The sequence below is a fragment of the Mesorhizobium sp. M0408 genome (assembly GCF_040321495.1).
GTDB lineage: Bacteria > Pseudomonadota > Alphaproteobacteria > Rhizobiales > Rhizobiaceae > Mesorhizobium.
Genome location: NZ_JAMYRO010000017.1, coordinates 1 through 167,232 on the forward strand (window position 1 = coordinate 1; position 167,232 = coordinate 167,232).

General features: G+C 62.6%; 156 protein-coding genes, 4 tRNA genes and 2 pseudogenes. 74 read left to right on the plus strand and 88 right to left on the minus strand.

The features are described from left to right. Positions 1–65 precede the first annotated feature (65 nt). Positions 66–3,443: a hypothetical protein gene (locus tag NKI67_RS20175; RefSeq protein WP_352646505.1), complete on the minus strand. Its 3,378-nt coding sequence runs from the start codon at positions 3,441–3,443 to the stop codon at positions 66–68. Between the two features lie 96 nt (positions 3,444–3,539). Here NKI67_RS20175 and NKI67_RS20180 point away from each other — a divergent pair, with 96 nt between their 5' ends. Next, on the plus strand, positions 3,540–4,007 hold the full coding sequence (locus NKI67_RS20180; protein ID WP_352646507.1) for a peroxiredoxin: 468 nt from the start codon (positions 3,540–3,542) through the stop codon (positions 4,005–4,007). Between the two features lie 138 nt (positions 4,008–4,145). Next, the gene (locus NKI67_RS20185; protein WP_352646509.1) at positions 4,146–5,435 is read left to right on the plus strand and encodes a M23 family metallopeptidase; all 1,290 of its coding nucleotides are present in this window, start codon (positions 4,146–4,148) and stop codon (positions 5,433–5,435) included. Between the two features lie 75 nt (positions 5,436–5,510). Here NKI67_RS20185 and NKI67_RS20190 read toward each other — a convergent pair whose 3' ends face one another. Beyond that, positions 5,511–6,302, minus strand: coding sequence for an alpha/beta fold hydrolase (locus NKI67_RS20190; RefSeq protein ID WP_352575968.1), 792 nt, complete (start codon positions 6,300–6,302; stop codon positions 5,511–5,513). Between the two features lie 321 nt (positions 6,303–6,623). Here NKI67_RS20190 and NKI67_RS20195 point away from each other — a divergent pair, with 321 nt between their 5' ends. The 6 genes from NKI67_RS20195 to NKI67_RS20220 all read left to right on the plus strand — a co-directional run bounded on the left by NKI67_RS20195 (position 6,624) and on the right by NKI67_RS20220 (position 12,210). Further along, complete coding sequence (locus NKI67_RS20195) at positions 6,624–7,790, plus strand: ROK family transcriptional regulator (protein WP_352646511.1); 1,167 nt, start codon at positions 6,624–6,626, stop codon at positions 7,788–7,790. After that, positions 7,787–8,551, plus strand: coding sequence for an ATP-binding cassette domain-containing protein (locus tag NKI67_RS20200; RefSeq protein WP_292663106.1), 765 nt, complete (start codon positions 7,787–7,789; stop codon positions 8,549–8,551). Before NKI67_RS20195 ends, NKI67_RS20200 begins: the two co-directional genes overlap by 4 nt. Before the next feature lie 39 nt (positions 8,552–8,590). Next, positions 8,591–9,631, plus strand: coding sequence for a sugar ABC transporter substrate-binding protein (locus tag NKI67_RS20205; RefSeq protein WP_352571438.1), 1,041 nt, complete (start codon positions 8,591–8,593; stop codon positions 9,629–9,631). Between the two features lie 163 nt (positions 9,632–9,794). Continuing rightward, complete coding sequence (locus NKI67_RS20210; protein WP_352646513.1) at positions 9,795–10,790, plus strand: ABC transporter permease; 996 nt, start codon at positions 9,795–9,797, stop codon at positions 10,788–10,790. Further along, complete coding sequence (locus tag NKI67_RS20215; protein WP_352646515.1) at positions 10,787–11,557, plus strand: SDR family oxidoreductase; 771 nt, start codon at positions 10,787–10,789, stop codon at positions 11,555–11,557. Before NKI67_RS20210 ends, NKI67_RS20215 begins: the two co-directional genes overlap by 4 nt. Further along, complete coding sequence (locus NKI67_RS20220; protein WP_352590621.1) at positions 11,554–12,210, plus strand: GNAT family N-acetyltransferase; 657 nt, start codon at positions 11,554–11,556, stop codon at positions 12,208–12,210. The genes NKI67_RS20215 and NKI67_RS20220 overlap by 4 nt, the downstream gene beginning before the upstream one ends. A gap of 201 nt (positions 12,211–12,411) precedes the next feature. On the opposite strand, the gene NKI67_RS20225 is transcribed toward NKI67_RS20220, so the two are convergent. After that, positions 12,412–12,750, minus strand: a complete 339-nt coding sequence (locus tag NKI67_RS20225; protein ID WP_352590618.1) for a hypothetical protein — start codon at positions 12,748–12,750, stop codon at positions 12,412–12,414. A 187-nt stretch (positions 12,751–12,937) separates the two neighbouring features. Next, a tRNA-Val gene (locus tag NKI67_RS20230) sits at positions 12,938–13,013 on the minus strand. Between the two features lie 216 nt (positions 13,014–13,229). Between NKI67_RS20230 and NKI67_RS20235 the strand changes: the two genes are divergently transcribed. Next, positions 13,230–13,306, plus strand: a tRNA-Asp gene (locus NKI67_RS20235). Between the two features lie 236 nt (positions 13,307–13,542). Here the strand turns inward: NKI67_RS20235 and rbsK are convergent. Genes rbsK through NKI67_RS20250 form a run of 3 tightly spaced genes read right to left on the minus strand, consistent with a single transcriptional unit; the run spans position 13,543 to position 16,031 of the window. Beyond that, entirely contained in the window at positions 13,543–14,484 is a 942-nt protein-coding gene (gene rbsK / locus NKI67_RS20240; protein ID WP_352646517.1) for a ribokinase, read from the minus strand. Positions 14,485–14,488: 4 nt separating this feature from the next. Then, positions 14,489–14,941 (minus strand): RbsD/FucU family protein, encoded by a 453-nt coding sequence (locus tag NKI67_RS20245; RefSeq protein WP_352571442.1) that lies wholly within the window; start codon positions 14,939–14,941, stop codon positions 14,489–14,491. Between the two features lie 31 nt (positions 14,942–14,972). Continuing rightward, a complete protein-coding gene (locus NKI67_RS20250; protein ID WP_352456634.1) occupies positions 14,973–16,031 on the minus strand; it encodes an ABC transporter ATP-binding protein in 1,059 nt (352 codons plus the stop codon). 293 nt (positions 16,032–16,324) lie between these two features. On the opposite strand from NKI67_RS20250, the gene NKI67_RS20255 reads away from it, so the two are divergent. The 3 genes from NKI67_RS20255 (at position 16,325) to NKI67_RS20265 (ending at position 20,170) form a co-directional block, all read left to right on the plus strand. Further along, positions 16,325–17,989, plus strand: coding sequence for an ABC transporter substrate-binding protein (locus NKI67_RS20255; RefSeq protein WP_023674663.1), 1,665 nt, complete (start codon positions 16,325–16,327; stop codon positions 17,987–17,989). A gap of 128 nt (positions 17,990–18,117) precedes the next feature. Beyond that, complete coding sequence (locus tag NKI67_RS20260) at positions 18,118–19,239, plus strand: carbohydrate ABC transporter permease (RefSeq protein ID WP_031211226.1); 1,122 nt, start codon at positions 18,118–18,120, stop codon at positions 19,237–19,239. 13 nt (positions 19,240–19,252) lie between these two features. Beyond that, positions 19,253–20,170, plus strand: a complete 918-nt coding sequence (locus NKI67_RS20265) for a carbohydrate ABC transporter permease (RefSeq protein ID WP_352646518.1) — start codon at positions 19,253–19,255, stop codon at positions 20,168–20,170. Between the two features lie 50 nt (positions 20,171–20,220). Here the strand turns inward: NKI67_RS20265 and NKI67_RS20270 are convergent, their stop codons facing one another. Genes NKI67_RS20270 through NKI67_RS20280 form a run of 3 tightly spaced genes read right to left on the minus strand, consistent with a single transcriptional unit; the run spans position 20,221 to position 21,730 of the window. Further along, on the minus strand, positions 20,221–20,964 hold the full coding sequence (locus NKI67_RS20270; RefSeq protein ID WP_352646520.1) for a creatininase family protein: 744 nt from the start codon (positions 20,962–20,964) through the stop codon (positions 20,221–20,223). 5 nt (positions 20,965–20,969) lie between these two features. Further along, positions 20,970–21,536: a 6-phospho-3-hexuloisomerase gene (gene hxlB, locus NKI67_RS20275; RefSeq protein ID WP_352646521.1), complete on the minus strand. Its 567-nt coding sequence runs from the start codon at positions 21,534–21,536 to the stop codon at positions 20,970–20,972. After that, positions 21,533–21,730: a hypothetical protein gene (locus NKI67_RS20280; protein WP_352590603.1), complete on the minus strand. Its 198-nt coding sequence runs from the start codon at positions 21,728–21,730 to the stop codon at positions 21,533–21,535. Before NKI67_RS20280 ends, hxlB begins: the two co-directional genes overlap by 4 nt. Here NKI67_RS20280 and NKI67_RS20285 point away from each other — a divergent pair. Continuing rightward, positions 21,721–22,743 carry an aldo/keto reductase gene (locus tag NKI67_RS20285; RefSeq protein WP_023674658.1) on the plus strand — a complete coding sequence of 341 codons (1,023 nt, stop codon included), beginning with the start codon at positions 21,721–21,723 and terminating at the stop codon, positions 22,741–22,743. The genes NKI67_RS20280 and NKI67_RS20285 overlap by 10 nt on opposite strands. Before the next feature lie 88 nt (positions 22,744–22,831). On the opposite strand, the gene NKI67_RS20290 is transcribed toward NKI67_RS20285, so the two are convergent. The 4 genes from NKI67_RS20290 to NKI67_RS20305 all read right to left on the minus strand — a co-directional run bounded on the left by NKI67_RS20290 (position 22,832) and on the right by NKI67_RS20305 (position 28,204). Further along, the gene (locus NKI67_RS20290) at positions 22,832–23,104 is read right to left on the minus strand and encodes an HU family DNA-binding protein (RefSeq protein WP_023674657.1); all 273 of its coding nucleotides are present in this window, start codon (positions 23,102–23,104) and stop codon (positions 22,832–22,834) included. 196 nt (positions 23,105–23,300) lie between these two features. Further along, positions 23,301–25,712, minus strand: a complete 2,412-nt coding sequence (gene lon / locus NKI67_RS20295) for an endopeptidase La (RefSeq protein ID WP_023674656.1) — start codon at positions 25,710–25,712, stop codon at positions 23,301–23,303. 283 nt (positions 25,713–25,995) lie between these two features. Continuing rightward, the gene (gene clpX, locus NKI67_RS20300; protein WP_006332719.1) at positions 25,996–27,270 is read right to left on the minus strand and encodes an ATP-dependent Clp protease ATP-binding subunit ClpX; all 1,275 of its coding nucleotides are present in this window, start codon (positions 27,268–27,270) and stop codon (positions 25,996–25,998) included. A 304-nt stretch (positions 27,271–27,574) separates the two neighbouring features. After that, complete coding sequence (locus tag NKI67_RS20305; RefSeq protein WP_023674655.1) at positions 27,575–28,204, minus strand: ATP-dependent Clp protease proteolytic subunit; 630 nt, start codon at positions 28,202–28,204, stop codon at positions 27,575–27,577. 347 nt (positions 28,205–28,551) lie between these two features. Here NKI67_RS20305 and NKI67_RS20310 point away from each other — a divergent pair, with 347 nt between their 5' ends. Continuing rightward, the gene (locus NKI67_RS20310) at positions 28,552–29,142 is read left to right on the plus strand and encodes a hypothetical protein (protein ID WP_352646523.1); all 591 of its coding nucleotides are present in this window, start codon (positions 28,552–28,554) and stop codon (positions 29,140–29,142) included. A gap of 3 nt (positions 29,143–29,145) precedes the next feature. Here NKI67_RS20310 and NKI67_RS20315 read toward each other — a convergent pair whose 3' ends face one another. Then, positions 29,146–30,249, minus strand: coding sequence for an NAD(P)/FAD-dependent oxidoreductase (locus NKI67_RS20315; protein ID WP_352646525.1), 1,104 nt, complete (start codon positions 30,247–30,249; stop codon positions 29,146–29,148). A gap of 97 nt (positions 30,250–30,346) precedes the next feature. Here NKI67_RS20315 and NKI67_RS20320 point away from each other — a divergent pair, with 97 nt between their 5' ends. Next, positions 30,347–31,594 carry a cytochrome P450 gene (locus NKI67_RS20320; protein WP_352646527.1) on the plus strand — a complete coding sequence of 416 codons (1,248 nt, stop codon included), beginning with the start codon at positions 30,347–30,349 and terminating at the stop codon, positions 31,592–31,594. A 161-nt stretch (positions 31,595–31,755) separates the two neighbouring features. On the opposite strand, the gene NKI67_RS20325 is transcribed toward NKI67_RS20320, so the two are convergent. After that, a complete protein-coding gene (locus NKI67_RS20325; RefSeq protein ID WP_352646529.1) occupies positions 31,756–32,670 on the minus strand; it encodes a LysR family transcriptional regulator in 915 nt (304 codons plus the stop codon). A 109-nt stretch (positions 32,671–32,779) separates the two neighbouring features. Between NKI67_RS20325 and NKI67_RS20330 the strand changes: the two genes are divergently transcribed. Beyond that, positions 32,780–34,237 carry an LVIVD repeat-containing protein gene (locus NKI67_RS20330; RefSeq protein WP_352646531.1) on the plus strand — a complete coding sequence of 486 codons (1,458 nt, stop codon included), beginning with the start codon at positions 32,780–32,782 and terminating at the stop codon, positions 34,235–34,237. Between the two features lie 159 nt (positions 34,238–34,396). Here the strand turns inward: NKI67_RS20330 and NKI67_RS20335 are convergent, their stop codons facing one another. The 5 genes from NKI67_RS20335 to NKI67_RS20355 form a co-directional block, all read right to left on the minus strand. Beyond that, the gene (locus NKI67_RS20335) at positions 34,397–34,747 is read right to left on the minus strand and encodes a cupin domain-containing protein (RefSeq protein WP_352646533.1); all 351 of its coding nucleotides are present in this window, start codon (positions 34,745–34,747) and stop codon (positions 34,397–34,399) included. A gap of 5 nt (positions 34,748–34,752) precedes the next feature. Then, entirely contained in the window at positions 34,753–36,033 is a 1,281-nt protein-coding gene (locus NKI67_RS20340; protein ID WP_023674650.1) for an O-acetylhomoserine aminocarboxypropyltransferase, read from the minus strand. Positions 36,034–36,191: 158 nt separating this feature from the next. Continuing rightward, a complete protein-coding gene (locus NKI67_RS20345; protein WP_352622800.1) occupies positions 36,192–36,713 on the minus strand; it encodes a CoA-binding protein in 522 nt (173 codons plus the stop codon). A gap of 74 nt (positions 36,714–36,787) precedes the next feature. Further along, positions 36,788–37,210, minus strand: coding sequence for a VOC family protein (locus NKI67_RS20350; protein ID WP_023674648.1), 423 nt, complete (start codon positions 37,208–37,210; stop codon positions 36,788–36,790). Between the two features lie 9 nt (positions 37,211–37,219). Then, positions 37,220–38,041 carry an enoyl-CoA hydratase gene (locus NKI67_RS20355; protein ID WP_023674647.1) on the minus strand — a complete coding sequence of 274 codons (822 nt, stop codon included), beginning with the start codon at positions 38,039–38,041 and terminating at the stop codon, positions 37,220–37,222. Positions 38,042–38,192: 151 nt separating this feature from the next. Here NKI67_RS20355 and NKI67_RS20360 point away from each other — a divergent pair, with 151 nt between their 5' ends. From NKI67_RS20360 to rpsI, 3 genes are all read left to right on the plus strand, one after another. Next, entirely contained in the window at positions 38,193–38,657 is a 465-nt protein-coding gene (locus NKI67_RS20360) for a PaaI family thioesterase (RefSeq protein WP_023674646.1), read from the plus strand. A 214-nt stretch (positions 38,658–38,871) separates the two neighbouring features. Then, a complete protein-coding gene (rplM, locus tag NKI67_RS20365) occupies positions 38,872–39,336 on the plus strand; it encodes a 50S ribosomal protein L13 (RefSeq protein WP_023674645.1) in 465 nt (154 codons plus the stop codon). Between the two features lies 1 nt (position 39,337). Then, a complete protein-coding gene (gene rpsI, locus NKI67_RS20370) occupies positions 39,338–39,820 on the plus strand; it encodes a 30S ribosomal protein S9 (RefSeq protein ID WP_023674644.1) in 483 nt (160 codons plus the stop codon). A gap of 108 nt (positions 39,821–39,928) precedes the next feature. Here the strand turns inward: rpsI and NKI67_RS20375 are convergent, their stop codons facing one another. Further along, complete coding sequence (locus NKI67_RS20375; protein WP_352456606.1) at positions 39,929–40,822, minus strand: LysR family transcriptional regulator; 894 nt, start codon at positions 40,820–40,822, stop codon at positions 39,929–39,931. 94 nt (positions 40,823–40,916) lie between these two features. Between NKI67_RS20375 and NKI67_RS20380 the strand changes: the two genes are divergently transcribed. Further along, entirely contained in the window at positions 40,917–41,795 is an 879-nt protein-coding gene (locus NKI67_RS20380) for an aldo/keto reductase family oxidoreductase (protein WP_352456605.1), read from the plus strand. Between the two features lie 356 nt (positions 41,796–42,151). Here NKI67_RS20380 and NKI67_RS20385 read toward each other — a convergent pair whose 3' ends face one another. Next, on the minus strand, positions 42,152–43,210 hold the full coding sequence (locus tag NKI67_RS20385) for a glycerophosphodiester phosphodiesterase family protein (protein ID WP_023674642.1): 1,059 nt from the start codon (positions 43,208–43,210) through the stop codon (positions 42,152–42,154). Between the two features lie 288 nt (positions 43,211–43,498). On the opposite strand from NKI67_RS20385, the gene speB reads away from it, so the two are divergent. The 3 genes and pseudogenes from speB to NKI67_RS20400 all read left to right on the plus strand — a co-directional run. Beyond that, entirely contained in the window at positions 43,499–44,506 is a 1,008-nt protein-coding gene (speB, locus tag NKI67_RS20390; protein WP_352449331.1) for an agmatinase, read from the plus strand. 29 nt (positions 44,507–44,535) lie between these two features. Further along, complete coding sequence (gene argC, locus NKI67_RS20395) at positions 44,536–45,462, plus strand: N-acetyl-gamma-glutamyl-phosphate reductase (protein WP_352646536.1); 927 nt, start codon at positions 44,536–44,538, stop codon at positions 45,460–45,462. Between the two features lie 223 nt (positions 45,463–45,685). Further along, positions 45,686–45,850, plus strand: a pseudogene (locus tag NKI67_RS20400) (transposase); the annotation flags it as partial. Positions 45,851–45,954: 104 nt separating this feature from the next. Here the strand turns inward: NKI67_RS20400 and NKI67_RS20405 are convergent. Beyond that, positions 45,955–46,980, minus strand: coding sequence for a LacI family DNA-binding transcriptional regulator (locus NKI67_RS20405; protein WP_023674638.1), 1,026 nt, complete (start codon positions 46,978–46,980; stop codon positions 45,955–45,957). A 202-nt stretch (positions 46,981–47,182) separates the two neighbouring features. Between NKI67_RS20405 and NKI67_RS20410 the strand changes: the two genes are divergently transcribed. The 8 genes and pseudogenes from NKI67_RS20410 to NKI67_RS20445 form a co-directional block, all read left to right on the plus strand. Next, entirely contained in the window at positions 47,183–48,214 is a 1,032-nt protein-coding gene (locus NKI67_RS20410; protein WP_023674637.1) for a sugar ABC transporter substrate-binding protein, read from the plus strand. 96 nt (positions 48,215–48,310) lie between these two features. Beyond that, on the plus strand, positions 48,311–49,267 hold the full coding sequence (locus tag NKI67_RS20415) for an ABC transporter permease (protein WP_352646539.1): 957 nt from the start codon (positions 48,311–48,313) through the stop codon (positions 49,265–49,267). 17 nt (positions 49,268–49,284) lie between these two features. After that, positions 49,285–50,061 (plus strand): ATP-binding cassette domain-containing protein, encoded by a 777-nt coding sequence (locus NKI67_RS20420; RefSeq protein WP_352646542.1) that lies wholly within the window; start codon positions 49,285–49,287, stop codon positions 50,059–50,061. After that, entirely contained in the window at positions 50,061–51,035 is a 975-nt protein-coding gene (locus NKI67_RS20425) for an ABC transporter permease (protein ID WP_352646544.1), read from the plus strand. The genes NKI67_RS20420 and NKI67_RS20425 overlap by 1 nt, the downstream gene beginning before the upstream one ends. A 10-nt stretch (positions 51,036–51,045) precedes the next feature. Then, on the plus strand, positions 51,046–52,068 hold the full coding sequence (locus NKI67_RS20430; protein ID WP_023674634.1) for a Gfo/Idh/MocA family oxidoreductase: 1,023 nt from the start codon (positions 51,046–51,048) through the stop codon (positions 52,066–52,068). An 83-nt stretch (positions 52,069–52,151) separates the two neighbouring features. After that, positions 52,152–52,406, plus strand: coding sequence for a MurR/RpiR family transcriptional regulator (locus NKI67_RS20435; protein WP_023674633.1), 255 nt, complete (start codon positions 52,152–52,154; stop codon positions 52,404–52,406). Continuing rightward, positions 52,403–53,362, plus strand: coding sequence for a sugar phosphate isomerase/epimerase family protein (locus NKI67_RS20440; RefSeq protein ID WP_023674632.1), 960 nt, complete (start codon positions 52,403–52,405; stop codon positions 53,360–53,362). The genes NKI67_RS20435 and NKI67_RS20440 overlap by 4 nt, the downstream gene beginning before the upstream one ends. Positions 53,363–53,366: 4 nt before the next feature. Beyond that, positions 53,367–54,087 (plus strand): annotated as a pseudogene (locus NKI67_RS20445) (aminoglycoside phosphotransferase family protein); the annotation flags it as partial. Here NKI67_RS20445 and NKI67_RS20450 read toward each other — a convergent pair. Then, complete coding sequence (locus NKI67_RS20450) at positions 54,077–55,171, minus strand: COX15/CtaA family protein (protein WP_023674630.1); 1,095 nt, start codon at positions 55,169–55,171, stop codon at positions 54,077–54,079. The pseudogene NKI67_RS20445 and the gene NKI67_RS20450 sit on opposite strands and share 11 nt — an antisense overlap. A gap of 151 nt (positions 55,172–55,322) precedes the next feature. Between NKI67_RS20450 and NKI67_RS20455 the strand changes: the two genes are divergently transcribed. Then, entirely contained in the window at positions 55,323–55,550 is a 228-nt protein-coding gene (locus tag NKI67_RS20455; protein ID WP_023674629.1) for a DUF2842 domain-containing protein, read from the plus strand. Here the strand turns inward: NKI67_RS20455 and NKI67_RS20460 are convergent. Further along, positions 55,547–56,605: a polysaccharide deacetylase family protein gene (locus tag NKI67_RS20460; protein ID WP_023674628.1), complete on the minus strand. Its 1,059-nt coding sequence runs from the start codon at positions 56,603–56,605 to the stop codon at positions 55,547–55,549. The two genes, NKI67_RS20455 and NKI67_RS20460, sit on opposite strands and share 4 nt — an antisense overlap. Before the next feature lie 89 nt (positions 56,606–56,694). Between NKI67_RS20460 and NKI67_RS20465 the strand changes: the two genes are divergently transcribed. Then, entirely contained in the window at positions 56,695–57,924 is a 1,230-nt protein-coding gene (locus NKI67_RS20465) for a GNAT family N-acetyltransferase (protein WP_352646548.1), read from the plus strand. A 23-nt stretch (positions 57,925–57,947) separates the two neighbouring features. On the opposite strand, the gene NKI67_RS20470 is transcribed toward NKI67_RS20465, so the two are convergent. Beyond that, complete coding sequence (locus tag NKI67_RS20470) at positions 57,948–60,197, minus strand: GumC family protein (protein ID WP_352646550.1); 2,250 nt, start codon at positions 60,195–60,197, stop codon at positions 57,948–57,950. A 255-nt stretch (positions 60,198–60,452) separates the two neighbouring features. On the opposite strand from NKI67_RS20470, the gene NKI67_RS20475 reads away from it, so the two are divergent. The 7 genes from NKI67_RS20475 (at position 60,453) to NKI67_RS20505 (ending at position 66,567) form a co-directional block, all read left to right on the plus strand. After that, positions 60,453–61,016 carry a polysaccharide biosynthesis/export family protein gene (locus tag NKI67_RS20475; RefSeq protein WP_352491882.1) on the plus strand — a complete coding sequence of 188 codons (564 nt, stop codon included), beginning with the start codon at positions 60,453–60,455 and terminating at the stop codon, positions 61,014–61,016. 12 nt (positions 61,017–61,028) lie between these two features. Then, on the plus strand, positions 61,029–62,153 hold the full coding sequence (locus NKI67_RS20480; protein WP_352622811.1) for a glycosyltransferase family 4 protein: 1,125 nt from the start codon (positions 61,029–61,031) through the stop codon (positions 62,151–62,153). Positions 62,154–62,269: 116 nt separating this feature from the next. Next, positions 62,270–63,805, plus strand: a complete 1,536-nt coding sequence (locus NKI67_RS20485; RefSeq protein ID WP_352646552.1) for an undecaprenyl-phosphate glucose phosphotransferase — start codon at positions 62,270–62,272, stop codon at positions 63,803–63,805. Continuing rightward, a complete protein-coding gene (locus NKI67_RS20490; protein WP_352622813.1) occupies positions 63,802–65,091 on the plus strand; it encodes an O-antigen ligase family protein in 1,290 nt (429 codons plus the stop codon). The genes NKI67_RS20485 and NKI67_RS20490 overlap by 4 nt, the downstream gene beginning before the upstream one ends. A 36-nt stretch (positions 65,092–65,127) precedes the next feature. Then, a tRNA-Pro gene (locus NKI67_RS20495) sits at positions 65,128–65,204 on the plus strand. A 787-nt stretch (positions 65,205–65,991) separates the two neighbouring features. Next, entirely contained in the window at positions 65,992–66,225 is a 234-nt protein-coding gene (locus NKI67_RS20500) for a hypothetical protein (RefSeq protein ID WP_352449320.1), read from the plus strand. Positions 66,226–66,372: 147 nt separating this feature from the next. Beyond that, a complete protein-coding gene (locus NKI67_RS20505; RefSeq protein WP_352646554.1) occupies positions 66,373–66,567 on the plus strand; it encodes a hypothetical protein in 195 nt (64 codons plus the stop codon). A 38-nt stretch (positions 66,568–66,605) separates the two neighbouring features. Here the strand turns inward: NKI67_RS20505 and NKI67_RS20510 are convergent, their stop codons facing one another. Beyond that, positions 66,606–67,064, minus strand: a complete 459-nt coding sequence (locus NKI67_RS20510; protein ID WP_352456594.1) for a YbaK/EbsC family protein — start codon at positions 67,062–67,064, stop codon at positions 66,606–66,608. Positions 67,065–67,183: 119 nt separating this feature from the next. Continuing rightward, positions 67,184–67,462, minus strand: a complete 279-nt coding sequence (locus NKI67_RS20515; protein ID WP_352646556.1) for a helix-turn-helix domain-containing protein — start codon at positions 67,460–67,462, stop codon at positions 67,184–67,186. A 317-nt stretch (positions 67,463–67,779) separates the two neighbouring features. On the opposite strand from NKI67_RS20515, the gene NKI67_RS20520 reads away from it, so the two are divergent. Further along, positions 67,780–67,971, plus strand: coding sequence for a hypothetical protein (locus NKI67_RS20520; RefSeq protein WP_352646558.1), 192 nt, complete (start codon positions 67,780–67,782; stop codon positions 67,969–67,971). Between the two features lie 124 nt (positions 67,972–68,095). Here NKI67_RS20520 and NKI67_RS20525 read toward each other — a convergent pair whose 3' ends face one another. The 7 genes from NKI67_RS20525 to NKI67_RS20555 all read right to left on the minus strand — a co-directional run bounded on the left by NKI67_RS20525 (position 68,096) and on the right by NKI67_RS20555 (position 73,029). Further along, entirely contained in the window at positions 68,096–68,437 is a 342-nt protein-coding gene (locus NKI67_RS20525; protein WP_352646560.1) for a hypothetical protein, read from the minus strand. 74 nt (positions 68,438–68,511) lie between these two features. Next, positions 68,512–69,054, minus strand: a complete 543-nt coding sequence (locus NKI67_RS20530) for a MerR family transcriptional regulator (RefSeq protein ID WP_023674511.1) — start codon at positions 69,052–69,054, stop codon at positions 68,512–68,514. Between the two features lie 244 nt (positions 69,055–69,298). Further along, a complete protein-coding gene (locus NKI67_RS20535; protein WP_023717292.1) occupies positions 69,299–69,622 on the minus strand; it encodes an integration host factor subunit alpha in 324 nt (107 codons plus the stop codon). A 103-nt stretch (positions 69,623–69,725) separates the two neighbouring features. Then, a complete protein-coding gene (locus tag NKI67_RS20540) occupies positions 69,726–70,697 on the minus strand; it encodes a beta-ketoacyl-ACP synthase III (RefSeq protein ID WP_352619226.1) in 972 nt (323 codons plus the stop codon). Positions 70,698–70,706: 9 nt separating this feature from the next. Next, complete coding sequence (plsX, locus tag NKI67_RS20545; RefSeq protein WP_352449317.1) at positions 70,707–71,777, minus strand: phosphate acyltransferase PlsX; 1,071 nt, start codon at positions 71,775–71,777, stop codon at positions 70,707–70,709. A 123-nt stretch (positions 71,778–71,900) separates the two neighbouring features. Continuing rightward, positions 71,901–72,449: a YceD family protein gene (locus NKI67_RS20550; RefSeq protein ID WP_352575910.1), complete on the minus strand. Its 549-nt coding sequence runs from the start codon at positions 72,447–72,449 to the stop codon at positions 71,901–71,903. Positions 72,450–72,489: 40 nt separating this feature from the next. Further along, positions 72,490–73,029, minus strand: coding sequence for a ubiquinol-cytochrome C chaperone family protein (locus NKI67_RS20555; RefSeq protein ID WP_023674506.1), 540 nt, complete (start codon positions 73,027–73,029; stop codon positions 72,490–72,492). Positions 73,030–73,143: 114 nt separating this feature from the next. Between NKI67_RS20555 and NKI67_RS20560 the strand changes: the two genes are divergently transcribed. After that, positions 73,144–73,677 (plus strand): outer membrane protein assembly factor BamE, encoded by a 534-nt coding sequence (locus NKI67_RS20560; protein ID WP_352636861.1) that lies wholly within the window; start codon positions 73,144–73,146, stop codon positions 73,675–73,677. A 124-nt stretch (positions 73,678–73,801) separates the two neighbouring features. Here the strand turns inward: NKI67_RS20560 and NKI67_RS20565 are convergent, their stop codons facing one another. Continuing rightward, positions 73,802–75,943 (minus strand): sodium-translocating pyrophosphatase, encoded by a 2,142-nt coding sequence (locus NKI67_RS20565; RefSeq protein WP_352575908.1) that lies wholly within the window; start codon positions 75,941–75,943, stop codon positions 73,802–73,804. A 251-nt stretch (positions 75,944–76,194) separates the two neighbouring features. Next, positions 76,195–76,695 carry a DUF2165 family protein gene (locus NKI67_RS20570; protein WP_352646565.1) on the minus strand — a complete coding sequence of 167 codons (501 nt, stop codon included), beginning with the start codon at positions 76,693–76,695 and terminating at the stop codon, positions 76,195–76,197. A 79-nt stretch (positions 76,696–76,774) separates the two neighbouring features. Between NKI67_RS20570 and NKI67_RS20575 the strand changes: the two genes are divergently transcribed. Further along, complete coding sequence (locus NKI67_RS20575; protein WP_352646567.1) at positions 76,775–77,008, plus strand: hypothetical protein; 234 nt, start codon at positions 76,775–76,777, stop codon at positions 77,006–77,008. A 27-nt stretch (positions 77,009–77,035) separates the two neighbouring features. On the opposite strand, the gene NKI67_RS20580 is transcribed toward NKI67_RS20575, so the two are convergent. The 13 genes from NKI67_RS20580 to NKI67_RS20640 all read right to left on the minus strand — a co-directional run bounded on the left by NKI67_RS20580 (position 77,036) and on the right by NKI67_RS20640 (position 89,504). Next, positions 77,036–77,785 (minus strand): ABC transporter permease, encoded by a 750-nt coding sequence (locus tag NKI67_RS20580; RefSeq protein ID WP_352542409.1) that lies wholly within the window; start codon positions 77,783–77,785, stop codon positions 77,036–77,038. Continuing rightward, the gene (locus NKI67_RS20585) at positions 77,782–78,720 is read right to left on the minus strand and encodes an ABC transporter ATP-binding protein (RefSeq protein WP_352542408.1); all 939 of its coding nucleotides are present in this window, start codon (positions 78,718–78,720) and stop codon (positions 77,782–77,784) included. The genes NKI67_RS20580 and NKI67_RS20585 overlap by 4 nt, the downstream gene beginning before the upstream one ends. Beyond that, entirely contained in the window at positions 78,717–79,892 is a 1,176-nt protein-coding gene (locus NKI67_RS20590; RefSeq protein ID WP_352501519.1) for an ABC transporter permease, read from the minus strand. The genes NKI67_RS20585 and NKI67_RS20590 overlap by 4 nt, the downstream gene beginning before the upstream one ends. Before the next feature lie 43 nt (positions 79,893–79,935). Continuing rightward, positions 79,936–80,847 carry a glycine betaine ABC transporter substrate-binding protein OsmF gene (gene osmF, locus NKI67_RS20595; RefSeq protein WP_352542407.1) on the minus strand — a complete coding sequence of 304 codons (912 nt, stop codon included), beginning with the start codon at positions 80,845–80,847 and terminating at the stop codon, positions 79,936–79,938. A 159-nt stretch (positions 80,848–81,006) separates the two neighbouring features. Beyond that, positions 81,007–82,224, minus strand: coding sequence for an MFS transporter (locus tag NKI67_RS20600; protein WP_352646568.1), 1,218 nt, complete (start codon positions 82,222–82,224; stop codon positions 81,007–81,009). Continuing rightward, complete coding sequence (gene nusB, locus NKI67_RS20605; protein ID WP_352449306.1) at positions 82,221–82,721, minus strand: transcription antitermination factor NusB; 501 nt, start codon at positions 82,719–82,721, stop codon at positions 82,221–82,223. The genes NKI67_RS20600 and nusB overlap by 4 nt, the downstream gene beginning before the upstream one ends. Next, complete coding sequence (ribH, locus tag NKI67_RS20610; RefSeq protein WP_352622821.1) at positions 82,718–83,212, minus strand: 6,7-dimethyl-8-ribityllumazine synthase; 495 nt, start codon at positions 83,210–83,212, stop codon at positions 82,718–82,720. The genes nusB and ribH overlap by 4 nt, the downstream gene beginning before the upstream one ends. Positions 83,213–83,342: 130 nt before the next feature. Then, a complete protein-coding gene (locus tag NKI67_RS20615) occupies positions 83,343–83,960 on the minus strand; it encodes a riboflavin synthase (RefSeq protein ID WP_352646570.1) in 618 nt (205 codons plus the stop codon). A gap of 30 nt (positions 83,961–83,990) precedes the next feature. Then, the gene (ribD, locus tag NKI67_RS20620) at positions 83,991–85,121 is read right to left on the minus strand and encodes a bifunctional diaminohydroxyphosphoribosylaminopyrimidine deaminase/5-amino-6-(5-phosphoribosylamino)uracil reductase RibD (protein WP_352646573.1); all 1,131 of its coding nucleotides are present in this window, start codon (positions 85,119–85,121) and stop codon (positions 83,991–83,993) included. A gap of 2 nt (positions 85,122–85,123) precedes the next feature. Further along, positions 85,124–85,633 carry a transcriptional regulator NrdR gene (gene nrdR, locus NKI67_RS20625; protein WP_023674492.1) on the minus strand — a complete coding sequence of 170 codons (510 nt, stop codon included), beginning with the start codon at positions 85,631–85,633 and terminating at the stop codon, positions 85,124–85,126. A gap of 152 nt (positions 85,634–85,785) precedes the next feature. After that, a complete protein-coding gene (locus tag NKI67_RS20630; protein WP_502897627.1) occupies positions 85,786–86,361 on the minus strand; it encodes an invasion associated locus B family protein in 576 nt (191 codons plus the stop codon). A 66-nt stretch (positions 86,362–86,427) separates the two neighbouring features. Next, complete coding sequence (glyA, locus tag NKI67_RS20635) at positions 86,428–87,741, minus strand: serine hydroxymethyltransferase (RefSeq protein WP_352449301.1); 1,314 nt, start codon at positions 87,739–87,741, stop codon at positions 86,428–86,430. 116 nt (positions 87,742–87,857) lie between these two features. Then, positions 87,858–89,504: a Na+/H+ antiporter gene (locus NKI67_RS20640; protein WP_023674489.1), complete on the minus strand. Its 1,647-nt coding sequence runs from the start codon at positions 89,502–89,504 to the stop codon at positions 87,858–87,860. On the opposite strand from NKI67_RS20640, the gene NKI67_RS20645 reads away from it, so the two are divergent. Further along, entirely contained in the window at positions 89,499–89,636 is a 138-nt protein-coding gene (locus NKI67_RS20645) for a hypothetical protein (protein ID WP_156937265.1), read from the plus strand. The two genes, NKI67_RS20640 and NKI67_RS20645, sit on opposite strands and share 6 nt — an antisense overlap. Here the strand turns inward: NKI67_RS20645 and NKI67_RS20650 are convergent. The 4 genes from NKI67_RS20650 to NKI67_RS20665 form a co-directional block, all read right to left on the minus strand. Beyond that, positions 89,633–90,886 carry a L,D-transpeptidase family protein gene (locus NKI67_RS20650; RefSeq protein ID WP_023674488.1) on the minus strand — a complete coding sequence of 418 codons (1,254 nt, stop codon included), beginning with the start codon at positions 90,884–90,886 and terminating at the stop codon, positions 89,633–89,635. The two genes, NKI67_RS20645 and NKI67_RS20650, sit on opposite strands and share 4 nt — an antisense overlap. 337 nt (positions 90,887–91,223) lie before the next feature. Then, on the minus strand, positions 91,224–91,739 hold the full coding sequence (ldtR, locus tag NKI67_RS20655) for a transcriptional regulator LdtR (RefSeq protein WP_023674486.1): 516 nt from the start codon (positions 91,737–91,739) through the stop codon (positions 91,224–91,226). 202 nt (positions 91,740–91,941) lie between these two features. Then, complete coding sequence (locus NKI67_RS20660; protein WP_352456576.1) at positions 91,942–92,364, minus strand: DUF6163 family protein; 423 nt, start codon at positions 92,362–92,364, stop codon at positions 91,942–91,944. Then, positions 92,361–93,404, minus strand: a complete 1,044-nt coding sequence (locus tag NKI67_RS20665; RefSeq protein ID WP_352456575.1) for an enoyl-CoA hydratase/isomerase family protein — start codon at positions 93,402–93,404, stop codon at positions 92,361–92,363. The genes NKI67_RS20660 and NKI67_RS20665 overlap by 4 nt, the downstream gene beginning before the upstream one ends. A gap of 145 nt (positions 93,405–93,549) precedes the next feature. Here NKI67_RS20665 and NKI67_RS20670 point away from each other — a divergent pair, with 145 nt between their 5' ends. The 3 genes from NKI67_RS20670 (at position 93,550) to NKI67_RS20680 (ending at position 96,541) form a co-directional block, all read left to right on the plus strand. Further along, complete coding sequence (locus tag NKI67_RS20670; RefSeq protein ID WP_352456574.1) at positions 93,550–94,374, plus strand: DUF8605 domain-containing protein; 825 nt, start codon at positions 93,550–93,552, stop codon at positions 94,372–94,374. Positions 94,375–94,461: 87 nt separating this feature from the next. Next, positions 94,462–95,493, plus strand: coding sequence for a porphobilinogen synthase (gene hemB / locus NKI67_RS20675; protein WP_023674482.1), 1,032 nt, complete (start codon positions 94,462–94,464; stop codon positions 95,491–95,493). A 400-nt stretch (positions 95,494–95,893) separates the two neighbouring features. Continuing rightward, the gene (locus tag NKI67_RS20680; protein ID WP_352571472.1) at positions 95,894–96,541 is read left to right on the plus strand and encodes a dihydrofolate reductase family protein; all 648 of its coding nucleotides are present in this window, start codon (positions 95,894–95,896) and stop codon (positions 96,539–96,541) included. Positions 96,542–96,590: 49 nt separating this feature from the next. Here NKI67_RS20680 and ppk2 read toward each other — a convergent pair whose 3' ends face one another. Continuing rightward, positions 96,591–97,511, minus strand: a complete 921-nt coding sequence (ppk2, locus tag NKI67_RS20685; protein ID WP_352646576.1) for a polyphosphate kinase 2 — start codon at positions 97,509–97,511, stop codon at positions 96,591–96,593. Positions 97,512–97,791: 280 nt separating this feature from the next. Between ppk2 and NKI67_RS20690 the strand changes: the two genes are divergently transcribed. Further along, positions 97,792–98,835, plus strand: a complete 1,044-nt coding sequence (locus NKI67_RS20690) for an aldo/keto reductase (RefSeq protein ID WP_352449292.1) — start codon at positions 97,792–97,794, stop codon at positions 98,833–98,835. A gap of 113 nt (positions 98,836–98,948) precedes the next feature. Continuing rightward, positions 98,949–99,107 (plus strand): hypothetical protein, encoded by a 159-nt coding sequence (locus tag NKI67_RS20695; protein ID WP_254817539.1) that lies wholly within the window; start codon positions 98,949–98,951, stop codon positions 99,105–99,107. A gap of 51 nt (positions 99,108–99,158) precedes the next feature. Here the strand turns inward: NKI67_RS20695 and NKI67_RS20700 are convergent, their stop codons facing one another. After that, the gene (locus NKI67_RS20700; RefSeq protein WP_023674477.1) at positions 99,159–99,416 is read right to left on the minus strand and encodes a DUF982 domain-containing protein; all 258 of its coding nucleotides are present in this window, start codon (positions 99,414–99,416) and stop codon (positions 99,159–99,161) included. Between the two features lie 96 nt (positions 99,417–99,512). Then, on the minus strand, positions 99,513–100,175 hold the full coding sequence (locus NKI67_RS20705; RefSeq protein WP_352622828.1) for a GntR family transcriptional regulator: 663 nt from the start codon (positions 100,173–100,175) through the stop codon (positions 99,513–99,515). 196 nt (positions 100,176–100,371) lie between these two features. Here NKI67_RS20705 and NKI67_RS20710 point away from each other — a divergent pair, with 196 nt between their 5' ends. Both NKI67_RS20710 and NKI67_RS20715 read left to right on the plus strand, forming a co-directional pair. Beyond that, positions 100,372–101,622 carry a multidrug efflux MFS transporter gene (locus NKI67_RS20710; RefSeq protein ID WP_352646578.1) on the plus strand — a complete coding sequence of 417 codons (1,251 nt, stop codon included), beginning with the start codon at positions 100,372–100,374 and terminating at the stop codon, positions 101,620–101,622. A gap of 53 nt (positions 101,623–101,675) precedes the next feature. Continuing rightward, positions 101,676–102,047, plus strand: coding sequence for a DUF423 domain-containing protein (locus NKI67_RS20715; protein ID WP_023674474.1), 372 nt, complete (start codon positions 101,676–101,678; stop codon positions 102,045–102,047). 69 nt (positions 102,048–102,116) lie between these two features. Here NKI67_RS20715 and NKI67_RS20720 read toward each other — a convergent pair whose 3' ends face one another. After that, the gene (locus NKI67_RS20720) at positions 102,117–102,260 is read right to left on the minus strand and encodes a hypothetical protein (protein WP_023674473.1); all 144 of its coding nucleotides are present in this window, start codon (positions 102,258–102,260) and stop codon (positions 102,117–102,119) included. Between the two features lie 371 nt (positions 102,261–102,631). Between NKI67_RS20720 and NKI67_RS20725 the strand changes: the two genes are divergently transcribed. Further along, positions 102,632–103,711, plus strand: a complete 1,080-nt coding sequence (locus tag NKI67_RS20725) for a LacI family DNA-binding transcriptional regulator (RefSeq protein WP_352571476.1) — start codon at positions 102,632–102,634, stop codon at positions 103,709–103,711. A gap of 22 nt (positions 103,712–103,733) precedes the next feature. Here the strand turns inward: NKI67_RS20725 and NKI67_RS20730 are convergent, their stop codons facing one another. Next, positions 103,734–104,909, minus strand: coding sequence for an OpgC family protein (locus tag NKI67_RS20730; protein ID WP_352646580.1), 1,176 nt, complete (start codon positions 104,907–104,909; stop codon positions 103,734–103,736). A gap of 215 nt (positions 104,910–105,124) precedes the next feature. On the opposite strand from NKI67_RS20730, the gene NKI67_RS20735 reads away from it, so the two are divergent. Then, complete coding sequence (locus tag NKI67_RS20735) at positions 105,125–105,781, plus strand: alpha/beta hydrolase (RefSeq protein ID WP_023674469.1); 657 nt, start codon at positions 105,125–105,127, stop codon at positions 105,779–105,781. A 46-nt stretch (positions 105,782–105,827) separates the two neighbouring features. On the opposite strand, the gene NKI67_RS20740 is transcribed toward NKI67_RS20735, so the two are convergent. The 3 genes from NKI67_RS20740 to sthA form a co-directional block, all read right to left on the minus strand. Next, positions 105,828–106,205: a VOC family protein gene (locus NKI67_RS20740; RefSeq protein WP_352571477.1), complete on the minus strand. Its 378-nt coding sequence runs from the start codon at positions 106,203–106,205 to the stop codon at positions 105,828–105,830. 72 nt (positions 106,206–106,277) lie between these two features. Continuing rightward, on the minus strand, positions 106,278–107,486 hold the full coding sequence (locus NKI67_RS20745) for an MFS transporter (protein WP_352571478.1): 1,209 nt from the start codon (positions 107,484–107,486) through the stop codon (positions 106,278–106,280). A 149-nt stretch (positions 107,487–107,635) separates the two neighbouring features. Beyond that, positions 107,636–109,024: a Si-specific NAD(P)(+) transhydrogenase gene (gene sthA / locus NKI67_RS20750; RefSeq protein WP_352571479.1), complete on the minus strand. Its 1,389-nt coding sequence runs from the start codon at positions 109,022–109,024 to the stop codon at positions 107,636–107,638. A 212-nt stretch (positions 109,025–109,236) separates the two neighbouring features. Here sthA and NKI67_RS20755 point away from each other — a divergent pair, with 212 nt between their 5' ends. The 3 genes from NKI67_RS20755 to NKI67_RS20765 all read left to right on the plus strand — a co-directional run bounded on the left by NKI67_RS20755 (position 109,237) and on the right by NKI67_RS20765 (position 111,628). After that, positions 109,237–109,707, plus strand: coding sequence for an RDD family protein (locus NKI67_RS20755; protein WP_023674465.1), 471 nt, complete (start codon positions 109,237–109,239; stop codon positions 109,705–109,707). Positions 109,708–109,845: 138 nt separating this feature from the next. Then, complete coding sequence (locus NKI67_RS20760; RefSeq protein WP_352456566.1) at positions 109,846–110,610, plus strand: arginyltransferase; 765 nt, start codon at positions 109,846–109,848, stop codon at positions 110,608–110,610. Positions 110,611–110,731: 121 nt separating this feature from the next. Beyond that, positions 110,732–111,628 (plus strand): DMT family transporter, encoded by an 897-nt coding sequence (locus tag NKI67_RS20765; RefSeq protein ID WP_352571480.1) that lies wholly within the window; start codon positions 110,732–110,734, stop codon positions 111,626–111,628. On the opposite strand, the gene NKI67_RS20770 is transcribed toward NKI67_RS20765, so the two are convergent. Together NKI67_RS20770 and parC are read right to left on the minus strand one after the other, a co-directional pair. Beyond that, a complete protein-coding gene (locus NKI67_RS20770) occupies positions 111,616–112,836 on the minus strand; it encodes an AI-2E family transporter (RefSeq protein WP_352571482.1) in 1,221 nt (406 codons plus the stop codon). The two genes, NKI67_RS20765 and NKI67_RS20770, sit on opposite strands and share 13 nt — an antisense overlap. A 248-nt stretch (positions 112,837–113,084) precedes the next feature. Then, a complete protein-coding gene (parC, locus tag NKI67_RS20775; protein ID WP_352646583.1) occupies positions 113,085–115,337 on the minus strand; it encodes a DNA topoisomerase IV subunit A in 2,253 nt (750 codons plus the stop codon). A 372-nt stretch (positions 115,338–115,709) separates the two neighbouring features. Here parC and NKI67_RS20780 point away from each other — a divergent pair, with 372 nt between their 5' ends. Beyond that, positions 115,710–116,903, plus strand: a complete 1,194-nt coding sequence (locus NKI67_RS20780; RefSeq protein WP_023674460.1) for an aq_1923 C-terminal domain — start codon at positions 115,710–115,712, stop codon at positions 116,901–116,903. 75 nt (positions 116,904–116,978) lie between these two features. Here NKI67_RS20780 and aspS read toward each other — a convergent pair whose 3' ends face one another. The 4 genes from aspS to NKI67_RS20800 all read right to left on the minus strand — a co-directional run bounded on the left by aspS (position 116,979) and on the right by NKI67_RS20800 (position 122,030). Then, entirely contained in the window at positions 116,979–118,769 is a 1,791-nt protein-coding gene (aspS, locus tag NKI67_RS20785; protein WP_352646600.1) for an aspartate--tRNA ligase, read from the minus strand. Between the two features lie 213 nt (positions 118,770–118,982). Continuing rightward, the gene (locus NKI67_RS20790) at positions 118,983–119,810 is read right to left on the minus strand and encodes a carbohydrate ABC transporter permease (RefSeq protein ID WP_352646602.1); all 828 of its coding nucleotides are present in this window, start codon (positions 119,808–119,810) and stop codon (positions 118,983–118,985) included. Between the two features lie 10 nt (positions 119,811–119,820). Continuing rightward, a complete protein-coding gene (locus NKI67_RS20795) occupies positions 119,821–120,693 on the minus strand; it encodes a carbohydrate ABC transporter permease (protein WP_156937283.1) in 873 nt (290 codons plus the stop codon). Between the two features lie 68 nt (positions 120,694–120,761). Then, the gene (locus NKI67_RS20800) at positions 120,762–122,030 is read right to left on the minus strand and encodes an ABC transporter substrate-binding protein (RefSeq protein ID WP_023674456.1); all 1,269 of its coding nucleotides are present in this window, start codon (positions 122,028–122,030) and stop codon (positions 120,762–120,764) included. A gap of 391 nt (positions 122,031–122,421) precedes the next feature. On the opposite strand from NKI67_RS20800, the gene NKI67_RS20805 reads away from it, so the two are divergent. Next, the gene (locus tag NKI67_RS20805; protein WP_023674455.1) at positions 122,422–123,669 is read left to right on the plus strand and encodes an MFS transporter; all 1,248 of its coding nucleotides are present in this window, start codon (positions 122,422–122,424) and stop codon (positions 123,667–123,669) included. 73 nt (positions 123,670–123,742) lie between these two features. Further along, positions 123,743–124,894, plus strand: a complete 1,152-nt coding sequence (gene rnd / locus NKI67_RS20810) for a ribonuclease D (protein ID WP_023674454.1) — start codon at positions 123,743–123,745, stop codon at positions 124,892–124,894. Between the two features lie 12 nt (positions 124,895–124,906). On the opposite strand, the gene NKI67_RS20815 is transcribed toward rnd, so the two are convergent. The 3 genes from NKI67_RS20815 to guaB are packed head-to-tail and all read right to left on the minus strand — an operon-like array spanning position 124,907 to position 127,428. Beyond that, positions 124,907–125,326, minus strand: coding sequence for an MAPEG family protein (locus tag NKI67_RS20815; protein ID WP_023674453.1), 420 nt, complete (start codon positions 125,324–125,326; stop codon positions 124,907–124,909). A 28-nt stretch (positions 125,327–125,354) separates the two neighbouring features. Continuing rightward, entirely contained in the window at positions 125,355–125,894 is a 540-nt protein-coding gene (locus NKI67_RS20820; protein ID WP_031211165.1) for a hypothetical protein, read from the minus strand. Between the two features lie 31 nt (positions 125,895–125,925). Then, positions 125,926–127,428 carry an IMP dehydrogenase gene (gene guaB, locus NKI67_RS20825; RefSeq protein WP_352458563.1) on the minus strand — a complete coding sequence of 501 codons (1,503 nt, stop codon included), beginning with the start codon at positions 127,426–127,428 and terminating at the stop codon, positions 125,926–125,928. 293 nt (positions 127,429–127,721) lie between these two features. Here guaB and NKI67_RS20830 point away from each other — a divergent pair, with 293 nt between their 5' ends. Next, positions 127,722–129,143, plus strand: a complete 1,422-nt coding sequence (locus tag NKI67_RS20830) for an MFS transporter (protein WP_352646585.1) — start codon at positions 127,722–127,724, stop codon at positions 129,141–129,143. 181 nt (positions 129,144–129,324) lie between these two features. Here the strand turns inward: NKI67_RS20830 and NKI67_RS20835 are convergent, their stop codons facing one another. Together NKI67_RS20835 and NKI67_RS20840 are read right to left on the minus strand one after the other, a co-directional pair. Continuing rightward, positions 129,325–130,020: an RlmE family RNA methyltransferase gene (locus tag NKI67_RS20835; RefSeq protein ID WP_023674449.1), complete on the minus strand. Its 696-nt coding sequence runs from the start codon at positions 130,018–130,020 to the stop codon at positions 129,325–129,327. Further along, a complete protein-coding gene (locus NKI67_RS20840; protein ID WP_023674448.1) occupies positions 130,017–131,438 on the minus strand; it encodes a Ppx/GppA phosphatase family protein in 1,422 nt (473 codons plus the stop codon). Before NKI67_RS20840 ends, NKI67_RS20835 begins: the two co-directional genes overlap by 4 nt. A gap of 496 nt (positions 131,439–131,934) precedes the next feature. On the opposite strand from NKI67_RS20840, the gene NKI67_RS20845 reads away from it, so the two are divergent. From NKI67_RS20845 to NKI67_RS20855, 3 genes are all read left to right on the plus strand, one after another. Then, entirely contained in the window at positions 131,935–132,867 is a 933-nt protein-coding gene (locus NKI67_RS20845; protein WP_352590477.1) for a lysylphosphatidylglycerol synthase domain-containing protein, read from the plus strand. 119 nt (positions 132,868–132,986) lie between these two features. After that, positions 132,987–133,060, plus strand: a tRNA-Gln gene (locus NKI67_RS20850). 116 nt (positions 133,061–133,176) lie between these two features. Further along, positions 133,177–133,392, plus strand: coding sequence for a hypothetical protein (locus NKI67_RS20855; protein ID WP_352571489.1), 216 nt, complete (start codon positions 133,177–133,179; stop codon positions 133,390–133,392). A 211-nt stretch (positions 133,393–133,603) separates the two neighbouring features. Here the strand turns inward: NKI67_RS20855 and NKI67_RS20860 are convergent, their stop codons facing one another. Further along, positions 133,604–133,903, minus strand: a complete 300-nt coding sequence (locus tag NKI67_RS20860; protein WP_352571491.1) for a hypothetical protein — start codon at positions 133,901–133,903, stop codon at positions 133,604–133,606. 252 nt (positions 133,904–134,155) lie between these two features. Between NKI67_RS20860 and NKI67_RS20865 the strand changes: the two genes are divergently transcribed. Continuing rightward, positions 134,156–134,578 carry a CBS domain-containing protein gene (locus NKI67_RS20865; protein ID WP_023674444.1) on the plus strand — a complete coding sequence of 141 codons (423 nt, stop codon included), beginning with the start codon at positions 134,156–134,158 and terminating at the stop codon, positions 134,576–134,578. Between the two features lie 155 nt (positions 134,579–134,733). Here NKI67_RS20865 and NKI67_RS20870 read toward each other — a convergent pair whose 3' ends face one another. From NKI67_RS20870 to NKI67_RS20885, 4 genes are all read right to left on the minus strand, one after another. Next, entirely contained in the window at positions 134,734–135,159 is a 426-nt protein-coding gene (locus NKI67_RS20870; protein ID WP_023674443.1) for a hypothetical protein, read from the minus strand. Between the two features lie 734 nt (positions 135,160–135,893). Continuing rightward, positions 135,894–136,325, minus strand: a complete 432-nt coding sequence (locus tag NKI67_RS20875; protein WP_023674442.1) for a YybH family protein — start codon at positions 136,323–136,325, stop codon at positions 135,894–135,896. A gap of 737 nt (positions 136,326–137,062) precedes the next feature. Further along, the gene (locus NKI67_RS20880) at positions 137,063–137,725 is read right to left on the minus strand and encodes an acyl-homoserine-lactone synthase (RefSeq protein WP_352571494.1); all 663 of its coding nucleotides are present in this window, start codon (positions 137,723–137,725) and stop codon (positions 137,063–137,065) included. A gap of 83 nt (positions 137,726–137,808) precedes the next feature. Next, the gene (locus NKI67_RS20885; RefSeq protein WP_352571495.1) at positions 137,809–138,531 is read right to left on the minus strand and encodes a LuxR family transcriptional regulator; all 723 of its coding nucleotides are present in this window, start codon (positions 138,529–138,531) and stop codon (positions 137,809–137,811) included. A 150-nt stretch (positions 138,532–138,681) separates the two neighbouring features. Here NKI67_RS20885 and NKI67_RS20890 point away from each other — a divergent pair, with 150 nt between their 5' ends. Genes NKI67_RS20890 through NKI67_RS20900 form a run of 3 tightly spaced genes read left to right on the plus strand, consistent with a single transcriptional unit; the run spans position 138,682 to position 141,418 of the window. Next, positions 138,682–139,329: a cysteine hydrolase family protein gene (locus NKI67_RS20890; protein ID WP_352571496.1), complete on the plus strand. Its 648-nt coding sequence runs from the start codon at positions 138,682–138,684 to the stop codon at positions 139,327–139,329. Further along, entirely contained in the window at positions 139,326–140,639 is a 1,314-nt protein-coding gene (locus tag NKI67_RS20895) for a type I glutamate--ammonia ligase (protein WP_352646588.1), read from the plus strand. Before NKI67_RS20890 ends, NKI67_RS20895 begins: the two co-directional genes overlap by 4 nt. Continuing rightward, positions 140,639–141,418, plus strand: coding sequence for an N-formylglutamate amidohydrolase (locus tag NKI67_RS20900; protein WP_352646591.1), 780 nt, complete (start codon positions 140,639–140,641; stop codon positions 141,416–141,418). The genes NKI67_RS20895 and NKI67_RS20900 overlap by 1 nt, the downstream gene beginning before the upstream one ends. Before the next feature lie 57 nt (positions 141,419–141,475). Here NKI67_RS20900 and NKI67_RS20905 read toward each other — a convergent pair whose 3' ends face one another. Beyond that, a complete protein-coding gene (locus tag NKI67_RS20905; protein ID WP_352516779.1) occupies positions 141,476–142,261 on the minus strand; it encodes a hypothetical protein in 786 nt (261 codons plus the stop codon). A gap of 154 nt (positions 142,262–142,415) precedes the next feature. Then, a complete protein-coding gene (locus NKI67_RS20910) occupies positions 142,416–143,198 on the minus strand; it encodes a hypothetical protein (RefSeq protein WP_352516778.1) in 783 nt (260 codons plus the stop codon). Between the two features lie 143 nt (positions 143,199–143,341). Between NKI67_RS20910 and NKI67_RS20915 the strand changes: the two genes are divergently transcribed. Genes NKI67_RS20915 through NKI67_RS20940 form a run of 6 tightly spaced genes read left to right on the plus strand, consistent with a single transcriptional unit; the run spans position 143,342 to position 149,298 of the window. Then, positions 143,342–143,974 carry a DUF4129 domain-containing protein gene (locus tag NKI67_RS20915; RefSeq protein ID WP_352646593.1) on the plus strand — a complete coding sequence of 211 codons (633 nt, stop codon included), beginning with the start codon at positions 143,342–143,344 and terminating at the stop codon, positions 143,972–143,974. Next, the gene (locus NKI67_RS20920; protein ID WP_352641681.1) at positions 143,971–145,170 is read left to right on the plus strand and encodes a DUF4350 domain-containing protein; all 1,200 of its coding nucleotides are present in this window, start codon (positions 143,971–143,973) and stop codon (positions 145,168–145,170) included. The genes NKI67_RS20915 and NKI67_RS20920 overlap by 4 nt, the downstream gene beginning before the upstream one ends. Further along, the gene (locus NKI67_RS20925; RefSeq protein ID WP_292661489.1) at positions 145,157–146,113 is read left to right on the plus strand and encodes an AAA family ATPase; all 957 of its coding nucleotides are present in this window, start codon (positions 145,157–145,159) and stop codon (positions 146,111–146,113) included. The genes NKI67_RS20920 and NKI67_RS20925 overlap by 14 nt, the downstream gene beginning before the upstream one ends. Then, positions 146,110–147,417, plus strand: a complete 1,308-nt coding sequence (locus tag NKI67_RS20930) for a DUF58 domain-containing protein (RefSeq protein WP_352621001.1) — start codon at positions 146,110–146,112, stop codon at positions 147,415–147,417. Before NKI67_RS20925 ends, NKI67_RS20930 begins: the two co-directional genes overlap by 4 nt. Next, positions 147,414–148,445 (plus strand): stage II sporulation protein M, encoded by a 1,032-nt coding sequence (locus NKI67_RS20935; protein ID WP_245274615.1) that lies wholly within the window; start codon positions 147,414–147,416, stop codon positions 148,443–148,445. The genes NKI67_RS20930 and NKI67_RS20935 overlap by 4 nt, the downstream gene beginning before the upstream one ends. After that, positions 148,432–149,298, plus strand: coding sequence for an RDD family protein (locus NKI67_RS20940; RefSeq protein ID WP_023674430.1), 867 nt, complete (start codon positions 148,432–148,434; stop codon positions 149,296–149,298). The genes NKI67_RS20935 and NKI67_RS20940 overlap by 14 nt, the downstream gene beginning before the upstream one ends. A 409-nt stretch (positions 149,299–149,707) precedes the next feature. Here NKI67_RS20940 and NKI67_RS20945 read toward each other — a convergent pair whose 3' ends face one another. Continuing rightward, on the minus strand, positions 149,708–150,394 hold the full coding sequence (locus NKI67_RS20945; protein ID WP_023674428.1) for a D-lyxose/D-mannose family sugar isomerase: 687 nt from the start codon (positions 150,392–150,394) through the stop codon (positions 149,708–149,710). A 246-nt stretch (positions 150,395–150,640) separates the two neighbouring features. Here NKI67_RS20945 and NKI67_RS20950 point away from each other — a divergent pair, with 246 nt between their 5' ends. Continuing rightward, positions 150,641–151,699 carry a D-TA family PLP-dependent enzyme gene (locus tag NKI67_RS20950; RefSeq protein WP_023674427.1) on the plus strand — a complete coding sequence of 353 codons (1,059 nt, stop codon included), beginning with the start codon at positions 150,641–150,643 and terminating at the stop codon, positions 151,697–151,699. A 245-nt stretch (positions 151,700–151,944) separates the two neighbouring features. Here the strand turns inward: NKI67_RS20950 and NKI67_RS20955 are convergent, their stop codons facing one another. From NKI67_RS20955 to hutG, 6 genes are all read right to left on the minus strand, one after another. Continuing rightward, positions 151,945–152,697, minus strand: a complete 753-nt coding sequence (locus NKI67_RS20955) for a heme ABC transporter permease (RefSeq protein WP_023674426.1) — start codon at positions 152,695–152,697, stop codon at positions 151,945–151,947. 259 nt (positions 152,698–152,956) lie between these two features. Further along, entirely contained in the window at positions 152,957–154,726 is a 1,770-nt protein-coding gene (locus tag NKI67_RS20960) for a glucan ABC transporter ATP-binding protein/ permease (protein WP_023674425.1), read from the minus strand. Positions 154,727–155,089: 363 nt separating this feature from the next. Continuing rightward, a complete protein-coding gene (locus tag NKI67_RS20965) occupies positions 155,090–163,660 on the minus strand; it encodes a glycoside hydrolase family 94 protein (RefSeq protein ID WP_352646596.1) in 8,571 nt (2,856 codons plus the stop codon). Positions 163,661–163,926: 266 nt separating this feature from the next. Continuing rightward, on the minus strand, positions 163,927–164,514 hold the full coding sequence (locus NKI67_RS20970; protein ID WP_352625038.1) for a HutD/Ves family protein: 588 nt from the start codon (positions 164,512–164,514) through the stop codon (positions 163,927–163,929). Positions 164,515–164,522: 8 nt separating this feature from the next. Next, positions 164,523–166,193 (minus strand): urocanate hydratase, encoded by a 1,671-nt coding sequence (hutU, locus tag NKI67_RS20975; RefSeq protein ID WP_352457143.1) that lies wholly within the window; start codon positions 166,191–166,193, stop codon positions 164,523–164,525. A 32-nt stretch (positions 166,194–166,225) separates the two neighbouring features. Next, on the minus strand, positions 166,226–167,044 hold the full coding sequence (gene hutG / locus NKI67_RS20980) for an N-formylglutamate deformylase (RefSeq protein WP_352646598.1): 819 nt from the start codon (positions 167,042–167,044) through the stop codon (positions 166,226–166,228). Between the last annotated feature and the right edge of the window lie 188 nt (positions 167,045–167,232).

Below are 167,232 nucleotides of genomic sequence, written 5' to 3' on the forward strand. Positions count from 1 at the left end.
CCGGCAGGACAGAGGGGGGCGCGAAGGATCGCTACGGAGCCGCTTTATACCTAGTCCTGCCCGCCTCAGCGATACTCGAAGATCGACCGGAAAATCCCGGGCGCTATCACCGATAGCGGATTGACCTCCAGGTTCGGCTTGTTGGCGTTGCCCTTGAGCCTGTAGGTGACGCCGATCAGGCCGCGGTCGCGGCCGTTGCCGAGCAGTGCGCCGATCAGCGGCAGTTCGCCGAAGATGCGGTTTACGCCGTAGGCCGGCATGAACGTGCCGGTCATGTCCATATTGTTGTTCTGGTCGTAGAGCGTGCCCTGGAAGGTGGTGCCGATGCGCGAGCCGCGCAGCACGCCGTTGCGCAGCTTCAGATAGCCGCTGCCCTTGTCGATTTCGCTGAAACCGCGCTCGAAATTCACCCTCGACGTGTCGAGATTGCCTTTGACCGCCTCGTTGAGGCTGCGGCTGTCGCCGGCCGGCGTCGTCGACACGATCGAGGCGAGCTTCGGCTCATTAACGATAAAGAAGTTCTTGGCGTCGACCTGGCCTTTCATCGGCCCGTCGCCGGCCCCGGTGAGCGCCAGCGTGATCGAGCCGCCTTCCATATGCTCGTAGATGTTGAGGAAGCGCAGTATGGCGCCGGCGTCGGCCGACTTCATGTTGAGCGTGCGCAGGCCGCCGCCGGTCGTGTTGCTGATGGTGATGGCGGCTCCCGAACTTGCTGTGGCGCTCACCTTGAGCCCGTTCACCCGGGAGCCGGCGGCGCTGTAGTCGAGCTTCAGATTCGACAGCACCTCGTCATGGAAGCCGGTCAGGGAACTGACGTCGGCGCTGACCGAGATCGCATCGACGCCAGTGGTCTTGGTGGCGGTGTCGACGTCGGACGTGAATTGCTTGATCAGCGAGCGTGCGTCTAGCGCGCTGCCGCTGACCTCGACAGCATAGGCCTTGCCCGACCGCTTCACCGAGACGGCGACGTCGTCGCCCCTGTTCAACGTGACCTTGCTGAACCGGGCCGAGGACAAGGCGCCGTTGACCAGCACCGCGCTGCCGTCGATGGAAAAGGTCTTGCCATCGAGTTCGAAATTGGAGAGCGTCGTGGTGTCGCCGGTCTTCGCCATGGCGAAGACGACCTTGGCGGGAATGCCAGGCCCCTTGCTCCAGCCGGCCCAGGGAATGTCCAGCCTGGCATTGGTCAGGTCGGCCGACACGTTCTGGTTGCCGGTGCCACTCTTGTCGATCGCCACCTTGATGGTTCCGGAAAGCAGCGTCGACAGGCCAGGCATGGCGGTGGCGCGCGTCTTGTCGTCGAGCACCAGCGCCACTTTACGACTGCGCGGCGGGCCGCCATCCCTGAGCGGCTCGATCAGGTCGAGCTCGGCCGGAATGCCGTTGAGCAGCGCCTTCGCCGAGATCACCGCCCGGTCGGGCGCGACCGTGATCGAGCCGTCGGCATGGCTGACTGTCTGGCCCTCGAACGGCTTGCCCAGCGACAGGTCCTTGTAGTCGAGCGCCACCAGCCAATCGAGTTTGGAAGAGTCGACACCGGACTGCAGCGGAATATCGGCCTTGACGTGGCCGGTCACCGTGCCGGATAGGTCGTCCGGCAGCAGGCCGACATGGCGCATGGCGTTGATCGGGTCAAAGGATGCCAACTCGGCGATTGCCGGCGCCTCGCCGGCGACATCGATGTCGAGCGCGCCGATCACCGGCGGATGGTTCGCGGCCTTGACGGTGAGCGTGCCGTTGCTCGCCGCCACCGTGCGGCCGCTCGGCATATAGACGCTGCCCGACGACAGCGCGACGTCGACGTCATTGCCGTGGAAGCCGACGACGCCAACGGCATCGCGGATCGGCGGAATGCGGCCGGCCGTGTCGAAGCGCGATCCTTCGACCTGGAATCGGCCGAACACTTCATCGGCGGAAAGCGGCACGCCGTTGCCGAGCCGTCCGGGCACGACCTGGAACTGCAGGCTGCCATCGACGACGCGGCCGCCGAACAGGTTCTTAAGCACCCACAGCCTGGCATTGCGCGCCGAAAACCATGGCCATAATTGCTTGACGTGCGAGACCGGCATGTCGTGGACATTGAGCGCCACCGATATGCCCGGCGCCTGGTTGGCGACGAATGAAACCGAAGCCGTGCCCAGCACTTCGCTGCCCGGTCCGGACCGGACGCCGATCTGCTCGGCGACCAGCTTTTGGCTCGTCGGCTGGTAGACGCCGGCGATACGGGCAATGAAGCTGAGTGCCGGCTCCGGCGAATCGGAAGGCGCCAGGGTCGAACCGTCGCTGGTCAGGTCGTAACGATAGGATGGCTCCTCGCCCGCTGCGCCGGTAGCCGGCTTCGGCCCGATCGAACCGGCGAAATCGAAGGTCGAGCGGCCGGTTTTCACCAGCAAACTGTCGACCTGGATTTTGTTCGACCCGGCGACGAGTGTTGCATCGAGATCGATGTCGGCCGGAAGCAGGCCGCGCGAACCGAGATCGAGCACCGATCCGGTCAGTGACAGGGCGGCGGTCAGCCGCGAACCGTTGTCGCCGGTCCCTTCCGACCCCGCCAGCTTCAAGGCGATCGCGCCCAATTTGCCACCTGCCGCGGCAGCGTCGGCATCCGCCGCCTGGATGCTGGCGTCCAGCGTGGTGATGCGTCGCGTCGCCGGATCGCGGGTGGCGGAAGCGGCGATGGTAAGCGCCCTGCCGTCGACATCCGCATCGGATGAAAACTCCATGCTTCCCGGTCCCGTCTGCGAGACGGAGGCGTCGGCGATAGTGACCGACTTGACCGATCCGGTCTCGGGCAGTGCCAGCTCGACGTTGCGCAGATCGATCTGGCGCACCGAATCCTCGCGCACCGCATCGAGCGCGCGGTTGAGGTTGGCGAAGACGGCGGCGGAAAGTTTTTCCGGATCGATAAGGCCGTCCTGGTTGCGCAGCCCGGCCGTCCAGTCGCCGCCGGACGGCATTGCCGCCATGACGATGTGCGCGTCGGAAATCCGGGCGCTGGTCAGCCGTACCTCGCCCGAAAGCAACGGGATCAGCCGGATGCCGAAGCGGACCCGGCCTGCATCGGCCATTGGTTTTCCGTCGGCGGTCTTGAGGCTGACGTCGCTGACCTGCAGCGCAATGAAGCTCGACCCGTCAAGCGTCAGCCGTGCCGGCCCGACGGCAACGTCGACATCGAAGCCGGCCAATTTCTCGATTGCCGTTTCGGCTTCCGCGCGAAGCCGCTCCGAGCCGAAGCCGGACGCGCCGATCGCGTAGACGCCGGCGGCAGCCAGCAGCACAAGGGCGACAAGGCCGGCAAACACCCGCGCCATCATACGGACGCCGCGACCGATCGACGCCTGGCCGAGCGGCGGGACGCGGCACGCGGACGGAAAGGTTCCTAGGTCGGTGATCTCGTCACGCCTGAACCTGATCTTCTCGTGCTGCGGTAGCTCCTGGTCCACGCAATCTTCCGTTGAAACGAATTCGATCGTGGACGAATCCCCGCTCGACATTATATCGATGCAGCCTGGCGCGTAACCTCAAACAAGGGCATCGATATGGCTGACCTCGACGTGGGCGATGTTCCGCCGCAATTCGATCTTCCGCGCGACGGCGGCGGTTCACTCAGCCTCGCCGCATTGCTGGGAAAACCCATCGTACTCTATTTCTACCCACAGGACGACACCACAAGCTGCACCAACGAGGCGATCGGCTTTTCGCAGTTGAAGCCGGAGTTCGAAAAGGCCGGCGCTGTCGTCATCGGGCTCTCGCCGGACAGCGTCAAGAAACACGACAAATTCAAGGCGAAATACGATCTGAGCGTCGACCTTGTCGCCGACGAAGAGCGCAAAGTGATCGAGGCTTACCATTTGTGGGTGGAAAAGAAGCTCTACGGCCGCACCTATATGGGCGTCGAACGGGCGACGTTCCTGATTGGCCGGGACGGACGCATCGCCAGGATCTGGCGCAACGTCCGCGTCAAGGGGCACGCCGAAGAAGTGCTGGAGGCGGTTCGCGCCCTTTGAGAGCTGCGCCAGGCCGCTGCAATTCGATGCCCGTTTTGCGCGAAGACCTTTGCCTGTCGTTCGATCCGGCAAAACTTTGTTAACCCTAATAATGTGTAATCAGGCTTGTCGTTGGTGTCGTAACGAAAGCTTGGTCCCGTGAACGTAGCCGGTCAGTCAGCGGTCTTCGGCAGACGCAAAGAGCCCCACACGGTCATCATCGCTCGGGGCGACCAGATAAGGCATTTCACCATACGCCCGTGGCTTGCGGCATTTTGCGGCTCGGCGCTGGCGGCGATCGTCATTGGCTACCTGCTGGCGACCTCCTATCTGGTGCTGCGCGACGATCTGATCGGCGCCACGACGGCGCGGCAGGCGCGCATGCAGCAGGCCTACGAAGACCGCATCTCGGCACTGCGCAGCCAGGTCGACCGCATCACCAGCCGCCAGCTACTCGATCAGCAACTGATGGAAACCAAGGTCAGCGAGCTGCTGGAACGGCAGAGCCAGCTCAGCCTGCGTCACGGCCGCCTCGGCCCGATCCTCGAACGAGCCGAAAACGAGGTCGCAACGCCCGCGCCGGCGGCAAAGCCGGACGAACATGCCGACGCGACCGGCAGCATCCAGCCGACGGCGTATACTGTCGCCAGCCTTGCCGCCCCCCTTGCCGCTCCTGTGGGCGTTGACGACACCAGGCCGTTCTCGCTGTGGTCGACCCGCGCCGATCCGCTGCCGAGCGAAAGCGCGGCCGACCGGGCAGACAAGCTCTTCGTTTCGATCAACAACTCGCTGAAGGCCATCGAGAGCCAGCAGCTCACTCGCATCGCCACACTGGCCGACAATGCCTACAAGAGCGCCGACACGATCTCACAGGCGCTCGAGGCCGCCGGCCTGCCGGTCGACAGCGAATTCGAAAAGAGCGACGTCGGTGGCCCGCTGATACCACTCGACAGCTCGTTGGTCTTCGACAGCAAGGTCAAGGAGTTGGACGAGGCTCTTGACGCGCTGGATCATCTTAAAAAGGAAGCGCGCCGGCTGCCGCTCGCCAACCCCGCCCCCGGCCGCAGCGTTACCAGCCCGTTCGGCGTGCGCACCGACCCCATCCTCGGCACGGCCGCCTTGCATTCCGGCATGGATTTCAGGGCGCCGATCGGTATGCCAGCCAAGGTCACGGCAGCCGGCTTGGTCGTCAAGGCCGGCTGGAACGGCGGCTACGGCCGCATGATCGAGGTCGACCACGGCAACGGTTTTGTGACGCGTTACGGGCATCTCAGCGAAATCGACGTCGCCGTCGGCCAGAAGCTCGATGCCGGAGACATCATCGGCAAGACCGGCAACAGCGGCCGCTCAACCGGCCCGCATCTGCATTACGAGGTCCGCCACAACGGCGAGGCGATCGATCCGCTGCGGTTTTTGACCGTCGGCAAGAAGGTCGAGCGGTATCTGTAGAGCCGGCGATTCATTCGGCGTGAAGCCTGGCGCGCGGCCAACCGCCCGCCAGGCGATATCAAAGATAGATCGCTTTCAGCCCTCAGCAGCAGCCATGAACGCGCCGAGCCGCCGGTTGAACGGCTCACCGGTCTGCTGAACGCTGTGCCCCGCGCCGGCGATCACGGCACGATCGGCACCAAGCACGTTTTCGAGCACGTCGCAGACGGCGTCGAATGCTGCGCTGTGCCCGCCGGATACCACCAGTTTCGGGAACGGCGCATCGGCAAGTTGCCGAAGCGGAATTTCGGCCTCCCATGGCCCGCGTTCGACGACGAGCATGGCCGCGCCTTGCGCGAGCGGGGGCGGCAGCGGGTCTGGCAATTGTATCGCCGAGCCGACCAGATGGAGGAACTGGCGCAAGAAAAGCGCGGGATCGTCGCGGGGTCCGCTTTGCCAGTGGGTCTTCAGGCGCGTCACGAGTTCATTCACGGCAACATCCCCGCGCGCAAGGTCAAAGGCCGGCGGCTCGATCACCGTGAGCGAACGGATTGCTCGCGGGCGCATCGCTGCTGCAAGAAGAGAGATGACGCCGCCATAGGAATGCCCGACCAAATGGACGCGGCTTTCGTCCCAGAGGTCATGCGTCCGATCGAGGAATCCGGCAACCAGTCTGGCGTCGACGACGAAATCCTCGCGTTCGGCAGGGGAACTTGATCCGTATCCTGGCCGGTCGACCACAACCAGCTTCCAGCGCTCCGCAAGCGGTTGCTGGGCGGACCATGTCATCATGCCGTTCGTGACGCTGCCGTGGACGAACAGAACCGGCGGCCCGTCGCCCCGCACCTCATAGCCGAGATCAATCCCGTCGAGGGTCAGCTTCGGCATCGCATCTCCTCCCGCAGACCGGCGAGAGGAAGTATGCTCCCTGCAACGGAAAGGCGCAACGAACTCCGATCCCTGGCCGGCTCACAACCGGTTCCGAAATGGGCTTCAGGGCGCTGATCGGAATGCCGGCCAAGGTCATGCCTGGCTCCCGTCCAGCCGCTGGCGCTTCATACTGGAAAATTGCCAGAGTTGGCCCATCCGCCGGCGGGCGCGAATTCGCCGGCGTTAGAAGGCCTTGGCCACAGGCGAATTATTTTTGAATTCCATTTGACTGAATAAATATTCGGTGCGAACCTCTGCTCTCTCGAGAGGGCGCCAGACATGGCATTGCGCGGGACCAATCAGGAGTTCGGGCGGCCGTATAACCGGCGTATCGTGCTCGAATCCATCCGCCTTCACGGACCGATCGCCCGCGGCGACATTGCCAGGCGGGTCGGGCTCACCGTGCAGACGGTGTCTACCATCGTTCGCGAGCTGGAAGAGCACGGTTACGTGTTGTCGCTGCGCGAAGAGCCCAAGGGACGCGGCCTGCCACCGGCAACGCTGCGCATCAATCCGGAAGGCGGCTATGCCGTCGGCATCCACGTCACCCCGCTGGGCATCAATGCCGCCCTGATCAACCTAAGCGGCGATGTTATCGAGAGCACCTACCGCGAAGCCCCAAATGCAACGCCCGACCACGCTTTCGAGCTGATCGGCGCCATGGTGCTCGAATTGACGGCATTGCGGCCCGGTGGCCGCGTTCTCGGCATTGGCATGGCGCTGCCCGGACCGTTCGGCGTGGAGTCCATGAGCTTTGTCGGGCCGACCACCATGACCGGCTGGAAGGATGTGGCGCTGCGCGAGCGGCTGGCCGCCTCGACCGGACTGCCGGCCTTTTTCGAAACCGATATGGCGGCGGCTGCTATCGGCGAGCGCCTCTACGGCCTCGGAACGGCATATTCCGAGTATTACTATCTTTATTTCGGCGTCGGTCTCGGCGGCGTCATGGTGCATGACGGGGCGGCATTGCGCGGCGCCTGGGGAAACGCCGGTGAAATCGGCCACATTCCCGCAGTGCCGGGCGGCGAGCCCTGCCCGTGCGGCAATCGTGGCTGCCTCGAACGGTATCTCTCGCTCGAAGCGCTGCGGCGCCGCAACATCGCCGACGCCGAGTGGGTGAGCGAGATTGCGCCGATCTTCCGCAACGCCGTCACCATCATCGAAAACCTGTTCGATCCCGAAACCATCATCCTCGGCGGGCTGGCGTCCACCGAGCTGCTCGAAAGGCTTGCCGGCGCGGCCGCGCACCTGCCCAATTCGGTCTCGGCGCGAAGCGACCGCGCGACGCCCCGCGTCAGCGTCGCACGCGGCGGCCAGCATGCGGTGTTGCGCGGCGCCGCCGCACTTGCCGTTTCGGGGGTGCTTTCGCCGCGCTTCGGCCAGATCTTCACCGCCGAACGCGAACGCGGTCGGGATCTCTTGCATAACAAGGGGATCGCAGCATGAGCGAACCGCTGCTGGTGCTCGACAACGTCGCCAAGAATTACGGCGCCATCGAAGCGCTGAAAGGCATCAGCTTTTCGATCGACAAGGGCGAAGTGGTGGCGCTTCTGGGCGACAACGGCGCCGGCAAATCGACGCTGGTCAAGATCATTGCCGGCGGCCTCGAGCCGACCTCCGGCCGCATGCTGTTCGAAGGCAAGGAATTCCTCGCCAAATCCCCCGCCGAGGCCAAGGCCGCGGGGATCGAGACGGTCTACCAGGACCTGTCGCTTTGCACCAATGTCGACGTGGTCGCCAATTTCTTCATGGGCCGCGAGATCACCAGGAAGGTTCTCGGCATTCCAGTGCTCGACGAGCGCGCCATGGAGCAGGTGGTACAAAAGGCACTGGCCAGCGCCGGCACCCGCATTCCCTCGCTTCGCACCAATGTCGAGCACCTCTCGGGCGGTCAGCGACAGGCCATCGAGCTCAACCGGTTCGTGCATTTCGGCGGCAAGCTGGTGCTTCTCGACGAGCCGTTCGCAGCGCTTGGCGTCGAGCAGACGCGGCGCGGCCTCGACATGATCCGCCAGGTGGCGAGCCAGGGCATCGGCGTCGTCATAATCACTCATATCATGCAACAGGCCTTCCAGGTCGCCGACCGGATCGTGGTGATCCGGCAAGGCGTCGTGGCGGGCGACGTCGCACGCAACAAAACAAGTCCCGACGCGGTGATCAACATGATCACCGGAGAGACGCTCGCCGGTGCCGGACCGGCGAGCTGAGGGACAAATGAGGGGTCCGGCGCAAGAGGAGCGAACGACATGAAGAAAATACTTCTTTCCGTCTTCGGTATCCTGGCACTGGCCTTTGCCACGCTCACGCCGGCATTCGCCCAGTCCAAGGGCACCGTCTACTACATGGTGCCGACATTGCTCGATGAGTTCCAGACCGGCTCGGTGAGCGCGCTGGAATTGTTCCTGAAGCAGGTCGGCTACGAGATGAAGACGCTGAACGCCGACAACAAGACCGACGCTCAGCAATCGCAGATGAACGACGTCATCGCGCTGAAGCCGTCGGCGATCATTCTTGCCGCCGTCGATTTCAATGCGCTGAAACCGTCGATCGAGGCCGCCCGCGCCGCCGGCATCCCGGTCGTCGAGTTCGACCGCCAGATCACCTCGACCCCGTCCGACTTCACCTCGGTGGCCGGAACCGTCGAGATCGGCTACGTCGCCGCCGACCAGGCGCAAAAGCTCCTGACCGCGAAAAACGGCTCGGTGAAGGGCAAGATCCTGCAGGTGCTCGGCGATCCGGGCGATCCCTACACGCTCGATATCCAGAAGGGTTTCGAGGAGAAGATGAAGGCGTTCCCGGACGTCAAGATCATCTCGCTGCCGGCCATGCAATGGGCGGCGGATGCAGCCGGGACCATCGTGAACGACCAGCTGCTCGCCAACCCCGACATCGACCTGATCTTCAGCCATGCCGCGCATCTTTCGGTCGCTGCCGTTGCCTCGCTCGAGGCCGCCGGCAAGAAACCGGGCGACGTAATGCTGATGAGCTCGAACGGCGCTCCGGTCGGCCTCGACCTGATCCGCAAGGGCTGGCTCAATGTCGAAGTCGAGCAGCCGCTCTACGCCCAGGCCGCGGCGGTCGCGATGTTCATGGACAAGGTGGTCAACAAGCAGGAGATCAAGCCCGGCGAATATGATGTGCTTGGCCTGAAATCAACCCTGACCAAGGAAGCGTGGGGACCGAACATCAAGATCCCCGGCGCTGCGATCACCAAGGAAAATGTCGATAACCCGGCGTTCTGGGGCAACATGAAGCCGCCGACCGAAACCATAAAGCCGGTCGAATAGCAAACTCGCCAGAAGCTCCGGGCCATGCCGGCCCGGAGCCCAGCCCTGCAGCCTCAGTGCGTTCAAACGGACGCGCACGGGTATGCTGCAGCAATTTTCAACCGCGCCTGATCTTTCCGAAGGACGAATGGTTTTCGGGGTCATGCGCCAACCGGATCCGCAGATGAACCCCCGCACGCGCCAAACCCTCGAGTTCATCCTCGACAATCTTGTCTGGTTCATGCTGGTCTTCGTGCTGGTGGTCTTTTCCATCCTCATCCCGAACTATTTTCAGCTCGGCATTTTTGCCAACATCATCGAGGCGTCGAGCGTGCTCGGCGTCATGTCGATCGGCCTGGCGCTGGTCATCATCGCCGGCCACATGGACCTGTCGGTCGAATCGGTGGCGGCGCTCAGCGCCATGGCGGTCGGCATCCTGTTCTGCTCGTCGGGCATCGGCCTTGGCATCCAGTTGCAGCCGCAATGGCTGATGGTTCCGGTTTCGCTGCTCATCGCGCTTGCCGTCGGCGGCCTCATCGGCGCCTTCAATGGCTACCTGGTGGTCAGGGTCAAGATGAGCGCCTTCATCATCACCCTGGCATCTTACATCTGGGTGCGCGGCCTGGTGCTGGTTATCTCCGGCGGCCGCTCGGCGCAGGACCTTACGCCGGCAATCCGCTGGTTCGGCATCCAGCGCCTGGGCGGCCTGCCGCTGACTGCCTGGATCGCCATTGCGTGTTTCGTGGTGTTCTCGCTGATCATGGCCAAGACGCCCTTCGGCCGGCACCTGGTCATGATCGGCGGCAACGAGACGGCGACCTTTCGCGCCGGCATCCGGGTCAACCGCAACCTGGTCATAGCCTTCGTTCTCGCCGGCGCCATCGCCGGCCTTGCCGGCTGGGTGCTGGCGATCCGCACCTCCGGCGCGACAGCTAATCTCGGCGTCGGCCTGTTGTTCAATGCCTTCGCCGCAGTCGTCATCGGCGGCGTCAGCCTGAAGGGCGGCGTCGGCACCTTGCCCGGCGTCTATGCCGGCGTGCTGCTGCTCTCGGCCATCAACACGGCGATCAATTTGATGGGCCTGCCGGCCAACTTCACCCAGGTGATCCACGGCCTGCTCGTCCTCGCCGCGGTGCTGCTCGACGCATTCAAGCAAACCATCCGCCAGAGGCTCGCATGACCGGCCGTCTGGAAGATAAGGTCGCGCTGATCGTCGGCAGCGCACGTGGCATCGGCAAGGGCATCGCACAGCGTTTTGCCGAAGAGGGCGCGAAGCTGGTCCTGGCCGACACCGAGGCCGAGGCGGGGCAAGCGACCGCGAACGAACTCGGCGCCGCCTTCATCCGCACCGACATCTCGCAGATGGCTGATGCCGAGGCTGCTGTTGCACTGGCGCTCGACCGTCACGGCCGACTCGACATCATGGTGCAGAATGCCGGAATCTATCCCTGGCAATTGCTGGAAAACACCAGTCCCGACGATTGGGACCGGGTCATGGCGGTGAACTTGCGCGGCAGCTTCATCGCTGCTCGCGCCGCACTGGTGCCAATGAAGGCACAGCATTTTGGCAGCATGCTGTTCACCTCCTCGATCACCGGCCCGCATGTCACCAGCCCCGGCCACGGCCATTATTCAGCGACCAAGGCCGGCATCAATGGGCTGATCCGTTCGGCTGCGCTCGAATTCTCGGGCTACGGCATTACAGTCAACGGCGTCGAGCCCGGCAACATCCTCACTGAAGGCATAGAGCAGCATCGCGGTGCGGCCTTCATCAAGAACATGGAAGACGCCATCCCGCTCGGCCGTCTCGGCAGCCCTCGCGATGTGGCCAATGCCTTCCTGTTCCTGGCCTCTGACGATGCCAGCTACATCACGGGCACGACCATCATCGTCGACGGCGGGCAGCTTTTGCCCGAGGGCAAGGATTTCCGGCTGCTGCCGCCATGATCCTCGATTTCGGCGGCGGTTTCTTCCTGCGCCGGGCGACCACCGCCGATCATGCAGCGCTTGCGATGATCTGTCTCAAGACCGGCGATGCCGGCAAGGACGCCAGCGGCCGCGAGGACGACCCGGAACTGCTCGGCCTCCTCTACACTATTCCCTACCAGGTGCTCGAACCCGAGCTGGCCTTCATTATCGATAGTCCCGCAGGTGCGGCCGGCTACCTGCTTGGCGCGGCCGATACGGGCGCTTTCAATGCCAGCCTGGCATCAGACTGGTATCCCGACCTTCAGCGGCCCGTGGCAGACCCGGGACCCGACAGCTCTCGCTGGCGCGGCAGCGACTGGGCGCGGCATCGGGTCCATCATCCCGATTTCGCTGTTCCGCCTGCGCTGACCGCCTATCCGTCGCATGGCCATATCGACCTGTTGCCGCAAGCGCGCGGGAAAGGCATCGGCAGGCGCGCGATGGCCTTCCTCGAGCAGGGGCTTGCCGCGAGCGGCTCTACCGGCATCCACCTCGAAGTCATGCCGGAGAACGATGGTGCGCTAAGGTTCTACAAGGCGATTGGATTTGAGGTGGTGCAGGACGCTGATTCATCGAAGCGTTGTGTTTATGCGGCGAAACGGATTGCTCACGCTCCGGCGATTGCAGGCTGATCTGCGACAAGCCAACCGCCCAAGTTGCAAAGAACCGGGAGGCCTATGGAAGTACAATGCTGCCGTTCTGCAGCAGCCAGTTGCCCCGCGTGAACACCTTTGCCGCGGGAACGAAACCTTCGTCGCGTGCTCCACCGCAGACACGAAAGTCACCAGCATCAACACGGTGCGGGGCTAATTCAAGTGTTGGCGGAGCGTCTACTAGTTCAGTATGGGCGGCAGGGGAACATCCGCGACCGTTCCCCCGGCCACAATCGAGAGCACATAAAGCAGATAAATGGCTAATACCAACAGGGCGAGGAATGAACCGCTGGCAAAGACTCCTGCAACCGCGGCGTCGGGATAAGCTTCGACTTGTTCTTTCTTGAAGGTGTCTTCTTCGTTACGGGTTGTCTTCACAACCCGTTCGCCTGGAAGCCGGTTTTTTTCAGCTTCCTTCGATATCTTATCCGCGAGATCTCCTGCGATCACGGGATCGTCCGGAAGATGACTCACAAGCCATCCAGGAATATTTTCGCTCCCGCCCATGCCCATACGCAATTGAGATACTGCAAGTTGTAGCTTTCGGCAATCGTTTCCCTCATGAGAGGCAAGCAGATCAGACTTAAGTCCCTGCGGAAAGACAGTTCGAATCAGACCAAAGTCCGAGTAGCACAGTGGTCGGATGCGTCTCACCTGGGCGATCAGCTTGAGCGGTGTAGCCCAAACTGAACACGTCGATGGAAAGTGGTGGGCGATGACGGGCTCGAACCGCCGACATCTTCGGTGTAAACGAAGCGCTCTACCAACTGAGCTAATCGCCCGCTCCGGGCCGGACCTTTAAGCAGTTAGGACCGGCTTCGCAAGGCCAAATGAGCGGCCAGTGGCTTGGCCGGGAGCCGGTTTCGGCAACAAAGTTCGGCTTGTCAAAAAACCTTCTCCTGTTTGCTGTTATGCTGTCCGGGTCCGCTTGACACCCGGTGGCTTACCCCTTATCCACCGCCCAACGACGAACACGGCTGACACGTGCTCGTCCATGCGCGGGTGTAGCTCAGTTGGTTAGAGTGCCGGCCTGTCACGCCGGAGGTCGCGGGTTCGAGCCCCGTCACTCGCGCCATTTCTCCTTTGGGGTCACGTCCCCTTGATGCCGGAGAAATGTCGACGTTGATTTGTCAAAAATCATCTTCTTTCGTGACCCAGTCTAGGTCCATTCCTTTCGAATTCTGGCATTGATCCTCATCCATCGACCTGCCCGCCTGTTTGTGGTCAAGCCAGAAAACAATAGCTTCTCGGACAAGAGTCGGGTCTAACCCATTCGCTCCCGCTTACAGTCTCATCCCGCAGTGCCGGGCTTCACCCCTCGGCGAGCAGCGCCTCGACCTCCTGCAGCGTCGGCATGGACGGCGCGGTGCCCGGGCGCGTCACCGAAATGCCTGCGACGGCGCAAGCGAAGCGCACCGCCTGCAGGGGTTCCATCCCCCTCGACAGCGCCGCAGCCAGGCCGCCATTGAAGGCGTCGCCCGCACCCGTGGTCTCGATGACCGGGCCGGCGGCGACCGCTGCGACATGCTCGGAACGGTCGGCCGTGTGCAGCAGCGCGCCCTTTTCGCCGAGCGTCACGATGACAGCGCCCACGCCCTTCTCGAGCAGGCTGTCGGCGGCACGGCGGGCATCGTCGATGGAGGATACCTTGATGCCGGTCAGTTCCTCGGCCTCAGTCTCGTTCGGCGTGACATAGTCGCAAAGCGTGTAGATACGGTCCGGAAGCCTGGCCGCCGGCGCCGGGTTGAGGATGGTGGTCACCCCTGCCCCGCGCGCGATCTCCAGCGCCCCCAGCGCCGCCTCGATCGGCTGTTCGAGCTGGGTGACGAAAACGCCGGCCGCGCGGATCAGGCCGGCATTTGCCTCGATATCGGCGGGCGAGATCAGCATCGCCGCACCAGGGCTGACGATGATCGCGTTGTTGCCGCTCGTCTCCTCGATGAAGATATAGGCGGCACCGGTGTAGCTTTCCGGCGTGTCGATGACGGCGCTCTTCACGCCGGCGTGCGACCAGGTCTGTCTCGCCATATCGGCAAAGGGATCGACGCCGAGGCGGGTAAGGAAGGTGACATCGGCGCCGAGCCGGCCGGCTGCCACCGCCTGGTTCGAGCCCTTGCCGCCGGGGCCGAGCGTGAAGGACGTGCCCAGGATCGTCTCGCCCATGCGCGGCTGGCGGGCGGCGCGGTAGGCCGTATCGGCGACGAAGACGCCCAATATGACAACCGGCTTCATGACGATCGGTTTCACCGGCATGCCGCTACTCCGCATCCGGTGGCACGACGCCCTTGCGGAACGCAAAACAGCCATAGAAGCGGCGCTCGCCGGTCTGGATGACGCAATAGGCCTTCTTGGCGCGTTCGTAGAAGGCGTAGCGCTCGACCGAGATCATCGGCCAGGCCTTGCCCTCGGCGGCATCGATCTCTTTTTGCACTTCCTGCTGCACGGCGGGAATGTCGTCCGGCTTGCCGACGATCTCCATGCGCGCGGCCGCGTCGTCGACGAAGGTGTCCAGCGGATAGAGCGACAGTACCGCCTTGACCACGTCGGCCGCCGACGCATCGATGCGCAGCAGCCGGCCAAGCACGGTCTGGCGCGCCACCGAATCGGACGGGAAATTGGTGTCGGCGATAATCAGATCGTCACCGTGGCCCATCGCCCGCAGCGCCTGCAGCACATCGGCATTGAGCAGCGGATCGATTCCTTTGAGCATGGTATTCCTCGCGAAGTTTGCTGGGGCGAAATCAGAGACGCTTGCCGGTCTCTGCGTCGAAGAGATGCACCTGGTCGAGCCGCGGTTTCAGGTGCAGTGTGTCGCCCGGCTTGAAGTCGTGGCGCTCACGGAACAGCGCCACCATCTCGCCCTCGCCGAAGCGCAGGAACACCAAAGTCTCGGAACCGGTCGGCTCGACCACCGAAATCTTCGCCGGAACACCATCGGGATGGATTTCGAGATGCTCGGGCCGCACGCCGTAGACGACATTACGGCCATCCTCGACGGCACTGGTTGCCGCAATCGGGAACGGCGTCCCGGCGATCTCGACGACGGGCTTGTCGCCCTTGCGCACGACGCCCTTGAGCAGGTTCATCGAGGGCGAGCCGATGAAGCCGGCGACGAACAGGTTGGCCGGCCGGTCGAATAATTCCAGCGGCGCGCCGACCTGTTCGATGCGACCGTCGCGCATCACCACGATCTTGTCGGCCATGGTCATGGCCTCGATCTGGTCGTGGGTGACGTAGATGGTGGTGGTCTTCAGCCGCTGGTGCAGTTCCTTGATCTCGGTGCGCATCTGGACACGCAGCTTGGCGTCGAGATTGGAGAGCGGCTCGTCGAAGAGGAACACCTGCGGGTTGCGCACGATGGCGCGGCCCATGGCGACGCGCTGGCGCTGGCCGCCAGAGAGCTGGCGCGGATAGCGCTTGAGGTAGGGATTGAGGTCGAGGATGTCGGCGGCGCGCTTGACCCGCTCAGTGACCACCGCCGGGTCGGTTTTGCGCAGCTTGAGAGCAAAGGCCATGTTCTGCTCGACCGTCTTGTGCGGATAGAGCGCGTAGTTCTGGAACACCATGGCGATGTCGCGCTTGGCCGGCGGCAGATGGTTGACGACGCGCTCGCCGATGGCGATGGTGCCGCCGGAGACCGTTTCCAGCCCGGCCACCATCCTCAGCAGCGTGGACTTGCCGCAGCCGGAAGGCCCGACCAGCACCACGAACTGCCCGTCGGCGATGTCGACGCTGACATCGTGCAGAACCTTGACGGTTCCGAACGCCTTGGCCACATTGCGGATCGCGACTTGAGCCATCATTCCCCCTTCAGTTGCCGTGAAGCTAAACAACGCAAACGGCGAGGGCAAGTCAGTCTCTTATAGATAAAAAACCCATTCACGTTGACACCGCACTTCGTTGTGCGAATAGTGACAGTGTCCGGCTTATGACCCTGTTCCGGGCGCACCGGTACGCTTGTCCGGCACTGAATGCCAAGCGTCGCGGGAGGGAGAATTCGGGCCGCTATTTACGGGAGTCGCTGTCGTTGGGGAACATAATCGGCGCTCCACCATCTGAACCAATTCACAATTGACCTTCTGGGAGGAACGAAATGAAAGTCAGCCTTTATAACCAACTTGTCCGCGCCGGGGCCACCCGCCGCGACGTGCTGAAGGGAGCGGCCAGCATGGCCGCCCTCGCGGCGGCCTCAAGCGCCGGACTTGGTGCGCTGACGCGCACGGCTGCGGCCGCCGACGACCTGCGTGCGCAGATCCTGCAGATCCCGGGTGTCGGCAAGGGTCAGCCGACCGATGCCGACTTCCAGCAGGTCGGCGAGCTTTGCCTTGGCGCCACCAAGGCCAATGTCAAGGAAGGCGAATTCGCCGGTGTCGAACTCACCTTCATGGGCCTCAACAATCAGAACCTGCACAATGTGCTGTTTCGCGGCTTCCTGAAGCCGTGGGAGACCTATACCGGCGCCAAGATCAACTGGATCGACCTGGCGCAGGCTGACTACAACGCCCGCCTGCAGCAGTCGATCGCGACCGGGACCGTCGATTTCGACATCATCGAAATGGGGGCACCGTTCGAAGGCGACGTCTGCGGCAAGGGTCTCACCTCCGAGATGCCGGACTGGGTCAAGGACCAGATCGACATGAAGGATGTCGTGGCCTATCTGCAGCCGCCGGTCGGCACATGGGACGGCAAGCAATATCGCGTGACCGTTGACGGCGACGCACATAACTTCAACTACCGCACCGACGTGTTTGCCGATGCCGACCTCGCCAAGGCCTGGAAGGACGGCGGCGGAGAAGGCGAATGGGGCGTGCCGAAGACCTGGCAGCAGGTGCAGGCGGTGACGAAATTCCTCAAGGGCAAGCAGGTGAAGGGCCAGGATGTCTTTGGCTATCTCGATGCGCCCAAGCCCTGGGGCGGTTTCGGCTTTTATTTCCTCGGCAGCCGCGCCAGCGCCTACGCCAAGCATCCCGATGACAAGGCCTGGCTGTTTGATGCCGACACGATGAAGCCGCGCGTCAACAATCCGGCATGGGTGCGGGCGATCCAGGACGTCATCGATGCCCTGCCCTCCGAACCTGCCGACCAGATCAACGCCGACCCGAACACCACCGCCTTCCAGCAATTCCTGGCAGGCACCGGTTCGATGGTTACCTGGTGGGGCGACGTCGGTTCGAACGTCAAGACCAACGATTCCTCGGTCGTCGGCGACATCACCGGCTTCTCGATCCTGCCGGGCTCGGACGATGTCTACAACTCCAAGACCGGCCAGTGGGACAAGCTCGCCAGCGGCCCGAACCATGCGCCAAACTGCGCCTATCTCGGCTGGGGCGTTTATGTCATGGCCCGCGTCGACAGCGACGAAAAGAAGAAGAAGGCGGCATGGTCTGCCGCTGCCCATCTCGGCGGCAAGGACCTGTCGCTCTGGTGCGCGGCCTATCCGTCGGGTTTCCAGCCCTATCGCAACTCGCATTTCAACATTCCGGAATGGGTGGCGGCGGGCTACGACGAGGCGTTCATCACCTCGTATCTGAAGTCGGAAGCCGACAGCTACAACCATCCGAACGCGGCGATCGAGCCGCGCATCCCCGGCATCTTCCAGTACTACAGCGCCGCCGAGGACATTTTGGCCAACACCTTTGCCGGCAAGATGAAGGCGCAGGAAGGCGCCGACGCCATCGCAGCCGCCTGGGAGAAGCTGACCGACCAGATCGGCCGCGACAAACAGGTCAAGCTCTACAAGGCCTCGCTCGGCATGTAGGCTGAGATAGTGAAACTGGTTCGGCGGCGCACAGCCGCCGGACCTCACCTTGACCGACTTGGCCTCGACCGGCTCGGCCGGTCATCGAGCCTCCTGTGAACGGGCAAGAACGCGTGGCTGACCGGACCCTGGCTGACCAGACTTTGTCGACAAGTGAATGGCCGGCAGGCGCCGTGCCATCCGACCTGATACCGCGGAGCCGCAAACGGCTTGGCTGGGCTCTGATGGCTGCTGCGACGCTCGGCCTTCTGGCGGTGATCGCACTGCAAATCCTCTACAAGAGCGAGGTCGACACTATCGGCTTCGAGACCTGGCGGCCGGTGGTCTACGCCTACGTGCTGTGGGGTGTCGCGCTCGGCATCGGCCAGGTACTGACGCGCGGCGAGGACGGCCAGCGCGCGCTGTTCCTGCTGCCGGCGCTGCTGTTTACCATTGCTATGGTGATCTTCCCGACGCTGTTCGGCTTCTACATCGCGCTGACCGACTGGAACCTCAGTTCCTTCAGCGGACGGCAGTTCAACGGGCTCGACAATTTCTGGCAGATGCTGAACGACGCCTATTATCGCAACGCGCTGTTCAACATGGTGCTCTACGTGCTGGCGGTGTTCGTCGAATATGTCATCGCCTTCGGCCTGGCGCTGCTGCTCAACGCGCAGATCCGGGCACGAAAATTCTTCCGCGTCGTGTTTCTCATGCCGCTGATGCTGTCGCCGGTGGCGGTGTCGTGGATGATCGGCAAGTCGCTGATGGAATACCGCTTCGGGCCCGCCGCGACGCTGGCGCGCCATCTCGGTTGGGAAAACCCGGCCTTCTTCTCCAACCCGATCACCGCCCGCATCTCGATCATGGTGCTCGACGCGTGGACGTTCATCCCGTTCATGATGATCATGCTGCTCGCCGGCCTGCAGGCGATGTCGCGCGAGGTGCTCGAGGCAGCGCGTGTCGATGGCGCCACTGCCTGGCAGACCTTCTGGCAGGTCACCTTCCCGCTGATGCTGCCGGTGTCGGTGACAGCGGTCATCCTGCGCATCATCTTCAAGCTGAAGCTCGCCGATATCATCATCACCGTCACCTCCGGCGGGCCTGGCGGCGCGACCGATTCGGTGTCCAGTTTCATCTACCGCGAGTATCGCGACCGCTCGAACGTCGGCTACGGCACGATGCTGGCGATGGCCTATTTGATCATCATCATCGTGTTCGTGACCTGGCTGCTGAAGTTCGCCAGCCGCTTCGTGCGCAACGTCAATTGATCGGGCCGGCAAGATGAGCGTTCAAACCACCGACTTTGCCGCCTCCGAAATCCGCTCGCCGGCGAGCTTCGTCGCCAACCGCGTCTTCATCTACGGCGCCCTCATCTTCTGGGCTTTCATCTGCCTGTTCCCGATCTATTGGACGATAACCACCTCGTTCAAGACCGCGGTCGACGTCACCCAGGGCCATCTGATCCCGTTTGTCGATTTCAAACCCGACTGGAAGGGCTGGCGTTCGCTCGGCCTGTCGCCGGACTCGATCTTTCGGACGTCGACTGTGCGCGACGAATTCATCAAGCGTTTCATGAATTCGGTCATCACCTCGGTCGGCGCGTCGACCCTCGCCATCGTCATCGGCAGCCTCGCCGCCTACGGGCTGACCCGCTATCGTTACAAGTTCGCCTGGTTCAGGAACGAGGATATTTCCTTCTTCTTCCTGTCGCAGCTGATCCTGCCGCCGGTGGTTTTGGCCCTGCCCTTCCTCGTGCTTTACCGGGAGGTGGGCCTGCTCGACACGCGCGTCGGGCTGATCCTGCTCTACACGCTGATGGTGCTGCCGATCGTCATCTGGATCATGCGCGACCAGTTCAACTCCATCCCGGTGGAGTTGGAGGAGGCAGCACTCGTCGACGGCCTGTCGATCTGGGGCGCCTTCTTGCGCATCGTCATGCCGATCGCGCTGCCGGGCATGGTCGCCGCCTTCATCCTGGCGATGGTGCTGTGCTGGAACGAGTATTTCTTCGCCGCGCTTTTGACCTCGACCGACGCAAAGACCATTCCTGTCATGGTGGCCAGCCAGACCGGCTCACAAGGCATCAACTGGTGGTCGATGGCAGCGCTTGCCACCGCCGCCATCACACCGCTCGCCGTCATCGGCATCGCGCTCGAGCGTTACCTGATCATGGGCATGACAGCGGGCGCGGTGAAATAACTGCGCCGGCTCTCCCTTCTCCCCTTGTTGTGGGAGAAGGGAAAAGCGCGCTAACCCGAAAGTGTTGCCCGCAAATGCTCGAGGATCATAGCAACCCCTTTTTGCCCCAATTCCGCCGAGGCTTCGGGCGCACTTGCCGTGTACCAGCCGGTGTTGTCGGCGAAGCGGCCGGCATCGACCGCTTCCGGGCACAGCGCCAGCATCAGTGACGTCTCGCCGGTGCCGGCATGGTCGAACGGGTACCGGCTGTGCATTGAAGCCGGCATCAGCGGATGCACCTGCACCCAGTTGAAGAAATTGCTGCCCTCGGCGTGCTCGGCATAATAGTCGGCCATCGCCGGAGCGCCCCACCAGCCTTCGCCACGTTCTTTCTCCAGGAAGCGGAAGATCGCCTGCCGGCCGGCAGCCTTGAAGGCGAGATCGGTCGGCATGCCGGCGGCAAAATTTTCGGTCTGGTGGTGAATGATGGCGTGGATGTTGCGGAAGCCGATGCGCAGCAGGCTGTAGAACAGTTCTTCCGCAAATGGCGCCAGCACATTGCCGCCGACCTGCACCGAACCACTGCCTTCCGGTGCTGCAACAGCATAGCTCGCCGCGCCGTAATGGAAGGGTGGCAGAATGACGATCTCTGCTTCTTTTTCGAACAGTTCCAGGCTCTTGACCACCGCCAGCGTGTCCATTCCGACGGCCATGTGCTCGCCGTGATATTCGAGCACACCGAGCGGCAACACGACCGGCCGGTTCTCGGCGATCGCCTTGCGGATCTGGTGCGGCAGCATCAATTCGTAGCGCATGACACCTACTCCATATTGGTGTGGCGGGCGCGCATCGCTCCCGGCGAGACGCCGGTCAGATCCCTGAGCTTCAGCACCATCACTTCGAAGAGGACGAACAGCGCGCCTTCGAAAACCGAGCCCATCGGCAGGACGGATGTCTTTTCAGGGTCCTGGTCGTCGGCCATGGTCTGAGCCGGGATAAGCAGTGTGAAGTCGGCCAGCTTCGCGGCAGTGCTGTCGGCTTGCGCGGTGAGCAGCAGGACTGTGGCACCGGCCTCGCGCGCGACCTGCATCAAGGTCAGCACCGTCGACGTCTCACCCGGGCCGGAACTTGCGAGGAAGACATCGCCCTCGCCCAGCGGCGGCGTGGTCATGTCGCCGACGACCGACACCGGCAGACCGAGATGGTAGAGCCGCATGGCAAAACCCTTGACCTGCAGCGCCTCGCGGCCGCAGCCATAGGTGACGATCTTTTTCGCTCCAGCCAGGATGGCGCAAGCGGCGTCGATGCGGCTTTCGTCGATGCGCTCCAGCACGGTGCCAAGCTCGTTCAGCGCAATCCCAAACAGGTTTTCGCCGGCAGCCGTCATGACATTTGCACCAGCTTGCCGGTGCCGGAGAACCATTTGAATATCTCAGTCACATCTGCCCCGAACAGCTTGTTTTCACTCATGCTATCACCGCGAAAATCGGTGTCCAACGACACGCAGTGCTTTTGATGCGCCACAGCCGTGATAGTGTCACGGCAAATCGCAAATGAGGAAACGGCAGCATATGAAGACACGGCATTTCGACCGCATCGGCAATGGCGGCATCACCTTCACCGAGCTCGGCTTCGGCACTGCGCCGCTCGGCAATCTTTATCGCGCCGTATCCGATGAGAATGCCAATGCTACGCTGGAGGCGGCATGGCGGGTCGGCTGCCGCTACTACGACACCGCGCCGCTCTATGGGCTGGGCCTTGCCGAAACGCGGCTCAATCCGTTCCTGCGTTCGAAGAAGCGTGACGACTACGTGCTGTCCAGCAAAGTCGGGCGCATCATGCGCGCCTGCCCGCCGGAACAGCGCACCGGCATCGGCAAATTCTTCGACACCCCATCGCGCCGCGAGGTCTACGATTACAGCTATGACGGCGTCATGCGCTCCTTCGAAGCCTCGCTGGAACGGCTCGGCGTCGACCGCATCGACATCCTCTTCGTGCACGATGTCGACATCTTCACCCATGGCAGCAAGGAAGCCTCGGACCAGCGCATCCAGGAATTCATGAGCTCCGGCTATTACGGATTGCTGGCATTGCGCGACCAGGGCGTGATCAAGGCGTTCGGCGGCGGCATCAACGAGTGGCCGGTTGCCCAGACGCTGGCCGAGCGCGGCGATTTCGATCTGTTCCTGCTTGCCGGGCGTTACACGCTGCTGGAGCAGGAAGCGCTGCAGTCTTTCCTGCCGCTATGCCAGCAACGCGGCATCGGCATCGTTCTCGGCGGGCCGTACAATTCCGGCATCCTGGCAACCGGGCCGAAGCCCGGCGCCTACTACAACTATTCGGAGGCGCCGCAGGACATCATCGACCGCGTCACCCGCATCGAGGCCGTCTGCAAGCGCCACGGCGTGCGCCTGATCGAGGCGGCGCTGCAGTTCCCGCTGCTGCATCCTTCGGTCGTCTCGGTAATCCCCGGCGGCCAGCGGCCGGGCGAAGTCGAAAGCAATCGCTCGCTGCTCGACGCGAAACCGCCATCGGCGCTGTGGGCCGATCTCAAGAAGGAAGGCTTGATGCGCACTGACGCGCCGACGGCATAGCGCCGCCTTTTCCAACGACGCTGCGGGCACAGAAAAGAAAAACCGGATATACCGGCTTTTCTTTTCTCTGAAAGACTTAAGGAGGCGCTTAGTTGACCGCGTCCTTGAGGCCCTTGCCGGCCGAGAACTTCGGCACGGTGCGCGCCGGGATCTTCACTTCCGCACCGGTCTGCGGATTGCGGCCGGTCGACGCGGCGCGTTGTGACACGGTGAAATTTCCGAAGCCGACAAGCCGGACATCGCCGCCCTTTTTCAGTTCGCCGGTGATGACGGAAAACACCGCATCAACCGCCGACTGCGCGTCACCCTTCGAAATACTCGCGGCATCGGCGACAGCGGACACCAGTTCGTTCTTGTTCATAAAAATTCCCTTCCATGAGAAAACCGGAACACTCGACTCATCCGGCAGGAAACGGACTTTAGAAAGAAGCGCTCCGGCAACCAAGTCGAAAAGCGCCGGGAAAGTCGAAAAAAGCCCGGAAATCCGGGGTTCTTCACATGAAAAAGCCGGGCTCAAGGCCCGGCTCTCTCTTTGTGCATTGCAACTTTAGCAAGAGCTAATGCGCCAGCGATTTACCAGCTTCGTCCCCGACATCGACCACGGCCGGCGCATTGACGGGTTCAACCCACTGGATCGGTTCCGGCATGCGCACCAGCGCATGGCGCAACACTTCGCCAACCCGCGAGACCGGAATGATCTCCATGCCGCTCTTCACGTTCTCCGGAATCTCCGCCAGATCCTTGGCGTTCTCTTCCGGGATCAGCACCTTCTTGATGCCGCCGCGAAGTGCGGCAAGCAGCTTCTCCTTGAGGCCGCCGATCGGCAGCACCCTGCCGCGCAGCGTGATCTCGCCGGTCATCGCCACATCGGCCTTGACCGGGATTCCGGTCAGCACCGAGACGATCGCCGTCGCCATCGCCACGCCAGCCGACGGTCCGTCCTTGGGCGTTGCGCCTTCCGGCACGTGGACGTGGATATCGCGCTTGTCGAACAGCGGCGGCTCGACGCCGAAATCGATGGCCCGCGAGCGGACGTAGGACGCCGCCGCCGAAATCGATTCCTTCATAACGTCGCGCAGATTGCCGGTCACGGTCATGCGGCCCTTGCCGGGCATCATGACACCTTCCACCGTCAACAGCTCGCCGCCGACTTCCGTCCAGGCGAGCCCGGTGACCACGCCGACCTGATCGTCGCTCTCGACCTGGCCGAAGCGGAAGCGCGGAACACCAAGATAATCGGCAAGATTGTCCGCCGTGATGTTGATCGTCTTCTTCTTCGTCTTCAGGATCTCGGTCACCGCCTTGCGCCCGAGCTTCATCAGCTCGCGCTCCAGGCTCCTGACGCCCGCTTCACGGGTGTAGGTCTGGATGATGCCGCGGATCGCGTCCTCGCCGACGGAGAATTCCTTCGGCTGCAACGCGTGGTCGCGGATCACCTTGGGCATCAGGTGACGCTTGGCGATCTCGATCTTCTCGTCCTCGGTGTAGCCGGCGATACGGATGATCTCCATGCGGTCCATCAAGGGCGCAGGGATGTTCAGCGTGTTCGCCGTCGTTACGAACATCACGCTCGACAGGTCGTATTCGACCTCGAGGTAATGGTCCATGAACGTCGAATTCTGCTCGGGATCGAGCACCTCGAGCAAAGCCGATGACGGATCACCGCGGAAATCCTGGCCCATCTTGTCGATCTCGTCGAGCAGGAAGAGCGGGTTGGATTTCTTCGCCTTCTTCATCGACTGGATGACCTTGCCGGGCATCGAGCCGATATAGGTGCGGCGGTGACCGCGGATCTCGGCCTCGTCGCGCACGCCGCCCAGCGCCATGCGGATGAACTCACGGCCGGTCGCCTTGGCGATCGACTTGCCGAGCGAGGTCTTGCCGACGCCGGGAGGTCCGACGAGGCACAGGATCGGCCCCTTCAGCTTCTTCTGACGGCTCTGCACGGCGAGGTATTCGACGATGCGGTCCTTGACCTTGTCGAGGCCGAAATGGTCGGTATCGAGCACGTTTTGGGCAAAGGCCAGATCCTGCTTGACCTTGGAGTTCCTGCCCCACGGGATCGACAGCAGCCAGTCGAGATAGTTGCGCACGACGGTCGATTCAGCCGACATCGGCGACATCGTCCGCAGCTTCTTCAGTTCGGCTTCCGCTTTTTCGCGGGCCTCCTTGGAGAGCTTGGTCTTCTTGATGCGCGCCTCGATCTCGGCGGCCTCGTCGCGGCCGTCCTCGCCCTCGCCGAGCTCCTTCTGGATCGCCTTCATCTGCTCGTTGAGGTAGTATTCGCGCTGCGTCTTCTCCATCTGGCGCTTGACGCGCGAGCGGATGCGCTTCTCGACCTGCAGCACCGAGATTTCGGCTTCCATGAAGCCCATCGCCTTCTCCAGCCGTTCCTTGACGGAAAGCGTGGCGAGCATCTCCTGCTTCTCGGGGATCTTGATGGCAAGATGCGAAGCGACCGTGTCGGCGAGCTTGGAATAGTCGTCGATCTGGCTGGCGGCACCCACCACTTCGGGCGAGATCTTCTTGTTCAGCTTGACGTAGTTCTCGAAGTCGGTGACGACGGAACGGGCCAGCGCCTCGACCTCGACCTCTTCCTCCTCCGGTTCGACCAGCGCCGCAGCACGGGCTTCATGGAAGTCGGGACGGTCGGTGAACGCGACGATTTTCGCGCGCGAGGCGCCTTCGACCAGCACCTTCACGGTGCCGTCCGGCAGTTTCAGCAATTGCAGCACATTGGCGAGCGTGCCGATGTCAAAGATGGCATCGGGCTCCGGATCGTCGTCGGCGGCATTCATCTGGGTCGCAAGCAGGATCTGCTTTTCCTGACCCATCACTTCTTCCAGCGCCTTGATCGACTTTTCACGCCCGACGAAGAGCGGAACGATCATGTGCGGGAACACCACGATGTCGCGCAGTGGGAGGACTGCGAAGACGCCGTCGCTGGGAGCCTTGGATAATTTGGCCATTGTCCAACCTTTCATGTCGCGGCTGCCAATCGGCCAACCGCGAATCTCATATTAACGACCGGGGATCGTTCCGCCTACCACCGTTTGTGACGGGAGTTTTACAGCACAGAATTCGGCACCACGGCCTTCTGCCATTAGTTGGAGGCACGGGGGGTAAAGATCAAGGGTCAACACGGTCCGTCCCTCCAATCCGCAGCCATTACGCGGCGCCGTACGCGGTCTGCGACAGCAAAACGGCGCCCTGCGGCGCCGTTTCGGAAAAAAAATCCATTGCCGGCTCACGTCAGGCGCTGACGTTGCCCTTCTTTTCCTTCTGCTCGGAATAGATGTAGAGCGGCCTGGCGTTGCCTGACACCACCTCTTCCGAAATAACGACTTCGCGCACGCCTTCCAGCGCCGGCAGTTCGAACATGGTGTCGAGCAGGATCGCTTCCATGATCGAACGCAGGCCGCGCGCGCCGGTCTTGCGCTCGATGGCGCGCTTGGCGATCGCCGAGAGCGCGTTCTCGTGGAAGGTCAGGTCGACATTCTCCATCTCGAACAGCCGCTGATACTGCTTGACCAGCGCGTTCTTCGGCTCGGTCAGGATCTGGATCAGCGCCGGCTCGTCGAGGTCCTCCAGCGTCGCCAGGACAGGCAGACGGCCGACGAACTCTGGAATGAGGCCGAACTTCAAGAGATCCTCAGGCTCGACCAGGCGGAAAACATCGCCGGTGCGGCGATCCTCGGGCGAAGCGACGATGGCGCCGAAACCGATCGAGGTCTTCCTGCCGCGATCCGAGATGATCTTGTCCAGGCCGGCGAAAGCGCCACCGCAGATGAACAGGATGTTGGCGGTGTCGACCTGCAGGAATTCCTGCTGCGGATGCTTCCTGCCGCCCTGCGGCGGCACGGAGGCGACAGTGCCTTCCATGATCTTCAAAAGTGCCTGCTGCACGCCCTCGCCCGAGACGTCGCGGGTGATCGAGGGATTGTCCGACTTGCGCGAGATCTTGTCGATCTCGTCGATATAGACGATGCCGCGCTGGGCGCGCTCGACATTGTAGTCGGCCGACTGCAACAGCTTCAGGATGATGTTCTCGACGTCCTCGCCGACATAGCCGGCCTCGGTCAGCGTCGTCGCGTCGGCCATGGTGAAGGGGACGTCGATGATACGGGCCAGCGTCTGCGCCAGCAACGTCTTGCCGCAGCCGGTCGGGCCGATCAGCAGGATGTTAGACTTCGCGAGTTCGACGTCGTTGTTCTTGCCGGCATGGGCGAGGCGCTTGTAGTGGTTGTGGACGGCCACCGACAGCACGCGCTTGGCGTAAGGCTGGCCGATGACGTAGTCGTCGAGAACCTTGAGGATTTCCTGTGGGGTCGGCACGCCCTCTCGCGACTTCACCATCGAGGTCTTGTTCTCCTCGCGGATGATGTCCATGCACAGTTCGACGCATTCGTCGCAGATGAACACCGTCGGCCCGGCGATCAGCTTGCGCACTTCGTGCTGGCTTTTGCCGCAAAACGAGCAATAAAGCGTGTTCTTGGAATCACCGCTGTTGTTGCCGACCTTGCTCATTTTCCTGTCCTTTCATGGCCGCCCGCCGATGGTCTGGTTGAAAGGGCGCATATTCAATCTATCGCGGGAATCCGCTGCCGCCAGTGCCCCGGCTCCCGCAACGCATTCCGTACGAAACACAAATCGGAAAACGGGGCAATGATTCGAACAACCCCACGCAAAGCTAAGCCGTCGAAAATCAACATAGCCTTAACGTAGGCAATTGCACCCGTCGAGGGAACAGCCAATTGTGGCCGAAATGCCGCAAGCTGCGCCAAAAGCGCGTGATCCCGCCACTCATTGCCACCGCAGGGCCACCGCGGGCCTATAAGGCAATACCTTCGACCGGCTCACGTGACGAAATGACCTTGTCGATGAGGCCGAAATCCCTGGCCTCGTCGGCAGTCATGAAATGGTCACGGTCGAGCGTTTTTTCAATCTCATCGTAGCTCTTGCCGGTGTGCTTGACGTAAACCTCGTTGAGGCGACGCTTCAGCTTGATGATGTCCTGGGCATGGCGCTCGATGTCGGAAGCCTGGCCCTGGAAGCCGCCGGAAGGCTGGTGGACCATGATGCGGGCGTTCGGCGTGGCAAAGCGCATGTCCTTGTGGCCCGCCGTCAAGAGCAGCGAGCCCATCGAGGCGGCCTGACCGATGCAGAGCGTCGACACGGCAGGCTTGATGAACTGCATGGTGTCATAGATCGCCATGCCGGAGGTGACGACGCCGCCGGGCGAGTTGATATAGAGGTTGATTTCCTTCTTCGGATTCTCCGCCTCGAGGAACAGCAGCTGCGCGCAGACCAGCGTCGCCATGCCGTCCTCGACCGGGCCGGTGATGAAAATGATGCGCTCCTTGAGGAGCCGCGAGAAAATGTCGTAGGCCCGCTCGCCGCGATTGGTCTGTTCGACCACCATCGGAACGAGGTTCATGTAGGTTTCGACGGGGTTCTTCATGGACTATCCCTTTTTGAGGATGGGATTCCGGCGCCGGAGATTTGCAATCGGGCAGAATCGGTTCTGGATCGTTATTGTGTAAATAGGATGCCGGCTCACCCTAGCGCAAGGCCGCCTCTCCTAGCCATCCGGTTAAGTCGAATCAAGGTTTCCAAACCAGTTTCGCCTGTCGCCGTGCCGGCAGCCCCTCTCCTGCCGTGGGAAGGGGCGCTCATGCTTGGCCGTTGTTTAGCAGTTTCTTAACCGCATCGCTTAACGAAAAGTGGTGAAACCGCTTTTTCCGGCCACGGCTTACCCTACAATTCAACGTTGAACTCGCTTCACGCAGTTCAAACAGGGGGAGTGCGATGATCAAGAAAGTTGCTTCCTTGGCCCTTGCCGGCATCAGCGTTCTCGGCATGGCGTCCGAAACGGCTGCCGGCGGACGCGCGGTCGAATGCTACGAGCAGGTCAATCGGCCGGCCGTCTACGACACCGTCTACGAGGAGGTGCTCGTCAGCCCAGCCGGCCAGCAGGTGCAGTATGAAGCGCCAATCTACGGGACGCGTGAGCGCGTGGTGCAGATCGCGCCGGCGCGCGTCAGCTACGAGATCGTGCCCGCCATCACCCGCACCATCTACCGGTCCGTGAGGGTCGATGACGGCGGCTATTCCTGGGAATGGCGCATCATCGATGGCCGCAAGGTGCTGTGCAAGGTCAGGCACAAGGCGCGCTATGAACGCGTGGCCGAGATCGTCGTGGTTGAGCCGGAACGCCGGCGGCGCGTTGTCCTCCCCGCCGAATACGAGAGCGTCGCCGAAGAGGTTCTCGTGCGGCCGGAGCAACGGCGCATCATCGACATTCCGGCGTCCTATCAGACAGTGGCTCGCCGCGTGGTGGTCAGGGAGGCCTCGTCGAGCTGGCGGCGCGTGCATATTCCGAGGCATTGCCAGTATTAGCGCTCAGGCCGCCTCGGCCCTGAGCCATTTCTTCAGGCCGTCGACATCGCCATTGCCGACGCAGGCCGCAACCCTTCTGCCGACCGCCGCGCCGAACTTGTAGCCGTGGCCGGAGCAGGCCGATACGACCAGGCATCTGCCTTTCCGGTGGGCCAAAAACTTCTCGTCGGCGGTGAATGTATAGGCGCAGGTGACCACGTCGGTGACCTTATACTCGTCGATGCGGGCAATCGGCGGCGAAAACAGGTTGCGGATCGCCTCGCCCTCGCCCGGCACCGGCTGGCGGTTCCAGTCGGCATCACTGGTCGGCACCCTGTGCAGGCCGGAGCCGAATTTCATGCCGGCCCCGCCCGAGGGCGGGATGGCATAGCCGTCGACAGTGCCGCCGATGTTGAGGACGACCGGTGCTGCCTGCCAGACCGCTTTCAGGTCCGCCGGCGGTTCGACATAGGCGAGCGCGGTGCGCCAGGTTTTCAGCTCGCCATCCAGCTCCGGGAACAGTTTTAGCACCCAGGCGCCGGCAGCGATGACGATCCGTTCGGCCTGCATGGTTTCGCCGCCCGCCAGCACGACATGCCCGGCCTCGGCGTCGATCTCGACCACCTTGCTGTTCTCGTAGACATTGGCGCCGTTCGCGCGCAGCCATCTGGCGAGGCCCGAGGCGATCTTGCGGCAGTGCAGGGCGCCGCCGTCCGGCGAAAAATACGCATAGCGGAATGAACCGGGCTGCAGGAACGGCCAGCGTTCGACCGCGGCGTCCGGCTCGAACAATTCGAACGGGTAGTTCCCGGCCTCCATGCCTTCTCGGTATTCCTCGGCCTCGTCTCCCGGCTGGCGCGAAATACAGATGAAGCCGCGCGGATCGAGATGGGTTTCACCGAGATCGGCCCACATCTCATCCCAAGCTTCATAGGCTTCGGTGATCAGCCGGCCGTAGCCCGTTCCGGCCCGGTAGGCGCGGCGGATGATGCGATGATGGTCGCCGGAGGCGGCGAGCGGATTGGGGATCGGTCCCTGCTCGACGATCGAGACGAGGTGCCCGGCCTTGACCAGCGACCAGGCCGTGGAAAGCCCGGCAATGCCTGCACCGACCACGATCACATTCATGAAAACCGTCCTTCCGCAACCGCTTCGGCGGCTCACCTCACGGGAGGGCCAACATACGGTCTGGCACCAGACTGGCAAGCCGCGCTAATGATCTGGCATGACCGAATTGAAGCCGCCCTATCTTGCCTTTGATCCAGCCTCCCGCCGCCTGCGGCTCGATCCGCACGAACCGGCTTTTTTCCAGAACCCTTACGAAGCCTATGCCTTCCTGCATGGCGCATCGAACGCCTTCTTCTGGGAGGAGTTTGGTTTCTGGTGCTTTGGCAGCTTCGACGACGTCAACCGGCTGCTGCGCGATCGCCGCTTCGGCCGCCAGAACCCGGCCGGCATTCCGGACAGCCGGGGCATCGGCCAGGACCGCACGCATCTCAGCGCCTTCGACGGTGTCGAGGCCAATTCGATGCTGGAGTTGGAGCCGCCCGTCCACACACGGCTCAGAACGCTGGTCAACCGCGCCTTCGTCTCGCGCCAGGTCGAGCGGCTCAGGCCGCGCGTCGAGACGTTGGCCAACGAACTGATCGACCGTTTCGAACCAGGGGAAGTCGACCTGCTGACGGCCTTCGCCGCTCCCTTGCCGATCACCATCATTGCCGAGATGCTAGGCGTGCCGGTCGAGATGGGGCCGCAGCTGCTCGACTGGTCGCATCGGATGGTCGCCATGTACATGCATGGCCGCACCCGCGAGACGGAGGACACGGCCAATCGCGCCGCGCGCGACTTTTCCGATTTTCTGCGCGGCTACGTCGCCGAGCGGCGAAAGAGGCCGGGCGAGGATCTTCTGTCGCTGCTGATTGGGGCACAGGAGGACGGTCAGAAACTGTCGGAGGACGAGCTGGTATCCTCGGCCATCCTTTTGCTCAATGCCGGCCATGAGGCAACTGTCCACCAGACCGGCAATGCGGTGCGCTCGATCCTTGCGCAAGGCGGCGACCCGCGCCGCTTCTTCGCCTCACCGGAAGCAACAGCGGCGACGGTCGAAGAGTGCCTGCGCTTCGACGCGCCGCTGCACATGTTCACGCGCTATGCCTATCAGGAGGTCGAGGCCGGGCCGGGGATCATCGTCCAGCCTGGCGAGACGATCGGGCTGTTGCTCGGCATGGCCAATCGCGACCCTACTGCGTTTGCCGAGCCCCTCGCCTTCAGGCCGGACCGTGCCGACCAGAAGAACGTATCGTTCGGCGCCGGCATCCATTTCTGCATCGGCGCGCCGCTCGCCCGGCTCGAACTGCAGGTGTCGCTGAAAACCTTGTTCGACCGGCTACCGCAGCTGCATCTTGCCGAACAGCCGCGCTTCCGCGACACCTATCATTTCCACGGCCTGGAAACGCTCGCCGTCAGAATCTGAGGACGGCTTCCGACGACAGGCTTCGAAAGCCGGCTCCGGCGAATTCCGGTCAAATAGGTAACATCTCAAGGTCGCGAATGCCAAATAATCGCTGATCGAACGATGAAGCTACCGGAAGCAGGACCTCACACTAACAATCCCGGATGCCTATAGAAATTCGGTCATGAAGCTTGAAGAGAGACCGGATTTGAATCTGTTAGCGTCGTCTCGCGGACGATATCGAGGAAGGCCTTCAGCACCGGCGAGGGTTGTTCATGCCGGTAGATGATTGAAGTGTCGATGGACAAGGTTCGTCCCTGGATGGGGCGATAAACGACGCCGTGCCGGCGCAAATTTTGCAGACAAGCGGGCAGCAACGAGACGCCCAGCCCGACGGATACAAGTCCGATGATTGTCTGCTTGGGCGTTGCTTCTCGAACGATCCTCGGGCTGAACCCGGATGAACGGCACAGCCCGACGATCTCGTCATAGAGGGATGGATTGATGCTGCGCGGGAACTGAATCAACGCTTCGGAGGCCAGGTCGGCCAGCGCGACCTCTGCTTCCGAGGCCAGCCGATGCGTTTCCGGCAAGGCCACGATCAGGGGTTCGACCAGTATGCTTTCGACCCTCAATGCCTCGTGAACGACGGGAGGATGAACAAAACCGATATCGAGCTGGCGTTCGGCCACTGCCCTGACTTGATTGGGAATGCGCAGATCGGTCAGGCTCAACTCGACCTCGGGATAGCGCTTGGTGAAGCGTTGGACGACAGAAGGCACCACGCTGTAGATAGCCGCGTCGATGAATCCGACAGCAAGATGGCCGGTTTCGCCACGATCGGCTTTGCGAGCAAGCTCCACCGCCTGCTCTGTCTGGTGAAGCACGGCCCTAACCTCATCAAGGAACACACGCCCCGCCGCAGTCAGTTCGACCTTGCGCTTGGTGCGCTCCAGCAAGCGCACACCCATCGCCTGTTCCAGTTGCTGGATCTGCTTTGTCAGGGGCGGCTGTGAGATATGCAAGCGCGCTGCCGCGCGCCCGAAATGCAGCTCTTCGGCGACGGCCATGAAGGACTGCATCAGCTTGTGGTTCATCTTCAGCTCTTAATTTCCCAAATAGAATTACCCATGGCTCAAACGATATTGGACGGAAAGTATCGGAATCTGCAAAATCCGGAAAGCTGCAAAATCCGGGAGACGCGCTTTGAAAAATTCCGAGATTTCACGCCGCCAGATGCTGAAAGTGCCACTCATCGGCGCGACAATCGCCGCGACATCTCAATCCGGTCTTGTCTGCGAGGCCCTTGCCCAACCCGTTCCAGCTTCGTCGCCAGCGCCCCATGGCGCTTTCGCCCACAATGTCGAAGCAGTGGGCTATACCGACATCGATCATCGCCCAGCCTTCAAAATGGCGATCAGGCAGGTTGGCGAACGTTGGTATCTCTACACTGGGCACTTCTGGCACTCCGGATGGAGCATCGTGGACGTGACCGACCCGGCCAAGCCCGAGACGGTAAAGTTCGTGCCCTATCTCGGCACGAATACTTGGACCCTACAAATAGATTTGTCCGGCGACACGATGGTGACCGCCCTCGAAAAGCCCTTTGCTAATTTCGGCGGTGACCCCGACGCACCGTTCGGCGAAGGCGTTCTGATCTGGGATATCGCCGACCCCATCAATCCGAAACAACTCAGTCACTACCGTACCGGCGGAAACGGCACGCATCGCAACCTCTATCCCGGTGGACGTTATGTCCACCTTGCCGCCGGCATGCCGGGTTACAGGGGCAACATCTATGTCATCCTCGATATTTCGGATCGCTCGAATCCGCGCGAAGCCGGACGCTGGTGGGTGCCGGGCCAGCACGAGGCCGGCGGCGAGAGCTTTGCGGCTGCGAAGCCCGCCGCCGACCAGGAGACCGCCGATCGCTACCGGTTGCGACTGAAGCCGCAATGCATGTGCGGCGCCTTCTGCGCCAGCACGGGCGAGGATGTCTCGCTGCACGGCCCGCCTTATGTCACAGGCGATCTTGTCTATTTGCCTTATGGTGCGGCCGGAATCGTTGTGCTCGATATTAGCGACGTCTCCCAGCCGAGGCAGGTCGGCGGCCTGAGCTTCAGCCCTCCGTTTCACTCGCGCTTCGGTGTGCATAGCGTGCTGCCGATTCCAGAGCGCGGCATTGCCTTCGCCAATTCGGAGAACGTCACCTATGGACGTGGTCCGATGCATCACGCTTCGATCGTCGATATTTCCGATTCCAGTGAACCCTTTCTGCTGTCGCTGTTGCCCGAACCAGTGCCACCCGAAGGCGCTCCCTATTCGGATTTCACAACTCGTGGCGGCTGGCGCGGACCGCACAACATCAACCACCACCAGCATCATCCCGATGTCCAGAAACAAGGCGATCTGTTCTATATCGCGCACTTCAACGCTGGGCTCAGGGTCTATGACGTCTCGAATACTCGGCTTCCGCGCGAGGTCGGCTACTTCATCCCGCCGGAGCCAGTCCGACGCTACGGCCCTATGCCGGAAGACAAGCTGGTTGTTCAGACCGAGGACGTGGTCGTGGACCGGCGCGGCTTCATTTACATAACTGACAAGAACCAGGGGCTCTGGATTCTCCGCTACACCGGCCCGCGGCCGGAAACGGATCGAACGTGACGGTCACATTCACCCTGAATGAGGCCTTTAGTCGGAGCGCGGAAGCGGAGGCAGTCATGATTTGCTGGGAAGTTTCATGGCACCGCGACATGATGAGCCGATACGGATTTTTCGACACGGACATCGATCGCCTTTTGTAAAGTCCGGCGCGATGCGAGATCAAAGCTTGATTACATACTCCTTGCGCGTCGTTTCAAGCACTTCCCAGCTTCCTCTAAAGCCCGGCCTGAGCACGAAACTGTCGCCTGCCCTGACGGTGCGCGCATCGCCGCCGTCTTCGGCGATCACCGAAACCCCTGACAGGATGTGGCAGAACTCCCACTCATCATATTCGATGCGCCATTTGCCTGGCGTCGCTTCCCAGACGCCGGCATAGAGGCCGCCGTCCTGTTCCTCTACATTCCAGGTGCGGAATTTCGGATCGCCCGAAATCAGGCGATCCGGCGCTGGTGCGCCAAGTTCCGGTTCGACGGTGTCGACGCCGACGGAAAGAAATTTCGGCGTGGTCATGGCGATCAAACCTTGGCGAGAGCCTGTTCCAGATCGGCGACGATGTCGTTGACGTCCTCGATGCCGACCGAAAGCCTGACCGTGTCCGGCCCTGCCCCGGCGTTGATCTTCTGCTCGTCGGAAAGCTGGCGATGCGTGGTCGATGCCGGGTGGATGACCAGCGACTTGGTGTCGCCGACATTGGCCAGGTGCGAAAACAATTCGAGCGCCTCGACGAACTTGATGCCCGCCGCATAGCCGCCCTTCAGCCCGAATGTGAACACCGCGCCGGCGCCAAGCGGCGAGTACTTCTTCTGCAACGCGTTGTTCTTGTCGCTGGGCAGGCCGGGATAGGACACCCAGGCGACCTTGGGATGGTTGGAAAGCCATCCGGCGACCGCCGCCGCATTGTCGCAGTGGCGCTGCATCCTGAGCGGCAAGGTTTCCAGACCGGTCAGGATAAGGAATGCGTTGAACGGCGAAATCGCCGCGCCGATGTCGCGCAGGCCGAGCACGCGAGCAGCGATGGCGAAGGCGAAATTGCCGAAGGTCTCGTGCAGGACGAGGCCGCCATATTCGGGGCGCGGCTCCGACAGCATCGGATATTTGCCCGACTTCGACCAGTCGAAGGTGCCGCCGTCGACAATGGCGCCGCCGATCGAGTTGCCGTGGCCGCCGATGAACTTGGTCAGCGAATGCACGACGATGTCGGCGCCATGCTCGATCGGCCGCAGCAGGTAGGGGGAGGCCAGCGTGTTATCGACGATCAGCGGCAGGCCGTGCTTGCGGGCAATGTCGCCGATCTTCTCGATATCGACGAAGACGCCGCCCGGATTGGCCAGGCTCTCGATGAAGATTGCCTTGGTCCTGTCGTCGATCTGGCTCTCGAAGGTCGAGATGTCATTGGTGTCGGCCCAGCGCACCTGCCAACCGAAATTCTTGAAGGCGTGGCCGAATTGGTTGATCGAGCCGCCGTAAAGCTTTGTCGCTGAAACGAAATTGTCGCCGGGCTGCATCAGATTGTGGAAGACCAGCACCTGCGCGGCATGGCCGGAGGCGACCGCAAGGCCTGCCGTGCCGCCTTCGAGTGCCGCGATGCGCTCTTCCAGCACCGCCTGGGTCGGGTTCATGATGCGGGTGTAGATGTTGCCGAACGCCTTCAGCCCGAACAGCGAGGCGGCATGGTCGGCATCGTCGAAGACGAAGGAGGTGGTCTGGTAGATCGGCGTCGCTCGCGCGCCGGTCGCCGGATCCGGCTTGGCGCCTGCATGGACGGCGAGCGTGTTGAAACCGGGCGTGCGGGCCATCGAAAACCTCCCTCAATAGTGAATGGTGAATGGTGAATGGTGAATGGTGAATGGTGAATGGCAAAGTCGGCCAGCGCCACCTTGATTGCAAGCGGCTCATATGCCGCCTTGCCCGCCTTCCAGAAAAATCCTTCTATTCACCATTCACTATTCACTACCTACTTCTGGCGAACGCCGAAACTCTGGAATCCCGGCCGCATCAGCGGCTTCTTCGACGACAGCACGCCGGAATTGACGCCGGTCCAGCCGATCTCGCCGGACAGCTTGCCATATTCGATCTTGGGGCAACGGTTCATCACCACCTTGATGCCGGCGGCTTCGGCGCGCGCGGCCGCCTCGTCATGGCGTATGCCAAGCTGCATCCAGATGACCTTCGGCAGCGGATCGAGCCGCAGCACCTCGTCGACAATGCCGGGCACGGCAGCGGAAGCGCGAAACACGTCGACCATGTCGACAGATCCTGGAACGTCGGCGAGTCTGGCATAGGTCATCTGGCCTAGAATCGCCTTGCCGGCCTGGCCGGGATTGATCGGGAACACCGAAAACCCTTTGCCGAGCAGATATTTCAGCACGAAATAGCTCGGCCGCACGTCATTGGCCGACGCGCCGACCATGGCGATGGTCTTCACCGAATTGAGGATGCCGGCGATATAGGCGTTGTCGTAGGCGTCGTGGTTCATGCCTCGTCATACAGCGCTTCGGAGTGAGGTGCCAACAGCCGCGTCAGTGGCTTGCAATGGGCCAGGGAAAGCCGTCAGCCGGGCAGCGAAATCGATCCGTCTTCCGCGATCGGAAAAGCCGGATTGTGCGCCACTTCCCAGATGTGCCCGTCGGCATCGGCGAAATAGCCGTACCAACCGCCCCAGAATGCGCGGCCAGCCGGCTTGACGATACGGCCGCCGGCCCTCTCGGCCATCGCCAGCACTGCATCGACCTCGGCGTCGGAGCGGGTGTTGTAGGCAAGGTAGACCGCCGACGGCGCTTTGCCGAAGGTCACGCCTGAATCCTCTTCGGCGCTTTGCCGCGGGAACAGGCCGAGAATGGCGCCGCCCGTCTGGAAGAAGGCAACGCCCTCGGTGATCCCGGCATGACGGGTCAGCCCCATGCCCTCGTAGAAGCGCACCGCGCGGTCGAGATCGTCGGTAGCTATGGTGATGATGGAGATGCGCGGTTCCATATCCGCCTCCTATTCCTCCGGCCATTCCGGCTTGCGCTTGCCGATGAAGGCGCCAATGCCCTCTTCCGCGTCGCGCGCCAGCATGTTCTCGACCATGACGCGCCCGGTGTAATCATAGGCCTCGGCCAGCCCCATTTCCGCCTGCTCATAGAAGGCTTCCTTGCCGATCTTGACGACCAAGGACGATTTGGACGCAATGGTCTGCGCGTATTTGGTGACAATCTGATTCAGATATTCGCGCGGCACGACGCGGTTGATGAGACCGAATTCCTTGGCGGTTGCCGCATCGATCGTCTCGCCGGTCAAAAGCATTTCCATGGCGTGCTTGCGCGAGACGTTGCGCGACAGCGCCACCATCGGCGTCGAGCAGAACAGTCCGATATTGACGCCAGGCGTGCAGAAGGTCGCCTCGTGCGAGGCGATGGCGAGATCGCAGCTGGCAACCAGCTGCAAGCCGGCCGCCGTCGCCAGGCCGTCGACTTCGGCGATCACCGGCTTAGGATGGCGAACGATCGCCTGCATCAGTGAAGCGCAGGCGGAAAACGTCTTTTCGAAGAAGCCCCTGCCGCGATCGGCATCGGCGCGGTGCGCGCTCAACTCCTTGAGGTCGTGTCCGGCGCAGAACACCTTGCCGACCGCCCCGAGCACGATGACGCGGACGGATTTGTCGGCCTTGGCGCGGTCGAGTTCCGCCATCAGCGCCGCCATCACTGCAAGCGAAAGAGCATTGGCCGGCGGATTGGCAAGCGTCAGGCGCAGCACGCCCTTGTCCAGCCTGGAGACGACCGGCCCTTCGGCAACGGCAGGTTTGATGGCAACGATTTCGGCCATGGGGTCATTCCTCCGCGATTCCGGATCGGTGATCGACTAATCTAGTATGCCGGTCTCGCTTCGTCCAACACCCCGCTTCTGCCATAATGAATGGCTGTTGCCAGAAACAGCACGCTACGCTCATACAGGCAGGCGCAAACGAGGGACCGACATGCCTGCCCAAAGCAACCTCAAGCCGGTGCTGACGGCTGCTGATGTCAACGCGCTGATGGCGACCGTTTTCCCGCAACTCAACGACCAGTTCACCTTCTATGAGGCGTTGGAGGTGTTTCCAGGCGGCTGTGTCGTGCGACTCAATGCCGACGAGCGCCATTTGCGTCCCGGCGGCACCGTGTCGGGTTCGGCGCTGTTCACGCTGGCCGACATAGGCGGCTATGTCTGCGTGCTCTCGCATGCCGGACCGGATGCGCTTTCGGTCACCACCAGTCTCAACATCAATTTCGTCCGCAAGGCCGAGGCCGGGCCGATCGACGGCCATTGCCGCATCCTCAAGCTCGGCAAGAGCCTGATGGTGTTCGATATCGACATCGTCGCCGGCCCGGAGGGACACACAGTAGCGCACGCAACGGGCACCTATTCGATCCCGCCAAAGCGGATTGATGGTGTGGTAAAATAATACCTTTCACCCAAGGCATTGTTTTTGCTGGATTTTGATAGCTTGCCGACATTTCACGCGCCTTGACGCAGTCGCCGTCCTCTCCTATAAGCCCTCACGGAACAGCGGCCCGCAAAGGCCGCCGTTTTGTTATTGGCGGCGGGCAAGCGCCTTTCGCCAATCCAAGCAACAAGAAACGCCTTCTTTTGAAGGTCCGAACCGAAAGCAACAATCCATGGCAACCTTTTCGCAGAAGCCTGCGGATGTGGTGAAGAAGTGGGTGCTGATCGACGCCGAGGGTCTCGTCGTCGGCCGTCTCGCCACTGTCATCGCCAATCATCTTCGCGGCAAACACAAGCCCACCTTCACCCCGCACGTCGACGACGGCGACAACGTCATCGTCATCAATGCCGACAAGGTGGTGTTCACCGGCAAGAAGTTCACCGACAAGGTCTATTACTGGCACACCGGCCACCCCGGCGGCGTCAAGGAGCGCACCGCGCGCCAGCTGCTCGAGGGTCGTTTCCCCGAACGTGTCGTCGAGAAGGCCGTCGAACGCATGATCCCGCGTGGCCCGCTCGGCCGTCGCCAGATGAAGAACCTCCGCGTCTATGCAGGCACGGAACATCCGCATGTCGCCCAGCAGCCTGTCGTCCTCGACGTGGCCAAGCTGAACGCCAAGAACAAGAAGGTTTCGTAAGATGGCTGAGCTTTCCTCGCTCGCAGAACTCGGAGCTGCCACCGGCAATACCAACACCCAGCCGGCCGCACCCGTCCACGTCCAGAAACTCGATAAGTCGGGCCGCGCCTACGCCACCGGCAAGCGCAAGAACGCCATCGCCCGCGTCTGGGTGAAGCCCGGCTCCGGCAAGATCGTCGTCAACGACAAGGTGTTCGCCGAATATTTCGCGCGTCCGGTGCTGCAGATGATCCTCAACCAGCCGATCATCGCCGCCAATCGCGCCGGCCAGTACGACATCGTTGCCACCGTCATCGGCGGCGGCCTTTCCGGCCAGGCGGGTGCCGTGCGCCACGGCATCTCCAAGGCGCTGACCTATTACGAGCCGGCGCTGCGCGCCGTGCTCAAGAAGGGTGGCTTCCTGACCCGCGACAGCCGCGTCGTCGAGCGCAAGAAGTACGGCAAGGCAAAGGCCCGCCGGAGCTTCCAGTTCTCCAAGCGTTAAGCGCTGCGCAATTACACGTTTTCGAAAGGCCGCCTCCGGGCGGCCTTTTCCACAAAAAGAGGCACCAATCACCCCATCGGGCGCGGCTCGCACGCATGGTGGCAGACTTCAGGCCTTGATAAAGTCAATGAACGCCCGCAACGGCGCCGGCACGAGGCGCCGGCCGGGATAGTAAAGGAACGGCCCGGAGAAGCTCTGCCACCAGGGTTCAAGCAGCGGTTCGAGCGCCCCGCTCTCGAAGTGAGGGCGTAGCCAATCCTCGAACAGGCTGATGATGCCGGTGCCGGCGATGGCTGCATCGACTTTGAGGTCAGTCGCCCCGCCCAGGGTCACGACAAGCGGCCCCGTCGGGTCGACCCGCACCACCTCGCCGTCGCGCTCGAATTCCCACGGCGGCATCGCACGGCTGGCAAAGCGGCCGCGCAGGCAGGCGTGGCCGAGCAGGTCGCGCGGGTGTTGCGGCCGGCCATGACGATCCAGGTAGGCCGGGCTGGCGGCGATGGCGAAGCGCTGCACGCGCGGTCCGATCGGCACAGCGATCATGTCCTGCTCCAGCCGCTCCTCATAGCGAATGCCGGCGTCGCACCCCGCCGCCAGCACATCGACGAAGCTCTCCTCCGAGATCACCTCCAACCGGATGCCCGGATAGGCGGCGAGAAAAGGCGGAACGATGCTGGGCAGTACCAGCCGCGCCGCGCTGACCGGCACATTGAGGCGCAACGTACCTGCCGGCCTGTCGCGAAAGCCGTTCACTACGTCGAGGGCCGATTCCACCTCGGTCAAGGCAGGACCGAGCCGCGCCAGCAGGCCTTCGCCAGCTTCCGTCAGGACGACGCTGCGGGTCGTCCGGTTGAGCAGCCTGACACCGAGCTGCGTCTCCAGGCGGCGTACCGCCTCGCTCAAGCCGGACGCACTGCCGCCGTTGGCGCGTGCCGCATCGCGAAAGCCTTTGGCGCGCGCTACGGCCACGAAGGCGTTCAGATCCCCGAGATCAATCTGCATTGTTCGTCATTCCGCACAGCCCGTGCGAATTGTACCCAATTATCATGAGATCGGACAGCGTCTATCTCTGCACCATCCCTGAAGGAGAAAGACCATGTCCAGCGTCGACCAGTCCGGCACATTCATCCTCGGCGACCGCAAGGTGAGACGGCTCGGCTACGGTGCCATGCAGCTCGCAGGGCCCGGCGTCTTCGGCCCACCAAAGGACCACGACGCGGCATTGGCCGTACTGCGCGAAGCCGTTGCACAAGGCGTCAACCACATCGACACCAGCGACTTCTATGGCCCGCACGTGACCAACCTGTTGATCCGCGAAGCGCTCGCACCCTATCCCGACGACCTCGTTATCGTCACCAAGATCGGTGCCCGACGCGGCACGGATGGCTCATGGCTGCCGGCCTTCTCGGCAGAAGAGCTGACACAGGCGGTGCACGACAATCTGCACAATCTCGGACTCGACGTGCTGGAGGTGGTCAACCTTCGGGTCATGTTCGACGCGCATGGCCCCGCCGAAGGGTCGATCGAGGCGCCGCTTGCGACGCTTGCCGAGCTCCAGCGACAGGGCCTCGTGCGCCACATCGGGCTGAGCAACGTCACCGCTGCACAGATCGCCGAAGGCCGCAGGATGTGCAGGATCGTCTGCGTGCAGAACCAGTACAATCTGGCGCATCGGGGCGATGATGCCTTGATCAACGATCTCGCCCACGACGGCACCGCCTATGTGCCGTTCTTCCCACTTGGCGGCTTCAACCCGTTGCAGTCGTCGACCTTGTCCAAGGTCGCCGCACGCCTCGGCGCCACGCCCATGCAGGTCGCGCTCGCCTGGCTGCTTCGCCGCGGACCCAACATTCTTCTGATCCCCGGCACGTCTGCCGTCGCGCATCTGCGGGAGAACCTCGCCGCTGCAGACCTCGAACTGTCGGACGATGTCATCAAGGAGCTGGATGGTGTGGCAATGGCGGCCTGCGGGTAGATTACCGAAGGCAGTGATGAGCCAATCTCCCCCAAGTGGGTTCCCTTGCGGGGAAGATTGCCGGCACGACAGCTAAGGCGCGCGACCTTACAGGCGGGACAGCCGAGACGCTGAAGGATCGTCGCATTTTTCTGCCACTACGCCACATTTTTGTTCTTGCTTTGTGCCGGCAGCTATGCTACTAATCTGGGTGTGGTGCTAATTGGCTCCAACGACCCGCCCACAGAGGCGGGTTTTCTGTTTCTGGGTTCCTTCGAAAGTTTGGCGCTGCCGGCCTGGGGTCGGCGGGACAGCGCCCTTCTGCCCTGCCGGGCATCGTCCCCACAAGAGGGAGATGCAGTTCTCGCCGCGCCGGTCTAGTTGATGCTGGCCGTGTTGGCCGGCTCGGCCGGGCGCTTCTCACCGGCATAGGGCACGCGAAAACCGTTCGCCGCCAGCCAACCGATGGCGGCCTTCGGTTCGTCGGTCTGGATGATGGTGGCGCCGCGCTCGACCCAGAAGCCATAAGTCTCGCGCGGCAGGCTGGCCGCAACCGCCAGCTCGTCGCCGCGACCGCCGGCGAGGAAGCCGCCCGGCTTGTTGACGATGGCATAGGTGTCGGCCCAGATGTGCCAGTCGCCCCTCACCGCCAGCGCGCGCATGCGCGGGCTGAACAGCGGGCCGCCGGTCTCGGTCAGTGTCTCGGCGCCGGCCCGCCAATTGATCAGTTCGATCGCGCGCACCGGGAACGCCCGGCTGACTTTTTCGGCAAACATGGCGTCGTGAACCGCGTCATCGGCGATAATCGGCATGAACTGGAAGCCGCCCTCGATCGCGTCCATGGCGGCCGCAACCGTGGCGATCCTCTCCGCATCCCACAGGTTCTCCTTGACGATCACCTGTTCGGCCATGCCGAGGTCGCGCGCGACCGCGACCATGCCGGCCAGGCTTTCGGTATCGAGCTTGTTGTCGAGATTGATGAGGATCCTGTCCCTGGTCGTCATCAACATCTCGCGCAACGTCGAGACCGTCTCGCCCGTAACGGCGCCGGTGCCTTCGATCACCAACCGGCACGTCTTGAGTTCGGCCATCGTGCGGTTGACCACCTCACCCTTGCAATTCGTCGTGCGGTCGAGCCAACTGTCATGCATGACGACGAACTGTCCGTCCTTCGAGCGCCTGATATCGACCTCGACGATTTCGGCGCCCATTGCGATCGACGCCTCGACGGCGGCGATCGAATTTTCGGGATAGAGCGTCTTGCCGGATTGCATGCCGCCGGCGCGGTGCGCGGCCACTATCACATGGTCGCGCCATTGGTTGGCGTGCTCGAAGCGGTCGAGAATCTGCCTGGCGCGCGTTTCGCCTGCCGATGCCTGGCCAAGGGAGAGCGCCAGCGCCGCGGAAAGCAGAAGGCTCAGCCAAATCGTTCGCATGAGAATCGCTCCGTATCGGGATCGCACCCCGGTTAAGCGATGCCCGTGACAGGCAGGTGAACGAAGCCGGCTTGCAAAATGCTGGAAAATTCAGGTCAGCGCCGGCCGAAGCAGCCGTTGGCGGCTACTTTCGGTTGCTTGCCAGGCAATCTCCTGGCGAGCCATGCCGGGTTCGCCTGGCGAGCAAGGATTTGTGACCGGATCGAATGGCCATGATCCTCCGCAGGGGTCGCAATTCTGAGAATTATGTCCAATAAGGTTGCGCGTCGACGCACAGGAGATCGCTTCATGCCGCCAAGGACCATCGATCACGCCTTCACCACCCGCTCCAGGACGGGTGCGTCGTTCGAGCCGACCTATGCCGGCGCCCTGTCGTTCATGCGGCGCAAATATTCGAAGGACGTGAAGGACGCCGATGCGGTGGTGTGGGGCATTCCCTTCGACGCTGCGGTCACCAATCGGCCGGGCGCCCGTTTCGGACCGCAGGCAATCCGCCGCGCCTCGGCCATCCTCGACAACGATCCGCAATATCCGTTTTCGCGCGACCTGTTCGAACAGCTTGCCGTGGTCGATTATGGCGACTGCCTGCTCGACAGCGGCAATCACCAGAAGACGCCTGCCACGATCGAACGCGAAGCGGCGAAGATCCTGAAATCCGGCGCCTTCCTGCTGTCGCTCGGCGGCGATCACTTCGTCACCTGGCCGCTGCTCAAGGCGCATGCCGCCATCCATGGCCCGCTGGCTCTGGTGCAGTTCGACGCACACCAGGACACCTGGCCCGACGACGGCAAGCGCATCGATCACGGCTCCTTCGTCGGCCGTGCAGTCAAGGAGGGCATCATCGACCCCGACCGGTCGATCCAGATCGGCATCCGCACCCATGCGCCCGACACGTTCGGCATCAAGATCCTGTATGGCCATGAAGTGGAGGAAATGCGTGCGTCGGACATCGCCTATGCCATCGTCGACCGTACGGGCGGCAAGAAGACCTACGTCACTTTCGACATCGATTGCCTGGACCCGGCTTTTGCGCCCGGCACCGGAACGCCGGTCGCGGGAGGCCCGTCTTCGGCAAAGATCCTGTCGGTGCTGCGCCAGATCAACCAGCTCGATATCGTCGGCGCCGACGTCGTCGAGGTTGCGCCAGCCTATGATCACGCCGATATAACGGCAATTGCCGGGTCGATGGTGGCCATGCACTATCTCGGGCTGTTGGCGGAACGAAAGGCCCGACTCGAAGAAATGAACCAGGGCAATCACGGCGTTGCCGGATTGAATCAGGCAAGCGGCATATAGCTTTGAGATAACAGGAATTTTGGCAAGCAATGAAACCGAAAATCTTCATCGACGGCGAGCACGGCACTACCGGTCTGCAGATAAGGGCGCTGCTTGCCGAGCGTGGCGACTTGGAAATCATCTCCATCCCGACCGAGCGCCGCAAGGAAACGGCAGCGCGCGCCGAGTTCCTCAATGCCGCCGATGTCGCGATCCTCTGCCTACCGGACGGGGCCGCCAAGGAAAGCGTTTCGCTGATCGCCAATGACACCACCAAGGTGATCGACGCCTCGACGGCACATCGCGTCGCCGATGGGTGGGAATATGGTTTCGCCGAAATGGACAAGGACCAAGCGAAGAAGATCGCTTCGGCGAAGCGCGTCGCCAATCCGGGCTGCTGGCCGCAAGGACCAATCGCGACGCTGCGGCCGCTGGTTGCGGCGGGGCTGCTGCCGGCCGATTTTCCGGTCACCGTCAACGGCATTTCCGGCTATTCCGGCGGCGGCCGGCCAATGATCGAGGATTATGTCGCCAAAGGCGAGGATGCGCCGGAATTCCTGCCCTACGGACTGACGCTGCAGCACAAGCACGTGCCGGAGCTCAGGACCTATGCCAGGCTTTCGCACGATCCGATCATGCAGCCGGCAGTCGGCAATTTCGCGCAAGGCATGATCACGGTGGTGCCGCTGCAACTTGGCGGCCTCGACCATGTGCCGACCGGCGCCGAGCTCCACGCGGCGATCGCCGATCATTTCGCTTCCCTCGATGGCGGCGTGGTCGAGGTGGCGCCGTATCTGCATCAGGAACGCATGCCCGACATCGATCCGGAGATCTACAACGGCACCAACCGGATGAAGCTCTACGTCTTCGCCAATGACGATCGAGCTCAGGCGCTGCTGCTTGCCGTCTACGACAATCTCGGCAAGGGCGCCTCGGGCGCCGCTGTGCAGAACATGGATCTGATGCTCGGCCTTTGAATGGATGCGCCGAGATTTCCAAAGCGCTGGAAGGTCGGCGCGCCGGAGCTCATTGCCGAAACGTTCGGTAGCCGCATCTGGAAAGGTGCTCGTGGAAAGGTGCTCGCGAGGACGGCTCACCGGCAATCGTCAAGGATCTAGGCTGTAGTGACAATTTAACGGCTTGGGTTTGGAAGGTGAGGTTCTACGCGACGATCAGTGGGAGCGGATCGAGCCATTTGTGTACCAACATAACTACGACAGGATCGCTTACAAAAACCGCTGGGGCATCGAGGCTTTCTTCGCCAAGCCCAAGCAGTGGCGGCGCATCGCAGCGCGCTACGACAAAATCGCCGCCAACTTCCTCGGCTTCGTCAAGCTCGCTGCCATCATGCTCCGGCTCAAATGATTAAATTTTCACTACAGCCTAGAGTTGCTCTTGGCCAGCCAGCCTTCGCAGCGACAGGCTTCGACCTTCGTGCTGTATTGACGGTGATTCAGAGGATTAGACCCTCAAAGCCCGCAATTATATCGCGTATGGACCAGTATCTGAGAGTGCGCGGGTTCGGCTGTGAGGCCGTTGAGATTGTCCTTGATCCAGCGAGCGGCTGCGCCCAGTTCGCTAACGAAATCGTGCGAAATCACATAATCCATGATGCCTGCCTCGAGCAGGTTACGGGAATGGTTCGTCAGTTCGTGGCCAACGAATACCGTCTCGTGCGCTTTGCCGGCCATCTCCAGAGCCTTTGCCACACCCCGGTTCGCTCCGGCCACATTGTAGATCGCGGCAGGGTGACCATTTGCCTCGAAATAGCGCGTCAGCTGGCCGCACGTGGTTTCGGGTCGGTCATCCGAGATCACGCGCTCTTCAATCTTCAGATAGGGAAAATCCGACCGTAGCACCCTGCGAAAGCCCATCTCACGCTCCTGCTGGCAGCGAAACGGTACGCTCATGACGATCAGGATATTGTTGCGCTCCCTCGGCAGGGCATTGCCGATCAGCAGCGCGGCGACGCTGCCAGCGGCGTACTGATCATTGCCGACATAAACCGAGCGGCGCGAACTCGGCAGATCCGTCGTCAGGCATATTACGGGAATCCCGATGGTTCGCAGCTTGCGGATCGCGCGGTTGATGGCCGGATGCTCGCGGGCGATGATCACCACGCCGTCCATTCCCTCGCCGCGCTGCTCGATCTGCCGCGCGAATGAGGCGGGCTCAACCTCACTGGTGCTCACATAAACGCCGTCGATCTCGATGCCCGCGAGCGTGCGATTGGCCTCAGCTGCGGCCGAAGCCATCGCGGCGTTGAACGTCTCACCGGAATCGCAGATCAGCAGGATGCGGAGCGGAACGTCGCGCTCCTTGCTTTCGCTGCTAAGCTTTTCCACCGCCGCCAGCACGCGCGCTCTTGTCTTGTCCCGGACGCCGCCTCGGCTGTTCAGGACCCTGTCCACAGTCGCTGGGCCCACTCCGGCAAGTGCGGCGATATTTTGGATCGTAGGACCTTTCCAAAGCCTGCCCTGGGTGCCGTCGGTCACTGGAATCTCCTATACTTGATGCAAAACGCATCATTCAGGAAAATTGAGATGCTCGCAACCACAATGTTTGAATGGCTTACGTAGACTTTGTGCCGCGCAGCAAATTTTGATGCTATTCGCATCACGAATGACCAATCACGCAGCTTGAATGATGTTGTTTCAATCGGGAATACTTGCATCGTTAAACGGAGGGAGGAGCCCCATGAATATCAAGAAATTGGCGATGCTAACGGCCGTGTTGGCCGCCAGTGTGGTTGCAGGCACAGCGGGTGCGCAAGACAATGACAAGCAGTACCGCTTCGTCATGGTCTCGCACATTGGATCGAACGATCCCAACATGAACTGGCTGACATTGTCGCTGAAGGAGTTCGAGAAGAAATATCCAAACGTGAAGACGGAATACATCTCAACCAACAACTATTCAGTCCAGGAGCATGTCCGCCTTCTCGAGCAAGCGATTGCAACGCATCCTGATGGCATCGCGGTACCAATCGTCAGCTCGGACGCGTTCGAAGGCCCCCTGCGCAAGGCGATCGACGAAGGCATTCCAGTCGTTGCCTTCAACATCCCGGATAGTCGGCCAGCTGGTGAGCGCATCCCCTACCTGACCTACGTCGGCGGTGATGAGTATTTGACGGGCAAGAAGCTCGGCGAATACGCGATCGAACAGGCCAAGGAAGGCAAAATTCCGCAACCCAAGCATGTCGTCTGCGCCAGCCACGATTCAGCCCACCAGGGTCTCAAAGCCCGCTGCAAGGGCATGAAAGATGCAATGGCGGCCGTTGGCGCCAAGTTCGACGAGTTGTTCATCGGTGCCGAGCCGGCCGGCGCACGCAACGCGCTGCAGTCGTTCCTGCAGGCCAATCCCGACACGAACTATATCTTCACTGTAGCCGGCTGGTCCGCACCCTGGGCTTGGAGCGTCGCCAACGAGATGAAGCTCGATCCCGATGTCGACGATAAGGGTATGACCATCCTGACGGTCGACGAGGGCCCAGTCTCGATTGAAGGCGTCCGAGCCGGCCACCTTCTGGCGACCAACAGCCAGGGCTTCTGGCTCCAGGGTTACGAGCCGATGGAATGGCTCTACTGGAACAAGAAATTCGGCTACGCGCCGCAGAGCGACATCCTGACCGGGCCGGTCATCATCAACAAGGACAACGCCGATCAATGGGCCAAGCAGGTCCGGGCCGTGTTCGGTGACAAGGCCTACGACGAACAGAACACCTGGTAAGGGTTCCTCCCGAGAGGGGCGGCTTATTTCCTCGGGGAGTGGCCGCCCCTTCTTTATCCGCTTACAGCAGGTCCCGGAACAGCGGAACAAAACTGAATGAAACACCTTGTTCGCAGCCAGGGTTTTGGCGCGGTCATCGGCGTCGCGGTCATGCTTGCCGTCTTTACGCTTGTCGACTTTTCCGGCTGGTGGACGGTTCCGACCGTGTCGAACGTGACCCAGTTCGCATCAATCCTCGCCTTCGTCACGATGGGCGAGGCACTGGTCATCATGACCAAGGAAATCGACCTTTCGGTGGGTTCGGTCTACGGGCTGGCGGGCGTTTCCTTCATCACCCTGGAGCCACCACTTGGCGTCCCCGGTTCGCTGCTCGTGGCGCTTCTCATTGCGGCGCTTGCCGGCTTGGGCCAGGGCATTGCCGTGGTCAAGGGGCAGTTGCCGTCAATGATCGTAACCCTGGGCGGCCTCTTCATCGCGCGCGGCATCATCTATGTCTGGACGGGCGGATCGGTGCACAATTTCTCTCCCGACGTGCGCGCCCATCCGCTGACACGAGTTCTGGGCGGTGAGTTGTTCGGCGTCGAAGCCGCGATCTTCTGGATTGTGGCGATTGCGGCGCTTCTCGGCCTAATGTTGTGGGCAACGCCGTTCGGAAACCGACTGCTTGCGACCGGGGGCGGGCGGGAAAGCGCCGAATCGCGAGGTGTTAGGACCGAAAGGGTCAAGATCGTCACTTTCGTACTCTGCTCGCTGCTGGCTGGCTTTGCCGGCATCCTGACCTTGTGCAACCAACCGCAGACCCACGTGACGCTTGGCGAGAACATGGAGCTCGAGGCAATCTCCGCTGCGGTCATCGGCGGCTGTCTGCTCACCGGTGGGCGCGGTTCGATCCTGGGCGCCATCCTGGGCGCACTCATCGTGGTGAGCTTCCGCTACGAGCTGATTGCGCTCGGAGCGCCATCGTCCTGGTACATCACCTTCGTCGGCGTCGTGCTCATCGCGGCGGTCATCTTCAATCAGAGTCTGGCCCGGCGCCTCGGGCACAGCGTTTGACACGGGAGCGCGCCCGAATGACGAACGATCATCCTCTCATCCAGGTCAAGAACCTCGACCTTTATTTCGGCGCCTTCCATGCGCTCAGGAACGTCTCCGTCGACTTCCACGCAGGTGAGCTGGTGGGCCTCGTCGGGGACAACGGCGCCGGCAAGACGACGCTGATCCGTGTCCTATGCGGCATTCATGCGCCAACTTCCGGGGAGGTCTTCTTCGATGGCAGGAGGGCTGAGAAGTTCCATCCCAAGCTCGCCATAGATCAAGGCATCGAGACCATCCAACAGTCGGTGGGACTTTGCGACAATCTGTCGATCGCCCGCAATTTCTATCTCGGGCGGGAGCCGGTGAAGTGCATCCTCGGCATTCCCTTTCTGGATTTCGCGCTGATGCGCGAGAAGTCGGCCCGCGTCATCCGGCAGTTCGGACTTCGCGACAACGTATCTACTGACGATGAGGTGGAACGCCTGTCGGGCGGTGAGCGCCAGTCGGTCAAGATCGGCCGGGCGGTCGAATTCAAGAACCGCGTCGTCATCATGGACGAACCGACCAATCACCTGTCGGTACGCGAACGCGAACACGTCAACGAGCTTGCCGTGCAGCTCAAGGAACAGGGCCTGCTAGTGATCTACATCACCCACGACATCTTCCAGGTCCACAAGCTCGCGGACCGCATCGTCATCATGGAGAACGGCTCGAAGGTCGCCGACGCGTCCACTGATGCGATGACGGCCGAGGAGCTGGAGGAAGTTATCCGTCAGGGCGGCCGTGTGGTCGAGAAGCGGGAGACGGCCTGATGGCTTTGTCGGCCGCCAAACCCCTGATACGGCGTCACGCCGAGGTCGGCATCTTTCTTATCGGCGCGGTCTTGGTCATCCTGTTCGCGTCGACATCGGATGGTCGATGGGCCAACCTCTACAACATCGGGACGATCGTCCAGGTGACGGCCACACTTGGCCTGATGAGCCTGGGGGTGGCACTGGTCATCGGAACGGGCGAGATCGACATTTCCGTCGGCTCGACGTTTGGCATGGGCGCGCTGGCCTATCTGTGGCTCGCAGCACATGTCGATCCGCTGGCCGCAGCCGCCGCCGCGATCATCGTGGGTGCGGCCATAGGCCTACTGAATGGGCTGCTCGTGACCCGGACCGGCACGCCGTCCCTCATCGTCACGCTTGGGACGCTGATGATCTTTCGAGGCATTGCAATCGCGCTGACCGAGGGGTTCTCATTCTCCATTCCCTATGCCGCGCGCAAGGGATGCAGCTATTTCCTGCTCGGCGGTGACGATTTCCTCGACTTCAACACCGCGCTCTACTGGCTGATCGCCGTAGTCGCCGTCCTACTGGTGATGTTGAAGGCGACGCCTTTCGGCAACCGGCTGCTCGCCGTCGGCGGATCGACAGAAAGCGCTCACTCCCGTGGCGTCCGCGTCGGTCGCATCAAGCTGTCCGCGTTCGTCCTGTGCGGAATGCTGGCGGCGTTCGCCGGCACGCTGGAGGCCGGCAAGCTCGGTTTCGCGGACGGGTCGATGGGTCGTCTCATGGAATTGCAGGCGATCGCCTCCTGCGTGCTTGGCGGGTGCGTGCTGGCCGGCGGCCGCATATCGCTTCTTGGAGCGCTGATGGGAGCATTCGTGCTGTCGTCCATCCAATCGTATCTCGTCGTGATGGGCGTGCAGCCGCAATGGTTCGTGCTGATCCTCGGGGTGATCGTGGTACTCGCGGCCTATGGCGACAAGTCTCTTCGCCAATGGGCCCTCAGAAGATGAAAGCAGCAGCATGACCGTTAGAATTGCGATCGTTGGGGCCGGCATCATGGGGGCCGACCATGCCCGGATCGTGGCGGAGGAGTTGCCCGGCGCAACCCTGCAGGTCGTATGCGACGCCTCACCCGAGCGGGCGAGGACAGTGGCGCAGGAACACGGCGCGGGAGACGTCACCACGGATCCGGTCGCGACCATCAGGCGCGGCGACGTCGATGCCGTGGTCATCGCCAGCCCCGACGACACCCACGCGCCCTTGTCGCTGGCCGCCATCGAGGCCGGCAAGCCTGTGCTTTGCGAAAAGCCACTGTCGCAGGACGCGAACGAATGCCTTCATGTGATCGAGGCCGAGGTCGCGCGCGGCCGACGCTTCGTCCAACTCGGCTTCATGCGCCGCTTCGATCCCTCCTACCGCGATCTGAAGGCGATACTGGACGATGGCTCACTTGGTCGCGCGATCATGATGCACAACTTCCACCGCAACGTGGAGGCGCCGGCGAACTTCACCGGTCAGATGGCCGTCACCAATTCGGCCCCGCACGAGTTCGACGTTGCCCGCTTTGTGCTCAGCACCGACTACAAGGCGATCTCCGTCTTCCAGCCTTCGGTCGTCCACACGACCAAGACCGGCGCGCCGGTCTTCATGGTGCTCGAGACGGACAAGGGCCAGCTCGTCAACATCGAGATCAACAACAATGCCGCCTATGGTTACGACGTTCGTGGCGAGCTCGTCGGCGAGAAGGGATCGGTCCTTCTGAATGCGCCCGTCTACACGCGCCGCAACGACCAATTGATGGCCTACGAGCGCTATGCTCCCGACTGGCGGCCACGCTTCGCGGAAGCCTACAGGCTTCAGGACAAGGCGTTCCTGGAATTCGTCCGTTCGGGCGTGTTTCCGACAGTCGCGGCCGACGCATGGGATGGCTACTGCGCCGCGCGGGTGGCGGAAGCGGGGGTCGAGGCGCTCGCGACCGGCGCGCGCGTGGGCATCGCGATGGACGCCAAACCGGATCTGTATCGACGATCGAAGCTGCCATGAAGGCAGCTGTTGCTCCGGCAGTGTCGCGGTCATGCTCGGCAAGGGTTGCAGACGCTTCAGCTAACCGACAGCCGCCAGAGGACATGGCGGCGATGAAGCAATGGATAGCCCGCAATTCTTCCAGCTTTTCCAGGGTGACGATCCGCATAGCCCGGTTCGCGCTGGAAAATCCGACCGAGGTGGCAATCGATAACGGCGCCGAGCTGGCCACTGTCGTCGGCGTCTCCCGCACCTCGATTAGCCGCTTTGCGTTGGCCTTGGGCTTCGAAAGCCATGCGCAGCTTCGCCGCTTCTTTCAAAGAGAAGCCATATCGCGTCAAAAAAAGGATCTATCATGAAGCTGGGTTTTGTTTCCGACAGTCTTGGAGGCATGTCGTTCGAAGCGGTTCTCGACAACGCGGCGCGCCTCGGCGTCTCGGGTGTCGAGGTGAACACCGGCGGCTGGTCGACCGCGCCGCACTTCGACCTGGCGTCGATGAAGGCGAAGCCGGAAGCGCGACGGGCTTTCCTGAAGGCGTTCGGCGACAGGGGACTTGAGATCATCGCCCTCAACGCCAATGGCAATCCCCTGCATCCCACCCAGCCGGAACAGGCCGGGTGCCTGAAGGACACGATCCGCATTGCCGGAGAAATGGGCATCAAGACCGTCTGCACCATGTCGGGCTTGCCGCCCGGACGCGAAGGCGACCTCATGCCGAACTGGGTGGTCTCCTCCTGGCCGCCCGAAACGCAGGTGATCTTGCGCTATCAGTGGGGCGAGAAGCTGCTGCCGTTCTGGGCTGAGGTCGCGGATCTGGCGAAGAAGAGCGGCGTCGAACGCATCGCACTGGAACTACATGGCAGCCAGTGTGTCTACAACGTTCCTTCGCTCCTCAAGCTTCGTGCGGCCATCGGTCCGGTGATCGGCGCCAACCTCGATCCCTCGCATCTGTTCTGGATGGGGGCGGATCCACTGATTGCAGCCGAAGCGCTGGGCGAGGCGATCTTCCACGTCCACGCCAAGGACACCATGCTTAATGCGTCGGTTCAAGCGACCACTTCGCTGCTTGAAAACGGCTCGCTGATGGACATTCCCGGCCGCAGTTGGTCGTACATCACGCTCGGCTTCGGCCATGGCGAGGAGTGGTGGCACCAGTTCTGCTACCGACTGAAGATGGCCGGCTACGACGGTTGGCTCTCTGTCGAGCACGAGGATGTGCTGCTCAACAGCCTGGAAGGGCTCGAGAAATCGATCGCTCTGCTGAGAGGCGTGATGCCTGTAGCCGCAAGCGATTTCAGCCCGCAGGCGATCTAGCTAGAGTCTAAAGCCTTTCGACGATGTGGAAAACGAGTTGCGCGGCGAGCATTTCCTCGCCTGGCGACGCGGCGAAGGTGCGGTGCGGCTGCTGGGCCGCGATGGCCACCGCATGCTGCTCGAACATGCTGGCGACAGGATGCTGTCACACCATCTTGACGAACACGGCGACAATGCCGCCACCGCAATCGCGGCGGAGGTGATGGCCAAGCTGTTCTCGCCTTCGACGCACCCTGCCCCGCCGGACCCTCAGCCGCTGCGGACACGGTTTTTCAGCCTGTTCAAAAAGGCGAAGGCCGATCGCGCCGCCGGCGAAAGGAGCCTGTATGTCGAAGCTGCCGAAATCGCGGAACGGCTGCTGTCCAATCCGCACGACGTGCGGCCGCTGCACGGCGACCTGCATCAAGACAACATTCATGCACGGTCCGCGTGGCTGGCTGGCGATCGACCCGAAGGGCGTTCTCGGCGACCCCGGCTTCGACGCCGCCAACATGTTCTACAACCCACTTGACCGGGACGATCTTTGCCTCGATCCGCGGCGGATCGCGCATATGGCGCATGTCTTTGCCGCAACGCTCGGCCAGTCGCCGCCCGCGATACTGGATCACGCCATCGCCTATGGCTGCCTGTCGGCTGCATGGCATCATGAGGATCGCAATGCGGTCGACGAAAACCGCGAGCTGGCGATTGCCGCGGCAATCCGGCGGGTGCGGCTCAGCCTCTGAGAGCAATCTCATGAGGCAGCGGATAAGCGCCCTTGGTGCCGCGCCAATGCGCGGCGGCGAAGCCGAGCAGAAACAGCGCGAATGCCTGATGCGTCAGGGCCATGTGCAGAGGCACCTGCATCAATAGCGTGCCGATGCCGATCGACGCCTGCACCACGACAATCAGGAACAGCAGCGTCGCGCGTCGGGCATGCGTCGTGCCCGGCAGGCGCCGGCGTGTCGCAATCATGTGCCAGAGCGCGACCGCGAAGATCGTGTAGGCGCCGACCCGGTGGACGAATTGCACCGTCTTCGGGTTTTCGAAGAAATTGCGCCATGCCGGCTCGAGCAGCAGCAGGTCGCCGGGGACCAGCTTGCCGTCCATCAGCGGCCAGGTGTTGTAGCTCAAGCCGGCGTCTAGCCCTGCGACCAGCCCGCCGAGATAGATCTGGACCAGCGCCAGCAGCACCAGGAAGCCGGCCAGACGTTGCGTCGAGCGGTCGGCGGCAGGTTCCGAGTGCGGCGCCAGCCCACGCGCGACCACCATGGTCGCCGTGAAGATCAGCGCCGCCAGCGTCAGATGCGTCGCCAGCCGATATTGGCTGACCGAAACCCGGTCAACCAACCCGGACGCCACCATCCACCAGCCTATCGCGCCCTGCAGAGCGCCGAGAAGGAGGATGCCCGACAACTTCGTGCCGAGGCCCCGCTCGATGCGGCGCGTCGCCCAGAAGAACAGCAGCGGCAGGGCGAAGACCACGCCGACACTACGCGCCAGGATGCGGTGCACCCATTCCCACCAGAAGATCGATTTGAACGCCTCGATGCTCATGCCGTTGTTGAGTTCGGCATATTGCGGGGTCTGCTGGTAGCGCAGGAACTCCTCCTGCCACTCGGCATCATTGAGCGGCGGGATGACGCCGTGTATCGGCTGCCATTCGGTGATCGACAGGCCGGAATTGGTGAGCCTTGTAGCGCCGCCGACCAGTACCAGCGCAAACAGCACCAGGAGCACGACATAGAGCCAACCGCGTACCAGCGCGCGGTTGCGAAGGTCGCGATCGCGGGCGGCGAAAGGCGCGGCATCGGATATGGCAGCAGCCATGGATTTGTCCCGGCAGTTGAAGTCGCGGATTGGTGAACCATCGCAACCCGGCTTGCAAGACCGGACAGCGCGGCACGCCGTCGCGCCGTTTCTGGCGGGTTGCGCGTATTGGCTGTTCGGCCTAAGCGATAGCGATCAACGAGATCGCGCCATGCCCATTCGCCTGAAAAAGCTGATCGGAAGCTTCCTGCTGGTAGTGCTGGTCATAGTCTATGCGCTGGTCGCCTCGATCGTGGCGGTCGCCCAATTGTCGCAGTCCGGGCCGCTGGCGCACTTCATCTTCTTCCTGCTCAGCGGGCTTTTGTGGGTGCTGCCGGCGATGGGCATCATCAAATGGCTGATCCTGGAGCCGCGGCCGAAGGGGCGAGGCAACAGTTAGATCGTCACCACCGTCTTGCCGGCATTGGCCAGCGGCGTCGTCACGCCCGACAACATTGTTCGGATGTGGGCGACGCTCTGATAGCGGCCATTGACCGAAATGCGCGGCAGGGCGTGCAGGAAGCCGGCATGCTCGGCGCGGAGTATGCCGTGGCGGGTCGTCACCGCCGAGGCATAGCCGGCATCGCGGACTAGGCCTACTTCGCGGCGGCCGACGGCACTGGCATAACCGTAGGGATAGGCGAAATGGCGCGGCTCCTCGCCGAGTTTGGCCTGCAATATGCGCTTGACGTCGCCGATCTCATGTCGCGCATCGCTCTCGGAAAGCCGCTTCAGATTGCAGTGATTGACGCTATGTGCGCCGATCGTCACCAGCGGGTGCTCGGCCATGGTGCGGATCTCGTCCCAGTTCATCAGCGTGCTCGGGCGCGGACCACCCAATTCGATGCCGTTCGAGCGCGCCAGATCCCGCAACACCGCACGCTGGTCCTGCTCGCGCACCTTCAGCGTCAGATGAGCGTGCAGGCGCGCATTGGCCTGGACCTTTTTTCCCGGACTCGAGCAGTCGATTGTCACCGGGCCATCCGGCGTCGTCAGCGTCAGGCGATCGCGCGCATTGACGATGTCCTCGACCACGTCCCACCACAAATCGGCGGCGCCGTCGATCAGTCCCGGCGCGACGTAGATGGTGATCGGCGCGCCGTGTTTCTCCAGCACCGGCAGCGCCTCGGTCATGTTGTCTCGATAGGCGTCGTCGGCGGTGATCGTCGCAAACTGGCCGTACTTGTCGCCAGCCTTGATGCGCTCGATCGCCTCGTCAAGCGTGACGAAACTGTAGCCGTTCGCCTTCATGTCGGCGATCACGGTGTCGAGAAACCCAGGCGCGATGTTCAAGTGGCGGTTGACGCCGTTCGGCTTTTCCGGTGTCGCGGTTACCCGATGCAGCATCAGGATAGCGCCGAGACCGCCGATAAACGGCTTGGCCAGCGGAGCGAGACCGGAATAGCGGGCGAGATTGAGCGCCAGTTTGCGGATTGCCTCGCCCCCGTCGATCATTCATTCACCTTTTGCGCCTAAGCTCATCAAGCATGGAATGCGCCTGCGCGGACCCCCAATCGCGACGAATACGCCCTAAGGATTGAGGTATGGTTGACGCCACCGCGTCATTTGACGGCAATCGGCTGGCAAGCAGCGAGGCGTCGCCGTGTGCCTTGCCGGCCGGCAAAGCCGGCCTGTCAACCTCGGTCGCCGGTAGTGCGGCGTTGGCGGCGTACGCAGAATTCTGCCATTCCGCGCTTTTTGCCCCTGCGCAAAGCGCAGGCTGGATCCTGAACTGGGCCGCACATACCGGCGCCGACGTTGTCGTTGCGACGCTGCGCGCCGAGGACAGGCCGGTTTTCTCACTGGCGCTGGAGGTCACTCGCAGTGGAGCGTTCCGCGTCGCCAGGTTCATGGGCGGCCGCCATGCAAACGGCAATTTTGCCGCCGCCGACCCGCAATGGCTGGCGAATGCCGATAGCGCGGCGATCCGCTCGATGCTGGCTGCGATTGCCAAGGCGCGGCGCGACATCGATCTTGTTGCGCTGGAGCGGCTGCTGCCCGATCTCGGCGGCGTTGCCAACCCGCTCTCCGCCTTGCCGCATTTTTCGAGCCCCAATCTGTCGCTGGCCGCCGGTCTTGTGGGAGGATTTGACGCACTGCTCACCCGCGTGAGCGGCAAGCGCAGGCGCAAGAAGCATCGCTCGCAGGCGCGCAAGTTCGAGGCCGTCGGCAGCTATCGTCGCATCGAGGCGAGGACTGCGGACGAGGTGCACATGCTGCTCGATGCCTTTTTCGAGATGAAGGAATTCCGCTTCCGCAAGATGGGCATCGCCAATGTTTTCGGTGAGGCGGAGGTGCGCGCTTTTTTCCGCTCGCTGTTTGCCGACGCGCTTCAAGAGGAAGATCCGTCCTTCGTCCTGCATGGGCTGGAAGTCGCCGGCAAACTTCGTGCAGTCACCGGATCGAGCCGCTCGGGCAAGCGGCTGATCTGCGAATTCGGGGCGATCGCCGAGGACGACCTCGCACACACCAGCCCGGGCGACTTCCTGTTCTTCGAGAACATCCAGGAAGCCTGCGAGGCGGGTTTCGAAATCTATGATTTCTCGGTCGGCGACGAACCCTACAAGCGATTGTGGTGCGATGTCGAAACGCAGCATTTCGAGGTGCTGGTTCCGCTGACGCTGAAAGGTCGTGCGCTGGCGCTTGCGCTCAGGCACGGCGCAAGCCTGAAAGCATTCATCAAGCACAGCCCATTGGTCTGGAAGCTAACCAAGCTACTGCGCCGCAAAGCCGTGGGGCGGACAGCACCGGCCGCAGGCGAAGACGACAGCTGATTTCGATTTGAGAGAAAACTGCCTCAGGCGGCCGAGCGCCGTCCCGGCATTGGGCCCGGCGCCACATGGCCGATGGGCGTGACCAGCGTCAGGTCGGGATAGCCACTCTCGATGAGCGCGACCGCAGCCTGTGTCACCTCGTCGTCCGGCTCAAGCATGGAGAGCAAGACCTCGGTCCCCTCGCCCACCAGGCGGCCGATGCCTTGCGCGTCGGCCGGTCCGCATTCGACCACGACCAAATCATAGGCGGTGGTCAGCGACTGCATGATGATCGGCAGCCGGTCGGCGGCGCGCATGGCGCGGACCGGATCGGCTGTGCCGACGGGAATAACGTGGCAGTCCGAATAGAGATCGGGGTGGATCACATCGCTGAACTGCGCTTGCGAGGCGAGCAGATCGGTGATGCCCGGAAACAGCCCGCTGTCCAGCATCGGCCGCGAGGCGGCACCCGAAGCGGTGAGATCAAGCAGCAGCACGCGTAGCCCGGCGTCGGAGACTGCGCGCGCCACCAACACCGCCGAGGCGGCCGCCTCGTCGCCTTCTGGCGACACGAATATGGCGCGGGCGGCACCGGTGGCGATCAGTTTTTCCGCGGCCTTGTCGATGTCGACCTCGCCGAGGATAGAACGTGCCGGTTCAATGTCTCCAGCGGCCATTTCAGAGTACTCCGGTTCGATTTTCTCGGCAGCCGCTTCCGCCACCGCGACGGGTTCCGGCTCCACTTTGCTTTCAATGATATTGTCGTCGTCGGCCTCATCGATCTCGACGACTGCCGGTTCGGACCGGCCAACCGACGGGTCGGGCTCGGCCATCACGCGTTCGGCCTGGACAGCCGGCATCGCAACCTGCTCGATGCGCTCGAAATGGGCACCGGCGGCCGGACGCATGGCGCGGCCGGAAAACAGTTCCTGCATCAGCGTGACGATCGCCATGATGAGCAACGAGCCGACAAAGGCCGCACTGACAATCGGACCAATCTTGGGGAAATAAGGTTCGGCCGGCACCTGGGCGTCCGAAAATACGCGAGCGTCGACGGGCAGATAGTTGCGATCCTTGCGTGCGGCCGCCTGGAGATAGCTGGATGAATAGAGATCGAGCTGCTGACGCTTTGTCGCGGCATCACGCTGCAGCGCATCGAGTTCCACCTGCTCTTCGCCGGCGCGGGCGGACGCCGCCTTCAGCGTGTTGACGTCTGCCACGAGTTGAGCCTCTCGCGCCTTCGCCGTCTCGGCCTGTGCCATCAGACCTTTCATGATCTTTTCCGCTTCGTTGCGGATCTGGCGGTCGAGATCCGCGAGCTGCGACTTCAGCGCGCGGATGCGCGGATGGTTGTCGAGCAAGGTGGTGGAAAGGTCGGCGATGTTGTTCTTGAGCTCGACTTGCCGCTCGCGCAGGCGCTGGATCAGTTCGGAAGACAACACCTCCGGAACGGCATCCAGCGAGCCGCCATTGCGCAACGCCCTGCGCACGCTGTCAGCGGTCGCTTCCGCCGAAGCGCGATTGGCGCGCACGCGTGACAGTTCGCTCGACAATTCGGACAGCTGCTGGGTGGCAAGCACCGAATTGTTGCCGCCCATCAAAAGATCGGACTGCGCACGGAATGCGGCAACCTTGGCTTCCGCCTCCTTCACCCGGTTCTGCAGATCCGCGATTTCCGGCGCCAGAAAGTCGGTGGCGGCGGAATTCGATTCGAGCTTGGCATTGCCCTTGGAGGCGATATAGGCGTTTGCAATGGCGTTCGGGATCGCGGCGGCAAGCTTTGGATCCTCTGACGAGAACTCGATTGCGATCGCGCGGGTTTTTTCAACGCCATAGACGTTGAGCTTCTCATGCATTGCGTCCAGCACGCGCTCTTCCAGCGGAATCTCGAACGGATCGCTTTTCAAGCCAACAAGGACAAGGGCGCGGCTCAGCGCCGACATCTTCAGCGCCTCGTCGAATTCGGGCAATTTCGCCAGGTTGAGCTTCGTCGCCACCTGCTTGAGGATGTCGGGGGACGAGATGATCTGGACCTCGGTGGCCACAGCCTCTTCGTCGGGAATCGACCGCTCGTTGCCGTTGGCCCCGGCCGGCCGCGTGAACTCCGATTCTCGAGGCCCGATCTCCAGCTTGGCTGCCGCCTTATATTCGGGCGTTGCAAGCCAGGCGAGCGCAAAGGCCAGGCCGGTTACAACCAGTGAGACGACAAGGATGCGCAACCAGTTTCGCGCCAGGCTGGCGAAAAGCTGCCTGAGATCGACGTCGACATCTGCGGCCGCGGATTGAACGGACATGCATCCCTGCTCCGGTACTGAGTCAGCATGCACCGTAAACAACTATGGTAACTCAGCCGTTAATATCGCGGTAAGAACGTGTCAGGCTCTATTAACAAGCCGCAAACAAGAGGCTGAAAACCATCTGCATTTGTCGATCCGGCCCGCATCGGCCGCGCGCCTTTACCGGCCATTAACCCTAACAGGATGATAACCGAGCTCGATCGTTAAGGTTTGCCGCAGAGTCGCCGGCTATTCAAAGGTACGTGTCCGCTCATGAAAAGCACTGCTCCCCTTTTCCGCGCGCTGCTTGCCGTATCGATGCTTTCGGGCTGCTCCAGCTACCGGCCGACGCCGGCCGCATTCCATGAAGTTCTCGACCAGCCCTATCGCCTCGGCGCCGGCGACCGCGTCCGCGTAACCGTGTTCGAGCAGGAAGGACTGACCAATACCTACAGCGTCGACCAGTCCGGCTATCTCTCGCTGCCGCTCGTCGGCAACGTGCCGGCGCGCGGCCACACCGCCCAACAACTTGAAAGCGAGATCGCCGAGAAACTGCGCCAGGGTTATTTGCGGGATCCCGATGTTTCGGTCGAAATCGATCGCTACCGGCCGATCTTCGTCATGGGTGAAGTGAGCGCGGCGGGCCAGTATTCCTACGTCCCGGGCCTGACCGTGCAGAAGGCCGTCGCCATCGCCGGCGGGTTCACGCCACGCGCCAACCAGGAAAGCGTCGACATTACCCGCGACATCAACGGCAAGGTGATAACCGGACGCGTGGTGACCTCCGACCCGCTACTGCCCGGCGATACAGTCTATGTTCGCGAACGCCTGTTTTGATGTGCTGACAAAGTGGCGGACACACTCAGGATCGTCCACTGCTTTCGCTCACCGGTCGGAGGCATCTTCCGGCATGTGCGCGACCTGACCGAGGCTCAGGTCGCCGCCGGCCATGCCGTCGGCATCGTCTGCGATTCGACGACGGGCGGCGATTTCGAGGAACGGCTGTTCGAACAGATGAAAGGCAGCCTGGCGCTCGGCATTCACCGCACCCCGATGCAGCGGCATGTCGGGCCAGGCGATCTCGCCTCGGCCCGGCGCACCTATAGGATCATAAAAGAATTGCGGCCGGACGTGCTGCACGGGCATGGCGCCAAAGGTGGCGCCTATGCCCGTCTGTTCGGCTCATTGTTGCGGGTATCCAGGTCTCGCGTAGCCCGCCTTTATTCGCCGCATGGCGGCTCGCTTCACTATGACGAGACCACCGCCATGGGGAAGCTGTTCTTCGCGCTCGAGCGCTTCATGGCTCGCTTCACCGATTGCCTGCTGTTTGTTTCCGATTATGAGCGACGGACTTATCGCAGGAAGGTCGGCGAGCCGCCCATTCCGAACGCTCTCGTCCACAACGGCCTGCGCGCCGCGGAGTTCGAGCCGGTGCGGACCGAGCACAATGCGGTTGACCTCCTCTATATCGGCATGATGCGAGACCTCAAAGGCCCGGACATCTTCATCGATGCGCTGGGGCTAGCCGCGACACGGCTCGGCCGCCCATTGAAGGCGCTGATGGTCGGCGACGGCGACGACCTGCCGCGCTATCGCGCCCAGGTGAATCAGCGCGGCCTGGACGTCGGCTTCCTGGCGCCGATGCCGGCCAGGCTCGCCTTCACGCTGGCCGAACTGGTCGTCGTTCCCTCGCGCGCGGAAGCCATGCCCTATATCGTTCTGGAAGCGCTCGCCGCCGGCAAGCCGATCATCGCGACGTCAGTCGGCGGCATACCGGAAATCTTCGACACCGGCTCGCCTGCCCTGATCCGGCCCGACCCGCGCGAACTTGGCGACAAGATAAGCGCCGCATTGGCCGATCTCGACACCTACAAAGGCCTGATGCCCGGCCTCGCCGACCTCAAGGCACGCTTCGGCGCCGATGTAATGGCCGCCGAAATCGAAAAGGCTTATTTCGCCGCGCTCAAAAAATAGAGCAACGGGTTTCCACCGGGCTGCTCCTGGTGAAAGCGTCTCCAAAGCCATCTGTTGTTTCAAGGGTTTCTTAGCTCTCTTTTGCTATTCACCTGAGGGAAACCTGCGGACGCCCCATGAACGAAATCGACCCAGCGCGCCGTTTTTCTCTAGACGCGGTGCGCAAATTCGACGCCCCTGCCGAGAACAATACGGCCGGCGGCATGAACGATGTTGCCCGCCAGGTCGCCTCGCAATACCGGCGCGATACGATGTCGCCGATCATGGTGAGCGGCGTCCTGCGCATGATGGAATTCGCGCTGCTGTTGGTGTCAGGTCTTGCCGTCTATTTCTATTATGTCGGCTTTTTCAACTATCTTGCCTGGCAATACTCACTGACGATCGCCGCCACCTCGTTCCTGGCGGTCGTTCTGTTCGACGTCACCGACTGCTACCAGATCGTCGCGCTGATGCGGCCGATCGCCAATTTCGGCCGTCTCCTGCTGGTCTGGGCCGGAACATTCGCCTTGATGGCGCTCACCGCCTTCACCATGAAAATGTCGGAAGACTATTCGCGCCTGCTCTTCGGCACGTGGTTCGTCGTCGGTTTCGTGTTGATCCTGGGTCTCCGCCTGGTGATGTCGAAGCTGATCCGGCGCTGGGCGCGCGACGGGCGGATGGAGCGCCGCGCCGTCATCGTCGGCGGCGGCAAGGCGGCGGAGGTATTGATCCGCTCGGTCGAAAGGCAGCCCTACAACGACATCCGCATCTGCGGCATCTTCGACGACCGCGGCGACAAGCGGTCGCCGCCGGTTGTCGCCGGTTATCCCAAGCTCGGTACAATTTCCGAACTCATCGAATTTGCCCGCATCGCGCGCATCGACATGCTGATCGTATCGCTGCCGCTGACCGCCGAATCGCGCGTGCTGCAGTTATTGAAGAAGCTGTGGGTGCTGCCGGTCGACATCCGGCTATCGGCGCATTCGAACGCGCTGCAGTTCAGGCCGCGCGCCTATTCCTACATCGGCTCGGTGCCGATGCTCGATATCTTCGACAAGCCGATCAACGACTGGGATTCGGTCGCCAAGCGCGCCTTCGACATCGTCTTTTCGATCATCGGCATCATCGTGTTCTCGCCGGTGATGCTGGCGACCGCAATCGCGATCAAACTCGACAGCAAGGGGCCGGTGCTGTTCCATCAGAAGCGGCACGGCTTCAACAACGAGGTCATCGACGTCTACAAGTTCCGTTCGATGTATACCGACAAGGCGGACCCGACGGCCAAACAGACCGTGACCAGGAACGATCCGCGCGTCACCCGCGTCGGCCGCTTCATCCGCAAGACCTCGATCGACGAACTGCCGCAGTTCTTCAATTCGCTGTTCGGTTCGCTGTCGCTGGTCGGGCCGCGCCCGCACGCCATTGCCGCGCAGTCGCACAACCTCCTCTACAATGAAGTGGTCGACGGCTATTTCGCCCGCCACAAGGTCAAACCCGGTGTGACCGGCTGGGCGCAGATCAATGGCTGGCGCGGCGAGATGGACACCAACGAGAAGATTCGCATGCGGACGGAATACGACCTCTATTACATCGAGAACTGGTCGCTCCTGTTCGACCTCAAAATCCTGTTCCTGACGCCGATCCGACTGCTCAACACGGAAAACGCATATTGAGCGCGACGGCCTATGAACTGCCGGCGGCGGCGGTCAACGCCAAGCTGATTGCACTGATTGCGTCGGGGGCGGTTTTCCTCGGCGTTTTCCTGTCCGGTTTCGTCATTGCCGAGCCCGCGCCGTACGATCTCTACATGATCGGGCTGATCGTGGTGTGGCCCTTGTTCGGCATGCGTATACAGCGCGCGGCGGTGCCACTTCTGGTGCTGCTGGTTATCATGAACATCGGCGGTATGATCTCGATGACGCAGATGTCGGACCTCGCCGGCACGCCGCTCTATCTCGCCGTCTCGCTGTTCCTGGCCTTAACCGCGGTTTTTTTCGCTTCGGTAACGGCCGTCCAGCCCAGTCTCTACCGGGTGATCTTCGTCGCCTATGTGGTGTCGGCAGTGCTGACTTCGTTGGTCGGCATAGCCGGCTATTTCCATGCCTTTCCAGGAGCGGAGATCTTCACCAAATACGACCGTGCCGCCGGCGCCTTCCAGGACCCGAACGTGTTCGGTCCGTTCCTGGTGCTGCCCGGCATCTACCTGCTCTACCTGCTGCTTACCGGCTCGGTCGCACGCATGCCGCTATTGGCGGTGCCGTTGCTGATAATCACCTCCGGCATCTTCTTTTCCTTTTCGCGCGGCGCCTGGGGCATGTTCGCCGTTTCGGCGATCCTGCTGACCGGTGCCTTGTTCCTGCAGAGCGCCAGCGGCAAGTTCAAGCTGCGCGTCGTCGTCATGACCATCGCCGCCGTCGGACTGCTGGTCATCGCAATGATCGTCATCCTGCAACTGCCAGGCGTCGCCGAGATGTTCTCGAACCGCGCACAGCTCGAACAAAGCTACGACACCGCCCGGCTCGGCCGCTTCGCCCGCTATACGATCGGCTTTCAGATGGCACTGGAGCATCCGTTCGGCATCGGCCCGCTCGTCTTCGGCAAGATGTTCGGCGAGGACACGCACGACATCTGGCTGAAGATGCTGATGGATTACGGCTGGCTCGGCTTCGTGTCGTTCCTGACGCTGACGTGCTGGACGATCGCCGCCGGCTTCCGCATTCTGCTGCGCGACCGGCCGTGGCAGCCTTATCTTCTATGCGCCTACGTCGCCTTCATCGGCAATATCGGGCTCGGCACCTTCATCGACATCGACCACTGGCGCCATGTCTACCTGCTGCTTGGCTTGATCTGGGGTGCCATCGCGCTCGAATACCGCCACCAGTGGCAGCTGCGGGCGGCGCAGCGACCGGCAATCCCCGTCGCGGTTGCTTCAGGCAGGACAGCAACCGAATTCGGTTGACCGGACCCGGTCTATCACGATACATCGCGACCGGTCCGGAGTGTAGCGCAGCCCGGTAGCGCACTTGACTGGGGGTCAAGGGGTCGTCGGTTCGAATCCGGCCACTCCGACCATTAAAATCCAAAGGCTTAGCCAGTTTTCCCCCAAACTGGCTGTACAGACAATAGCCGCATTGCAGCCAGCGCGACATACGCAGGCGTGATCTCATCGAAGAATCGATCACGCATCACTCGTGCACGAGGCACGGAGGCTGGCGTCTAGCCAGAAGCCCACCGAGAAACCGCGCGGTAATGGTTAGTAAGCTTTGCTGCGTACGCCAACCTTTATCGTGAGCCCGTATTCCAGCTTCAATAAGAAAAGGTCCCGCCGCACATGCCAGAACGGCGGGACTCGATCAGGCGCCTTGCATCAGGCAGGGGTGACTCGGGGGTTGGGCATGCCCGGTGCGCGCGGATCGTAGTGAACCCTAGGCGCATCAGCTGCAATGCGTCCACCAACCGTCGGTTGGAAAGAACTAATTCAATCCCGACGGCTGGCCTGGCCTGAACAGGCGCGCGCTCAAGGCTCAGTTTCTTCCCGGGGAGGAGCTTTTTGGTCAGGACAATCAGGATAGGGCAATTCTTCACACGGAGAGGGCCTGTCGCCAACGCTGCCATAATGTTCCGCGAGTTTTGCGAAACCGTAGGCGAAGGCGAAAAGAAGCGCGAGGACAACCGCTATTCGGACGGCCATACCGTATTGTAGCAGGATCCTCCCATTGGAGCGCGCGGCGTTTTGGTACGTTTGAATGTTGAGTTCGAAAAAGGTTGGCTGTAGTTGAATTGCCGTCGTCCGCAGTTGTAAGGGCGAGCGGACGCTTCGAAGATGCCACGCGCTTTCGCCCTTTCCGGGAGAGATGCAATGTCGCTTCAAGGGGTTGCCTGTCCTGCCGATCTGACCATGTTGACCAAGGCACTCGATGCCCGATGCCGTGAACTAGGCCTCGCTGATGGAGATCCAGGCAGAGAACTGCTCGGCCGCAGGGTGATGGATTTATTTGAAAGTGGTCAGCTCAGCGCCGAAGATTTGAGACTGGCTCTGAGCGGCGAGATCTTCAACGCCAAAAATCCTCCGGCCGGCGCCAGTGGGCTTTGATACGGCAAGCGGCTATCCGCGCAACCATTTGAATTACTGGCCCAGCGTCGGCTTCCGTGTGCGCAGGAGCGCGTGTGAACAAATGTGATTTTGCGGTCGGTGCCAGACGGGCTAACTTTACCCATCGAACGAAAGAGGAGAATGATCATGAAGACATTCCTCGCAATAGCCGCGGCACTGACCATGTCCATATCAGCTGCCTCTGCGGATTGCCCCGCGCATTCCAAGGTCCAGGCATCGGTCGACACGCAGACGAAGACAGCAAGCGTCGAGAAGGCCGATATGTCGACTGTCGCGGACGCTCAGACGATCAAAAAAGAAGAGCCACAGAAGACCGAGTAGCGGTAACGCTCAGCGGATCCCACGACCCGGATAAATGGCTACTGGCACACATCCACCCACTCCGCGTCGACGAGTTCGGCCAGGCGTTGCGGGCTGAGCCGTACGGCGGCATTCGTTGCGCCTGCCGCCGGGACGACCTCGTCAAAGGCGCGCAGCGAGATGTCGCAGTAGACCGGGAGCGGCGCCGGTAGGCCGAACGGGCACACCCCACCGACGGGATGATCGGTCGCGGCGAGCACCTGCTCGGCGTCCAGCATTCGCGCCTTGCCACCAAACCGGTCCTTGAATTTGCGATTGTCCAGCCTGGAGATCCCGCTGGCCACGATCAGCATCGTCTGGTCGCCGGCGCGCAAGCAGATCGTCTTGGCAATCTGCGCCGGCGCTACGCCATGCGCTTCGGCGGCCAAAGGCACCGTCGCCGAGCTTGCCTCCGTGACGATGACATCAATTTCGGGCGCGTGTGCGGCGAAAAAGGCGCGAACGGATTCGAGGCTCATCTCCGGCAATTTCCGTCTGGCGTCGCCGTGGCGACCGGCAAGTCCACTATGTGGCCGAAAAAACGAAGCCCGCCAGGGCGACCCATGGCGAGCTCGTGGAATAAAAGCATGACACGCCGCTACGACACGGATCGCCTTTTGGCAGGCAATACGGCTTCGTCGAACAGAGCGCTTTCCGGAAATTGAAGCGCGGAGGCAATACGCCGACGTTTCGAGGGATCGGCATCCTTGCCGCTTTCAACGTCGGCAATCTCATAGGCTGCCAGCCCGCACGCCAGGGACAGCTCTTCGATGCTGTATCCACGGGCTTCCCGGGCGGTTCGGACGGCACTGCGTTCAGGCGTAACCGCGCTCGCCGCCAGTTCGGAGTAAGGTTCGCGTTTTGCTATTTGGGGCATTGGCAACTCCGTGGGATGAAAGAGTTAGATCAAATCATGTTGTTGCCTGAGACGATCGGGAGAATGCCCGCTCGCCGGTGATTTGCCAAGCATCAAAGATAGCGTCACGGCATCGTGAACCGACGCCGGAATGAATGGCGGATGCCGGCGCGCCGACATCTGGCGGGATCGTCAGCAGACACAGTTCGGAAACAAAATTCTACAGGCCGGAAAAACTGCCGAAAAACTCCAAGGCGATAGTCCCAACCGCAGCGCTCGAGTCACCGACCTGAATCAGTGACGCTCAAATTCCGCCTGCGCAAAAAGGAAACGATGTCATGAAGAAGCCTCTTCTCTCCGCCCTTGGACTTGCAATCGCACTTGCCCTCTCGATGCCGATCATCGGCGCAAGCAACGCGAATGCAACGACGATGCACACCACCGTCAAGAAGCATCACCGCCATCACTACCATCACCGCGTCCACCACTACCGCCACCATCACAAGAAGGTTGTCGCGAAGAAGTACTGAAAACACCCTCGGGCGAACAACCCGCAATCAGGCGTTCTGGTGCTTGATCAAGGGCGGCGCTTGCCGGGCTTTCCGTGTCGGCGAAAAATGGCGGCGGTCCGCTGACCACCGCCATTTGCTTATCTCAACGTGCCGATCTTGAACGCGCGCGCGGTGCTTGTTGCTGCCGGCCGCCGAGGAACAGACTGGCGACGAGCCCGACCAGAACCAGCCCGACAGCGGCCGCCGTCGCCGGGTGATCTCGGGCGGTCTCCTCGATCGCCCGGCCTTGCCTTCTGATTGCCGGCAAGGCGTCGCCGAGGCGCTCAGTGATATCCGAATAATAATCCGACGCGGTATCGCGCCCGTCTTCGTAAAAGGCGCCGCCCTGCTTCAACACGGCTTTCTTCAAGGTGGCCAGTTCCCTGGCCAAGGCCGCGACCTGCTTGTTCAGATCGGTGTCGGAGATGCTCGAAAGCGATGCCATGACGTGCTTCCTTCATCTGCAGAAGGAAGCCTAACGCATGACCCTGAAGACCGTTCCGGTCAGCCCGGCGGGCTCTAGCGAACCTGATCGAGCAGGCGCTTGCATTCCAGGAGGTCGAACAGCGCCTCCTGCAGCAATGCGCGATTGTCACGGGAAAGTTTTGACGTGTCCGGCGGAACCGGACCTTCCTCGTCGGTCTTGCCTATACCGAAAAAACGACGGCTGGGTTTCACCCTCGGCTGGCCAACCAGCATTTCGTCGTCCGGGCCGCGCGGCTGCGCCGCTTGCGTCAGCGGTACCGTGTCGGCCTGTCGGCGCTGCGAGATCGCCTCGACCGCCGCCATGTCGCCACTGCCGACGGCGATCAGAAACTGGTTGCCGTTCTCGCGCAACAGCTTCTGCACGCCCTTGATCGTATAGCCCTGGTCGTAGAGCATATGACGAATACCCTTGATCAGTTCTACGTCCTGCGGACGGTAGTAGCGGCGGCCGCCGCCGCGCTTCATCGGCTTGATCTGGTTGAAACGCGTCTCCCAGAAGCGCAGCACGTGCTGCGGCAAATCCAGATCCTCCGCGACCTCGCTGATGGTGCGGAAAGCATCAGGGCTCTTGTCCATGGACGAATCCTCACGCTAGAGCATGATCGCGAAAGGCGGGAACCGGGTTCGGGCGACATCACGCTTAACAAAGAGAGCAGCTTTCCGTCCCGGCGGAACGGATCACACCCAAATACCGATCCGGCCTACCGAATCGCATCTTATTTCAGCGGTTTATGAAACAATATTCAAGCCCGGCGCAAAAGCAGGGTTCGCTTTTCAACCGAAGCCTGGAGCATGATTCTTGGCAAAGGGGATTGGACGGCTACTTGCTGCCCTTGGCTTTGCTGTTTTGATGGGAGCGCAGGATACGGTTCTTCAGCACGTTCGACGACTTGAAGGTCATCACCCGGCGCGGCAGGATCGGCACTTCCTCACCGGTCTTGGGATTGCGCCCGATGCGCTCGTTCTTGGAGCGCACGTGGAAGGTCGCGAAGGACGACAGCTTCACCGTCTCGCCGCGAACGATCGCCTCGCAGATCTCATTCAGCACCGCCTCGACAAGCTCAGCCGATTCAGTACGCGACAGCCCAACCTTGCGGTAAACGGCTTCGGCGAGGTCGGCGCGCGTAAGTGTCTTTCCCCCCATACGAACCGTCCCATCAGCTCAAAAACATAAATCATACAAGCAACGGCAGAACCTAAGTAATTGATCCGTCAAGGTCAAGGACCCGAACCCGATAGTTCGGCACTTACCAGCGGAGCAGGACGGCACCCCAGGTGAAGCCGCCGCCCATCGCCTCGAGCAGTACCAGGTCACCCTTTTTGATGCGACCGTCGGCGACGGCTGCGGACAGTGCCAGCGGCACGGAAGCCGCCGAGGTATTACCGTGCAAATCGACGGTCACCACCACCTTCCGCTCCTCTATCCCGAGCTTTTTGGCCGAAGCGTCAATAATTCGTTTATTGGCTTGATGCGGCACGAACCAGTCGAGATCGGCGGCGCCGATGCCGGCCTGTGCGAACGTCGCCTCGATGACGTCGGTGATCATGCCGACCGCATGCTTGAACACTTCGCGGCCTTCCATCCTGAGGTGCCCGACGGTTCCGGTGGTCGACGGCCCACCGTCGACGAAAAGCTTGTCCTTGTGGATGCCGTCGGAGCGCAGGCTGGCCGCCAGAACGCCTCGGTCGGCGATGCCGCCTGCCCCCGTGCCTGCTTCCAGCACCATCGCGCCGGCGCCGTCGCCGAACAAAACGCAGGTCGAGCGGTCGTTCCAGTCGAGGATACGCGAAAATGTTTCCGAGCCGATCACCAGTACCCGTCTGGCCAAGCCGCCGCGGATATAGAGGTCGGCGGTCGTCACTGCATAGACGAAGCCGGAGCAGACCGCCTGCAGGTCGAAGGCAAAACCGTGGTGCATGCCGAGCCGGTTCTGGATCTCGACCGCGGTCGCGGGAAAGGTGTTGTTGGGCGTCGAGGTCGCCAGCACGATCAGGTCGATGTCGTCAGCCGTCAGGCCGGCGCTGTCGAGGGCTGCGCGCGCTGCCGTCTCGCCCAGCGAGGCCGTCGTCTCGTCGTCGGCCGCAATGTGGCGCTGGCGAATGCCGGTGCGCTGGACGATCCACTCGTCCGACGTCTCGACCATGCCTTCGAAATCGGCATTCTTCATAATGCGGCGGGGCAGCGCGGCGCCCGTGCCGCGCACGACTGATCTGATCAATGCTCTTTCCTATTCCTTTGCGTCGATGACGACGTCGGATTTCCGGATTGTCTGGGCATTCGGATTGCGGGCATGGAACAGGTCGAGATCGGCTTCGATGCGGTCAAGCAGATTGTTGCGCACCATGTCGTAGCCAAGCTCGATCGCCGCCGCAAAGCCATCCGAATCAGCCCCGCCATGGCTTTTCACCACGATGCCGTTCAATCCGAGGAAGACGCCGCCATTGGAGCGGCCGACATCCATCTTCTCGCGCAGGCGATCGAAGGCGGTCTTGGCGAAGATATAGCCGATCCTGGCCATCAGCGTCCGGTTCATCGCCGCGCGTAGATAGCCGGCGATCTGCCTGACGGTGCCTTCCGCCGTCTTCAGCGCGATGTTGCCGGCAAATCCTTCGGTAACGACGACGTCGACACTGCCCTTGCCGATGTCGTCACCCTCGACAAAGCCATGGTAGTTCATCGAGGCCATGTTGGCCTCGCGCAACATACGACCCGCCTCCTTGACCTCTTCCTGGCCCTTGATCTCCTCGACGCCGACATTGAGCAGGCCGACGCTCGGCCGTTCGATGCCGAAAACCGAGCGCGCCATGCCGGTGCCCAAAATGGCAAAATCAACCAGTTGATGCGCATCCGCGCCAATGGTGGCGCCGACGTCCAGCACCACGCTCTCGCCGCGCAATGTCGGCCAGAGCGCCGCGATTGCCGGGCGATCGATGGTCGCCATGGTGCGAAGGCAGAATCTGGACATTGCCATCAGCGCGCCGGTATTGCCGGCCGAGATGCAGGCGTCGGCAGTGCCTGCCTTGACCGCCTCGACGGCCTTCCACATCGATGACTTCCAGCGGCCATGGCGCAGCGCCTGGCTCGGCTTGTCGTCCATCCGCACTGCGATCTCGCAGTGGATGAACTCGCTCACTTCCGCCAGCTTGGGGAATTTGGCGAGTTCGGGCCGTACCACTTCTTCGCGCCCATAAATGACGAAGCGTATATCCGGACGGCGGGTGGCGACAGTCATGAGCGCCGGGATGACCACGCTTGGCCCGTGATCGCCGCCCATGGCATCGATGGAAATCCTGATCACGCGGTGTTCATCTCACGGTTGCTTGGCCAGCGGGCTTGCCAAGGTGCGGGGCTCGCGAAGGTTCGGCGAAAATAACGGTTTTGGGCTGCCGCACAACCAACTTTTCTCAAATTGGGTCAGCTATCAGGATTTTCCCAACAGTGATCTGAGCTTTTGCTGGAATTCATTCTCCACAGGCTCGGCATCGCCGGCGGCCTGCAGCGATACACCCGGCTTGCGCGGATATGGATCGATCGCCAAGCCAAAGAACTGCTCGGCAAGCGCCCCGACGTCGATCGCATCGCCGGAAAAGGTTTCCGGGCTGTCCGGGCCTTCGGCGTCGAGCAGGATCTCACCGCCGCCGTCGAAACCTTGCCGCCCGAGCTTGGATTGCTCCGGCAGGAACAGCGCTTCGACCGGCTCATCGATATGCGCCTCGACCGGGTCGAGGGTGACGATGCAGGCCTGCGTTATATCGGCCTCGACATGACCGCTGACTTTCACGCCGTTGCGCTTCCAGGGCTCGACCAGGAGTTCGGCGCGATAGTTCTCGACCGAAAGCAGCTCGTGCTCGACGGCCAGCAGGGCGCGCTGCCCAGCGTCGGCATCGATGACCACCGGCAGCCCCTTTTGCGGCAGCCGGGCGACATTTGCCAGGAATGACACTGGGCTGTGGGTATCAGGGTGTTTCATCTTCGCCTCCACTTCGCCACCTTCATCGGCCAGCCGTCGCTCAAGCGTTGGCCACGGGAAATGCCACCGTTCCGGAAACGATCGATTCGGTCGGCTGTTCCGCGAGTTGCCTTGATGCATCGGCGGCATAGAGTGCCAGTTGCGACGCTTGCGGCCAGGCGCCGGCATCCGGCCTGACATTGCGGGCAAGGGCGGCGGCGAGTGCATCATGGTCATTTCGTTGCAGCGCATCATCATAGGCGGCGGTACGGCCATAGAACATCTTCGCCAGTTTCCGCATTCGCTTCGGCACACCGACGTCGCCAATGCCCAATTCACGCAACGAATGTTCGACATCCATGAAGAACTCGTCGATCAGCACCTGCGCAACCTCTGCCGCAGCACCGCCCTCGCCGCGCAACCGGTGCTGGAACAGGAACATGTGCAACGACAGCATCTCGAAGCGGCCGAGCGGCGTGTCCGGGACGTTCCAGGCGGAATAAAACACCGTTTGCCGCGCCGCCGCCACGATTTGTGCGTAAAGCGCCTCGGTGATGGCGCGGTTGGCATGTCGTTCGCGGCCAAAGAGGCGCTGGAACATTTGAGGGTGGTCTCCCGGGACCGTTTGTTGAAGTGGCCTTGTTGCATCGGCAAGCAAGCTGGTTTACCGGTTTTGCGGCCCAGCGCAAGTTGCGGCCAGCTTATGGAGTTGTAGTTGCGCGCGCTGAAATTCAAGTCGACTTTCCTGCCCAGGCCCGGCGGTGCGGTTTCGCTGCTGGTGATCGCTGCGGCGCTTTCCGCCTGCAATTCGTCCAAGATGATCGGCGATCTCAATCCGAGCGAGACGCTGACGCAAGGCTACGTCATCGACCAGCAGGCGATCGACCTGGTGCCGGTCGGCTCAAGCCGCGAACAGGTGCTGCTGGCGCTCGGCACTCCCTCGACGAAGGCGACCTTCGATAACGAGGCCTTTTATTACATTTCTCAGACGCGCAAGCGCTATGTCGCCTTCGACAAGCCGCGGCTGGTCGACCAACATGTGCTGGCGGTCTATTTTGGCGATGACGGGCGCGTCACCCAGATCGCCAATTACGGCTTGAAGGACGGCAAGGTGTTCGACTTCATCTCGCGCACCACGCCGACCGCCGGCAAGGACCAGAACTTCCTCAGCCAGATCATCAGTGGCGCCAGCAAGCTGGCGCCTGGTGTTCCCGGCGCCAGCGGCGGCAGCACGCTCGGCGGCACCTGATCCACCCGAGGGTGTCGGCTTCCTTCCGTTCCTTTCGCTTCCCTGTAAGCGGCATATCTCAGGCAATGAAAAACCCGCGGGAGCGATCCCGCGGGTTTTTGTCTTAAGGCCATAGCGACCGAGCTTAGCCGTGCGCGAGAACGGCCAGCAACAGCAGCGCGACGATGTTGGTGATCTTGATCGCCGGGTTGACCGCTGGGCCGGCAGTATCCTTGTAGGGATCGCCGACCGTGTCGCCGGTCACCGAAGCCTTGTGCGCTTCGGAGCCCTTGAGGTGCTTGAGGCCGTCCTTGTCGACGAAACCATCTTCGAACGACTTCTTGGCGTTGTCCCAGGCGCCGCCGCCGGAGGTCATCGAGATGGCAACGAACAGGCCGTTGACGATGACGCCGAGCAGCGAGGCGCCGAGCGCGGCAAAGGCGGATGCCTTCGAACCGGAGATCAGGAGGACGCCGAAATAAACCACCAGCGGCGCCAGCACCGGCAGCAATGATGGAACGATCATCTCCCGGATCGCTGCCTTGGTCAGAAGGTCGACGGCGCGCGCATAGTTCGGCTTCGAGGTGCCGGCCATGATGCCCGGATCCTCGCGGAACTGCTTGCGCACCTCCTGGACGATAGCACCCGCGGCGCGGCCCACGGCGGTCATGGCGATGCCGCCGAACAAATACGGGATCAGGCCACCGAAGATCAGGCCGGCGACGACGTAAGGATTGGAGAGGTCGAAGGAGACGTCGCCCATGCCCTGGAAGTACGGGTATTTGTCGCCATTGGCGGCAAAGAACTTCAGGTCGTTAGAGTAGGCCGCGAACAGCACCAGCGCGCCGAGGCCGGCCGAGCCGATGGCGTAGCCCTTGGTTACCGCCTTGGTGGTGTTGCCGACAGCGTCAAGCGCGTCGGTTGACTGGCGCACTTCCTTGGGCAGGCCGGCCATTTCGGCAATGCCGCCGGCATTGTCGGTGACCGGGCCGAAGGCATCGAGCGCGACGATCATGCCGGCGAGGCCAAGCATCGTCGTCACCGCGATCGCCGTGCCATAGAGACCGGCGAGCTGGTATGTCGAGATGATGCCGCCGACGATGACGATCGCCGGCAACGCCGTCGCTTCCAGCGAGACCGCGAGGCCCTGGATGACGTTGGTGCCGTGACCGGTGACCGAGGCCTGGGCGATGGAGTTCACCGGACGCTTGCTGGTGCCGGTATAGTATTCGGTGATCACCACGATGAGGCCGGTCACCACAAGGCCGACCAGGCCGCAGATGAACAGGTTCGTGCCGGTGATGGCCATGCCGGCGACGGTGCCGATCTCACCCCAGCCGATGCATGCCGAAGTGGCGACGGCAAGGCCGACAATCGACAGCAAGCCGGTGACGATCAGGCCCTTATAGAGCGCGCCCATGATCGAGCCGCTGGAACCGAGCTTGACGAAGAAGGTGCCGACGATCGAGGTGAGAATGCAGGCACCGCAGATGGCCAGCGGATAGAGCATGGCCGCGCCGAGCACGGCGGTGCCACCGAAAAAGATGGCGGCGAGGACCATGGTGGCGACGACGGTCACCGCATAGGTCTCGAACAGGTCGGCGGCCATGCCGGCGCAATCGCCGACATTGTCGCCGACATTGTCGGCGATGGTGGCCGGATTGCGTGGATCGTCTTCGGGAATGCCGGCTTCAACCTTGCCGACGAGATCGCCGCCGACGTCGGCGCCCTTGGTGAAGATGCCGCCGCCGAGACGGGCGAAGATCGAGATCAGCGAGGCGCCGAAGCCGAGCGAAACAAGCGAGTCGATGACGACGCGATCGTCGGGCTGCAGACCCATGAACTGGGTCAGGATCAGGTAGTAGATCGAGACGCCGAGCAGGGCCAGGCCAGCTACCAGCATGCCAGTGATGGCGCCCGACTTGAAGGCGATCTCGAGGCCGGCAGCGAGGCTGTTGGAAGCCGCCTGCGCGGTGCGCACATTGGCGCGCACCGAGACGTGCATACCGATGAAGCCAGCGGCACCCGATAGAACGGCGCCGATCAGGAAGCCGATGGCGGCGGTGATCGAAAGCAGCCACCAGGCAAGCAGCAGGACCACGACGCCGACGATGGCGATGGTGGTGTACTGGCGCGCCAGATAAGCCTGAGCGCCTTCGCGGATGGCCGCGGAAATTTCCTGCATGCGTGCATTGCCCTGATCGGCCGCGAGGACCGAACGTGTCGCCCAGATGGCGTAAAGGACTGAAAGCAGACCGCAGGCGATGACAGCTGAAATTATGGTCATTGCCGAATTTTCCTCGATTGGTGGCCCAAAAGAACCCCTCCCCGGGCCGTTGAGACAGGGGACGAATTTTCCGCAACCGGAATCCGTCCCTTCGCAGCGGCTTATGCGAAACAGGGCTCGGAACGTCAAGATATTGTTCCGTTCCTGTCCGGCTTTCGCCCAAAAGATCCCGGGTTTCGCCCAAAAGGCTGGACGGCAGCGCCTGTCGACACTGCCATCCGGTTAGATCGGTTGAAATCGGCGAACAGTGGTCAGGCTTTACGCGGGTCGCCGTCCGGCTGGACGACGAAGACCAGCACCAGCAGCATGGTGATGTAGAATTTGAACGCCGCCTCCTGACCATTCCAAGTCGAAGACTGCCACATGGCGAACCACTCGCCGCCAATGACCATGAAGCCGAAATACCAAACGAGGAAGCCCATTGTGGCGGCAATGATGGCGAACTTCTTGGCATCGTTGAAAGCCTGTCCGCTGGCGTTGCGCGCCTGCCAGAGTTGCCAGGCGGCGATTAGGTAAAGCAGGCAGGTCAGCGCCTCGCCAATGATGATCAGCCAGTAGCCAGCCGTCCACAGCGACGGGTTGGTGATCGAGCGGTACATCAGTGCATTGCCGGGAAAGGTCGTATCCATGCTCAGCACATGCTGGACAAAGGCGAAGTTTGAGCCGTAATCGGTGATGTTGCCGAAGGCGACGAGGAAGGCGAAAGCCGCCAGACACAAACACATGACGATCTTGGAGAAACGCGCGGTCATGGCAAGAACTCCTGCTGAAAGATCGGGGCATCGCACTCATCAATCGCCGAGTCCCGAAGATCGCGCAACGGGTGGGCCAGTGATCATCGTGCTCACAGCCATTGCGAGACATTATGCCGGCAAGCAAGACATTGCCGAGACTGTCGAAGCCCTCGATCTAGACAGTGATTGCGCGGTGGGCGACTTGGTCTCTGTGGTTAGAGCCGACACACAGCACGATTTCGCCATCATCCGCCGCCGCTGGATCACCGGCGAGACGGGCACAAAGCTGGAACTGACGCTCGATCATCCGACGCGGTCGACCGGCCACTGAAAAAAGAGCGAACTTCGCCCCGAGACGCTACTCGGGCTCGCGTCCCGTGCGCCGGGCGGTGTAGCGCTCGACCGCCGACAGCCCGTCATAGATCAGCACGGCAAGGGCGGCGACGATCAGGCCACCCTGCAGGATGAAGGCGAGGTTGTTCGACAGCAGGCCTGCGATGATCACCTCGCCCAGTGTCCTCGCCGCTACCGTCGAGCCGATGGTCGCGGTGGCGAGGCTGATCACCACCGACAGCCGGATACCACCGAGAATGATCGGCGCGCTGAGCGGCAGCTCGACCTTGACCAGTCTTTGCCAGCCGGTCATGCCGGCGCCACGCGCCGCCTCGACTACGTTGGCCGGCAGCGTCGTCAGGCCGGTCAGCGCATTCTCGAAGATCGGCAGCAGTCCGTAGAGAAACAGCGCAATCAGCGTCGGCTTTTCGCCGAAGCCGACGGCCGGCACGGCAAGCGCCAGCACCGCCACCGGCGGAAAGGTCTGGCCGATATTGACCAGGCTGCGCGACAGCGGCAGGAATTCGGCGCCGGCTGGCCTGGTGACCAGAATGGCCAGCGCGACCGCAACGACCGTCGCGGCAACGGTCGCGATCAGCACGGTCCGCAGATGCAGCAGCGTCAACGTCAAAAGGCTGCCCTGATTGTAGATTACCGGCGCGTTGTTCTCTGTCAGCGGCTTCAGCAGCGGTTCGAACCAGCCGGGATTGGTGACGAAGGCAATAAGCACCACCACCAGGGCAAGCCTGAGCAGCAAGGGAAGCCAGGCTTTCATGCCGGCCTCGCCGCTCGCTTAACCAGCCCGTCCACAGTGACGCGGCCAAGTGGCTTGCCGTCGGTATCTTTCACCGGAAGTGCCGGGCGGCCCGACCACAGGAGTTCGGCGAGCGCGTCGCGTTGGCTGGCGTCACCGGGGATCGCCTCGCCTTCCGCCGTGCCTTTTTCCACCGCGTCGCGCACCCGGCCAAGCGACAACAGCCGGAACGGTTTTTCACTGGCGCCAACCAGGGTCTCGACAAACGCGCTTGCCGGTTTCGCCAGTATCTCGGCCGGCGCGGCATATTGCACTACTTTGCCGCCATCCATCACCGCGATCTTGTCGCCCATGTGAACGGCCTCTTCCATGTCATGGGTGACGAGGATGATGGTGGTGCCGAAGCGTTTCTGGATCGCCAGCAGATCCTCCTGCGCCTTGTTGCGGATGATCGGATCGAGCGCGCCGAACGGCTCATCCATCAACAGCACGTTGGGTTCCGCGGCAAGCGCCCGGGCGACGCCGACGCGCTGCTGCTGACCGCCGGAAAGCTCATGCGGATAGCGTGGCCCGTAGGCTTGCGGGTCGAGCTGGTATAGCGTCATCAGCTCGTCGACGCGGGCCTTGATGCGGTTGGCGTCCCAGCCGAGCAATACCGGCACAGTGGCGATGTTCTGCGCCACCGTGCGATGCGGAAACAGCCCGTGGCCCTGGATGGCATAGCCGATGCTGCGGCGCAGCTCATAATCCGGGACCGAGCGGTTGTCGACGCCGTCGAGCTTGATCACGCCCGATGTCGGCTCGACCAGCCGGTTTATCATGCGAAGCAGCGTCGTCTTGCCTGAGCCGGAGGTGCCGACGATGACGGCGATGCTGCGCGGCTCGATTACTATCGACACGTCGTCGACGACTGTCGTCTCGCCGAAGCGCTTGGTGACGCCTTCGATCTCGATCATGCCGTTTCAACCCTGCGCTTGCTGGCGCTCATTTCGATCACTGCATCGAGGATGATGGCAGCGGCGAAGGCCAGCACCACCGTCGGAACAGCACCGAGCAGCACCAGGTCCATCGCCGTCTGGCCGACCCCTTGGAATACGAACACGCCAAAGCCGCCGCCGCCGATCAACGCGGCAATCGTGGCGAGGCCGATATTCTGCACCAGCACGATGCGGATGCCGGTGAGGATCACCGGGAAGGCCAGCGGAAACTCGACGCCGAACAGCCGCTGGCGGTCGGTCATGCCCATGCCGCGCGCTGCGTCGTTGGCGGCACGCGGCACACCGGCAAGGCCGACCACGGTGTTGGCCACTACCGGCAGCAGTGAATAGAGGAACAAAGCGACGAAAGCCGGCGCTGTGCCGATGCCGCGAATGCCGAGCGCGGCAGCACCCGGCACATGCGAAGCGACCCAGCCGAGTGGTGCGATCAAGAGGCCGAACAACGCGATCGAAGGAATGGTCTGGATGATGTTCAGCACGTTGAGCACGCCGGCCCGCAATTTCTCGACGCGATGGCAGAGGATGCCGAGCGGCAGGCCGATAATCACCGCAGCCGCCAGCGAACCCAGCGCCAGCGTCACGTGCTTGGAGCCTTCCGCCCAAAAACTATCAGCGCGATTGAAATATTCCTTGAGGATCGACAGGCTGTTCCAGCTTCCCGAGACGAGCAGCAGCCCGATCGCCGCGGCGGCGACAACAAGCACGCCGATGCGTGCCTGCGGCGACAGGTTCAGCCGCGTAAGCACGTCGGCGAGCAGAAGCGTGAAGGCGAAGATAAGCAGCCAAAAGCCCGAAGCCGGCGAGATACGGGCGAAGGTGTTGCCGGCGGGTGTCAGGAAACTGCCGGCGACGCCGATCAGCAGCGCCAGCGCTGCAAGCGCAACCACACTGGCGGCGAGGCGCAGAGCAAGCGGTGTTTTCAGCAGCGCAATGAGCGCCGCTGCGACGACAATCGCCATCAACAGCGGACCGACCGTCGCAGGCAAAGATTCGAGGATCGAGCGCGCCTCGCCGGGTACGATGCGATTGGCGCGGAAGGTGGCGAATGGCGCCGCAAAAGCCGCATAGGCCGATATCGCCGCGATGACCACGCCGAGCTTGTCGAACCGGATGCGCACGCCCTCCCCCATCGGCCGATCCGGCGCACCTCGAAAGCGGAGCGCCGGAATCGCCTTACTTCAGGAAGCCGTTCTTTTTCAAAAAGTCCTCGGCGACGCCCTTGACCGGCTCGCCGCCAACCTGCACGCGACCATTCAACTCCTGCAACGTGACGAGATCGAGCTTGGCGAACACCGGCTTCAGCAGCGTCTCGATCTCCGGATGCTCCTTCAGCACCGCCTCGCGGATGATCGGCGCCGGCTGGTAGACCGGCTGCACACCCTTGTCGTCCTCAAGCACGACGAGGCCGGAGGGCGCGATGCCGCCGTCGGTGCCATAGACCATGGCGGCGTTGGCGCCGTTGGTCTGGTTGGCTGCGGCGGCAATTGTCGCCGCCGTGTCGCCGCCCGACAGCGTGATCAACTGGTCCGGCTTCAGCGTGAAGCCATAGGTCTTCTGGAAAGCGGGCAGCGCGGCCGCCGAATTGACGAACTCGGCGGAGGCCGCCAGCACCACCTTGCCGCCGCCCGAGACATATTTGCCGAAGTCGGAAAGGGTGACGAGCTTATTGGTATCGGCGACCTCCTTGCGCAGGGCGATCGCCCAAGTATTATTCGCCGGTGACGGTGACAGCCAGACGATCTTGTTGGCGTCGTAGTCGAGCTTCTTGGCAGTCTCGTAGGCCTTGGCGGCGTCTTTCCACACCGGATCGTCGGCCTTCTCGAAGAAGAAGGCGGCGTTGCCGGTGTATTCCGGATAGATGTCTATCTCGCCGGCTGTAATCGCCTTGCGCACCACAGGTGTGCCGCCGAGTTGGATGCGGTCGGTGGTCTGGATATTGTTGGCGTTCAGCACCAGTTGGATGATATTGCCGAGCACGCCGCCCTCGGTGTCGATCTTCGACGACACCACCACCTGGGCACTCGCCGAGGCCAACGCAACTCCGAGCGCCAGTACAGCGCCGGCCAGAACCTTGATTGAAAACATCTCACAAATCCCTTGCTGTGAACCGGAATACGGCTGCCGCATATGAGCATGGCTTCGATGCCCCGTCGGGGTACACGGTTTCATAAGAAAGGGGATGGGCGCAATAATTTTGTTCGGATGCGAGTTACTCCGCTGTTGCCTCGTCCCGACAGCGTGACGTCAGCTGGCCGCGCGCAAGCCCGTCATCTTCAACACGCCCAGTGCCACGAAGCACAGCACGACGACCGGGAAAATCATCCAGTTCAACATCTCCCAGCCCCAGGCATTGTAGACCGCCCCCGACATCAGCGAGGCGAAGGCGACGGAGCCGAACAGGACGAAATCGTGAAACCCCTGGACCTTGCCTTTTTCGGATGACTGGTAGCTGTCGGCCACCATGGCGGTGGCACCGATGAAGCTGAAGTTCCAGCCAAGGCCGAGCAGGATCAGCGCCGTCCAGAACTGCCACAGTGCCAACCCTGACAGCGCCACTGTGGCGCAGCCAATCAGCAGCACCAGGCCGATGGCGACGATCCGCTCCGCGCCGAAGCGATAGATCAGCGACCCCGTGACGAAGCTCGGCGCGAACATCGCCATCACATGCCAGGAAATGCCGAGCGTGGCGTCGTCGGTCGAAAGGCCGCAGCCGACCATGGCCAGCGGCGCGCCCGTCATGACGAAGCTCATCAGCGCGTAGCTGCCGACGGCGCAAAACAGCGCTGCGACGAAGCGCGGCCTGGTGACGATTTCCGAGAGCGGCCGGGCGTCGCTGTCGGCGATTTCCACCTTGTCGGTTGCCTTGGCTGGGATACGCAACAAAGAGAGAATGGCGGCGCCGACCGCCGCCAGCACCAGGATGGACGCAAACGAGCCGGCAAACTTCACCGGCGAGAACAGATCGCCGGTGAAGATGACGATCTGCGGCCCGAGTATGGCGGTGACGATGCCGCCGGCCAGCACGAAGGAGATGGCACGCGCCTTGAATTCAGGCGGAGCATTGTCGGCGGCGGCAAAGCGGAATTGCTGGACGAAGGCGCCCCCGATGCCGATCACGGCCAAGCCGAAAGCGAACAGCCAGAAGCTGTCATGAAACAGCGCCAACGTGGCGATCAGGCCGCCAAGCGCTGTCACCCCCGTGCCGGTCATGAAGCCGTCGCGCTGGCCGAGCCGGCGGATGATCGCCGCGGCCGGCAGGGAACCGAGCGCCACGCCGACATTGAAACCGGTGATCGGCGCGGTTGCCAGCGACTTGTCAGCATCGAGCAGGTACTGCCCGGCCAATCCGCCCATGGAAATGGCGATGGGTGCGGCCGAGCCGATGATCGCCTGCGAGGCTGCGAGGATGAAGGCGGTGCGACGCGCTTCCTTGCCCGCCCCAACGGCGACGATAGCAGTCATGAGGCGTCCTTGCCACGGCCCTCGCCACGCACCCGGCGCGACACGCGATCAAGCACCGCATTGACCAGTTTCGGCTCGTCTTCCTCGTAAAATGCCTTGGCGATGTCGACATATTCGGAGACGATGACCGCCACCGGCACGTCCTCGCGCTGCATCAGCTCGTAGACGCCGGCGCGCAATATGGCGCGCAATGTGGAATCGAGCCTCGACAGAGGCCAGTCCTCGGTCAGCGCCTGTCGGATGACTGGATCGATGGTCTTCTGGTGCTCGACAACGCCGGCAAGAATGGCGCGAAACCATTGCGCATCGGCTTCGCGATAGAGCGCGCCATCGACTTCCTTGCCGAGCCTGAACGCCTCGTACTCGGCGGTGATCTCGAACACGCCGCTGCCGGCGACATCCATCTGGTAGAGCGCCTGCACGGCCGCCAGACGGGCAGCACCGCGCTTGTTGGCGTGGCGAACCGCAGGCTGGCCGGGCGAAGCGGGTTCGCTCACGATCGCTCTCCCAGTTGTTCCTTTAGGGCGATCATGGTCAGCGCCGCACGCGCGGCAAAGCCGCCCTTGTCGCCTTCCGAACGCCTGGCCCGTGTCCAGGCCTGTTCGTCGTTTTCGGTGGTCAGGATGCCGTTGCCAATGCAGACCGCATCCTGCACGGATAGGTCCATCAGGGCACGGCTGGATTCATTGGCGACGATATCGAAATGATAGGTGTCGCCGCGGATCACCGTGCCGAGGGCGACGAAGCCGTCATAGTTCGTCCCGCCTTCGGAGGCACCGTCGAGCGCGAACGAAATCACCGCCGGGATTTCGAGCGAGCCCGGAACGGTGACGACATCGTATGTCGCGCCCGCTTCCTCGAGGGCCTTTGTCGCGCCTTCGAGCAACGCGTCGGCAAGGTCGTCGTGAAAGCGCGCCTCGATGACAAGAAGGTGGGCCTTCTTCTTCGGACGGATGAACGCTTTGCCGTGTTGGGATGTGCCTGCCATAGATGTCTCCGGGGATCGCCGGTGACTTAGGCCGAAGCCGGTTTGATCGCAAGCGGAAGATTGCCGAAGGAACTTTCAAGGCCAACTCGGCGGCGGTCGCATCAGGGAATGGGCTTTATGGACGAGCGCCTCAAAGCCCCTCTTTAGCCGCCTCCACCAGTCGCGCCGCGTAGCGGGCCATGGTGTCGATCTCGAGGTTGACGCGGTCGCGGACCTGGCGCTCGCCCCAGGTGGTGACCGTCAACGAGTGGTGGATCAACAGCACGTCGAAGCGGGTGCCTTCGACCTTGTTGACGGTGAGCGAAGTGCCGTCGAGCGCGACGGAACCCTTGGGGGCGATGAATTTGGCAAGGTCGCGCGGTGCTTCCAGGGTGAAGCGAACGGCGTCGCCCTCTTCCTTGCGCGCCACGATCTCGGCCATGCCGTCGACATGGCCGGACACTATATGGCCGCCAAGCTCGTCGCCGATCTTCAGTGCCCGCTCAAGGTTGATTCGCGTGCCGGCCTTCCAGCCCATCGCCGTCGTCAGCCTGAGGGCCTCTTCCCAGGCCTCGACCTCGAACCAGCGTGCGTTGGCGCCGTCTTCCGGCAATCCCGTCACCGTCAGGCAGACGCCGCCGCAGGAAATCGAGGCGCCGATAGCAATGGTCTGCGGATCGTAGGCGGTGTCGATACGCAAACCGACGCCTTCCCTGAGCGGCTTCACGGCAGCGACAGTGCCGACGTCGGTGACGATCCCGGTAAACATTACTTTGGCCCAGTGAACATCAGTTCGGTCCTAGATGTCTCTTATCCATTCGGCATACGTGTCTTCGCCGAAACGCATGTCGCGCAATTTACGAAACCCTGGCGGGATATGGTTGGCATCGATCGGCGATGCGATGCCGCCCTCGCCGATCGCATCCGGCCCCTGAAACAGCACGATGCGGTCGACCACTTGTTCGGCGAGGAAGGCCTTGGCGACCTTGGCGCCGCCCTCGACCAGGACGCTGGCCATGCCGAGTGCCGCCAGATCCTCGAGCAGTTCCGGCAGCGCAATATCGCCTTCATAGGTCTCAGTACCGATGAAGCGCACGCCGGCGCGTTCGAGCGCGGCGCGCCGGTGCGGATCGGCCTCGGCGCAGGCAGCGACATAGAGCGGCACACGGTCGACGCCGGCGACCAGTTTCGAAGTCTCGGGTAGCCTGATCTGACGGTCGAGTACGATGCGCGCCGGCGAACGGCTCTCCAGTCCCGGAAGCCGAACCGTCAGCGCCGGATCGTCCTCCAGTGCGGTGCCGATGCCGATCAATATGCCATCGGCTTCGGCGCGCATCAGATAGACTTCGCGTCGGGCGATATCGCCGGTGATGGAGACCTGTCCCTCGCCTTTCACGCCGATCTTGTTGTCGCTCGAAAGCGCAAGTTTCAGGATCACTTCCGGGCGTTTTTTCAGAGATCGAATTAAATAGCCGGCCATCTGCTCCGCGGCCTCGGCCGCCAACACTTTTTCCACCACTTCGACGCCGGCGGCACGCAAGATTGCATAGCCCTTGCCGGAAACACGCGGGTCCGGATCGCTGGCAGCGCCGACCACACGCGCCACGCCGGCACTGACCAGCGCATTGGCGCAAGGCGGCGTGCGGCCGTGATGGGCGCAGGGCTCCAGCGTTACATAGGCGGTGGCGCCGCGCGCCAGTTCGCCGGCCTCTGCCAAAGCCTCGGTCTCGGCATGCGGCCGGCCGCCGACGGCGGTGACGCCGCTGCCGACGATCATCGGCCCGTCGCCATCGTCGCGTACGATCAGCGTGCCGACGGAAGGATTGGTGGACGTCCGGCCGGCATTTTTGCGCGACAGCCTGAGGGCTGCCGCCATATAGCGGCGATCGAGGACCTCTTGCTCAGCCGTGCTGCGTTCGGACCCTGCCATGCTCAGCTGGCGTCCTCTTCGCTCTTCAGCTCTTCGCCCCTGGGCTCGTCGGTTTTGAGCTCGTCGCCTTTGAGTTCGCCCAACACGTCGTGGAAATCCTTGGCCTCGCGGAAATTGCGGTAGACGGAGGCAAAGCGCACATAGGCGACATCATCGAGCGACTTAAGCGCCTCCATGACCAGCCGGCCGACTTCCCCCGAGGCCACCTCGGTCTCGCCCGAGCTTTCGAGCTGGCGCACGATGCCGGTCACCGCCCGGTCGATACGTTCCGGGTCGACATTGCGCTTGCGTACCGCGATCTCGACAGAACGCAGCAACTTGTCGCGGTCGAACGGCACCTTGCGTCCAGACTTCTTCACCACGACGAGATCGCGCAATTGGACGCGCTCGAAAGTGGTGAAGCGGCCGCCGCAATCCGGGCAGACGCGCCGCCTGCGGATCGCTGCACCGTCTTCGGCAGGGCGCGAATCCTTCACCTGCGTATCTTCGGACTGACAGTAGGGACAGCGCATGGAGAGCCTTCGGTTCGCGATTCTCGTAGTGCGAACGGCTTAGAGGTTTTTGCCACGATGGCAAAGTATGGCCGATGACCGATCGCGCCTCAGAGATAGCGAGGCGCGAGGAAAATTGCGAGAGCGGCAATCAGTTGACAGCGGTCCGCCAATCAGGGCGCGACGTCGCCGGTCGGGAAGCCGCAAGACGTGCCGAGATAGCGATAGGCCTTGGTGAAGCCGTCCATCGATATGGTCGCGACCGGCTTGTCGGCGAATCTGACATCGAGGGCGCTGGTGCGGCGCATGGCGCGCAGTACCGCGAGCGTGGTCTCGGACTTGTTGTCTATCATCCACTGTCCGTCGGCGATAAGACGAAAACCGGCCTTGATCTTGTCGTTGACGTCCCGGAACACCACCGGGATGTTATCGCCCTTGGGCAAGTCACTGTTTCTCACGGCGATGATGAGGCTCGGATAACCATCGGGTGGCAATACGTCGCCATTCGAGATGGCCAGTGTAAGGGTGCCGCTGGTGCCGTTTGCATCGAAAAAGACCGTCGACGCGGCGCAGGTCTTGCGCACATCCTCACCGGTGTTGACCTCGTCCACCGTGGTGGACCAACTGCCGAAGGTCTCTGTCTTGGGTGCTGCCGGGGTCGGCTCGGTCTGCGCCAAGGCGGGGCCGGACAGCTGCAGAATAGCCGATGCCAGCAAGGCACCAAAGCCGGCGAAACGGAAAGTTTGCATCATTAAGCTTCTCCGCAGTTGCCTTGCTGTCGCACCGGAGTTGTCACGGGCGACACTCCGCGTCGATCAACCGAGATACGGATAAAGCGGAAAACGATCCGTCAATGCCGCCACCTTGGCCTTCACGGTTGCCTCGACGGCCGCATTGCCCTCGTCGGAATTGGCGACCTTCAGTCCATCCAGCACTTCGGCGATCAGCTTGCCGATCTCGCGGAACTCGGCCTGACCGAAGCCGCGCGTGGTGCCGGCCGGCGTGCCGAGCCGAACGCCCGATGTCACGAAAGGCTTTTCCGGATCGAAGGGGATGCCGTTCTTGTTGCAGGTGATGTTGGCGCGGCCAAGGGCAGCCTCGGCGCGCTTGCCGGTGGCGTTCTTGGGACGCAGGTCGACCAACATCAGATGGTTGTCGGTGCCGCCGGAGACGATGTCGAGACCGGTTTCCTGCAGACTGGAGGCCAGCGCCTTGGCATTGGCGACGACGCTCTCCGCATAGATCTTGAAGCTCGGCTTCAACGCCTCGCCCAGAGCCACCGCCTTGGCGGCGATCACATGCATCAGCGGTCCACCCTGCAGGCCGGGGAAGACGGCCGAATTCATCTTCTTGGCAATATCCTCGTCATTGCAAAGGATCATGCCCCCGCGCGGCCCGCGCAGCGATTTGTGCGTCGTGGTGGTGACCACATGGGCATGCGGCAGCGGCGACGGATGCATGCCGCCGGCGACCAGGCCGGCGATGTGAGCCATGTCGACCATCAGATAGGCACCGATCGAATCGGCGATCTCGCGAAAACGCTTCCAGTCCCAGACACGTGAATAGGCTGTGCCGCCGGCCAGGATCAATTTCGGCCTGGTCTCATGGGCGGTCTTCTCTATCGCATCCATGTCGAGCAGATGATCGTCCCGGCGCACGCCATAGGAGACGACCTTGAACCATTTGCCGCTCATATTGACCGGCGAGCCATGTGTCAGGTGTCCGCCGGAATTGAGGTCGAGGCCCATGAAGGTGTCGCCGGGCTGCAGCAACGCCAGGAACACGGCCTGGTTCATCTGGCTGCCGGAATTCGGCTGGACGTTGGCGAAGTTGCAGCCGAACAGCTTTTTCGCGCGTTCGATGGCCAGTTCCTCGGCGACATCGACGAATTGGCAGCCGCCATAGTAGCGCTTGCCCGGATAGCCCTCGGCATATTTGTTGGTCATGATCGACCCCTGTGCCTCGAGCACGGCACGCGAGACGATATTTTCCGAGGCAATCAGCTCGATCTCGTGGCGCTGGCGGCCGAGTTCGTTGCGGATTGCGCCGAAAATCTCGGGGTCGGCATCGGCAAGCGTGGTTTCGAAAAAGGATTCGAATTTGTTCGACACTGCCGCTGCTGTTGCCATGGGCTGAAATCCTCAAGGTTCGGGGTCTGTCGCGCCATTAACACAGTTGCTTTCGGCCCGCCACGTTTGCAGCGCGAAATTTGCTGGCCGGATTGCGCCAGAGAGACTGGCAGCCTCTATTTCCTTGCCTGACGGCCCTTCAGCAGGGCCTCGGTGAGCGTGATCTCGGTGAACAGCGCCTGCATCGTATGGTCGTTAATCTGGCCGCTGCGAAACATTGCGCGAACCGCTGCGCGTTCGGCCTCAATGCCCGCCAGCCTCAATTCGAGTTCCAGCCGTCCGGCCTCGCGGGCCTCGGCGCGCGCCTCGTCGGCTTCGTCGGAGGCAGCGATGCGGCGACGGTAGCCGGCGACGATGCTGTCGGCGGTGGCAAGCCGGGCGCCGGGTGTTTCCCCTTCATCGCCGTCGGTCGCGCCGGCCATGCTCTCGATGCGGGCGATGGCGGCCTTGGCCGCGCCCACGCGCGCAAGACGCTCCTCAGCAGCGCCAGGATCCTCGCCCGGCTCGACCAGCCCTCGTGCCACCTTGGGTAAGGCAAGGCTGGCAATGAGCAATGAGCAGATGATGACGCCTGCGGCGAGGAAGATCACCACGTCGCGCGCCGGAAAGGGCGAACCATTCGGCATGGCGAGCGGCAGCGACAGGATGCCGGCCAGCGTGATGGCGCCGCGCACGCCGGCAACAGAGCCGGCGATCCGAACGCGCAGCCCGAACGGCTCGGCCTTCTGCTCGCGTAATCGCGCTGAGACGCGCGTCGCGATGTCGCCGACCCAGATCCACAGGAAGCGCAGCCCGATCAGGCATAGTGTCAGCGCGACCACCGTGGCGATTGGCTGGATGACCGGATAGCGGCTGCCGAGCTCAGGCGGCACGTTGCCGATGATTTCGGGAAGCTGCAACCCGAGCAGGATGAACAGCGCGCCGTTGAAGACGAAGGATAGCGTCGTCCACAGCGATACGGTCTGTATGCGTGCCGAGACGCCGAGAAAGCGGAAAATCCCGGAGCCGCCGGTGAGCACTCCGGCCGTGACCGCCGCCAGAATGCCCGAGGCGCCGACATTCTCGGCGCCGAGATAGGCGATGAACGGCAGCAGGACCATGACCAGCACCTGCACCTCGGCCGGCACGCCGCCGATACGGTTCAGCAATTGCAGCGCCTTGGCGGCGACGAACAAGGCAGCCACGCCGGCCAGGATGCCGGCAGCGACGGCATAGAGGAAAGTCACGGACGCCGCGACGAAGGAGAAGCTGCCGGTCAAGGCAGCTGCCACCGCAAAGCGGAACATCACGAGGCCCGACGCATCGTTGAGCAGCGCCTCGCCCTCCAGGATGTGCATCAGCCGGGCCGGGACCAGGCTCTTGTCGACGATCGAGGAGACGGCCACCGCATCCGTCGGGGACAGCACCGCAGCAAGTGCGAAAGCGACGACGAGCGGGATGCTCGGGACAAGCCAGTGCAAAGCGTAGCCGAAGCCGACAATGGTGAAGAAGACCAGCCCGATGGCGAGGTCGAGGATCGGCCCGCGCAGCGCGATCAGTTCGCGCTTGGGCGCACCATAGGCGTCGCTGAACAGCAGCGGTGGGATGAACACCAGCAGAAACAGCTCGGGATCGATCTCGACATGCATTCCGCGCACCGGCCAAGCCAGTGCCGCGCCGATGGCGATCTGCAGCACAGGTAGCGGAACCCGCACCGGCCGGACCAGCGCGCCCGAAACGGCGACGAAGATAAGCACGACCAGAATGAACATTGCGACATGCATGATGCGATTTCCGAATACGGCGCCGCGCGTTCTTTTGCCGGCGATCAGTCCAGCAAAGCTTGCCGCGAAAGACTCGGCAACGAAAAAGGCCGCCCTTCCGGCGGCCTTTTGCAAATGAACTCAGCTGCTTAGAGCGCGGATGTGATCTGCAGCTCGTTGGCTCCGTCGAGGCCGTAAATGTCGTCACGGAACTGGACCACGCCCGGCCCTGTCGACCAGGCCGAGACGTAGAGAAAATAAACCGGCACCGGATTGGTGACCTGCACCGGCGTGTTCTCCCCGGTCTTGATCGCCGCCTCGAAATGCTGGCGATCCCAGCCCGGTGTGTCGCGCAGAATCCAGGTGACGAGGTCGCGCACGTTCTGAACCCGCACGCAGCCAGAGGAATCGAAGCGCATCAGCTTGCCGAACAGGCTCTGCTGCGGCGTGTCGTGCATGTAGACGCCGTCCGGGCTGGGGAAATTGATCTTGACCGAGGCCATCGCGTTGCCGGAACCGGGATCCTGGCGGAAGCGGTATTTGGCGGCATCGTCGGTTGACCAGTCGACCGTCATTGGGTCGACCTCGCTGCCGTCCGGCGCAAACAGGCGGATATGGCTGTCCTTGAGATAGTTGGGGTCCTTCCGCATCAGCGGAATGATGTCCTTGCGCACGATCGAGACCGGCGCGTTCCAGTACGGATTGACGATGATTTCGTTGATCTTGGAATTGACGATCGGCGTCTGGCGATCGATCTTGCCGACGATTGCGGTGTGGCGCAGCACAACGCGGTCGTTCTCGACAGCCTCGATCTGCGCCGCCGGGATGTCGACCAGCACATAGCGGTTGCCAAGCGTGCCGGCCCGCTCACGCAGCCGTTGCAGATTGGTCTGCAGCTGACCAAGCCGAACCGGCGCCGACACGTTCATTGCCGCGAAAGTATATTTGCCCGTGGTTCCGTCGGCCGGCAAGCCGTGACGCAACTGGAAGCGCTTGAGCGCCGAGTCGACGTAAGAATCGAACGCTTCCGAGAGCCCGGCGCTCTGCGCCAGATCGCCCGATATCATCAAGCGCCTGCGCAGCGGCACCACATCGGGATCCTCGACGCCAAGCTGCAGCTTCTTGGTGTCTGGAACCTGCTCCCAGCCGCCTTGCGCGACGATATTCTGATACTGCATGATCGCCTGCTCGGTGAAGGATACCGTCTGCAGGCTGAAGATCGGCAGCGTCGAGGCAACCTTGCCGCCTTCGCTGGCACGCGCATCGAATTGGTCGTCCCAATTGCCGCGCGCCGAGGATTTCAGGATATCCCCGATCACATCCTGCGCACTGGCGCGGCCGGCGACCATTGCGGCTGCGAGCGCGGAGGCTCCTGAAAGGAAGAAACGGCGGCTGGTTCTCATGGACGTTCCAGACATTCTTGCTACAATTCAACCCACCGGGCGGTCTCGCCCGCACTCTAGAGTTGGCTTCTTAACAATTAGCCAACCATGGCCCGCATCACTTCGGTGTAAAACCACTGGGAAGTGACTTGAGCACAGGACAAATGCACGGCTTTGGCCCCAGCATCACCCGCATCTTCGGTTCCATTGGAATATGGCGGCAACGTGGCTGTTGCTCGAATTTGGATCGGCCGGCCTGACGAAACGGCGAGACCGGTGCTTTTCGGCACCGGCCTTTGGTCCACTCCGCGGCAGCACTTCCGTAGTCCAGCTTCAGATCTAGATGCGGCGGATGCGATTACATCCGGTAGGCGATGGTATCGTTCCAGAACCGATCCAGGCGCTGCAGGGCGCGGTTCATCTGCTTGAACTCTTCCGTGTTGATACCGCCAACCTGCTCGATCGAACCGACATGGCGCTCGTAGAGGCCGGCGACGACTTCCGCCACCTCATTGCCCTTCGGCGTGAGCGAAACCCGCACCGAACGGCGGTCGATGCGCGAGCGCTGGTGGTTGATGAAGCCGAGATCGACCAGCTTCTTCAGATTGTAGGAGACATTCGAGCCGAGATAATAGCCGCGCGAGCGCAGTTCGCCGGCGGTCAGCTCCGAATTGCCGATGTTGAACAGGAGCAGCGCCTGGATGGCGTTGATGTCGGAGCGACCGTTACGGTCGAATTCGTCCTTGATCACATCAAGCAGACGGCGATGCAGCCGCTCGACCAGCTGCAGCGATTCCATGTACAGCGAACGGATCGCCTCGCGGCGGTCATCGGATACGTTGGCGGTCTTCGCCGCCGGACGCGAATTGATCATTGTCTTTGCCTCTCGTTTGTCGCCCGGTGATTTTTTGTTCTTCACCTTGATCGCGACACTATCGAATACTCATAAAATTCGACTTAAACGCCAAGGCTAACAAGAGCTTACCGGTAAGGGGTTTCGAAAGAGGCTTAACGGACGGTCACCCGAGCAAGGATAATTAACCTAAAGATTTAGCCAACGATCCTGGCCGGAATTGCTATCGCCGGGGTTGCCGCTTCTGGATCCAGATCACCACGCGGAACACTATGTAGAGCAGCGCCACCGCAAGGTGCGAGGCGACGATCAGCGGCCGGTGGCCGAACAGCTCGGGGAAGCCGGCATACATGACGCTCTCGGTCACCGCGCAGATGAACCAGATCACCGGCCCCCAGGACGCCAGCATCCAGAGGCCGGCGGCAGCGAACGGAAAAAACACCGCCAGCACCACCGCCGCCACCTGCCAGTGCACCGGCATCAGGTCGAAGCGCCACAACGGACCGGGGTAAAAGCCGATCAGCCGGATCCAGTACAAGATGCCGAACAGCAGACAGTAGCCGGCGATGACGCGCTGGAACCAGGCGAAGATGACCTCGATCGTCGAGGGCTGCAGCACCACGCGTCTCGAGGCGACCTCGCTCACAACTTCAGTTCCCGTTCGCCGAGCGATGCGAAATAGGCGTCGACGTTGGCGGCGCTGACGTCATCGATACCTGCCGGCCGCCATTGCGGCGTCGAGCCTTTATCGATGATGGCGGCGCGGATACCTTCATAGAAGTCGTGCCCGGCAAGCATGCGGTTGAGGATACGGAACTCCATTTTCATGCACTCGTCCATCGACAACGTCTGCCCGGCGCTAATCTGGCGCCATGCAACATGCAGGCTGGTCGGTGAACGTGTGCGGATGGTGGCCAGCGTCTTTGCCGCGAACTCGTCGGCAGCGGCTGCCCGCTCCAGACTGGCGACGATATCGGCCAGCGACGGCTGCGCGAAATGCCGGGCGATGGCTTTCAGCGTCGGCCTGTCGGTCTCGCGCCTGGCCGGGACGAAGCAGCCGCGCAGCACCGATTCCGGGTCGCCGCTTTCCGCCAGACGGTCGAGGAAGCCGGCCTGGTCCTCCGCCTTGATCGTATGGGTGGCGAGGCCCGACCACAAAGCATCGCCATAGCGGATGCGGTTGCCGGTCAGCGCCAGATACATGCCGAAGCTGCCGCCGAGATCCGGCAACAGATGGCTGGCGCCGACATCCGGGAAAAAGCCGATGCCGACCTCGGGCATGGCAAACTGGGCGTTCTCGGTCAGCACTCGCTGCGAACCATGGAAGGAGATACCTACGCCGCCGCCCATGACGATGCCGTCGATCACCGCGACATAGGGTTTCTTGAAGCGGGCGATGCGGGCGTTCAGCCGGTATTCATCGGCGAAGAAATCGACCGGAGGCCTTCCTGCGCGGCCGGCTTCGTAGATGTGGAGGATGTCGCCGCCCGCCGAAAATGCCCTGCCCTCGGCCTTGACGACGACAACGTCGACGCCGTCGTCGCGCTCCCAACTGCGCAGCGCCTTGTCCAGCGCCTTGACCATGCGGTGGGTTACGGCATTGAGCGCCTGCGGCCGCGTCAGCGTGACGACGCCAGCCCTGCCCAATCTTTCGAAGCGAATCTCGTCGCCTCCGCCAAAATCCATCGCCAGAGAATCCCTCCCCGCGCCCGCCGGGAGTGAAGTGCTAAAGCGTGGCGCATGGCCGCGTCAATGGCGGCGGCCAATCCGCTGCATGGTCGTCGGCGTCACCCAGTGCTAATGCTGGCGCTTTGAACCGGAAGGTTGAACCATGCCTTGGTTGCCGCGCCTTGCTGTTGTGGTGGTCGGCCTGATCGCTGCGAACACTCCTCCCGTATCGGCCGAAACCGTCGACGAACTCTATCAATCGCAGACCATCGTCACCGGCCAGGGCGAGGTCAACAGGCAGATCGGTTTCAAGGCCTGCCTCGATGCGGTGCTGGTTCGTGTGTCCGGCGATCAGCGGCTGCCGAAGAGAACTGAGATGGCGGCGCTGCGCGACAAGGCCGGCAGCTTCGTTGCCGAATTCCGCTATCGCGACCGTCTCGAAGGCATTCCGGTCCATGACGAACAGGGCACCCATGACCGGCCGCACGATCTCACTTGTCTGTACAGGCCTGACGTTATCGATCCGGTGCTTGCCACGCTCGGCAGCAAACCATGGCGTGGCGAGCGGCCACGCCTGGTAATTTTCCTGGCGGCGGAGCAAGGCACAAGGCAGTTCGTGCTGACCGCCGACGATGAGCGCGGGGCGGCGATGCGCGAATCGTTCGTCAATGCCACCGGTCCGCTGGTCATGCGGATTGTGTTTCCCGAAGCGTCGCTGCTGTCGGCCTCGAAGCTTAACGACCAGGCCCTGCGCCATGCCGATATCACGACGCTGGACCAGCTTGCCAGGAAGGCCGGAGCCGACCAGGCGCTCGCCGGCAGTATCGTCTGGAGCGACAAGGAACTGGGCTGGATAGCCGACTGGCGGCTTGCCTTGAATGGCAAGAGCTACAATTGGCAAGTGCGCGGCGTCAGCTTCGACGAGGCATTCCGCGTCGCCATGCGGGGTGCTGCGCAGATCCTGTCGGGCAATGGCCAACCAGAATAGCGCCCGACAGGACCGCTGGCGCAATCGTGTCGCATTGGTCAGCAGCGGAGGCTCGTGGTAAAAGCCGCCCGATCCGGAGTTTTTGCGATGAACAAATTCACCCCTGCAAAGCCTGCCGGCGCGCGCAGCGTCGACGAGATCACCGGCAGCCGGCGGCTGCGGCGCATGCGCAAGGCCGATTGGTCGCGCCGCCTTGTCCAGGAGAACCGGCTGTCGGTCGACGATCTGATATGGCCGATCTTCGTCGTCGACGGCAGACAAGTGCGCGAACCGATCGTCGCCATGCCCGGCGTGTTCCGCCTGTCGCTAGACCTCGCCGTCAAGGAGGCTGAGCGCGCGGCCAAGCTTGGTATTCCGGCGATCGCCACTTTCCCCAATGTGGAGCTCGGCCTGCGCGATCAGACCGGTTCGCATATCCTCGATCCGGAAAACATCATCAACCGTGCCACCCGCGCCATCAAGCACGCGGTGCCGGAGATCGGCATCATCACCGACGCCGCGCTTGACCCTTTCACCTCCCATGGCCATGACGGCATCTTGCGCGAGGGCATTATCGTCAATGATGAAACGGTGGAGCAGGTGACGGCGGCGGCAGTCATCCAGGCGGCGGCGGGGGCCGACATCATTGCCCCCTCGGACATGATGGACGGCCGGATCGGTGCCATCCGCGATGCGCTCGACGCCAATGGATTTCAGGATGTGGCGATCATGTCCTATGCGACCAAGTTCGCATCCGCCTTTTACGGCCCCTATCGTGAGGCGGTCGGCACCGCCGGCCTGCTCAAGGGCGACAAGAAGACCTATTACATCGACCACGCCAATTCCGACGAAGCGGTGCGCGAGGCCGAGCAGGATCTCGCCGAGGGCGCCGACATGCTGATGGTCAAGCCCGGCCTGCCCTATCTCGACATCATCCGGCGGCTGAAGGACGAGTTGCAGATGCCGACCTTCGCCTATCAGGTCTCGGGCGAATATTCGATGATCAAGGCCGCCGCCGCCAATGGCTGGATCGATGGCGAAAAGGCGATGCTGGAATCGCTGCTCGCCTTCAAGCGCGCCGGCTGCGACGGGATTCTCACCTACTTTGCGCCCGAAGTGGCGGCGATGCTCAAGGGGTGATGCGCCTTTGTAGCGTCTGCATCGAGTAGTGTTCGTTCGTCCAAAGCGCGACATGGAACGCCGCAGGACATCGCTTCAAGTTTAGGCTGCCCCTCGTTGCCCTGCCGGGCATTTCTCCCCGTAAAGTGGCAGGGAGAAAGACGCGTTCGTAAAAGATTTCACCAATCTCCAGCGTTGCAAAAACATCGACGTTGCGGCCAGCCCCTTCTCCCCGTCACTATACAGGGAGAAGCTGCCGGCAGGCGGATGACGGGCGGCGCCGACATTGAGATTGGTTATTCCAACATGATTTGGAAGCGACTGCCCCGCCGGCGATTCAAAATACCGCTTGCAAAATGCAATCAGTTAAGCTACCCCGATAACTGCTTGCATCTCACAATTGGTTATCGAGGAGGCTCTCATGTCCAAACTTCGCGTCAGCGCTTTCACCTTGTCGATCGACGGCTTCGGCGCCGGTCCCGACCAAGACCTGAAGAACCCGCTGGGTGTTGGCGGGGAAGCCCTGCACGAATGGATGTTCGGCACCCGCACCTTCCGCAAGATGGTCCTCGGCAAGGATGGCGGGACCACGGACACTGACGAGGCGTTCGCCGCGCGCAGCTTCAAAAATATCGGCGCGTGGATCCTGGGCCGCAACATGTTTGGGCCGATCCGCGGCGAATGGCCGGATGACAGCTGGAAAGGCTGGTGGGGTGACAACCCGCCCTACCATGTGCCGGTCTTCGTGCTCACGCACCATCCACGTGATCCCATTGTCATGGAGGGCGGCACGACCTTCTATTTCGTGACCGACGGCATCCACTCAGCGCTGGAGAAGGCGAAAGCAGTGGTTGACGGCAAGGATGTACGGCTGGGCGGTGGCGTTTCTACGATCCGGCAATATCTCAAGGAAAAGCTCATCGACGAAATGCATCTGGCGATCTCACCGGTCCTGCTAGGCGCCGGCGAGAGCCTTTTTGCCGGCATCGACATGCCCAAGCTCGGCTATCGCTGCAGCGAGCAGGTCGCGACGCCGAAGGCCACGCATGTCATCATCGAGCGCACCTAGCTTGTTGCAGGGCGCCGCCATGGAGGCGCCGCCCTCCTCGCCGCTTTAGTCAGTACTTCTCCGGCACATACAGTTCGCGCGGCAGTACCTGGCGCTCGTATTCGGGATTGAAGACGCGCTCCGGCAGTGTGATCTCTTCGTGCGGCACCTCCTCATAGGGCATCTGCTTGAGGAGATGGTCGATGCAGTTCAGCCGTGCCCGCTTCTTGTCGTTGCCCTCGACGATGAACCACGGGGCTTCCGGGATATTGGTGCGGGCGAACGTTTCTTCCTTGGCCTTGGTGTACTGCTCCCAGCGCACGCGCGACTGGAGGTCCATCGGCGACAGTTTCCATTGCTTCATCGGGTCATGGATGCGCATCAAAAAGCGCATCTGCTGCTCCTCGTCAGTGATCGAAAACCAGTATTTGACAAGCGTAATGCCTGAGCGGACCAGCATGCGTTCGAAATCCGGCACGTCGCGGAAGAACTGCTCGACCTGATCCGGCTGGGCAAAGCCCATCACCCGCTCGACGCCGGAGCGGTTATACCAGGAGCGGTCGAACAGCACGATCTCGCCGCCGGCCGGCAGATGCGGTACGTAGCGCTGGAAATACCATTGCGACTTCTCGCGCTCGGTCGGCGCCGGAAGTGCTGCGACGCGGCAGATACGCGGATTGAGCCGCTGGGTGATGCGCTTGATGACGCCACCCTTGCCCGCCGAGTCGCGGCCCTCGAAGACCACGACGAGCTTCTTCTTGTGATAAGCGACCCAGGACTGCAGCTTGATCAATTCGGATTGCAGCGTGATGAGATCGCGAAAATATTGCAGGCGGTCGATCGATGGCGGATGCGCATTCTTGTAGATCTTGGCGATCTCCATCGACAGCGCCGGCTCCGAGATTTCCAGCTCATAGTCTTCATCGAGCGTGTCGGCGAGTTCCGCTTCCAGCCAGTCCCTGGCCGGGGAATTCTGTTTTATCTCGGTCATTTGCGCTGCTCCGCTTACAGGCCTTGCCGGCCGCTGTCAGGCGCTCTGCCGCCCGGCCCGGCGGCCGGAAATCGAAGCGCTGGACCGATGTTAGTATAGGCCGGGAATGACGGTTTTATTGCAGCCACTACTGCGCTGGCTGTGCGTTTCAATCCGCAAGATGTGATCGAGCTTGCCCTGCGGAACGGGCGACAAGCGGAACGAATTATCCTACAAATAGCCGGTTCATTGAGGGCTGTCGTTTGCAACGCCCTTTCCCGATAAATTGTGAGGATACGACATGGAATACCGCACTCTCGGCCGTTCCGGGCTGAAGGTTTCGACGCTGACCATGGGCACCATGACGTTCGGCGGCGGCGGCGCGTTTTCGGCGGTCGGCAAGACCGACCTCGACGAGGCGCGCCGGATGATCGATCTTTGCATCGATGCCGGCGTCAATGTCATCGACACCGCCAACGTCTATTCGAACGGGGTGTCGGAAGAGATCATCGGCGAGGCACTCGGCGGCAAGCGCAAGGGCGACGTGTTGATCGCCTCCAAGGCGCGCATGCGGATCGGCAAAGGCCCCAATGATGAAGGCCTGTCGCGCTACCATCTGATCCGCGAATGCGAGAGGAGCCTGAAGCGCCTCAGGACCGATGTCATCGACATCTATTTCCTGCACGAGTGGGATGGCCTGACACCGCTTGAGGAAACCATCGCCGCGCTCGACACGCTGGTCGCGCAGGGTAAGGTCCGTTATGTCGGCTGCTCCAATTATTCCGGCTGGCAAGTTATGAAGGGGCTGGGGATCAGCGACCGTCATCACCAGCCACGCTTCGTCACCCAGCAGATCCATTACACGCTGGAAGCGCGCGAGGCCGAGTACGAATTGTTGCCGATCTCGGTCGACCAAGGGCTCGGCGTGCTGGTCTGGAGCCCGCTTGCCGGCGGGTTGCTGTCCGGCAAATACCACCGTGACCAGCCGACCGCCCGCCAGCTCAGCGGCTGGTCGGAACCGCCGATCCGCGACGAGGACCGGCTGTGGCGGATCGTCGACGTGCTGATCGATATCGGCAAGAACCACGGTGTGTCGGCAGCGCAAGTGGCGCTTGCCTGGCTACTCGGCCGGCCCGCTGTCAGTTCGCTGGTGATCGGCGGACGAACCGAAGCGCATTTCAAAGACAATATCGCCGCTGCAAGCCTTGTGCTTGCCGATGAGGAGCGCACACGGCTCGACGTGGTCAGCAGGCCGCCCGTGCTCTATCCCTACTGGCACCAGCAATTCACGGCAAAGGACCGGTTCGGGCCGGCCGATCTCGTCCTCGACCGCGACGGCGCCTGAAAAGCCGGGCTCTCCGGACTGCGCCGAGATATGGAGCCCGATCGTGCCTTGCGGTGTTGTGTTTGCGGCCCAATGCTCCTAGGCAAAGGCCAAGCACAATGAAAGGAACCGATATGGCACGAGCACCGAACTACGGTCAGGAACGCAAGGAACGCGACCGGCAGAAGGCTGCCAAGAAGGCGGAAAAGCAGGCTGCCAAGGTCGCAGCCAAGGAGCGATCGAAGCCCGAGGGCGAGAGCGAGTCCCAAACCAAAACCGAAACGGCCGAGTGATGACGCCCAGCCTGTCAGGCGGTCCGGGCCTCGGTCGAACCCCGCTATGCCTCAGGCGGGCGCCTTGTCGCTGACGAAGACGTTCACTTCACGAGCGGCGGCAATGAAGGCCCGTCTTGCGTTCATGGCCGGCTTGTCGCCGGCCAGCGCATCATGACAGGCTTGCAACGCTTCGCGGTGCTTGGGGCTGCGCTTGCCGGGCCAATTGTTGAGGAGGTAGTCGGAAGCCTCGCGGGCCGTACGCAAGAGCTGATTGCTTCCCGCCGCGCCCTTGACGGTCACGGGTGTGTCAAATCGGTTGTTTTCCATCGCCGCTCTTACGCCATCGGCATTTGCGAAGCGAGACCGAAAGTAGCATTCTTCGCTCATCTGCTCTTTTCGTGATCAATGGCAGCCGATCCTCACTCAAGCGACGACGGCAAATCCCCGGGCGCGCAGGCCGCGCCGGTCGTTGCGCAGCGAGGTCACCAGCCGGTCGCGGCTGCCGATGATATGGGCCGAAAGCAGGCGGGCGGCGGTATCGGCATCGCCGGCCCGCACCGCCGACAGAATGGCATGGTGTTCGGCCCAGGCACGGCCGAGCGCTGCCTCGTCGCGAACCTCGAGCCAGCGGGCGCGCGACAGGCGTGTCATCACGTCGCGAACCGCTCTGAACAGGAACTCGTTGCCTGATAGACGTGCCAGCTCGATATGAAAATCCATGCCGACACGATGCCATTCCTCGCGCGGGGTTTGGTCGTCGCAGGAATCGAGCATAGCCTCGATAATTTCGACGGCACCCCTGTCCTGCAAGGCACAAGTCAGCCTGACTGCCGCGACCTCGACCGCCTCGCGATAGACGGCGATCTGCTCGAGTTCAGCAAGATTGATGGGCGAGACCGTCCAGCCGCGGCCGTCGCGGCAGATCAGGCCTTCGGTCTCGAGCCGCAGCAACGCAGCCCTGACCGGTGTGCGCGAGGCGCCGAAGCGGCTTTCGACCCAGCGCTCCGTCAGCCGCTCGCCGGGACCAATCTCGAGCCCGAGGATCATCTCGCGAAGCTGCTTTTCGACGTTCTGCATCTGCGACATTGGCGTTCCGTTCAGGTCATTCGTTCCGGCAATCGGGTCACTGGCCGGCGTTGGCCGATCACGCCGGCCTTTGTCGATATGTTTGAGAGGCCCGCATTGACAGCCACGGGGCTTGCGTTCATGACAGATACCAGCTTGGTATCCCAAATCGGTATCCACAGCAAGTTTTCATGCAAGCTGGCCGGACAGGACAGACATGCCGCAAGACGCCAATCGCGCCACGCACAACGTCCATTGGCGCCGCAATCTCGCCGTGTGTTTTGCCGGCTCGTTCAGCACGCTTGTAGCAATGACGCTGCTGTTGCCCTTCCTGCCGCTCTACGTCGAGCAGCTGGGCGCCGAGGGCCATGCGGCGATCGTGCAGTGGTCGGGCGTCGCCTACGGCGCCACTTTCCTTGCCGCCGCGCTGGTCGCACCGCTGTGGGGGCGGTTAGGCGACCGCTACGGCCGCAAACTGATGCTGGTGCGCGCCAGTTTCGGTATGGCGCTGTGCACGTCGCTGGCCGGCATGGTGCAGACTGTCTGGCAATTGGTGCTCTTGCGCCTGCTGATCGGCTTTGCCGGTGGCTATTCTTCGGGCTCGACCATCCTGGTTGCCATGCAGACGCCGAAGGATCGCTCCGGCTGGGCGCTGGGCGTGCTGTCGGCCGGAATCACGGCCGGTGCCCTGGTCGGTCCGCTGCTTGGCGGCGCGCTGCCGCCGCTGATTGGCATCCGCGCCACATTCCTGCTCGCCGGCGGCGTCATTTTCCTGGCTTTTCTGGCAACCACCTTGCTGATCAAGGAGGCGCCTCGCCCGGTTGCCGCCAAGGCCGCGTCAGAAGAAAAAGTGAAAGACGGCTGGTCGCAGATTCCCGACAAGCGCCCCGTCGTCGCCATGCTGGCGACCGGCATGCTGTTGAGTTTCGCCACCATGTCGATCGAGCCGATCATCACCGTCTATGTCCAGCAGCTCATCGAAGATCAGAGCCAGGTCACGCTGGTCTCCGGCATCGTCATGTCCGCGGCAGCGCTCGGCGCCATCCTGTCGGCGTCGCGGCTCGGCAAGCTCGCCGACCGTATCGGCCACTGGAACGTCATCGTTGCCGCACTCGCCGTCTCGGCGCTGCTGCTGATCCCGCAGGCCTTCGTTACCCAGGGCTGGCAACTCGTCGGCCTGCGTTTCCTGATGGGCCTGGCGCTTGGCGGTCTTTTGCCCTGCATCACCAGCGTCATCCGCCACAATGTGCCCGACGGGGTCGGCGGCAACGTACTGGGCTTGTCGATCTCGGCGCAATATGTCGGGCAGGTCGCCGGACCGTTGCTCGGCGGCTTCGCCGGCGGCCATTTCGGTATGCGCTCGGTGTTTCTCGGCACATCCATTCTGATGGCGGGCGGAGCGGCCTATAACTGGCTGGTCCAGTCGCGCCGCGAACTCGACATGCTGGCGGAAGCCGGCAAATCCTGACACGGTTCGCGGCACTATCTCAGGCGGTCGCCAGGAATCACGGAGGCGTGGAAATGAGCACGGATGAACACGCGGCAGGCGGCCGCATTCTGGTTCTTGCCGGCGGCCTATGCGGCGCAACCGGCGTGGCGCTTTCGGCGGCGGCGGCACATCTCGGCGGCGCTTTCGTCGGTACGGCCGCATCCTTCCTGCTCTTGCATGCGCCGGTCTTCCTTACCGTCGGGCTGCTCGGTGGCAATAGCATCCTGCGAACCGGAAGCCTCATCCTTCTCGTCGGGCTTCTGCTATTCTCGGGAGATCTTTTGGCCCGCGACTTCCTTGGCTCGCGGCTGTTCCCGATGTCGGCGCCGATCGGCGGCACGTTGCTCATCGGCGGCTGGCTGATGATGGCCGCCTCGGCGCTGGTGCGCCCGCGCCGCCATTGATGCGGCAACCAATGGCGGCCGCTGCTCCTTCGCCAGCCGCCCTCGATCCACGAGCTGTGTCTTGCCAGCTCAGTCTCGCGGACGTTCGGGCCGGACTTGGCCATCGCTGTTGGTCGTCTTGACTACACGCCGCCGCTCCGGCCGTTCGGTGGCCGGCGAGATGCCCCAATAATTGCGATAGATGTCTTCGAACAGATGCTTGATCGGGTGCATGGTTTAATCTCCTCTAGTTTTTTGAATCGATCCAATCAGCGGGCACAAAAATAGGCCACCGATCAGCTCCGCTTGCGTCCTACGAGGAAACCCAGGTCGCGAATCCACGGACCGGTCCTGTCTCGCCGCTTCCGGGCCTCCGCGCTCGAACGGATGCTCCAGTCGTTCCGGTAAATGTCCTCGAACAGATAATTGACGGGGTGCATGGCGCTCTCCTCTTGTATCGATCCAATCTGGGGACGAAAAACGCTCTTGGATCGATTCAAAGAATACGCATCGCACCACAAATGTCAAGCAAAAATTTGAATCGATCCAACGAAGGTGTTAGGTAGTCGGCGATACTGTTGGACCGGAGTCCCGGAGACAAACAAATGGCATCACTCACCGAAGGCAGGAGGCCCATCCGGCTGGCGGACATCGCCAAAGCCGCGGGCGTATCACACGGCACCGCCTCCAATGTCTTCAGCCGTCCCGAAATCGTGCGTGAGGAAGTCCGCGAGCGCGTCAAGGCGGCGGCCGAGGCGCTGGGCTACGCCGGCCCCGATCCAAAGGGCCGCCTGCTGCGCGCCGGCAAGGTCAATGCGATCGGCGTCGCCACAACCGAGCCGCTGTCCTATTTCTTCGACGACCCCTTTGCGCGCGTGATGATGGCCGGCATCTCGGAGGCATGCGACGCCACCGGCGCGGGAATAGCCCTCGTGTCGGCCGGCAACGAGGAAAAACTCGCCTGGAATATCCAGAGCGCCCTGGTCGACGGCTTCATCCTGTTCTGCATCGAGGGCGGTCCGCGCCTCGTCGAGCTGACGCGCGAACGCAAGCTCCCCTTCGTCGCGCTCGAGCTCGGCTCGCAGGACGCCACGGTCTCCGCGATCGGCGTCGACAATGTTGCCGGCGGCCGGCTCGCGGCGCGCCATCTGGCGGAACTTGGACATCGCCGCTTCGCCGTGCTGTCGCTGGCCTTCGCCGACGACAGCACCGGACTTGTCTCGCCCGAGCAGGTCCGGACCGCAGTCTATACAGGAACCCGTGACCGCCTCCTCGGCTATCTCGAAGAGCTTTCCCGGTTCGGCGTCGATACCGCCAAGGTGCCGGTCTACGAGACTGAAAACGATGAGGCCAGCACAAAGGCCGGCCTCGAAACCCTCTTCGCCTCGGCGGAACCGCCGACCGCCATCCTGGCGATGTCGGACCGGGTCGCGATGGAAGCATTGGAATGGCTCAGCGCGCGGGGCATCGCGGTTCCTCGCGATGTTTCCGTCGTCGGCTTCGACGGCGTGCCTGAAGCCGCAATTTGCGAGCCTCCGCTCACCACCATCGCCCAGCCGATCGCCGAGATCGGCCGCCGGGCAGCGCGAAGAATCCTCGACTTCGACGGCACGGTGCGGCGAGAAACGCTCGGCGTCGAACTTGTCGTCAGGGCGTCGTCCCGGCCGCCGCCAGGCACAGGTTGACTGGGCAGATCGGCTCCAAATCTTATCGATTGGCCGCCATCGGACCGATGCCAAAGGATGGACGGACCGGCGGCGCCTCGTTGCGGACCGGCTTGCCCTTGCCGGACCAGCCGATAGCGGACAGCCATTCCAGATAGAAGGCGAGCGCGAACTGCATGGCGATGCCGGCGGCGAGCAGCAGACTGTCATAGGCAAAGCCGCCCGGGTTGACCAGCTTCATCACCTGCGCCGTCATGGCAATCACCGTGCCGGCAATGAAAACCGGCAGCGAGCGTTTGCCCAATATGGCGAGCGGATTGTCGCGGCCGGTGCGGAACAGGTTCGAGACGAAAGGCAAGGCGACGACTAGGTAGCTCATCGCCAGGATGTGCAGCAGCCGCGGCAACGACAGGAACGTCTTGTCGAAACCGGTCAGCACCACCGGCAGGTCGAGCCACGACACATGCCCCCACAGCGGGCTGTGCACCCAGACGAGCGCCGTCAGCACATAGGCGGCGGCCGCGCCGACCAGCCAGCGATTGACAGGGATGGTGCCGCCGCGCCGCACATGCAACACGCTGGCCATGCCGATATTGAACAGCAATTGCCATGACAGCGGATTGAGGAACCAGAAGCCGGGCTCCGGGTAGTTCGGCGGCGCGATCTGGTAGATTCCGGCAATCAGCCAAAGGGCTGCGGATACTGCGAGCGCCGCCAGTGGCCGGTAGCTGATGAACAGCAGGAAGACCGGAGCCATCAACAGCAGCGCCGCATAGACCGGCAGTATGTTGTTGTAACCGAGCTGATGGCCGAGCGTGACGATGCCGACCAGGACTTGTGGCGGGTTCCTGACGAGCGGCTCGATGTTGATCAGCGTCAGAAGATCCGGCCGTTTCGCAAACACCGCCGCCGCGCAGAAGATAGCCATGACCACCATCGTCGTGACGATGTGGGTGACATAGAGCACACCGGCGCGGCGCCACATTTTCAGTGTTGCAATCAGCCGGTTTCCCGGCTGGAACTTAGTGCCGTAGGCGAGAGCGACGGACATGCCGGAGATCAGCACGAAGGCCTCGGCCGCATCCGAAAACCCGAAATTCTTGTAGGTCAGGGTTTCGAAAACGGTGCCAGGCACGTGGTCGACGAATATGGTCAGGAGGGCGAGAGCCCGGAACACATCAATACGCGTATCGCGTTCCGGCGAAACTGGCATGGTCATCGATAAAAGGCCTTAAAGCTGGTTGTTCATGCCCGGCATGCGATCCCTCGGGCGACCACCCGGCGCACACTGCTTCGATCCCCCCGCGGGGATTATATCGGCAAAGAAACGGACTGAAATGCGCCCGGTTCAATCAACTTTCGCGGAGCTTGAAAATATTCCGTTTTGAAGCCGGCAAATTAACGAAAGTAACGCGGAATCAAAAGGATGTGACTATGGCCGAGCAAAGCCTCGAAGACGGTATTTTGCAGGAGAATTCAGGCTTTTTCTACCGGCTCCATCGATCCGCCAATTTACCCGGTGACTGGCTGTTCCTGTTGCATGGATCGGGTGTCGACGAGACGACCTTGCTGCCGCTTGGTCGGCAAATCGCGCCGCATGCGGCGCTGGTTACGGTCCGTGGCCGCATCCCTCAGGAGGACGGTTTCCGCTGGTTCACGCGAATCACCCCGACGCGATTCGAGCAGGCAAGTATCCGCGCGGAGGCAGATGCGTTTGCAAGCTTCGTCGCCGGCGTCGCGAAGCGCCACAGCCTCGATCTCCGCCGCGCGACCTTTCTCGGCTATTCGAACGGCGCCAATCTGGTTTCAAGCGTCATGCCGCTGCATCCGGGCCTCATCGAGCGCGCTGCATTGCTGCGCCCCATGCCGGTGCTCGACGAGGTGCCGCCGGCCGACCTGTCGAAGGCGCGGGCTCTGATCGTCGCCGGCGCCGCCGACCTGACCTACGCGCCTTTCGCCCCCGTGTTGGCCGCTCTACTGAGCTCGCATGGCGCCAAGGTCGAGACCCACACCATTGCCTCCGGCCATGAAATCGGCGACGCGGATGCTGAAATCGTCAGGCAGTGGCTGGCGGGGTCAGGCAACCGCTGAACGAGCGGATTGAGCGCACGCACAACGCGGGCCCGACCATCGAATGTCAGTGTGCGGCGGGCTGGAATAGCTCGATCGCATTGCCGGACGGGTCTTCGAGCAGGGTCTGCGAGCCGCCGACGCCGTTGATGATATCGTTGCGGAAGGCGAGCCCGGCGCCCTTCAGGCGCGCAACCTCTTGCTTCAGATCCGGCACCACCAGCACGATGCGGTTCCACCCTCCCGGCACCGGCCGGCGGCCATCCGGCATCGCCCGTGCGCCCGAGCTCTCCGGCCCGCTCAGCAGAAGCCGCAGATCGCCGCGCGTGACCGAGCAGAAAGCCGGCCGCGCATCCCGTTCAATGGCAAAGCCCAGATGCTTCACGTAGAAATCGATGGAAGCGGCGACATCGTCGACAATATAGCGAACACTGACGGGCGTCATGACCGGGGACCTTTCAGTTTGAGTAGAACGTTTTATTAAAGGCTGCTCATCATCGGCAACGCCCCGGCAGCACTACGACGCCGCCGACACACTATGACCGTCGGTTCGCCAGGGGATCAGGGCAAGCAGACCAGCACTGCCGACCACGGCGAAGACAGCGCCGTAGATGAACACCGCCTCATGGCTTACACGATCCCAGAGCTGTCCGGCGACAACGCTTGCCGCGAGTTCCAGCAGGCCGACCGTGGTGCTGTACCAGCCGATGCCGCTGGCACGCAGCTCTTGCGGCACGAAGTCCGAGGCGAATGCCTTGCCGACTGAGCGGAAGATGCCTTGATAGAACCCGTAGAAGGCAAAAAGCAGCCCGATCAGATAGATGTTCCGGGTCAAGACGAAGCCGAGATAGGCGATCAGGAAGATGACGAAGGACGACAGTAACACGCCCTTGCGGCCGAAGCGGTCCGATAGAAAGCCGGCCGGGTAGGAAATCAGCGCCGCAACGAGATTGAAGCCTGCATAGATAAGAATGGTTGCCTCCAAAGAGGCACCGATATCCTGTGTTTGCAGAATCAGAAACGCATTGCTCGAATTGCCGATGCCGAAGAGAGCTGTCACCAAGAGATAGGTCCAATAGGCTTTGGGAAACTGCCGCAGATTGATGTCGATCTTGGCCTTTGCGGCTACGGCCAGTGGCTGCTCGTGCACCAACACCACCATGAGGAAGGCGAGGAGACCGGGAATGAGCGCGAGATAGAAGATCCAGCGGATATCGACTTTGAGGGCGATGAGAAGCAGCACCGCGAGCAGTGGTCCCAGAAACGCTCCCAGATTGTCGCCAATGCCTTCTAGGCCGAATGCTTTGCCTCGGTGCTCGTCGGCCACGGACGAAGCAAGGAGCGCGTCGCGCGGAGCGGACCGGAAACCTGCACCGAGCCGATCCACAAACCGCGCGCCCAGGACCATCGGCCACACCGTGGCCACGCCGATCAGCGGTTTGGCGATAGAGGCCAGAAAATAGCCAATGAGGGCTATCGGTTTCCGCTTCTGAAGCCTGTCCGAGAGCCAGCCCGAAAAACCTTGCACGATGTTCTGCGTCGCCTGGGCGATTCCGTCGACCAGACCGACGACGCTCCCGCTTGCGTGCAGAGTCTGGGTTAGGAAGATCGGCAGGATCGGATAAAGCATCTCTGTCGAAATGTCGGCAAACAGGCTCGCCAGCGCCAGAAGCACCGTGTTTCGGGAAATCCAGGCGAAGGTTTTCCTTGGCGCTGCCCCAGTCATTGCTTTGCCCTGTTCGGCAATCCGTTTGGCTGAAACGCAACGGCCACCATGTCGGTTGCAATGCGCCACTGCTGAGTGTCCTGCCCCCATCCCGAAGGTCCGCGCAGCAAAACCGATGCCCACGCGGTCCTTCGATTCGGGATCATGGTCTACCCTCGCCCCATTCGGTTCCAGGCGTCCAGCCCGGCGATCTTGTAGGCTTCGGCCAGCGTCGGATAGTTGAAGGTGTTGTTGACGAAGAAGTCGACGGTGCCGCCGAGATTGATGACCGCCTGGCCAATGTGGATGAGTTCGGTCGCGCCCTCGCCGACAATATGGGCGCCGAGCAGACGGCGTGTTTCGATCGAGAACAGAAGCTTCAGGAAGCCGGTGTTGACGCCCATGATGTGGCCGCGCGATGTCTCGCGGAACCGCGCCACGCCGACCTCGTAGGCGGCACCACTCTCACGCACCTGCTCCTCGGATTGCCCGACCGTGGAGATTTCCGGCACGGCGTAGATGCCATAGGGAAAGGTTTCGGGCGGCGGCGGCAAGGGCACGCCGAAGGCATGGCAGGCGGCCACCCTGCCCTGCTCCATCGAGGTCGAGGCCAGGCTCGGAAAGCCGATAACATCGCCGGCGGCATAGATGTTGGACGCGCTGGTCTGGAAGGTCTGCGGATCGACCTTGATGCGGCCTCTGGAATCGGACTCGATGCCGACCGTTTCCAAGCCCAGGCTGCCGACATTGCCGGTACGCCCTGCGGCGTAAAGCACGATCTCGGACCGTATGGTGCGGCCGTCGGCCAGCGTCACCTCGGCATAGTCGGGTTTGGAGGCGATCTCCTTGACGGCACTGCCCAATCGGATGGTCATGCCGCGGTCGCGCATCTGATGGATGAAGTCGTCGACGATCTCGCGGTCGACAAAATCCAACATCGTATTGCGCGGCTCGACCAGCGTCACCGGCACGTCGAGCGCCGAAAAGATCGTCGCATACTCGACACCGATAACACCGGCGCCGATCACCGTCAGCGTGCGCGGCAGGCGATCGAGCTCCAGCATCTCATCACTGTCGAAAATCCGTGTTTTGTCGAACGGCACGTCGTGCGGCCGGTGCGGCCGGGTGCCGACCGCGATCAGCGCATGGGAGAAGCCAGCCTCGCTGTAGTCGCCGGTGTCGGTGGTCAGGCTGACCTTGTTGGCGCCGAGGAATTTTGCCGCGGCGCGCGCGCTCTTGACCGTGTTGCGCATGAACTGATGCTGCAGCACCTCGACCTCATGGTCGAGCGTCTTGTGCAGGCGCTCGACCAGATCGCCGACCGAAATGTCCTGCTTGACGCGGTAGCCGCGTCCATAAAAGCCGCGCTCACGCCAGCCGGAGAGGTTGAGCACCGTCTCGCGCAACGTCTTCGACGGTATGGTGCCGGTATGCACCGACACGCCGCCGAGACGCCGGCCTCTGTCGACCACCAGCACCGACTTGCCGAGCTTGGCCGACTGCACCGCGGCGCGGCGCCCGGATGGGCCGCTGCCGATGACCAGCATGTCGTAGTCCATGTCGCCCCGTCCCCTCGGCTCGGCGCGCTTTGTTGCGCCGCAGCAAACTAACGCTATCCGCGCCGTGAATTCAACAAGTCAGACGGCCCCAGGCACTCCGTCACCATCTACACGGCGGCGAAAGGCTCGATCTTGATTCCGCCGCGAACCTTCACCATTTCACCAAGAAGCGGCCCCGTGCATTAACCCGGGTTCGATTACGAGGAAATGACATGAACGCTCGCGTTCTCGACGGCGAAATCATCACCAGCAGGCTCGAAGATGTCCGCGCCTATGAGGGCGTGCGCACGCGGCGCATTCTCGCCTTTGTCATCGATTATTTCATCGTCGCGCTGCTCACCATTCCATTCGCGATCCTGGTGTTCCTGTTCGGGCTGTTGACGCTCGGCCTCGGCTGGATGCTGTTTTCCATTCTCGTGCCGGCCGTCGCCATCCTCTACATCTGGAACACGCTCGGCAGTAAAGACCAGGCCACCACCGGCATGAAGATGATGGGCATCCGGCTCGACCGGCTCGACGGCAGCCGCATCGACGGGCTGACCGCCGTCGTGCATTCGGTGCTGTTTTGGGCCGGCAATGTCATCCTTTCGCCGCTGGTCCTGCTGGTGAGCCTGTTTTCCGACCGCAAGCGCACGCTGCACGACCTGCTGCTCGGCACCGTCGTCAGCCGCAGCGGCCGCTGAGCAGACTTTTGAAGCGCGGCCGCAGCCTTTGCGCACAAATGTGAAGACGTCCAATCAACCAGGCTTTCACAATCCTGTTGAATTTTTCGGCGTCCGCGCCAAAGGTAGAGCGATTCGCAGGAGTGTTTCCAAGGCTCGATGACGCAGCACCCGACCCAGTCGCCGCAGTTCTTTCTGACCGCGCCCTCGCCATGTCCCTATCTCGAGGGCCAGTTCGAGCGCAAGGTGTTCACACACCTGGTCGGCGACAAGGCCCCCGAGATGAACGATCTGTTGACGCAGGGCGGTTTCAGGCGGTCGCAGAACATCGCCTACAGGCCGGCCTGCGAGACCTGCCGCGCCTGTGTGTCGGTGCGCATCCTGGCGCAGGAATTCACCGCCAGCCGCAACTTGAAACGGGTCATACAGCATAATTCGGATCTGGTCGGCGCCATGCACGACGCCGAACCCTCCACCGAACAGTATTCGCTGTTCCGCAGCTATCTCGACGCCCGCCACCGCCGTGGCGGCATGTCAGACATGACCGTGCTCGACTACGCCATGATGGTCGAGGATACCCATGTCGACACCAAGGTCATCGAATACCGTCGCCGCGGACCTGACAGCTTCATCACCGGCAAGGGCCAGGGCGAGCTGATCGCCGTGGCGCTCACAGACAAGATGGCCGATGGCCTGTCGATGGTCTATTCCTACTTCAACCCGGACTTCGAGGACCGTTCGCTCGGCACCTTCATGATCCTCGACCACATCGCCCGCGCCAGGGCGATGGGCCTGCCCCATGTCTACCTGGGTTACTGGGTCAACGGCTCGCGCAAGATGAATTATAAGATGCGCTTCCAGCCGCAGGAGCATCTCGGCCCGAAAGGCTGGGAACGCTACAATCACGAAGCGGTTTCGCGCTGATCTTCGCTTTCGGTATTCACTCTTAAATTGTTTCGAGGAGGATGCCGCTGGGCTTCCGGCCGATCGGCTGGAAAACCGGGCGGTCAATTTTGCGCCTCCAAGCCTACGCGAGAATTGCCGCATGTCTTCCCACAACGACCACCAGAGAGGCCTTCTGATCACCGCCATCGGCGGGCTGACGCTGACCGTCGACATTCCGCTGATCCGGCTCGCCGACGGCGAGGCGTGGACGATCCTGCTGTTGCGCACCGGCACGACCTTCGTCGCCACGCTTATCATCTGGGCCGCCTGGCGCTCGCTGAGCGCAAAGGCACCGCAGCTTGTGCCGGGCTGGTCAGGGCTCATCGTTGCCGGCCTCTACGGGCTCGGCTCGATCGCCTTCATCACCGGCGTCTACAACACTTCGACCGCCAATCTCGTTTTCATCCTGGCCTTCACCACCATGTTCGCGGCCGTTTTGTCGTGGCTGTTCCTGAAGGAGAGGCCACGGCCGCTGACGCTCGCAGCGCTGGCATTGATGATCGCCGGCGTCGTGATCATCGTCGGCGATTCCGTCGGAACCGGGCATCTCTTCGGCGACCTGATGGCGCTATGCTCGGCTTTCATGATCGCCGCGGCCATCACCATCTCGCGCGCCAGCGGCAAGGATATGGGCTTCACCGCGCTGATCGGAGTCGTCCTGCCGCTGGCCGTCGGCGCCGTGATGGTTTCCAAGGTGGGTTTTCACGTCAACGCACCCTGGTGGATCATCTTCAACGGCGCCGTCATCATGCCGATCTCGTTCTTCTGCCTCGCCAACGGCCCGAAATACATCTCCGGGCCGGAGGTGGCGATGTTCTACCTGCTTGAAACCGTGCTGGCGCCGGTCTGGGTGTGGATGATCTTCGCCGAAACACCGTCGCGCAACAGCCTGATCGGCGGCGCGATCCTAATCATGACCTTGATCGGCCATTCGCTCTGGCAGTTGCACGAGGGGCGCAAGCGCCGCGCCACCTTCGCCGTCAGTCACCCGGCCTGATTCTTTTTCGCGGCGGCGCGTCCGGCGACAATTTCGATCTGCGGCGGTGCGTCATCGTGCTCCGCCGGTTCGGCGGCAGCGAGCTCATCGGTCAGTTCCACTTCGCGCAGCCATTCGCGCCAGATTGCGACCAGCAGCGCCATCAGCACCGGGCCGATGAACAGGCCGAGAAAGCCCATCGTCTTGACGCCGCCAATCAGGCCGAAAAAGGTTGGCAGGAAGGGAAGCTTTATCGGCCCGCCGACCAGCTTCGGGCGCAATGTCTTGTCGACGATGAAGAGTTCGACCGCGCCCCAGATGAACAGTGCCAGCCCGGCCATCGGCGAGCCGCTGGCCGCGAGATAGATCGACACCAGCGTGAAGGACAGCGGTGCGCCGCCGGGGATCAGCGCCATGATGCCGGTCAGCGCGCCGAGCGTCACCGGCGACGGCACGCCGGCCAACCAGTAAGCGATACCCAGCACCAGCCCTTCGCCGATGGCGATAACGGTCATGCCGGTCACCGTCGAGGAGATTGTCGCAGGCACCACGCGTGAGATCCGTTCCCATCTGGCCGGCAGGATGCGTTCGCCGAGGCGATCGACCTGTCCGGCGAAATGCTCGCCGTCGCGATAGGCGAAGAACAGCGCGATCATCATGAATAGCAGCGTCAGCAAAAGGCCGAAGGCGCTGCCGCCGGCGGCAAGCACGCCGCGATAGATGCTGCCGATATTGGCGCCACTGATCAGCTGGATCAGTTCGCCGATACCGCCGGGGTGGCCAACGTTGACCGTCCATTGTTCATTGAGCCATTCGCCCACCACGGGCATGGTGGCGATCCAGTGCGGCGTCGGCGCACCGTAGCGGTTGGTCTCTATCGCCCAGTTGACCCACTCGCGCACCTCATTGATGGCGTAGGTGCCGGCAAGCGCGATCGGCACCACCAGGAAAGTCAGGATGAACAAGATCGCAAGCGTCGCAGCGATGGTGCGGTTGCCGCCGACGCCGGCGAGCAGCCGCCGATAGAGCGGCCAGCTGGCGAAGGCGATAACCAGGGCGGCAAGAACCGGGAACAGGAAGCCGTGGAAGAAATAAACGCCGGCGGCAACGATCAGCACCAGGAGCCAGCGCGCCGCCGACAGCGGCGGAATGACAGCGGCCCTGAGCGGCATCGACAGGCCAAACAGACGCTGCTGCCGCTCCGGCTTCTGGATCCTGACTTCCTTCAAGCGGCTACCTCTCCCTGGCCCATCGTATCGCTTATGCCCTGATATAGTGCAGCAATCGTGACGACATCCCAAATGTTTGGGTGGAGCTGCTAATCTCCCCCCTTGAGGGGGAGATGTCGCCGAAGGCGACAGAGGGGTCGGGACGTCCTGACGCGACCTTACCACGAACAAAGGAGGCTGGCGCTTCATGCGCGGGGACCCCCTCTGGCCTGCCGGCCATCTCCCCCTCAAGGGGGGAGATTACCGCTTCACCCGAACTTGCCAGTCCTCGGGAAACCCTTCGGCACCATGCGGCCGGCCGAGGCGCGGGCGCCAATCCATTCGGCAAGCTCGTCACGCGATTTGGTGAAGGTGCGGTCTGCCGAATCCTGCCAGGACAGGCCGCTTGCGAGCGTGAAGGTCTTGAGGTCGAGGACGCCGCCATCTTTGTATTTCTGCAGGCGCACGCCCTTGCCGCGCCCCATCTCCGGGATCTCGGCCAGCGGGAATACCAGCATCTTGCGATTCTCGCCGACAATGGCGAGATGGTCGCCGGCGACGCTTATGCAGCGCTGGGCTTCGTCGGGCGCCTTGACGTTCATCACCTGCTTGCCCTTGCGGGTGTTGGCGACGACTTCTTCTTCCGGCACGATGAAACCGTTGCCGTCATGCGACACCAGCAGCAGCTTGCGCTTGGGATCATGGACGAAGGCGGTGACGATATCCTGGTCGTTGTCCATGTCGACGATGATGCGGATCGGCTCGCCGTGGCCACGCCCACCAGGCAGCCGGTCGGCGCCGATCGTGTAGAACTTGCCGCCGGTGGTGGAGACCAGCACCTTGTCGGTCGTCTGGGCGTGGAAGGCGAGCTTGAGGCTGTCGCCTTCCTTGAAGGTCAGGGCCGAATGGTCGGTCAGATGACCTTTCATGGCCCTCAGCCAGCCCTTTTCTGAAACGACCACGGTGACCGGCTCGCGCTCGATCATGGCGTGGGCGATATCGGTCAGGTCATGCTCGGGTGCGTCGGCGAACTCGGTGCGGCGCTTGCCGATGTCGGTCTCGGGCCCGTATTTCTGGCGAACATTGGCGACTTCCCACTTGATCGTCGCCCACTGCTTGGCGTCGGACGCAAGCAGTGCCTCGATCTGCTTCTTCTCGCCGGTCAGGCCATTGAATTCCTCGCGAATTTCGAATTCCTCGAGCTTGCGCAGCGCCCTCAGCCGCATGTTGAGGATGGCTTCAGCCTGGGTGTCGGTGAGTGACCAGCGGGCCATCATCACCTGCTTGGGCTCGTCCTCCTCGCGGATGATCCTGATCACCTCGTCGATGTTGAGGTAGGCGATCAAATAGCCGGCGAGGATCTCCAGCCGCCTTTCGATCTCGCCGAGGCGGTGCTTGGAGCGGCGGATCAGGACGTCGCGGCGGTGCTCCAGCCATTCCTTGAGCACACCTTTCAGCGACAGCACGTTCGGCACCTTGCCGCGCGACAACACGTTCATGTTGAGCGGAAAGCGGCTTTCGAGCTCGGTCAGCTTGAACAGCGATTCCATCATGATGCCGGGATCGACCGAGCGGCTTTTCGGCACCAGCACGACGCGGATGTCCTCGGCGCTCTCGTCGCGGATATCCTCGAGCAGCGGCAGCTTGCGCGCCATCAAGAGCTCGGCGATCTTTTCGATCAGCCTGGCCTTCTGGACGCCGTAAGGGATTTCGGTGACGACTATGTTCCAGGTGCCCCTGCCCTGGTCCTCCTGGCTCCACTTCGCCCTGACGCGGAAACCACCGCGACCCGTTTCGTAGGCTTCGAGGATCGAGGCACGGCTGTCGACGATGATGCCGCCGGTCGGGAAATCCGGACCTTGCACGAAATCCATCAGCTTGGTGACGGGCGCATCCGGATGATCGATCAGGTGAAGCGCGGCATCGCAAAGCTCAGCCGCATTGTGCGGCGGGATCGAGGTCGCCATGCCGACGGCGATGCCGGACGAGCCGTTGGCGAGCAGGTTCGGGAAGGCGCCGGGCAGCACGGCCGGCTCCTCGTCTTCCTCGTTATAGGTCGGGCGGAAATCGACCGCGTCCTCGGTGATGCCTTCCAAAAGCAGCGTCGACACTTCGGTCATGCGCGCTTCGGTGTAGCGCATGGCGGCGGCGTTATCGCCGTCGATATTGCCGAAATTGCCCTGGCCGTCGACCAGCGGGTAGCGCATCGAAAAATCCTGCGCCAGCCGCACCAACGCGTCATAAATCGACTGGTCGCCATGCGGATGGAACTTGCCCATCACCTCGCCGACGATGCGGGCGCATTTGGCAAAGCCCTGGTCGGGGTTGAGCCGCAACAGACGCATGGCATGCATGATGCGGCGATGCACCGGCTTCAACCCGTCGCGCACGTCCGGCAGCGCCCGATGCATGATGGTCGACAGCGCGTAGGCGAGATAGCGCTCTTCCAGCGCCTTCTTCAGATCGACCGGCTCGATATTGTCGCCGCCGCCAGTTTCAGGCGGCAAAAGCCTTTTTCCCATGGGCTGGCACTAGCCGAGCGGGTGATTCGCGGCAAGAGGCACACCGGTATGCGTGCTCCTAAAGCGCATCGCGTTCGACCGGCCCCATGCGACGCTTTAGGTCCTTGTTTTGATGCATGTCGTTATCGCAAAACCGTTGCACATTTTTGCGCGACATCCATTATGCAACAGGAATTGGAAGCGTCGCGACGCCGGCCAACATCAATCCGTTACATCCTGCTTCTATCGCAAGGCTGATGGATCGGGTTTGCCTTTGGCCGCGATTTTCGACCATTGTGCCGAGTCCCGCCTTTTTCCGGTCCAGTTCGTCACCGAATGGTGACGACGCGACGATTTGAAAAGAATTTCAGGACACTCTCAGGGGAGCTCTCGATGACGATCAGACACTCGACACTTATTAAAAGACTGGCTTTTTCGACCTTTTTGCTGACGTTGCCGCTGAATGCGGCATTCGCGCAGGATACCGCGGTTGCCGACCGGCTAAAGGCTGCCCTCGCCGCCCAGGGCGTCGACCTCTCCTGGACCGGAGTGACCGGCGACACCTCCAGCATGGTTCTGCAAGGCGTAGCCGTCAAACCGGCGGCCGAAAAGGAGGCGCTCAAGATCGGCGACGTCAAGCTCGAAGGCGTGACCGAAGCCAATGGCGGGTATCAAATCGCGACCGTATCGACTTCGCCGTTCGAACACAGCGAAGATGGCGTCACGCTCAATCTCAGCCCCTTCGTCATCCACGACATGACGGTTCCGGCCGACGGCGCAAGCGGCCCGCTGGGCTCGCTGATGATGTACAAATCGGCCGAGCTCGAAAACATGACCGTCAAGGTCGCCGACAAGACTGCCTTCTCGATGGACGGGCTTGCCATCGCGATCACGCCGCCGGCCGACGGCAAGGCAATGGAGTTCTCCGGCACTACGGAAAAATTCGCTGCCGACCTGACCCTGGTCGAAGATCCGAAGTCCAAGGAAGTCATCAACGCGCTCGGCTACCAGAACATAACAGGCAATCTTGAGATGGAAGGCACCTGGCAGCCTACCGACGGCAGGATGGACTTGTCGAAATACGAAATATCGGTCGACAATGCCGGCACGCTCGGCATGACCTTCGAACTCGGCGGCTACACGCTGGACGTCATCAAATCACTGCAGGAGATGCAGAAGAAGATGGCGGCGCAGGCCGAAGGCGCCGACAATTCGGCGCAAGGCATGGCCATGCTCGGGCTGCTGCAGCAGCTTTCGTTCAACAGCGCCTCGATCCGCTTCGATGACGATTCCCTGACCAAAAAGGTGCTCGATTATGCCGGCAAGCAGCAAGGCATGTCCGGCAAGGACATCGCCAACCAGGCCAAGGCGATCGTGCCCTTCGGCATGGCGCAGCTCAACAATCCGGAACTGACCGCGCAGGTTTCGGCCGCGGTCAACAAATTCCTCGACGACCCGCAAAGCATCGAGGTCTCGGCCGAGCCGCCGGCAGCGGTGCCGTTCGCGCTGATCATGGCGGGCGCCATGTCCAACCCGCTCGACCTGCCGAAAACGCTCGGCGTGACGGTTACGGCGAACGAAAACTGACCGAGCTTTCAAGCAAAAGCCCGGCAGCGATGCCGGGCTTTTTTATGAATCCACAGGACCGGTTCGGAGCGTTTCCTAAACCTCTTTCTTCGTCGCAACGACGCGCAGCGACAATTCGCGAAGCTGCTGCGGGCTGGCTTCCGACGGCGCGCTCATCAATAGGTCGTAGGCCTGCTGGTTCATCGGGAACATGGTCACTTCGCGCAGGTTCCTGGCGCCGACCAGAAGCATGACGACACGGTCGATGCCGGCCGCCATGCCGCCATGCGGCGGCGCGCCATACTGGAAAGCACGGTAAAGGCCGCCGAATCGTTCCTCGACGGTTGCGCGGTCCAGTCCGACCGTCTCGAACGCCTTGACCATGGTTTCGGGCAGATGGTTGCGGATGCCGCCTGAGGCGATCTCGAAACCATTGCAGACCATGTCGTACTGGAACGCCTTGATGCCGAGCAGATCCTCGCCGTTAAGCGCATCGATGCCGCCTTGCGGCATCGAGAACGGATTGTGCGCGAAGTCGATCTTCTTCTCCTCCTCGTTCCATTCGAAGAACGGGAAGTCGACGATCCAGCACAATTCGAAGCGATCACGGTCGACAAGGTTGAGCTCCTCGCCGGCGCGGGTGCGCGCCGCTCCCGCGAAGGAGACGAACTTCTTCGGATCGCCGGCGACGAAGAAGGCGGCATCGCCATCGGCAAGGCCGAGTTGTTGTCGGATCGCGTCGGTGCGCTCCTCGCCGATGTTCTTGGCCAGCGGCCCGGCGCCTTCAAGCTTCTCGCCCTCCTTGCGCCAGAAGATGTAGCCGAGGCCGGGCTGGCCCTCGCCTTGCGCCCATGAGTTCATGCGGTCGCAGAAGGCGCGAGACCCGCCGGTCTTGGCCGGAATGGCCCAGACCTCGGCCTTCGGATCGTTGGCAAGGATGTTGGCAAATACCTTGAAGCCAGAGTCGCGAAAATGATCCGAGACGGCCTGCATCTCGATCGGGTTGCGCAGGTCCGGCTTGTCGGTGCCGTATTTGCGCATGGCGACATCATAGGCGATGCGCGGAAACTTCTCCGTCACCGGCTTGCCGGCGGCAAAGGTCTCGAACACCCCCCGCATCACCGGCTCCATGGTGGTGAACACATCCTCCTGCTCGACGAAGCTCATCTCCACGTCGAGCTGGTAGAATTCACCCGGCAGACGGTCGGCGCGCGGGTCCTCGTCGCGGAAGCAGGGCGCAATCTGGAAGTAGCGGTCGAAGCCGGACACCATGATCAGCTGCTTATATATCTGCGGTGCCTGCGGCAGCGCGTAGAAAGTGCCGGGGTGGATGCGCGACGGCACCAGGAAGTCGCGCGCCCCTTCCGGCGACGAGGCGGTCAGGATCGGCGTCGAGAATTCGGTGAAGCCCACGTCGCCCATCAGCTTGCGCATCTCGGCGATGATTTTCGTCCGCGCGACGATGTTCTTGTGCAGCGTGTCGCGGCGCAGGTCGAGAAAGCGGTATTTGAGGCGGATGTCCTCTGGGTAATCCGGCTCGCCGAAGACCGGCAGCGGCAATTCCTTGGCCGCCGACAGCACCTCGATCTCGTGCGCGAAGATTTCGATCTCGCCGGTCGGCAAATTGGGATTCACGGTGTCGGCGAGGCGCGCCTTGACCTCGCCGTCGACGCGGACGACCCATTCGCCGCGCAGGGTCTCGGCAATCTTGAAGGCCGGCGAATCCGGATCGGCAACGATCTGGGTCAGGCCGTAATGGTCGCGCAAATCGATGAACAGCAGGCCGCCATGGTCGCGCACGCGATGCACCCAGCCCGACAGGCGTACGGTCGAGCCGACGTCGAGCTTCCTCAACTGGGCACAGGTATGGCTGCGGTAACGATGCATTGTCATTCTTAAAGTCCGGATGTTGGGTTGCGGCCGAGGCATGATGGCCCAGCCTGAAAATTTGCGCGAAAAGCACATGGGAGGGTGCATTTGTCAAGGCAAGCCGCGGCTGGGTCGAGTTCGCGTTCTTCCCGCCCTATCCCACCGGCATCAATTTATGCTCGAGGCGTCAATCTGAGTTCGCTGCTCGGTGCCGCCAGTTCAACTATGCACTCACCCCTTCACCCCGCCCGCCGTGAGGCCGGAGATGATCTTGCGCTGGAAGATCAGGACAAGGATGACGAGCGGCACGGTGACGATCACCGATGCGGCCATGATGTTGCCCCACGGGATCTCGAATTGAGAGCTGCCGGAGAGCAGGGCGATGGCGACCGGCACGGTTCGCTGCTCGTTGCTGGAGGTAAACGTCAGGGCAAACAGGAACTCGTTCCAAGCACCGATGAAGGCGAGTAGCCCGGTGGTCGCCAGCGCCGGCCACATCAGCGGCAGGAAGACGCGGCTGATGATGATCCAGGGCGTGGCGCCATCGAGGATCGCCGCTTCCTCCACCTCGATCGGCAGGTCACGAACGAAGGCGGTGAGCACCCAGACGGTGAACGGCAAGGTGAAGATCATGTAGGACAAGATCAGCGCGAACGGCGAATTGTAGAGGCCGAAGGTGCGGATCAGCTCGAAAAGACCGGCAAGCACCGCCAATTGCGGGAACATCGAAACGGACAGGATAGTGAGGAGCAGAGCCGAGCGGCCGCGGAAGCGGATGCGCGCCAGCGCATAGGCGGCGGTGACGCCGAGGAACAGCGAAATGACAACAACCGCGCTCGAGATGAACAGCGAGTTCACGAGATTGCGCAGGAAGGTCCCCTCGGTGAAAACGGTCTTGTAATTGCTGAAGGTAATCGTCTTCGGCCAATAATCGATCTGGAAGAGCGCCGTCCCGGATTTCAGGCTGGTGATGATGGCGTAGTAAAATGGGAATACCGCGACGACGACGATAACGGCGACGAGGAGGTAGAAAGCCGTGCGCTTGACGATGGTCAGCAGCCCCACATGATCAATAGTCCTTGTCCAGTCTTATCCGGCCGAGCCACAGAACGAGCATGGTCAGCAGAGCGAGGATGAGGAAGAGCAGCGTCGAGGCGGCGGAACCGGAAGCGAACTTGTCGAACTCAAACAGGCTCTCGCGGGCAAACACCGACATCGACTTGGTGTGTATGTTGTTTGGCGTTAGCACGTAGATCAGATCGAAGATGCGCAGGGCATCGAGACCGCGAAAGATCATGGCCACCATCAACGCCGGTCGGATGAGCGGCAAGGTGATCTTCCAGAAAATTCTCCACGCGCCGACGCCGTCGAGCTTGGCGACCTCGTAGATTTCTTGTGGAAGCATCTGGAGGCCGGCGAGAATGAGAAGCGCCATGAAGGGGGTCGCCTTCCAGATGTCGACAACAAGGACGGCGACCATCGCCGTGTCGGCGCTGGCCGTCCAGGCGATCTTGGTGCTGACCAGGCCGAGCTTGAGCAGGACGTCGTTGATGATGCCGAACTGGTCGTTGAGCATCCACTGCCACATTTTCGCCGAGACGATCGTCGGGATCGCCCAAGGGATGAGGATCGCGGCGCGCACGATGCCGCGGCCGCGAAACTTGGCGTTGAGCACCAGCGCGACGATCATGCCGAGCACCGTCTCGCAGGTCACCGAAATCACCGCGAAGCGCACCGTGTTCCAGACGGCGCGCCACCAGACCGGATCGGCGAGCAGCCCGTCATAGACGACGCGGCCGCTCGGCATTTGCACGACGGAGAAATAGTTGGCGAAGCCAACCCAGCGGCGGGCTTCGAGGTCGGCGAGCGAGGCATCGGTGAAGCCGAAATAGATCGTGCGCATCAATGGCCAAGCGGCAACGGCGGCGAGCACGATGAGCATCGGAGCAAGCAGCAGCCATGCCGAGCGCACACGCTGACGCGCCAGCAGCGAGCCTGAGCGCGGCGAGGTCACCAGGCGGTGCCCTTGAGCCTGGTCAAGGAGAACTCCAGATCGGCAAGGTTGTCGGCGGCTGTGCCCTCGCCGGACATGGTGTTGTGGACGGCGGTCCAGAACTCGCTCGATGCCTCATTGTACCTGGTCTTGGCCTGGGCCGAGGGACGCGGCACCGCGTTGAGGACGACTTCCTTCCAGCGCGGAATCACCGGCTGGGCGCTGGCGATGTCGGCATCGTCATAGAGTGCCTGGATGGTCGGCAGATATGCCCCCTTCAAGGCGCGGTACTTCTGCATCTGAGGCGAGGCGATCCATTTGACCAGCTCGATCGCTGCATCCGGGTTCTTCGAATATTTGGAAACCGCGAGATTCCAGCCGCCAAGCGTTGCTGCCGGGCGCGCGCCCTCACCCGACCCCGGCGGCAGCGTGGTCACCTTGAACTTGCCTTTGATGGGGGAGCTTTCGCTGTTGCCAAGCGCGTAGGCGTAGGGCCAGTTGCGCATGAAGACGGCGTTGCCGGTCTGCCAGACTCCGCGCGACTCTTCTTCCTGGTAGGCCAGAACGCCGGGCGGCGAGATGGTTCCCACCCAGCTCCTCGCCATTTCCAGCGCCGCGGCTGCTTGCGGATTGTTGATGGAGATCGTGCCGTCCGGCTCGATAATCTGGCCGCCGCCGTTCGACTTCACCCATTCGAGTGCATCGCAGGTCAGCCCCTCATAGGCGTTGCCCTGGAAAACGAAACCCCACATGTCCTTGTTGCCGGCCGCGCGCTCCTTGTCCATGACAAGCTTGGCGGTATCGGCAAGTTCAGCCCAGCTGGCCGGGACCCTGGCGCCGTATTTGTCGAGGAGATCCTTGCGGTAGTAGAGCGCCGGGGCGTCGGTGAATATCGGCAAGGCGACGAGCTTGCCGTCCACGGTCTGCGATTTGATGATCGATGGGAAATGGGCGCCAACGACATCCTTGGTCGCTTCGGTCAGGTCGATGAACTGCCTTGCAAGCTGGGGGGCCCAGATGATGTCCGTTTGATAGACGTCGACGTCGCTGCTGCCGGCGGCAAGCCAGAGCCGGTATTGGCCAAACTGGTCCGTCGCCGAGGGAGGCAGCGGAACGACGCCAACCTTGTTGCCGGTCTTCTTCTCGTATTGATCGAGGATCTCGCGAAGGATTCTCTGGCCGTTGCCGGTATCTCCGGACACCATGGCGAGGTCGACAGCCCGCGCCGGCCCGGCAGCCAGAACTGCGGCCACGGCAAATGCCGCAAATGCGGAATGAAATTTCATGATGGCGGACCTCCCTTTGGAGCTTCAGGCCGGGCAGCAGAAACGACGTCGATGCCTGACACCGTCTCCGCACACCGGCAGCTCACAAGACGCGTATTCGCCCACCAGCACTGAACTACAAAGATACGCCTTGGTTCCCAACACGGAGGGTCCGGCGCCACGCGGTAGCGCAAGTTCCCCCTCGGTAATGCACCTAAAGCGTGTCGCGTTCGATCGGCCTCATGCGACGCGCTTTAGGTTCTTGTTTTTATGCATGTCGTTATCGCAAAACCGCTGCACACTTTTGCGCGACATGCATTAAGGCCCCCGGCTGGCCCCAACGCCACCGGGAATTGCCGCTGGCATTGGCGAAGGCGATGGTTCAAGAAGGATCAACGACAGGCTTTCCTTCATGTCCTCCATCCGCCCGCTGATCCCCCTCCTGATCGCCGCCGGCATCCTGCTCGGCGGCAACGGCCTGCAGAGCACGTTGATTGCGCTGCGTGGTGCGCAGGAAGGTTTTCCCGCTTCCTCGATCGGCCTGATGGGCACGTTCTATTTCGCCGGCTTCCTGCTCGGCTGCCTTGCCGTGACCCGCATCATGAAGTCCGTCGGCCATGTGCGCGCCTTTTCGGCACTCGCGGCGATCGCCTCGGCGGGAACGCTGCTTCTGGTGCTGGTCATCGATCCGGTGATGTGGTGCGCCGTGCGCTTTGCCGGCGGGTTCTGCTTTGCCGGCCTGTTCACCATCATGGAAGCCTGGCTGAATTCCGGCGTCACCAACACCGACCGGGCGCGGGTGCTTGCCATCTACCGGATGGTCGACATCGGCTCGGTGACGGGCGCCCAGTTCCTGATCCCGATCTTTGGCGCCGGCGGCTTTGCCATCTTCGCCATCATGTCGATGATGATCACCGTTTCGCTGGTGCCGGTTTCGCTCGGCGACCGCTCCAATCCGACGCCGCCGGAAGACGTCAAGCTCGATTTGGCGCGCGTCTGGCGGATCTCGCCGCTCGGCTGCTTCGGCTGTATCGCCGTCGGCGTCACAAACAGCGCCTTCCGCACCCTGTCGCCGGTCTATGCCGAGCAGATCGGCATGTCGGTCGCCGACGTCGTCACCTTCGTCAGCGTCGGCATTTTCGGCGGCGCCATCATCCAATACCCGCTTGGCTATCTCTCCGACCGCTGGGACCGGCGCTCGGTGCTGCTGATGACGACGTGCTGTGCGATGGTGGCGGCACTGGCGCTGGCATTCGTGGCAGGCGGCAGCCCGTTTCTCAACTTCCTGCTCGTCTTCATCTTCGGCTGCTTCGCCATGCCGCTCTATTCGTTGTCAGCGGCGCATTCCAACGACCGCGCCGACAAGGGCGAGTTCGTGCTGATCAACGCTGCCTTGATGCTGTTTTATTCCTTCGGCGCCATTGGCGGGCCGTTCGCAGCCTCGACGGTGATGCAATTTTTCGGGCCGAGCGCGCTGTTCGTGTTCAGCGCCACCGTCTATGCAATCTTCGTGGCCGTCATCCTTTACCGGATGCAGGCGCGCTCCGCCGTGCCGGCCACCCATCGCAGCCGTTTTACGGCGCTGTTGCGCACTTCGACGGTTTTTGCCCGGTTGGCGAAGCGGAATGCCGATCCCGATGAACCCGCAAAGCCTGGATAGAGGTGCTTGCGCTTGACGAAAGCGCGCGCGGCTGAAATTGAAAGAGACCCTATCCCTTGCCAAAAGCGATTTGATGCACGTCATCACCACCCAGAAAGAACTCGAGACCGCTATTGCCGCTTTCGAAAAGGCGGAATTCGTCACCGTCGATACCGAATTCATTCGCGAAACGACCTTCTGGCCGATCCTGTGCCTGATCCAGATGGCAGCGCCCGGGGTGACCGCGCTGATCGATCCGCTGTCGCCCGACATCGACCTGAAACCGTTCTTCAGGCTGATGGCCAACGAGGCGATCGTCAAAGTCTTCCATGCGGCGCGGCAGGACATCGAAATCATCGTGCATCTCGGCGATCTGGTGCCGCATCCGGTGTTCGACACCCAGGTCGCGGCAATGGTCTGCGGCTTCGGCGACAGCGTCTCCTACGACCAGCTGGTGCAGCGCATCACCGGAGCGCGGCTCGACAAGTCCTCGCGCTTCACCGACTGGCGCCACCGTCCGCTGTCCGAAAAGCAGCTCGACTACGCGCTCGCCGACGTCACCCACCTGATCGAGGTCTACAAGCATCTCAGCGCCGAGTTGGTGCGGGAAAACCGCGCCCACTGGCTGAACGAGGAGATGGACGTGCTGACCTCGCGCGAGACCTACGATCCGCATCCCGAGGATGCCTGGAAGCGGCTCAAGATGCGGCTGCGCAAGCCGCAGGAACTGGCGATCGTGCAGGCGGTGGCCGCCTGGCGCGAACGCGAAGCGCGCGAGCGCGACGTGCCGCGCGGCCGGGTGCTCAAGGACGATGCGATCTACGAAGTGGCGCAGCAGGCGCCGCGCGACGCTGCGGCGCTGAGCAAGCTGCGTACCACGCCGAAGGGCTGGGAGCGCTCGTCGACGGCGACGGCACTGCTTGGCGCGGTAAACGCTGCCCTTGCCCTGCCCAGGGAAGAGATGCCGAAGCTGCCGAAGAGCTTCCAGCCGCCGGAGGGGTCAAGCGCCGCGGCGGAGTTGCTGAAGGTGCTGCTGCGGATCGTTGCCGAAAAGGAGGGCGTCGCATCCAAGGTACTCGCCTCCAGTGACGACATCGACCGCATCGCTGCCGAGGGCGAGGAAGCCGACGTGCCGGCATTGCAAGGCTGGCGGCGCGCCGTCTTCGGCGAGGCCGCGCTCAAGCTGGTGCGCGGTGAACTCGCCATCAGGTTCGACAAGCGCAAGATCGCTGTGTTCGATTTGTAGCCTTGAGCTTGCTCAGACCAAGCCGAGCAGATGCAGCGCTAGCCATATCCAGCCAAGTGCAAGAACTACCGCGCCCAGGTAGAATGCCCTGCTGCGCAGGATTAGCCGATTGCTGGTCAAGTGGACCGACGCGTGAAGATAGCGGGAGACGACAAATATCCACATCAGAGCCAAGGTCAGATAATTGACGCCATTGGTCACGTGCAGCGTCAAGCATAAGACGTAGAAAAGCACCTGCAGTTCGAACTGGTTGCTCAGATTGTCGGCGACGGTGATACTGGACCCAGGCTCCGTCGAGCGCGTCTTGAACTGGCCGGTCTTGGCTTCGCCCGACCTGACCGCACCATAGCGGCGCCGGCCCATTACGATATAGACGATATAGACCAGCAGCACCTGCGCCAGCATCGGCCAGAAGATCGCGGTCTGGTTCAAGACGCCCCCTGTCGTTGTCACCCAGCCTTCAAGGCCGTTTCTGAGCCATCAGAGTGAAAGCCGCAATGACCGTCACTGGTATCGCCAGTAGGGCGAACTTGGTGACGATCAGCGCCGAGGCGAAGGATAGTGAATCCGGATTGGCCGACAGAAAATCGGACAAAAGACGAGCCACGGCGATATTCTGGGCATAGTCGGTAAGCAGGTAGGGCAGCACCAGCACAACCGCGAATATCGACTGGGTTTGCGCAGGCAGTGCACGGAAATTCTTCAGCCGCCGGCCCGTGGCCAGGATCAGGCTGACCATCGTCAGCGATAGCAGCGCCGGAAAAAGCAGGTCGAAGGTCAGGTAATGCCAGACGAGAATAATTTCGCTGCCGCGCCGGCCGAGGGCTGTTAGCCAGGCCATGCCCTCATCCGGGGTGAAACCGGTATAGCGCATGTCGAGCGACGGCAGACCGCCGCTCAATTGGCGAAAATAGAGGAACTCCATCGCCGTCATGATGATGAAAACCGCCACGGTGGCGGTACAGAGTGCGGCCGCGTGGCGCGACAGCCGCAGGATCATTGCCGCCAGATTGCGCCAAGACGCATGACGGTCAGGCTCCGCCAGGATAATTCGGGCTTTCGCGGGTAATCGTGACGTCATGGGCGTGGCTTTCACGAAGTCCGGCATTGGATATCCGCACAAAAGTGGCGCGCTCGCGGAAATCGGCAAGGTCGCGGCCACCGACATAACCCATAGCGGCTTTCAGGCCGCCTGCAAGCTGGTGCAGCACGCCAGACACAGGTCCTTTGTACGGCACCTGCCCTTCGATGCCTTCCGGGACCAGTTTCAGCGTGTCGCGCACCTCGGCCTGGAAATAACGATCGGCGGAGCCGCGCGCCATCGCGCCGACCGAGCCCATGCCGCGATAGGCTTTGAAGGAGCGGCCCTGGTGCAGATAGACCTCGCCCGGGCTCTCGTCCGTGCCGGCCAGCAGCGAGCCGATCATCGCAGCACTTGCGCCGGCGGCCAGTGCCTTGGCGAGATCGCCCGAATATTTGATGCCGCCGTCGGCAATGACCGAAACGCCGGATTTCTGCGCCGTCTCGACCGCCGACATGATCGCCGAGAGCTGCGGCACGCCGACGCCGGCGACGATGCGGGTGGTGCAGATGGAGCCTGGCCCGATGCCGACCTTGACCGCGTCGGCGCCGGCATCGATCAGCGCCAAGGTGCCTTCCGCGGTGGCGACGTTGCCGGCCAGGATGCGAACCGAGTTGGACAGCTTCTTGGCCCGCGTCACCGCATCCAGAACGCGCTGCGAATGACCGTGCGCGGTGTCGATCACCAGAAGGTCGACGCCGGCGTCGATGAGGCGCTCGGCCCGTTCGAAACCGTCATCGCCGACGCTGGTGGCGGCGGCGGCGCGCAAGCGCCCCTGCGCATCCTTGGTGGCGTGCGGGTTGAGCTGCGACTTCTCGATGTCCTTGACCGTGATCAGCCCGACGCAATTGCCGTCCCGATCGACCACAACCAGCTTCTCGATGCGGTGCTGATGGAGCAGCCGCTTGGCCTCGTCCTGATCGACGTTCTCCTTGACCGTGATCAGGTTCTCGCGGGTCATCAGCTCATAGACCTTTTGCGCCGGATCGGACGCGAAGCGGACGTCGCGGTTGGTCAGGATGCCGACGAGCCGGCCGACCGTGTGGCCGCCGGTGCCGCCGTTCTCGACCACCGGAATGCCCGAAATGCTGTAGGTGCGCATCAGACCCAGCGCATCGGCAAGCGTCGCCTCGGGACCGATGGTGACCGGATTGACCACCATGCCGGACTCGAACTTCTTCACCTGCCGCACCTGCTCGGCCTGTTCGGCCGGCGAGAAATTGCGGTGGATGACGCCAATGCCGCCGGCCTGGGCCATGGCGATGGCGAGCCGCGCCTCTGTGACCGTGTCCATGGCGGCCGACAGGATCGGCACGTTGAGGTCGATGTCGCCAGCGATGCGGGTGCGGATGTCGGTCTCGCCGGGCATGACCTCGGAATGACCCGGCTGCAGCAGCACGTCGTCAAAGGTCAGCGCCAATGCGCCGGTGGACGTCTCGATGATTTTTGCCATGGCCAGCCCTCGGAATGCAGGAAAGGCGCTCGCCCTGATGGACAGCGCCGACTCGTCTTCTTCCCTTTCAGGATTGGCGCTGGCTCGTAACACGTCCGATCGCCGTTGAAAAGCCGATGGTTGTGTAGTGGCGAAGCTGCATTTTGCCCTAGGGGCTGCGAGACTTGCGGTCGCACAAACGTGACAGCAAATTAATGCGACATCCGGGCCAAGCCGTGATAACCGCCCTACCTGTCGGTTTGGCCCCCAAGGCCGGCAAGAATCGCGACGCGCATTTCAAGACCGGATCCATCGTGAACCGCACCATTCCGCTTATCCTGGCGGTCGCTCTTTTCATGGAAAACATGGATTCGACCGTCATCGCGACATCGTTGCCGGCGATCGCCATCGACATCCACACCAGCCCGATCGCGCTCAAGCTGGCGCTGACCGCCTATCTGGTATCGCTGGCGATCTTCATTCCGATCAGCGGCTGGATGGCCGACCGCTTCGGCGCCAAGAATGTCTTCCGCGCCGCGATCGCCGTGTTCATCGTCGGTTCGGTCGCGTGCGCCATTTCCAATTCGTTGCCGGCTTTCGTGGTGTCACGCTTCCTGCAAGGCATTGGCGGCGCCATGATGACGCCGGTCGGGCGTCTGGTGCTGGTACGCGCGACGCCGAAAAGCGAGCTCGTTGCCGCCATGTCGTGGCTGACTGTCCCGGCTCTGGTCGGCCCCCTGGTCGGCCCGCCGGTCGGCGGCTTCATCACGACCTATTTTTCCTGGCACTGGATTTTTCTGATCAATGTGCCGATCGGGCTGATCGGCATCTGGCTGGCCACGCGTTTCCTGCCGAAGACCGACGCCGCGCAGACGCCGCCGCTCGATCTCATCGGTTTCGTGCTGAGCGGGCTGGCGGCATCGGGCATTGTGTTCGGCCTGTCGGTGGTCAGCCTGCCGGCTCTGCCGCCAGTTGCCGGCTTTATCACCGTTGCCGTCGGGCTGGCATCGGCGGTGCTTTACCTGCTGCACGCGCGCCGCGCCAAGAATCCGCTGCTGGCGCTCGAGCTGTTTCGCAATCGGGTGTTCCGCTCGTCGGTGCTCGGCGGCGGACTGTTCCGCATCGGCATTGGTGCCGTACCTTTCCTGTTGCCGCTGATGTTCCAGATCGGTTTCGGGCTGACGCCGTTCCAGTCCGGCATGATCACCTTCGTCTCGGCGATCGGCGCCATAGGCATGAAATTCGTCACTGCCCTGATCTTCAGGGTCGCCGGCTTCCGCCGGGTGCTGATTTCAGGCTCGCTCATCGCTGCCGCGTCCATCGCCATCAACGGCCTGTTCACACCCGACACGCCCTATGGGCTGATCCTCGCCATGCTGCTCGCCGGGGGCTTCATCCGGTCGATGTTCTTCACCGGCATCAATGCGCTTGCCTACGCCGAGATTTCGGCCGCCGACACCAGCAAGGCCACGCCGATCACGGCGGTGTTCCAGCAGTTGGCGATCGCACTCGGCGTGGCGCTGGCCGGCGGCATCCTGGAAGTGTCGACCAATATCCATGGCGGCCCGCTGACGCTGAGCGACTTCCACACCGCCTTCTTCATCGTAGCGGCGGTGTCGGAGGCAGCCTCGCTGTCGTTCATGCGGCTGGCGCCGGACGCCGGCAATGCCGTGTCGGGACATGGCAGGTTGACGCCGCCGAAGACGCTGGAGCCGGTGAGCCCGCCGGGGAGTTGAGGAACCCTTCCCTTCTCCCCTTGTGGGAGAAGGTGGATCGGCGCGCAGCGCCGAGACGGTTGAGGGGTGTTTGAAGAAATGAGGCGATGATAACTGCAAGCGTGTTGCCAAGCTGGAACACCCCTCATCCGACCTCGCTTCGCGAGGCCACCTTCTCCCACAAGGGGAGAAGGAAAGGGCGCTACCCCTTAAAATCCTTCGCCAACAAATAAAGCTCCACCGACTCATCGCGCGAGGCCGGCGGCTTGACGTGGTGGACCGAGCGGAAATTCCGCTTCAGCCTGGCCAGCAATTCGTTTTCGGCGCCGCCCTGAAACGTCTTGGCGAGGAAATGTCCGCCCGGCTTCAGCACGGACAGCGCGAAATCGGCCGCCACCTCGCAAAGATGCATGGTGCGGATGTGATCGGTCCGCTTGTGGCCGGTGGTGGGTGCGGCCATGTCTGAAAGCACGATGTCCGGCTGGCCGCCCAGCGTCTCGGCCAGCTTTTCGGGTGCCTGCGGATCGAGGAAATCCATCAGCAGCACCGGCGCGCCCGGCACGGCGTCCATCTCGAGATAGTCGATGCCGACGACGTTAGGGTGTTCCGCGGTCGACTTGGTACGCGCGGCGGCGACCTGGCACCAGCCGCCGGGTGCCGCACCAAGGTCTATCACCTTCATGCCAGGCTTGAGCAAATGGTGCTTGTCGTCGATCTCGATCAGCTTGTAGGCGGCGCGCGAGCGATAGCCGTCGGCCTTCGAGCGCTGGACATAGGGATCGTTGATGTGGCGCTGCAACCAGCGGCGCGACGATTCCTTCAAGCCGCTTTTCTTCTTGATCTTCGTCTTCAGCACGCGAATGCCGGCGGAGCTCGGTCTTTCCGGTTTCTTGGTCATTGCCGGCCTCGCCGCCAGACGCCGTCATCGGCCATCAATTCGCTCAGTATGCCCTCGCGCAGGCCACGGTCGGCGACACGCAGCCGCTCCGACGGCCAGACGGCACGGATCGCCTCCAATATGGCGCAGCCGGCCAGAACCAGGTCGGCGCGGTCGGCGCCGATGCAGGGATTGGCGACGCGCTGCTGGAAATCCCAGCCGACCAGCTTTTCGACCATGCGGTCGACGCTGTCGCGATCCATCCACAGCCCGTCGACGCGGCGGCGGTCGTAGCGTTCGAGATCGAGGTGGACGCCGGCCAGCGTCGTCACTGTGCCCGAGGTGCCGAGCAAATGGAATTTCGGGCTGGACAGGAGGTGGCTCAGCCGGTCGCGCTCGTCGAAGGCGCGCAGCCGCATTGCGACATCCTCGACCATGGCGCCAAAGATCTCGCGCGTGACCGTGCGGCCGCCAAAACGCTCGGCCAGCGAGACGACGCCGACCGGCAGCGACGTCCACGAGACGATATGGTTGGCAAGCCTTGGCGAGCGCTGACCGGTGAGGTCGATCAGCGCGATTTCGGACGAGCCGCCGCCGATGTCGAACAGCACGACGCCTTGCGTGTCGCGCTCGACCAGCGAGCCGCAGCCCGACACCGCCAGCCGCGCCTCGGTCTGGCGGTCGATGATCTCGAGCTTCAGGCCGGCCTCGCGCTCGACGCGCTCGAGGAACTCGACGCCGTTGGCGGCGGTTCGGCAGGCCTCGGTGGCGATCAGCCTGGCCTTCCTGACCTTGCGGTTGCGCAATTTGTCACCGCAGATCTTCAGCGCCTCGACCGCGCGGTCCATTGCGGCGTCGCCAAGCCGACCATTGGCGGTAAGGCCCTCGCCCAGCCTGACAATGCGCGAGAACGCATCGATGACGCGGAACTGGCCATGGCGCGTCGGCACCGCGACCAGCAGGCGGCAATTGTTGGTGCCGAGATCGAGCGCGGCAAACACCGGCAATTCCTGCAGCGGCGGCGGTGTGCGGGCACCTTGCCCCGGCCTTGGCGAGGTTGGAGGCAATTGCGCGATCGAAGCCGATTGCGCGATCGAGGACTGCGGCGCGATCGAAGCCGCTGGCTGGGACGGGCGAGCGGCCGAGGCCCCGCCGGCGACGGGCACCGAAGTGCCTGTTATCCCCGGACGAGCCTCGTCGCGTGCGAAAACCTTGCGCCCGCGCCGCCGCTTGCGCCGCTTCTTGGGTTTGCCGTTCTGATGCGGGCCGTTCTGGCCCTTGTGGTCGTGGGACGTGTCGCCAGCCTGTCCGTTACCCGACCGGGGCTGCATCTGACGGCCGTAGCGTCCGGTGGATGGGCTTGCCTGGCCGGACGGCGTCGGCGAACCCCTGGACACGCCCACTTCCGGCGCGCCAGCGCCGGCTTCGTGGTCTTCCACTGTCGTTCCTTCCGGCGCCGCGCGAACCGGAGACCGGACGCAGCAGGCGCTTTTACATGTTCAAGTTGCCGCCAGACTATCAGCGCCGGGCCGGATCACCAAGAGTGCTCACGGCGAATTTTGCCGGCGGCGTGAAGGCGGCGACGTCGGTGACCCCCTTCTCCCCTTGTGGGAGAAGGTGGCCGAGCGAAGCTCGGTCGGATGAGGGGTGCTGGACGGATCGCGGCATTGAAGATGTAACCCCTTCAAATCATTTTATTTTTTCGAGCTGAGTTCCTTCCGGCACCCCTCATCCGGCTCGGCGCTGCGCGCCGATCCACCTTCTCCCACAAGGGGAGAAGGGAAGGCGCGAGCGCCACAACGCGCCTTCCCGGTTGAATAGCCGGCTTCAATGAGGCATTTCTGAAATGGAGGGGTAAACCATTCGGGAGCGCGGGCGGTTTTCCTGCTGCGAACCGGAAATCGGGTACGGGCTGCAACGCATGATCGTCAGGCCATGAACTGGAGGCGTTATTTCTGGCCCGTGATCGGCATCGCCGCTGTGGTGTTCTCGCTGTGGCTGCTGCTGCACGAATTGCGCGGCATCTCGCTCGACGATGTCTGGGCCGGCATAATCGCCATCCCGGCGCGCGGCTGGGTGCTGGCGGCGCTGAGTTCGGTCATCGCCTATGCCTCGCTCGCCGGTTACGACCACATCGCGCTGCTGCACATCGGCAAGAAAGTCTCGTGGCTGTTCGTCACCTTCTGCTCGTTCACCACCTACGCGCTGTCGCACAATATCGGCGGCTCGGTGTTTTCCGGTGCGGTGATCCGCTACCGCGCCTACGGCACCAAGGGCCTGACCGGGCAGGACGTCGGCATTCTGGTGGCGATCTGCTGGATCACCTTCGTGCTGTCGACGCTGTTCGTCTCAAGCATCGTCCTGCTGCTCGAGCCCGAGGTGATCGACCGGTTTTCCGGCACGCCGCATCACCGGCTGGCGCAGGCGGGAGGGCTCGCCATGCTGCTCGTGGTGGCGGCCTATGTCTTCGGCAGCTGGCTGCATCTCAGGCCGCTGAGGATCGGCAGCTTTCAGCTGCACTACCCGGCGCTGCCGATCGTGGCGCGGCAATTGCTGGTCGGCCCGATCGAGCTCCTGGCGGCAGCGGCGATCATCTTCTTTGCCCTGCCCGCCGCCGGCAATCCCGGCTATTTCGTCGTGCTCGGCGTCTTCCTGGTGTCGTTCTCGATCGCGCAGATTTCACATGCGCCGGGCGGGCTGGGCGTCTTCGAGGTGGTGTTCCTCGCGGGCTTGTCACATATGGACCAGGTCGGCGTGCTGGCGGCGCTGCTGGTGTTCCGGCTGTTCTACCTGATCATCCCGCTGCTGATCGCACTCGGCGTGGTGCTGTTCTTCGAGCACTCGCAATACAGCCGCAGCGAGAGTTGAAGCGCGGGAAGCCGACGATTGAACCCAGACACAGGGTTGACTATTTTCCGGCGGCGGCTACAAGGCACGCGCGGCGACGTCGCCGCCCTGCCCGTGTGGTTTTCAACAGCCGCGCCTGCTGGGGAATAGGTTAACGGTAGACCCACGGACTCTGACTCCGTTAGTCCTGGTTCGAATCCAGGTTCCCCAGCCAGCTTCTTTTTTTCAATAGAAACAATTACTTAGATCATTCCCGAAAATGGCATGTGTTACAACCATGCGGATGATCCGCATGGTATTCTATCCGCATCATTCGGACCGGGAGGTGGCATGAATCTTCGATGGTCAATAAACCTGCTTGAGGACGGCGCTGTCGTCACTCAGGAAGGCGAATATCTCGGAACTTGGGGAATCGATGAGTCGGACGCGATATATGAATTCACGCCAGACGGTGCAGCTGAGCCGTTGCTGTGCAGTGGATTTGTGAAGTTCCTATGCGATAGCATTGAACAATGGCACAGCCTGCAACAGAGCGGCGGCGCGTGAGCCACTCGCGATCGAAGCTGTCAAGTGCCTGCGTCCGCGCACGACGTTGATCCTTATACTTGCTGGACGGCTGAGCACACTACATCTAGGAATTACGGTGACAGTGCACTTTTTACCATGTCGCCCCGTGTCTAGATTGACCGCATGGTGCACCTTGCCCGCGTTCCCGCCCTGCCGCATCCCCGGACCGTACGGGCGAGCCAAAGTGTTTTCACGTCCGAAGACTATGTGTTCCGCAAGAACTGCTCATCGAGTATTGCCGCGTCGCCGATGTCGCGGTTTTTCGATGCACCCGGGGGCCGAGAGTATCGCCGGGCAAATCGGCAAAGCCGAGAAACCCGGAAACGAGCCAGGCGGCGAAAAGAAAATAGTGCACCGGAATTACGGTGACGGTGCACTTTTTACCATGTTCGCCCCGCCGCATCGTGTAACCTTGCCCGCGTTCCCGGTCTGCCGCAGCACCGTACAGGCGAGCCAAAGTGTTTTCACGTCCGAAGACTATGCGTTCCACAAGGACCGCTCATCGAATATTGCCGCGTCGCCGATGTTGCGGTTATCGATGCTGGGGGATGCGGCAGACCGGGAACGCGGGCAAGGTGCACCATGCGGCGGGAGCGACATTGTAAAAAGTGCACTGTCACCGTAATTCCGCATGACAACCACCGCAAAATGCGGGTCTGGATGATGACCTCTGGCAGCCAAACCCCGTCCGCGTTAGAATGGGACAGGGGGACATTCACCAACCCAGCAAGGGAGGTCCGCCATGAAGGTCAAAGACGCAATGCATAAGGGTGTCGACTGGGTCAGCCCCGAAACCGCTGTCACCGAACTGGCGAAAATGATGCGAGCCCAGGATATCGGGTCGATTCCCATTGGAGAGAACGACCGACTGATCGGAATGGTGACCGACCGCGATATTGTCTGCAACGGACTGGCAGAAGATGGTTTCGACGGCCGCATCGCAACGGCGCGCGATGTTATGACGGCCGGCATTCACTGCTGCCGCGAAGACGACGATCTGGCCAAGGCCGTACGGCACATGGAAGAACTGAAAATCCGCAGGTTGCCGGTGATCAACAAGAATATGCGGATGGTCGGCATCCTTAGTGTCGGCGACGTCAGTCAGTCGGCACCGAGGGAACTGGTGTCCGAATACGTCAAGAGCGTTTCCGCCCACCACCACTGAAGGGCGGCTCGCCCGTGCGCTAAGGCCTCAGTCTGCCGCCGCGCTGGCCACAGCGCGCCGGCAGAAATGTCCGGTCATCGAGGCCGTGGCGCACCGGAAAAGCCCGCCGGCCGAAGCCGGCTGGAGCGTCTGCAGTCGCCAGAGTGTGGGTAACTTTATGCAGCCTTCAGGTTAATCACCCGCATCACTGCGACCGCTGTTCCGTTGTTCGTAGCAGCCTCCTTCGTGCTACCCTTGCCGCAGCTCCATACGTCACCCTCCTTGGCCGTGAACTGCATGTCTCCGGCCGTGACCTGCAGCTCGCCTTCAGTGACCGTGCAGACCATATCGTCGGCCATGACATCCCCGAGCGGGCTAGTTGCCTTTGGCTGGTAGACGACGTCTTCCATGGCAATTTTCTTGTACCCCTTGATATGGGAGTCTCGTGTTCCCAGTTCGACGAGCCGAACGCCGGGAAAAATCTCTTTGCCATCAGTCGGACCGTAGGTCTTGGCCGCTACCGGAATGGGCTTTGCGACCAATAGCGGGGCCGCCAACGAGGTGGCACCAAGGGCGAGAGCATTACGTCGATTCATCTTCATAACATCCTCCCTGAGTTAGTTCGCCCGACCGGGCGAACCTGATATTTTACGCTCCCGTTCAGCCAAATAGTCAAAACACAATTGGGCAAGCCAACGCCTGGCCTGCGCGCGTTCTGGCGTGCCGCTGTCCTACACCGCCGAAGGTGCTTCGCGCGTCTTGGCGGCTCGCTGCGGCTGGCTGCGCATGGCCTGCCTGCCACACCTCTTGACTGTCCGAGCGGGTTAGATACTTTTTGCTGCGTGCCTTGAGAAAAGCGGTGCCGGGCACCTTGGCCAGCCGCGTGATAACCGACGAATGGGTGAGCCCTCACGTCGAAGAGAAAGAAGAAACAGCACCAGCTCTTGCTGGCCGCGCTGCCTAAAGCGAAACCGAAAATGACCTAGATTGTTGATGCGACGCCGGAAATTGGCCGCTAAGGATGAATTACGGTGACAGTGCACTTTTACCATGTCGCCTCCGCCGCATTGTGCACCTTGCCCGCGTTCCCGGTCTGCGGCATCCCCCAGCACCGTACCGGCGAGCCAAAGTGTTTTCACGTCCGAAGACTATGTGTTCCACAAGAACTGCTCATCGAATATTGCCGCGTCGCCGATGTCGCGGTTTTCGATGCACCCGTGGGCCGAGAGCATCGCCGGGCAAATCGGCAAAGCCGTGAGAACCCGGAACGAGGCGCGCGGCGAAAAGAAAATAGCGGACTGTCACCGTAATTCCTAAAACCTCTCCGGCAACCCTTCTACTCCCCGACAATGGACGTCGGCGGGCGTGCCGAGGTTATCGGATCGGCATGACGAAGGACGATCCTCCACGCGCCTTCCTCGCGCCGGAATATGGTGGTGACTCGAAGCGCAATCGGCACCAGTTTGTTGCCACCACCGACCTTGGATTGGAACCGCTCGACCTCGATGATGTATCCCAAGTCGGCTGTCGCATACTCCGAGATGCGCTCAAATCCGATGGCCTTGCCGTGCCGGTAATTGGTGGCGGCCCGTTCCATGGTCTCAGCGGCCTTTCTCCATCCCTTCGCCGGCGGGCCAAAGGGATTGGCAATAATGACGTCGTCCTGTCGCGAGTAGAGGTTTTTCAAGGGCTCAGGATCGCCCTTTACGAAGGCATCCAGAGCCAGATGATCCTGCTCGATAAATTTCGTTAGGTCGGAGGCTAACATCTTAACATCGCCACATGACTAAAAAGAGAACTCTATCAAGCGCTTCATCCGCCCTTCGCCTTGCCGTAGGCATTCGAGCTGGTGTCCCGAGTATAGATCAGAATTACGGTGACAGTGCACTTTTTACCATGTCGCCCTCGCCGCACGTGCACCTTGCCGGTGTTCCCGGTCTGCCGCATCCCCAGCACCGTACGGGTGAGCCAAAGTGTTTTCACGTCCGAAGACTATGTGTTCCACAAGAACTGCTCATCGAGTATCGCCGCGTCGCCGATGTCGCGGTTTTCGATGCCCCGTGGGCCGAGAGCATCGCCGAGGAAATCGGCAAGGCCGTGAGCCCGGGAAAACGAGGCAGGCGGCGAAAAGAAAATAGTGCACCGTCACCGTAATCCGCTCACAGGCCTCTAGCTGTGGCGGCGCCTTCACTAGACGGTGGAAACTATGACTGCCGTGAAATCGGTAGGCGGAAATACCCTTCCACTTGTGTCCTGAGCTGACTGCATCACGACGATGTATTCCGATCCAACCTGCTTGATCCAATAGCTACTCGTTACATGAGGAACGTTATGACAGTGAGATACTATTGGCACAAAATGCCCTTTGTACTTTTCTGCAATTTCAAATGATAACACATTGTTTTCCCATTTCACATTTGCCGAATGTTCCGCGAGCTGACCTTCCTTTATTCTGGCTGACGCAAGAATGACAGACATAATTACCCTCCCAGTTAACCATTAGACTTAGACCCGATTACAGACCAATGACACGCTGGTTTCTAGGAGGAACGGTATTTGCGTTCCACACCGAACCAACAACGAATGCTCAACCCCTAGTATCTTCCGCACGCTCGACAGCGCCGCCTCATTCACCTCGATATAGGCGACGATGTACCACTCGCCGTTTTCTTCCCTGGCCATGCCCATCGGCTCGGCCCGCCATTTGAGCGCACCGTGGTGCGGCATGAAGTAGGTTTCCTGGATGCCGCCGACTGCGCTGAGGCCCTCGTCGAGAGCGTATTCCATCACCGCGCAGCACAGCTGCGTCAGCGTGCCCCTCAGTCCAGCAGTTCGTTTATCGGGAACGACGAATGTGCGCGTCCATTCGGCCCAATCGGGACGCCTCGGGACGCCCGATCTTTCGCACATGTGAGAAAAGACCTCCGAGACCATATGCGGCTCGCTCGTTGGGATCAATCGAGCCGAAGTCACCACACGACCATCTTCGATACCGAGCAGGTAAGTCGCCGCGTCTGTATCGAATTGGTCCAGCTCGCGACCGTCCGGGCTTGGAGGGCGCCAATGTTTCTGGTGCACGAAAAAGTCGTGCCGGCGGCGCAGAAACTCGTCGAATTCGTTTTCATAGAGATGCTTGTTATGCGCATTGACTACGTGGGCCGTTATCATGGCGCGATCCCCCGATCGTTCTCAACGGGATACTCGCAGTCGCGCTAATATACGTCACCTGTCCGATGGGACAGTTGACGCGTTTAGGGGTGGATCAGACGCCGGCGCACCGCCTCGACGACCGCCTGCGTGGTCGTTGCGACGCCAAAAGCCTCGCGAGCCCGTGTCGAGTGCCATTTGACCGTGCGCTCGGTCAGGCCAAGGATCTGCGAGGTTTCCGATGAGGTCTTGCCAGCCGCGGCCCACAAGAGCACTTCTTTTTCGCGGTCGGTCAGCACGCCCTCGTGGTCATCGTCGTCATTCGCCAAGGCCTGGATCGACATGCCCGCGTATACCGCCATGGTCACCAGTTGCACCTGATGGCGCGGCGACAGGGTGCAGGACTTCGTGGAAGACGCAAACGACAGCACGGATTGCCAATGATGAACGCTGAGCATCGGTACGGCGAAGCCGCTACAGATGCCGAACTCTGTCGCCTCGCCGGCAACGCGTCGCGAGCCCTGCGTATCCGACCACTTTGCCGGGACTTCGGACCAGAGGAACGGCTTCAAGGTCTTTGCCGAGTAAACGCAAACGCCGTCGACGGCGGCATGATCGGCCTCGACATAGCGCTCGAACCAGCCGGCCGGCCAGCCATTCAGTTCGACCATCGGTGCAAGCTTCTGGCCACCAAGCGGCACGCCGCTCAGGATAAGGTGCTCGAAGCCGAGATTCCTCACGGTTTCAAGCAGGTCGCTCAGCAGCGGCCCGGTAGCTGTGTGTTTCCTGCAGCGTTCGACAAAGTCGAACACATCTGAATCGATCATGACAGAGACCCCCGTCTCCACGCCGAAAACAAAGTTTAACTCAAATTAGCAACTTCGAATACTCCCAATAAGTGTGTCCGCGACGCAGGACGCGTGGACCAAAATCAGCTAAATCAGCCAGACGTGATCAGCGAAGCAGGACCACCAAGCATGACGCCAGCATTGCCGAAACGAAACGAGCCGTTCCGGGCTGGCGAAACTGCGCTGCTGCTGGTCGACATGCAACGGGTCTGGCTGGAGCCGGGTGCCGATCCGGCGCATCCGGAGCGCGGTTCCGACCACTATTTCTACCGGCAGACGGCGTCGCAAACGATCCCCAACCAGGAGCGCCTGCTGGCGGCGGCGCGGGCCAACGGCGTCGAGGTGATCCATACCATCATCCAGAGCCTGACCGAGGACGGCCGCGACCGCTCGCTCGACCACAAGCTGACGCCGATCCATATCGCGCCGAGCCGGCCGGAGGGGCTGCCGGTGCCGTCGCTGGCGCCGGTCGGCGACGAGATCATGCTGCCGAAGACATCGTCGGGTGTCTTCAACTCGACCAACATCGATTATGTCCTGAAAAACCTCGGCGTGCGTTACCTGGTCGTCGCCGGCATCATGACCGACCAGTGCGTCGACATGGCGGTGCGCGATGCCGCCGATCGCGGCTATCTCGTCACCTGCGTATCGGATGCCTGCGCCGCCGCCACGCGGGAGCGCCATGATGGCGCGCTCGAGGCTTTCGGCGGCTATTGCTGGGTCGCAGATACCGCCATCGTTACTGCCCGTTTCGAAGCCTTGGGAAAAGCTGCATGACCGTCGAACCGCTGGTTGCCGTCGTCACCACCGATCTTTCGGCGATCACGCGCGGCCGCTCCGTCGTCGAAAGCAGGCTGCAGAAGATCGCCGCGACCGGCGTCGGCTGGCTGCAGGCCAATCTGTCGCTGACGCCGTTCAACTCGATCGTCGATCCCAATCCCTGGGGTTCGTCCGGCGATGTGCGGCTCGTTCCCGATCTCAACGCGCGGTTCCGCACGGCGCTGACCGGATCGGCGACGCCCTTCGACATGGTCGCCGCCAACATCGTCGAACTCGACGGCAGCCCGTGGGTCGGCTGTACGCGGACCATGCTCAAGGATGCGCTTACTGAGTTGAAGGCAGCGGCCGGGCTTTCCGTCATCGCCGCCTTCGAGCATGAATTCCATATCGAGGGCGACTTCGGCCCGGCTCATTCGATGTCGTTGGCAGCACTGCGCCGCGCCGACCCGTTCGCCGCCAATCTGATGGCGGCGCTGGCGGAAGCCGGCGTCGCGCCCGAAGTGGTGATCGCCGAATTCGGCACCGACCAGTTCGAGGTGACATGCGAGCCGGCCGATGCGCTCGCCGCGGCCGATCGCGCCGTCGCCATCCGCGAGATCACGCGCGAAGTCGCGCGATGTGCCGGCTGGCGGGCGAGCTTCGCGCCCAAAACCGCGCCCGATGCCGTCGGCAACGGCGTCCACATCCATTTCAGTTTCGTCGACGAGGCCGGCAAGCCGGCGACCTACGATCCGGCCCAGCCTGGCGGCCTTTCCAGCCGTGCCGCTTCGTTCTGTGCCGGCGTGCTGCGCCACCTGCCCGCGATCACCGCCATGACGGCGGCGAGTGTGTCGTCCTACTACCGGCTGAAGCCGCATAGCTGGAGCTCGTCCTACACCTGGCTTGCCGATCGCGACCGCGAGGCGAGCCTGCGCATCTGCCCGACGGTGACGATCGGCGGGCGCGATCCGGCGCGGCAGTACAACATCGAATACCGGGCAGCCGACGCCACCGGCAATCCATATCTATCGCTGGCGGCGATCGTGCGCGCCGGGCTGGAGGGGCTGAAGGCCAAGCTGCCGGCGCCGCCGCTTGTCTCGGGCGACCCGACGCAGATGAGCGGTTCCGAGCGCAAGAAGCTTGGCCTCGTGCGGCTGCCGGAAACGCTGCCTGCGGCACTCGACGCGCTCGTTGCCGACAAGACCGTCACCGGATGGTTCGCGCCGGTGTTCGTCGAGACCTTTGTCGGCCTCAAGCGGCATGAGTCCGAGCGCCTCGCTGGTCTCGACCCAGTGGCGGTCTGCGATCTCTACCGGACGCTGTATTGATGGCTGAGCCGCTTGCTAACGCCATCCTACCGGAAGGTTGGCTTCCAGCGGTCGAAGCAATCAACGAAACGGGGCGTTCCGATATCGTTTTGATATGCGAGCACGCTTCCAATCATATTCCGGCAGAGTATGCGCGGCTCGGTCTCGACAGCAGCCATTTGCAGCGCCATATCGCCTGGGACATCGGCGCCGCCGAAGTGACTCGTGTTCTGTCAAGACTGCTCGACGCTCCGGCTTTCCTCAGCTCCTATTCGCGGCTTTTGATCGATCTCAACCGGCCGCTTGGTTCCAGCGGCAGCATTCCGGTGCTATCGGAAGGCACTGACATCCCCGGCAATGTCGGCCTCGATCCGGAGGAGCGAAGCCGGCGTGCCGAAATCCTGTTCGCGCCGTTTCATGACCGCGTCGCCGCTCATCTCGATGACCGGGCGAAGCAGGGCAGACCGACGCGGATCGCGACGATCCACTCCTTCACGCCGGTCTTCCTCGGCATTGCGCGACCCTGGCACGCCGGCGTGCTTTACGATCGGGCAGTCGATTTCGGCCAGGCAGTGCTTGCCGGCCTGCGCGCCGACAGAGCGCTCAACGCCGCGGCAAACGAGCCCTACGTGATCAGCCGTGACGGCGACTATGCCATACCCGTCCATGGCGACGATCGCGGCATTCCCGCGGTCCTTATCGAGATCAGGCAGGACCTGCTGGCGAGCCGCTCCGGCATCGAGGAATGGGCGAAGCGGCTGACGGCCGTCTTGCCGGCACAGCTGACTAAGGAGTCGTGAAAGAGCTCGGCCGAGTGAGCGCAAAGCGAGAGCCTACGGTCGGCCTGGCCACCGTCCTCAGGAGAAGATTTGCGACAGTTCTTCGACGCTGGTGCCTTCCTTGACCTGACGCAGCTCGACATAGCTGACCGCGGTGGCAATCGACGTCACCATTGACGATATCGTCGACACCAAAGTCGCCACTACAGCTCGCACTATGCCGCCCAACGGTTCGACAGCACTTTCAAGTGCCAACTGAATGGCCACCGAGGCCACGATCAGAACGAAGAACAGGCCGAACAGTGCCCAGCGGCTGCCTTTGGTAAGTTCACCGCTGCGCGCCATGGAGCCAGACACGCCGACCCGTTCCTGTACCAGAACCGGCACCGCTACCAGCCACCGGAGCCACAATATGATTCCGGGAATGACGAGCAGGATCAAGCCCAATCCTGCGCCCAGGACGACCAGCAGCCCGACGCCGAGCGTTGGCAGAAAACAGCCGATCGCTATCTTGATGCAGTCGGCAATGGATGGCTGCTTGCCGTTCAGATCCTCGATAGTCGCCCGGACCAGCGCAGACTGAAGCAACAGATCCAGGACAAAGGACATCAACACGACGCCGAACGTAATCAGAGAATCACGAGACATCATGCGGAGGCCGCCGAGGGCGGCATCAGGATCCCCTCGGGCGACGCCGGCCTGCGGCACCTGCATCCAAAGCTCATAAACAAGGGTCGAGAAACCCGAAAACAGCAATGCAAGTCCGAGGCAAAGCATGGGGTTGCGGCCGATGACCGCAAAACTGGCGCCGAAAACCCTGCCGATGCGAAATTTGTTGGGCTGGTCCAGCGTTATTGACGCCACGATATACCTCTACCTGTTTTGACCGGTCCGTCATTGCGACCCGGTGTTGGCCGACATTGACCCGCCGGCGGCAGCATGGCGAACGGCTGTCGCGGCTCGCCGGGCCCGCCTGATGTTCAGGCCGGTCCCGACGTGGTGCAGCCGCGCGACTTTGCTACGAGAAGATTTGCGACAGTTCTTCGACGCTGGTGCCTTCCTTGACCTGACGCAGCTCGACATAGCTGACCGCCGTGGCGACCGACAGCACCATCGACAGTACGGTCGACACCAAGGCTGCCGCCACATCGGCAATGATCCCGCCAAACATGACGATGACTGCCAGCATCACCCACTGGATGACCATCGCGATGACCATCAGGATCAAGAAGAGGCCAAATAGCGGCCAGCGGTTGCCCTTGGTCAGGACACGGCTACGCGACATCGAACCGAACACGCCAAGCCGCTCCTGGATCAGAACCGGCACCGCCACGCACCATCCGAGCCATAAGATGATGCCGGGAACCAGCAAAGCTATCGACGCCAGGCCCGCACCCAGGCCGACGAGCAGGCCAATACCGAGGGTCGGCAGCAAATTGCGGATGGCTATCTGAATGCAGTCGCCAAAGGTCGGCCGCTTGCCGTTCAAGTCCTCGATCGTCGCCCGCACCAGCGCCGACTGGAGCAGCAGCGCGAAAACGAAGGATAGCAATCCCGCAATAATCGTAAACCATGAATTCCGAAACATCATCGAGGGATCGGCCGCGGCGCCGGGGTCGCCCTGCAGAACCGCATCTATTTGCGGTTGGCTCCACAGCCGAAGAATAATCGCCGGCAAGCCTGAAAACAGCAGCGCGAGCCCAAGGCACAAGCCGATGTTGCGGCCGATCACGGCGAAGCTGTTGTTGAACACCCTGCCGATCTCGAATTTCTCAGGCCGTTCCAGTGTCGTTGAAGCCATGATTTCCCCCCGTGTTTCGCCGTAACAGTATCACGGCGCCCTAATAGTAATTCTGCCAAGATTAACGGTGGGCGTCCAGCCCACTTGCAATTGTTCCGCTGCATTGTCAGTGTCGGCAGGGAACCACAGGTTGCAGGGGAGCGGTGGCGTTGGCACAGCCAGGCACAGCGGAAGCCGAACGGCTGACCAATCTGCACAAGCAGCTGATCGCCGATGAGTCGATCCAGTTCGACCTGCCGGCCTATGTGCCGCCAAAGCCGCCCGAGTGGCTGAAGCCGCTGCAGGATTTTTTGTCGTGGCTCGGTCCCTACATGATCTATCTGTTCTGGGGGGCGGTGATATCGGGCGTCGCAATCATCCTGCTTTTGGTCTTCCTTGAGGTGAAAGGCATCGCCTGGCGGCTGCCGTGGCAGCGCGCTCGACCCGAAGTCGAAGACGAAGAAGCCTGGCGCCCCGACGCCGGCGCCGCGCAGATCCTGTTGTCGCAAGCGGATGCGCTGGCCGCACGCGGCGACTATGACGAGGCGGTTCACCTTTTGCTTCGGCGCAGCGTCGCCGATATTGCCGGCCGGCTGCCGGACTTCCTGCGCCCGTCGCTCACCGCGCGCGACATCGCCAATGCCTCTTCCCTGCCGGGAAGGGCGCGCCATGCGTTTACCGAGATCGCCCGCATTGTCGAGGCGGCGCTGTTCGCGCGCCGGCCGGTCGGCGCGGAAGGCTGGCGGCAGGCGCGCGGCGCCTATGAACGTTTCGCCTTCCGGGATGCCTGGACGTGAGTGCACCGGCGGTCGAGGCACAGGAGCCGTTCAATCGAAAGACACTGTTTTGGGGGATTTTCGCCAGCCTCCTTGCGGCAGCCGGTTTCTTCCTGCTGTCCACCTATGCTCCCGATTTCCGGCAACCCGGCAATGGCGGCGCCACGCCGCTGTCGAAAAGCGGTGTGGGCTACGCCGGCCTGGCGGAATGGCTGCGGCTCACCGGCGAAGCGCCCTTGATGGCGCGGACCGAAGACGATCTTGCCAGAGATATACTGCTGATCGTCACCATCTCGCCCGACAGCGATCCGGAGGCGCTCGACCACATCCTCAATCTTCGCCAGGACCAGAACACGCTCTTCGTGCTGCCCAAATGGCAGATCCTGCCGCTGCAGGGGCATGAAAGCTGGAACATGAAATTCGGGCGATTGCCCGGTTCGGTGGTGAACGAATGGCTTGGCCGCATCGCCGATGCGACGATCGGTGCCGGCCAGAGCACGGCAAAGCAACTCGACATCGAAGGCAACATGGTTGCCGCACCCGAAGAATTGCAGTGGGTGGCCGACAAGTACCCTCTCATCGCAGCCGGCAATGACAAGGCTGTGCTTACCGAACTGGACGACAAGCCGTTCTATATCCTGACTGACCCCGACCTGATCAACAACGCCGCCCTCAAGGATCCCGAAAAGGCAGCAGCCGCGCTCGGGCTGATTGCCTTGCTCCAGCCCGACGACGGCCCGGTGATGTTCGATCTGACGCTGCACGGCGCGGGGCGGAAGTATGATCTGGCCAAGCTTCTGGTCGAGCCGCCGTTCCTGGCGCTGACACTGACGATCCTGATCGCTGCGGCGCTGGCGTTCCTGCATGGCCTTGGCCGGTTCGGCCCGCCGCGTATCGACCAGCGCGCGATCGCCTTCGGCAAGCGTGCGCTGGTCGATACGACGGCGATGCTCATGCGGCGTGCCGGCCGGCTGGACGAGCTGGGAGGCCGCTATGCGGCCTTGATGCGGGTGCGCGCCGGCGCGCTGCTCGGGGCACCGCAAGGGTTGCAAGGCAAAGCGCTCGACCACTGGCTCGACTCTCGCGATAAGGAGCAAGCTGGCGGCTTCACGACGCGCTCGCAAGCGGCCGGCGAGGCGAAGAATCTGACGCAGATGCAACAGGCAGCAGAACGGCTGCATGACTGGACGGCAAGGAGGCTCGGTGAACGTCGATGATGTGAAGGCCCTGGCGACACGGATCAGGGAAGAAGTGGCCAAGGCGATCACCGGGCAGCACGATACGGTCGACCTGATGCTGACCGCCTTGTTTGCGGGCGGGCATATCCTGCTGGAAGGTCCTCCGGGCACGGCCAAGACAATGACGGCGCGCTGCTTCGCCCAGGCGCTTGGGATCGCCTACGGGCGGATCCAGTTCACGCCGGACCTGATGCCCGGCGATATCGTCGGGTCGAACATCTACAACTTCCAGACCGGGCAGTTCACGCTGACGCGCGGCCCGATCTTCTGCGATCTCCTGCTTGCCGACGAAATCAACCGCACGCCGCCCAAGACGCAGGCCGCACTGCTCGAGGCGATGCAGGAACATGCGGTCACCTTCGACGGCACCACGCATTCGCTCGGCCGCAATTTCATGGTCGTCGCGACCCAGAATCCGATCGAGCACCAGGGCGTCTATCCGCTGCCGGAGGCGCAGCTCGACCGCTTCCTGTTCAAGCACCGCGTCAGCTATCCCGGCCCGGAGGAAGAACGAGCCATCATCGTCCATCACGGCGGCGGCTCCGCCTCGCACGACATCGCGCAATATGGCATCGAGGCGCAGACGGACCGCGAGACGCTGCAGGAGGCACTCGCTACGGTCGGCTCCGTCACCCTTGTCGACGATGTCGTCGGCTATATAGCGGCGCTGGTACGGGCTACGCGTGAAAATGCCGATCTGGAAGTCGGCGCCAGTCCGCGCGCCGGCGCCATGCTGGCGCGGGCGGCGCGTGCCCGGGCGGCGCTGGACGGACGCGCCTATGTGATCCCCGACGACGTCAAGGCGCTGGCGGTGCCGGCGCTGCGTCATCGCGTCATCCTTTCGCCTGCGGCACAGATCGATGGCCGGCTGGTCGAGCAGATCGTCTCCGACCTGGTCGACCAGACGGAAGCACCACGTTGATCTATCCCAGCGGCCGAGCGGTATGGGCAGCTGCGGCCGGCGCGGTCCCGGCCTTCCTGGTCGCGCTGGCATTGCCGTCGTTCTGGTATCTGGGATTGCTGTGGAGTTGCCTGCTGCTTGCCTTCCTGGCGGTGGATGCCGCGGCCGGACGCGGACGGGCATCGCTGAGTGCCAGCATCGATGCGCCGCAGCAGGTCGGTGTTGGTGGGGAATTCGGCGTGCAAATCACCGCCCGTCACTCGGGGCCGCGCGCCGCGGAGGCTCGCGTCGGCCACGATGGGCGTCTGGCGCCGGTGGACAGCAGCGGCGGCGCCTTGCTGCCAACCGCCGGAGGCGGGTCGCTCTTCCTCCGCTTCCAGGCGCTGCGGCGCGGCGTCGCCAGCTTCGACCGTCTCTGGGTGCGCTGGCGCGGGCCATTCGGGCTGGTCTGGAACCAGGTCGTCCTGCCGGTGGAAAGCAAGGTTGCGGTGCTGCCCGACGTCAGCAGCGCTCGCGGCGAGGCGATCACGCTGCTGCAACATGCGGCGCTTGCCGAAGGCCATGCGCAGCGCCGCGCCGGTCAAGGCCGCGAGTTCGACGCGCTCAAGGATTACCAGCCGGGCATGGGCCGGCGGATGATCGACTGGAAGCGCAGCGCCCGCCACGGCAAGCTGTTGGCGCGCGAGTTCCGCATCGAGGAGAACAACAACATCGTGCTGGCCATCGATAGCGGACGCCTGATGTGCGAGCCGGTCGACGGTGTGCCGAAGGTGGACCGGGCGGTGACGGCCGCCCTGCTGTCGGCATTCATCGCGCTGAAGGGCGGTGACATGGTCAGCCTGTTCGGCTTCGATGCAAGGCCGCGCGTTTCGAGCGGCGCGGTGCGCGGCCCCGCCAGCTTTGCGATGATCCAGAAACGGGCCGCCGAGATCGACTACTCCAGCGAGGAGACCAATTTCACGCTGGCATTGACGACGCTGGCGGCGCGGCTCGACCGCCGCTCGCTGGTCATCATCTTCACCGATTTCGTCGATCCGATCAGTGCGGAATTGATGCTGCGCACCGTGGGCCGGCTCACCGAACGGCATCTCGTGCTGTTCATGATGATGAAGGACACCGAACTGGAGGGCCTGGCCGACCTGCCGCCACGCTCCGGCGAGGATGTTGCCCGCGCGGTCGTTGCCGGAGGGCTCTTGCGCGAAAGGCAGGTCGTCATCGGCCGGCTGCGCCTGCTCGGGGCGCATGTGATCGAAGCCGACCACAACCGGCTCGGTCCGGCGCTGGTCGAGCGCTATCTGCAGTTCAAGCAGGAGGATTTGCTGTGACGGCGCCGGTACGCGGCAATGCGATGCGCGGCGACGCGGTACGCCAGTCGCTAGCCAGCTTCCGCCGCGAGCGCGAGGCCGACTGGAAAGCATTCGAGGCGCTGCTGGCGCGTGTCGAGAAGCGTGCGCCGCGGACGCTTTCCGAAGAGGAGCTGCTGTCGCTGCCGCTGCTCTATCGATCGGCGCTGTCTTCCCTGTCGGTGGCGCGCGCGACCTCGCTCGATAATGCGCTGGTCGGCTATCTCGAAGCGCTGTCCCTGCGCGGTTATTTCTATCTCTACGGCGCGCGCCGCGGGCTGCGGCAGCGCCTCGCCGATTTCTTCCTGCATGACTGGCCCGAAGCCATTCGCGACCTGTGGCGCGAGACATTGGCGTCGGTCGCGCTGATGGTGATCGGCATTGGTGCAGGCGCCTGGCTGGTGGCATCCGACAAGAGCTGGTTCGGCGCGATCATCCCGCCCGGCCTGGCAGGAGGCCGCGGCCCCGACACCTCGGCCGAACTGCTGCGAGGCATGCTTTATGATGGCGACAATGGCTTTCTCTCAGGCTTTGCCGCCTATCTGTTCACGCACAACGTCCAGGTCGCAATCCTGGCCTTCGCCCTTGGCTTCGCCTTCGCGGTGCCGACGGTGCTGCTGATGCTGTTCAACGGCTGCATGATCGGGGCGTTGTTCCAAGTCTATTGGTCCAAGGGGCTTGGCATGGAGCTCGGCGGTTGGCTGGCCATCCACGGCACCAGCGAATTGTTCGCGATCGCTTTGGCCGGCGCGGCCGGCATGCGCATCGGCACCAGCATCGCCTTTCCCGGCGAATTGACACGCATGGCGGCAGCGGCTCGCGCCGGACGCATCGCCGCGAACGCCATGGTCGGGGTCTCAGTCATGCTGCTGTTTGCCGGGCTGCTCGAGGGCATTGGCAGGCAGACCATCACCAGCGACGTCACGCGCTACGGCATTGGCGGTGGCATGCTGGTGCTGTGGATCGGTTATTTCTACCTGTTCCGGGCGGTGCGGCATGGCGATCGTTAAACGCGCCGCCTTCGCGGCTATACGGCCGCTGATCACGCCCGAAGGCGTCGATCTCCGGATTAGGCTTGCTGACGCCGGCACGCGGGCCTCCGCCTTCCTGCTCGACATCGTGTTCATCGCCGTGGCTGCAATCGTGATCACGATCGTCGCGCTGTTCGGGGTGGGAGGCCTTGGCAGCGAGGGATTTCAGCCGCTCTTCGTAGTCTGGATCATCCTGATCTTCTTTCTGCGCAACGCCTACTTCATCGTTTTCGAAGCGGGCCGGCGCGCGGCTACGCCCGGCAAGCGGATCGTCGGCATCCGGGTCGCGTCGCGCAGCGGAGACGGCCTGTCGATCGACCAGGTCATCGCCCGCAACCTGATGCGCGAGATCGAGGTGTTCCTGCCGCTGTCGATCATCGTTGGACGCAGCGGGACCGACCTCGCCGACACGCTGACGACGGTGTTCGGACTGGTGTGGACGCTGTTGTTTGCCTTGTTCCCGCTGTTCAATCGAGACCGCATGCGGATCGGCGACCTGTTGGCGGGGACCTGGGTGGTCGAGGCGCCGAAGCGCGCCTTGCTTGAAGACCTGTCGGCACGGCAGGATCCGGCGGCCGGCGCCTTCCGGTTCAGCCACGCCCAACTCGATGCCTACGGGATTGCCGAACTCCACAAGCTGGAGGAGGTGCTGCGCCGCGACGACTATTTCGCCCTGCGGACGGTGGCCGAAACGATCGGACGCAAGATCGGCGCGGCACCCCAAGCCCATGACGCACGCCCGTTCCTGACGGTGTATTACGGGGAATTGCGGGCGCATCTCGAGCGCAAGCTGCTGCTGGGCAACCGCAGGGCCGACAAGCATGCGCGGTAGGGCGGAGAGACCGAAGGCGATGCAAGTCAAAATTAGCGAGACCGAAAAATCCCGAATTGAGCGCGCAATTCAGGCAGCAGTGTCTGGGTCCTGGGAAGAATTCAGCAGCCTCACCGACACTCCCTTTCCAAACGACGAATCGATGCGAGAGCAATTCGACGATTCCTCCCCCCGACTTCAGCAAGTGGGAGGAAATTGGAAACGAGAAACGGGCGTTGAGACCTGGATGACGGAGTGCGCCTAATAATAGCGAGAATAGAAGCGCCGCCCACGGTGGATATCGTTTTTTCACTGCACAGCACGAGCGAATTCAGTGACAGCACAATCGGTATTCGGACATTTTTGCAGCAGCTGAATTGGGACTCCTAGCTATCGGTTCCGGCATTTCCAACCAGCGCCACCTCCTCCCCTACCCCACCCACTTCTCATAATCGGATACCAGCAGGTGCAGCGGTGCTGTGTCCTCGTCGATGTCCGCGAAGCGGCCGATCGGCTCGCGGAAGACGTTGTCGGTGAGATCGTCGTTGACGGTCGAGACCTCGCCGATCAGCACGTCCTTGCCCTCGGCCCAGAAGGCATGCCAGACACCCGGCAGCAAAGTGACGCTCTGGCCTGGGTCGAGCTTCAGGAGCCCACCCGCAGGTAGTCTGTGGATGGTTCCGTCGACAGGCACCGATACTTCGGCCTTCGGATCGATGCCGCCATCGCGATCATGCATGAACAGCTCCAGCACCAGCTTGCCGCCGCCACGGTTGATGATGTCCTCGGCCTTGATGTTGTGGCGGTGCATCGGCGACAGCTGATCCTTGCGCGAGATCATGATCTTTTCGGCATAAAGCATGCCCATGCCCTTCTTCATGTCCTCGTAGCGGCCGTTGCGAACGGTGAACAGGAACAGGCCGAGCTCGTCGAATTTCTCCTGGCCGTAGTCGGTGATGTCCCAGCCAAGCCGCGACGAGAAGATTGCCGACGAATCCTGCCGGCGCGCCTTCATCTCTTCCGGCGACCAGTAGGCGAAGGGCGGCATGATGTAGCCGAACGAGCGGATGAAGGCGTCGGCGTCGCGGATGATATCGTTGATGGCGGAGCGTTTCATGATCGTGGTTCCTTCCCGTCGCTTTGCGAGCGCTAGAACGGTTCATCGTTTCACGGAAACGATGAACCGTTCTATCTTTTTTTGGACGCAATTCCGGACGGAAAACCGTTTCACACTTTTCCTGGAATTGCTCAAACCGCAATAGCCGAACGTCCATCCGGTGTCGATGCAAACTGCTGTCGCTGGCCCCATGACATGCGGTCCGATCAGGGCCATAAGGTCAACCAATTTTCGGATGGTGAGACCATGCGCAGCATAGACGACCTCGATACGCCGGCGATCCTGATCGATGCCGGCCGCGCCGAAGCCAATATCGCGCGGGCGCAGGCCCATGCCGACCGGCACGGGCTGAAGCTCAGGCCGCACATCAAGACCCACAAACTGCCCTACTGGGCAAAGAAGCAGATCGCGGCCGGCGCCGTCGGCATCACCTGCCAGAAGATCGGCGAGGCCGAGGTCATGGCCGACGCCGGACTGACCGACATCTTTCTGCCCTACAATATCCTCGGGCGGGCCAAGCTGGAGCGCCTCAAGGCGCTGCACGGCCGCGTAACCCTGTCGGTGACAACGGACAGCATGGACACGCTGATGGGACTTGCCGCCACCTTTACCGATCCCGGCCACCGCCTGCCGGTGCTGGTCGAATGCGACACCGGCATGGGCCGCTGCGGTGTGCAGTCGGCCGGCGAGGCAGTCGCGCTGGCGAGCGAGATCGACAAGGTCCGGGGGCTCGTCTTCGGCGGCTTGATGACCTACCCGGGGGCTGGCCGCGCCGCCGAGACCGAGGCGTGGCTCGCCGATGCGCAGCAAGCACTTGCCGCAGCCGGCCTTTCTTGCGAGCGCATCTCCAGCGGCGGCACACCCGATATGTGGCGTTCCGGCGAGCATAGCGTCGTTACCGAATACCGGCCCGGCACCTACATCTATCTCGACCGCTACCAGGTCGCCAAAGGCGTCGGCAGCCTCGACGATTGCGCACTGACGGTGCTGTCGACGGTGGTCAGCCACCCAACGCCGATACGCGCCATCCTCGACGCCGGCAGCAAGGCCCTGTCCAGCGATACGCTGGGGCTCGCCGATTTCGGCGAGCTGCTGGGCATTTCAGGCGCAAGGGTGACCAGCCTCAGCGAAGAGCACGGCAACGTCACGCTGTCAGGCGGCGCCGAGCTTCGCATCGGCGAGCGCGTGCGCGTCGTGCCCGACCATTGCTGCGTCGTCACCAACCTGTTCGACGAGGTGCATCTGATCGAAGGCGACAAGGTGATCGAGACGCTCCCGGTCAAGGCGCGAGGACGGATGGGGTGAGTCCAGCTGGAGCGCGTGCGCTTCAGGTACAAAATCCTTCAAACGCTGGAGGGACAGCGCCCGGACAGCGCCCCCCTCTGGCCTGCCGGCCATCTCCCCCTCAAGGGGGGAGATCGGTAGCTTCGCCGGTAGCGCCTCTCTTTCAACATTCGCGATTGGCGAAACGATACGTGACATTCAATCTCCCCCCTGGAGGGGGAGATGGCCGGCAGGCCAGAGGGGGGCGCGAAGGAACTCGACGGCGGTCAGTTAGCCTGCCTCGCGGCAACCCGGCGCATCGAAATGACGCGGCGGCGCCGGATCTCGGTGCGCATCGCCATCAGATGCAGCGCGAAGAACAGCACTGTGAAGCCGAGTGCCATCACCAGCAACGGCCACAACAGGCTTGGATCGATGGTCGGCCCGCCAAGCCGGAACACCGACGCCGGCTGATGCAGCGTGTTCCACCAGTCGACCGAAAATTTGATGATCGGAATGTTGATGAAGCCGACCAGGGTGATGATGGCGGCGGCCCAGGCGGCGCGCCCGGCATCGTCGAGCGCGCGGGTCAGCGCGATGATGCCGAGATACATCAGGAACAGTATGAAGACCGAGGTCAGCCGCGCGTCCCACACCCACCAGGTGCCCCACATCGGCTTGCCCCAGATCGAACCGGTGATCAGTGCAAGGGCGGTGAAGACGGCGCCGATGGGTGCCGCCGATTTTAGCGCCACGTCAGCCAGCGGATGGCGCCAGACCAGCGTGCCCAGTGCCGAGACCGCCATCAGCGTGTAGCACATCATGGCAAGCCAGGCGAAAGGCACGTGGATATACATGATGCGAACGGTGATGCCCTGCTGGAAGTCCTCAGGCGCCGTGAAGCTCATATAGAGACCCACGCCGAGGACGATGGCGGCCACGCTCGCCAACCACGGCACCACCTTGTCGACCAGCGCGACGAACCGCGTCGGGTTGGCAAGGTCCATCCAGCCGGAGAGGCGTGAAGTCGTATCGCTCATGCGGCTTTACATAGACCGCCGGCGGAGTTGCGGCAACCGCAGCGGCGGTACGTCTTCCCTTCTCCCCTTGCGGGAGAAGGTGGATCGGCGCGTAGCGTCGAGCCGGATGAGGGGTGCTGGACGGAGTGAGGCGCCAATGATCGCCGTGCGCCGAAGTCTGGATTTGGATGAAGATTTGCGCCAAGCTGGAGCACCCCTCATCCGACCTCGCTTCGCGAGGCCACCTTCTCCCGCAAGGGGAGAAGGCAAGCCGCGCTGCTCAGGCGGCTTCGTTCACCGGACGGCTGAGGCGGCGGACCTCCTCGTCGTTGAGCAGGCCGCCGGCGCGCAGCAGGCTGGCGAAGCGACCGTTGCGCAGCGACAGTTCGGTGAACCCGCCCATCTCGACCACCCGGCCCTTGTCCATGAACACGACCAGATCGGCGTCGCGAACGGTGGTCAGGCGGTGGGCGATGATGAAGGTGGTGCGGCCGCGCCGCAATTCGTCGATGGCGTCCTTGACGCGGTCTTCCGTCTCGACGTCGAGCGCGCTGGTCGCCTCGTCGAGAACCAGGATGGGCGCGTCCTTCAGCACGGCGCGGGCGATCGCGATGCGCTGGCGCTCGCCACCGGACAGCTGTCCGCCGCGTTCGCCGACGACCGTGTCGTAGCCCTCGCACTTTGACAGGATGAAATCCTGCGCGGCGGCGGCATTGGCCGCGGCATGGACCTCGTCATAGGTCGCCTCCGCGCGGCCGACGCGGATGTTGTCCTCGATCGAGCGGTTGAGCAGGCCGGCATCCTGGAAGACGGTGGCGATCGAATGGCGCAGCGACTTGCGGGTCACCGTGCGGGTGTCGATGCCGTCGATCAGGATACGGCCGCTGGACGGGGTGAAGACGCGCTGCAGAAGGTTGATGAGCGTCGTCTTGCCGGCGCCCGTGGGGCCGACGATGGCGACGGTCTGGCCGGCCTGGACCTCGAACGACGCGTCGTCGACGCCCTGCCCGGAATTGCCGAACTCGAAGCAGACGTTCTCGAAACGCACGTGACCCGTGACGTTGACGAGGTCGCGCAGCCCGTCGGGCTCGGCGGCATCGGAAGCGGAGTCCTCGAGATGATAGAATTCCTCGAGCTTGGCGCGTGCCTCGGAAATCTGGTTGGCGAAAGCCGACATCTGGTCGAGCCGGGCAATCAGCAGCGTGGCAAAGCCGGTAAAGGCTATGACGTCGCCGATGCGCAACTGGCCGTGCGTCACCAGGTAGGCGCCAATCAGAAGCACCACCATCATCGAAATCGTCGACGACAGGCGATGCAGCGCGTTGGCCATTGCCCACCAGTCGAGCACGGGGTTCTGCACATCGAGCAGATTCTTGACGTAGCGCTTCAGCGCCTCGGTCTCGTGGCCGATGCGGTTGTAGCTCTGGAGGACGGCGACGTTGCTGACCGAGTCGGTCACATGCGCAAACACCTTGTGGTAGTGACGCTCCACGGCCGCCTGGCCTTCCTTGGTGCGCCGCATCACCAGCCGTCCGATGCCGACATAGAGCGCGCCAAGCGCCAGCAGCACCATCGACATGCGGATATCCATGCTGAGCGCCGTGGGCACCAGCAGAACCAACGCGACCGCTGTCGACAGGTGCTGCCGCATGAATTCGAGCCAGAGGCTGAACAGGGTCTCGACCGCCCGCAGAAGCGTGTGCAGGGAATTGGAGGTGCCGCGCTGATGATGCCAGGCAAGCGGCATGGTGATGACGCGCTCGAACGACTGGCAAAGAACCTCGCTGCGCCGCTGGTGGGCAAAGCGATCAGCGCCGCGCGCCACCAGAACGAAGGCGACGATATTGAAAGCGCCGATGCCGGCCCACATTGCGAGCGTCGAGAACACCGAGCCGCGGTCCGAAATGGCATCGATCACCCGGCCGAACATGATCGGCTCGAGAATGGCGATAATGGCAAGCGCGACATTCGCCCCGCAGATAAACGCAACGCGTTTCCTGTCGGCAGCGAGATAACCAAGGGCTCGCCAGTAGATTTGCAGAAGTGACACTTCAGCTACTCCGCCAATTATTTATGGTGCAGTGCGTCATTTTTTGACTCGTATCGGTTGACGCGTCGCAAAACAATGCTCGTCTAGCTCTTCCGTTCCCATTCCGCGAACAAAAGATGACGACGCTTCGAAATTTGCCGTGATCGTCTAACAGTTTGAGATAAAAGGTGAAATGTCAGCGTTGCGGCAAAATCATGGCAGCTGGAAAGCACTGCCACAATTTTAATCAGCAAGACCCTGGGCACGACGTCTAAAGTCGTGTGCAGGCATTCAGCAAGGTCAAACGCAAATATAACCGGTAGAGGCACTTGGAGCGCCCGTGCGTGCCCTGGGAACGCTAAGCGACGCTCCAAGCCCTTGAATCTAGGCCGGTATTCTGACGACCACCTCGGCACTATCTCCGGCTTTTGGCTCGAAGGACGAAGATTTGGTCTTCGTGCCATTCACTTCAAGTGAGATGGCCCGGGCCTTTTTGTCGCGGACGACGCGTACCTTGATCTCGGCGCCCAGCATCTTCAGAGTTGCCGAATAGCCGTCCCAATGGCTAGGAAGTCTCGGCGTGAACTGGAGGCGCTGTCCGCGGCGCTCTATGCCGAGAATGCTCTCGACCGCAGCTCGATAAAGCCAGCCCGCCGACCCGGTATACCAGGTCCAGCCGCCTCGGCCGCCCTTGTCTTGCCCGGAATAAACGTCGGCCGCGACGACATAAGGTTCCACCCGGTAGCGCTCTGCCGCGGCTTCGTCGAGCGCATGGTTGACCGGATTGAGCATTGAAAGGCAACGGTAGGAATCGTCGGTGCGACCCATCTCGGCTAGCGCAATGACGAACCATGTTGCCGCGTGCGTGTATTGGCCGCCGTTTTCACGGACCCCCGGCGGATAGCTCTTGATGTAGCCCGGGTCCTTTTCAGTCTTCGAGAAGGGCGGGGTGAACAGTTTGGCGATCTTGAGGTCGTCGTCGACGAGCGCTTTCATCGCCTGCGCCATTGCCGTGGTCGACCGCGCCGGGTCGCCCTCGCCCGAAAGCACGCTCCAGGACTGGGCGATCGAGTCGATCTTGCACTCGTCCGACTTGCGCGAGCCGAGCGGCGTGCCGTCGTCGAAGCTGCCGCGCCGATACCACTCGCCATCCCAGGCGGTGCTTTCCAGCGCCCGCTTCAGCACCTCGGCGTGCTTCGTCCAGGCCTGCACGCGCTTGGCATCGCGCTCCGCCTTGGCGACAGCGGCAAAGTCGCCCAGCGTCTTCAGCAGGAACCAGCCCAGCCACACGCTCTCGCCCTTGCCGTGCTCGCCGACGCGGTTCATGCCGTCGTTCCAGTCGCCGCCGAGGATCAGCGGCAGCCCGGCTGGGCTGCTGCGCTTGACGGCAAGATCGAGCGCCCGCGCGCAATGGTCGTAGAGCGAGGCTGTCTTCTTCGAGATTTCTGGGATGAAGAAAGCATCGTGCTCGCCTTCGCCTAGCGCCTGCCCTTCGATGAAGGGCAGTTGCTCCTTCAGGATCGCGGTGTCGCCGGTCACCAGCAGGTAGCGGGCCGTGGCGTGGGCCAGCCAGACGACGTCGTCCGAGATCATGGTGCGGACGCCGGCCTCGGTGCGCGGCAGCCACCAATGCTGCACGTCGCCTTCGGGGAATTGCCGCCGCGCCGCATTGAGTATCTGATCACGCGCCAGCTTGGGGTCATGCGCCAGCAAAGCCAAGGTATCCTGCAACTGATCGCGGAAGCCGAAGGCACCGCTCGCCTGATAGAACGCAGAGCGGGCACGGATGCGGCAGGCCAGGCTCTGATAGGGCAGCCAGTGATTGACCATAGCGTCGAGTGCCTTGTCCGGCGTCTCGACCTGGATTGTGTCGAGAAAGCCGCGCCATGTGCGCTCGTTGTCGGCCAGCCGCTGATCGAAATCCCTTGAGCGATGGGTCTGCACCAGCGCCCTGGCCGCCTCGGGCGAGGCCGCGTCGCCGAGCAGCCAGAGCAGCGTGACGTCGCCGCCGGCAGCGATGTCGATGTCGCGTGCGATGGCCGCGCAGGGATCGTCGCCGGCCTCGACACGGCCGGACAGGCCGGCGCCGCTCAGCACGGCATGCGGAAACTCGCTCGTGCCTTGCCTGCCGATGAACTCGCCGCGATCGGCGGTGACCGAATGCACAGCACCGTCGGCGGCCAGAAAGGCGATCCGCTCGCCGAAATCGAGCCCATAGGGATTTTGCGCCAGCAATGCGCCGGTTGCGGCATCCCTCGACGGAACGATGCTTGCAGCGGTGCGCGAGCGATGGCCGCCAAGAACCCATTCCGCATAGGCGTAGACGCGCAGCCGCATCGGCACCGAACCCGAATTCTGGATGCGCAGCCGCGATATCTTCACCGGATCGACGGGATCGACAACATGGGTCAGGTCCATCGACAGCGGCCCGCGTTTTGAGCGGAACGTCGAAAAACCCTGCCCGTGCCAGGTTTCGTAGGTCATTGTCGGATCACGCACCACGGCAGCCATTGGCGAGAACGCCCTGCCACTGGCATGATCGTAGATATAGATGCCCTCGCCCGGCCGGTTGGTGACCGGATCGTTCGACCATGGCGTCAACTGATAGTCGCGGCTGTTGCGGCTCCAGGTGAAGGCAGCGCCTTCAGCCGATATGTGGAACCCGAACGATGGGTTGGAGATGACGTTGATCCACGGCTGCGGCGTCGTGCGCCGGCCGGCAAGACGCACGACGTAGTGGCGTCCGTCGCCGTCGAAGCCGCCGAAACCGTTCCATTGGTCGAGCCCGCTGCCGTCGACGCGGCCCTCGATCAGTGCCTGGGCCGCAGATGCTTGCGACGTCGGCACCGGCAAGGACGGCTCGCGAAGCGCTGCAAGGTCTGCCGGCTGGAGGGCGGCGTCCCGCGCCTGCAGTGCCGCGGCCTCGGCGCGCTCGATCTGGTCGAAGATGGTGCCGTTGCGCGTATGCAGCACCACCCGAGCGACGGCGAGCAAGGTCCTGTAGGTCGTTTCCTCCATCAGATCGCGGCGCACTGCGAAGATGTGCTGGCGGGGTCCGAGTTCCTTGCCGCGCAACCGGCTGTTTTCGCACAGCGTCTCCACCGCGCGCTGCAGGTCCTGCACGTAGGATGACGCCTGCTCGTTGACGACGACAAAATCGATCATCATGCCGCGGGCGCGCATGTATTCCTGGAAGCGAAGCGCCTGGGCGACGATCTCCAGATCGGCGACATCGGCGATCCTGACCAGGAAAATCGGAAAATCGCCGGATATGCTGGTCGGCCACAGGCTGGACTGCCTGCCGAGCCCGGAGACGATGGATTCGCCCGGAAGGCGCAGGAACGGATCGGGATAGATCAGATAGCGCGCCAGCTTCTGCACATTGGCGGCGTCGGACAGGCTGAGGCCAAGGTGCCGGGTCTGCACCTGCGAGCGCGTCCAGGCGAGCATCGCCTGGCGGGCGAAGCTTTCGGGATGGTCGAGCCGTGCGATGGCGGCATCCAATTCGGCGCGATGGGTACCGACGACGGTCCAGAACGTCAGCGAAATCTTCTTGTTGGCCGGCACGCGCACCTGCCGGCGAAGCGATGCGATCGGATCCAGGGTGAAGCCGGAATGGCCGCCAAGCTTGGCGCCGGGATCAAAGGCAGCCGCTTCGGTGATGGTGCGGCCGCGGCCGATGAAGGCGCGCCTGTCGGTTTCCGCCTCGGCGTCTCGCGCCGATCCAGACGGGTCGGTGACGAAATGCACCATGGTGACGTCGGGTTCGTCCTTTTCGCGCTTGCCCCTGGTGGCGAAGATCGCGCCGTTGTTCGGCGCGATCTCGGTTTCCACGAACATCTTCGAAAAAGCCGGATGGGCATTATCCGAGGGCTCGGAGCCCAGCACCAGTTCGGCAAACGAGGTTACTTCGATATGCCGGTCGGCGGGGCCATCATTGTGGAGCGTCACCCGTCGGCCCTCACCATTGCCTTCCGAGATGACGATGCACTCGACTTCCGAACGCAGCGATCCAATCGATTTGACGAAGCTCGCCTTGTCGTCGGAGAACAGCGTTTGCGCACGCTCGCCGGCGGCGCGCTTCGGCTCGGCGGTGGCCGACCACCAGTCGCCGTTGCTGGCGTCGCGCAGGAAAATATAGGAACCAAGGCGGTCCTCGGTCGGATCCGGCTGCCAGCGCGTGACGGCAAGTTCGCCCCAGCGGCTGTAGCCGGAGCCGGTGGCGGTCACCATGACCGAATAGCGGCCATTGGACATGACACTGGTCGAGCGGAGCGCCCTGAGCGGATCGAGCACAATGCGGGTATCCGGGCTTTCCAGCTCGGTCTCGTCCTTCGAGCGCTCGTCGGCCTCGGTCCTGACGGTCGCAGTCGGGATGTCGCGCGGCGCCCGTTCCTGCAGCAGCAATTCGGCCGACTCGATCACCGGATCGCTGTGGAAGCGGTCGCGCAGGCGCCCTTCGAAGATCGCATCGGCAACCGCGGCAATCGACATGCCGGAGTGGTGGGCCATGTAGTTGAGCACGACGGCGTGGTCGGTGCCCTCGGGGACGCGTTGCGGCGTGAAATCCACCGCGTCGTAGAAACCGTGCCGGCCCAGTGCGCCCAGCCGCCTCAGCCTGGCCAGGTTCTGGACGGATTCATGCGGCGTGAACTGCGCTGCCAACACGGTCGCGTAAGGCGCGATCACCGTGTTTTGGCCAAGGCCGCGCTTCAGGCCGAGCCCGGGCACGCCGAAATTGGTGTACTGATAGGTTAGCTCGCGGTCGCGGGCGTTGTAGGCCGCTTCCGAAATCCCCCAGGGAACGTTCTTCGAACGGCCATACTGGATCTGGCGCTTGATGATGAGCTTGCTGGTCTGGTTGAGAATGCTGCCTTGCGGCTCCTTCATCACCAGTGGCGGCATCAGATATTCGAACATCGAGCCGGACCAGGACATCAGTGCGCCCTGGAAGCCGATCTCGACGATCGGCCGGCCGAGCCGGAACCAGTGCTCGGTCGGCAAATCGCCCTTGGCGATGGCGAACAGGCTGGTCAGCCGCGCCTCGGAGGCCAAAAGATCGTAGCAGCTTTCGTCGAGCTGATGCTCCTCGACCCGGTAACCGATCGACAAGAGCTTGCGTTCGGGCCGCATCAGGAACGAGAAATCCATCTCGAAGGCGAAACGGCGCGTGCGCTCGCGCAACGTCAGAAGCTTGGCCCGCAATGCCGCGACGGCGTTTTCGTCGCTGTGCGCGTCGTGCACATGCGCCTCGCAGGTGGCTTCGAGCCTGGCCGCCCAATCGGCGATGGTGTCGCTCTGGGTCGACGCGGCCTCGGTGTGGATGGCTGTCGCGAGCTTGCGTATCTCGCCGGCCAGGACGGCCAGGTTGATGGTACGGATCGACGCCATCTCCGGCTGCGCCTTGATCAATTCGACCGCCCGCCGCATGCCGTCGAGACGGTCGGCGAGCCGCTGGCGCAAGGGCCGCAATTGACGCCGGTCGTCGGGCAGTTCCTCAAGGCTTTCGTCGAGGATGGTGACGGTGTCGAGGATGCCTTCGAAGTCGCCCTGCACATGCACCGACGGCGCTTCGGCCCATTCGGCGCAGGCAGCGGCCACGGCCACCAGATGGCCGGCGAGATTGCCGCTGTCGACCGCCGAAATGTACAGCGGGTAGAGCGGCTTCAGGGTCGTCGTGTCATACCAGTTGAAGAGATGGCCGCGGTCGCGCGGCATGCTCTCGATGGTCGACATGGTCGCGTCGATGCGGTTGACTGCGTCGGAGAGGCTGATCCAGCCGAAATCGCGTGCCGAAATCACCGACAGCAGGTAGACGCCGATGTTGGTCGGCGAGGTGCGGGGCGCCACCACGGGGGCCGGGCTTTCCTGGAAATTATCCGGCGGCAGATGGTGATGCTCGGCCGTCACGAAGGTCTCGAAATAGTGCCATGTACGCCGCGCCACGGTGCGCAGCGCGTGGATGTCGGCGGCCGATATGCGCAGGCGGTCCTCGGTTTCGGCCGAACGGCTGATCCAGCAGGCGATGGCGGGCGCGCCGATCCAGAACAAGGCAAAGAAGAAGGCGACGAAGGCGCCGGTGGAATCGGCCAGCACCGGGACGGCGAGGCCGACGACGCCTATGATCACCGCGCCGTACATGATGCTGTAGTAGGAGCCGAGATCGTTGTCGCCGCCCTTGTGTGCCTGCGAGGCGGTGCGCCATTCGAGCAGGTTCTGGCGGCTGACGAACAGGCGGTAGAGCGTGCGGATGATCGCGTCGCCCATCATCCAGGCAAGATGCGCCATCAGCACGATCTTCAGCGCCACCAGGGCAGTGCCGAAGGCAACGTCGCGTGCCAGTGCCGAGAAATGGCCGCGCGGCGTCTGGTCGCCGCTCTTCGGCAGGATGGCGTCGACGATGTCGAAAGTGGGCGCCATGAACAGCGTGAGGATCAGCAGCGCCTGCCATTGGGCGGCCTGCGTGAAGGGCAGCAGCGTCCAGCCGGCGATCGCGGCCATCACCCAGAAGATCGGCGTCACCGAGCGGCGCAGATTGTCCACCATCTTCCAGCGCGACAGCGCCGGCACGTTTGAGCGCGGGCCAAGAATGAAGCCCAGAAGCTGCCAGTCGCCGCGTGCCCAGCGATGGTGGCGCGACGCGTCGACCGAATAGCGGGTCGGATAGTCCTCGACCAGTTCGACGTCGGTGACCAAGGCCGAGCGCGCCAGGGCGCCTTCGAGCAGATCATGGCTGAGGATGGTGTTTTCCTCGATGCGGCCCTTCAGCGCCGCCTCGAAGGCGTCGACATGGTAGAGACCCTTGCCGGTGAAGGAACCGTCGCCGAAGATGTCCTGGTAGAGATCCGACACGGCAAAGACGTACGGATCGAGCCCGCGATTGGCGGAAAAGACACGCTGAAAGAACGATGCCTCGTCGCCACTGGTCAGCGACGCGGTGATACGCGGCTGCAGGATGGAATAACCTGCCGTAACCTCGCGCCGTGCGACATCGAAATGCGGACGGTTGAGCGGGTGGCAAAGCTTGCCGGCCAGCGCAGCGACGGCGTCGCGGGTGGTACGGGTGTCGGCGTCCAGCGTCATCACGTGGACGACGCTCTCCGGCAATGGCACTTCCAACGGCAGGAAGGTGGTGTCGCTGTCCCCGCGCAGCAGAAGGTTCAATTCGTGCAGCTTGCCGCGCTTGCGCTCCCAGCCCATCCAGACGCCTTGCGATGCGTTGTAGAGCCGGCGCCGATGCAGCAGATAAAAGCGCGGCGCCCCTTCCGAGGGATAGCGGGCGTTCAGCCTGGCGATTTCGGCGCGGGCGAATTCGAGGATTTCGACATCCGCCGTATCGATCTCGGTCTTCGAGTCCGGCCAGTCGGAAAGCAGCGCGAAATAGACTTCGCCCGCCGTGTTGGCGAGGTGATGCACCTCGATGTTGCGGATGTTCTCCTCGACATCGTCGCGCGAGCCGATCAGCGACGGCACCACCACCAGCGTGCGCGCCTCGGGCGGCACACCGTGCCTGAAATCATAGCCGATGAGACGCGTCGGCTTCAAAAACAGCGAGACGACGGTGTTGAAGAATGCGAGCGCGCCTTCGCTGGCCGGCACCGCGAACAGGGCCAGCATCAGGACGATCGACGGCACCGACAGGCCGAGATTGGCAAGCGCATTGCCGGAAACGACCAGAAGCAGGACCGTCAGCGCAAACACCGGCACGACGATGCCCAGCCATCCGGTCTTGCGGAAGGTCCGGTTGAGCGTCTTGCCGATGGTCGGCCGGTAGCCGATCGACCGCTCGAGCTCCTGCCGGCGCGGGCCGACCAGAAAGAAGCCGACGTCGGTGTGAGCGATCGGACCGCTTTCGGAGCCCGGTGCATCGGCAGCATGGCCGGCGAGCTCGATCGCCCTTTCGGCAACGCGAAATTCGGAGAGATCGGAACGGCGCGCCAGCTCCTCGATCGCAGTCCGGTATTGGTCGCGCGAAAAGAAATCGAGCGCGGCGAAATCGGTGCGTTCGCGCAGCAAGGTGTCGATGCGGCTGACGCCCTCGAACCACACCGTCCAGTCGATGTCGTTGATCAGGCGCAGGCCGCGGATGATGTTGCCGGTGGTCACGTTGCCGCTGGACAGCGTGTGGTGCTCGCTGAGGATGATCTCCTCGGCGTCGGAGCCGGTCCTTTCCAGCTCGCCCTCCAGCCATTCCAGCGCCCTGCCGGCATTTTGCGAGCCGTCACGCAGCCGGTAGAGCAACTGGGTGGCGAAGGTGGTGTCCTGCGCATGGGCGCTGTAGTGGGAAAGTATCGCCTGCCGGTCGGCGCTGTCGTCCGTCGCCAGCACACGATCGGCGACCTCGTTGGCGATCTGGCGCAGTTCCCGCGTGCGATTGACGCGGACCGCGATCCGGCGAAGGTTCTCGATCAGGACGAAGCGCAGCAGCGATGGCAGCGCCCATAATTCGCCAATCTTCAGCGGCTCGATGGACTGGAAGCCTTCGACAATCGCCTTGAACATGGCCGACGAGACGGAACTGTCGGAATGCGCGACATAGGTCCACGCGACCGCCAGTGCGCGCGGCACGCTGGATCCATCCGACAGTTTCAGCGTCGGCAACTGGCGGTAGAAGCGGCGCGGCAGGTCGCGCTTGACCTGAAAAATGGTCTCCTCGACCAGGTAGTTGTTGTCGAGCAGCCACTGCGCCGCGGGCGTGATCGTTTCGCCCCTCGCCTGGGCAGCGTTGGTGGAACGGTAGACATCGAGAATTTTCCTGGCGCTGTCGCGGATGCGCGCCTGAAAATCGAAAGGCGTCAGACCGAACAAGTCCTTGGCGTCGCCATTGGCAAGGGCTGCGCCCAAAGCGCGCAGCCGATCTTCCGGCAGGAAATTGGAGCGTATCGGCACGTCGGTGACAGCCGGGAAGCTGGCGCTCGTCTTTTCGATCTGTGCGAGATTGGTCTGGATATTCATCTAAGGTTCCGTGTTGGGGACGCAGTGCGGCGTCACCGCCACGGCAATGTCCCTAAAACCGGTCCAAATGCAATTGGTTGCATCGCAACACTTGGCCGAAAGTTTGTTTCCGCGCCACGACAAGATGCCGTCTTTCGACAACTTCCAGGCGGCACTATGAGCATCGTTTCGGCTTCTGATCGGCGGAAGATTCAGGCTTTTTCGTGATGCAGCTACCAGCTTACGCGATATTTGGCTGGCGTCACGATCATGTTTGGAAACAGACGTTAATCGTTGCCGGCAATGCGGTCGATGCGGATCACGAACAGCATGGCCGGCCGGACCGGATCCAGGCGCGGTTCCGGCGCTTGCGCCCCGAGCAACAGCGCGTCGAGCGGCCCAAGTTGCATGGGCGCCGCGCCGGCCACGCTGAGTTCGCCGTCGACGCACAGGATGAGTGTTTCATCGGCTTCGGCCTGGATCTCCGTCGGAGCCGAAATCAGCAGGCGCTCGACCGTGTGGATCGCCCGGGCGCGGCGGGTCATGACGTTGAGGTCGGTGATCGGACCGGCGATAAGCGTGGCTTGCGTCGGCACGTCGGCCGGAAAGGCAAGCGGTGCGGAAGCCTTGGTGATTTCGATCGGTAGCCGGCCGGCGATGTCGAGGATCATGCCCTCGCCTTCCAGCAACGCCAAGGTCCGGTCGACGCCGGCAAATCCGGAAAATGGGCCGCCGCCCTCGACCAGCGCCATCGAGACGCGCCAGTCGAAATCGTCGAGCCCGGCACCTGGCGGCGAGACGGCAATCTCCGTCGTCACCCCGCCGCCGTTCTTCCACGGCATCGACCGGTATTCGGCTGCCCGAAGGATGCGCAAGGCGCGGCTCAGCCCAAAATGCCGGGCAGGTTGAGCTGGTTCTCCCTGGCGCACTCGATCGCGATGTCATAGCCGGCATCGGCGTGGCGCATGACGCCGGTCGCCGGATCGTTCCACAGAACCCGCTCCAGGCGCTTGGCCGCCTCGGGCGTGCCGTCGGCGACGATGACCATGCCGGCATGCTGCGAAAAGCCCATGCCGACGCCGCCGCCATGGTGCAGCGACACCCAGGTGGCGCCGGACGCGGTGTTGAGCAAGGCATTGAGCAACGGCCAGTCGGAGACGGCATCGGAGCCGTCCTTCATCGCCTCCGTCTCGCGGTTCGGCGAGGCGACCGAGCCGGAATCGAGGTGATCGCGGCCGATGACCACCGGCGCCTTCAGTTCGCCCCTGGCGACCATCTCGTTGAAGGCGAGGCCGAGCCGGTGGCGATCGCCAAGCCCAACCCAGCAGATGCGCGCCGGCAGGCCCTGGAAGGCGATGCGCTCACGCGCCATGTCGAGCCAGTTGTGCAGATGGGTGTTGCCGGGGGTCAGCTCGCGCACCTTGGCGTCGGTCTTGTAGATATCCTCGGGATCGCCGGAAAGCGCTGCCCAGCGGAACGGGCCGATGCCGCGGCAAAACAGCGGACGGATATAAGCCGGCACGAAACCCGGGAAGGCAAAAGCATTCTCGAACCCCTCCTCCTTCGCCACCTGGCGGATGTTGTTGCCGTAGTCGAGCGTCGGCACGCCGGCATTCCAGAACGCCACCATCGCCTCGACATGCTCGCGCATCGACGCGCGGGCAGCTCTTTCAACGGCCTTCGGGTCGCTGGTGCGCTTCTCGCGCCACTCGGCCAGCGACCAGCCCTTGGGCAGATAGCCATTGAGCGGGTCATGCGCCGAGGTCTGGTCGGTGACGATGTCAGGGCGCACGCCGCGCCGAACCAGTTCCGGCAGGATGTCGGCGGCGTTGCCGACCAGGCCAACCGATTTCGCCTCACCGGCTTTGGTCCAGCGCTCGATCTTTTCCAGAGCCTCGTCGAGCGTGTCGGCGCGCTCATCGACATAGCGGGTGCGCAGCCGGAAATCGATGCGGTCGGGATCGCATTCGACGGCCAGGCAGCAGGCGCCGGCCATGACCGCGGCGAGCGGCTGGGCACCGCCCATGCCGCCGAGACCGCCGGTCAGGATCCACTTGCCCCTGAGATTGCCGCCATAATGCTGGCGGCCGGCCTCGACGAAGGTCTCGTAGGTGCCCTGCACGATGCCTTGCGTGCCGATGTAGATCCACGAGCCGGCCGTCATCTGGCCGTACATCATCAGGCCCTTTCTATCGAGCTCGTTGAATTTCTCCCATGTCGCCCAGTGCGGCACCAGGTTGGAATTGGCGATCAGCACGCGCGGGGCGTCAGGATGAGTGCGGAACACGCCGACCGGCTTGCCCGATTGCACCAACAACGTCTCGTCGTCGCCAAGCGTCTTCAGCGAGGCAACGATGCGGTCGAAATCGTTCCAGGTGCGCGCCGCCCGGCCGATGCCGCCATAGACGACCAACTCGTTGGGGTTTTCGGCGACGTCTGGGTCGAGATTGTTCATCAGCATGCGCAACGGCGCTTCCGTCAGCCAGGTGCGGGCGTTGAGCTCGCTGCCGCGCGGGCTGCGCACTTCACGGATGTTGTGGCGAGGATCGGTCATGATTGTCCCTTTCGAGTGAGGTGCACCGCGCGTCAGCGTTCGGCCCAGGCGATCGCGGTTTCCAGGATCTTCTTCAGCGTGACGCGGATCGGCGCCGCGAATTCGGCCTCGTAAGGCACCGGCCAGTTAGCCGGTTCGCCCTTGCCTTCGGGCTCGCGCATATAGCCGCGGTTGGAGAGTTCCATCTGCAGCGCGTGGACGCCGGCTTGCGGCTGGCCGAAATGGCGCGTGATCCAGCCGCCCTTGAAGCGGCCGTTGACGACGTAGCTCTCGCCGGTTTCGGCGAGGATCTGGCCAACCGTCGCTTGCAGCGTCGGATCGGCGCTCTTGCCGTCATTGGTGCCGAGATTGAAGACCGGCAATTTGCCTTCGAAAAGGCGCGGCAGCACCGAGCGGATCGAATGGCAGTCATAGACGACGATTTTTCCGTGCAAAGCGCGCAGCCTGTCGATCTCGGCCTGCAGAGCGGCATGATAGGGTACGAAGAACTTCTCGCGGCGTTCGTCGATCTCCGACGGTCCCGGCTCTTCACCCTTGCGGTAGAGCTGATCGCCGTCAAAGGTCTCTGTCGGGCAGAGCCCAGTCGTCGTCTGGCCGGGATAGAGCGAAACGCCGGACGGATCGCGGTTGACGTCGATAACGGTGCGCGAAATCGCCGTATGCACGACCGTCACGCCGAGGCTCTCGGCGAAGTCATAAAGCTTGTCGATCCACCAGTCGGCGTCACGGCGGCCGAGCCAGGGCGAGACCAGCCGGCTGTCGAGGCCGGCGAGATCGATGCCGGTATGCGGGATCGAAACCAGCAGGGGTGCTGTGCCTTGGGTGACGGTGAGCCAGGAGGGTGAGGTCATCGGAAGTCTCCGAGCGACAGAACGCGACCTTGCAATCGTCCGTGAACACCGACCTCGCTTTTTGCCGGTCGGAACGCATTTTGTTCTTGCTTTGTGCCGGCAGCTATGCTACTAAGTTCGGTATGGTGCTGATTCGGCCCGACGACCCGCCTTTGAGGCGGGTTTTTTGTTTCTGGCTGGACGTCGGC

What these genes read in the sequence shown, in the direction of transcription:
- NKI67_RS20805 (WP_023674455.1), top strand. Translation starts at nt 122,422, where the DNA reads ATGTCCTCCATCCGCCCGCTGATCCCCCTCCTGATCGCCGCCGGCATC.
- NKI67_RS20440 (WP_023674632.1), top strand. Translation starts at nt 52,403, where the DNA reads ATGAAGCTGGGTTTTGTTTCCGACAGTCTTGGAGGCATGTCGTTCGAA.
- NKI67_RS20865 (WP_023674444.1), top strand. Translation starts at nt 134,156, where the DNA reads ATGAAGGTCAAAGACGCAATGCATAAGGGTGTCGACTGGGTCAGCCCC.
- NKI67_RS20895 (WP_352646588.1), top strand. Translation starts at nt 139,326, where the DNA reads ATGACCGTCGAACCGCTGGTTGCCGTCGTCACCACCGATCTTTCGGCG.
- NKI67_RS20195 (WP_352646511.1), top strand. Translation starts at nt 6,624, where the DNA reads ATGGCATTGCGCGGGACCAATCAGGAGTTCGGGCGGCCGTATAACCGG.
- NKI67_RS20955 (WP_023674426.1), bottom strand. Translation starts at nt 152,697, where the DNA reads ATGAGCGATACGACTTCACGCCTCTCCGGCTGGATGGACCTTGCCAAC.
- NKI67_RS20950 (WP_023674427.1), top strand. Translation starts at nt 150,641, where the DNA reads ATGCGCAGCATAGACGACCTCGATACGCCGGCGATCCTGATCGATGCC.
- NKI67_RS20550 (WP_352575910.1), bottom strand. Translation starts at nt 72,449, where the DNA reads ATGAAACACCCTGATACCCACAGCCCAGTGTCATTCCTGGCAAATGTC.
- hutG (WP_352646598.1), bottom strand. Translation starts at nt 167,044, where the DNA reads ATGACCTCACCCTCCTGGCTCACCGTCACCCAAGGCACAGCACCCCTG.
- NKI67_RS20760 (WP_352456566.1), top strand. Translation starts at nt 109,846, where the DNA reads ATGACGCAGCACCCGACCCAGTCGCCGCAGTTCTTTCTGACCGCGCCC.
- NKI67_RS20890 (WP_352571496.1), top strand. Translation starts at nt 138,682, where the DNA reads ATGACGCCAGCATTGCCGAAACGAAACGAGCCGTTCCGGGCTGGCGAA.
- NKI67_RS20360 (WP_023674646.1), top strand. Translation starts at nt 38,193, where the DNA reads ATGCCTGCCCAAAGCAACCTCAAGCCGGTGCTGACGGCTGCTGATGTC.
- NKI67_RS20270 (WP_352646520.1), bottom strand. Translation starts at nt 20,964, where the DNA reads ATGCGCTACGAATTGATGCTGCCGCACCAGATCCGCAAGGCGATCGCC.
- NKI67_RS20700 (WP_023674477.1), bottom strand. Translation starts at nt 99,416, where the DNA reads ATGGAAAACAACCGATTTGACACACCCGTGACCGTCAAGGGCGCGGCG.
- NKI67_RS20250 (WP_352456634.1), bottom strand. Translation starts at nt 16,031, where the DNA reads ATGGCTCAAGTCGCGATCCGCAATGTGGCCAAGGCGTTCGGAACCGTC.
- NKI67_RS20355 (WP_023674647.1), bottom strand. Translation starts at nt 38,041, where the DNA reads ATGGCCGAAATCGTTGCCATCAAACCTGCCGTTGCCGAAGGGCCGGTC.
- guaB (WP_352458563.1), bottom strand. Translation starts at nt 127,428, where the DNA reads ATGGCAAAAATCATCGAGACGTCCACCGGCGCATTGGCGCTGACCTTT.
- speB (WP_352449331.1), top strand. Translation starts at nt 43,499, where the DNA reads ATGCCGCCAAGGACCATCGATCACGCCTTCACCACCCGCTCCAGGACG.
- NKI67_RS20210 (WP_352646513.1), top strand. Translation starts at nt 9,795, where the DNA reads ATGAACCCCCGCACGCGCCAAACCCTCGAGTTCATCCTCGACAATCTT.
- NKI67_RS20460 (WP_023674628.1), bottom strand. Translation starts at nt 56,605, where the DNA reads ATGATCGACGGGGGCGAGGCAATCCGCAAACTGGCGCTCAATCTCGCC.
- ribD (WP_352646573.1), bottom strand. Translation starts at nt 85,121, where the DNA reads ATGGCAGGGTCCGAACGCAGCACGGCTGAGCAAGAGGTCCTCGATCGC.
- NKI67_RS20665 (WP_352456575.1), bottom strand. Translation starts at nt 93,404, where the DNA reads ATGGATTTTGGCGGAGGCGACGAGATTCGCTTCGAAAGATTGGGCAGG.
- ribH (WP_352622821.1), bottom strand. Translation starts at nt 83,212, where the DNA reads ATGGCAGGCACATCCCAACACGGCAAAGCGTTCATCCGTCCGAAGAAG.
- NKI67_RS20945 (WP_023674428.1), bottom strand. Translation starts at nt 150,394, where the DNA reads ATGAAACGCTCCGCCATCAACGATATCATCCGCGACGCCGACGCCTTC.
- NKI67_RS20615 (WP_352646570.1), bottom strand. Translation starts at nt 83,960, where the DNA reads ATGTTTACCGGGATCGTCACCGACGTCGGCACTGTCGCTGCCGTGAAG.
- NKI67_RS20880 (WP_352571494.1), bottom strand. Translation starts at nt 137,725, where the DNA reads ATGATAACGGCCCACGTAGTCAATGCGCATAACAAGCATCTCTATGAA.
- NKI67_RS20695 (WP_254817539.1), top strand. Translation starts at nt 98,949, where the DNA reads ATGGCACGAGCACCGAACTACGGTCAGGAACGCAAGGAACGCGACCGG.
- NKI67_RS20870 (WP_023674443.1), bottom strand. Translation starts at nt 135,159, where the DNA reads ATGAAGATGAATCGACGTAATGCTCTCGCCCTTGGTGCCACCTCGTTG.
- NKI67_RS20645 (WP_156937265.1), top strand. Translation starts at nt 89,499, where the DNA reads ATGCATGATGCGATTTCCGAATACGGCGCCGCGCGTTCTTTTGCCGGC.
- NKI67_RS20650 (WP_023674488.1), bottom strand. Translation starts at nt 90,886, where the DNA reads ATGAGAACCAGCCGCCGTTTCTTCCTTTCAGGAGCCTCCGCGCTCGCA.
- NKI67_RS20535 (WP_023717292.1), bottom strand. Translation starts at nt 69,622, where the DNA reads ATGGGGGGAAAGACACTTACGCGCGCCGACCTCGCCGAAGCCGTTTAC.
- NKI67_RS20345 (WP_352622800.1), bottom strand. Translation starts at nt 36,713, where the DNA reads ATGAACCACGACGCCTACGACAACGCCTATATCGCCGGCATCCTCAAT.
- NKI67_RS20590 (WP_352501519.1), bottom strand. Translation starts at nt 79,892, where the DNA reads ATGGGGGAGGGCGTGCGCATCCGGTTCGACAAGCTCGGCGTGGTCATC.
- NKI67_RS20200 (WP_292663106.1), top strand. Translation starts at nt 7,787, where the DNA reads ATGAGCGAACCGCTGCTGGTGCTCGACAACGTCGCCAAGAATTACGGC.
- NKI67_RS20320 (WP_352646527.1), top strand. Translation starts at nt 30,347, where the DNA reads ATGACCGAATTGAAGCCGCCCTATCTTGCCTTTGATCCAGCCTCCCGC.
- NKI67_RS20555 (WP_023674506.1), bottom strand. Translation starts at nt 73,029, where the DNA reads ATGTTCCAGCGCCTCTTTGGCCGCGAACGACATGCCAACCGCGCCATC.
- NKI67_RS20740 (WP_352571477.1), bottom strand. Translation starts at nt 106,205, where the DNA reads ATGACGCCCGTCAGTGTTCGCTATATTGTCGACGATGTCGCCGCTTCC.
- NKI67_RS20765 (WP_352571480.1), top strand. Translation starts at nt 110,732, where the DNA reads ATGTCTTCCCACAACGACCACCAGAGAGGCCTTCTGATCACCGCCATC.
- NKI67_RS20745 (WP_352571478.1), bottom strand. Translation starts at nt 107,486, where the DNA reads ATGACTGGGGCAGCGCCAAGGAAAACCTTCGCCTGGATTTCCCGAAAC.
- NKI67_RS20470 (WP_352646550.1), bottom strand. Translation starts at nt 60,197, where the DNA reads ATGTCCGTTCAATCCGCGGCCGCAGATGTCGACGTCGATCTCAGGCAG.
- NKI67_RS20720 (WP_023674473.1), bottom strand. Translation starts at nt 102,260, where the DNA reads ATGCACCCGATCAAGCATCTGTTCGAAGACATCTATCGCAATTATTGG.
- NKI67_RS20450 (WP_023674630.1), bottom strand. Translation starts at nt 55,171, where the DNA reads ATGGCTGCTGCCATATCCGATGCCGCGCCTTTCGCCGCCCGCGATCGC.
- NKI67_RS20845 (WP_352590477.1), top strand. Translation starts at nt 131,935, where the DNA reads ATGAACTGGAGGCGTTATTTCTGGCCCGTGATCGGCATCGCCGCTGTG.
- argC (WP_352646536.1), top strand. Translation starts at nt 44,536, where the DNA reads ATGAAACCGAAAATCTTCATCGACGGCGAGCACGGCACTACCGGTCTG.
- NKI67_RS20965 (WP_352646596.1), bottom strand. Translation starts at nt 163,660, where the DNA reads ATGAATATCCAGACCAATCTCGCACAGATCGAAAAGACGAGCGCCAGC.
- NKI67_RS20215 (WP_352646515.1), top strand. Translation starts at nt 10,787, where the DNA reads ATGACCGGCCGTCTGGAAGATAAGGTCGCGCTGATCGTCGGCAGCGCA.
- NKI67_RS20305 (WP_023674655.1), bottom strand. Translation starts at nt 28,204, where the DNA reads ATGAAGAACCCCGTCGAAACCTACATGAACCTCGTTCCGATGGTGGTC.
- NKI67_RS20600 (WP_352646568.1), bottom strand. Translation starts at nt 82,224, where the DNA reads ATGACTGCTATCGTCGCCGTTGGGGCGGGCAAGGAAGCGCGTCGCACC.
- NKI67_RS20940 (WP_023674430.1), top strand. Translation starts at nt 148,432, where the DNA reads ATGGCGATCGTTAAACGCGCCGCCTTCGCGGCTATACGGCCGCTGATC.
- NKI67_RS20380 (WP_352456605.1), top strand. Translation starts at nt 40,917, where the DNA reads ATGTCCAGCGTCGACCAGTCCGGCACATTCATCCTCGGCGACCGCAAG.
- NKI67_RS20525 (WP_352646560.1), bottom strand. Translation starts at nt 68,437, where the DNA reads ATGGCATCGCTTTCGAGCATCTCCGACACCGATCTGAACAAGCAGGTC.
- NKI67_RS20715 (WP_023674474.1), top strand. Translation starts at nt 101,676, where the DNA reads ATGAGCACGGATGAACACGCGGCAGGCGGCCGCATTCTGGTTCTTGCC.
- NKI67_RS20310 (WP_352646523.1), top strand. Translation starts at nt 28,552, where the DNA reads ATGATCAAGAAAGTTGCTTCCTTGGCCCTTGCCGGCATCAGCGTTCTC.
- NKI67_RS20420 (WP_352646542.1), top strand. Translation starts at nt 49,285, where the DNA reads ATGACGAACGATCATCCTCTCATCCAGGTCAAGAACCTCGACCTTTAT.
- NKI67_RS20315 (WP_352646525.1), bottom strand. Translation starts at nt 30,249, where the DNA reads ATGAATGTGATCGTGGTCGGTGCAGGCATTGCCGGGCTTTCCACGGCC.
- glyA (WP_352449301.1), bottom strand. Translation starts at nt 87,741, where the DNA reads ATGGCAACAGCAGCGGCAGTGTCGAACAAATTCGAATCCTTTTTCGAA.
- osmF (WP_352542407.1), bottom strand. Translation starts at nt 80,847, where the DNA reads ATGTTTTCAATCAAGGTTCTGGCCGGCGCTGTACTGGCGCTCGGAGTT.
- clpX (WP_006332719.1), bottom strand. Translation starts at nt 27,270, where the DNA reads ATGAGCAAGGTCGGCAACAACAGCGGTGATTCCAAGAACACGCTTTAT.
- NKI67_RS20710 (WP_352646578.1), top strand. Translation starts at nt 100,372, where the DNA reads ATGCCGCAAGACGCCAATCGCGCCACGCACAACGTCCATTGGCGCCGC.
- NKI67_RS20410 (WP_023674637.1), top strand. Translation starts at nt 47,183, where the DNA reads ATGAATATCAAGAAATTGGCGATGCTAACGGCCGTGTTGGCCGCCAGT.
- NKI67_RS20725 (WP_352571476.1), top strand. Translation starts at nt 102,632, where the DNA reads ATGGCATCACTCACCGAAGGCAGGAGGCCCATCCGGCTGGCGGACATC.
- NKI67_RS20385 (WP_023674642.1), bottom strand. Translation starts at nt 43,210, where the DNA reads ATGCGAACGATTTGGCTGAGCCTTCTGCTTTCCGCGGCGCTGGCGCTC.
- NKI67_RS20640 (WP_023674489.1), bottom strand. Translation starts at nt 89,504, where the DNA reads ATGCATGTCGCAATGTTCATTCTGGTCGTGCTTATCTTCGTCGCCGTT.
- NKI67_RS20510 (WP_352456594.1), bottom strand. Translation starts at nt 67,064, where the DNA reads ATGAGCCTCGAATCCGTTCGCGCCTTTTTCGCCGCACACGCGCCCGAA.
- NKI67_RS20900 (WP_352646591.1), top strand. Translation starts at nt 140,639, where the DNA reads ATGGCTGAGCCGCTTGCTAACGCCATCCTACCGGAAGGTTGGCTTCCA.
- hemB (WP_023674482.1), top strand. Translation starts at nt 94,462, where the DNA reads ATGAACAAATTCACCCCTGCAAAGCCTGCCGGCGCGCGCAGCGTCGAC.
- ppk2 (WP_352646576.1), bottom strand. Translation starts at nt 97,511, where the DNA reads ATGACCGAGATAAAACAGAATTCCCCGGCCAGGGACTGGCTGGAAGCG.
- NKI67_RS20430 (WP_023674634.1), top strand. Translation starts at nt 51,046, where the DNA reads ATGACCGTTAGAATTGCGATCGTTGGGGCCGGCATCATGGGGGCCGAC.
- NKI67_RS20325 (WP_352646529.1), bottom strand. Translation starts at nt 32,670, where the DNA reads ATGAACCACAAGCTGATGCAGTCCTTCATGGCCGTCGCCGAAGAGCTG.
- NKI67_RS20520 (WP_352646558.1), top strand. Translation starts at nt 67,780, where the DNA reads ATGAAGAAGCCTCTTCTCTCCGCCCTTGGACTTGCAATCGCACTTGCC.
- NKI67_RS20735 (WP_023674469.1), top strand. Translation starts at nt 105,125, where the DNA reads ATGGCCGAGCAAAGCCTCGAAGACGGTATTTTGCAGGAGAATTCAGGC.
- NKI67_RS20485 (WP_352646552.1), top strand. Translation starts at nt 62,270, where the DNA reads ATGAACGAAATCGACCCAGCGCGCCGTTTTTCTCTAGACGCGGTGCGC.
- NKI67_RS20530 (WP_023674511.1), bottom strand. Translation starts at nt 69,054, where the DNA reads ATGGACAAGAGCCCTGATGCTTTCCGCACCATCAGCGAGGTCGCGGAG.
- NKI67_RS20680 (WP_352571472.1), top strand. Translation starts at nt 95,894, where the DNA reads ATGTCCAAACTTCGCGTCAGCGCTTTCACCTTGTCGATCGACGGCTTC.
- NKI67_RS20190 (WP_352575968.1), bottom strand. Translation starts at nt 6,302, where the DNA reads ATGCCGAAGCTGACCCTCGACGGGATTGATCTCGGCTATGAGGTGCGG.
- NKI67_RS20800 (WP_023674456.1), bottom strand. Translation starts at nt 122,030, where the DNA reads ATGAAATTTCATTCCGCATTTGCGGCATTTGCCGTGGCCGCAGTTCTG.
- NKI67_RS20375 (WP_352456606.1), bottom strand. Translation starts at nt 40,822, where the DNA reads ATGCAGATTGATCTCGGGGATCTGAACGCCTTCGTGGCCGTAGCGCGC.
- NKI67_RS20500 (WP_352449320.1), top strand. Translation starts at nt 65,992, where the DNA reads ATGTCGCTTCAAGGGGTTGCCTGTCCTGCCGATCTGACCATGTTGACC.
- hxlB (WP_352646521.1), bottom strand. Translation starts at nt 21,536, where the DNA reads ATGACGGCTGCCGGCGAAAACCTGTTTGGGATTGCGCTGAACGAGCTT.
- NKI67_RS20425 (WP_352646544.1), top strand. Translation starts at nt 50,061, where the DNA reads ATGGCTTTGTCGGCCGCCAAACCCCTGATACGGCGTCACGCCGAGGTC.
- NKI67_RS20465 (WP_352646548.1), top strand. Translation starts at nt 56,695, where the DNA reads ATGGTTGACGCCACCGCGTCATTTGACGGCAATCGGCTGGCAAGCAGC.
- NKI67_RS20435 (WP_023674633.1), top strand. Translation starts at nt 52,152, where the DNA reads ATGGCGGCGATGAAGCAATGGATAGCCCGCAATTCTTCCAGCTTTTCC.
- rplM (WP_023674645.1), top strand. Translation starts at nt 38,872, where the DNA reads ATGGCAACCTTTTCGCAGAAGCCTGCGGATGTGGTGAAGAAGTGGGTG.
- aspS (WP_352646600.1), bottom strand. Translation starts at nt 118,769, where the DNA reads ATGCATCGTTACCGCAGCCATACCTGTGCCCAGTTGAGGAAGCTCGAC.
- rpsI (WP_023674644.1), top strand. Translation starts at nt 39,338, where the DNA reads ATGGCTGAGCTTTCCTCGCTCGCAGAACTCGGAGCTGCCACCGGCAAT.
- NKI67_RS20245 (WP_352571442.1), bottom strand. Translation starts at nt 14,941, where the DNA reads ATGCTCAAAGGAATCGATCCGCTGCTCAATGCCGATGTGCTGCAGGCG.
- NKI67_RS20570 (WP_352646565.1), bottom strand. Translation starts at nt 76,695, where the DNA reads ATGACCGCGCGTTTCTCCAAGATCGTCATGTGTTTGTGTCTGGCGGCT.
- parC (WP_352646583.1), bottom strand. Translation starts at nt 115,337, where the DNA reads ATGGGAAAAAGGCTTTTGCCGCCTGAAACTGGCGGCGGCGACAATATC.
- NKI67_RS20585 (WP_352542408.1), bottom strand. Translation starts at nt 78,720, where the DNA reads ATGATCGAGATCGAAGGCGTCACCAAGCGCTTCGGCGAGACGACAGTC.
- NKI67_RS20475 (WP_352491882.1), top strand. Translation starts at nt 60,453, where the DNA reads ATGAAAAGCACTGCTCCCCTTTTCCGCGCGCTGCTTGCCGTATCGATG.
- NKI67_RS20290 (WP_023674657.1), bottom strand. Translation starts at nt 23,104, where the DNA reads ATGAACAAGAACGAACTGGTGTCCGCTGTCGCCGATGCCGCGAGTATT.
- NKI67_RS20580 (WP_352542409.1), bottom strand. Translation starts at nt 77,785, where the DNA reads ATGAAAGCCTGGCTTCCCTTGCTGCTCAGGCTTGCCCTGGTGGTGGTG.
- NKI67_RS20415 (WP_352646539.1), top strand. Translation starts at nt 48,311, where the DNA reads ATGAAACACCTTGTTCGCAGCCAGGGTTTTGGCGCGGTCATCGGCGTC.
- NKI67_RS20255 (WP_023674663.1), top strand. Translation starts at nt 16,325, where the DNA reads ATGAAAGTCAGCCTTTATAACCAACTTGTCCGCGCCGGGGCCACCCGC.
- NKI67_RS20565 (WP_352575908.1), bottom strand. Translation starts at nt 75,943, where the DNA reads ATGACCATAATTTCAGCTGTCATCGCCTGCGGTCTGCTTTCAGTCCTT.
- NKI67_RS20795 (WP_156937283.1), bottom strand. Translation starts at nt 120,693, where the DNA reads ATGCTCATCGTGCTCGCCGCCGTTGCCGCTTGGCCATTGATGCGCACG.
- NKI67_RS20755 (WP_023674465.1), top strand. Translation starts at nt 109,237, where the DNA reads ATGAACGCTCGCGTTCTCGACGGCGAAATCATCACCAGCAGGCTCGAA.
- NKI67_RS20780 (WP_023674460.1), top strand. Translation starts at nt 115,710, where the DNA reads ATGACGATCAGACACTCGACACTTATTAAAAGACTGGCTTTTTCGACC.
- NKI67_RS20220 (WP_352590621.1), top strand. Translation starts at nt 11,554, where the DNA reads ATGATCCTCGATTTCGGCGGCGGTTTCTTCCTGCGCCGGGCGACCACC.
- NKI67_RS20180 (WP_352646507.1), top strand. Translation starts at nt 3,540, where the DNA reads ATGGCTGACCTCGACGTGGGCGATGTTCCGCCGCAATTCGATCTTCCG.
- NKI67_RS20855 (WP_352571489.1), top strand. Translation starts at nt 133,177, where the DNA reads ATGAATCTTCGATGGTCAATAAACCTGCTTGAGGACGGCGCTGTCGTC.
- NKI67_RS20690 (WP_352449292.1), top strand. Translation starts at nt 97,792, where the DNA reads ATGGAATACCGCACTCTCGGCCGTTCCGGGCTGAAGGTTTCGACGCTG.
- NKI67_RS20205 (WP_352571438.1), top strand. Translation starts at nt 8,591, where the DNA reads ATGAAGAAAATACTTCTTTCCGTCTTCGGTATCCTGGCACTGGCCTTT.
- NKI67_RS20350 (WP_023674648.1), bottom strand. Translation starts at nt 37,210, where the DNA reads ATGGAACCGCGCATCTCCATCATCACCATAGCTACCGACGATCTCGAC.
- lon (WP_023674656.1), bottom strand. Translation starts at nt 25,712, where the DNA reads ATGGCCAAATTATCCAAGGCTCCCAGCGACGGCGTCTTCGCAGTCCTC.
- NKI67_RS20875 (WP_023674442.1), bottom strand. Translation starts at nt 136,325, where the DNA reads ATGTTAGCCTCCGACCTAACGAAATTTATCGAGCAGGATCATCTGGCT.
- NKI67_RS20885 (WP_352571495.1), bottom strand. Translation starts at nt 138,531, where the DNA reads ATGATCGATTCAGATGTGTTCGACTTTGTCGAACGCTGCAGGAAACAC.
- NKI67_RS20455 (WP_023674629.1), top strand. Translation starts at nt 55,323, where the DNA reads ATGCCCATTCGCCTGAAAAAGCTGATCGGAAGCTTCCTGCTGGTAGTG.
- ldtR (WP_023674486.1), bottom strand. Translation starts at nt 91,739, where the DNA reads ATGATCAATTCGCGTCCGGCGGCGAAGACCGCCAACGTATCCGATGAC.
- NKI67_RS20670 (WP_352456574.1), top strand. Translation starts at nt 93,550, where the DNA reads ATGCCTTGGTTGCCGCGCCTTGCTGTTGTGGTGGTCGGCCTGATCGCT.
- NKI67_RS20340 (WP_023674650.1), bottom strand. Translation starts at nt 36,033, where the DNA reads ATGGCCCGCACGCCCGGTTTCAACACGCTCGCCGTCCATGCAGGCGCC.
- NKI67_RS20285 (WP_023674658.1), top strand. Translation starts at nt 21,721, where the DNA reads ATGAAGACACGGCATTTCGACCGCATCGGCAATGGCGGCATCACCTTC.
- NKI67_RS20515 (WP_352646556.1), bottom strand. Translation starts at nt 67,462, where the DNA reads ATGCCCCAAATAGCAAAACGCGAACCTTACTCCGAACTGGCGGCGAGC.
- rnd (WP_023674454.1), top strand. Translation starts at nt 123,743, where the DNA reads ATGCACGTCATCACCACCCAGAAAGAACTCGAGACCGCTATTGCCGCT.
- NKI67_RS20505 (WP_352646554.1), top strand. Translation starts at nt 66,373, where the DNA reads ATGAAGACATTCCTCGCAATAGCCGCGGCACTGACCATGTCCATATCA.
- nrdR (WP_023674492.1), bottom strand. Translation starts at nt 85,633, where the DNA reads ATGCGCTGTCCCTACTGTCAGTCCGAAGATACGCAGGTGAAGGATTCG.
- NKI67_RS20820 (WP_031211165.1), bottom strand. Translation starts at nt 125,894, where the DNA reads ATGATCCTGCGGCTGTCGCGCCACGCGGCCGCACTCTGTACCGCCACC.
- NKI67_RS20910 (WP_352516778.1), bottom strand. Translation starts at nt 143,198, where the DNA reads ATGGCTTCAACGACACTGGAACGGCCTGAGAAATTCGAGATCGGCAGG.
- rbsK (WP_352646517.1), bottom strand. Translation starts at nt 14,484, where the DNA reads ATGCCGGTGAAACCGATCGTCATGAAGCCGGTTGTCATATTGGGCGTC.
- NKI67_RS20730 (WP_352646580.1), bottom strand. Translation starts at nt 104,909, where the DNA reads ATGACCATGCCAGTTTCGCCGGAACGCGATACGCGTATTGATGTGTTC.
- NKI67_RS20630 (WP_502897627.1), bottom strand. Translation starts at nt 86,361, where the DNA reads ATGCAAACTTTCCGTTTCGCCGGCTTTGGTGCCTTGCTGGCATCGGCT.
- NKI67_RS20835 (WP_023674449.1), bottom strand. Translation starts at nt 130,020, where the DNA reads ATGACCAAGAAACCGGAAAGACCGAGCTCCGCCGGCATTCGCGTGCTG.
- sthA (WP_352571479.1), bottom strand. Translation starts at nt 109,024, where the DNA reads ATGGACTACGACATGCTGGTCATCGGCAGCGGCCCATCCGGGCGCCGC.
- hutU (WP_352457143.1), bottom strand. Translation starts at nt 166,193, where the DNA reads ATGACCGATCCTCGCCACAACATCCGTGAAGTGCGCAGCCCGCGCGGC.
- NKI67_RS20265 (WP_352646518.1), top strand. Translation starts at nt 19,253, where the DNA reads ATGAGCGTTCAAACCACCGACTTTGCCGCCTCCGAAATCCGCTCGCCG.
- NKI67_RS20335 (WP_352646533.1), bottom strand. Translation starts at nt 34,747, where the DNA reads ATGACCACGCCGAAATTTCTTTCCGTCGGCGTCGACACCGTCGAACCG.
- NKI67_RS20705 (WP_352622828.1), bottom strand. Translation starts at nt 100,175, where the DNA reads ATGTCGCAGATGCAGAACGTCGAAAAGCAGCTTCGCGAGATGATCCTC.